At 30.1% G+C, this 230,686-nt stretch carries 209 protein-coding genes, 7 tRNA genes, 1 other RNA gene, 1 pseudogene and 2 riboswitches (1 of these 220 cut by a window edge); of the genes and pseudogenes, 22 read left to right on the top strand and 196 right to left on the bottom strand.

The annotated features are described in order from the left end of the window. The 14 genes from mnmG to leuS form a co-directional block, all read right to left on the bottom strand. On the bottom strand, positions 1 to 1,040 hold the 5' portion of the coding sequence (gene mnmG / locus SERIO_RS01050; protein WP_079450772.1) for a tRNA uridine-5-carboxymethylaminomethyl(34) synthesis enzyme MnmG. Its footprint begins 844 nt before the window's first position; the window shows 1,040 of its 1,884 coding nt (coding positions 1-1,040); the start codon lies at positions 1,038 to 1,040; the stop codon falls past the left edge of the window. A gap of 10 nt (positions 1,041 to 1,050) precedes the next feature. Then, positions 1,051 to 2,640, bottom strand: coding sequence for a methionine--tRNA ligase (metG, locus tag SERIO_RS01045; protein WP_047791074.1), 1,590 nt, complete (start codon positions 2,638 to 2,640; stop codon positions 1,051 to 1,053). 784 nt (positions 2,641 to 3,424) lie between these two features. Continuing rightward, positions 3,425 to 4,399, bottom strand: coding sequence for a hypothetical protein (locus SERIO_RS01040; protein WP_047791073.1), 975 nt, complete (start codon positions 4,397 to 4,399; stop codon positions 3,425 to 3,427). 171 nt (positions 4,400 to 4,570) lie between these two features. Continuing rightward, positions 4,571 to 9,055, bottom strand: coding sequence for an FtsX-like permease family protein (locus SERIO_RS01035; RefSeq protein WP_047791072.1), 4,485 nt, complete (start codon positions 9,053 to 9,055; stop codon positions 4,571 to 4,573). Between the two features lie 153 nt (positions 9,056 to 9,208). After that, complete coding sequence (locus SERIO_RS01030) at positions 9,209 to 9,529, bottom strand: hypothetical protein (RefSeq protein WP_047791071.1); 321 nt, start codon at positions 9,527 to 9,529, stop codon at positions 9,209 to 9,211. A gap of 51 nt (positions 9,530 to 9,580) precedes the next feature. After that, positions 9,581 to 10,501: a hypothetical protein gene (locus tag SERIO_RS01025; protein ID WP_047791070.1), complete on the bottom strand. Its 921-nt coding sequence runs from the start codon at positions 10,499 to 10,501 to the stop codon at positions 9,581 to 9,583. Then, on the bottom strand, positions 10,441 to 11,514 hold the full coding sequence (locus tag SERIO_RS01020; protein WP_047791069.1) for a lipoprotein: 1,074 nt from the start codon (positions 11,512 to 11,514) through the stop codon (positions 10,441 to 10,443). The genes SERIO_RS01025 and SERIO_RS01020 overlap by 61 nt, the downstream gene beginning before the upstream one ends. Positions 11,515 to 11,655: 141 nt before the next feature. Then, a complete protein-coding gene (locus tag SERIO_RS01015) occupies positions 11,656 to 12,534 on the bottom strand; it encodes a hypothetical protein (RefSeq protein WP_047791068.1) in 879 nt (292 codons plus the stop codon). A 180-nt stretch (positions 12,535 to 12,714) separates the two neighbouring features. Further along, positions 12,715 to 15,009, bottom strand: coding sequence for a hypothetical protein (locus tag SERIO_RS01010; protein ID WP_047791067.1), 2,295 nt, complete (start codon positions 15,007 to 15,009; stop codon positions 12,715 to 12,717). A 61-nt stretch (positions 15,010 to 15,070) separates the two neighbouring features. After that, a complete protein-coding gene (locus SERIO_RS01005; protein ID WP_047791066.1) occupies positions 15,071 to 15,958 on the bottom strand; it encodes a hypothetical protein in 888 nt (295 codons plus the stop codon). 68 nt (positions 15,959 to 16,026) lie between these two features. Further along, entirely contained in the window at positions 16,027 to 16,395 is a 369-nt protein-coding gene (locus tag SERIO_RS01000) for a PTS sugar transporter subunit IIB (RefSeq protein ID WP_047791065.1), read from the bottom strand. 15 nt (positions 16,396 to 16,410) lie between these two features. Beyond that, the gene (locus SERIO_RS00995) at positions 16,411 to 17,202 is read right to left on the bottom strand and encodes an NAD(+)/NADH kinase (RefSeq protein ID WP_047791064.1); all 792 of its coding nucleotides are present in this window, start codon (positions 17,200 to 17,202) and stop codon (positions 16,411 to 16,413) included. Positions 17,203 to 17,311: 109 nt separating this feature from the next. Then, a complete protein-coding gene (locus SERIO_RS00990; protein ID WP_047791063.1) occupies positions 17,312 to 18,382 on the bottom strand; it encodes a TMEM164 family acyltransferase in 1,071 nt (356 codons plus the stop codon). A gap of 104 nt (positions 18,383 to 18,486) precedes the next feature. Then, positions 18,487 to 20,907, bottom strand: a complete 2,421-nt coding sequence (gene leuS, locus SERIO_RS00985; protein WP_047791062.1) for a leucine--tRNA ligase — start codon at positions 20,905 to 20,907, stop codon at positions 18,487 to 18,489. 242 nt (positions 20,908 to 21,149) lie between these two features. Between leuS and SERIO_RS00980 the strand changes: the two genes are divergently transcribed. From SERIO_RS00980 to SERIO_RS00970, 3 genes are all read left to right on the top strand, one after another. After that, positions 21,150 to 21,788, top strand: a complete 639-nt coding sequence (locus tag SERIO_RS00980; protein WP_047791061.1) for a nitroreductase family protein — start codon at positions 21,150 to 21,152, stop codon at positions 21,786 to 21,788. A gap of 140 nt (positions 21,789 to 21,928) precedes the next feature. Then, complete coding sequence (locus SERIO_RS00975) at positions 21,929 to 22,141, top strand: hypothetical protein (RefSeq protein WP_047791060.1); 213 nt, start codon at positions 21,929 to 21,931, stop codon at positions 22,139 to 22,141. Between the two features lie 89 nt (positions 22,142 to 22,230). Continuing rightward, positions 22,231 to 22,644 carry a hypothetical protein gene (locus tag SERIO_RS00970; protein WP_079450771.1) on the top strand — a complete coding sequence of 138 codons (414 nt, stop codon included), beginning with the start codon at positions 22,231 to 22,233 and terminating at the stop codon, positions 22,642 to 22,644. A gap of 32 nt (positions 22,645 to 22,676) precedes the next feature. Here the strand turns inward: SERIO_RS00970 and arcC are convergent, their stop codons facing one another. From arcC to SERIO_RS00875, 19 genes are all read right to left on the bottom strand, one after another. Next, positions 22,677 to 23,612 (bottom strand): carbamate kinase, encoded by a 936-nt coding sequence (gene arcC / locus SERIO_RS00965; RefSeq protein WP_047791058.1) that lies wholly within the window; start codon positions 23,610 to 23,612, stop codon positions 22,677 to 22,679. 132 nt (positions 23,613 to 23,744) lie between these two features. Next, positions 23,745 to 25,235, bottom strand: coding sequence for a YfcC family protein (locus SERIO_RS00960; RefSeq protein WP_047791057.1), 1,491 nt, complete (start codon positions 25,233 to 25,235; stop codon positions 23,745 to 23,747). Positions 25,236 to 25,311: 76 nt separating this feature from the next. Next, complete coding sequence (gene argF / locus SERIO_RS00955; RefSeq protein ID WP_047791056.1) at positions 25,312 to 26,313, bottom strand: ornithine carbamoyltransferase; 1,002 nt, start codon at positions 26,311 to 26,313, stop codon at positions 25,312 to 25,314. Between the two features lie 35 nt (positions 26,314 to 26,348). Continuing rightward, positions 26,349 to 27,548 (bottom strand): arginine deiminase, encoded by a 1,200-nt coding sequence (locus tag SERIO_RS00950; protein ID WP_047791055.1) that lies wholly within the window; start codon positions 27,546 to 27,548, stop codon positions 26,349 to 26,351. Positions 27,549 to 28,074: 526 nt separating this feature from the next. Further along, entirely contained in the window at positions 28,075 to 28,383 is a 309-nt protein-coding gene (gene trxA / locus SERIO_RS00945) for a thioredoxin (protein ID WP_047791054.1), read from the bottom strand. A 40-nt stretch (positions 28,384 to 28,423) separates the two neighbouring features. Continuing rightward, positions 28,424 to 29,239 (bottom strand): Cof-type HAD-IIB family hydrolase, encoded by an 816-nt coding sequence (locus SERIO_RS00940; RefSeq protein WP_047791053.1) that lies wholly within the window; start codon positions 29,237 to 29,239, stop codon positions 28,424 to 28,426. Between the two features lie 164 nt (positions 29,240 to 29,403). After that, positions 29,404 to 29,488: transfer RNA gene (locus tag SERIO_RS00935), tRNA-Leu, on the bottom strand. 33 nt (positions 29,489 to 29,521) lie between these two features. Next, positions 29,522 to 29,597, bottom strand: a tRNA-Lys gene (locus SERIO_RS00930). A 7-nt stretch (positions 29,598 to 29,604) separates the two neighbouring features. Beyond that, a tRNA-Thr gene (locus SERIO_RS00925) sits at positions 29,605 to 29,681 on the bottom strand. Between the two features lie 13 nt (positions 29,682 to 29,694). Beyond that, positions 29,695 to 29,770 (bottom strand) — tRNA-Val (locus tag SERIO_RS00920). A gap of 4 nt (positions 29,771 to 29,774) precedes the next feature. Then, a tRNA-Glu gene (locus tag SERIO_RS00915) sits at positions 29,775 to 29,850 on the bottom strand. Positions 29,851 to 29,887: 37 nt separating this feature from the next. After that, positions 29,888 to 29,963: transfer RNA gene (locus SERIO_RS00910), tRNA-Asn, on the bottom strand. 107 nt (positions 29,964 to 30,070) lie between these two features. Then, positions 30,071 to 30,757: a hypothetical protein gene (locus SERIO_RS00905; protein ID WP_047791052.1), complete on the bottom strand. Its 687-nt coding sequence runs from the start codon at positions 30,755 to 30,757 to the stop codon at positions 30,071 to 30,073. A 112-nt stretch (positions 30,758 to 30,869) separates the two neighbouring features. Further along, the gene (locus tag SERIO_RS00900; protein WP_047791051.1) at positions 30,870 to 31,055 is read right to left on the bottom strand and encodes a hypothetical protein; all 186 of its coding nucleotides are present in this window, start codon (positions 31,053 to 31,055) and stop codon (positions 30,870 to 30,872) included. 53 nt (positions 31,056 to 31,108) lie between these two features. Continuing rightward, entirely contained in the window at positions 31,109 to 31,726 is a 618-nt protein-coding gene (locus SERIO_RS00895) for a hypothetical protein (RefSeq protein WP_047791050.1), read from the bottom strand. Positions 31,727 to 31,830: 104 nt separating this feature from the next. Further along, positions 31,831 to 35,382 (bottom strand): FtsX-like permease family protein, encoded by a 3,552-nt coding sequence (locus SERIO_RS00890; protein ID WP_236682160.1) that lies wholly within the window; start codon positions 35,380 to 35,382, stop codon positions 31,831 to 31,833. Positions 35,383 to 35,478: 96 nt separating this feature from the next. Beyond that, positions 35,479 to 36,213: a ribonuclease III gene (gene rnc / locus SERIO_RS00885; RefSeq protein ID WP_047791049.1), complete on the bottom strand. Its 735-nt coding sequence runs from the start codon at positions 36,211 to 36,213 to the stop codon at positions 35,479 to 35,481. Positions 36,214 to 36,231: 18 nt separating this feature from the next. Then, positions 36,232 to 37,236: a phosphate acyltransferase PlsX gene (gene plsX / locus SERIO_RS00880; protein ID WP_047791048.1), complete on the bottom strand. Its 1,005-nt coding sequence runs from the start codon at positions 37,234 to 37,236 to the stop codon at positions 36,232 to 36,234. An 84-nt stretch (positions 37,237 to 37,320) separates the two neighbouring features. Further along, entirely contained in the window at positions 37,321 to 39,426 is a 2,106-nt protein-coding gene (locus tag SERIO_RS00875) for a polyribonucleotide nucleotidyltransferase (protein ID WP_047791047.1), read from the bottom strand. Between the two features lie 162 nt (positions 39,427 to 39,588). Between SERIO_RS00875 and SERIO_RS00870 the strand changes: the two genes are divergently transcribed. Further along, entirely contained in the window at positions 39,589 to 39,915 is a 327-nt protein-coding gene (locus tag SERIO_RS00870) for a rhodanese-like domain-containing protein (protein ID WP_047791046.1), read from the top strand. Positions 39,916 to 40,024: 109 nt separating this feature from the next. Next, positions 40,025 to 40,288 carry a hypothetical protein gene (locus SERIO_RS00865; RefSeq protein WP_047791045.1) on the top strand — a complete coding sequence of 88 codons (264 nt, stop codon included), beginning with the start codon at positions 40,025 to 40,027 and terminating at the stop codon, positions 40,286 to 40,288. Between the two features lie 36 nt (positions 40,289 to 40,324). On the opposite strand, the gene dnaJ is transcribed toward SERIO_RS00865, so the two are convergent. The 5 genes from dnaJ to SERIO_RS00840 form a co-directional block, all read right to left on the bottom strand. Continuing rightward, complete coding sequence (dnaJ, locus tag SERIO_RS00860; protein ID WP_047791044.1) at positions 40,325 to 41,473, bottom strand: molecular chaperone DnaJ; 1,149 nt, start codon at positions 41,471 to 41,473, stop codon at positions 40,325 to 40,327. A gap of 78 nt (positions 41,474 to 41,551) precedes the next feature. After that, positions 41,552 to 43,354, bottom strand: a complete 1,803-nt coding sequence (gene dnaK, locus SERIO_RS00855; RefSeq protein WP_047791043.1) for a molecular chaperone DnaK — start codon at positions 43,352 to 43,354, stop codon at positions 41,552 to 41,554. 67 nt (positions 43,355 to 43,421) lie between these two features. Continuing rightward, positions 43,422 to 44,087, bottom strand: a complete 666-nt coding sequence (gene grpE / locus SERIO_RS00850; protein WP_047791042.1) for a nucleotide exchange factor GrpE — start codon at positions 44,085 to 44,087, stop codon at positions 43,422 to 43,424. A gap of 21 nt (positions 44,088 to 44,108) precedes the next feature. Then, positions 44,109 to 45,128: a heat-inducible transcriptional repressor HrcA gene (gene hrcA / locus SERIO_RS00845; protein WP_047791041.1), complete on the bottom strand. Its 1,020-nt coding sequence runs from the start codon at positions 45,126 to 45,128 to the stop codon at positions 44,109 to 44,111. A gap of 99 nt (positions 45,129 to 45,227) precedes the next feature. Further along, positions 45,228 to 47,369 (bottom strand): ATP-dependent Clp protease ATP-binding subunit, encoded by a 2,142-nt coding sequence (locus SERIO_RS00840; protein ID WP_053040799.1) that lies wholly within the window; start codon positions 47,367 to 47,369, stop codon positions 45,228 to 45,230. A 202-nt stretch (positions 47,370 to 47,571) separates the two neighbouring features. Between SERIO_RS00840 and SERIO_RS00835 the strand changes: the two genes are divergently transcribed. Next, a complete protein-coding gene (locus SERIO_RS00835) occupies positions 47,572 to 48,432 on the top strand; it encodes a Cof-type HAD-IIB family hydrolase (RefSeq protein ID WP_047791040.1) in 861 nt (286 codons plus the stop codon). A 32-nt stretch (positions 48,433 to 48,464) separates the two neighbouring features. Here SERIO_RS00835 and SERIO_RS00830 read toward each other — a convergent pair whose 3' ends face one another. From SERIO_RS00830 to SERIO_RS00815, 4 genes are all read right to left on the bottom strand, one after another. Further along, positions 48,465 to 49,595, bottom strand: coding sequence for a hypothetical protein (locus tag SERIO_RS00830; protein WP_047791039.1), 1,131 nt, complete (start codon positions 49,593 to 49,595; stop codon positions 48,465 to 48,467). A 35-nt stretch (positions 49,596 to 49,630) separates the two neighbouring features. Continuing rightward, entirely contained in the window at positions 49,631 to 50,764 is a 1,134-nt protein-coding gene (locus tag SERIO_RS00825; RefSeq protein ID WP_047791038.1) for a sodium:calcium antiporter, read from the bottom strand. A 136-nt stretch (positions 50,765 to 50,900) separates the two neighbouring features. Next, positions 50,901 to 51,173 carry a hypothetical protein gene (locus SERIO_RS00820; RefSeq protein WP_047791037.1) on the bottom strand — a complete coding sequence of 91 codons (273 nt, stop codon included), beginning with the start codon at positions 51,171 to 51,173 and terminating at the stop codon, positions 50,901 to 50,903. A 113-nt stretch (positions 51,174 to 51,286) separates the two neighbouring features. Beyond that, on the bottom strand, positions 51,287 to 52,279 hold the full coding sequence (locus SERIO_RS00815) for a fructose-bisphosphatase class II (RefSeq protein WP_047791036.1): 993 nt from the start codon (positions 52,277 to 52,279) through the stop codon (positions 51,287 to 51,289). A gap of 162 nt (positions 52,280 to 52,441) precedes the next feature. On the opposite strand from SERIO_RS00815, the gene SERIO_RS00810 reads away from it, so the two are divergent. Continuing rightward, positions 52,442 to 53,830 carry a YitT family protein gene (locus SERIO_RS00810; RefSeq protein WP_047791976.1) on the top strand — a complete coding sequence of 463 codons (1,389 nt, stop codon included), beginning with the start codon at positions 52,442 to 52,444 and terminating at the stop codon, positions 53,828 to 53,830. A gap of 61 nt (positions 53,831 to 53,891) precedes the next feature. Beyond that, the gene (locus SERIO_RS00805; RefSeq protein ID WP_047791035.1) at positions 53,892 to 54,431 is read left to right on the top strand and encodes a cob(I)yrinic acid a,c-diamide adenosyltransferase; all 540 of its coding nucleotides are present in this window, start codon (positions 53,892 to 53,894) and stop codon (positions 54,429 to 54,431) included. On the opposite strand, the gene pepF is transcribed toward SERIO_RS00805, so the two are convergent. Continuing rightward, positions 54,428 to 56,236, bottom strand: coding sequence for an oligoendopeptidase F (gene pepF / locus SERIO_RS00800; protein ID WP_047791034.1), 1,809 nt, complete (start codon positions 56,234 to 56,236; stop codon positions 54,428 to 54,430). The two genes, SERIO_RS00805 and pepF, sit on opposite strands and share 4 nt — an antisense overlap. 143 nt (positions 56,237 to 56,379) lie before the next feature. Here pepF and SERIO_RS00795 point away from each other — a divergent pair, with 143 nt between their 5' ends. Beyond that, positions 56,380 to 57,732 (top strand): M17 family metallopeptidase, encoded by a 1,353-nt coding sequence (locus SERIO_RS00795; protein WP_047791033.1) that lies wholly within the window; start codon positions 56,380 to 56,382, stop codon positions 57,730 to 57,732. A 211-nt stretch (positions 57,733 to 57,943) separates the two neighbouring features. Here the strand turns inward: SERIO_RS00795 and SERIO_RS00790 are convergent, their stop codons facing one another. The 6 genes from SERIO_RS00790 to SERIO_RS00765 form a co-directional block, all read right to left on the bottom strand. Next, on the bottom strand, positions 57,944 to 58,714 hold the full coding sequence (locus SERIO_RS00790; protein ID WP_047791032.1) for an SDR family NAD(P)-dependent oxidoreductase: 771 nt from the start codon (positions 58,712 to 58,714) through the stop codon (positions 57,944 to 57,946). Between the two features lie 26 nt (positions 58,715 to 58,740). Continuing rightward, positions 58,741 to 61,350, bottom strand: a complete 2,610-nt coding sequence (locus tag SERIO_RS00785) for a hypothetical protein (protein ID WP_047791031.1) — start codon at positions 61,348 to 61,350, stop codon at positions 58,741 to 58,743. A gap of 98 nt (positions 61,351 to 61,448) precedes the next feature. Beyond that, positions 61,449 to 61,934, bottom strand: a complete 486-nt coding sequence (nrdG, locus tag SERIO_RS00780) for an anaerobic ribonucleoside-triphosphate reductase activating protein (RefSeq protein ID WP_073797543.1) — start codon at positions 61,932 to 61,934, stop codon at positions 61,449 to 61,451. A 7-nt stretch (positions 61,935 to 61,941) separates the two neighbouring features. Next, the gene (locus SERIO_RS00775) at positions 61,942 to 64,164 is read right to left on the bottom strand and encodes an anaerobic ribonucleoside triphosphate reductase (protein ID WP_053040798.1); all 2,223 of its coding nucleotides are present in this window, start codon (positions 64,162 to 64,164) and stop codon (positions 61,942 to 61,944) included. A gap of 174 nt (positions 64,165 to 64,338) precedes the next feature. After that, positions 64,339 to 64,509, bottom strand: a riboswitch (cobalamin riboswitch). An 84-nt stretch (positions 64,510 to 64,593) separates the two neighbouring features. After that, the gene (ilvA, locus tag SERIO_RS00770; protein WP_053040797.1) at positions 64,594 to 65,565 is read right to left on the bottom strand and encodes a threonine ammonia-lyase; all 972 of its coding nucleotides are present in this window, start codon (positions 65,563 to 65,565) and stop codon (positions 64,594 to 64,596) included. A gap of 120 nt (positions 65,566 to 65,685) precedes the next feature. Next, entirely contained in the window at positions 65,686 to 66,228 is a 543-nt protein-coding gene (locus tag SERIO_RS00765) for a lipoprotein (protein ID WP_047791029.1), read from the bottom strand. A gap of 270 nt (positions 66,229 to 66,498) precedes the next feature. Between SERIO_RS00765 and rpsT the strand changes: the two genes are divergently transcribed. Beyond that, on the top strand, positions 66,499 to 66,750 hold the full coding sequence (rpsT, locus tag SERIO_RS00760; RefSeq protein ID WP_047791028.1) for a 30S ribosomal protein S20: 252 nt from the start codon (positions 66,499 to 66,501) through the stop codon (positions 66,748 to 66,750). A 93-nt stretch (positions 66,751 to 66,843) separates the two neighbouring features. Here rpsT and SERIO_RS00755 read toward each other — a convergent pair whose 3' ends face one another. The 9 genes from SERIO_RS00755 to SERIO_RS00720 all read right to left on the bottom strand — a co-directional run bounded on the left by SERIO_RS00755 (position 66,844) and on the right by SERIO_RS00720 (position 77,282). Continuing rightward, positions 66,844 to 68,331: a hypothetical protein gene (locus SERIO_RS00755; RefSeq protein ID WP_047791027.1), complete on the bottom strand. Its 1,488-nt coding sequence runs from the start codon at positions 68,329 to 68,331 to the stop codon at positions 66,844 to 66,846. Positions 68,332 to 68,369: 38 nt separating this feature from the next. Then, entirely contained in the window at positions 68,370 to 69,338 is a 969-nt protein-coding gene (gene holA, locus SERIO_RS00750) for a DNA polymerase III subunit delta (protein ID WP_047791026.1), read from the bottom strand. A gap of 23 nt (positions 69,339 to 69,361) precedes the next feature. Next, positions 69,362 to 70,885 carry a ComEC/Rec2 family competence protein gene (locus tag SERIO_RS00745; RefSeq protein WP_148553397.1) on the bottom strand — a complete coding sequence of 508 codons (1,524 nt, stop codon included), beginning with the start codon at positions 70,883 to 70,885 and terminating at the stop codon, positions 69,362 to 69,364. Between the two features lie 183 nt (positions 70,886 to 71,068). After that, on the bottom strand, positions 71,069 to 71,428 hold the full coding sequence (locus SERIO_RS06425; protein WP_053040795.1) for a hypothetical protein: 360 nt from the start codon (positions 71,426 to 71,428) through the stop codon (positions 71,069 to 71,071). Next, a complete protein-coding gene (locus SERIO_RS00740; RefSeq protein WP_047791025.1) occupies positions 71,428 to 72,006 on the bottom strand; it encodes a hypothetical protein in 579 nt (192 codons plus the stop codon). Before SERIO_RS00740 ends, SERIO_RS06425 begins: the two co-directional genes overlap by 1 nt. Positions 72,007 to 72,080: 74 nt before the next feature. Further along, entirely contained in the window at positions 72,081 to 74,690 is a 2,610-nt protein-coding gene (locus SERIO_RS00735; protein WP_047791024.1) for an extracellular solute-binding protein, read from the bottom strand. Continuing rightward, a complete protein-coding gene (potB, locus tag SERIO_RS00730; RefSeq protein WP_047791023.1) occupies positions 74,674 to 75,657 on the bottom strand; it encodes a spermidine/putrescine ABC transporter permease in 984 nt (327 codons plus the stop codon). The genes SERIO_RS00735 and potB overlap by 17 nt, the downstream gene beginning before the upstream one ends. 8 nt (positions 75,658 to 75,665) lie before the next feature. After that, positions 75,666 to 76,718: a spermidine/putrescine ABC transporter ATP-binding protein gene (potA, locus tag SERIO_RS00725; RefSeq protein WP_047791022.1), complete on the bottom strand. Its 1,053-nt coding sequence runs from the start codon at positions 76,716 to 76,718 to the stop codon at positions 75,666 to 75,668. A gap of 30 nt (positions 76,719 to 76,748) precedes the next feature. Next, positions 76,749 to 77,282: a helix-turn-helix domain-containing protein gene (locus tag SERIO_RS00720; protein ID WP_047791021.1), complete on the bottom strand. Its 534-nt coding sequence runs from the start codon at positions 77,280 to 77,282 to the stop codon at positions 76,749 to 76,751. 224 nt (positions 77,283 to 77,506) lie between these two features. Between SERIO_RS00720 and SERIO_RS00715 the strand changes: the two genes are divergently transcribed. Then, on the top strand, positions 77,507 to 78,568 hold the full coding sequence (locus SERIO_RS00715) for a sulfite exporter TauE/SafE family protein (RefSeq protein WP_053040794.1): 1,062 nt from the start codon (positions 77,507 to 77,509) through the stop codon (positions 78,566 to 78,568). Positions 78,569 to 78,593: 25 nt separating this feature from the next. Here SERIO_RS00715 and SERIO_RS00710 read toward each other — a convergent pair whose 3' ends face one another. Beyond that, positions 78,594 to 79,421, bottom strand: coding sequence for a Cof-type HAD-IIB family hydrolase (locus SERIO_RS00710; protein ID WP_047791020.1), 828 nt, complete (start codon positions 79,419 to 79,421; stop codon positions 78,594 to 78,596). A 48-nt stretch (positions 79,422 to 79,469) separates the two neighbouring features. Continuing rightward, the gene (gene metK / locus SERIO_RS00705) at positions 79,470 to 80,624 is read right to left on the bottom strand and encodes a methionine adenosyltransferase (RefSeq protein WP_047791019.1); all 1,155 of its coding nucleotides are present in this window, start codon (positions 80,622 to 80,624) and stop codon (positions 79,470 to 79,472) included. A gap of 396 nt (positions 80,625 to 81,020) precedes the next feature. Between metK and SERIO_RS00700 the strand changes: the two genes are divergently transcribed. Together SERIO_RS00700 and SERIO_RS00695 are read left to right on the top strand one after the other, a co-directional pair. Then, entirely contained in the window at positions 81,021 to 81,653 is a 633-nt protein-coding gene (locus SERIO_RS00700) for a nitroreductase family protein (protein WP_047791018.1), read from the top strand. 61 nt (positions 81,654 to 81,714) lie between these two features. Beyond that, positions 81,715 to 82,146, top strand: a complete 432-nt coding sequence (locus SERIO_RS00695) for a MarR family winged helix-turn-helix transcriptional regulator (protein ID WP_047791017.1) — start codon at positions 81,715 to 81,717, stop codon at positions 82,144 to 82,146. Positions 82,147 to 82,173: 27 nt separating this feature from the next. On the opposite strand, the gene SERIO_RS00690 is transcribed toward SERIO_RS00695, so the two are convergent. The 38 genes and pseudogenes from SERIO_RS00690 to SERIO_RS00510 all read right to left on the bottom strand — a co-directional run bounded on the left by SERIO_RS00690 (position 82,174) and on the right by SERIO_RS00510 (position 117,779). Next, positions 82,174 to 83,112, bottom strand: a complete 939-nt coding sequence (locus SERIO_RS00690; protein ID WP_047791016.1) for a serine aminopeptidase domain-containing protein — start codon at positions 83,110 to 83,112, stop codon at positions 82,174 to 82,176. Between the two features lie 11 nt (positions 83,113 to 83,123). Beyond that, positions 83,124 to 83,921 carry a TIGR00282 family metallophosphoesterase gene (locus tag SERIO_RS00685; protein ID WP_047791015.1) on the bottom strand — a complete coding sequence of 266 codons (798 nt, stop codon included), beginning with the start codon at positions 83,919 to 83,921 and terminating at the stop codon, positions 83,124 to 83,126. Positions 83,922 to 83,931: 10 nt separating this feature from the next. After that, positions 83,932 to 84,252, bottom strand: coding sequence for a YlxM family DNA-binding protein (ylxM, locus tag SERIO_RS00680; protein WP_047791014.1), 321 nt, complete (start codon positions 84,250 to 84,252; stop codon positions 83,932 to 83,934). Further along, a complete protein-coding gene (ftsY, locus tag SERIO_RS00675; protein WP_047791013.1) occupies positions 84,252 to 85,238 on the bottom strand; it encodes a signal recognition particle-docking protein FtsY in 987 nt (328 codons plus the stop codon). Before ftsY ends, ylxM begins: the two co-directional genes overlap by 1 nt. A 28-nt stretch (positions 85,239 to 85,266) precedes the next feature. Next, entirely contained in the window at positions 85,267 to 86,271 is a 1,005-nt protein-coding gene (locus SERIO_RS00670; protein WP_047791012.1) for an alcohol dehydrogenase catalytic domain-containing protein, read from the bottom strand. Positions 86,272 to 86,355: 84 nt separating this feature from the next. Further along, positions 86,356 to 87,126, bottom strand: a complete 771-nt coding sequence (locus SERIO_RS00665) for a hypothetical protein (RefSeq protein ID WP_236682159.1) — start codon at positions 87,124 to 87,126, stop codon at positions 86,356 to 86,358. 240 nt (positions 87,127 to 87,366) lie between these two features. After that, positions 87,367 to 88,542 (bottom strand): hypothetical protein, encoded by a 1,176-nt coding sequence (locus SERIO_RS00660; protein WP_047791010.1) that lies wholly within the window; start codon positions 88,540 to 88,542, stop codon positions 87,367 to 87,369. Between the two features lie 2 nt (positions 88,543 to 88,544). Continuing rightward, the gene (gene cas2 / locus SERIO_RS00655; protein ID WP_236682158.1) at positions 88,545 to 88,880 is read right to left on the bottom strand and encodes a CRISPR-associated endonuclease Cas2; all 336 of its coding nucleotides are present in this window, start codon (positions 88,878 to 88,880) and stop codon (positions 88,545 to 88,547) included. Beyond that, positions 88,864 to 89,355 carry a type II CRISPR-associated endonuclease Cas1 gene (gene cas1, locus SERIO_RS00650; protein WP_236682179.1) on the bottom strand — a complete coding sequence of 164 codons (492 nt, stop codon included), beginning with the start codon at positions 89,353 to 89,355 and terminating at the stop codon, positions 88,864 to 88,866. The genes cas2 and cas1 overlap by 17 nt, the downstream gene beginning before the upstream one ends. 29 nt (positions 89,356 to 89,384) lie before the next feature. After that, positions 89,385 to 89,807: a CRISPR-associated endonuclease Cas1 gene (locus SERIO_RS00645; RefSeq protein ID WP_047791008.1), complete on the bottom strand. Its 423-nt coding sequence runs from the start codon at positions 89,805 to 89,807 to the stop codon at positions 89,385 to 89,387. 179 nt (positions 89,808 to 89,986) lie between these two features. After that, entirely contained in the window at positions 89,987 to 93,280 is a 3,294-nt protein-coding gene (gene cas9 / locus SERIO_RS00640; protein ID WP_047791007.1) for a type II CRISPR RNA-guided endonuclease Cas9, read from the bottom strand. Between the two features lie 432 nt (positions 93,281 to 93,712). Beyond that, positions 93,713 to 94,429, bottom strand: a complete 717-nt coding sequence (locus SERIO_RS06545; protein WP_047791006.1) for a hypothetical protein — start codon at positions 94,427 to 94,429, stop codon at positions 93,713 to 93,715. A gap of 132 nt (positions 94,430 to 94,561) precedes the next feature. Next, positions 94,562 to 95,995: an NCS2 family permease gene (locus tag SERIO_RS00630; RefSeq protein WP_047791005.1), complete on the bottom strand. Its 1,434-nt coding sequence runs from the start codon at positions 95,993 to 95,995 to the stop codon at positions 94,562 to 94,564. A 70-nt stretch (positions 95,996 to 96,065) separates the two neighbouring features. After that, positions 96,066 to 96,165: riboswitch (purine riboswitch) on the bottom strand. Positions 96,166 to 96,243: 78 nt separating this feature from the next. After that, positions 96,244 to 96,672, bottom strand: a complete 429-nt coding sequence (smpB, locus tag SERIO_RS00625) for an SsrA-binding protein SmpB (RefSeq protein ID WP_047791004.1) — start codon at positions 96,670 to 96,672, stop codon at positions 96,244 to 96,246. Positions 96,673 to 96,685: 13 nt separating this feature from the next. Continuing rightward, positions 96,686 to 98,800 (bottom strand): ribonuclease R, encoded by a 2,115-nt coding sequence (gene rnr, locus SERIO_RS00620; protein WP_047791003.1) that lies wholly within the window; start codon positions 98,798 to 98,800, stop codon positions 96,686 to 96,688. A 64-nt stretch (positions 98,801 to 98,864) separates the two neighbouring features. Further along, the gene (gene secG / locus SERIO_RS00615) at positions 98,865 to 99,161 is read right to left on the bottom strand and encodes a preprotein translocase subunit SecG (protein WP_047791002.1); all 297 of its coding nucleotides are present in this window, start codon (positions 99,159 to 99,161) and stop codon (positions 98,865 to 98,867) included. A gap of 72 nt (positions 99,162 to 99,233) precedes the next feature. After that, complete coding sequence (locus SERIO_RS00610; protein WP_047791001.1) at positions 99,234 to 100,088, bottom strand: Cof-type HAD-IIB family hydrolase; 855 nt, start codon at positions 100,086 to 100,088, stop codon at positions 99,234 to 99,236. A 2-nt stretch (positions 100,089 to 100,090) separates the two neighbouring features. After that, entirely contained in the window at positions 100,091 to 100,933 is an 843-nt protein-coding gene (locus tag SERIO_RS00605) for a Cof-type HAD-IIB family hydrolase (RefSeq protein WP_047791000.1), read from the bottom strand. Positions 100,934 to 101,018: 85 nt separating this feature from the next. Next, on the bottom strand, positions 101,019 to 101,672 hold the full coding sequence (locus SERIO_RS00600; RefSeq protein WP_047790999.1) for a thiaminase II/PqqC family protein: 654 nt from the start codon (positions 101,670 to 101,672) through the stop codon (positions 101,019 to 101,021). 68 nt (positions 101,673 to 101,740) lie between these two features. Further along, positions 101,741 to 102,595, bottom strand: a complete 855-nt coding sequence (locus SERIO_RS00595) for a hypothetical protein (RefSeq protein ID WP_047790998.1) — start codon at positions 102,593 to 102,595, stop codon at positions 101,741 to 101,743. 42 nt (positions 102,596 to 102,637) lie between these two features. After that, a complete protein-coding gene (locus SERIO_RS00590) occupies positions 102,638 to 103,255 on the bottom strand; it encodes a lipoprotein (RefSeq protein WP_047790997.1) in 618 nt (205 codons plus the stop codon). 193 nt (positions 103,256 to 103,448) lie between these two features. Further along, a complete protein-coding gene (locus tag SERIO_RS06720) occupies positions 103,449 to 104,948 on the bottom strand; it encodes a lipoprotein (protein ID WP_047790996.1) in 1,500 nt (499 codons plus the stop codon). Between the two features lie 177 nt (positions 104,949 to 105,125). Further along, positions 105,126 to 105,401, bottom strand: coding sequence for a FoF1 ATP synthase subunit delta/epsilon (locus SERIO_RS00580; protein ID WP_047790995.1), 276 nt, complete (start codon positions 105,399 to 105,401; stop codon positions 105,126 to 105,128). A gap of 5 nt (positions 105,402 to 105,406) precedes the next feature. Continuing rightward, complete coding sequence (gene atpD / locus SERIO_RS00575; RefSeq protein ID WP_047790994.1) at positions 105,407 to 106,801, bottom strand: F0F1 ATP synthase subunit beta; 1,395 nt, start codon at positions 106,799 to 106,801, stop codon at positions 105,407 to 105,409. Positions 106,802 to 106,817: 16 nt separating this feature from the next. Then, a complete protein-coding gene (atpG, locus tag SERIO_RS00570) occupies positions 106,818 to 107,675 on the bottom strand; it encodes an ATP synthase F1 subunit gamma (protein ID WP_047790993.1) in 858 nt (285 codons plus the stop codon). 13 nt (positions 107,676 to 107,688) lie between these two features. Beyond that, the gene (gene atpA / locus SERIO_RS00565) at positions 107,689 to 109,260 is read right to left on the bottom strand and encodes a F0F1 ATP synthase subunit alpha (protein ID WP_047790992.1); all 1,572 of its coding nucleotides are present in this window, start codon (positions 109,258 to 109,260) and stop codon (positions 107,689 to 107,691) included. A 17-nt stretch (positions 109,261 to 109,277) separates the two neighbouring features. Continuing rightward, positions 109,278 to 109,823: a F0F1 ATP synthase subunit delta gene (locus tag SERIO_RS00560; protein WP_047790991.1), complete on the bottom strand. Its 546-nt coding sequence runs from the start codon at positions 109,821 to 109,823 to the stop codon at positions 109,278 to 109,280. A 1-nt stretch (position 109,824) separates the two neighbouring features. Continuing rightward, positions 109,825 to 110,349: a F0F1 ATP synthase subunit B gene (gene atpF / locus SERIO_RS00555; protein ID WP_236682157.1), complete on the bottom strand. Its 525-nt coding sequence runs from the start codon at positions 110,347 to 110,349 to the stop codon at positions 109,825 to 109,827. An 84-nt stretch (positions 110,350 to 110,433) separates the two neighbouring features. Continuing rightward, a complete protein-coding gene (gene atpE, locus SERIO_RS00550; RefSeq protein ID WP_038677531.1) occupies positions 110,434 to 110,721 on the bottom strand; it encodes an ATP synthase F0 subunit C in 288 nt (95 codons plus the stop codon). 66 nt (positions 110,722 to 110,787) lie between these two features. Beyond that, positions 110,788 to 111,603: a F0F1 ATP synthase subunit A gene (locus SERIO_RS00545; RefSeq protein ID WP_236682156.1), complete on the bottom strand. Its 816-nt coding sequence runs from the start codon at positions 111,601 to 111,603 to the stop codon at positions 110,788 to 110,790. Beyond that, entirely contained in the window at positions 111,604 to 112,032 is a 429-nt protein-coding gene (locus SERIO_RS00540; protein WP_047790990.1) for an MG406 family protein, read from the bottom strand. Then, positions 112,019 to 112,642 (bottom strand): uracil phosphoribosyltransferase, encoded by a 624-nt coding sequence (gene upp / locus SERIO_RS00535; protein ID WP_047790989.1) that lies wholly within the window; start codon positions 112,640 to 112,642, stop codon positions 112,019 to 112,021. Before upp ends, SERIO_RS00540 begins: the two co-directional genes overlap by 14 nt. A 134-nt stretch (positions 112,643 to 112,776) precedes the next feature. Next, positions 112,777 to 113,892 (bottom strand): annotated as a pseudogene (locus SERIO_RS06895) (MupG family TIM beta-alpha barrel fold protein). A 19-nt stretch (positions 113,893 to 113,911) separates the two neighbouring features. Further along, a complete protein-coding gene (locus SERIO_RS00525) occupies positions 113,912 to 114,244 on the bottom strand; it encodes a PTS sugar transporter subunit IIA (RefSeq protein ID WP_047790988.1) in 333 nt (110 codons plus the stop codon). 30 nt (positions 114,245 to 114,274) lie between these two features. Then, positions 114,275 to 115,000 carry an ROK family protein gene (locus SERIO_RS00520; protein ID WP_236682155.1) on the bottom strand — a complete coding sequence of 242 codons (726 nt, stop codon included), beginning with the start codon at positions 114,998 to 115,000 and terminating at the stop codon, positions 114,275 to 114,277. Continuing rightward, entirely contained in the window at positions 114,988 to 115,227 is a 240-nt protein-coding gene (locus tag SERIO_RS06705) for an ROK family protein (protein WP_236682154.1), read from the bottom strand. Before SERIO_RS06705 ends, SERIO_RS00520 begins: the two co-directional genes overlap by 13 nt. Before the next feature lie 10 nt (positions 115,228 to 115,237). Continuing rightward, positions 115,238 to 116,278, bottom strand: coding sequence for a Gfo/Idh/MocA family protein (locus SERIO_RS00515; protein ID WP_047790987.1), 1,041 nt, complete (start codon positions 116,276 to 116,278; stop codon positions 115,238 to 115,240). A gap of 10 nt (positions 116,279 to 116,288) precedes the next feature. After that, a complete protein-coding gene (locus SERIO_RS00510) occupies positions 116,289 to 117,779 on the bottom strand; it encodes a glycoside hydrolase family 1 protein (RefSeq protein ID WP_047790986.1) in 1,491 nt (496 codons plus the stop codon). 59 nt (positions 117,780 to 117,838) lie between these two features. Here SERIO_RS00510 and SERIO_RS06485 point away from each other — a divergent pair, with 59 nt between their 5' ends. Further along, positions 117,839 to 118,039, top strand: coding sequence for a hypothetical protein (locus SERIO_RS06485; protein WP_148553394.1), 201 nt, complete (start codon positions 117,839 to 117,841; stop codon positions 118,037 to 118,039). Positions 118,040 to 118,074: 35 nt separating this feature from the next. Here the strand turns inward: SERIO_RS06485 and SERIO_RS06700 are convergent, their stop codons facing one another. From SERIO_RS06700 to SERIO_RS00495, 3 genes are all read right to left on the bottom strand, one after another. Further along, the gene (locus tag SERIO_RS06700; protein ID WP_236682153.1) at positions 118,075 to 118,995 is read right to left on the bottom strand and encodes a PTS transporter subunit EIIC; all 921 of its coding nucleotides are present in this window, start codon (positions 118,993 to 118,995) and stop codon (positions 118,075 to 118,077) included. A 71-nt stretch (positions 118,996 to 119,066) separates the two neighbouring features. Continuing rightward, the gene (locus tag SERIO_RS06695; RefSeq protein ID WP_236682152.1) at positions 119,067 to 120,107 is read right to left on the bottom strand and encodes a hypothetical protein; all 1,041 of its coding nucleotides are present in this window, start codon (positions 120,105 to 120,107) and stop codon (positions 119,067 to 119,069) included. A 46-nt stretch (positions 120,108 to 120,153) separates the two neighbouring features. Further along, entirely contained in the window at positions 120,154 to 120,450 is a 297-nt protein-coding gene (locus SERIO_RS00495) for a PTS sugar transporter subunit IIB (protein WP_047791969.1), read from the bottom strand. 181 nt (positions 120,451 to 120,631) lie between these two features. On the opposite strand from SERIO_RS00495, the gene SERIO_RS00490 reads away from it, so the two are divergent. Then, a complete protein-coding gene (locus SERIO_RS00490) occupies positions 120,632 to 120,838 on the top strand; it encodes a hypothetical protein (RefSeq protein ID WP_047790984.1) in 207 nt (68 codons plus the stop codon). A gap of 27 nt (positions 120,839 to 120,865) precedes the next feature. Here SERIO_RS00490 and SERIO_RS00485 read toward each other — a convergent pair whose 3' ends face one another. From SERIO_RS00485 to SERIO_RS00455, 7 genes are all read right to left on the bottom strand, one after another. Continuing rightward, positions 120,866 to 121,480 carry a hypothetical protein gene (locus tag SERIO_RS00485; protein WP_047790983.1) on the bottom strand — a complete coding sequence of 205 codons (615 nt, stop codon included), beginning with the start codon at positions 121,478 to 121,480 and terminating at the stop codon, positions 120,866 to 120,868. A 14-nt stretch (positions 121,481 to 121,494) separates the two neighbouring features. Beyond that, entirely contained in the window at positions 121,495 to 122,901 is a 1,407-nt protein-coding gene (locus SERIO_RS00480; RefSeq protein ID WP_047790982.1) for a glycoside hydrolase family 1 protein, read from the bottom strand. A gap of 105 nt (positions 122,902 to 123,006) precedes the next feature. Continuing rightward, positions 123,007 to 123,543 (bottom strand): DUF402 domain-containing protein, encoded by a 537-nt coding sequence (locus SERIO_RS00475; protein ID WP_047790981.1) that lies wholly within the window; start codon positions 123,541 to 123,543, stop codon positions 123,007 to 123,009. A 237-nt stretch (positions 123,544 to 123,780) separates the two neighbouring features. After that, positions 123,781 to 124,944 (bottom strand): aminotransferase class I/II-fold pyridoxal phosphate-dependent enzyme, encoded by a 1,164-nt coding sequence (locus tag SERIO_RS00470; protein ID WP_047790980.1) that lies wholly within the window; start codon positions 124,942 to 124,944, stop codon positions 123,781 to 123,783. Positions 124,945 to 124,958: 14 nt separating this feature from the next. Then, positions 124,959 to 125,294: a SemiSWEET family sugar transporter gene (locus SERIO_RS06230; RefSeq protein ID WP_053040793.1), complete on the bottom strand. Its 336-nt coding sequence runs from the start codon at positions 125,292 to 125,294 to the stop codon at positions 124,959 to 124,961. Then, on the bottom strand, positions 125,285 to 125,713 hold the full coding sequence (locus SERIO_RS06225; RefSeq protein ID WP_053040792.1) for a SemiSWEET family sugar transporter: 429 nt from the start codon (positions 125,711 to 125,713) through the stop codon (positions 125,285 to 125,287). The genes SERIO_RS06230 and SERIO_RS06225 overlap by 10 nt, the downstream gene beginning before the upstream one ends. 299 nt (positions 125,714 to 126,012) lie before the next feature. Then, positions 126,013 to 126,088, bottom strand: a tRNA-His gene (locus SERIO_RS00455). Positions 126,089 to 126,254: 166 nt separating this feature from the next. Between SERIO_RS00455 and SERIO_RS00450 the strand changes: the two genes are divergently transcribed. After that, positions 126,255 to 126,854 carry a YigZ family protein gene (locus SERIO_RS00450; protein ID WP_047790979.1) on the top strand — a complete coding sequence of 200 codons (600 nt, stop codon included), beginning with the start codon at positions 126,255 to 126,257 and terminating at the stop codon, positions 126,852 to 126,854. A gap of 29 nt (positions 126,855 to 126,883) precedes the next feature. Here SERIO_RS00450 and SERIO_RS00445 read toward each other — a convergent pair whose 3' ends face one another. From SERIO_RS00445 to SERIO_RS00430, 4 genes are all read right to left on the bottom strand, one after another. Next, positions 126,884 to 129,883: a 2-oxo acid dehydrogenase subunit E2 gene (locus SERIO_RS00445; protein ID WP_047790978.1), complete on the bottom strand. Its 3,000-nt coding sequence runs from the start codon at positions 129,881 to 129,883 to the stop codon at positions 126,884 to 126,886. Between the two features lie 172 nt (positions 129,884 to 130,055). Further along, positions 130,056 to 130,379, bottom strand: coding sequence for a hypothetical protein (locus SERIO_RS00440; protein WP_053040791.1), 324 nt, complete (start codon positions 130,377 to 130,379; stop codon positions 130,056 to 130,058). A gap of 72 nt (positions 130,380 to 130,451) precedes the next feature. Next, positions 130,452 to 132,635: a PTS fructose transporter subunit IIABC gene (locus tag SERIO_RS00435; protein ID WP_047790977.1), complete on the bottom strand. Its 2,184-nt coding sequence runs from the start codon at positions 132,633 to 132,635 to the stop codon at positions 130,452 to 130,454. Between the two features lie 106 nt (positions 132,636 to 132,741). After that, positions 132,742 to 133,650 carry a type I phosphomannose isomerase catalytic subunit gene (locus SERIO_RS00430; protein WP_047790976.1) on the bottom strand — a complete coding sequence of 303 codons (909 nt, stop codon included), beginning with the start codon at positions 133,648 to 133,650 and terminating at the stop codon, positions 132,742 to 132,744. Positions 133,651 to 133,827: 177 nt separating this feature from the next. Between SERIO_RS00430 and SERIO_RS00425 the strand changes: the two genes are divergently transcribed. Next, positions 133,828 to 134,307, top strand: a complete 480-nt coding sequence (locus SERIO_RS00425) for a hypothetical protein (protein ID WP_047790975.1) — start codon at positions 133,828 to 133,830, stop codon at positions 134,305 to 134,307. A gap of 10 nt (positions 134,308 to 134,317) precedes the next feature. Here SERIO_RS00425 and SERIO_RS00420 read toward each other — a convergent pair whose 3' ends face one another. The 9 genes from SERIO_RS00420 to SERIO_RS06625 form a co-directional block, all read right to left on the bottom strand. Beyond that, on the bottom strand, positions 134,318 to 135,370 hold the full coding sequence (locus tag SERIO_RS00420) for a DUF3137 domain-containing protein (RefSeq protein ID WP_047790974.1): 1,053 nt from the start codon (positions 135,368 to 135,370) through the stop codon (positions 134,318 to 134,320). A 10-nt stretch (positions 135,371 to 135,380) separates the two neighbouring features. Then, positions 135,381 to 135,992, bottom strand: a complete 612-nt coding sequence (locus SERIO_RS00415; RefSeq protein ID WP_047790973.1) for a LemA family protein — start codon at positions 135,990 to 135,992, stop codon at positions 135,381 to 135,383. Positions 135,993 to 136,296: 304 nt separating this feature from the next. Continuing rightward, positions 136,297 to 137,481 carry an elongation factor Tu gene (gene tuf / locus SERIO_RS00410; protein WP_047790972.1) on the bottom strand — a complete coding sequence of 395 codons (1,185 nt, stop codon included), beginning with the start codon at positions 137,479 to 137,481 and terminating at the stop codon, positions 136,297 to 136,299. A 106-nt stretch (positions 137,482 to 137,587) separates the two neighbouring features. Then, positions 137,588 to 139,672: an elongation factor G gene (gene fusA / locus SERIO_RS00405; RefSeq protein ID WP_047790971.1), complete on the bottom strand. Its 2,085-nt coding sequence runs from the start codon at positions 139,670 to 139,672 to the stop codon at positions 137,588 to 137,590. A gap of 30 nt (positions 139,673 to 139,702) precedes the next feature. Next, positions 139,703 to 140,170, bottom strand: coding sequence for a 30S ribosomal protein S7 (gene rpsG / locus SERIO_RS00400; protein WP_047790970.1), 468 nt, complete (start codon positions 140,168 to 140,170; stop codon positions 139,703 to 139,705). A gap of 45 nt (positions 140,171 to 140,215) precedes the next feature. Beyond that, positions 140,216 to 140,635 (bottom strand): 30S ribosomal protein S12, encoded by a 420-nt coding sequence (gene rpsL / locus SERIO_RS00395; RefSeq protein WP_047790969.1) that lies wholly within the window; start codon positions 140,633 to 140,635, stop codon positions 140,216 to 140,218. Positions 140,636 to 140,835: 200 nt separating this feature from the next. Continuing rightward, entirely contained in the window at positions 140,836 to 144,573 is a 3,738-nt protein-coding gene (gene rpoC, locus SERIO_RS00390; protein ID WP_249024930.1) for a DNA-directed RNA polymerase subunit beta', read from the bottom strand. A gap of 33 nt (positions 144,574 to 144,606) precedes the next feature. Then, positions 144,607 to 148,497, bottom strand: coding sequence for a DNA-directed RNA polymerase subunit beta (gene rpoB / locus SERIO_RS00385; RefSeq protein WP_047790967.1), 3,891 nt, complete (start codon positions 148,495 to 148,497; stop codon positions 144,607 to 144,609). A gap of 156 nt (positions 148,498 to 148,653) precedes the next feature. Continuing rightward, positions 148,654 to 148,809: a hypothetical protein gene (locus tag SERIO_RS06625; RefSeq protein WP_169745593.1), complete on the bottom strand. Its 156-nt coding sequence runs from the start codon at positions 148,807 to 148,809 to the stop codon at positions 148,654 to 148,656. A 189-nt stretch (positions 148,810 to 148,998) separates the two neighbouring features. Between SERIO_RS06625 and SERIO_RS00380 the strand changes: the two genes are divergently transcribed. Then, positions 148,999 to 149,220: a hypothetical protein gene (locus SERIO_RS00380; protein WP_047790966.1), complete on the top strand. Its 222-nt coding sequence runs from the start codon at positions 148,999 to 149,001 to the stop codon at positions 149,218 to 149,220. A gap of 73 nt (positions 149,221 to 149,293) precedes the next feature. On the opposite strand, the gene SERIO_RS00375 is transcribed toward SERIO_RS00380, so the two are convergent. From SERIO_RS00375 to SERIO_RS00360, 4 genes are read right to left on the bottom strand one after another with little or no spacing between them, the layout of a single operon-like run. Next, positions 149,294 to 150,208, bottom strand: coding sequence for an ABC transporter permease (locus SERIO_RS00375; protein WP_047790965.1), 915 nt, complete (start codon positions 150,206 to 150,208; stop codon positions 149,294 to 149,296). Position 150,209: 1 nt separating this feature from the next. Further along, positions 150,210 to 152,378 carry an ABC transporter permease subunit gene (locus SERIO_RS00370; RefSeq protein ID WP_047790964.1) on the bottom strand — a complete coding sequence of 723 codons (2,169 nt, stop codon included), beginning with the start codon at positions 152,376 to 152,378 and terminating at the stop codon, positions 150,210 to 150,212. Next, positions 152,362 to 153,933 carry an ABC transporter ATP-binding protein gene (locus tag SERIO_RS00365; RefSeq protein ID WP_047790963.1) on the bottom strand — a complete coding sequence of 524 codons (1,572 nt, stop codon included), beginning with the start codon at positions 153,931 to 153,933 and terminating at the stop codon, positions 152,362 to 152,364. Before SERIO_RS00365 ends, SERIO_RS00370 begins: the two co-directional genes overlap by 17 nt. A 12-nt stretch (positions 153,934 to 153,945) precedes the next feature. Next, positions 153,946 to 155,352, bottom strand: coding sequence for a BMP family ABC transporter substrate-binding protein (locus SERIO_RS00360; protein ID WP_047790962.1), 1,407 nt, complete (start codon positions 155,350 to 155,352; stop codon positions 153,946 to 153,948). Positions 155,353 to 155,925: 573 nt separating this feature from the next. On the opposite strand from SERIO_RS00360, the gene SERIO_RS00355 reads away from it, so the two are divergent. Further along, positions 155,926 to 156,348 carry a hypothetical protein gene (locus SERIO_RS00355; protein ID WP_047790961.1) on the top strand — a complete coding sequence of 141 codons (423 nt, stop codon included), beginning with the start codon at positions 155,926 to 155,928 and terminating at the stop codon, positions 156,346 to 156,348. 29 nt (positions 156,349 to 156,377) lie between these two features. Here the strand turns inward: SERIO_RS00355 and SERIO_RS06220 are convergent, their stop codons facing one another. The 41 genes from SERIO_RS06220 to SERIO_RS00160 all read right to left on the bottom strand — a co-directional run bounded on the left by SERIO_RS06220 (position 156,378) and on the right by SERIO_RS00160 (position 195,254). Then, the gene (locus SERIO_RS06220; RefSeq protein WP_053040790.1) at positions 156,378 to 159,335 is read right to left on the bottom strand and encodes a ring-infected erythrocyte surface antigen domain-containing protein; all 2,958 of its coding nucleotides are present in this window, start codon (positions 159,333 to 159,335) and stop codon (positions 156,378 to 156,380) included. A 42-nt stretch (positions 159,336 to 159,377) separates the two neighbouring features. Continuing rightward, a complete protein-coding gene (locus SERIO_RS00345) occupies positions 159,378 to 160,391 on the bottom strand; it encodes a hypothetical protein (RefSeq protein WP_047790960.1) in 1,014 nt (337 codons plus the stop codon). A 127-nt stretch (positions 160,392 to 160,518) separates the two neighbouring features. Beyond that, positions 160,519 to 160,887: a hypothetical protein gene (locus SERIO_RS00340; protein WP_047790959.1), complete on the bottom strand. Its 369-nt coding sequence runs from the start codon at positions 160,885 to 160,887 to the stop codon at positions 160,519 to 160,521. 15 nt (positions 160,888 to 160,902) lie between these two features. After that, entirely contained in the window at positions 160,903 to 161,442 is a 540-nt protein-coding gene (locus tag SERIO_RS00335; protein WP_047790958.1) for an L-threonylcarbamoyladenylate synthase, read from the bottom strand. 99 nt (positions 161,443 to 161,541) lie between these two features. Then, positions 161,542 to 162,957 (bottom strand): hypothetical protein, encoded by a 1,416-nt coding sequence (locus SERIO_RS00330; protein WP_047790957.1) that lies wholly within the window; start codon positions 162,955 to 162,957, stop codon positions 161,542 to 161,544. A 42-nt stretch (positions 162,958 to 162,999) separates the two neighbouring features. Next, entirely contained in the window at positions 163,000 to 163,857 is an 858-nt protein-coding gene (prmC, locus tag SERIO_RS00325; RefSeq protein WP_047790956.1) for a peptide chain release factor N(5)-glutamine methyltransferase, read from the bottom strand. Then, the gene (gene prfA / locus SERIO_RS00320) at positions 163,857 to 164,933 is read right to left on the bottom strand and encodes a peptide chain release factor 1 (protein WP_047790955.1); all 1,077 of its coding nucleotides are present in this window, start codon (positions 164,931 to 164,933) and stop codon (positions 163,857 to 163,859) included. Before prfA ends, prmC begins: the two co-directional genes overlap by 1 nt. A 132-nt stretch (positions 164,934 to 165,065) precedes the next feature. After that, positions 165,066 to 165,377: a hypothetical protein gene (locus SERIO_RS00315; RefSeq protein WP_047790954.1), complete on the bottom strand. Its 312-nt coding sequence runs from the start codon at positions 165,375 to 165,377 to the stop codon at positions 165,066 to 165,068. Between the two features lie 185 nt (positions 165,378 to 165,562). Continuing rightward, the gene (locus SERIO_RS00310; protein ID WP_047790953.1) at positions 165,563 to 165,859 is read right to left on the bottom strand and encodes a hypothetical protein; all 297 of its coding nucleotides are present in this window, start codon (positions 165,857 to 165,859) and stop codon (positions 165,563 to 165,565) included. Positions 165,860 to 165,908: 49 nt separating this feature from the next. Then, complete coding sequence (locus tag SERIO_RS00305) at positions 165,909 to 166,493, bottom strand: thymidine kinase (RefSeq protein WP_047790952.1); 585 nt, start codon at positions 166,491 to 166,493, stop codon at positions 165,909 to 165,911. A gap of 1 nt (position 166,494) precedes the next feature. Beyond that, complete coding sequence (locus SERIO_RS00300; RefSeq protein ID WP_047790951.1) at positions 166,495 to 167,460, bottom strand: DHH family phosphoesterase; 966 nt, start codon at positions 167,458 to 167,460, stop codon at positions 166,495 to 166,497. 21 nt (positions 167,461 to 167,481) lie between these two features. Further along, the gene (locus tag SERIO_RS00295) at positions 167,482 to 169,404 is read right to left on the bottom strand and encodes a P-loop NTPase family protein (RefSeq protein ID WP_047790950.1); all 1,923 of its coding nucleotides are present in this window, start codon (positions 169,402 to 169,404) and stop codon (positions 167,482 to 167,484) included. A gap of 91 nt (positions 169,405 to 169,495) precedes the next feature. Next, a complete protein-coding gene (rpmE, locus tag SERIO_RS06880) occupies positions 169,496 to 169,813 on the bottom strand; it encodes a 50S ribosomal protein L31 (RefSeq protein ID WP_047790949.1) in 318 nt (105 codons plus the stop codon). A gap of 159 nt (positions 169,814 to 169,972) precedes the next feature. Beyond that, complete coding sequence (locus tag SERIO_RS00285; RefSeq protein ID WP_047790948.1) at positions 169,973 to 170,620, bottom strand: nitroreductase family protein; 648 nt, start codon at positions 170,618 to 170,620, stop codon at positions 169,973 to 169,975. A gap of 43 nt (positions 170,621 to 170,663) precedes the next feature. Then, complete coding sequence (locus SERIO_RS00280; protein ID WP_047790947.1) at positions 170,664 to 171,635, bottom strand: hypothetical protein; 972 nt, start codon at positions 171,633 to 171,635, stop codon at positions 170,664 to 170,666. Between the two features lie 141 nt (positions 171,636 to 171,776). Next, a complete protein-coding gene (locus tag SERIO_RS00275; protein WP_047790946.1) occupies positions 171,777 to 172,565 on the bottom strand; it encodes a hypothetical protein in 789 nt (262 codons plus the stop codon). A 15-nt stretch (positions 172,566 to 172,580) separates the two neighbouring features. Further along, on the bottom strand, positions 172,581 to 173,090 hold the full coding sequence (locus tag SERIO_RS00270) for an RpiB/LacA/LacB family sugar-phosphate isomerase (protein ID WP_047790945.1): 510 nt from the start codon (positions 173,088 to 173,090) through the stop codon (positions 172,581 to 172,583). A 1-nt stretch (position 173,091) separates the two neighbouring features. Beyond that, on the bottom strand, positions 173,092 to 173,529 hold the full coding sequence (locus tag SERIO_RS00265) for an RpiB/LacA/LacB family sugar-phosphate isomerase (protein ID WP_047790944.1): 438 nt from the start codon (positions 173,527 to 173,529) through the stop codon (positions 173,092 to 173,094). A gap of 1 nt (position 173,530) precedes the next feature. Next, positions 173,531 to 173,851, bottom strand: a complete 321-nt coding sequence (locus SERIO_RS00260) for a PTS lactose/cellobiose transporter subunit IIA (RefSeq protein WP_047790943.1) — start codon at positions 173,849 to 173,851, stop codon at positions 173,531 to 173,533. 17 nt (positions 173,852 to 173,868) lie between these two features. After that, positions 173,869 to 174,375: a hypothetical protein gene (locus tag SERIO_RS00255; protein ID WP_047790942.1), complete on the bottom strand. Its 507-nt coding sequence runs from the start codon at positions 174,373 to 174,375 to the stop codon at positions 173,869 to 173,871. A 24-nt stretch (positions 174,376 to 174,399) separates the two neighbouring features. After that, positions 174,400 to 175,467 carry a PTS transporter subunit EIIC gene (locus SERIO_RS06810; protein ID WP_250638041.1) on the bottom strand — a complete coding sequence of 356 codons (1,068 nt, stop codon included), beginning with the start codon at positions 175,465 to 175,467 and terminating at the stop codon, positions 174,400 to 174,402. Beyond that, a complete protein-coding gene (locus SERIO_RS06680) occupies positions 175,352 to 176,353 on the bottom strand; it encodes a PTS transporter subunit EIIC (protein ID WP_250638040.1) in 1,002 nt (333 codons plus the stop codon). The genes SERIO_RS06810 and SERIO_RS06680 overlap by 116 nt, the downstream gene beginning before the upstream one ends. Positions 176,354 to 176,573: 220 nt before the next feature. Further along, positions 176,574 to 177,356: a DeoR/GlpR family DNA-binding transcription regulator gene (locus tag SERIO_RS00240; RefSeq protein WP_158500486.1), complete on the bottom strand. Its 783-nt coding sequence runs from the start codon at positions 177,354 to 177,356 to the stop codon at positions 176,574 to 176,576. 23 nt (positions 177,357 to 177,379) lie between these two features. Next, complete coding sequence (locus SERIO_RS00235) at positions 177,380 to 178,030, bottom strand: hypothetical protein (protein ID WP_047790938.1); 651 nt, start codon at positions 178,028 to 178,030, stop codon at positions 177,380 to 177,382. Positions 178,031 to 178,036: 6 nt separating this feature from the next. Continuing rightward, positions 178,037 to 178,882 carry a class II fructose-bisphosphate aldolase gene (locus SERIO_RS00230; protein ID WP_047790937.1) on the bottom strand — a complete coding sequence of 282 codons (846 nt, stop codon included), beginning with the start codon at positions 178,880 to 178,882 and terminating at the stop codon, positions 178,037 to 178,039. Positions 178,883 to 179,008: 126 nt separating this feature from the next. Further along, a complete protein-coding gene (locus SERIO_RS06675; RefSeq protein ID WP_236682151.1) occupies positions 179,009 to 179,308 on the bottom strand; it encodes an oxidoreductase dimerization domain-containing protein in 300 nt (99 codons plus the stop codon). Beyond that, positions 179,221 to 180,360, bottom strand: coding sequence for an FAD-dependent oxidoreductase (locus tag SERIO_RS00225; RefSeq protein ID WP_236682150.1), 1,140 nt, complete (start codon positions 180,358 to 180,360; stop codon positions 179,221 to 179,223). The genes SERIO_RS06675 and SERIO_RS00225 overlap by 88 nt, the downstream gene beginning before the upstream one ends. 29 nt (positions 180,361 to 180,389) lie before the next feature. Further along, a complete protein-coding gene (locus SERIO_RS06805; protein WP_250638039.1) occupies positions 180,390 to 180,830 on the bottom strand; it encodes a cation:dicarboxylate symporter family transporter in 441 nt (146 codons plus the stop codon). After that, positions 180,815 to 181,942, bottom strand: a complete 1,128-nt coding sequence (locus SERIO_RS06800; RefSeq protein ID WP_250638038.1) for a cation:dicarboxylate symporter family transporter — start codon at positions 181,940 to 181,942, stop codon at positions 180,815 to 180,817. Before SERIO_RS06800 ends, SERIO_RS06805 begins: the two co-directional genes overlap by 16 nt. A gap of 127 nt (positions 181,943 to 182,069) precedes the next feature. Next, complete coding sequence (gene rpsR / locus SERIO_RS00215; RefSeq protein ID WP_047790936.1) at positions 182,070 to 182,294, bottom strand: 30S ribosomal protein S18; 225 nt, start codon at positions 182,292 to 182,294, stop codon at positions 182,070 to 182,072. Between the two features lie 15 nt (positions 182,295 to 182,309). Beyond that, positions 182,310 to 182,771 carry a single-stranded DNA-binding protein gene (locus tag SERIO_RS00210; RefSeq protein WP_047790935.1) on the bottom strand — a complete coding sequence of 154 codons (462 nt, stop codon included), beginning with the start codon at positions 182,769 to 182,771 and terminating at the stop codon, positions 182,310 to 182,312. Positions 182,772 to 182,794: 23 nt separating this feature from the next. Beyond that, a complete protein-coding gene (gene rpsF, locus SERIO_RS00205) occupies positions 182,795 to 183,244 on the bottom strand; it encodes a 30S ribosomal protein S6 (protein ID WP_047790934.1) in 450 nt (149 codons plus the stop codon). A 130-nt stretch (positions 183,245 to 183,374) separates the two neighbouring features. Continuing rightward, complete coding sequence (locus SERIO_RS00200) at positions 183,375 to 184,052, bottom strand: 2-C-methyl-D-erythritol 4-phosphate cytidylyltransferase (protein WP_047790933.1); 678 nt, start codon at positions 184,050 to 184,052, stop codon at positions 183,375 to 183,377. Between the two features lie 2 nt (positions 184,053 to 184,054). Beyond that, positions 184,055 to 185,059, bottom strand: a complete 1,005-nt coding sequence (locus SERIO_RS00195) for a class-II aminoacyl-tRNA synthetase family protein (protein ID WP_047790932.1) — start codon at positions 185,057 to 185,059, stop codon at positions 184,055 to 184,057. An 8-nt stretch (positions 185,060 to 185,067) separates the two neighbouring features. Continuing rightward, complete coding sequence (gene lysS / locus SERIO_RS00190; RefSeq protein ID WP_047790931.1) at positions 185,068 to 186,570, bottom strand: lysine--tRNA ligase; 1,503 nt, start codon at positions 186,568 to 186,570, stop codon at positions 185,068 to 185,070. Positions 186,571 to 186,593: 23 nt separating this feature from the next. Further along, positions 186,594 to 187,586 (bottom strand): tRNA dihydrouridine synthase DusB, encoded by a 993-nt coding sequence (gene dusB, locus SERIO_RS00185; protein WP_047790930.1) that lies wholly within the window; start codon positions 187,584 to 187,586, stop codon positions 186,594 to 186,596. 3 nt (positions 187,587 to 187,589) lie between these two features. Further along, positions 187,590 to 187,919 carry a DUF1904 family protein gene (locus SERIO_RS00180; RefSeq protein WP_047790929.1) on the bottom strand — a complete coding sequence of 110 codons (330 nt, stop codon included), beginning with the start codon at positions 187,917 to 187,919 and terminating at the stop codon, positions 187,590 to 187,592. A gap of 103 nt (positions 187,920 to 188,022) precedes the next feature. Next, positions 188,023 to 188,958: a lipoprotein gene (locus SERIO_RS00175; RefSeq protein ID WP_047790928.1), complete on the bottom strand. Its 936-nt coding sequence runs from the start codon at positions 188,956 to 188,958 to the stop codon at positions 188,023 to 188,025. A gap of 184 nt (positions 188,959 to 189,142) precedes the next feature. Next, positions 189,143 to 193,150, bottom strand: coding sequence for an ABC transporter permease (locus tag SERIO_RS00170; RefSeq protein ID WP_047790927.1), 4,008 nt, complete (start codon positions 193,148 to 193,150; stop codon positions 189,143 to 189,145). A 50-nt stretch (positions 193,151 to 193,200) separates the two neighbouring features. Next, complete coding sequence (locus SERIO_RS00165) at positions 193,201 to 194,040, bottom strand: hypothetical protein (protein ID WP_047790926.1); 840 nt, start codon at positions 194,038 to 194,040, stop codon at positions 193,201 to 193,203. A 182-nt stretch (positions 194,041 to 194,222) separates the two neighbouring features. Next, complete coding sequence (locus SERIO_RS00160) at positions 194,223 to 195,254, bottom strand: nicotinate phosphoribosyltransferase (protein WP_047790925.1); 1,032 nt, start codon at positions 195,252 to 195,254, stop codon at positions 194,223 to 194,225. Between the two features lie 154 nt (positions 195,255 to 195,408). Between SERIO_RS00160 and SERIO_RS00155 the strand changes: the two genes are divergently transcribed. Beyond that, positions 195,409 to 196,467 (top strand): SLAC1 family transporter, encoded by a 1,059-nt coding sequence (locus SERIO_RS00155; RefSeq protein ID WP_053040789.1) that lies wholly within the window; start codon positions 195,409 to 195,411, stop codon positions 196,465 to 196,467. A 79-nt stretch (positions 196,468 to 196,546) separates the two neighbouring features. Here SERIO_RS00155 and SERIO_RS00150 read toward each other — a convergent pair whose 3' ends face one another. The 6 genes from SERIO_RS00150 to SERIO_RS00130 form a co-directional block, all read right to left on the bottom strand. Beyond that, positions 196,547 to 199,330 carry an ABC transporter permease gene (locus tag SERIO_RS00150; protein ID WP_236682149.1) on the bottom strand — a complete coding sequence of 928 codons (2,784 nt, stop codon included), beginning with the start codon at positions 199,328 to 199,330 and terminating at the stop codon, positions 196,547 to 196,549. A gap of 348 nt (positions 199,331 to 199,678) precedes the next feature. After that, positions 199,679 to 199,885 (bottom strand): hypothetical protein, encoded by a 207-nt coding sequence (locus SERIO_RS06670; RefSeq protein WP_236682148.1) that lies wholly within the window; start codon positions 199,883 to 199,885, stop codon positions 199,679 to 199,681. 74 nt (positions 199,886 to 199,959) lie between these two features. Next, positions 199,960 to 200,490, bottom strand: a complete 531-nt coding sequence (locus tag SERIO_RS00145; protein ID WP_148553392.1) for a hypothetical protein — start codon at positions 200,488 to 200,490, stop codon at positions 199,960 to 199,962. 62 nt (positions 200,491 to 200,552) lie between these two features. Further along, positions 200,553 to 200,846: a hypothetical protein gene (locus tag SERIO_RS00140; protein ID WP_148553390.1), complete on the bottom strand. Its 294-nt coding sequence runs from the start codon at positions 200,844 to 200,846 to the stop codon at positions 200,553 to 200,555. Between the two features lie 107 nt (positions 200,847 to 200,953). After that, the gene (locus tag SERIO_RS00135; RefSeq protein ID WP_047790921.1) at positions 200,954 to 201,880 is read right to left on the bottom strand and encodes an ABC transporter ATP-binding protein; all 927 of its coding nucleotides are present in this window, start codon (positions 201,878 to 201,880) and stop codon (positions 200,954 to 200,956) included. Between the two features lie 167 nt (positions 201,881 to 202,047). Next, entirely contained in the window at positions 202,048 to 203,121 is a 1,074-nt protein-coding gene (locus SERIO_RS00130) for a hypothetical protein (RefSeq protein WP_047790920.1), read from the bottom strand. A gap of 135 nt (positions 203,122 to 203,256) precedes the next feature. Here SERIO_RS00130 and SERIO_RS06475 point away from each other — a divergent pair, with 135 nt between their 5' ends. Beyond that, positions 203,257 to 203,595 carry a hypothetical protein gene (locus SERIO_RS06475; protein ID WP_148553388.1) on the top strand — a complete coding sequence of 113 codons (339 nt, stop codon included), beginning with the start codon at positions 203,257 to 203,259 and terminating at the stop codon, positions 203,593 to 203,595. 239 nt (positions 203,596 to 203,834) lie between these two features. Here the strand turns inward: SERIO_RS06475 and SERIO_RS00115 are convergent, their stop codons facing one another. Next, positions 203,835 to 204,698 carry an Hsp33 family molecular chaperone HslO gene (locus tag SERIO_RS00115; RefSeq protein ID WP_047790917.1) on the bottom strand — a complete coding sequence of 288 codons (864 nt, stop codon included), beginning with the start codon at positions 204,696 to 204,698 and terminating at the stop codon, positions 203,835 to 203,837. Between the two features lie 101 nt (positions 204,699 to 204,799). Beyond that, complete coding sequence (gene pepV, locus SERIO_RS00110; RefSeq protein ID WP_047790916.1) at positions 204,800 to 206,218, bottom strand: dipeptidase PepV; 1,419 nt, start codon at positions 206,216 to 206,218, stop codon at positions 204,800 to 204,802. A gap of 81 nt (positions 206,219 to 206,299) precedes the next feature. On the opposite strand from pepV, the gene SERIO_RS00105 reads away from it, so the two are divergent. Further along, entirely contained in the window at positions 206,300 to 206,575 is a 276-nt protein-coding gene (locus SERIO_RS00105) for a hypothetical protein (protein ID WP_047790915.1), read from the top strand. On the opposite strand, the gene SERIO_RS00100 is transcribed toward SERIO_RS00105, so the two are convergent. The 22 genes from SERIO_RS00100 to dnaA form a co-directional block, all read right to left on the bottom strand. Further along, positions 206,562 to 206,876 carry a PTS sugar transporter subunit IIB gene (locus tag SERIO_RS00100; RefSeq protein WP_053040788.1) on the bottom strand — a complete coding sequence of 105 codons (315 nt, stop codon included), beginning with the start codon at positions 206,874 to 206,876 and terminating at the stop codon, positions 206,562 to 206,564. The genes SERIO_RS00105 and SERIO_RS00100 overlap by 14 nt on opposite strands. 21 nt (positions 206,877 to 206,897) lie before the next feature. Then, positions 206,898 to 209,087 (bottom strand): PTS transporter subunit EIIC, encoded by a 2,190-nt coding sequence (locus SERIO_RS00095; protein ID WP_158500485.1) that lies wholly within the window; start codon positions 209,085 to 209,087, stop codon positions 206,898 to 206,900. A gap of 102 nt (positions 209,088 to 209,189) precedes the next feature. Beyond that, on the bottom strand, positions 209,190 to 209,498 hold the full coding sequence (locus SERIO_RS00090) for a PTS lactose/cellobiose transporter subunit IIA (RefSeq protein ID WP_047790912.1): 309 nt from the start codon (positions 209,496 to 209,498) through the stop codon (positions 209,190 to 209,192). 28 nt (positions 209,499 to 209,526) lie between these two features. Beyond that, a complete protein-coding gene (locus tag SERIO_RS00085) occupies positions 209,527 to 210,492 on the bottom strand; it encodes a glycosylasparaginase (RefSeq protein WP_047790911.1) in 966 nt (321 codons plus the stop codon). A 265-nt stretch (positions 210,493 to 210,757) separates the two neighbouring features. Continuing rightward, on the bottom strand, positions 210,758 to 211,081 hold the full coding sequence (locus SERIO_RS00080) for a phosphoheptose isomerase family protein (RefSeq protein WP_148553386.1): 324 nt from the start codon (positions 211,079 to 211,081) through the stop codon (positions 210,758 to 210,760). Positions 211,082 to 211,129: 48 nt separating this feature from the next. Next, on the bottom strand, positions 211,130 to 211,636 hold the full coding sequence (locus SERIO_RS00075; protein ID WP_047790909.1) for a MurR/RpiR family transcriptional regulator: 507 nt from the start codon (positions 211,634 to 211,636) through the stop codon (positions 211,130 to 211,132). Positions 211,637 to 211,676: 40 nt separating this feature from the next. Then, the gene (locus tag SERIO_RS06795; RefSeq protein WP_257787434.1) at positions 211,677 to 211,799 is read right to left on the bottom strand and encodes a hypothetical protein; all 123 of its coding nucleotides are present in this window, start codon (positions 211,797 to 211,799) and stop codon (positions 211,677 to 211,679) included. Positions 211,800 to 212,047: 248 nt separating this feature from the next. Further along, a complete protein-coding gene (locus SERIO_RS06470; protein ID WP_158500484.1) occupies positions 212,048 to 212,425 on the bottom strand; it encodes a hypothetical protein in 378 nt (125 codons plus the stop codon). A 583-nt stretch (positions 212,426 to 213,008) separates the two neighbouring features. After that, positions 213,009 to 215,087, bottom strand: coding sequence for an ATP-dependent zinc metalloprotease FtsH (gene ftsH / locus SERIO_RS00065; protein ID WP_047790907.1), 2,079 nt, complete (start codon positions 215,085 to 215,087; stop codon positions 213,009 to 213,011). 81 nt (positions 215,088 to 215,168) lie between these two features. After that, positions 215,169 to 216,509 carry a tRNA lysidine(34) synthetase TilS gene (tilS, locus tag SERIO_RS00060; RefSeq protein WP_236682147.1) on the bottom strand — a complete coding sequence of 447 codons (1,341 nt, stop codon included), beginning with the start codon at positions 216,507 to 216,509 and terminating at the stop codon, positions 215,169 to 215,171. An 8-nt stretch (positions 216,510 to 216,517) separates the two neighbouring features. Continuing rightward, positions 216,518 to 217,240, bottom strand: a complete 723-nt coding sequence (locus tag SERIO_RS00055) for a tRNA1(Val) (adenine(37)-N6)-methyltransferase (RefSeq protein WP_047790905.1) — start codon at positions 217,238 to 217,240, stop codon at positions 216,518 to 216,520. Position 217,241: 1 nt separating this feature from the next. Further along, positions 217,242 to 218,084 (bottom strand): DNA polymerase III delta subunit-related protein, encoded by an 843-nt coding sequence (locus SERIO_RS00050; protein ID WP_047790904.1) that lies wholly within the window; start codon positions 218,082 to 218,084, stop codon positions 217,242 to 217,244. After that, the gene (tmk, locus tag SERIO_RS00045) at positions 218,077 to 218,724 is read right to left on the bottom strand and encodes a dTMP kinase (protein WP_047790903.1); all 648 of its coding nucleotides are present in this window, start codon (positions 218,722 to 218,724) and stop codon (positions 218,077 to 218,079) included. Before tmk ends, SERIO_RS00050 begins: the two co-directional genes overlap by 8 nt. A 12-nt stretch (positions 218,725 to 218,736) precedes the next feature. Further along, a complete protein-coding gene (gene recR / locus SERIO_RS00040) occupies positions 218,737 to 219,321 on the bottom strand; it encodes a recombination mediator RecR (protein ID WP_047790902.1) in 585 nt (194 codons plus the stop codon). A gap of 23 nt (positions 219,322 to 219,344) precedes the next feature. Beyond that, on the bottom strand, positions 219,345 to 221,492 hold the full coding sequence (dnaX, locus tag SERIO_RS00035) for a DNA polymerase III subunit gamma/tau (protein WP_047790901.1): 2,148 nt from the start codon (positions 221,490 to 221,492) through the stop codon (positions 219,345 to 219,347). A gap of 56 nt (positions 221,493 to 221,548) precedes the next feature. Continuing rightward, on the bottom strand, positions 221,549 to 221,992 hold the full coding sequence (locus SERIO_RS00030) for a deaminase (protein WP_047791964.1): 444 nt from the start codon (positions 221,990 to 221,992) through the stop codon (positions 221,549 to 221,551). 24 nt (positions 221,993 to 222,016) lie between these two features. Next, an RNA gene (gene ffs / locus SERIO_RS06355) (signal recognition particle sRNA small type) lies at positions 222,017 to 222,109 on the bottom strand. 68 nt (positions 222,110 to 222,177) lie between these two features. Beyond that, entirely contained in the window at positions 222,178 to 223,446 is a 1,269-nt protein-coding gene (serS, locus tag SERIO_RS00025) for a serine--tRNA ligase (protein ID WP_047790900.1), read from the bottom strand. Positions 223,447 to 223,448: 2 nt separating this feature from the next. Next, a complete protein-coding gene (gene gyrA, locus SERIO_RS00020) occupies positions 223,449 to 225,926 on the bottom strand; it encodes a DNA gyrase subunit A (RefSeq protein WP_047790899.1) in 2,478 nt (825 codons plus the stop codon). An 18-nt stretch (positions 225,927 to 225,944) separates the two neighbouring features. Next, on the bottom strand, positions 225,945 to 227,867 hold the full coding sequence (gene gyrB / locus SERIO_RS00015) for a DNA topoisomerase (ATP-hydrolyzing) subunit B (RefSeq protein ID WP_047790898.1): 1,923 nt from the start codon (positions 227,865 to 227,867) through the stop codon (positions 225,945 to 225,947). Between the two features lie 179 nt (positions 227,868 to 228,046). Beyond that, positions 228,047 to 229,168 (bottom strand): DNA polymerase III subunit beta, encoded by a 1,122-nt coding sequence (dnaN, locus tag SERIO_RS00010; protein ID WP_047790897.1) that lies wholly within the window; start codon positions 229,166 to 229,168, stop codon positions 228,047 to 228,049. A 165-nt stretch (positions 229,169 to 229,333) separates the two neighbouring features. Then, positions 229,334 to 230,686: a chromosomal replication initiator protein DnaA gene (gene dnaA / locus SERIO_RS00005; RefSeq protein ID WP_047790896.1), complete on the bottom strand. Its 1,353-nt coding sequence runs from the start codon at positions 230,684 to 230,686 to the stop codon at positions 229,334 to 229,336.

Here is a 230,686-nt window from a genome sequence, read left to right as displayed (position 1 = left end):
TCAATTGCATCATATTCAATTGCATAAGCTCATTTTACAACTTCACAGTTTTCTAACCCCGGAAGGGTTCTTAACATTTGGTCTTGAATATCAATTGGCATTGAAGTGGAAAAACCTTGTACATAAATTGTATCCAATTCTTTTGACTCGGGTTCTAAAAAAATCTGGTGACGAGATTTATCAGGAAAACGGGTAATCTTATCTTCAAAACTTGGACAATAACGTGGTCCTCTCCCCACAATATTACCCGAATACATTGCTGATTTTGTTAAATTTTCCGTAACTACCTGGTGGGTTTCATCGTTGGAATGAATTAACCAACATAATTCTTGTTTTGCAAAAGGTAAAAAATCTTTTGTTGAATATGAAAATGCCAAGAGCATATCGCTTCCCGGTTCCGGTTGGGTTTTGTTAAAATCAATTGAATCACGTTTAATCCGCGCTGGGGTTCCAGTTTTTAAGCGAATTAGGCGAAATCCTAAAGCAGCTAATTGTTGGGAAATCCCATTTGTCGTAATTTCACCATCTGGTCCTGATGATTTTTTTTCTTGTCCGCGTAAAACAACTGACGCCATATAAGTTCCCGTAGTTAAAATAACAGCTTTAGCAATAATTTGTTGGCCCCCAACAACAACCCCATAACATTGATGTTGGTTATTAACTAATAATTCATCAACAGGCAATGTTAAAAGTTCCAAGTTTTCTTGGTTACTAATAATATCTTGCATATATTTTCCATATTTAATTTTATCGGATTGGGCTCGTAAAGCTCAAACAGCAGGACCGCGCGATGAATTTAAAAGTTTCATCTGAAGGACTGTTTTATCAGCGGCTTTTGCCATTTCACCACCAATGGCATCAATTTCACGTACCACAATTCCCTTGGCTGGTCCGCCAATTGAAGGATTACATGGCATACTAGCAATTTTATCTTTACTTAGAGTTACCATTAAAGTTTTTTTACCCATTCGACTGGCAACAAGGGCTGCTTCCACCCCGGCATGACCACCACCAACGACAATCACATCATATTCTTTCATTTTCATTCCCCTATTCACTTTTTAATTCGGTTATAATTTGCTCTAATTCTTTTTTAATATCAAGACGGTTAAATAAAATATCTTTTTTACTGATTACTTTGTCATAAATAATGTTTTGGTTAGTTAAATCAGCAAATGATAAATCTTGTAAATTAATACTAAAATGATCAGCAATTTTTTGACTACTATCAATTAAAACTGGTTGTAATAAGACTGCTGCTACTACAATTGCATATGATAATCCCGCTAAAATTTCATGCAACTTATCCATTGCGTTATTTTTTGCTAATTCTCATGGTTTATTATCTTCAATATATTTATTGGCATACTGACATAATCCTAACACTTCGGTTAGTGCTTTCGAAATTTGATACTTATTCATTGCCAAATGATAATTATCAATTGTTTCTTTAACCTTAACTATTATATCATTGTGGAATTCACCCGTGACCTTTAGTTGACCATTAAAATATTTAGTTACCATATTAGTAACTCGCGAGACTAAGTTGCCAATATTATTAACTAAATTAGTATTATAAGATTCTAAATACATTTCATAAGAAAACTTTCCGTCGTGATCGGTTGGAATTTCATAACATAAATAAAAGCGTAAAGCATCACGGCCATATTTTTTAATTAAATATAACGGACTAACAACATTTCCGATTGATTTACTCATTTTTGTATCCTTAAATAAAATTCATCCGTGGGAAAGTAATTTATTGGGCTGACGCAATCCTAAACTTTCTAACATACTTGGTCAATAAATCATATGAAAACGAGCAATTTCTTTTCCTAATAATTGCACAATTTCAACTTCAGGATTATTTCAAAATTTTTGGAATAATGTTTCATCATCTGACAAATATCCTAACGCGGTAATATAGTTTGATAACGCATCAATTCAAACATAAATAATATGGCGGGGATTTTCTAATGTTTTAATTCCCCAGGTAAAACTAGTACGGGTTACTGATAAATCAGTTAACCCTGGTAAAATAAAATTATTTAACATTTCATTTTTACTACTTACTGGTTCAATAAAATCTGGATGGTTATTATAATAATCAATTAAAAATTTGCTATATTTTGAGACACGAAAGAAATAGGTTTCTTCTTTAACAATTTTTAAAACATTATCACAAATTAAACAGGTTAGGTTTTCCTTATCAATTTGTGATTCAGTCACAAATTCTTCACAGCTAACACAATATAATCCTTCATATTCACCAGCATAAATATCGCCATTATTATATAACTTACTAAAAATCTTCTGCACCGCAGCTTCGTGTTGCGGGTCAGTTGTGCGGATAAATTTATCATAGTCAATCCCTAATTCTTGTCATAACAATTTAAAATTATCAACGATTTTAGTAGTAAATTCTAGGGGGCTAATGTTTGCCTCCTTAGCTTTTTTTTCAATTTTTTCCCCATGTTCATCACTACCCGTTAAAAAAAATGTTTCGTAATTATCTAATTTTTTATAGCGTTTTAAAACATCTGCTAAAGTAGTTGTGTACGCATGCCCAATATGTAATTCCGCACTTGGGTAATAAATTGGGGTAGTAACATAAAATCGTTTATTGTGATCCGCACTCATTAAAACTCGCTCCTTTGTTTAATAAAACTTATTTACTTAAATTATATCGTAAACTAAATAAATCTGTTTTACTAATCTTATTCCTAGACATATTTTAAACTAAAATTATGAAAAATAAAAAAAGAATTTTAATCTAATCGATAAATTCTTTTTCCATATTGCCTTGTTTATTAAGTTTCTGTTAATAAGATAAGATCCTTTATTATATTAATAACCAAAAGTATTAATATCTAAACAAACTTAAACAAACCTTTTAAATATTCCATTTTTACGTAAATATGTTTCCTTTGATAGTTTTCTAATTTATTTTTTTCCACACAAACATTATTTCACTTTTCCAATAATTTTTTAAGAATAAATAAACCTTTTAAACTGCTTAAAAAATATTAATAAATTAATATTACTAAAATATTAAATTGTTATTAATTATTTTTTATCTGCTTTTTTTAATCAGTTTAATCATTCTCAGATATATTATACCCATAATTACCAAAATTAGGCAGAAAAGTGTTTCTCAATTTTAAACAAAAAAAATGGATAAGATTATTAATGTTAAATTATAATTTTCTAATTTATGAAAGTACTTTTTTTTCATAAAATATTAACATATTATATTACTAGGGAAAGTAAATCCGCCCAACATATTTTCTTTCCCATTGATTATCAACTTAATATAAATCTCCATTAATAATCTTTTACCAATGGAATTATATTAACTTCTCAACTCTCAAAATAAATAATAATAAAATAAGTTATGGTTTTATAACCATAACTTATTTTTTGTTTATTCTAGTCCATTTGGGAATTTTAAATATCCATAGGTTGTTAAACCAATAAATACTAATCCAAAGATTGGAGTTAATATAATTAGAAAAACAGCACCTATTCGTGTTTGATAAAATGCTTTAGTAAAATTAGGTTGATAATAGTCATTAACTGTTGCTGTTTCTTTACGAGTAACCTTATCAGTACTTTTATCATAAGTTCCTAAATTATTAGTAATTCATGTTTTAGAGTTTGCCGAAAAAGGCGATACTGCTGCATTATTTGCTTTAATAATGTTATCAATTTGGGTATTTAAAAACCATACTTTGTTGTTCACAATATAAGTTCCTAAAGATGCTGTGACAGGATTATTGGTTGGAATAAGTCCTGTAGCATCCGTTGTTCCTCCGATAATATTAGCATCATAGTTATTTTGGTCAAGAATTATTTGTTGGTGACTTGCATCTTGGTATGTGGCACTATCTTTATAATTAGTTTTCAATAAATCACCAAGAGCATGATGACTAAACCATTGAATTCCTGAGTGCGTATAACCATAATTATGAAATTTTTTAGCGACACTAATATCAAATTGTACTAGTTCATGTGAAAACTCATTTAAATCAATGTCTTTTTTATTCGTCCCAAAATATGCTCCTCATCGACTATCAAAAGAATCATCAGCATATTTTAAATATTCATCTTTAACACTACTATTAATTTCTTGGGTTGTTAAAGTTGAAATTGCATCACTTTCATAGGCACTTTTTAAGGTGTCTTTTGCTAACCCAAAAGCAAAACATTTTGAATCTAACACTACATTTCCTTTTGGTAAATAGTGATCAATTGATCGTTCAACACTATTAATAAACTTCTGTGATTCCATTCCCATTCCAAAAGCACTTAATCCGATTCCTAAACCTAACATTAGAATAAACATTAATAGGGTAATCCCCATTAAAAGGTGCTTAAATTTACTCTTTATAAATGTCATAAAGTACTCCTCTTAGTTCTATTTTTAGTTTTTTTTCATTAAATTAAAATGGTTTAATTAATTAGACAAGTAAAAGGAATTTCTGTCTTAATTAAAAGATAATTATATAACAATTATAATTATCTGCTTAATTTTACCAAAAAATTAATTAAATTAAATATCTTGTGGTAATTATTCATCATTAACTGTAGCTAATAATTGAACATTCATTGCTAAGATTTTTTTCGAAGAAATTATAAAAGTGATAGCAAACATAAACATTACGATTACAAACACAATTGGAATAATATAATAACTCATTGTGAAAGGAATTACTAAGCCCACGTTTAATAAAACAGCACTAACTGCTTCTTTAACAATAACTCACAATAGTCCAAATCCTAATGCCCAACCAATTAGTACGAATGGAATAAACATTCCTAAAATCATACTGTTAATTTCTCGCACCGCATAACCTTGAATCCGGAGGGTGGCAATAAATTTGGTATACTTAGCTAAAAAGGCATCGGTCATTAAGAAAATAATAATAATAGCGGTAATAATTGTTAAAACAATAAATAAGGTGGCAATTTCAATAGTAATTGAAGTTAATTTTATTAAAATTTGTTGTTTTATTCCGACATAATCAGCATTCGTGATTGCCGGAGCAAAATTATCTTTAAAATTTAGCATTGAATAATTACCATTAGTTGAATTTAAAATATAGCGTTCAGTTTGATCAACTGCTTTTTCATTTGATGAATATTTCCCATTAAACCAATACGGCTGATTATTCGCATTAACATCCGTTGGATAACCTAACACCTGATTAGCATATTGTTGGTCTAAAAAAATCCGGGGATGGTCATAAGTATTTTGAATCCCAATAACTTGATATTGATAATCTGATAAGTTATAGGTTGGGATTTTATCTAAACTAGTAGATTTTAACAATCCCAAAGTCATTGCACTGTTATACCATGTGGTTGGGAATCCCGAAGATACTAAATCCCCTAAATTATTTAAAGTGTGATCAAATCCTAAGTCATAAACCCTAATTAAATAAGAATCACCAACACTTGTTACAATCCCATTTTCAGCACAATCCCCGGTCTCATTACAAAAGAGATGTGTTTCTGTTTGACCAGTATTACTATTAATTTTAATTGAATTTTTATTTCAAAAACTAACATCAATTGAATCCTTTGGAATTTTTAACATAATATCTTTCATTTGTTGATAAGGAATAATATTTGGATGGTCTGTTGTTCCAATATTATAGCCCCATATTTGTTGACTATTATCATTTTGCGGTGAATAAGTAAATTTGCTTAAATCCATCTGATAAATTTGTTGGTTCCCCGTTACGTCATCGGTTTTAAAATATCACCACTCTGGTTTAATGTCATGCATTTTATTATCTTTCCCTAAATATTGCAGAGCATTACTTATCGTTCCAAAATTAATTTTATCCCCAACGCTAAGCCCATATGTTTTAACAGCAGCTTGATTAATTAAAATTGGAATTGTTTTATTATGAAGATCATATTTGAAAATATCATCATTATTAAGATTCATTTTATTATGATTACCTTTGGTATACCCATAACTATTAATTAAAATATTACGATCTTGGACATCTTTTCCATTAATATTCATTAGTTTTGCTTGATAACCAGTATATAACTCATCATGTTGGCGGTCAAATGGTAACGAACCAAAACCAAATGAAAAACGATTTTTAATGGTACTATTCCGTGACCACATTTCTTTAATTTCTGAAGGTAAAATTGTGTTAGTTGCTTTTTCAACACAATAGGTTCATTTTTGTAAGTAACTACCACTTGGTATATTATCAATTGCTTCTTGACCAAATACTTGAGGTAACATATTACATACAATTGTTTGTAATAAATTAGCAACATCATCTTGTTTAGCCACTGGTGCTTGTTTAACAATATAGTCAAGCATTGCTAACGAAATGTTAGTTCCCTTTAATTGGGCAATGTTATACAATAACATATTTGTCACATATTCACTATAATATTGTTGAAACTCAGGATCATTAACACCTTGTCAAGAATCCCCACTACTATTTTTGACATACTGGGCAAAAGCCATATCTTCACCAATTGGATCAGGGGTTGGGTTATTTTCATCAAAATCTGGTAAGGGTGAAGCCATATTATAAAGCGCATAACGAGATAGCGGATTATTATATTGAACATTATTTAGATTGTATTCTGTTTTATACTTAATATTTTTATAATATTCCCGGGAAATATTATTAATTGTCGTGGGAATTAATAGTGATAAGGTCAAAATAGCCGTTGCCACAATAAATGTTAACATAAATAGCATAATATTTTTTAAGGACACTGAAATTAAAATTAACCGGAATTTATTAGTAAACCGTTTAAATTTAATCCGACTAACTAATCTACTCAAATACAGGTTTGGTTTAATATTTTGGTTAGCATTTACCAATAAAAGCACACTTTTCCCTAACATTGTATAACAAGTCAAGAAAACAATTAAGCCAATTAATATAATAAATAATAAGAAAAAGTATAGAAGTGGAAATGCATTGGCACTAAATTTAATTGGAATAATAAAATAATTGTTAAAGATATCCATAATTGGTATTTGTAACGCTAAACCCAAGGCTCATCCAATTGGAACACTAATAATGATTGGAATTAGTAAATATAATAAATAGGCTGAAGAAATTTCAAAAGTAGTATACCCATTGGCTTTTAAAATTCCAATTTGTGTTTTTTGTTTTTCAATTATTTTTTTTAATAATACAAAACTAACAAAACTAATTACTAGTAAGAATAAGATAACACAGACAACAGCAATAACTAAGTATAACTTAATTGTTGAGTTTAATAAATTATAACGACGGTTAACATTCGTATTATCGGCATATGTTTTAAAAATTGAATTATTATTAATATTATTATCATTTTTATTATTAATTGCATTTGTAACATTTCTTAAATCATTAACATTATCGGCTAAATATTTTTTAAAATTAAGAAAATCAGTATCTTTATTTTTAAGATTTCCTGTATGTGTTAATAATCCTCGTGAGACATCTTGAAATTCACCATCCAGATAGCCAGTAGTATTATTTTCCCCAAATAATTCTTGAAACATTGGATGTGAAATATATAAAATTGCTTGGGAAGCGGTCGAAGGTATCACATCATCATCATAGATTGTTGGATAAATGTCTTGGGTATCTCCTCCATAAGCCCCAACATATAGTTCTTGACTTTGTCCAACACTAATTTTTGAATCAAACGACAGGCCATTAGCCGTGGCATATTGGGGTGACACAATTACTGTATCACGCATTCCTTTTAGACTATCCCAATAATTTGAATGTTGAATAATCTTCATCTGGTCAGGGTCATCATAAATTGGAATGAATTTTCCAGCACTATCAATAATTGATGACCATGCCGCAATAAAACGATACTTTTTCCCAGTTGCTGATCACACAACCGCTTGATTTCTTGTTGCAATTTCAAAATTTGTTAAAAATCCAATTAAGTTATAGTATAAGTTAAAGAAATCTTGGTTTTTATAACCACGAAATGGGGCAAAAGTATCAAAGAAATCATAAGTATCTAAATTGCGAACACGAAATGAACCTTTTTCTAAAATTGCTTGGTTTGATTTGATAATCTCTGGATTTTGACTATTGGCATAATAAAACTCAAAATTAGATGGCTTTTGCACTGTTTTATTAATGGTATGCACAACAACACCAATATTCCCTCGTAATCCTCATTTTTCTGAACTACTATTATAAGTTAAAACATCATTTCTTATCTCTTTATTTGTTGATTTATCATATTCTATTGTTGGAATATTTTGTGTATCACTTAAAATCCCTTTAACTTCTCAACTATCGGTTGGATTAACAAAGGTTGTTGGTTTTGTAGGGTCTCAAGTTGAACCATTAATAAATTTATTAGCAAACTCAACAGCTTGGTTAAGATTTCACCCAGCTGTTTTATAGTTTTGATTAATAAAATCAATAATTGTTAATTTTAAATTTGTTGTAATTTGAGAATTATTAATCATATCCATATAATTTGAAATTAAAGTAATTGCTTTGGTTTTTTGTGCACTAGTTGGTTTCCCCCAAATATCACGTTGGTAAATTTGACCAATTGTTGAATTTAAAAAACTTGGACTTTTAAAATTAAAACGATATAAACTACCAAAAATACCATTTTCAATATCTTTTTTATCCCACTGAAAATCTAAATCACTTACTAATGTAGTGGGAGTTTTCCCTGGTGTAAAATTAGTAGTTGCTAAGTTGATTGGTAATAAGGCAGAGTCAGCTTTTCCAATTGTTAAAGTTGGAAAATCAAGTTCCGCAACCCCATCACCTGTTGAAGCATAATCAGCATCAAATGTATATCATGGTGATATCGTTTGAACATTATTGGCATCATAACCTGAAGCAATATAATTAAAGGAGTAATCATAATGAAAATTACCATAACCCATATAATTATTACCATCAATTAGTCTACTAGAAGTTACATAAAATGTTGTTCCTAATAATGAAGATAATAAAATTAAAATTGTAAAAACAATCATTTGGGCCTTATTTTTAAAAGCAGATATAATACACTGTTTAATCAATAACATTTATAAAAACTCCTTTTTTTCATTTATTATAATTCATTGGCTAAAATACCAATAATAATTTAAAGTAATCTTATCATTACTTTAAATTATTACTGACATTTTAAATACTTAATATTTAAATTAGTCAGTAATTCTGAAAAATTCTAATATATATTAATACATATTATAGAATTGTTCTGGTTTACCACTCGCTAAATCAAAGTTATCAATAGCAACAATTACCCAGTAAGGATTATCAGGGCTGTTTGAAACATTTTTTCATGTTACATTATAACGGTGATGAACTTGTTGATAATCTTGAAAATTACCTAGGCCATCATAGTTCATATAATCTTCATCAGTACCAGCAACTAATGGTTTTGCATCTGTTCCTTGTTGATATGGATTAAAGTTTTGCTCAATTTTTTCTTGACCCTTTTTATATAATTTAGCAGTTGGATCTCCCATTCCGTTATATTCCATTGTATAACTCATTGTTGAGTCAATAGCCTTACTATCTCCTTTTATTTTTACATTAGAAATATCTTAATTATCATCTCCAATTGCATTAATTAAGAAATTATCATGCACTGGTTTCATATCATCAACAACCATAGTTTGAAATGGGGCATCAGGATTATAGAAAATTTTGGCCATTGTATCATATGCTTTAGATGAAGGATTAGTAAAAGAATCTGATAATACTTTAAAAACTGAACCCGGTCTAAATTTTCCATTCTCATTTCCCAATTGTTTTGCCATATATACCTTATCAACATTATTTAAATCACCATAATTTTTATTTTTATATTTTTCTCCTAATTCTAAAATTGTTGATTTGTTATTTTCAAAAGTTTCAGCTGTTGTTCCTAACGCTGATAATAAATCTAAAATATTTAATTTTGAAACAAAGTCTTTATTGAATAAATTATTAGTTAAACTTTTTGATAGACTATTAATTGAACCACCAAGTTTGTCAACTAAATATCCGTGAGTTTTTCCACCATCATTATAACCAACAAAATCCATTTTAAACATTTCTTTTTGTTTATCATTTCATTTTTTTGCAATATTTCCAAATTCAGAAATTAACTCACTCATTTTTCCAAAAATATCATATTCCCCTGACAAAAAGGCTGGTAAAGTAAGATTATCTTTAGGCATTACCATTTCTAATTCGAGACTTAAAAAACCAATAATTTTATCAACTGATTTTTTAAATAAATCTAAATAATCTTTTACTATTTTTTGAAAATTAACATCATCTAATCCTAAACCTTTATATTTTTCTTTATCTGTAGTCCCCATTTGTTGCAATGCATAACCAACTGCTTGGGCAAATAATAAAAATAAATTAAATCCTTTGTGATTATATAAATTATTTACAATTGGGAACATTTGACTCATTAATGCTGTTCCAACAGATGAACCCATTTGCGATTCTGTAAAATTTTTAACCAATGACACATACTGACTCACAGTAGAAGCAATGTTCAATTCTCCCCCCGTTCAGTTATAAATGATTGTAAAGAACCAAAATATTGTTTATTATTAGGTAGTTTATTTTCATCCCTTGTGGCATCTAATAGTTTCACTCCATAGTGTTCTTTATCCTGCACTAATTTTAAACCTGCAGGATTTAATTTACCATTAACATCATCTTTAATCTTACCATTTAAATTTGGTTGCGGATTAAATAAGTGGCTATCATAAAACAAATACCCATCATAATTTGTTGGAGCTTTTGCCGAAGAAGCAGGACCACGGCTAGCAGCAGTTCCACCTGGGTTTCCTCCTTGATATCCTTTTGTCAAGAAATAATTTGTTAACGCGCCAGTGTCTTGAATTCCTCATGCTAAATTACGACGAGTAATTTCATCACTTAATATTAAATTTTTTCCTGCATTATAACCTGCAGGATTAGAAGTATCATTGCTATCTTCTGCATCAGTAAAATCATTAAAACGTTTATTTTTAAAGAAATCTTGGTAAAACTTATCACCATACATACCCATGACATAACTAGCATAAGTTGCCCCATAGCCATTATAACCTGTTGAGACTGACCCGATTGGCGACATATTATTTAAAAATCCATTAACATATTTCCCTAAATCTACTGAATAATTTTGATCTTTTTTAGTCCCATGTTGACCGTTACCCTTAACACTATAAGAAAATGGAATCCATTCAGCAATTGAGACTGGTGAAAGATACATTGATAAAATTTCGTTGATATTATAGTTTAAATTTTCATGGCGACCTAATAAAATTAATTTTGTAATAAAATCAGTATTGGTAACCATTTTACGAATTTGATAAGGTAACTCATTTAGTTCTTTATCACCAAATGGTCCCTCTTCAAATACTTCAGGATCATAAAAATTATCTCCTGATGTTTTAGCTTTACAGCTAACAATTGATGTTATTGGAGCACTGACTAAAGTAGCAGCTCCTAGTACACTTAATAACTTTCTCATAATTAATATACATTCCCTTCAAAATTTTAATAATTTTTTATAAACATCATAAATTGTTTAAATTAGTAAATAAGTAAAAAAATAAGCACAATAAAATAAACCTCATATCTCAATCAGGATATACAAAAGATTATTTAATTGTTATTCATTGCATTCCTGTTTTCAACCATTAATTACAATAAACTTATCTTTAATAGTTTTGTTGTTTAAAATATTATGAACTAAGAAGAAATGACTAGGGAAAGTTGTTATTAAGTTATCATTATTTTCTAAGTTATTTTCTTCATCGCGCATACTAATAAAATTATTTAAAAAGAAAATAATTAAGTTATGCAAATTATTTAAAATCAGTTCAAAAACAACAACGATACTAATAATGTGTTTTAAAATAGCTCATGTTAAATAATTACTATCAATTTTTGGATGGTTAAAATAACTTAGTTGGTTAAATTTGTTTAATAGTGGTAAAATAAAAAATTTATTAAATAGTTTCTTTGAAGATTTTAAGCGATAATCAGAAACACCTACTACTACAACAAACCACAGACTTAAAATTAATAAGTTAGTTAAAACATATAAATTATCACCAATTTGACTATTAATTAATAAGATAAAGTTAAAAAATACATAGCCAATTCCTAAATACAAAATTATAAAATTGATATTATTAACAAGCTTTCAAATCTTTTTATTAACAAACAGCGAAATTACGTTTGAAATCAATTGGAGGAACAACACTCCTTCTAGAATTAAAGCAAACCGAATTGGTAAAACTCCAAAATTACTAAAATTAATTTTAATGGATAAAATTCCTCAGGCAATTAACTGAATCATTAAAATAAAAATTTGAATAATAATACTATTATAACGTTGTAAAAAAGTCATTTTAAAAACATAAGATACTAATTTAAAAGCAATAAACGATCCAATAATTCATAGGGCAAAAACTAAAATTAATTTTTCATGTTGAAAAAGACTATTTATTCTAAAAATGCCAGCATTTTGCGCTATTAAATCCATTTTTAACTTCCTCACTTTTAACAATATGTTTTTGTTCGCTTAAATACTTATTTCATTATTATTTTATATATTTTTTTTATTTATAGCAATTCTTTTTACAACAATTTTGTTCCTTAAAGATAATAAAAAAACTAATCTTTATTGTAATTAATAAAGATTAGTTAAAATTTAAGACATCTTTTAATATATATTATAGAATTGTTCTGGTTTACCACTCGCTAAATCAAAATTATTAATGCCAACAATTACTCAATAAGGATTATCTGGACTATCTGAAATATTTTTTCAAGTTACTTCATAGCGATGATGAACTTTTTGATAATCTTGGAAGTTCCCCAGTCCATCATATTTAATGTAATCTTCATTACCCCCGGCTACTAATGGTTTCGCAGTTGATCCTTGTTGATAAGGGTTAAAATCATCACCAATTTTAGGTTGTTCTTTTTTATATAATGATACTGTTGGATCACCTAAACCAGTGTAGTCCATTGTATAACTCATTGTTGAGCCAATCGCACTACTGTCACCCTTAACTTTGACGTTTGAAATATTTCAATTATCGTTAGCAATGGCATTTACTAAGAATTTATCATGGACATCTTTCATTTGATCCCCTACCATTGTTTGAAAGGGAGTATTAGAATTATAAAAGATTTTCGCCATTGCATCATAGGCATCTGCTTGGGGATTAGTAAATGAATCTGATAATACTTTAAAAAGTGATCCTGGTTTATATTTACCATTATCATTTCCAAGTTGACTAGCAATATACATACGGTCAGTATTACTTAATTGCCCATATTGTTGAACATCAAATTTTTTTCCTAAAGCTAAAATTTGGTCTTTACTATCACTAAGAGCTTTGGCTGTTGTCCCTAATCCAGAAAGTAATTTTAAAACATTCAAGGATGCTACAAAGTCTTTATTAAAGAATGAACTATCTAAGGTTGGTTGAACTAAAGAAATTAAATTATAAAATTTAGTAGCTAAAAAGCCTTTTGGTGTGCCATTTTCTTGATAGCCAATTAAATCTAAACTAAATTTATCTTGTTGTGTTTGGTTTCAACCTTGGGAAATTGTTTTTAATTGGTTAATAAGAAGATTTAATTTCCCAAAAACATCCGCATTATTATCCATAAACTTTGGAATTGTAATTCCAACTGATGGACTTAATAATTGGGTTACTCAACTTGTACTATCATTATAACTTCCCATCATTTTTGTCCCGGCTGTTTTCATTGCATCAAGATAATTTTGCACAGTTGTTTGAAAACTACTATCACTTAGGCCCAAATCTTTATATTGAGGATATTTATTAATATCGCCCATTTCTTTTAAGGCTTCACCAACAGCAGCGGCAAACATTCCAAATAGTAAGAACCCTTCATGAGATTGGGTATTTTCAACCATCGGAAACATTTGACTAATTAAAGTAGTACCATAAGTAGCTCCAGTTACAGACTCCGTAAAGTTTTTAACTAATGAAAGGTATTGGTTAATTTTTGAAGCACGATTTAATGAACCACCTTGCTGAGTAATAAATGATTGCATAGAACCAAAATATGGTTGGTTTTCTGGCAGAACATAATTCCCGCTGAGATCAGTTAAAGTGACACCATAGTTTTTACTATCTTGGGCAACTTTTAAATTATGCAGTTTTAAAATAGCATTAATTTTTTGACCATCTCCAATTGTTGCTGAATTTTTATCTGGATTAAAGAGATGACTATTGTAAAATAAATAACCATCATAATTGGTAGTTCCTTTTGGTGCAGAACTTGGTCCAGGTGATGCCCCAATTCCCTGGGGATTTCCTCCGTGAAAACCATTATTTAATAAATAGTTTGTTAAAGCACCAGTATCTTGAATTCCTCAAGCCAAGTTCCGACGATTAATGTCATCACTTAATTGTAAACCAGCTCCAGCATTATAACCAAGTGGTTTTGTAACATCACCATTCTTATCAGAAAAATCACTAAACATTTTATTTTTAATAAAATTACGGTAAAAATCATCACCATACATTCCCATGACATAACTAGCATAGGTTCCCTCATAGCCATTGTAACTAGCATCAATTGCTCGTAAGTTAGTCATGTTATCTAAAAATCCATTAATATATTTTCCTAAATCAATAGCATACTGTTTCCCTTTAACCGTACCATGGGTTCCATCACCAGTAACACTATAAGAAAATGGTAATCATTGGGCTGTTGAGACGGGGGTAATATACATTGATAAAATTTCGTTGATATTATAATTTAAATTTTCATGGCGGCCTAATAATATCAGTTTGGTAATAAAATCAGTATTGGTAACCATTCTTCTAATTTGGACTGGTAAGTTATTTAATTCATTATCCTCAAAAGGATCATTATTATTTGTTGAATTTGCTTTTGGCTTACAACTAATAATTGTTGTTACCGGAGTACTTGCTAAGCTTAATACTCCTAATGCACTTAATAATTTTCGCATTTTATCGACTCCTATCTTTTTGAATTATGTTGTCAAAATAGTTAATAATAACTACACCTAATTATTCTAAAAATTCCTGTTTTCAACCATTAATAATTACAAACTGTTCTTTAATTGTTTTATTATTTAAGATATTTTTTAATAATAAAAATTGGCGTAAAAATCATTGTTCAAAATTTATTGTAGCTTTGTTATGGTGTTCGCCATTTTTTTGATAGTGCGCATTAAAGTGAGCAATTAAAAAATTAATAAACTGGTAAAGATTATTTAAAATTATTTTAAAAACTACAAATAACTTAATAATTTGAATTAAAACAAGTCAAGAAATATACTGAAAATTAAATTTATGATGATGATACGAAGTAATCATTTTTGCATTTTTAACTAATGGTAAGATTAAAAATTTAATTAATAATCCTTTGGAATATTGAAAACGATAATCAATAATTTGGATAATTATAAATGCCCAGATTAAGAACACCATTAAGTTTAGTCCCGTTACTAATGGACGGTCTAATTGTCCGCCGACTAAAATAATAAATTTAAAGAACAGGTAAATAACGCCTAATAATAAAATTACGAAATTAATAATTCGAATTGTTTTTCATAGATTATTATTAGTAACCATCAAACTAAGCATTAAAATTAGTTCACAAAAAGTTATTCCTGTTAAAAGAATAAAGATATTAATTGGTAACGTATTTGCTGGTGAATAGTCAAAGCTAATTGCTAAAAACCCATAGATAAATAACTGTCCTAAAATGGCACTACTACGGGGTAATAATTTATACTGTTGTTTAATATTTTTTAAATTAAAACTATAAAAGATTAACTTTCCACTAATAATAAAAGTTAGTATTCAAATGGTCGATAATAAAAGAACTTGTTCAGAATAAAAAAGATGCTTTAAATCATTTGTAAAAAAAATATAGCCAAGATTATTACTCATTTAATGAGCCCCCTTAGTAAAACACCTTCATAGATTTTTTCATAAGTATATTGTTATTATATCAAAGATTAATTATTTAGTTTTTGCTGGTCAATAATATTTTTAATTTTTAAACTAATATTTCCAAAGGGCAAAACAATAGTATTCTTAATAATTTCCGGATTTTTTAGTTTAAACTTTGTTTTTATCAATGTTAAATCAACATCATCTAAATTTTTAACGGTTACTTTTAATCTGGTTAAGGTTGCTCTCACTTCTTCAATATTATTAATTGAACCTAAGATATTAATTAAATCATTTACAGAAAACGGAATTTTTGTACTGGGGGTAAATGCCTTATGATAATTAAAAATTTTTTTTCAAAAAATCATCATTAAAATAAATAAAATCATAATTATCATTGCAACAACAATTAAAATAATTTTTAACGGATCCATTAATTTCCTCTTTTCTTATATTACGCAATGCGCAAATAATGATTTCATTTTTTCTGTCATTGATAAATCATTATCTTCATCATAAACAATATTTAAAGTCTTTTCACTAATTTTAATTTCTAATTCATTGGCACTTAGTTCAAATTCAAAAGTGTCAATAATTAACCGTTTGTCAATTAATTCACCTTCTAACACAATAACTTGGCTATCATCTAAAATTAATGAGGCATTAATAGTAATAAAACGAACATTTGCCACCGGAGCAATTTCTTTCAATTGTCACAGTTTATATTTGTTAGTCGCAATAATTGAACCATTAATAGCACGCATATAACCAGTTGAACCAGTACTTGTGGCAAAAACTAACCCACTACCGCGAAAATATTCGAGTAACTCATCGTTAATAAATATTTTTGTGCGCAAAGTTTTAACATGGTCAACAACTTTAACTTCATTTAAGGCATAGTTAATCTGATTTTTATTATAAGTAACTTCTAGTAATGGTAATTGTTTTAGATGGCAGCGATCATTGACAATATCGGCAATTACTTTGGGGTAGGTTTCTTTGGTATAGTTTGCATAAAAACCTAATGAACCAGATTTAATAATAACAAAACAAACTTCATCAATAATATCTTGAAATTCATTAACTGCTTTTAGTAAAGTACCATCCCCACCAATCACAAAGACATAATTTGGGTTAATCACATTTTCAATTAAACCATGACTTGTTAATTGTTGGTTAATTTCGTACGCTAAGGCTTGTGATTCTTCATACTCATTAACAATAATTGAAAATTTAAACATTTTAACAACTCCCAGTCTTTATATGTGATTATTATATAACAAAAGTTAAAATAAAAAATATTAGTTATTCACTAATATTTTTAACATCTTTTGGTCGCGCTAATTGTTGCTAATTCTTTGTTTCTAAGACATTTGAGACATAATAACGCTCAAATTCATACTGGCGGATTGCTTCTTGAATTTTATTATTTGGTAAGAAAATAAATTTAAAAGTTAGGGTAATAAATTTAAACCCATGTTTTGATTTAAATAATTTTTTCTCGGCTTTTGAAACTTCCTGAAAAGTTTTTGTTTTGCGATCATAATGGTATGATTGGGCAAAATAGAACAACATAATATGTGTCAATGAAATAATTGACAACCCCAAGAAGAACATTGGGATTCATGAGAATGGTCATAAATATTTACCACCCAAATAATTAGTATTTCAAGGTCCGACATTAAAACCACCCTTATTTCATTCTTCACTACCATTTGGACCAACATATAACATGTTAGTTTGGAAAACACCATCTCAAATTACCGCCACAAATGAAAACATTGTTATCCATAATAATTGTCAACGTAACATTAACCCACTGTAGCGGTGTTCTACTAGACCATATTTATAAACAGAAATATATTGAGCAAAAATAATTAATGAATGTAAAATAAAATAATTATAAAAGAAGAAATTATCTGGTGTTCAATAACCATTAACCGGGGTAATAATTGCTAAGATTGGTAAGATTAATGCTGAAGGTGCACAAATTTCAAAAAAACGCGCCGAAGGGAAAATTAAAATTAAACCTGATAAAATTTGGTGAATGCTACATAAATGTAATGGCATCATTTCACTTAAACTACGGACTTGGGAAGGATCCATCGGACCAGTTAACCAATTGGTATGCAGCACTGTTGCCAAATAAATTGCCATCATAATATAATAAGCAAAATATGAAGCGATTTGATATATTCCAATTGAAATTCGAAACCATTTAAAATTGACAGTCTTTTGATAATATCTTTTAAAAATAAATAAGGAACAAATTAGCAATAGAAAAATTGCAATCCCAATTAACTGGTAAACATAGCTATGACCTTTTACAAATCACTGTTCACCTCAGGGAGCATTTGGCATATAATTACCCGCGGGGTCAAAAAAACCTCATGGTCCTTTACTTGACGGTATAAAGCGCATTTACATCTCTCCTTATTTATTACTTTTAGTTAATAAGTAATCTTATTTTACTAAAAAATAACATTTATGTAAATATCAAAAAAATCACTTTTTTAAGTGATTTTTTATTTAACAACCAAGTTAACAATTTTATTTTTAACGACAATTTCTTTAATAATCTGACGATTTTCTAAATATGGTTGAACATTAGGGTGTTGTTTTGCAAGGATTAGTAGTTCATCTTCACCAGTATCTTTTTTCACTTCTAATTTTGCTCGTAATTTTCCATTAACTTGAGCAGCAACTACTATTGTATCTAAAACTAAAAATTTTTCTTCATAATCTGGTCATTCACTTAAACTAACACTGTGTGGATGTCCTAACATAAACCATAATTCTTCTGCTAAGTGGGGAGCAAAACAACTTAATAATTTAAGGAACCCTTCTCAATATGGTTGGTAAATTTGTTCTTCATTTTTATAACAAGCATTAATAAAAACCATTAATTGTGAAATTGCTGTATTAAAGTTTAAATTTTCTAACATCTCAGTAACTTTTTTGACCATTGTATGGTAAGAATAGTCTGAAGTTCCATCATTGACCGAGGTAAAATTAGTATTTTTTGCTAAGCGATAAACACGATCTAATCATTTTCGAGCGGAATCTAACCCTTTGGTGCTTCATGGTAGTGATGCTTCTAATGGCCCCATAAACATTTCATATAGTCGGAGTGCATCAGCACCATGTGATTGAATAATATTATCCGGATTAATAATATTCCCTTTTGATTTACTCATTTTTGTACCATCTTCACCAAGAATCATCCCCTGGTTAACCAGTTTATAAAAAGGCTCAGAAGTGGGGACTACTTTAATATCATATAAAAACTTATGTCAAAAGCGTGCATACAATAAATGTAAAACGGCATGTTCTTGACCACCAATATATAAATCAACTGGTAATCATTTTTTAAATAACGCGTGAGCTTCCGGGCTTTGAATGTCTAACATTGTCCCATCCGCTTGTTTTAGAAGGTATCCTAAATAATATCAACAACTCCCTGCTCACTGTGGCATCGTATTAGTTTCCCGACGTCCTTTTTTCCCGGTGCTATCAACAACTGTTAACCATTCTGAAACATTTGCTAGGGGTGATTCACCAGTTTGTGATGGTTTAATATTGTCGACTTTTGGCAATGTTAATGGTAAATCTTTTTCATCCACTAAACTAATTGAGCCATCTTCCCAATGGGTCACAGGAAATGGTTCTCCCCAGTAGCGTTGGCGAGAAAATAGTCAATCACGTAATTTATAACTAACCTTTGGGCTAGCAACATTTTCTTTTTCTAATACTTCCAGCGCTTTCGTAATAGCAGCCTTCGTGTCAAGTCCATTAAGGAATTCCGAATTAATATGTTCACCATCCTTGACATAAACATTATTATGATGTTCTCCGACAATTACATAGCTAATTGGTAAATGATATTTTACTGCAAAAGCAAAATCACGTTCATCATGTCCAGGAACCGCCATAACAGCACCTGTCCCGTAAAATGGGAGCACATAATCTGCAATTCAAATTGGGAGCTTTTTATTATTAACAGGATTTATCGCATAAGTACCAAGAAAGACCCCACTTTTTTCTTTGCTAGTATCTTGGCGATCAAGCTCGGTTTTATTTTTAACATTTTTAATAAATTCACTAACCATTGGTTTATTATCAGCAGTTGTTAAAATAGCAACTAACGGGTGCTCAGGAGCTAATACAATATATTCAACCCCAAAGATTGTATCTATTCTTGTTGTGAAAACATTAATAATTTCTGGGCGATTTTCAACTGCAAATTTAATTTCAGCTCCCACTGATTTTCCAATTCAATTGCGTTGTAATTCTTTAACTGAATCTGGCCAATCTAGTTCATCTAAACCGGCTAATAATTTTTCAGCATAGTTAGTAATTTTCAACACTCATTGTTTCATTGGTTTTTTAACCACTGGAAAATGACCGCGTTCAGAAACCATCTTGCCATCAATTACAAGGACCTCTTCATTTGCTAGGACAGTCCCTAAGTCAGCTGATCAGTTAACATCAACTTCCCGCATCTCTGCTAAATCATGTTTATATAATTGTTCAAAAATTCATTGGGTTGTTTTAAAATAACTTGGATCAGAAGTATTAACTTCTTTCGCATAATCATAAGAAAATCCCAATGCTTTTAGTTGACTGCGAAAATGATCAATATTTTTTAGAGTAAAAATTGCGGGATCATTTCCCGTTTGAATAGCATATTGTTCAGCTGGTAATCCAAAAGCATCCCACCCAATTGGATGTAAAACATCATAACCTTGCATACGGCGCATACGACTAACAATATCAGTTGCCGTATAACCTTTGGGGTGACCAACATGTAGCCCCGCTCCCGACGGATAAGGAAACATATCTAAAATATATGCTTTTTTACTACTATTATTTGTTGTCTTGAATACTTCATTCTCTTCTCAATATTTTTGCCATTTTTGTTCAATTGCTTTGTGTGAAAATTCCATTAATTCTAGTCCTCTCTAATCATTGTTTCACTAATCTTATTTAAGATTATAACATTTAAACCTTGAATTTCGGTGGGAAAAATAATTTAATCCGATTTTTCCGATTAATTTTATCTTTCGCTTCTTTCACCAATAATCAAATTACAATATCTTAATAATTCTAAGATTCCTAAATTTTATTTAATTTGATAATGCTATAATAAAAACAGTACTGAAAAGTTATAAGGAGGAACATAGGTAAAATGAGTGTAAAAAGTACAATTGAATTTCGAAAATCAGTGCGGGTATATAATCCCAATAAAGAAATTAGTGCTACTGATTTTCAAATGATTATTGAGGCGGGGAGATTAGCCCCAACTTCAAATGGTTTAGAACCCGTAAAAGTTTTTTTCTTAAAAGATAAAACATTAAAAGCAAAAGCAGCTGAGCAATGTTTTATGGGACCAAATATTAACCGAGTGAATGAAGCCCCCATTGCGGCTCTAATTTTAGTTGCCAATGGCAATTATTTAGCATCCCCAGAGTTTTTAACCAGCCGTTTAGGGAGAATTTTTCAAGGGGATGCTTTAAAACAACGCGTGGAAGGGATGAGTAAATATGTGAAAGGGCAAAAAAATATGGATATGTATAGTGAAGAACAAGCCCATATTATTGCTAGTTTCATGAGTTTACAAGCCGCTGACTTACAAATTGGAACTTCAATTATGGGGGGAGTAATTGAAAGTAGTACCGCCCAGTTCTTAGCGGAAAATAATCTTGTTGATCCCCAAAAATATCACATTGCCTTAGGAATGGTATTTGGATATTTTGATGAAACAAAACCCGGGACTTGTTATCCTCGCGTTCGAATTCCCCAAGAAGAATTTGCAATTATTAAATAAAAATGATAAAAATTATGTAAATCTACATAATTTTTTTTCATAAAATTAAAAATTTTTATTAAGTTAATTTACTAATCTAAAAATTATTTTATGTTAAAATCAAAAAGTATAATTTTAAAAAAGAAAGAGGTGTTTGATAAGTGAAACAAGGAGCATATATTATGTTAATTTTATCATGTTGTACCATTGGATTATTATTAATTCCATTGGCCTGACTAATTCCAATGACCTTGGCAGCAAAAAGAAGAATTGGAAACTCAGAGTCAGCAGTTGGGTTGGGAGTTTGTTCAATTTTATTTGCTGGATTTTTTGGTCTTGTGGAAGGAATTTTACTATTAATTCCCGGTGAATAAATGTTTACACCAAAAAAAGAATTTACCGACCGTGTAAATTCTTTTTTTGATTATTAATATAATTAATAATAATATGTTAGAATTAATTTATGAAAAAAGAAATGCGTAAATACTTAACAATTTATTGAATTGCCAATGGTATTTTCTTATTATTACAAGTTATTTTAACAATTATCTTGTTAACACTGCAAGATAAGATTAAATTAGCCCACGATACTATTTCAAACATTTTTTTTGGAATCCTTGTCTTTGTTGTTTTATGTGTTGTTTTATACAATTACTTTGGAATCAACCGTCCGAATAAGAAGATTTCCAAAAAAGAAGTTTTGTCAGATTATGAAGAAGAAATCGGATTTGAGGTGATGAAACTACATCCGAAAATATTAGATGAAAAAAGTGGTTATATTAACTTTAATAACCGTCGGGGTTATCTTTTCCTCCTAATTAGTAGTCTTAATATTTTTTACAGTTTAATCCTAGCAATTATTTTACAAGTAATATAAAAAATGGTAATTAAGATAATTACCATTTTTTGTTATTTTAATTTAATTGTTGTTCCTGATTTACCATTTAAAGCATCTTTTGCTAATGAAAGTTCAGCAATTACCGCTGATTTTTTGGCATCAAGTTGGGCAAATTTCATTGCGGCTTGCACTTTTGGTAGCATACTTCCTGGGGCAAATTGGTTTTCACCAATGTATTTTTCAGCTTCTGAAATTGTTAAAGTATCTAATGTTGTTTGGTTTGGTTTTCCGTAGTTAATGGCTACTTTGGGCACCGCTGTTAAAATCATTAATTGATCAGCATTCACTAACTCGGCTAATTTTGCACTAGCAAAGTCTTTATCAATAACAGCAGCAACACCTTGATAACCGTCTTTGCCTTTCACAACAGGAATTCCTCCCCCACCCACTGTAATTACAACATGACCTTGTTTAATTAGATCTTTAATAATATCTTTTTCAACAATATCAACTGGTTGGGGTGAAGCAATAACTCGACGTCATCCCCGTCCGGCATCTTCTTTAACAGTAAAGCCGTTTTTACTTGCTAAATCTTTTGCTTCTTGTTCAGTATAGAATGAACCAATTGGTTTAGTTGGATTTTCAAATGCTTTATCGTTAGCAGCAACTTCAACTTGGGTTACAATTGTTACCACATTTTTTTTGATATTTCTGCTGTTTAACTCATTTAAAATTGCATTTTGTAGATGGTATCCAATGTAAGCTTGTGACATGGCCCCACATTCAGGGAATGGCATCATTGGAATTTTACTATTAACTTTTGATGCTTCCGCAAAAGCATTATTTATCATTCCCACTTGTGGACCATTTCCATGGGCAATCACAAGTTCTTTGCCATCCGCAATAATATCAACCATTGCTTTGGCTGTTACTTTCACTATTTCATGTTGCTCAGCAGGAGAATTTCCTAAGGCATTTCCTCCGAGAGCGACAACAATTCTTGACATATAATCGTTCCTTTCTGATATTAATTAACATCATTTGATTTGCTATTAATTTAATCTTTTAAAATTAGGAAAAGAAAAGATATGGTAATATCTTTTCTTTCAATTTTATTAAATATTAATCTGTTGTCCAAATTAGAATCACATTCCACCTTGTTCAATTGGTAATTGTGCTCCAATTACCAGCAAGATAATTGCTAAGGCAGTTAATCCGATTAAGTATGGCCACGCTACTTTTAGATATTTATCTAATGAGACTTTACTAATACTTAACGCTGCCATTAAAATAAAGCTGGTTGGACTGACGAGGTTAATAATTCCGTTTGCAAACGAGAACGCCGTAATTGAACCCGACCATAATCCTGGTTGAATTCCTTCCGCAACCGGCCCAATAATTGGGAATACTGCGGCGGCAAATCCCGAAGTTGATGGAATAATAATTGAAATAATTAAGAAGAAGAAGAATCCAACAATAATGAATCCTGTTGTTCCTAATTTTTTCATTGGCGTAGCAAGCGCATTAACTAAGTTTTTTTGCATTCCAGTTTTGTCTAGAATTCATCCAATTCCAGCAGCAGTTGCAATAACTAAACACACTGATAGGATATCACTTGCCCCCGCGATAAATGTTTTAACATATTCTTCTTCTCCTTTTCAGTCAATTGCCGCAATAACAATTGAAGAAATTAAGAAGATAACCGCCACTTGTAATAACGAGAAGTCCCCAAATGGACTAAAGAATCTCGCAATATAAGGAGCATGTTCTTTAATTCAATCATTAGCATTGGTTGTCGCATTATAACCAAATGAACTCCATGATACTAATGAGAAGATCATGACGATAAACGTCAACATAAAGACAACCATAATTGCTTTACGTTTTTTAGTGAATTCTGGAATACTATCTGGCATCCCAAATTCTTTTAAGTAAAATTCACGTTCTGCGTACACCGGTGATTTTTCAGGATTTTTTCTAACACGCATCGCATATCACATTACAAATGCAATTGTGCCAGCTGTTAGTACTAATCAAGCAATAATCCGTCATACAATCCCCGCTGAGTTAGTAATTCCATAATGTAAAGTATCGGCTGGTGTAAATGAAACCCCAATTACGAATGGGTTTAAAAATGAACCAACACACCCTACTCCAGCTCCTAGTAAGATTGTCATAACTGATGTTACAACATCAAATCTAGCTGCTAGCATTACGGGAATTAAAACAGGATATAACGCAATTGTTTCTTCTCCCATTCCGTAAGTTGTTCCCCCAATTGAGAATAAGAACATTAAAGCGGGAATAATTCAAATTTCTTTCCCTTTCATTCTTATAATTAAACGACCAATCCCCGCGTCTAACGCTTCGGATTTAATAATAACGTTTAAGAATCCCCCTAGGACAAGAACAAATAAGATGGTGTCTAATTTACCCCCAAAACCTTCTAAGGGTGCTAAGAATAGGTCAAAAATCCCGGCCTTCCCATATTCACCAGTTGCTGGATCATATGGTTTAGCTGTCCCTGGAATTCATGACACAATAATTACAATAGCAATAATGAAGAATAAGATGGTAATTGCGGCAGGCAATTTAAATTTTCTTCGTTTGCCACTTTTAAGAGCAGGCATTTAATCCCCCTCCTTTCATTAAATTAATTTTTCAAATCAAGATAATAACAATAAGCAAATATTTAAAAATTCACCATTAACCTCTTAAAGTTGCTAACATAATTGCTTTAATAGTGTGTAGTCTATTTTCCGCTTCTTCAAATACTTTTGAATATTTTGAGGTAAATACTTCGTTAGTTACTTCTAATTCACCATTTCCCCCAAATTCTTTAATAATATCTTGGGCAGTATCAGTATTTTCATCATGGAAACTTGGTAAACAGTGTAAGAAAATCACATCTTCTTTCGCTTGTTTAATTTTTTCCATATTAACTTGGTAAGGTGTTAAATCAGCAATTCTTTGTTTTCAAACTGATTTATCTTCTCCCATTGATACTCAAACATCAGTTGCAATAACATCAGCGTCTTTGGCAGCTGTTTTGTGATCTTCTGTTAAAGTAATTGATCCCCCATTTTCTTTCGCAATGTCTTGACATTGTTTTAATAGTTTTGCATCTGGTCATAAATCTTTTGGGGCACATGCAGTAAAATGCATTCCTAATTTTGCACTAATAATCATGTAACTGTTTGCCATGTTGAATCTTGAATCACCAAAGTAAACGAATTTAATTCCTTTAACATTTGGTCCTTTAACTTCTTGGATTGTTAAAACATCAGCTAACATTTGTGTTGGGTGATATAAGTCTGTTAACCCATTTCACACTGGTACTCCTGAATATTTTGCTAAATCTTCAACATCACTTTGTTTATAACCTCTAAATTCAATTCCGTCAAACATTCTTCCTAAAACTTTTGCAGTATCTTCAATTGATTCTTTTTTTCCCATTTGGCTTCCTGAAGGTCCTAGGTACACTGCGTTCATTCCTAAATCAGCAGCGGCTACTTCAAAAGCACAACGAGTTCTTGTTGAATCTTTTTGGAATAATAACACAACATTTTTTCCTTTTAAAGGTTGTTGTTCAGTTCCTGCATATTTAGCTTCTTTTAGCATTCTTGATAAATCTAATAAATAGTTGATTTCTCTTGGTGTGAAATCTAATAATGTTAAAAAACTTCTTCCTTTTAAATTTACGGCCATATTTTTATGACTTCCTTCCTTTTCTTCGTTATTAATTAAATATCTTCTCTTCAAATTGGCATTGTCATACAACGTGGTCCTCCACGACCTCTTGATAATTCAGCACTATGAATTACGTGTACTTTAACACCTAATTTTTTTAATTCCGCGATTGTAATGTGGTTACGGTTGTAAGCAATAACTTCCCCTGGTTTAATTGTAATCACATTAGTTCCATCGTTTCATTGTTCTCTGGCTTGGGCAATTGGATCTTCCCCCCCACATTTTACAATGTGAATTTTTTTACCAACAACATCTGATAAGTATTCATCTAGTTGTTTGTTAATTTCTGTCATCCCATCTTTTGAAATTTCATAAAGTTTAAATTCACTCATATTATCAAAGATTAATGGGTGTGCAATAAATTTATCGTAGTCAATATTTGTAAAGACTGTATCTAAATGCATAAATGCTCTATTTTTAGTTTTTAAGTCAAAAACAATAACTTTTTCATAAGAAATTTCAGGACTTTCGATAACTCTTTTAGCAACTTTTTTAATTGCATCAATACTTGTTCTTTGTGAAGCCCCAATAATTAATGTTTTGTGGTTTAATACTAAAACGTCTCCCCCTTCGATACTTCCTTCTTCATTACGGTCATATCAGAAGTTTACTTTGTCTTTAAATCTTGGGTGGTGGTGTAGTACTAAGTCCGCAAAAATCGTTTCACGTCTTCTTGTTACTGTGAACATTTGGTGCACAGTTGCTCCGTTTCCAACTGAGGCAAATGGGTCACGTTGGAATAATAGGTTTGGTAATGGGTCCATTGCTAATGGGTAACCATCAGTATTTTCAACACCTAATTCATATTTTGTTACTCCTGCGATCATTTTATTTACCATATCTTGGTCTGAAAGTTTATCTAAATATTTTCTTAATGGTTCAATGTGTTCTGGTTTTGCTCCTGATTCTTTTAGGAACCTATCTAACAAGTCAGTTCTTAAATTTTTATCTTGTGCAATTGTTTCAGCAACCATTTTTTCAATGTATAATACTTCCACACCATTATCTCTCAACACTTTTGCTAGTTCATCGTGTTCTTGTTGTGCGATAGGCAAATCTGGTGTATCATCAAATAACAATCTTTCTAATAAATCTAGTGTTAAATTTGATAATTCGTCTCCGGGACGGTGTAACATAACACTTTTTAATGTCCCAATTTCAGAATAGACATTAATTGCATACTTATCTTTCATTTTAATTACCTCCTAAATAGAAAATCTAAGTATTAGATTTTGAATAATCTAAATCTCCCTGAAGGTTAATAAAAACATACGCGAAAAATCATCTAGAAAAATAATAATTTCCTACAAAATGTTTTCTATAATTTGATGATTCCCTAAAAGTTTTTATCATTAAGTTTTTGTCACTACCTTGTAACATATGTTTTGATTTCCTTCTATTTGTATTTAACCACTTTTAGATTTATTTGCAATCATTTTACCGAAAAGTATCTTTATTTTATAATATTTTTATTGATAAAAAGAAAAATTTTGGTAAATTGCCAAGAAAATAAGGGCGAAAATTAACGAAATAAAAAAAGTTAGCCGCGTGCTAACTTGTTTTATTTACTAACTTGTGATTGTGAATTTTTCTTTGCTGCTTCCTTACGGGCTTTTGCCTTCGCTGCTTTTTTTGCTTCCATTAGTTTCACTCTTTTTTTCATTGACATTGCCATAATTTAATATTCACCTACCTACTTATTTAAATTTTAATTGTAATTTATTTTAATAATTCTTTAATTTGATCTTTGGTTGCAAATCCAACATGACGATTCATTTCTTTTCCACCTTGGAAAATTAATAATGTTGGGATTGATGCGATACCATATTCTTGAGCAATATCTTGTAAATTATCAACATCAACTTTTGCAAAATGAACATTAGAAACTTCACCAGCTAGTTCTTCATAAATTGGCGCAAGCATTTTACATGGGCCACATCAATCAGCATAAAAGTCAATAATAGTTTTTTCATTTTTATTTATTAAATCATTAAATTCTTGCATATTTTCTAAATGCTTAATTGCCATAAATTTCTCTCCTTTGCATTATATTTATAATATAGTATCATTATATCTCATTTTTTAAAATTTTATCCCTTAAATATAGTGCCGGTCCGTTTTCTTTATTTGATAATGAAATCTCTTGAGCCAAAGCTTTAATTTCATCAATTGCATTATTAACCGCCACTCCGGTACCTGCTTGTTTAATTAACTCAATATCATTGTACGAATCCCCAAATGAAAAGGTATTTTCAATCGGAATTCCTAAATGGTGCGATAAAAATCTTAAGGCGCTGCCTTTTGAAATTCCTTTTGCTGAAATTTCAAAAACACGATTATTATACTGGGTAACATCTAATAATGGTAATAATGCTTTTAACTCATCTACTAGTTGCGCTGCAGCACTATCACTTAATGGTTCATGGGCAATAACACTAGCATGGGTAATGTCTTCTGCGATCTGGTCAGGCGCATCAATAATTTTATACCTTGTTTTCATAACCTTTGATCAGTAAAATGAATTTTCGCCTTTTTCATAAACATAAGTTCCGTTGTTGCTAAAAAAATGAACTTTACATTTATTGTAAGTAAATTCAAATAATTTTTTAATTTCTTCATCCGTAAAAATCATCATTCATAAAAATGAGTTAGTAGCAAATGAATAAGCAGCAGAACCATTATTTGCTAAAACATACCCATTATATTTATGAACTTTTAGTTTTTTTGCTTGACGAATGGCATCACTCGCAAGACGGCCCGTTGTAACTACAAAGGGAATTCCTTTGTCCTGGATTTGTTTAATTGTTTTCTTAGTAATCTTGCTAAACTTATGATTGTCTTGTAATAAAGTCCCATCCAAGTCAGCAAAAATGGCATGTTTCATATGATTCCTCCTTAATTAATTATAAAGGCTCCTATCTTTATTCCTATATTTTAATTTTACTATAATTGTTATTAGAAATGATAAAGTTATGGTGGTTTTCTACACTAATTTTGCGATAAAAAAAATCACTCCACAGTGATTAAACATTGATTAATTTTAAATAATGGTCCGGGTTAAGGGACTTGAACCCCCACGAGTTGCCTCGCCAGATCCTAAGTCTGGTGCGTCTGCCAATTCCGCCAAACCCGGATTTTTTCTGTTATTAATATTTTATTAAAAAATTGGTCTCCTGTAAAGGACTTGAACCTTTGACCCACTGGTTAAAAGCCAGTTGCTCTACCAACTGAGCTAACAGGAGAGAACAATGGTGCTGGCTAGAAGAATCGAACTCCCAACCTACTGATTACAAGTCAGTTGCTCTACCAGATTGAGCTAAGCCAGCGTATTTAAAAAAATGGTCGAGTGTAACGGACTTGAACCGCTGACCACCTGCTTGTAAGGCAGGCGCTCTCCCAACTGAGCTAACACTCGACAATGGTGACCTGTACGGGAATTGAACCCGTGAATGCATGCGTGAAAGGCATGTGTGTTAACCGCTTCACCAACAGGCCAAATATGATTTTTTAAATATACTTCCTTAAAATAAAATGGCGCCTAGTGCAGGGCTCGAACCTGCGACCTGTCGGTTAACAGCCGAATGCTCTACCAACTGAGCTAACTAGGCATTGTTGAATAATCAACCTTATTTATTATATATAAATTAATAAAATCGTGCAACTATTTTTCTTGTTTTTTTAATCTTTTATAGTTTATTTAAAAAGAAAACTAATTTTATGTAAAGAAAATGACATTTTCTGAAAAAGGAAAAAAAGCTTTAAAAGCTGTTAATAATTTTATTTTTTTAACAGTTTGGTCATCTAAATATTCACCCGCTAAATCAATTAAATCTTTACGGTATTTTTCAACAATATTAGTTCATGAAAACCAACTAATAATTAATAAAATCAAGCCCACAATCGCAAGAACTTGAATCGCCATCGAGATGTTATCAATATCTAAGTTATTATTGTTAATAACATTACATAAAATTATTAAAATTGTTGTTGTAATAAAAATTACAAATACAAAACATAATAAATACGAAACAAATTTTAATCAAAAAAATGAACGGTTTTTTTTAGTTTTAATTTGAAATAAATAATAAAAATGAAATAACATATCATAAATTTTCAAAACACTTGGATCATTTAAATCACGCGTTCTAATTTTAATAGTGTTACTAATGTAATTGAAATTCTGGGCCTTTCCAATAAATTTAAAAATTCCAATATTTACATCTTTGAAATCATTATCATCTAACATCTTTCGCAAAATTTCTTTAGGATAATATTTTGTACTTTGGCGTTTGTAAGAAATATCAACTAAACCAATAATTATCATTCCTAATATTAAAAGACCTAAAATTATTAAAAAAACAAAATAACCTAAACCTGCCATATTATTTTCTAGTCCAAACATATTATTCTCCTTTTATTTATCATTCAATTATTCTCGTATTAATTATATACATTTATCAAAGGAAGTGGACAAGAAATCACGAAAATAAAAACATTATTTTATTAAATAATGTTTATTTTGAATTAGAAGTAATAACTTCTTCCGTAGTAATTAATTTGCCATCTTTATCAAATGATTTGGCACAAAATCCAATGCCATCAATCATATTTGGTGTACAAGCAAAATTCTCTTGAATTTCTTGCATTTTTTTTAAAATTTCTTCTTCAGTTAGGTTTGAACCTTTTAATGCTTCCCCCATGGTCGTCATCTCCTTATTCATAAATATTATATCACTATTCTTGAACAATGAAACTAGCACTTGTTAACTAATAATTTATTAAAAAAATCAATGAGGGCTTTGGCAGTAAAAAAATATAAAATAAAAAGTTTAAAAACTTCATTACTCGTTTGATAATCTAGCACCTGTGTTCGTAATGTTGTTCAAAATCTTTCTTGAATTGTCAAAAATTGATGAAGGGTTTCACAACTTAAAATTTCATTAAAAATATTAGTTAAGATTTTTACCGCGAAATCTTGGTATTTTGTTAATTCTAAAATAATTCCTACATTTAATTCTTTAACAGTGTCAATAAAGGCTTGAATAATTTCCTGTTGTTTAAGTAATACCTGGTCTAATTTTTCACAAAACAAGGTGATCCCATGACAATAAGACATCACCATTCCAATTTGAATCATCATTTCATCTGATAAAGCCTGATTATCTTCTTCCACAATTAACACTAATAAATTAATAAAGTGCTGACTATATTCTTCAATGGTAACACTATGTTCAAGCGTTTCATTTAATAATTTTGTTAATTTAGCATTCCGATAACTTTGTTGTTGATAAAATTCATTAAACTGATGGTGTTTTTCTTTTAACAAAGTTAACCCATTAAAATTAACCTTACTAATTGTTCTTACCCACATTATGTTCCCTCCTTTATCAACTAAAATATAGCATAATGTTATTTTGATCATTAAAAAATATCCCTAGCATGCATAAAAAAACATAAACAAAATTTGTTTATGTTCTAATTTCAGTTCATTGTTTTTAACATTGGATATCGCCGGTCCATAAAAACTTTATTTAAGACAAACGCGGTGATAAACATTGCGACTAAGCCAAAGAAACTAATTAAGTAGTCCCCCACATTAACAGTCGCGGAAACATATGCAAGCATATTTCAGATAATTTGCTGGCGAATCATATCAATGACATATGTCCCAATTGGAATCGAAATAACTCAACTAATAATAATGATTGGTAAATAAACCAAGAACATCCGGTTAAAAATTCAAAAGTTTGAATATCCTAATGCTTTAAAACTGTTTAGCAATTTTAAGTTATCTTTTACAATAATATTAGTAATAATAAAGATTTGGAAAATACATGCAACAATTGATGCGACTAAGATTAACAAATAAATTAAGAATAAAAGAATTTGTAAATTAACTGTTTTTTCAAACATGTTCGTTAAATTTTGCGTTCCATTATAAATAGGAGCCGCATCATATGTTTTTGGGTTAGACGGATCGATTGCATAATTATTATTCCGCTCATAAAAACCAATATAGCGGTAAGTCTCATTTTGCTCAAGGGATGAATAAAGTTGGTTTAAATCTTTTTGGGCCAATCCCTTTGTAGCATAGTTATTAATTAAAATCATATTTTTCATTCCGTTGTTAAATTCATCCATCACAATATAGAACGTAACTGATTTCTCGTTAAAATTGCTTGTTAAAACATCACCAATATTAACTCCCTTTAAAAATTGAAAACCTTTATTGACAATAATCGGATAAACATTGACTTTAAAATCGGATGGTTTTCACCCGGGGGTATGGGCATAAAACCAATCCCCATTCTGAATTAATGATTTAATTTCATTAGTTAATAAAATTGCTTCTTTAACATGACTATTGATTGTATACTGGTTTGGATGAAGCGCATAATATAATAAACTTTTTTGGGAATCACGATCATCAAAACTAGTAATCTCATTAAAGAATCATTCCATATTAGTTTTATTTTCTAAGCGGGGAACAAACAATAAATTATTATTTTCATATTGATAAAATTGAGTCGCATTACCCCCAATCCAACTGAAGTTTCATGGTTGAATATAATTTTGATAAAAACTACGAATTGAAATATCAATTGGTGATTTTAAATTGGCTTCACGATAATTGCTTAAGGAGTTTTCGGTATCACCATAATTTAAAGCAAAATTAGTTGATAAATAACTATTTAGGGCAAATAATTCTTGTTGTTGTTTACCATAGATAATTGGTTGATAACCCAAAGTAAGAATTCCATTATTACGGCTTAATTCTTCAATAAAATAATAATAGGCACTCGAATTAATAAAAGAAGTAATTTGATCATAATGGCTCGTTCCCTTACAATTATTAACATATCATCCATAACTATTAGCATTTAACCATAAATATTTTAAACTTTTTAAATCCGTACTACCATCAACAAATGGCCCACAAACAGCCTTCCCATTTAGTTGATATTTTTTCAAAACTAATTCAGAAGTAGTTATTTTTTGTGCGGGGTCTAGGATATTATACCCAGCAACATTGCTACTAATAACATCTTGGGGACTATCATAGACTAAATAATCATAGGGGGCTTTGTTGTTTAAATCATAATGATAACTATTATCATACTGATAAGCATATTTTCAATTCATATTGTAACGCAAATTAAGATTAACTTGCGAAAAGTTAATAATTGTTGTTAAACCAGTAAAAAGCATTGCCCCAGTTAAGGTCGTTACGATAATTGTTAATAATAATTTTCATTTTGCATCATAGGCAAATTTTAAACTGATTTTTTGTTTAAAGTTCAGCTTAATGAATCCTAAAAACTTCGTTGAATAACCTTTTTTAGGAATTGGCGCTTTCACCACTTTTGGTTTCATTAAAATCAGTGGTTTTTTCTGAACTTCTAAGAAAATAAAGATAAAAGCGTACCCACAAACAATGGCTGTTGGAATGGCAAAATCATATAGCACAATTCTTCAGTTTGGAACCGAAAAGTAAGTTGTTAGTTCTAAAAAGCCACTATATGTAATATTAAGAATAAAGGAAAAGACCCAACTTGTGCCCATCGCAATTGTGGAAATAATGAGCATTAAAACAAAGAAACATAATAATAAAAGTGTTGTAATAACCGTTGTTGAATAACCCTGAGCTTTTAAGTTTCCAATAATTTCACGATTAACTAGTAATAATTTATTAACAATCATACTAATCATAATAAAAGAGGAGACAATTAACAGAATTGAAATCGCCATTAAAATTGATCAAATAATTTCTTCTTTATTAATAATTAATAGTAACATTGAATTTATTTCATTATCAGGTTCACTACTTAAATTAATATTTCCATTCTGATAAATATTAGCAAAGTTATTCCAACTTCCTTGCTTATTGTCCTTAAAACCAGGGTTTAACTGGTCATCAGCAAAAGCACCTTTAATTGTTCACTGGTCTTCCACTAACCGTGTAATATTTGGTAAATACGATTTTAATTTAAGAAAATCTTGGTTCCGCATCCATAAGTAGGGATTATAAACAAAATTACCATTGTTTACATCTTGGTTTACAAATAAACTAGTTCCAAACCCTAAAATCCGATAATAATTATTATAAATATTAATAACATCACCAATTTTTAAATTATTTTTACGCGCATAACTCGGATTAATAATAATAGGAGCAATCCCATCTGGCGCATTATAATTTAAAAATTCTTGATAATTTCCCTTAACCATAATTGGGGTTGACCAATAACCCGTTTTAATATTTTGAATATAGTAATACTGTGCTTTAAAAATATCATAAACATCTAAGGTTTCATAAATAAAATCCTTATTAATGACAGAACCTAAAATAACAGTATTCATTAATTTTATTTCTAACTCATGAATGTAATCCTGGTTAGCTTTAAAATCTTTATACTGGTTGGTAAAAATTGTATAACCTGATAAATCTTTTGTTTTAGCGTCAACACTAACAAAAGGCATTCAATCCCCATTTGTTTTACTATAACTAATTAATTTGTTATATTCGTCATCGGTTAAGATAAAATCACTATTTGGTAAAATATCATTACGAAAATTAATAGCTAACGTATCATTGTTTTTTAATTGCTGTTGAAAATATTCATTATTACTATTTGATGCTAACCATTGTCCCACATGGGTTGTTTTAGAATCTAAAATAATTTGGTAATAATCATTGATTTTTTTTAGACTAAAATTAGCTTTTTCCATTTGATTAAGATTAGGATTATGCTTATCATCTAAATAATTAATATTAACTAAACTGTATGATAAGTTATTGGCGCGGGATTTAATTTTTAATTCATCACTAATTCTAAAAGTTACATTAGTATCATATGACCCTTGCCCAATTTTATCTAGTTGGCTATAAGCTAAATTATGCGATAAAATTAAACCACAAAAAATTGTGATAATAACAATCAACATCATAAATAGTCCTAATACTTGCAAAGTATTTTTGGTAAAACTTTTTCAAAAATTTTTAAATAAGTGTCTAATCAAAATCATAGTTTACTCCATTTATTTTTATTAAATTAATATTTTTTTATTTGCAAAGGTGTAAAACTTCACCATAGTTTATTTTTAATAAACTATCACAAAGTTTTACTCAATTGTATTTTTTGCTAATTTATTTAGTGCATTGCGTGCAGCAATTTGTTCAGCTTCTTTATGAGTATAACCTTGCCCTTCACCATAGCGCACCCCATCAATTTCAGCTACAATCCGGTAAAGAATTTTGTTTCCTTCCGGCGGCATAATTTCATCAATTAATTTATATTCTAATTCCCGTGAATCACTGGCTTGTAAGAATTCTTGTAATTCGGTTTTGTAATCACGAATTTTATCCAAAAAGGCTGGTGAACCCGCAAAGTCAATTAAAGTATCGGAAATAAAATGACGAGTTGTTTCTTCACCGGTATCTAAATACAAGGCAGCAATCATTGATTCGTAAATATCAGCTAAAATCCGGTCTTTTTCATACCCTTTTGTTTTAATTTCTCCCTTTCCTAACAAAATAAATTGTGCTAAATTCATTTTTCGTACTAATTCAGCTAATGTTGATTCTCGCACAACTTTACTTCTTAAATTAGTAATTTCGCCTTCATTTTTATTAGGATATTTCCGAAATAAATATAACGAGATTTCTTTAGCAAGAATAGCATCCCCTAAAAATTCTAACCGTTGATATGTGTATGATAAATTGTTTTCGTTTGCATAAGAATTATGAGTTAAGGCTTCTAAATAGTATTTTCCATTTTTAATTTCAATGTTATATTTCTGAAAAAAATCTTTTAATTCACGCACCAAATTTTCTGGTGTTTTATTTTCAAATGACATCTAATCACTCCTTTTAAACTAGTTTGTTTCCTTAATTGCTTCTCTAATTTTATTGGCAACATCATTATTAATAGCAGTTCTAGTCATTTCTAAGGTACTAATCCATGATTTTTGATCACTACTACCATGGGTTTTAATTGCAATTTGGTTAAGACCTAGCATTAAAGCTGAAGCATTATTTCGATAATCAAAGGTTTCTTTAACGCCTTTAAATGCTTTTTTTAACATGAGTGCTTTAATTTTCCGAATAATATTTTTTGTTAATTCTTTTTTTAAAACTGTCATTAAATTTTTGGCCATTCCTTCAATTGCTTTTAAAGCAATATTGCCGGTAAAACCATCAGTTACTATAATATCAACAAGATCACTCGTAATGTGACGAGATTCAATATTTCCATAAAAATTTAATTTATTATTAGATTTTAACATTTGGTAAGCTTCCTTATGGTATTCTTTACCCTTGCTTGCTTCTTCCCCAATATTTAATAAACCAATTTTAGGATTCGACAAATTTAAAATTACCCGGGCATAAACATCGGCCATAATTGCAAAGTTTACTAAATCTTGGGCATCATTTTCTAAATTAGCGCCCACATCGAGCATCATAACATACTTGCCCTTCGTAACGGTTGGAATAAAAGGCATAAAAGCAGGGCGAGAAATTCCTTCAATTTCTCCAATAATAAAATGACACGCTGCTAAATAAGCAGCAGTTGAACCACCCGAAACAAAAGCGTTAACTTTTTGTTCCTTTAGTAATTCTGCACTCCGCACCATTGAACTATCTTTTTTCCGCCTAATTTCTAGGGGTCCTTCAGTCATCGCAATCACTTCTGAAGCATGGAAAATTTCATAACGTGCTGGATCTAATTTGTAATTTTTTAATTCATGTTTAATTTCTTCTTCGTTTCCTACAAAGATAAAATTAATATCATGATATTTTTTAAGAAAAATTTTAACCGCCCCAAGGATTGGTCTGATCCCCAAATCAGTCCCCATCATATCAATTGCAATTTTATTCATGATATTATCTACTCCTTATTTCTTTTTAATTATAACAAAAGAAGTATCACATTGGTAATTTATCAAAGAAAAATGATTATTCTCTTATTTGCTAATAATTTTCACTAAACCCAATTTAATTTTTCCTTTAGCATCAATTTCTAGCACTTTTACCCGTACTAAATCATTTAAATTAACAATATCTTCTGTTTTGCCCACATGTTTATCAGAAAGTTTTGAAATATGGATTAAACCATCAACGCCTTCCTTCAAGTTAACAAAAGCACCAAATTTTTCAATTTTAACAACTTTTCCTTCGTATTCTTCACCAACCGCTGCGGGTCACACAATATCTTTAATAAATTGATATGCTTTTTCAATTGATTCATAATTTTTATGATAAATTGTAACTTGCCCATCATCTTCAATATCAATTTTAACATCATCAGATTTTTCAATTAAGGCACTAATAACTTTTCCCCCGGTTCCAATAACTTCTCTAATTTTATCAATCGGAATCATAAAGGTTTTCATTTTCGGAGCCGTTGGCGCTAACTGGTTACGAGGTGTGGCAATTGTTGCTAACATATTAGCTAACACTACTTTCCGTGCTTTTTTCGCCGCTAATAACGCTTCTTGCAAAATTTCTGCACTAATCCCCGTAATTTTAATATCCATTTGTAAAGCACAAATTCCCTTTTCACTCCCAGCAACTTTAAAATCCATGTCACCTAAGTGATCTTCCATCCCTTGAATATCAGTTAAAATAGTATACTGATTATTTTCCATTACTAAGCCCATAGCAATTCCAGCAATTGGGGCACTGATTGGCACTCCAGCTGCCATCAACGCTAAAGTTGATGCACATATTGATGCTTGCGAAGTACTTCCATTTGACTCTAGAACTTCGGAAACTAACCTAATTGTATAAGGAAAGACTTTTTCACTAGGAATAATTTGTGCCAAGGCTTTTTCTCCTAAGGCACCATGCCCAATTTCTCGACGCGAAGGTGGCCCCATTCTTCTTGTTTCACCGACTGAAAATGGTGGAAAGTTATAATGGTGCATAAAGCGTTTTCCCTCTTCATCGGTAATTCCATCAATAATTTGGTTTTCTCCTAATGCTCCCAAGGTTACAATTGTCATGACCTGTGTTTCACCACGTGTAAATAAAGCGCTCCCATGAACAACAGGTAATAAATCAATTTCACTTGCTAAGCGACGAATTTCATCAGCTTTTCGACCATCCAAGCGTTTTTTATCTATTGTAATTTGACGGCGGACTTCATCACGAACAACATTATGTAAGCAAGTGCTTAATTCTAACATTACCCGTTTTTTTTCTTTTTCATTTTTATATTGTTTTTCTTCATATACCATTAATGCGGCATTATTAATATTTTCAATTTGATGATAACGTTCTTGTTTACTTGCAATATTTGCAGCGGTAATTAAAGCCTGTTGATAATTAGCTGTCACAAAATTTTGAATTTCCTGACGAATATTAAATAATTCAACTTGCATTTTTTCTTTACCAACTGCTTTAACAATTTGGTCTTGAAATGATATTAATTCTTTTACAACATTGTGACCTTTTAAAATAGCTGCTAATACTAAATCTTCGCTAATTTCTTGGCAACCTGCTTCAACCATATTAATGGCATCCCTCGTTCCCGCAACAATTAATTCCATTTTGCCGTTGTTTAATTCATCTAAAGTAGGATTAATTATTATTTGGTCATTATTATCAATTGTTACTAATGTTCCTGCAATTGGACCATTAAATGGAATTGGAGAAATTGAAATTGCTAAGGAAGCAGCAAATAGCGCTGCAATCCGCACATCATTATCATTATCAACGGCTAAAACATTAATAACAACTTGGACTTCGTTCCGAAAATCTTCAGAAAATAATGGGCGTAACGCACGATCTATTACCCGTGCTGATAAAGTTGCATATTCACTTGGTTTTCCTTCCCGTTTTAAAAAACCGCCAGGAATTTTTCCTACCGAATATAGTTTCTCTTGAAAAACAACTGTTAACGGAAAAAAATCGCTTTCACTAGCCTGGTCGCTCACAGTAACCGCTACTAAGACAACTGTATTACCATATCTTACTAAAACACTACCTGCTGCTTGTTTTGCTAATTGTCCATATTCAACGATTAATTTCCGACCGTTTAAAATTGTTTCATAAACTTTTTTATCCATACAAAAATATTATTCCCTCTCTGTTACTGCACACAATTCAATCTTAAATATTTAAAAATATTAAAACCATATTTATTTTAACATACAATTATTTTATTATTTGGTTATTTCATCAAATATTATATTAAAATATAAGAGAGATAGATTGAGGCGGTGAACAAAATGAACAATCAAAATAGTATTTATATGGATAACCCAACTTTCGAAGAACTAAAAGATAAGGCACTGTTAGTAGATGTACGAACAGAAGTTGAGTTTAAATCATTGCAAGGAATTCCAGGAGCACAAAATATTTATATTTATGACTTATTGCAAGATCCAAGTTTATATTTAAAAGATAAAGAGCAATTAATTATAACCCTTTGTAACGGTGGAAATCGCAGTAGCGATGCCGCAGCACAATTGCGAGAACTTGGTTATAAAAATGCGTTTGTTTTAACCCATGGTATTTATGGATATTATCGATGAAAAAATAAACAAGAAAAATAATAAAATCCAAATAAAAATGCAAAAATTCTTGCATTTTTTTTTTTTTTTTAGAATAAGAGTAGTGATTTTTGAAAAATTTCAGAAATACATCAAGCAAAGGAGAAACACAATGGATTTACAAGATAATCAGTACAAAGCATACCAACTTTTAGTGGCCATTTGTTGAATTACTGGAATTCTAACATTTTTAACAAGTTTATTTATTTGAGTCCCAATTACAGTCTCAGTGAAAAGAAAACTTCAGCAAAATGAAAAAACTAATAGCGAAGGAATTATGGTCTTAGTATTTACTTTATCATTTTTCTGACTATTGTTTATTTTTACACCAATGGGAATTTTTGCCGCTATTTGATTAATGGATAACCATAAATAAAAGATAAATAAAAAATGGTTGTAAAACCATTTTTTATTATAAGTCTTTCATAAAATCAATATCCATTTTATAAGTACTAATTTCTTTTAATTCATTTAGTTTTTGACGTTCTTCAGTTGATAATTTAGTTGGCACCGAAACAATAACATTAACAATTAGGTCTCCTCTTTTATTTGAACTTGGTGATTTAAAGAAACCATAGTTAGGAATGTTAAAGACACTATTTGTTTTGGTATTACTTGATAGTTTTAACCGCACTTCCCCATCAAAAGTAGGAACAATGATTTCACCACCTAATAAGGCATCTAAATAATTAACTGGTAAATCTAAAAATAAGTCATATTCATTAACTCGTTTAAAGTATTTGTTTGGTTTAACTGAGACATCTAAGTAAATATCCCCACGCGGTCCACCATTATAACCATAGTTTCCTTTTTCCCGAACTCGTAATTGTTGGCCTGGCATAATTGATTTTGGGATTTCCAAGTCAATTTTTTCTTTGGCTTGGTTTCTTCCTTTCCCCCGACATTTTGGACATTTATTAGTAATTACTTTCCCGGTTCCTTTACAATCTGGACAAGTTTGTTGAGTTTGAATAATTCCAAATAAACTACGTTGTTCAACATTAACATAACCATAACCATCACAAGTTGTACATGTGTGAATATCTGTTTTAGGATTTTTAGCCCCTGTTCCGTTACATACTTCACAAGTTTTGTCTAATGTCAGATCTAAATTAACAGTTGTTCCAAACATCATTTCTTTTAAAGAAATGGTTACATGCGCACCAATATCTTGGCCTTTCATGGAACGCGTATCTTGTTTTTGTTGTTTACGATGAGAACTACCACCACCAAAGAAATTTTCAAAAATATCGCCAAAACCACCAAAACTACTAAATCCACCCGAAAAAATATCTTCAAATCCACTCGCATCAAATCCTTGTCCAAAACCTTGTTGTTGGGCCCCCGCATGGCCAAACTGATCATACATTTTACGCTTATTAGGGTCTGATAAAACTTCGTAAGCTTCATTAACTTCTTTAAATTTCGCTTCCGCATCTTTTTCTTTTGAAACATCAGGGTGATATTTTTTCGCTAATGTTCGAAAAGCTTTTTTAATCTCATCATCACTAGCATTCTTGCTAACTCCTAACACCTCATAATAGTCTCTTTTATTATTCATTGTTATTGTAACCTCCTATAATTATTAACTGCAAAATGAATTAAAAGATAACTAATAGCTAGTTATCTTAATTAGTAATTAGTCTTTGTTATCTTCATCTTTGTTATCATCGTTATCTGGTTTATCTTCAATTTCATCATTACCACTTTGACCTTGTTGCTCTTGCATAAATTGAGCCGCTTGGGCCATTGCTTGTTCTAATTCATTCATTTTATTTTGTAATGTGGCATAATCTTCTTTTTCAACTAATTCTTTGATTTCATTTACCATTGTTTCCATTTGTGTTTTTTGTTCATCACTCATTTTATCTTTGCTTTCATTTAAAGCATTTTGAATTGTGGTAATATATGCTTCAGCTTTATTACGTAATTCAATATTTTTTAATCTTTCTTCATCACGAGCTTTGTTTTCTTCAGCTTCGTTAATCATTTTTTGGATTTCTTCTTCACTTAATCCTTCATTATTAGTAATGGTAATTGTTTGTTCTTTATTAGTTTTTAAGTCTTTCGCTGAAACAGACACAATTCCGTTGGCGTCAATTGAGAATTTAACTTCAATTTGGGGAATTCCTTTTGGCGCTGGTTCAATTCCTGATAATTGGAAACGACCTAAAGTTTTATTATCAGCCGCCATTGAACGTTCACCTTGTAAAACATGGATGTCCACAGCAGGTTGATTGTCGGCTGCTGTTGAGAAAATTTGTGATTTACTTGTTGGAATTGTTGTATTTCTTGGAATTAATACCGTGCTTACTCCACCTAAAGTTTCAATTCCTAATGATAATGGAGTAACGTCTAATAATAGAACATCTTTAACATCTCCAGCTAAGACTCCCCCTTGAATTGCGGCCCCAATAGCGACTACCTCATCTGGGTTAATAGTACGGTTGGGTTCTTTTCCTAATTCTTTTTTGATGGCTTCTTGCACCGCAGGAATACGAGTACTTCCTCCAACTAATAATACTTGGTCAAGATCACTTGGTTTCATTTTAGCATCAGCTAATGCTTTTTTAACTGGTTCAATTGTTCTGGCAACTAAGTGTTTTGTCATATCATCAAATTTAGCTCTTGTTAATGATAAGTTTAAGTGTAATGGGTTACCATCACGAGCGGTAATAAATGGCGCGGCAATTTCAACTTGTAATTGTGAAGATAGATTTTTTTTGGCTTTTTCTGCTTCTTCTTTTAATCTTTGCATTGCCATTTTATCTGTTTTTAAATCAATTCCATTTTCTTTTTTAAATTCTTCAACCATTCATTCAATAATAACTTGGTCAAAGTCATCTCCGCCTAAATGGTTATCTCCGTTAGTTGATAGAACTTCAAATGTTCCATCCGCTAAGTCTAAGATTGAAACGTCAAATGTTCCTCCTCCTAGGTCATAAACTAATACTTTTTGTTCTTTATCAGTTTTATCAATTCCATAAGCTAACGCAGCAGCGGTCGGTTCATTAATAATTCTTTCAACTTCTAAACCTGCAATTTTCCCAGCATTTTTAGTTGCTTGACGTTGAGCGTCATTAAAGTATGCAGGTACTGTAATAACTGCTTTCGTAATTTTTTCACCTAGTTTTTTTTCAGCATAAGTTTTTAAATATCTTAAAATTTCTGCTGAAATTGTTTCGGGTGTTCATTCTTTCCCGTTAATTTCAATTTTTTCGCTAGTTCCCATTTTTCTTTTAATTGAACTAACTGTATTAGGATTAGTTACTGCTTGTCTTTTTGCCGAATCCCCAACAATAATTTCATCATTTTTAAATGAAACTACGGAAGGTGTTGTTCTTTCCCCTTCTGGGTTTTCTAAAACTTTAACATCTTTTCCGTCCATCACAGCGACACAAGAGTTTGTAGTTCCTAAATCAATTCCGATAATTTTTGCCATAATATCAATCTCCTTTGTTATGTTTCTATCTTATGTATACCTATTTTTTTTAATTCTTTTTTCTATATTATTTTTCCACGTTAACAGCGGCATGTCGTAAAACCCGATCATGAATTAAATATCCTTTTTGTAGGGCTTTTGCAATTTGGCCTGACTTAACTTCGCCAGTTTCAACAATTTCAATTGCATGGTGAATTTTTGAATCAAATTCATCGCCAACGTTAACTTCAATTTCTGTAATACCTTCTTCACCAAAACTTAGTTTTATTAATTTGTAAATCATTTCAAATCCCATTAAGAAATTTTTAACTTCGGGAGTTACATTTTCAACTTGTAGCGCTCGTTCAAAATTGTCTAGGGCTGGTAATAATTTTTCAACAATTCCGGCTGCTCGATACTTACGAATATTTGCCTGTTCTTCTTGAACTCTACGTTTTAAGTTTTCACTATCCGCTAATACTACTAATTTTTCTTCACGAAGTCGGGCGTTATCTTTCAATAATAAATCAATTTCTCGTTCTAATTCTTCAATCACAATCATCGGGCTAACTTTTTCTTCTTTAACTGATGGTTGTTGCTCTGTTGATGGTTCTTGTTCAGAACTAACATCTTGTGATTGTTGTTTTAGTTGCTCTTGAAAAGTTTCATTAACTTTTGTTAATTCCTCTTTCAAATGGGCAATCTTTTCTTTTAATTGACTTGGTGATGAGTTTTCTCTCTTCTCATTTGACATTTCACTTCTCACCTTTCTTTTCTATTTGTTATAAACCTCTTTTATTTTATCCGATAATCATTCTAAAATTTCATAAACCTTGTCATATTCTAATCTTTTGGGTCCGACCAAAGCAATCCCCCCTTCTTGGATATTATCAACACTATAAGTAGTTGATAATAAAGCGACATCATCATTGTTAAATCCTGTTTCTTTCCCAATTTGTACACTTACTTTGTTTTCTTTTTCCTTTGATTGTTGTTTTTGGAAATAATCAAAGGGGGAAATATTCTCAATAAATTTAACAATTTGTTTAATCCGCTCGGGATTATTGTATTCAGGATTTTGCAACATATATTGCATGCCGTGGGTTGTATAGGTTGGTTTAACAATACTTGTTAAGGCATTTGCAAATTGTTTTAAAATCATTTCATAATGCTTAACTTGTTGTTCTAAGATTGGACGAATAAGATCAAATTTCTTTTCAATTTCATTAATCTTGGTATTTTCCAAGCGATCATTAAATAATTCAATCGATATTTTAAGATCACTAATTGAAAAATCTTCGTTGGTAACAAACATTTTGTTTTCAACATGACCGTTGGATAACACAAAGACCACAACAGCGCGATCATTACTAATTGGTAATAATTCAATTTTTTTAAGTGATTCTTGTTCAATGTTAGGACCAACCACAACTGTTGTTAAGTTTGTCATTTCACTTAGAATTTTACCAGTTTGATCTAATACATCATTAATTGACATATTACGGTTAGCAAATAATCCTTCAATCCGATTTTTAATATCATCAATATTTTTGCTATCCATTAAGTTATCAACATAATAGCGATAACCCATTGTTGAAGGAATCCTTCCTGAGGAAGTGTGTTCTTTTTCTAAATAGCCCTCTTTTTCTAAGATAACACATTCATTTCTAATTGTTGCTGATGAGGCATCAATTAATGGTGATTCCATAATAAATTTACTTCCTACAGGCTGTGCTGTTTTAGTGTATTCTTCAACAATACATTTTAAAATATTTTCTTGTCTTGTTGTTAACATGCTAACACCTCCTATAGTTCAATAAAATTAATTTTGGCAATTAGCACAGTTTAGTGCTAACAATTAATATTATAAATTATCATTCTAATATTACAAGTGCTAATTTAATTTTGAACTATTTTTAATGACAATTTCTTTGTTTTCAACAGCCATTGTGTACGATTTTCCTTCTTGGATTTCTTCACTAATAATTGCTTTCGCAATTACTGTCTCAATATTTTTTTGAATATAGCGTTTAATTGGACGGGCTCCAAATTCCCGATCATAACCTTCATCAATAATTTTTTGATAAATATCATCAGAAAAACTAATTCGAATATTTTTTGTATTTTCAATTCGGGTTGTTAATTCAGTTAATTCTTTATCAACAATTTCTTTGATAACCTCTTTTGATAAGGCATTAAAGATAATAACATTATCAATCCGGTTCAATAATTCTGGTTTAAATTTACGAGCTAATTCTTTCTGAATTAATTGACCAACTCCCTCATTGTTTTCTGACAATAAGTATTCAGAACCAATATTTGAGGTCATAATAATAATTGTGTTTCGGAAGTCCACAGTTTTACCAAGACTATCCGTAATTCGTCCTTCATCTAAAATTTGCAACAAAATATTAAAGATATCAGGATGAGCTTTTTCAATTTCATCAAATAGGACAATTGAATATGGACTACGACGAACAGCTTCTGTTAATTGACCACCTTGTTCATAACCCACATAACCTGGTGGGGCCCCAATTAATTTACTTACTGAATGTTTTTCCATATATTCTGACATATCTAAGCGAACCATTTGTTTTTCTGAGTTAAATAAAACATATGCTAAACTTCTAGCAACTTCGGTTTTCCCAACTCCAGTTGGTCCTAAAAATAAGAAACTACCAATTGGTTTATTAGGATCTTTAATTCCACTACGACTTCTTAAAATCGCATCGCTAACCGCATCAATCGCTTCATTTTGCCCTTTAACTCTTCTTCGTAAAATTTTATTTAAACTTAATAATTTTGTTTTTTCAGATTCAACTAGGCGGTCAACCGGAATTCCAGTTCATTTTGCAACAATTGAAGCAATTTCACGTTCAGTGACATCTTCTTTTAAAAGATGGGATTCAGATGCTTTTTTCTCTTGCTCTTCTAGTTGTTTTTCTAAAGCTGGTAATAATGAATAGCGAATTTCCCCCGCACGGTTAAAATCACCGCGTAATTGGGCTTGTTCTAATTCTGTTTTTAACTGCTCAACCGTTGATTTCACTTGTTTTAATTGCGTAATGCTTTCTTTTTCTTTTGTTCATTGTTTATGTAAAACTTCTTGTTTTGATTGCAAAATTTTTAATTCATTATTAACATCTACTAATCTTTCATTCGAAGCCTTATCTGTTTCTTTTTTTAAAGCTGCATTTTCAATTTGTAATTGTAAAATTTTCCGGTTTAAATTATCTAGTTCTGTAGGAACTGAAGCGATTTCCGTTTTAATAGTTGCTGATGCTTCATCAATTAAGTCAATTGCTTTATCTGGTAAAAAACGATCAGTAATATAACGTGATGATAAGTTTACGGCAGCAACTAAGGCATTATCATGGATTTTAACCCCGTGGTATGACTCAAAACGTTCTTTTAATCCCCGCAAAATTGAAATACTTTCTTCAATTGTTGGCTCATTAACCATTACTTTTTGAAAACGACGTTCTAAGGCAGCATCTTTTTCAATGTACTGGCGGTGTTCATCTAAAGTTGTGGCCCCAATACAGTGGAGTTCTCCGCGGGCTAGTAACGGTTTTAGTAAATTACCAGCATCCATACTTCCTTGCGTTTTTCCAGCCCCAACTATTAAATGCAATTCATCAATAAATAAAATAATGTCACCATTTGATTCTTTTACTTTATTCATTACTGCTTTTAATCTTTCTTCAAACTCTCCTTGATATTTAGCTCCCGCGATTAGGGCTCCCATGTCCAGTTCATAAATAATTTTGTTTTTTAAGTTACTTGGAATATCACCTTTGACAATTCTCTGGGCTAGTCCTTCAACAATGGCAGTTTTCCCAACACCTGGTTCACCAATTAACACAGGGTTATTTTTTGTTTTTCTTGATAAAATTCTAATTACCCGGTTAATTTCATCATCACGACCAATAATAGGGTCCATTTTTCCTTCGTGGGCTAATTTATTTAAATTTTTAGCATACTTATCAAGGACCTTAGGATCTTTCCCCGGCTCATATTGTTGTGTAAATTCCATAATAAATACCTCCTTTATCAATAATAAACATGACAATTGTCAATTAGCAATTAACTATGATAAGTGCTAATAACACTTATATCATACCAATCCTCATTAGCATTGTCAATTATTAAGTGCTAAATTTTTATCTTTTTTTAGCAAAAATATTCCCTTATTATATAATAAGTATTGTAGCAAGCGAATAACAGAGGAGGTAACAATGAAATTACAACACTTAAATAAAAAACGCTTAATTTTAATTGATTTAGACTGAACTACCTTAATGGATGATGGGACATCAATTCACCCCAAAACAATTGAAGTATTAAAAAAGGCAACTAATGATGGGCACCATATTTGTATTATTACTGGACGACCACACCGCGCTAGTATCCGATTTTATCGAGAATTAGGTCTAACAACCTTATTGACTAATTTTGATGGGGGGCATATTCACGATCCACTAAAACGGGAATTTAAACGAATTGTTTTTTCAATTTCATATGATGTAATTATGGACATTATTAATAATCCCCAAATTAAAAACTCATTAGATAACATTTTGATTGAACATTATGATAAAGCAATTTGTTGAAAAAAAGATGAAGCAGTTGAAAACTACTTCCATTTAGATGATGTGGCTGATGATGAATACTTCATCACGGACCCCTTTGATAATTGAAAAGGACCAGCTAGTAATATGGCCTTATATCTAAAAAATGATAATGATAAAGACCAAGTTTTAAGAATGTTTGATACTTATAAAAACTCAGTTCGAATTAATATTGGGAAAAAACTAAACAGTAATACTATTATGTTAAATATTAATAATAAATTAGTTTCCAAGGGGTTTACGGCTAATATCTTAGCTCAATATTATAATGTTGACATCCGCGATGTCATTGCTTTTGGAGACGAAATGAATGACCGTGAAATGATACAAACAGTCGGCTATGGAATTGCAATGAAAAATGGTAATGATAACTTAAAAGCACTTGCCCGTGGAATTACGCATTTAACAAATAATGAGGGTGGCGTTGGTGATTATCTTGAAAAACTATTAAATGGTGAAGAAGTATAAAAAAGTTTGAATCTTAGATTCAAACTTTTTTATTACAAAGCATATTCTTGTTTTAACCCATTGGTATAAAAATCATTTAATACTTGCCAATTTAATCCTTTTTGGTTATCTGGTGTTAAAAGTCATTGGGCAAAAGCTTCGGCAAATAATTCACCATTCCCACCAGTATCACTACCTTCACGACCATAACCAGATTGTACAAACGACCAAGCCGCCAATTTTTGTTGCAAAGGATAACCATTCCCAATCCCCGCACGTTGTCCTAAATAACGAACTAAATAATCATTGGGGCTTTCGTTATAAATTCTTACTCTTGTTGGATTACCATCATTAAGACTTTGACAAGTAGGAATGCCCCCAAGGTTTTTATTAAAATACTGACGATCAGATGCATAAGTTAATGAATAATTTGATACTGCATGACCCATTTCATGCACTAAGGTATTAATATCCATTTTTGTTGACCAATAGCCAATATCATATTGTTGCCTTGCTAAATTAACATCAGCTGCGCGGGGTCCTAACACCATGCACTGATAAACCCCATATGAACTTCAGCCCCCAAACTTTGTTACCGCAACAACTTGGGGATCAACCATGGAACCTGTTTCAAGATTATATAAAATTGATTTTAACATCTTGTTTCCATATAAGTTATTAAGTTTATTAAAAAAATCAAGGGTATTGTTGGCAAAAGCAATTTTATCACCAGTTGTTGAATTAACTAAACTAGTAAAATCTAAATCATAATTATTTTTCAATTCGCTTTCTAAATCAGCGACACTATTGAAAACAATTGGAGTTGATAAACCTTGGAAACTATTAATTGCGGTTTGATTAGCTTTATAGACCATATTACTTTCACAAGCCCTAATTAAATTAAAATCATCTGTTGTAAAATCATTATAATTTAACTTTTGTTTTTGTAAGATTTTAAAATTAGGATCTTGTAACTGGCGAATTAATTCCGCTTTTCCACCACGATCAGAACTAACTTTATCAGGAGAATGCTCTTCGTATAAAAGGCAAGCACTATACTTATTTCCGGTATCTTCCGCTTTAACTTTTAAAACATATCAAACCACAACTCCTAATACTACTACAAGGACAATTCCGATTATTAAGGTAATTATCATTGATCAATTAACTGCTTTTTTGGCCATAACATTCCTCCTCTTAATTAGCTTTTTCTTTTAATTTACTTAATTATAACATTTGTCGAAGTTAAGGCAATATTGGCAATTCAGCCAATTGCATAAACTAACATAATAACCACACTAATTGTTATTAACATTATTTTATTATTACTAATTTTTTTCCGCGTATTTAAAATTAGTAATCCTGTTAACAACGCTTCAATACATATTATTAAGAAATATTCATAGCGAAGATTAGTTGTGGCAATAGTTTTATACTCTCCTTCGTTAAAATAAGCAATATCTGAAAAGAAATTAAAGAAATAATGAAATAAATTTGCGCCCACTGTCGCACTAATGGCCATTGTTCCTTGTCCTAATTTTGCTAAAAAGAATAAGGGTGTTAACTCTGGTAAGCCTGTAACATATCCTAATAATACATCCCCCGCCGAAGTCGAGGGAATATTATAAACACTGGGTGCTTGCATTATTTTAACTGTAAAAGTTAATAAAAAGGCAGAGATAATAATTAATCCTGTTCCCAAACCAAAAATAGTATAAATCCGTTTTAACTTTAGATGACTCATGGCTACTTTTTCAGTATCTAAATCAATTTCGGCAGTTTGTTCTTTACTAGCATGTTTAGTAAATAAAACAAAAAAGATGATATAACCAATAAAAATTACTAAGTTAACTCACGACAAGCGGATACCTGAAATTGTAACTCGCATAAAAGCAAATTCCTTAATTGGAATTAAGGTAATTACTAATAATAAATCAAATCCTAGTAATAACCACATCATAATGTTATTTCATTTGGTTGTATTAGCAAATAATTTTTTTCTTAAAAAAATAATATTTGCTAATGCTAAGCAAAAAGTAATTACTGAATTTGAGCCAATTACATCAGATACCGATAACTCTGGATGTCCAATAATTCCGGAAACTAAGGCAGCTGTTAATTCCGGACTTGCACTAATAAAAGACAAAATAATCCCTCCGGCTACGGCAGTTCCTAACCGTGTTCGTTGGGTAAGGGCCGATAAATATGTTGAGGACAATTTTGCTCCAAAAAAGGTTCCTGTTGCTACTAATAAAAAAATAAATCAAATAAAATACTTAATTGGATGCCAATTTTCTATTTGATTTAAAATGCTTAAACTATCATTTGCTAAAAATACTATATGATTAACCATAATAATACCTCTAATAAATTTCTCTCTTAATTTTAATTAAAACTAATTCTCATCTCCTGAGTTTTAGTTTCACTAATTATAGACCTTTATCTTAAAATAGCAATTTAATTTTAATTAAAAATGAATAAGATCATTCTTACTCATTTTTGTCATCTTCTGATAAATTTTTGATATCTTTTTTATCAATTTTTTGTCAATTTCCCGTTTTTTCTCTACTTAGTTGTAATCAAATTTGATAATTTGGATCAGCAGGATTATTTGCTGCCTTTCGTAATTTTAATTTTTGTTCTAAGGTTAAATTTGCCAAATCAAAAGTTTCACCATCAACAATTTCAATTTTTTCACTATCCACTGCTGTTTTAGCTTTTTTGGCGGCGGCTAAAATTTCTGCCATTGTTTTTTCGGCCATCTGACTCTCACCTCATTATTCAATTACATATTATAATTATATCTAAGAATTAAAATTAAAACAATTTTAAAATAGCAGTCAGAAAATAATATTATAGAAGATTACTTAAATAATTATTTGCAAAAACTATATTCAGTTAATAAATATTTAATATCCCTAACAATTGGATATTTTGACACAATCTGATGATAAATATTATTATACCCAATAAATGAATTAACAATAAATTCATTGTTTTCAACTGTTAATGGTTTTAATAATGCGCCGCCGGTTAAGCTAGCTGCAAAGAACATTGTATTATCATCTTTTACTAAATCATTTTCTCGTAAAATTAAGTCATAATTTAATTTTTTTAGTTGCATTCCCTTGGCTTCAATTTTCATTCTTTCAGTAGTTTCCTTCTCTGATGGCCAAATTTGTTGATATGGTACTAACCGATTAAACATAATATGATTAGTAGCAATTGCCAAAGAAGCCATTAAGACTCCTTCGGGAGCACCACCAATCCCATATAATAAATCTGCCCGCCCTAAAACAACATCAATAGCTCCTAAGACATCTCCTTCTTTAATACGAATAACTTTTATTTTATTTGCTTCCATATATTGAATAATTTCTTGATGACGAGGTTTATCTAAAATGATAACTTTTAAAGATTTCTTAATTTTTAATAAATTATCTAAATTTCACTTAATATCTTTTGTAAAATCAATATGCCCCTCATCTTTTTTAGCAATAAATAATTTTTCCATATACATTTCCGGAATTTGTAACATTGAATCGTTTTTAGCGATAGCAATACAAGAAATTGAACCCTCTTCATTTTTACTAGCCGGAGCAGTTCCTTCAATGGGATCAACTGCAATATCAATTGTAATGGGATGATTATTAGTAAAAGTTTGCCCTTGATAAAGCATGGGTGCTTCGTCTAATTCCCCCTCCCCAATTGCAATTTTAGCTTTGGCATTATGGTTAGTTAATAATAAATTAATAATATCAACAGCTTTTTTATCCAGGTTATTTTTATCTTGTTTTCCAACTAATTCATAAGAAGCAATCACTGCTAATTCAACGGCTCTTAAAAAAAGTAAACTATTGGTTTCCATGTTTTTTCAATCCTTACTATCTTTTTTTATCTATACTCTTTTTAATTAAAACATTTTTTTAGATAAATATTAATAAATTATGAAAATTTTTAAGAACAAAAATAATAAAAAGGGATATAATAACTTTGTTATTGTATTAATAAAAGAGTGAGTGTGATTAAATTGAAAGAAACGAAAAAGCAAAAACTAGCAGATGAAGAACTCTACGAAAATATTAAGAAAAATATTCGGCAAACAGAACGAATGATGAAAGAATATATTAATGAAACAACCGAATATAAAAATCAACTAGAGCAAAAATTATTAAAATTAAGTAAGAACCCTGATCAGTCAAAAGAATTTAAATTAAAGTTACAATTAGAACAATTTGACTACAAAGAAAAGCAAATTATTAATAAATTTGTTAATAAAATAGTTGCTTATGAAAAACAACTTGTTGAACTTGAAAATAAATTAGGTGTCAAAGAAAAAATCAGCGCTCTTCGGAGCGAATATAATGAAGAACAAATCAAAAAAGATGAATTATCACTCGAAGCAAAAAACTATCTTAAAAAAACACAAAATAAAGGTTATATCTATCTTGTTTTAGCTGGTTTAATTTGTACTATTGCTTTTGATTATTTCTTAACTCCTTCAAAAGTTCTTCCACCGGGGTTGGGAGCAGTCGGGAAAATCTTTGCCCAATATATTTTCCCTCCATTAAATGATTCAAATATTAATAATGCTAACTTAATGTATTACGTTTTTTACATTGTTAATAATATCCCTTTAATTATTTTCAGTTGAATAATGGTTGGTCGGAGATTTACCATAAATACATTAATTTTTATGGTCTGTCAAACGGCTTTCCATATTATTATTAACGGGATTGGAGATTACCATGGTATTCCTGTTATTAATTCAACAGACTTCCATTTTTTACAAAATCTAAATGATATTGATAAGTCTAGTGTTCGAGATTTATGAATTTTCTTCTTTGGATTAATTGGAGCGATTCTAAACGGAATTGGATATTGTTTCTTATACATTGGTGATGCCTGTCCAGGGGGAACAGACTTTGTAAATAACTATATTTCAAGAACAAAGAAAAAACCAGTTGGGAATGTTTCAATCCTAGTTAATACCTTAGTAATGTTAATAACATGGGCAATGAGTTATGCAGTTAAAACACCAACGCCTAACCCTGATTTTATTACCTTCTATTTCTCAGCACCGTTCTTTGCGGCCTTTATGGTTATTATTGTCTGTGGGATTGTCTCAAATAAAATTTTCCCCAAATACCGCAACACAACTTTGATGGTGATTACAAGCAATCCCCAAGTGATCATTGACCGTTTACGAGAAAATGGTTATCGTAATAATACCATCTGAAAAGTTTCTAAAAATCTTAATAACGAATTTTCAGATAATAATTACATTGTAATGATTACTATTTCGTTAATTAGTTTTAAACGAGTGCGAGAAACTATTTTATTAGCTGATCCTGATGCTATTATCCGTGCTCAAACAACTTATAAAACTTATCAAATGCCCCACAAAATAAAAGATTAAATAATCCTTCCTGGATTATTTTTTTATTCTATAATATAACTAAGAAAGGTGGTTTAGTAAAATGCAAAAAAAAGGTTATACTCATATATATTATGGCGATGGTAAAGGAAAAACTTCTATTTTAAACGGAATGACAATTCGTGCACTTGGTTATAATTGAAATGTTAAATATTTACGATTTTTAAAAAATCGTCAATCAGGAGAAATGTTATTTTTTGAACAAATTAATCATCCCCACTTGGAAATTTACGATTTTTATTCTTCTAGTCAAAAATTCTTTTGGGAAATGAATGACCAAGAAAAAGCAATCTTAAAAGAAGAGATGCGCACTGGGTTTGCTACTTTGCAAAAATTAGTTCAGAGTGATAATGTTGATTTAATTATTGTGGATGAATTATTAGGATGCATTGTTAATGGTTTGATAACTGAAGAAGAATTAATTACGGTTATCAAAACAAAAAAGCCAAATATTGAATTGGCTTTTTCCGGGCATCATATTACCCAAAACTTAATTGATAATGTTGATCTAGTAAGTAATGTTAAATTAATCAAACACTACTTTTATGAAAAAATCCCTGCCCGAAAAGGCATTGAATTTTAATTTCCTTTTTTATTTAATAGTGTTTCTAAGTCATCAATTAAGGAAGTTAATTTATTAATTAAACCATCGTAAACTTTTTCATCAGTATAATCAATTCCAATATCTTTTAAAATTAATAATGGTTCCTTGCGACCCCCTTGTTTTAAGAAGTTAATTAATGTCGCAGAATTATTATTTAAAACATCATTATATAGTTTGAATGAGGCAACAATACATGTTGCATATTTATAAACATAATATGGTGAATTAAAGAAATGCAAGATTCTTGTTCACCCATACGGTTTTGAATTTTCTTCATACTTATCAAAGACTGAACTTCCAAAATCATTACTAATTTTTTCAAATAAATCTGCTAACTTATCAGCATCTAGCGGCTCATTATTTTCGACCATTTTATGGGCAGTTCATTCAAAATCAGCAAATTGAATTTGTCGGAAGAAAGTCCCCGTAATTTCTTCAATGCGATTTTGCAATAAATAAATTTTTTCATCATCACTTTGCGCATTTTTATATAAATAATCAAATAATAAGTGTTCATTAACAGTTGAAGCTACTTCCGCTAAAATAATTGGATAGTTTGATAATGGGCGCGGATTATTTGCATCTGCTAGTAAGGTATGTACCGAGTGACCAGCTTCGTGTGCTAATGTATTAACCGATGAGATTGTATTATCTCAGTTCATCAAAATAATTGGCTCAACACCATTACCTCCTGATGAATATGCACCGGCTCTTTTATTAGTATCCTCAAAATAATCAATCCGATAATCACTTCACGCAATCTCTAATTGGCTCAAATATTCTGGCCCTAACATTTTTAATGACTCACGAATAATGTTTTTTGCTTCTTCAACTGAATATTTTTTATTAACACTAGGTACATTTTTTACTAATTTTATGCGGCTGTCTGATGCATAATATTTATTAAATTTAAAATATTTTTTCAAAATTTCATTATAGCGAACATTTAAATGACTTGTTTGTCGACCAAACTTAATTAAACTTTCATAAATATCTTCGGTAACATCATCACTTGATAATGCTGCTTGTAAAGTATTTTTATAGCCTCTTAACTTTACTGATTCGACACTTCCTTGTAAAATTGCTTCATAAACTCTCGCAAAGGAATGTTTTTTATCCGTTAAATGTTGCACAAATAATTTTGCTGTTTCTGCTCTTAATTTTTGTTCGTTCAGTGGGTCAGTCTCTTCAGTAATTTCACTATATAAAGCTTGAGTTAATTCTTGTTCTTTCCCTTGATAATTTACATAAGCTGGTTTTTTGTCAGCATATGCTAATAAATCATAAATATCATAAGCTGCCCCACGACTACGTGATACTAATGATAAAATTTCTTCGTCCCGTTCAGATAATATATGCTGCGCTTCACGGAAGAATTTACGATATCCATATTCATATTTTTGTAAATCAGAATCTGCCTTAATTCATCCCATAATAGTTTGTTCACCAATTGCTTTTAATTCGGGAGAAATAAAAGCTAATTGACTTGAAAGTTCATTAATAGTATTAGCAAAGATTCCTGATAATTCCTGATAAACTAAATTAGTTGTATCAATATCACCCATATGTAAATATTGCCCTAATTTGCTAGCAATTAAATCAATTTCATCATCTAACTGTAGATATTTTTTAAAAATGTTTTTATTATTTAATTTTCCTTTAAATGCTATAATTTCTTTTAACTTTTCAACAATAATTTTTAAATCTTTTTTTCAATCATCAATTGTGGGGTATAAATTTGTAAAATCTCATTTATACTGGGCTGGTGCTTCACTTCTTTTCATTTTCTATTTTCTCCTTTATTTGCATAAAATATTATTCTAAGTCTTATTATATCTCAAATAATTTGATTATATAGTAAATAGTGCTTTGTTTTAATGCTATAATTTTATATATTAGATTATTTAGAAAGAAGGATGAGTAAATAATGATTGTATTAAACGATAAGAAACAAGATCTAACATTAAAAGCTATTTTTGAAAATGATCAAGTAAACGATTTAGTAATTAAAGAAAATGAAAGAGCAACTTTAATTTCTGAAGATAAAACTATTTATGTTTATTTTGAAAAACCATTAACATTCAAAACAGCATATAAGTTTATTACTAATTTTACTAAAACTAATAAATACAATATTAATATTGATGTTGATAGTTTTAAAAAAAATGCTGAACCCAATGGTCACTTATTTAAAGCATTAGCAGAAGGTTTATATTATAGTTTAAATAAAAACTATAGTTTAAAAACAACAAATAAAAAAGAAGACCAAGATGTAATTTATAATTTAGTTCATAATTGCCCTAACGCAAATGATAAATTTATGGAAATTACAACAAAAATGGAATATGTTAATTTTGCAAGAATCTTACAAGATACTCCCCCAAATTTAATGTATCCTGAAATCTTTGCAAAAAAAGTTGAAGAAGAGGCTAAAAAAATCCCAAATTTAAAAATTACAATTTTAGATAAAAAAGAAATTGAAAAAGAAAAAATGGGATTATTATTGGCTGTTAACGCTGGGAGTTATTTAGAACCTCGAGTTGTAGTTCTTGAATACCATGGTAATCCAGATAGTAAAGAAAAAGTAGGTCTAGTAGGAAAAGGAATTACTTTTGACAGTGGAGGATATAACCTAAAACCATCAAATGCGCTAGTTGGGATGAAGTTTGATATGTCAGGAGCTGCTATTATGTGTGCGACAGTTTTAGCTTTAGCAAAAGCAAAAGCAAAAGTGAATATTTCAGCTGTTGCTTGTTTAACAGAAAACCGCATTGGGGGCAAAGCTACTTTAACAGAATCAGTAATAACTTCAATGAACGGTAAAACAGTTCAAATTGATAACACCGATGCTGAAGGAAGGCTGGTTTTAGCCGATGGAATTACTTATTCAATTCGTAAATTAAATGTTAATAAATTAATTGAAGCATCAACTTTAACTGGAGCAATGTTAGTTGCTTTGGGAAGATTTATGACCGGAGTTTTTGCTAATAATGATGAATGATATGAAGAATTTAAAAAAGCTAGTGAAAATTCACACGAAGAAATTTGAAGAATGCCAATTCATGAAGACAATATTGCAGTAATGCGTCAAACTCCTATTGCTGACTTAACAAATGCTGAACCATCAAGAATGGGAGGAAGTTCAACAGCAGCTGCCTTTCTATGTGAATTTGTAGAAGATAAACCATATATTCATTTAGATATTGCCGGAACAGCTGATACCGGAAACGGCCATGGTACCGGGGTAATGATTAAAACAATCTTTGAAATGTTTAAATAAATAAAAAAAACTAAGTTTTAAACTTAGTTTTTTTTATTTATTTTAATCTTTATTTAGTGGTTTACGAGCATGATAAGTTCGTTCTTCCTCAAAAGTACCATTTTTGCGCATAATTCATAGCCCCACATCCACATGTTTAGCCATTTTTCTAGCTTTTCCATAAATTTCACCTCTATTTATTATATTAAATAAATACCTAATTTACTAGTTATTAACGAAATATTTTATACATAATATTTGTACTTCATTTTTGTGGGGCAATTTTAATTAAAAATCATAATATTTTATTTACAAAACCAATAATAATGTAGTTTTTTCTTTTTGTTTTTAAACTTTGTTTTAAAGATTTGTGGGCAAATTTATCAACACTCATTTCACCAATCATTTTTTTGGTTAATTTTTTAAAATTAGCACGTTTCCAAAAATTAGTTGTTAAGACTCCTGGGCAAATGCAAATTATCCTATTTAGTGATTTTTGTTTTTTTAATTCGGTATTTACAGCAACTGAATAATTTAAAACATAGGCTTTTGAAGCAGCATAAGAAGACAAAAACGGACTCGGAGTAAAACTTACTAATGAGCCCACATTTAAAACTCGACCAATAATATTTTCTTTTGTAAATTTTTCTAAAAATAACTTTGTTAAAAGAAGTACCGTCTTTATATTTAAATCAATTAAATTAAGATCAACATCAATATTAACTTTGTTAGAACTTCCATAGTTAGCAAACCCTGCATTATTAATTAATAAACTAATTCGGTATTTATTAACAAAACGAAATAAGTCATAAACATTATCTTGAATTGATAAATCATAACTAAAAATTATGACTTGGGAAGGATATTTTTCCTTCAGTTTTTCCAAGGGAGCAACATTTCTTGCCACACCAATAATAGTCCACCCTAATAAAAGAAGCTCTTGACAATATTGATAGCCAATCCCAGAAGATGCACCAGTTATTAACGCATATTTTTCTCTCATAATTTTACCTCACTAATATTATTATATTATTTTTTTCCATTTTTAATGTGTTTTTTTAGTTTATGAATTAAAACATAAGAACTAAAAATTAACATTAAAACTCCCAAGGCAATTAGTGGCATTAATCATTTCATATTTTTTTGGAAATATGTTAAATCTTCTTTTGCTAAATTTTGTTTAACTAAATTAGCATTATTAATAATCCTAATTAATTTTGTCCCCCTAATTCAATTTGAATTATTTATTGCAGTTAACCTAATTTCAAGAGGTTTATCTTTACCATATTTTAATCAATCATTAATTTTAATATTATTTCAATTAATGTTATAGTCAATTCCTGCTTCTATGCTCAAATTATTTACTTTATAAAAATAGTTGTTAATATAATTAATTACATATTTTTTAAAATCTTCTACACTATAATTTTTAAAATTATCTTCAAAAGAATTTAAACTACTATTAGTAATATTAATCAAATTATTAAGGTTACGATGATTTATAAAATTGACAACTGTTTGTCCTTGCAAATTAAGTGATGTTGGCATAGCTTGAATTCTAATTAATAAATTAGCACTATCTTGAGCATTAAAGTCTAATAATGGGAGAATTTCATGCTGGCAATCTTCAATATTTTTATTACCAATAAAAATTTGATAATCACTCAAATATTTTAAATTATATTTATTTAATTTAATAATTAATAAATTTATAATTTGTTTCTTTAATTCTAATAAGTCATCGCCTCTAATAAGAAATTCTTTTTTTAGTTCTTCGATATTAGATAAATCTAAAATATTATTTTTCGGATTTAAATGATAAATATTATTTTTAATATCATAAACATAATTTCGTCAATAAATAGCAACTTTATCAAAGGCTAATTTTTTGATATCCTCAGATTTCAAATGATGGATATCTGATAAATATTGCTTTAAATGACTACCATGAATGGTTGACCAAAAATTTTTAACTTTTGGATTTCTTATTTCTTCACTAAAATTTTGAAAGTAATTATTTTTTGTTAAAAAAACATAACGATTAGTAAATAAACCAAATTTGTTTTTCTCTATATAATAGTAAATTCCGGGGTCTACTATCTTATTTTTATTATTAACATTAATAATATCAGTGTTATTATCCAAAGTTAAACTTTTATTTAATTTATAACGAATAATAGTATCTTTATATAAAGAATTTACATCTTCAACAAAAAAATCTTTTGCGACTATTCCTTGTGCTAGCATACCATTATTAGTTGAATTATTTTTTACTAAATTATTATTTGCATCTAATGGGTCATAAAAATCGTTGTTTCTGTAATTATCATCAACCCACAAAATTTCAGAATTTCTATTTAATGAATTTAATTCCAGTGCTTTATCTATTTGATCAATTAAAATATTAATACAATAAGTAGCAATTTGTTTATGATACTCATCATATTTAATTATTTTAATTTCGTAATTTTTTTTAATTAAATCTGGATTAACTTTATAGGTAATTTCTTTACTTTTGTCTTCAATCAATTTTCCATTAATATAAAAAAATTCATTTTGGTTAAGTTTATTGAATTTAATAATTATGGGTTCATTATAAATTAGTCCTTTATTTGTTTCTAAATACTGAGATTCTTTTTTTTCTGCATTTTTAGAAATATCACCATAATTTGTTGGGATAATAATAAGACGTTTTTTCATTGAATTAACTCAATATTCTTCAGATGCTACTCAATTTATTTTAAAACTAATTTTTCATAATTCTTTTGTTTTATTTTCAATATTATGCTGTGAAAAAACTACGGATACTTTTTCATTTAATTCATCATAGATAATATTTTCAATAAAATCTTCTAAAACTTCATAATCATTGCCAATAATATTTTGCAACAATATTATTAATTTATTTTTTATTTTACTTTTAAATTCATCATTTGTAATTGTTTCATCTCTTTTATCAAAATCAACTATACGAGGAAATTTTGGCATTATTATTTTATTCAATTTCTTAAAATAAAATTTAGATGGTACTAATTGGATATATCTAAATTTTAAATTAAATGTTACATTACTTTCTTCCACATTTTCAACTGATTTAATTTTATCAAAACTAAATAATAATTTAATTTTATTATTTTCTCAATATAAAGAAAACCAAGCAAAATAATATGCTTTCTTATATAAATTGTTTGTAACCGAATAGCCTGATATAAGTGGTGAGCGTTTTGCACTCATATTATAAATTCCAATATTTAAATTTCTATATAAAACATTTTCTCTACCTTTAAACTTATGATCATCAATAACAATTTCATTTTTGACAAGGGAAAAATTGACTGTTGGTGCTAAATCAAGAAACTGTTTTTTTGTTAATCCATAGCTATCCAAGTCTAAAATAGTTATCGCTGAACTAGCATCAAAATAGGTTTTTTGTTTACTATTCAATTCCGTTTGATTTAAAGTTTTAGTGTAGGCTACACCTGATAAATCTATTTTTAAATTATTTTTATTTTGTAGATTATTAGTTTCATTATTCAGGATGTTTGAAACTTGACCAATAACTGTCTGTTCAAGAGTGAAAGAAAGTGGGGTTGAAATTAAAAAAATGCTAGCTGCAATAATTGTTAGTAGTTTATTCATTAAGAATCCTCCTTTTTTATTAATTTCTCATAAATAATTTAACTAATAAAAAAAAGAATTCCTTTAAAAATAAAAAAACTTGATTTAATAATTTCTAACTAATTATCAATAAAATCAAGTTTACCATTTTTTAAATAAATTGTTCGTTGATTACTGCTACCTTTAAAAGGAAGTGAGACATCTCTTAATTCCAAAACGAAACGCCCATCAATTAAGACATCAATATATTTTAAACACGCATTTAACTCTGGTTTGTTTATAATTTGTTCATATGTATAACCTGTATAACATCAAATATTTTTGTTAGTATATTTTTTCAAATATTCTAACAGTTGTTTTAAAAATAATGGATCATAGAATGGATCACCACCTGATAACGTCACACCATCCAATAACGGATTCGCATTAATTTGGTCAATAATTTCAGCAAGATATTTATCATCTAGAAGTTTGCCATTATTAGGATTTCAACTTCTAACATTATGACAACCAAAACAGGCATGCCGACAACCCGCTAAATAAATACTATAACGTAACCCAAGACCGTCACTAGTTGTTTCCGGGTAAATTTTTAAAACTTTAATGTTAAAGTTATTTATCTTCGTTAATTCCATGTTTTACCCGGTCATGTTCTTCTGATCTTTTTGCTGAATTTCAACTATTTAAATCGCCAGTTAAATAACCAGTAATCCGACGAATCCGACGAATATTATTGCTTTGACATTTATCACATGCGTGAGGAATAATCCCTGAAAATTGACATTCTAAGCAAACATCAACTGGGTGATTAATTGATCCATAACCAATATTATTATCAAACATACATTTAACTATTTTTAAAATAACAGGAATGTTATATTTCATCGCGCCATCCAATTCAACATAACTAATATGTCCACCTAATGTGATTGCATGGAATGGTGCTTCTTTTTTTATTTTTTCAAAAATACTAATATCTTGTTTAACATCAACATGGAATGAATTAACATAATAATTACTGTCATTAACACCCGGGATAACTCCATATTTTTTAACATCCATTCTAGTAAAACGCCCCGATAATCCTTCGGCTGGAGTGGCAATAACTGAATAGTTCAAATTATATTTTTGTTTATATTGATTAGCAATCTCATTCATTGTTAATACTGCTTGGTATAATAAATCATATGCTGCATCTGATTCACCGTGGCCTTTTCCAAAGATCATTTTCATGGCATTATGCCCTCCAATAAAGCCAATTGTTAAACTACCCTGGTTAATCATATTTCCGACATATTCATCTTTTGAAATGTCCTTATGATGTTTTCATACATTATTTTTTACCATAAAAGGAAATTGTTTTAATAATGCTGTTTTTTGATAATCAAAACGTTCTTTTAACTGTTTAGCAATTAAAATACTCATTGTTCTTACTTTTTCTAAAAATAAGGCACTTACTTTTTTTAAAAAATCATCATATGATAAATTTTCTTCTTTAACTTCTTTTACCGCTTCAATGGCTAAACGCGGTAAGTTCATAGTTGTAAAAGAAATATTACCACGGCCAACTGGTGTTTTATATCCATTAACATTTTCAAAAGTTCTTGTCCGACAACCCATCGTCGCAACTTCATTTAAATAATTATTTGGATCAGCAGGATTTCAATTTTCATGCTTATTAAATGGTGTATCTAAAAAAACAAAATTAGGAAATAACCGAGTTGAATTTGTTTGGCAAGCAAGAATCAATAAATCAAAGTTTTTAGTTTTATAATTTAGTAACCCCTTTTCAGCTTGTTTTCAATTATTAATTGCTAAATTAAAATCTTCTTCCGAGTAAGAAATTCCTGCTTTAACTTTAAAGATCTGAATAGGAAAAATTGGGGTTTCGTTTTTTCCAAGTCCTTTTTGAGTTGCTAATAATATTTGGCGCATCACCATTCTTCCTTCGGGAGAAGTATCAGTTCCATAATTTATTGATGAAAAAACAACTTGGTTTCCTCCTCGCGAATGCATTGTATTTAAATTATGAATAAACCCTTCCATCGCTTGGAAAGTTTCTTTTTCTGTTGTAAGATATGCCTCCTCAAAAGCAATTTTAACTTGGTTTATATTTAAATTTAATAATTTACTAATTTCAAGTTGTGCTTCTTTATTAAGTTGCAAATCAATAGTGTTAATTTTTGTTTGAATTAGTGCTTGTCAATTTGTTTGGCTTTTTAAATTATTTAATTTTAAAATAAATTCTAATTGTTTGACTAAATTTTTGCGAAATGATTTCAAAACACCCGGCGCTAAAAAATAATCAAAAGCTGGAATTGCTTGACCACCATGTTGTTCATTTTGGTGTGATTGAAAAACGATTGCTGCTAGTGTGGCATAAGACTGAATAGTTTGTGGTTCGCGAACCATTCCATTCTTTGTTCAAAAACCATTAGCAAAAATATCTTTTAAATCATACTGCACACATGTCGTTGTTTTTGATGGATAATAGTCTAAATCATGAATATGAATATCCCCATTTTGATGAGCATCACGATATTCCTTACTTAATAAAAAGCGTAAAGCATATTCTTTGGCAGTTGTTGCAGCCATATTCATCATTTGACCAGCTGGTGTATCTGCTGACATATTAGCATTTTCATAAGTTGAATCATTTTTTTCAACATTAACAATTTTCATTATTTCTTCTTTTAAGGCATCAATATCATATGATTTTAAAGGATTTTCTTTAGTAAAAATAGCAAACGAATTACTAATAATACTACTTATTGTTGAATTAGTTCCCCCGTCAGTTTCTTTGTTGTATAAAAACTTTTTGTCATTTAATTTCATTCCCGCTTTTCCCCGTTTCTGTTTTAATTATTATTTAAGTACTTTAAATAAACAAAAATAATATTTAGTTATCTTTGTTGTCTTTGTTAATAAAATTCAATAATTTATTATTTTTCATTTTTGTAAAAATACAAAAATTAAATAAATTACAGGATTACTTTATTCCAGAAGTAATCAAAGTTCAAAAACATGGTAGGTCTACTGGCTTTACTTCAGCCTACTTACTGCCCTTCCCAAGAAATTTTCTCAGTGGTTATTACAGTGTTCGTCAGTTTTACAGTTGCTGGTACAGCTTGTGCTTCTAACACAATTCCCTAATTAAAAACCATATTTATTTTATTTAATTTTTGAAAGATCGACATCTTTCATACTTAAACTATATCATAAATAAACCAAAATTTTTCATTTTTAAATTAAAAAAATAAACTCCTAACCGTCGTTTATATTTTCATTTAAAATTTCATTTAATTTAGATAAATCAATATTTCCTCCAGAAATAATGATTGTTACATTAGTATTTTGAATTAATTTAATTTTTTCAGATAATACTCCTGCATAAGCTGCAGCGCCAGCACCTTCTGCTAAAATTTTGTCTTTTGCTAATAAGAACAAAATTGCCTCCTTAACCTCTTTCTCTGAAACAGTAACAATTTCATCAACATACTGTTTACATATCTCAAAAGTAATTAAACCAATTTTTTGAACATTAATACCATCAGCAATTGTTTTACTAGGTTCAACTTCAATTGATTTACCAAATTCAAAGGCTTTTGTTAAAGATGGCACATTTTCAACTTCAACACCAATAATTTTAACTTCTGGATTTAATGTTTTTGCGGCAATAGCAATACCTGAAATTAAACCGCCACCACCAACGGGAACAATTATTGTATCTAAACCTTTAACTTGTTCAATTAATTCTAATCCAATAGTACCTTGCCCACTAATTACCTCTTCATCATCAAAAGCATGTACAAATGTTAATTGCTGTAATTTTTGAACTTCTAATGCAGTTTTTAACGCCCCATCAAAATTAGAACCAGATAAAATAATATCTGCACCATATAATTTAGTTGCCTCAATTTTTGATTTTGGTGCATTTTCTGGCATTACTATAGTACATCTAGTATTTGTTAATAAACATGCCAATGCAACACCTTGAGCATGATTGCCAGCAGATGCAGCAATAATTCCTTTAGCACGTTCGGCTTCATTCAAAGAAAGAATCTTATTTAAACTTCCTCTAATTTTGAAACTTCCTGTTCGTTGTAAATTTTCTAATTTTAAATATATTTCCGCATTAAGCATTTTTGATAGTGTCAAATCATGAATTATATTATCAGAATTAATATAATCACTAATTCTATCTCGTGCTTCCTTAATTTTATCAATAGTAATCATCAGGGAAAACCTCTCTTGTATATGTGTCTTTGTTTTCATATATATTCTATTCCTTTAAATTTAAAAAACAATGAAATCCTAAAAATAATATATAATTTAAAAAACTAAGAAATTATATTCTTAGTTTTTTTCAAATTCTAAACTACCTGAATTAGTAAAGTTTATTGTTTTATCGCCACTAGTTAGGTCAACATTAACATTTCAATTGGCTGTAAACTTTGTATCATCACCAGTTTTAACAAATGTGCTTGTTCCTTTCTCTCCAATAGTAATTTGGGATAAATCATAATTACCCATTGGGTCCAAACTTTCGGAATTAAACCCTAAACTAGTAATAAAATTACCCAAGTATACTATACCTGTAGCAGATAAGATGCTCATTGGTATGTCAACACCATTAATTTTGGCCGAATTCATATCCATTATATTGTCAGGTATTAATGATAATGTCCCTTGACCTTTCTGAGCTAATGAATAACTACCATCACTATTTTTAGTAAATAAATGACTAACAAAAGTAAAAGTAATATAACTATTAATAGCTTTTTGTGCTTCTTCTGTAATCCCCGTTGTTGTCGTTTCTTCTTTATGGCAAGCAACAATGTTAATTGCTCCGGTTGCTGTTAAACCAACAGCGCCAAAAATTGCTAATAACTTTTTCATTTCTTTATTTTCCTTTCTTTTAAAAATTTTAGGGAAATAAAATAATATAGTTATTACAATTGCTATAAATGAAGTTAATAAGTTTTTAACTTTCCCTGCTAATATCTTAATTAACTAAACACTAAAAAACAATAAGTTTCATAATTTAGAAAAATAATTATCAATCTAAAAACTATAAATTCTCTAAAAAACTAAGTTTTTATATTTACACACATATATCTATTTGCTATAATTCCTTTGTGTCTAAGTAAATGAAAGGAATGAATATTAATGGCAAATATCAAATCACAAGTTAAAAGAATCAAAACAAATGAAAAAGCTAATTTAGCTAATAAATCATTTAAATCTTCAATTAAAACAGCAATTAAAAAAGCTAATTTAGCAATTGCAGAAAAACAAGAAAATGCTAACGATTTAGTAAACAATGCTGTTTCATTAATTGACAAAGCTGTAACTAAAGGGATTTATCATGCTAATAAAGCAGCAAGAATGAAAAGTAAATTAATGATCCGTGTAAATTAATTTTAGGAAATAATTAGACTGGTATTAATAAAAAATAGTAACTATCAAAGTAGTTACTATTTTTTATTTTAATTTAAAAAGATAATTAGAATTCTAATTATCTTCATCATCTTGGTCATTATTCTTATTTTCATCCTTATTTCCAAAAGGATTAAACGGGTTATCTTCTCTAAATTCTTCATCAAATAAAGAAGGGTCCATTGTATATTTTTCACCACGCATTGCGGCATTAACTGCTTTCTGGTATTCTTCATTAGCTCGAACTAATTTATTACGATCAAGTTTAGGAACAACAACCATTAAAGCAATGGCAGCAAGGGAAGCAACTAATCCGGCAATCATAAAGATTACACTAAATGCATAAATTAATTTATACGAAGAACTATTGTTAATTTCATTGATAATATTATTTAAAGTTTGCTGTAAATCAGAATCGGGTGTTAGAATTCCACCAAATAAACTTGAATCACCAACATTAATACCACTTTTAGGAACACCTAGACCGTTAACAATGTTGCTAACATAATTAGGTAACAAAATGCTAATTAATGAAAGAGAAGAATATAATAAAATAATAACACTAATCCCGACTGTTAGCATTTTAACAGTATAATTATCTCTTTTAAAACGTTTTGTTCCTAATAATTCATAACCCATAAAAATTGCGGGAATGATCGGTAATAACCCACTAAATAAACTCATTGAACCAGCGCCAGCTAACGCTAGTTTTAACTTGGAAGAAAATGGAAATGGTCCCACAAAATTATCATTCCCAGCATGAATGCCCGCATCAGCGCCACCACCAACAATAATGACAGACCCGTTTCATTTATAAACAATTACATTCGTATCAATAGTAATTCCGAGAAATGACCCTAATAATCATAAAATAATTAAACCAACCGCCGCCAGAATCACTAATCCGGCCACAATCTTTTTAAATAATGGCATAAATTTAGGTTTAGTACGGTAAGGATAAAAACGCGGGTCTAAACGGGGATGGATTGGCATATTAGCCATCTGTTGCATCATTTGACCCATGTCTAGTTTGCTTGGATCAAAAGCATTCATTCCCATTCCAGCTCCCATAATCGGTCCGGTATTTTGGGTAGAATCTTGGTGCTGTTCTTTTTCCAATTCCTTAGCCGCTTTTTTATTCATCTGATCACGAGCATTATCAATTGCTTTTTCGTCAACAAAATCAGCAATTTGGTCAATGCCATCAATGGTAACAACATTTTCCTGCGTAATGTAGTCTTTTTCAACTTTAAAATTATCACAAATATATTTAATATATTCAACATAGTCTTCATCTAATTGATTGAAAGTTGCCCCATCAATTTTTTCAATGGTGGCTGATTCATTTGTCACATTGGCTAACGCTTGCGCAAAGGCCATGGTATATTTTTCATCGTTAAATGATGCATCAAATTCTTTTTCTAAAGTTAATAAAGAACAAATTTGTTTGATTACTAACGCTTTAAATTCAGAATTAACAATAATTTGTGCTTTAATGTTATCGTCTTTAAATGTATTATATAAAGCATAAACAATGTGGGCATATAATTTATTTTCTTTCATTTTTTTGAACCATCTCCATAACATCTATTCATTATAGTCTATTCATTTAAATCAAATAAATTAATTAAAAATAAATCACTACTAATGTCTTTATTTATTATACCTTTTTTTATTTTATAATCAATTTCAAACAATTTTATAATAATTTTATTTGCTTTTTCAATATTAAATTTATTTAAACGCTCAGAAATTTTTTTAATTCGATACGGATGAATTTTTAAAGTACTAGCAATATCAGAGTGTGTTTTTTTAGTGGCCGATAAAATAATAATATCACGCGTTAAAATAACACTATTAGCCATTAAAGCCAATAATGCAATATTGTTTAACCCCCGCTCTTGTAAATAATGGTAATTAATTAAAAAATTATTTAAATCATTATCTAATAAATAATCAACTAATTTAAAAATATCTGTATCTAGATATTTAGTAATATTATTTTCAATAATCTCTTCTGTAATATGGGAGTTGACCAGGATTAATTTTTGCAATTCATTTTGAATAATGTATAAATTATTTGGTAAATATTCAATAATTTTTTCAACTCCGTGTTGAGAAATCGTCGCCTGGTGTTTGGCAATAAAATCATTAATAAATTTTAACAATTCCGGATATGATAAATTAATTGCCTTTAAAACACTAGTTAAAGCCAACATTTTTTTCGTGATTTTTAAGCGATTACTAATATTATTAACTGGGCAGATAAATATTAGATAAGTATTGGGATTGGGGTTTTCTAAATATTCTAATAAATTAGGCAAATATTCCTTATTATCTACTTTTGCCTTAATTTTTTCTTCCGTTAAGAAAAAACAATCATTAACAACGATAATTCTTTTATCGGAAAACATGGCAACAGTATTAGCATCATTAATAATATCTAATAATGGTGTTTCCAAATAACTATATTCTTCAACTTCATATTCATCATTAAGATTAATTTTAGCTAAAATCTTATTTTTTTGAGTTTTTATTAAAAAACTATCTTCACCATAGATTAAAAACATGTCGCTTTCCTTTCATTAATATCTTAAAAAGTTGTGAGATAACTTTTTGCACGTTCATTTATATTATAAACTAAATTATGGGAAATATTAGTTTGATAAATTTGACAATGATATTGCTTTAATGTGTTCAATGTTTGGAGCGCTGGAAATTTATGATGGTTGTCAGTGGTAGCTGAAATAAAACACGTTTTCGGTTTAATTTTACTAATAAATTCTTCACTTGAAGCACTCTTTGAACCATGGTGACTAACTTGTAACAGATCAATTGGTGGCCACAAAAAATTTAATATTTTATTTTCCACCGTTTTACTAGCATCACCCATTAATAAAAAATGGTGCTTATTAATTGTTCCTAAAATAACTAAACTATTATTATTTTCATCGCCGGCATTTTCAAAATGGTGTAAGACTTGCAAGGTAAAATCACCAATGTGATATTTTTCTGTTACCGAATCATTATTTAACAGTTTAAAAATCCAGATTTTCTTTTGGACATCGCTAAGATTATTATTGTGGTCCTCGTGGTGATGGGAAATAAAAACCATATTAATTCAATTAATTCCTTTTCACCGTAAATAATCGCTGACCAAAGTTGATGATGCTCCATAGCCCACTCCTAAGTCAAAGGCAATAACTTTGCTTTGTCATTTATCTTCCATAATAATTGTCTGACCATTGCCAACATTTAGCATCGTTATTGAATAAGCTGGTTTAACTAAAAAATTAAAAGAAAACATCACACCAATTAAAATAACAAATAAGCTAATAAAGACTTTTTTTAAATGTTTAATGTAGTAACATGCTAAAAGAAGCAAAAGATAATAGCAACAGATCACGGCAAAATTAAGGGCACCAACATTTCAGGCAAAATTAATTTTTAAAAGTCCTCATGAATAATTATACAAAATAAAATAAAACCAAGTGTAGCAAAGATGTAGCGGTTTAATAAACACAATAATAAAATTAATTATATAAATAATCGCAATTAGCGGGGTTAAGATAATGTTAAATAAGATACTAGTAAAATTAACACTAAAATTAAAATAAATATTTCAACCACTGGCAACTAAAAAAATAAAGCCATTTAAAATAAGAAGTTGCTGCCAATATGCTAAGGGGCGGATCTTGCTTCATAGGTTAGCAAATAATAATGTCATTGAAAAACCATAAATAAAGCCCACCGTTAAAAAACCATAGGGGTAAGCCATTAATGTTAATAAAAAACTCGCACATCAGCGTTGATTATGGTTAAATTTCTTTTTGCAAAAATTGGTATTAAACAAACTTACAAATAAAATAATAACTGCTTTTAATGTTGTTAAATCAAAATTTAATAAGTATAAATAAAAAAGCAAAATTCCACAAGTCAAAATTCAACTGCCTTGTCCCGGAATTATTCGTTTTAATAATTTATTTAAGAGTAAAAATAATACATTAATATGATATCCTGAAACAACCAACAAATGAAGAACTCCTAAACAAACAAAATTATTATATAAAGTATTAACCGCTGCTGTTCGCTGGCCATATAAAAGTAAACTTATCATGCCATTAATAATGACATCATGATCTTTTAAATAATTGCTAACAGTCTCTCGTAAATCATTACTAGCTTGAATATTAATAATTTTTTGAATTTTAATTGCTTGTTCAATGCCATTGCTATGTAACCAATACTTAAAATTAAACTGATAAATATTTCCAGAGGTGGGAAGATTAGTAAGATAACCTTAAAAATTGATCTTATCCCCCAGATGGAGGGTAATGTTCGCCGAATAATAATATTCTTTTAAATCAATTTTTATAAAATAATAATGATTACCAACATAACTGATCTTTCCGGTTAGGATTCCTGATTGGTGAAAAGGTGGTTGCCAACTAAATTTGGTGATTACTAAATGTAAGATTACTCCCAGCCCGACCAAAAAAATATATCAAAATTGTCTTTGCCAATAGAGCAAAAAAATTAATAAACTCAGGGGTAAAAATAACATATAATATAATTTATTAATAATAAATAACTCGCTAATAACAAAACTAATGACAATTAAAAACCATTGCTGATAAAACTTTTGTAATTGGAAGCGCATTACATTACCACAAACAAAATTAAAATTTGATAGTATTTTTTATAACTACCTGTCAAATAATGTTGCAAATTATTTTTTACTTGCATCGTGGTTAAAAAATTACTATGTAAAATTTTTAACACGGGGGTAATGATCGAATGGGGAAAGTTTAATTCTTCTAATAGTTTTTCCGTTATTAATTTTCGCGAGTATCACTTAATAAATTGTGGTTTTGGCAATAAGGCAATTGTCAAACTTTGATAAACTTTACGGTTGAGAAGTCGCTGGTCTAACGAATGAAAGTTATTGAAAATAAAATGATTCCGCACTAAAATTTGTTCAACGCTAGTTCCTAACAAAACAAAGGGAATTTTATATGCCTTAGGGAGAACTTGATTATTAACTAAGGGCAGTTGATATTTAGTTATAAAATTAAGTGCTACTTCGGAAGCATCTGAATTATTGCTAATCTCGGGAGAATTATTGTCGGAAGTTATTTTAACGCCATTTAGAAAAAATACTAAAAAAGCAATAATCACCGCGATTGTTGTTGCTAATAAAAAATATCATTTCTTTTTAATATGAATCACCTCGCTCATTTAATATTTATCAAAATTACCGGTGATTTCCTTTTTTTAAATTAAAAATAAAAAAGATAAGAAGTTCTTATCTTTTAATTTTTGCTCGCAATTAAAATATTATATTTATTAACTAGATAGTCATCCAGACTACCATTATAGAATGGTCCATCGGCGGCAATTGGATCAGAGACATAGTTATTCAGCGTACTATCTCATTTGGAAACCGGGACATATTCACGGTTATAGTCTAGCATTGGGCCGGGCTCTGTCCCCGGTGTAACGACGGGGTTAATTTCATAGTCCATCACTTGTTGATATGGCGAAGTATATCCCGAATTTTCAGTTAATTCTGCTTGGTGTTGAATTACATAATTAATAAATTTATAAGCTAAATCCTGATGACTTGAATTTTTGGCAATCACAAAGTTATCACTCCAAATATTAGTTCCTTCAATATTGGTAAATTTCTCTTGGGTTGGGTCGTATTTAGCAAAACGCGGATGTGTTATTAATAATTTATGGTCACTACCCCCTTGCCCACTATTTGCAAAGCCACCTTCACCATTATCACCGGCATCCGCGGCAATAGCATCCCCATTATACATAAAGGCAAAGTCAAAACGGCCATCCCCAACATCATTAATAATTTCATCATTTTTTAAAGCAACATTATTATATTTTAATAAAGTTTTTAAATCATTAAAATCTTGGTCAACTTCTTGCTGGGTTGTTGGTAAGACCTGCTGGCGATTTTTTTCACTAGCCATCATAAAGAGATTTTTATAATCGTTATTTAACAATACTCTTTTGCCCGCTTGGGCTGCTTTTCATAAAATATCCCATGAAATTCCGTTTGAATATGTAACATTTTTAGGATCATACACATCATTAATAATATATTGTTGGCGGTCTGCTGTTCATGCTTGCTCACTAACTCCAAATTTAGCAACTGTTCCGGGCAGGTGTTTATTTTCTTCATTTAAAATATTTCGAACAAAAGCAATATTATCAGCGGATGGGCGGATAACTAACGACATATCGCCCCAAAATAACGGAATATTATAATCAGTAATTGAAGCATTAATTGCCGGACTAGCAATTTTATTTTTGTTTTGAATGCCTAATAACCCATTATTAATCATCGCAGTTTTATTTTTATCAAAACAGCTAGCTGGTGGTTTTTTATCATTGGTGTTAAGACAAGTATTATAGAACTGGATATTATTATTTTGATAATAATTAACATCAACATTTTTATCATTGAACCATTGGTTAAACTTCACATCATAGCCCGCAATGTTACCATCAAAAGTTGGGTTAGGTTTTACCAGGTGAAAATTAGGATCAACTGCATTTAATTTAGTATAATCAATTTTTGCTAAATCCCCCTGCCCCCCTAATTTGGCAACCATATAATCACTCGGAACCATCACATCATATTTAGTCGTGTATAACTTGTTGTATAGAGTTTCATTACTATCATACACAACATATTTAACTTTAACATGGTATTTTTGTTGAAATCCATTTAAGACACTATCGGTAATATAACCACTTCAATTAGCAACAACAAGGTCATAAATATTATTTGTAATATAAACTCCTGTTAGTAAACCAATCGAACCAGTACAAATTACTACTAAAGTAATCGGTTTTCAAGTTTTGGTAAACCAACGGAACTTATTGCGCGAAATTTCACTAATTGTCTCACGACGCTCTTCTTTGAGAATAAAATTATTTTTTTTATTTTTAGCCCAGGCTAATCCTTTGGCATATTTATCTTCTCAATAAATAATTTTTGTGCGCAAACGTTCTTTAACTTTTTCATCTGTCAAAGCTTGGTTGTTTAAACTATGATATAACATCGCTAATCGCATTTCATAACGCAACATTGTTTTATCTTTATAAGTACCTTTTAACATTTCTTTCCGAAATTTTTCATGGCTGGCCTTATAAATATTTCATCCGTTTCAGCCAATAATCACAAAACCAATGATTGCAATACAAATTGTTCCAAAAGCATTCACAAAGGGTTTAATTCTTTTCATTGTATAAATGAAAGTTGCCACATTGACATCATCACCCCCCGTAAAATAAGAAATAATGAAGTCGTCAAAACTCATCGCAAAAGCGATTGCCGCAGCTGAAATAATTGCTGGTTTTAAAATTGGTAAAATAATTTTTCATAGTGTTTGTGACGGCTTCGCCCCTAAGTCTAAAGATGCTTCAATTAACCGCGGATCAATTTTTCGTAACCGTGGTAACACCGTGATAATGACATACGGAACATCAAATGAAATATGGGCAAGTACTAAAGTTAAAAACCCAAATTTTGCTCCGAGGGCAATAAATAACATCATCAATGAAACAGCAGTGATAATATCAGCATTAATTAAGGGAATATTAGTAATTGACAATGTCATTTTTTGAGTAACTTTGCGCGCACGACTTAAACCAATTGCAGCTAAGGTTCCCAAAATAGTTGACACTAATGTCGCAATTACCGCGGTAAAGACCGAAATAATGATACTTTGTAAAAATGATTGTTGCTGAGATAATTCATGGTATCAACGATCAGAAAAACCAGTGAAAATCCCCATACTATCACTATTATTAAAAGAAAATAAAATTAAAATCACAATGGGAACATAAATAAATAGTAAGATAATTCCCATGTAAGAAGATTTAAGAAAGTTTCTCATTTCGTTTCCCCCTTTTAGTTTCAAATACTTTTGACATTCAGTTTGAAACAATAATAATGATAAAGACAATCACCGCTAATACTACCGAAATAGCAGCCCCTAATCCAAAGTTACCTCCTTTAAAGAAGTAAGTCTCGATAACTTCAACAATCATACTAATTTGGCCATTTCCCATAAATTTTACAATCAGGAGGGAAGTTGCTGCTTGCACTAATAGTAATGTTCCCCCGGCAATAACTCCTGGGATTGACTGACGAAAAATTACTTTTCAAAAGGTTGTGAACCCATTTGCTCCCAAATCACGAGATGCTTCAATCAAAGAATGATCAATTTTATCCAAACTATTATAAATTGGTAAGATCACAAACGGAATAAAAGCATAAACCATCCCAATGACAATAGAAACCGGAGTTCCTAATAGTCCGGGGGCAATCATGTGGAATAATGTTTGTAACCCAATAATTTTTAGTAACATGTTAATTCAAATTGGTAAGGTTACTAAAATTCAAATATTTTTTGATAATAATTTTGATTTACAAAAAGCCATAACATAAGCAACCGGATAAGCAATAATAATTGCAATAATTGCGGCAATTAAAGCATAACCTAATGATAAAAATAAAGATACCACAAAAGCTTGTTGGGAAAAGAAGGCCGCAAAGTTAGCAAAATTAAATTCAAAAACTAAACTGTTTCCGGTTGGTTGAATAAACGAATACAATAAAATAATTAACAACGAAACAACAATTAATAAAATCATTAAAATAATATATGGTCAAATTAACGGATTAATTCCTCGTTGGAATCACTTACTTTTTTGGGTATTATAAATAATGTTATGATAGCGAGTTTTGCATCATGCGGATAATGTTTGAAAGAACGAGCGAAGTTTTGATTTAGTTTTTTTAAATCATTTTTTAGTTTTAATTCAAAATTTGAATTCTTTTTTATCTGGGTTTTTTTTCATTACGAAACCTAATCGTCAATTTCTTTCCACATAACGTGAATATCTTCGGGATTTCACTTTACCGCAACTTCGCTCTCTTCTTCAACATGGTCGGTAGTATGAATCAAATATTTTCGATGTTTAGTTGCCACCACAATTTCTCAATGGACACCCTTAAAATTTAATGACTCCACCGTTCCATTAAAATAACCTTCACCCTTTGCGACAATATCAATATCTTCCGGGCGAATAATAATATCAATCCGATCTTCATTTTCCCCAAATCCCCGGTCTAAACACGGGAATTTTTTGCCATCAATTTTAACTAAATAATCCTTGACAAAAATGGCATCGGAAATAATATTGGAATCACCAATAAATTGTGCTGTTCACAAGTTTTCTGGTTCATTATAAATTTCACTAGGAGTTCCTACTTGTTGGATTGCTCCTTTATTCATCACAATAACCCGGTCAGATAATGTTAAGGCTTCTTCTTGGTCATGGGTTACTAAAATAAAAGTAATCCCAATTTCTTCTTGCAAAGCTTTTAATTCACTTTGCATTTTTTTGCGAAGTTTAACATCTAATGCTGACATTGGTTCATCTAATAATAAAATGCGGGGACGATTAATTAAAGCCCGTGCGAGCGCTACTCGTTGTTTTTGACCCCCGGACAATGATTCAATCCGAGCATCTGCAAAACCATCTAAACCAACTAAACGTAAAAAACGTCGAACTTCTCGTTTAATAAAATCAAATTTTTTCTTTTTAATTTTTAAACCATACGCAATATTATCAAAAACATTCATATGGGGAAATAACGCATAATTTTGAAAAACAGTATTAACTTCTCGCTTATTGGCAGCAACTTTTAATCAGTTTTTCCCTTCAAAGAGCATTTCACCACTATCTGGTTTTTCAAAACCACCAATTAAACGTAAAGTTGTTGTTTTACCACACCCAGAAGGTCCTAATAAAGTTACAAACTCACCTTCTTTAATATTGACACTAATTCCTTTTAAAATAACCTTTCCATCATATTGTTTAGAAATATTACGTAATTCTAAAATATTTTTTTCCAATGTTGTTTTTTCCTTTCTCTCATTTGCTAATTAAAATACAGGCGGAGTTGAAATTCAGAGTACTTCCGCAATTTTATTACTATTATTTTTTAAATAATGTTGATTATTACCATATAAATAAAAACTATCTTTTTCATAAGCTTTTTGAAATTTTGTTCCACTATAGACACTGACTTCCCCGTACAGGACATAACCAAAGATCTCCCCTTCAAAAGGTAACAACTTTTGAGATTCACTATACGGTTTAATTTGAATTAAAATTGGCTCTAATTCATTTGCTTGCGCATTTGGAATTAACCATTCAATGCGATAATTATCTTGCTCAACTTCATAATGATCTTCAACACCATACACAAACTTTCGGTTTTTTTCCTGCTTAAAAAAATCGCCTAAATTGGTGCCTAAAACCTCTAAAATACTTTCTAAAGTTTCAATACTTGGGGAGGAAATATCGCGTTCAATTTGGCTAATAAATCCTTTTGTTAACTCACAGCGATTAGCTAACTCTTCAATGGTTAAATTACTTTTTTGACGTAATAATTTAATTTTTTCACCAATTTTCATTAATTTCCCTCCTTATCTTGTTTAGTTATACTAAACTTTTTGTTTTTTAATTTTCATTTAAGTTAATTATAGGGAAAAATGTAAAAATATCAATAATTAAGCCATCTTTTTTATAAAAAATATTTTAAAATTTCATATTATTTTAATGTCAAATTTATATATGGTATAATTATTCCATTAATAATATAATAATTATGATTATATTTAGCAGAAAGAAACATAATATGCAGAAAAAAATCCTTTATTGAAGTTTATTAAGCATTCCAATTATTTTAATTATTTTTTTAATCACGCTATATTTTACAAATATTTGGCAGCCAACATTAACATCTACTATAATAAGTTTAGTATTATTATGCTTTGTCGGAATTTTTGTATATTATTTAATTACGAAAAGTTATCCGTCCTATGATCAGACAGAAAAAAGCGTTGGCGAATTTGATAATAACATTAGACAACGAATATGAAAATTAGGAATTATTGGATTCATTGCTGATTTTTTTGATACTATTGGGATTGGTTCATTTGCAATTAGTATTGTTTTATTAAAATTAACTAAACAAATAAAAAATAATAAAAAAATCTTAGGGACTTTAAATATTGGGCATGCAGTGCCAACCTGTTTAGAAGCAATTATTTTTATTTCGTTGGTAAAAGTTGAGTGACTAACCCTTGTTGTTTTAATTGCGGCGGCTTCAATTGGATCATACTTAGGAGCAATGTTTGCTAATAAAATAAAATTAGGTTGGGCTCAAATTTTTATTAGTATTGTATTAATTATTATCTCAATTATTATTTTATTAGGTCAAAAGCAAGTTGGTGTCATGCCCAGTCCTGGGAATGCTGATTCCTTACAAATATGATGGAAATATCTGGTGGGAGCAATTGTGTTCTTTATCTTAGGAGCCCTAATGTCCTTAGGAGTAGGAATTTATGCTCCCGCGATGGCTGTTACTTACTTATTAGGGTTAAGTGCGATTTGTGCCTTTCCTATTATGATGGGTTCCGCTGCCTTTTTAATGCCCATTGGTGCCTTACGATTTATTAAAGACCAAAATTATGAAATTAAACCATCATTAGCTTTTACAATTGGCGGTTCATTTGGGGTTATTTGCGCCTATTTAATTGTTTTTATTGGAATTCAAAAAGGATTAGGCCTTAATAAAGATGAATTTGTTAACATTTTAACTTGGTTAATCATTGTGGTAATTTGATACACCGCCGGAATGATGATTTATGAATATGTTAAAAATAAAAAACGAACGCGCAAACAAACACAACCATAAAAAAATCACTTGCATAGTGATTTTTTTATTTATTATTAAGATGTTTTTTAATTGCTCGTGCTACTCCTGATTTTTTATGATGATGAGTGACTTCATTGGCAATATTTTTAATATCTTGTTTAGCATTACCCATCGCGATTCCTAAACCTGCTCATTTTAACATTTCGCGATCATTTGAACCATCTCCCATCGCAATGACTTCTTCTTGCTTAATATCATACATCTTTGCAATATATTCAACGGCATCTTTTTTATCAGTATTTAAAGGAGAAACTTCAAGATTTAATTTTGATTTAGAAACATAGGACCAGTCAAAAATATTAAATTGATACTTCGCTAAAATTTCTTCTTTAAAAGCAAGAACATTTGGTTTGTTACCACTTACAACAAATTTAAAGACTTCATCATTGAAATTAACTACTTTGTTATATAACACGCGTTTACGTTTTGTATGTCAACTCATTCATTTAACCATTAATCCCCGGTTAGTATTGACATATGCTAAATCATCATCTTTAACTGAATATGCTCATAGTTGCACTTTATTTTTATTAGCAATAGTAAAAACATCTTGAGCTTCGACCGTTGAAAAAGAGTTTTGTTTTATTATTCGATTGTTTAAAAAATCATAAATAACGCCACCATTAAAACCAATTACGGGCAAGTCATAATTGATCACCCCTAATTTATCAGCTACTGTTTTAATTGCTTTAATACTTCGACCAGTTGCAATAATAATTTTAATATCATTTTGTAATGCTCATTTAATTGTTTTAACATTTTGCTTTGAAATTTTATTTTTTCGTTTGACAGTTGTGCCATCCAAATCTAATGCAATTAATTTATATGCCATAATATTTCTCCCATTAATTGTTAATTCTATGCTAATTATATCAATAAACTAGGGCAAAATAATATATTTTGTTAACAAATGAATTTTATCTAATCTTTCCCATGGTAGCTCGTGACTAGGGCGACCAAAATGACCATAAGTGGCTGTTTGCTGAAAAATTGGCTTTTGTAATTCAAGATTTTTAATCATTGCGGTTGGGGAAAAGTCAAATACTTCTTCAACGGCTTTTAAAATAACATTATTTGGAATGTAATTAGTACCAAATGTATCAATATAAATTGAGATTGGTTCTGCAATACCAATTGCATAAGATAACTGAATTTCACAACGGTCTGCTAACCCAGCTCCAACCACATTCTTAGCAACATAACGGGCCATATAAGCCCCACTACGATCAACTTTAGTACCATCTTTCCCAGAAAAAGCACCCCCCCCATGGCGGGCATAACCCCCATAAGTATCAACAATAATTTTACGTCCGGTTAATCCTGTATCACCCTTGGGACCGCCAATTACAAAACGACCAGTTGGATTAATTAAAACTTTAAAATCCTCATTTAAGCGATATTTTTTAATAACCGGAATCATAATTTCATTTTTAATATATTCTTTAAACGCATTTTCATCAATATCAGGATGATGTTGAATTGACATTAGAATTGTATCAACCAAAATATTTTTTTGATTAGTAAGATCTAAGGTCACTTGTGACTTCATATCCGGGCGGGCTTGGAAAAATAAACCTTGTTTACGTAATGCGCTGGCTCTTTTGACCAAGTCATGCGCAATTGAAATTGCTAAAGGCATGTAATTATCTGATTCATTTGTAGCATAGCCAAACATAATTCCTTGGTCACCAGCTCCTTTTTTGTTAACACCCATAGCAATGTCTGGTGATTGTATATTAATTAAGATTTCAATTTGACAAGTTTCTCAATTAATTCCCCATTCTTCATCATCATAACCAATTGCTTTTAAAACATTCCGCGCAATTTGTTCATAATCAACACGTGCTTCAGTTGTAATTTCTCCTCCAATAATTAAACGATTTGTTGTAATAAAACACTCACAAGCTACCCGTGAATTTGGGTCTTGTGTTAAACATGCATCCAAAATTGCATCCGAAATTTGATCACAAATTTTATCCGGATGACCTTCGGAAACCGACTCTGATGTAAATAATATCTTTTCTTGTAATACCATAATAAATCCTCTCCCAAATAAGTTAACTAAAAAAATAATTAGTTAATGGCTAATTAGTTTACTTTATCAGAAATATGATTATCAAAAAAATTAATAAGTTTAAGATTTTTAAATAACTAATAAACCTTATTGATAGCTATCATATGCCCTGCTAAAAGCACCTTCTATAATTTCTATATAGGGTTGCTAGTGGATTACTGCTTAGCGTGCTAACCACTTCTGAATAAGTTTTAGTTGCTATTAACAACAAAAAAATTATACCGTAAAATCTGATATTTTTTAAATAAAAATAAATTTATTTTTTAAAATTCTTTTAAAAATTAGTTGACATGTTAACTAATAATGCTAAAATGATAATGGTTAACACATCAACCAATTAAGGAAAGGAAAATTACAATGTCAGTAAAAGATGCAATAAATTGAAGAAAAGCAGTTAAATCATATATTAACAAACCAATTTCAGAGGAAGATTTAAATGCTATTATTGAGGCAGGAAGATTAGCACCAAGTGCCTATGGTGTTGAACCTGTTAAAGTCGTAGCTATTAAAAGTGATGATGCTAAAAAGGCAATTTTACCAGCAGTATTAGAAGGAAATCATAAAAAAATTAATACTGCCCCTGTTACTTTAGTATTATTAGCAGCAAATGGGGAGTATGCTAGTGATACTGAGTTCTTAACAGAACGTTTTAGCCGTTGATTACCATCAGAAATGGTAAATGGTTATGTTCAAGCCGTGCAAGGTGTTATTAATGGTGCAGTTGATGCGAACTCATTTTCTGACCACCAAACATACATTGCAGCAGGATTTATTACTTTACAAGCAGCTGATTTACAAATTGGGTCAAATGTAATGACCGGGTTTGATCCACAAGCCTTAGAAAAAATCCTAGCTAAATATGATGTTCTCGATAAAAATCGCTATCATCCAACTCTTTTAATTAGTTTAGGATATTATGATACAAACGAACCAATGGTAGCATTCCCAAGAACTAGAATTTCACATGATGACTTTGCCCAAGAAATCTAAGTTCAAAGTTGTTATTCCCTTTTTCCAATAATTTTTGGTAGAATTTAAGTAGGTGATAATAATGTTATTTAATGAATTAATGTTTGTTCTGCGAAAAATTAATAAGGATATTGATTCGCTAGTTAGTGAGTTTTTAACCCAGGCAAACTATTTTGATATTGAACCAACAGATGGACCAATCTTGTTATATATGCAAAATAATCTAACCACTAAAATGACAGAATTATCAAAAATTTCTAACCAAACAAAAGCTGGAATGAGTCGAAAAATTAATCGTTTAAAAAAATTAGGTTATATTAGCCATCAACGTTGTCAAAAAGATAAAAGAATTAGTTGGTTAGAATTAACACCAAAGGGGAGAATGGTTGCTGAAAAATTTATCGAAATTTCATCAGTACTTAATAAGCAATTATTAGCGTTAATTCCCGATCACCAACAAAATGATTTATTAGAAACCTTAACCTTTTTATCAAACGAATTAAGTAAAAAATAAAAGTTTGGAAGTTAACTTCCAAACTTTTTAATTTTGTACAAAGTCATTTATTGTATTAATTACTTTTTCATCAAGATTATCAATAAAAATAAAATGATTATCATTATCAAAACTACTTATTGTAACATCGGAATTAGTTATTTTTGCCAACCGTTTGGGGGCATAAAACTTATCACCATTACTTTGCAATAATAAGGTTTTAACCGATAAGTTATTTAATTTCTTGATAATTTTTTTATTAATTTGCTTAACTTGTAAAATTTGGTTTAAAAAATATTGTTGGGGATTGGCTTTCATCTTTGCAATATACTCTTGGTTATTAGTAAAATAATGATAATCAATATTAATATTTAAAGTTTTATTTAAATAAAATAAAAAGCTAAAGAAAATACTAATTTTACTAAAAAAAGAAAAGCGCATTGTTTTTTTATTGGTGATTGGATTAACTAAAATTATTTTGGTAATATGTCTTGTTTTTCGTAACAAGTAATTAACTAAACCACAACTATAGCCTTCTAATAATAAAGTAATTGTTTGGTTTTCATATTTATTTTTAATAACTTCAATTGCCATTAAAACATCATTTATTAAAATTCCAATATTCTTTGTTTGGTAGTAATCATTATCTCCAATATTTCGTTGATTAAAACTAAGAAATGAAATTTCAGCATTTAAATTCTGATTATTAACTAAACTAGCAAAATCATTTTTGTTCCCATAAATATCATGGATTCCTAAGATAATTTCCTGCCCCTTCTTATTAATTTCTCCTAACACAGAGAATTGGTATTGATCAGCACTAATAAAATACTTATTATCAATTAGTTCTGGCAACTGTACTTCGGTTACCTTTACTCGTTTGGAAAATAATTTATAAAAGCGACTAATAAAATAACATAATAAAGCAAAACCTAAAATTCCAAACACAATTCCAATTGTCATTTTAATCGTAATTAATTGACTCATTAACTTTACTCCTATCTATATTCATCTTGATTATCAGGGGTAATTAAAATTCGGTCAATTTTAACCACAGAATTATCAATATCATTAGTTTCCAAAATAATTCCTGAAAAAATTAGATTATCTAAATCTTCTGCGGGTTGAAAGCGACTTGGTAAACCAGTTTTTTCTTTTAAAATAACTTCTTCGGGATTAGCCCCAATAATTGAGTTATAACTACCACACATTCCTAAATCAGTAATATATGCAGTTCCGCTTGGTAAAATACGATTATCTGTTGTTTGCACATGCGTATGGGTTCCTACCAAACAAGTAATTTTGCCATCAAAATTTCAAGCTAAAGCTAATTTTTCAGCGCTTGCTTCCGCGTGGAAATCAACTAAATGCAAATCACTATTATCCTCAGCCACAATTTTCTCTAATGCATAATACGGGTTATCCGCAGGATCCATAAAACTACGACCAATCAAATTAGTGACACGAACGGTTTTATTGCCAACTTTTTTCACCACAGTTCCTGGGCCAGGAGTATACGGATTCATATTTAGTGGTTTTAATAAATCATCAACCTCTTCAATATATTTTGGAACTTCGGGATTTTTAAAAATATGGTTTCCGGAAGTAATAACATCAACCTGCAGGGCTTTCAATTCTTCATAGTGCTTTCGTAAAATTGATTTACCATGACTAGTATTTTCACCATTTGCAACCACAAATTGAATTTGATATTTTTTCATAATGAAAGGCAAATACTCTTCAAGTGCTTTTCTTCCTGCCTTTGCATAAATATCACCAATCATTAAAATTTTCATCCTTATTCTCCTAATCTTCTTCAATTTTTTTTAATTTGTCAATTAGTTCCCGGCATTCTTTCGTATCATAATATTTTTGGTATAAATTTTCGCGTTGTGTCTGTTTATAACATATTTTTAAACTATTTTCAAATTTTGTTAATGCCTTGCTAATCTTTAGCAGCGAATCATAAACAGCATTCCGTGAGACAACTTGCATTTCGGCAATTTCACTTAATGAATAATCTTCAAAGAAATATAATTTAAAGTAGGTAATTTGCTTTGGAGTTAATAATGAACTATATATATCATATAAATCAATTAGATAATTTGTTCGTTCAAGGTCTTTCATTATTCTTCGGGAGTGGTTTCACTTTCAAATAAATCTTTTGTTAAATTATAAATGTATTGTTCAATATCAAACTCTTGTAAATCATCTGGTTGCTCACCAAGGCCAATTAATTTTACAGGAATATTTAGTTGGTCCTTAATTGCTAAGACTACTCCTCCTTTAGCGGTACCATCCATTTTTGTTAATACAATCCCGCTAACATCTGTTACCTCAGAAAAGTTTTTGGCTTGGGAAATTCCATTTTGGCCAGTTACACCATCAATAACTAATAAGGTTTCGTGGGGGGCACTTGGGATTTCTCTTTTAATAATTCGGTTAATTTTATTTAATTCATTCATTAAGTTAACTTTATTTTGGAGTCTTCCGGCGGTATCAATTATTAAAAAGTCATACTTCCCTGCTTTGGCTTTGGCAATTCCATCATAAATAACACTAGCTGGATCTTGCCATTCTTTGGCTGGTTTCACAATTTCAGTATGTAAGCGAACTGCTCATTGGTTTAACTGTTCAACAGCCCCTGCCCGGAAGGTATCACCCGCAACTAATAAAACTTTTTTGCCTTGGTCCAAAAAATTTTTAGTTAATTTGGCGATTGTAGTTGTTTTACCACTGCCATTAACACCAACCATTAAAATTACATTTAATCTTCCCTCTTCAATATTTAGTTTGTTTTGGCGCGACTTTGGGTCGTTGTATAAATCCATAATTACTTCTACTAAATAATCATTGGTTTCTTCAATTGATCATCCTTTTTTAACTTTTTTACGAATTTCATCTGTAATTAGTAAAACCATGTTCATTCCCATGTCACTAGCAATTAAAATATTCTCTAATTCTTCTAAATAATCATCATCATATTCTTTATATTTACTAGCTAGTTTTTTAATGTCTGTTGAAAATGAAAGGCGCGTTTTTTTTAAAGCTTTTTCTAACTTAATTTGTTTTTTTTCTTCCCGCTTTGCTTTTATTTTTTGAAAAAAACCCATCTTAATTATTACTCCTTCTATTCTACAATTATAATTTGACAACTATTTTAAAATAGTCTTTGTTTTCAAATTGGTTGAAAGCTTCCATTACTTCATTTTTATTATACACCTGGGAAACTAAAACATTTGGATCTAGTTTTTTTGCTAAAATTTCATTAATTACTTCCAACGTCGCGCCATTATTTAAAATTCCAGTTTTGATGGTAATATTTTTATATCATAGTTCATTAAGATTAAAAATAACTGGTTTTTTAAAGACCCCAATTGAAATAATAGTACCATTAAAGCCAACTAATTGCTGAGCTAAACTAAATGTATCACGATCATTTCCAACACATTCAACTACTAAATCATATTGTTCGTCTCCAAACTCATTATCTTTACTATTAATGATTTGTTCAGCACCATTATCTTTAAAAACTTCTAACTTAGCACGGTGATGACCAAAAACCGTTACTTTTTTACGATAAGAATTTAAAAATAATAAGATTGCTAAGGCAATTGGACCATCCCCAATTAATGCGACATTATTAATTTTATTAAAATCAACTTTTAAAATAACATTTTCATAAGCTGTTAATAAAACATCTGATAGCATCAATCCTTGTTCAGTACTAATTTCAGATGGTAATTTATAAACACTAGATTCGCCATAGGGAACTCTAACATATTCAGCATGGGTTCCGTTAATCTTAGTTCCCAAAATAAAACCAGCGTTTAGACAATTAGCATATAAACCTTGTTGGCAAAACTTGCATTGGTTACAATGGGTAATACAACTAATAACAACCCGGTCACCAACTTTTAAAGTTGTTACTTTTTTCCCAATTGCACTAACAATGCCAACTCCTTCATGGCCCATAATTGTATTTTTAGCAACCGTGTCATCCATTCCTAAATAAGGACGGTAATCAGCGTGTGAAAAAGTAAACTCCTCAATTTTTACAATAATATCTTCATCATTAATAATTTTTGGCGTGGGTACCTCACTTCAGTCAATTAAACCCTTATCTTTAAAAACTAAACCTTTCATCAAGTTCCCTCTTTCTATATATATTAAATTATACTCTAATAAAACCTTAAAATAAAAAAATTACTAATCTTAGAACTTAGTAATCTATTCATCATCAATTTTTAAATTTCCTTGATCAATTTGTTTTTTAATATCATTATCAATTAAATTAGTAAATAACCTTTGATGAACCATTCGCGAATTAAAATATTGACGCATATTTTTGCGGATTAATTCTTGACTTTCTTCACTCAGATTATAATATACTCAAGCATCAGTACAAACTGGTAAATTATTAAACATTACTGTTTCGGCGGCATAATACTCCGCAGTTGCCACACAATCTCTAGTTACTTCTTCAATGGGGACAGTAAAATACTCATCCTCATCAACTTCTTCAATTCGGCTTTTCTTCGGATCATTTGCAATCCCGACTCCAATTTTAACTTCTTTTACTGAGGTAAAATCTTCATATAAATTAAAATTCATAATCCGCACTGTGGTATTGATATAATTAACAATATCAATCAAATAATCCAAAGAACCATCATCTTCATAAACTGCTAAATATAAATCATCATGTTTATGAATTCCAAAAATTTTATCTGATTTTTGCAGGGCAGCCATAATAGTATCATTTAAAGTAGCCAATAACCAGTCCGCAGTTTTTTTATCATATGATTTAATAATTTGCTTTCTATTAACAATGCGAACAGCAATTGCTGAAACTGATTGTTCTTCATCATCTTTAACATAAAAAGGAGGCAATTCAATATTTGACAATGCCACACGATTACGATATTCATCTAATTTATTTTTACTATATACATACTCTTTTAAGATACTAATAGTTTGTTCTGGTTCTCACTTCATCATTAACCCTCTTAAATTAAATAAACTAACCCTACTTTATTATTTATATAATTATACTATAAAATAATGCCTTTTTAAATAGTTGTTAATGCAATTGGCAGAATTAATTATCAAAGTATTATTTTAATAAAAAATCTAGTGTTTTTTATAAAAAAGTTAGTATAAATTTAATTATATATATTCTACAAAAAAATGACAGCGGACTAAAACCTCAAATTTATTATACCAAATTTGTATTAAATATTAATTAAATAACCAATAACATTTATCAAAAAAAGATTTTGTTCTATCATCAACAATAATATTAATTCTTAAGCTTTTTAAAAATAAATAAGAAAAAATAAAGTCATCAATGGTTTGTTCTAAATAAATATTATTATTATTATTATTATCTATTCAAATAGTGTTATTTCTTGAAATTTTCATATTTAATTTTTCTCATTCCACAACATGTAATAATAAAAGAATTGTGCTTTTTAAATATTTATTTTTTTCATAAATAATATCTTCTTCTAAAATTACATAACTCAATTCTTTAATGAAAACTTCATAATCATTACTGTCGGAATCTAAAAAGGCATAAATTGCAATTGTTTGCATAATTATTTTGTCAATATTATCAACTGAAATTAGTTTATTGTTTCTTAAAAAATAAACTTGTGAAATATCATCAACAATAAAATTATAAACTATCGGTGCATTTGTAGCCAATATAATAATACTTTTATCATTCAATAATAATTTTAAATTATTAAGAAAATCCCATAATGATTTTGTTGAACTATACATTTCCGGTTGATCAATTATAAAAACTAATGGCCGTAATTTATCATTCATATCAGTATATTTTATTAAAATATTTAAAAGAAGAATTCTTAACTGATATGAACTATACTTGGTAGGGTCAATAACTGTATTTTCAAAATCATAAATGTCAAATTTCAATAATTTATCAATAATTCCTTCTAAAGAAAGATTCGAAAAATTTGATTTTAAAAATAACTGTGATTTTATAGATACTTGATTAGATAAAATATCTGTTTCCAACAGCATTTCATTAAAAACATTGTTTAGATTAGTTAATAAAGTTGTTAATTCTTCATATTTATTATTACTAAGAATTAATTCATTCATTGATTTAATTAGTTTATTACGAAATATTGAAGTCTTTGTTAACTTAATTTCTTCCACTAAATCTGTTTTTTCTTTTAAATAAATAATTTGATAATCTCCATAACCAATTGAATTATCATTAAAACGAAATGAACTATCTTTTCCCAAAAAACCATTACTTAAAGTATTTAACAATTTCGTTTTTCCACTATTATTATTACCAAAAATTACTAGTTTGTTTTGATATAACTTGATTGTTTCTAACTCTTTATTACTATTTTTAAAAGTTATTGTATTATATTCCATACTTATAATTCAACTACTGTCCTTGTTGTCATATATTTTTCCTGATTACTTTTATTTCCAACTAGAATTTTAATTGATTCATATTGTTTTTCCGTAACTATTAAAATTCTTACATTACCTTTTGGTGGTTTATGTAAATCAATCCTATTATTATTTTTATTAACTTCATCATAATTTATGCATAACTTACAATAAATAGAATACTGAATCATATAATAAACATTTTTAATTAAAAATTTATGAAATTTAGTATAATTTTTAGTATCCATTTTTGTCGTATTAGGCAAATCATAAAATACAAACATTCGCATTTGTCGATATCTACTCTCCCTCTTCATCAACTTCATATTCCTCTTCATCTTCTTCATAATCATTTAATAATAATGTTGGCAATTTAAGTAACTCTGGATTTGATTCTTTTAAACAAGTAATAAAACTTTTGATCATATAATTAATTGCATTATTAACACTCATTATTTTATTATCAATTTCAACTCTTTCATCCAATAATTTAACTAATGAAATTCTTTGATTATAGGTTAATTTACCATCTAATTTATATAAATTTCTTGTAACCCAAAAATCTACTAATGGTCGGAAGGGTTCAATAAAATCATAAGATAAATTATAAGGATTAGTTTTTCCAATATGGTGGACACCAATATGCAATATTAATCCATATCTAACCAAAGTTCTTGAGATACATGAAACAATAATTTTATAACCATAATTAAGCGCAGAATTTATTAAATCATCTGATAGTCTAATAAAAGCACTACCATATAAAGTGCGGAAAAACATCTTAGCTGCTAAACCCTCACGATTAGTACTGTCCCCATCTACTACTTCTTCTGACCATTTTTTAAATTCTCACTAATTTCAAAAAAATCAGTTGAGTTTTCAATTACTATTGAAGAATTTCAAATCTTCTTTTTTATAATTAATTTTCATATTTTATCTTTAAAACTTTGATCCATACTAGATTCCATATTAAATACAACATATGGTTGAAAATGATTAGATAGTGAAAGTAATAAACCTCGTGGTTCATAAATTTCATCACAAAATATTGCAAATATATTATACTGACATATTTTAGCTAAAAGATTACAGGAAACCAAAGTATAATTATTTTCAAAAATAATTGAATTAATTTCTGAAAAAGCAAACATTACTTCTTTTCCTTCTTCATCTGTTACACAAATATTATTGTTTTTAACATTAATCTTTTTTGATTTATTAATTATTAATGTTCTTCAAGACATTATTTTTTAATCCATATATAAATAAAATCACCTAGAAAGGTGATTTAAATGGTCTTTGTAAGGATGACCCTCCTACACGACTAAGCGTTTATCTTAGCCGCTGTCATTTTTTTGTAGAATATGAATTATTTTCATAACTCAATAAAATAATACCACAATTTTAAATTTTTAAAAGTATTTTAAGAAACTTTAACAATTTTTGTGTTACCTAAAATGTCAACTTGAACTAGTTCTAAATTATTGAATCATTTTGAAATTGAACCATAATAATTTTGAACGCCAAAAATGTTTTTACTTTCTTTATCATCTTTAGTACTTTTATAAACAGTATTTAGCATATTTCGATAAATTTTATCATCTGTCTTTTTCGCTTGGTAATATTCATAGCAAAATTTGCCGTTAAGCAGAAACCTAACTAGACTTCACTTTCTTAATTTAATTTTATTTTCATATTTATTTGTAGAATTTAAATATTCATAGTATTTAATAAATTGATAGTTATATCCCTTACGACATTTTTCATCTTTTCATATACATAAAAATACATACGAAGAATTATTTCAAATATTTCCTTTAGAGTCTAATAAGTACTTTTTATCATTAAATTTATTATCTATATATACATCATTTATTTTTTTGGTATTTTTATTTTTAATGGGGTTTTCATCAGTAATTTTTCCATTCATTTTCTTTTCAATTTTGTATGATACAAAAGGATATCGAATATTACCTTCCAAATGTTTATTTTCAATAATATATTCATCTGGGTCCTTCACTTTTACAAATTTTGGAATTGGAAAATTATCAAAAATATATTCTTTATTATTTTTATCTTTAATTTCTTTTTTGATTTTTTCTGTTTTTAAAACTAAGGGCATTCTTTGATCTATAATATCTTGCAAATTATCTATTAATGAATAATGAATTTGTTTAGGGTTATTATTTTTAATTTCTAATAGTCTCTTTTCAACATTTGGAATAAATATTTTTGAATTATTTTGTCATTTTCTTAATAATTCTTGTAATAGTTCATCTCATTCTTTGTCATTTAACTTTTTGCGATAATTCATTAGTGTAACTATATCATTTGCAAATTGAACTTCTGAAAAATTATTAAAATTAGAAATAATAATTGCATCAACGGCGTGATGTCACGGTGTAATTTCTCTCACTTTTTGATCTAATCCTCATGGAGAATTACGCAACCAAATTCTTCGAAATCTTGATGTTACTGCACCATTCATAGCTAAAACATTTGGAATTGCTAATCCTAATCTTTTTTGAATTTCAAACTCTGACTTTAATCAGTTCATTACATATCTTGTAATATATCGAGTATCATTTAAATTTCTTGATAAAAAGTCATTTAAATATTCTTCGTTTTCTGTTTCACATAATAAATAATCTGCTTTTTTAGAACTAATCTTGTTTTGAGATGAGAGGTAATTTATTCTATTACGATAATTTTTATAAATCTCAGAACCCAAAGTTTTTACATAATCATTAGCTATTCGATTTCCTTTATCTTGGTTTTCTTTAGCAAATACTAAAACTTTGTTATTTAATGAATCATCTGGTAATTTTGAATACGGAATAATATGATCAATTTGTAAGATTTTATCATTACCTAAATCTGATAAATTGATATTCTCTCCTGAATACATTGACTTATGAAGTTGTTGTTCTCAAAGACGATATTTTAAAATATTTGTATCATTTACTAAAACTCCATTAGCTAATAACGCTTTTCTCGCATCTTCTCTTTCTTTATAATTTCTAAATTGTTCATCCAATAATTTTTTTCGGTCTTTAAAAGCCATTCCCATTTCTCTGGTTAATTCTATATTAATTTGATTAATATAACCATATTTTTCAAATAAGGCTTTAATCACTTTTCGAGTTTGATTAATAGCGCGAAAAACAATTGGATTTCTTCATAGGTCTGGATCAATAATAGCTGCAAACATTTCAAACTCTTTTTCTCCAGTAAGATATTTTTTATAGCGCTTTTCGAATGCATCTGTCAATTTAAATTCATTATTTTTATTAAAATCAGCTTGAAATTTTCCATAAGGAACCCCTGATAAAAATTTATCTACTGCTTCTTGCATTCATTTAAAAGAAGTTTTTGCTGTTGTTGATAAACTCGAATTAGGTTTTAATAAAATATGAAGTTTTTCTTCCGATAAAACAAGATTATTTTTAGATAACCATTCTACAATTTTTTCTTCTTTTCTTTTTGGTGTTATATTAGTGTGAATAATTTCTCCTAATTCATAATAGATGTTCTTATTTAAATTATTAATATCAACATCCTTTAACACATAATAACCAAAAACTTCTTTTAAAAGATTTAAATAATTAGTTTTAAATTCTATATTTTTATAAGCAGGACTATCAAAAATATTTTCATCAATATGTTGTTTTAGAATTTCTTTTAAAAGCGTTTTACCTTTTTTATTTTGGTCATTATATAAAAAATTATCAATAATTTTTTTAGCTAAGACATGATCCCCTTCAATATATTTACTAATCTTTGAAATTTCAGATACCACATGAAAAATATCAAATAAAATTGATGATTTAAAACCAACTTTTTCATTACGATAAAATGAACATCGCCCTTCTAATTGCGTAAAATTTTTAGAAAACTGTTTATTTTTTTCTTTATACAACTTTCTTAATTTTTCATTTTTAGGTCCTGGACCATCTTCAAAATCTCGTTGGCGAAAAATTATATCAATAATATTTTTAATATTGGCTTCTGTTAAAATAGGATAATATTTAGATTGATTTTCTAATAACTTTTGAACTTCATTTATATAATCAGTTCGTGAAAAAAGATATTGAAAATTTTCTTTTCCTTCCTTGCCACCCTTATTTCTAACAAGAATTGCTTTTGAATTATTAGGATCACGATATTTTTCATTTTTAATAATTTCTTCTGATAATGTACGATATTTTTCATTAAGAGTAGCACTTTTAATTGCTTCCTCTAATCCTTTGGGTAATTTATCACCAAAAGAAAATTTATTACTATACCCTCTTCTATTTGCAATATGAATCAAAGATCAAACTAATTCTTCTTTTGTTAGTTGATTATTCAAACCAATGTATCGCAAATAGTAAGGATTATATAACTCATTACGATTAAAATCATCAACTAAGTTAGTTGCACTATGGCTATTAATATAGTTTTTTAAATCTTCTTTATTAAGAAAATTAATGCGTTCAAATAATTTTATTAAATCTTCCTTACGATTTTTTCTTCGTCTAATTAATCTTCTAGCACTACGTTTCAATCTTCTCGCTTCAGCATTTGTAGTACCATCTTTTGAATTTTCAGGAACCTGAAATAGCCTTACTCCAAAGTCCTCTAAAATTCATTTGCCTTCTTGTGTTTGAGCTGTAATTGCTCAACCACATGATGAAATTCCTAAATCTAAACCTAAAATTAATTTTTTATGTTCCATTTTTGTTTTTCCTCTCATTTATTACAAATAAAATAAATCATTGCGTTCAAAACTTTTAATAATTAAAAATAAAATACAATATTTTATTAAACGGCCTTTAATGTTATAAAGTATTAGATAAACACAGCAATAATCAAATTCATTATATATCATTTTCAGATAAATAATAAAAATTTTTCATAAAAAATAGAATAATATTACTTAATATTTAGCAAAATAAAAATCTGTTTAATTAAACAGATTTTTAGATGGGCCATTATACTATCATAGATAAATCATATCGGTAACAACATAGTTAATTAAGAATAAATTAAGGATATTAAGTAATTAAGGAAAAAATAGATATTGTTTATTAAAATATTATTATAAAATTATTAATTTGGGTATTATAAATTGTTTTCTTAATTGAAAGGTTAAGTTTTTTCATAGGCTCTAATTCTGAAGGACTAAGGGCGGGAAATGTTCTTTTTTAAATTGGTTCAATAGTTTTGTTTTTCGAATTTGATAAATTAATGCTAATTGGCGAAATTTTGAAATGCGCGCCACTAGGATTGCTAAAATATGTAAAATAATAAGTTTAATGCGGATAATCAAAGCAATTATTTTGCATATTTTTTTGTGCAAATGGTGGATAGCTACTTTGTTACTTGCTTTAACAAAACGATGTAAATTTTTTAAATAAGAATAGAAAATTCATATTAAAGTTATATAAAAAATTAGGGCTGCACAGAAAATAATATAAGAAAAATATAATTTTCCAAAAAATATTCAGTGAAAATCTAACAAATAAAACTGATTTATTAAAGCCATACTGTGAGCATTTGCATTTAAAACTAGCACACATGGATAAATCACAAGATTACAACATCATAAAAATAAAATTCCTCAATACTGGTTTTTATTAAAACTAGGATTTTTTACAAATCATTTATAACGTACTTTAATATTACTGATCAATGATTGGAAAATATAAATAAAAACAAAAACAATTAAAAGAAGATAAAAAATATTCACCAATAAGCTAATTAAAATAAAATCAATTCCTAAAATAGTATTGTTCAGATTTAAAAAATTAAAATGATAAATCATAAATAAGATGAAAAATACTATTAAAATTTTGCAATAAATCTTTACACATCTTCCGCTCATAATTATTTATCCCACTAGTTTCTAATCTTTGCTAATATTTTAACATAAAAAAAGAAATATTCTAAAATTTTTTTCTAAAAAATGAAATACTTTTAAAAAAAGAAACCTCATAAAGTGGTTTCTTGTAAAATGTTACTGGACAAATGCATAAGCAATAAAATAGCCAATAAAGAGAATGTCAAGAATATAGGTAACAATATGAATATCCCGGTATTTTTTGTTAATTAAACCAACAATTGTATAACTAATAAACCCAACGGCAATTCCGTTAGTAATTGAGAACGTTACAATCATCATAATAATTGTAAAGAATGCCCCAATTCCTAACTCTGGTTGTAATCATTCAATATCTTTAATTTGAACAATCATCAGAGTTCCCACAAAAATTGTGGCTGCTCCCGCAATGGCCGGTGTAATTAGCCGGAAAATTGGAAACAATACAATTGAAATTAAAAATAATGTTCCAATTACTAATGATGAAAATCCTGTCCGCGCTCCTTGGGAAACTCCGGTTGTGGATTCCACATAAGTTGTAACAGGAGAAGTTCCTAAGACTCCTCCCACAATCGCCCCTACAGAATCAGCAATTAATGAGCGGGGTCGTAATTCATACTTGATACCACTTTGATCAGAAATTTGCTTTGTGACAGAATATAATGTTCCGGTTGAATCAAAAAACTCAACAAATAGAAAGACAAAAATTGAAACATATAATACAGGGGAAGTTCAAATTTTACTATTACCAAAAGCAGTAAAAGTCGATTTAATATTATTACTAAAGCCATCAAAATCATGGTAACTTCACCATGTTCAGTGCGAAAAGTTTGCTTTAATAAAATCATTATTAACAACATTTCCCACTATTAGGGAAACACCTAACCCAACAATAATGGCAATCGCAATCGCTCCCGGAATTTTTTTAAAATGTAAAATAAAGATTAAAATTAAAACACCTAATCCCATTAAAATAACGGGTCAATTTGTTTTTAGATTTCCTAATTCAGCAACTGGGATGCCCCCGTTATAAATAACACCACCCTTACTAACAGCATTATCACCAACTAAACCAATATTATGCAAACCTAGGTAAGCAATAAAAAAGCCAATTCCAGAACCAATCGCCAACTTAATTGAATGTGGAATTGCCCCAATAATTAAAGTTCGTAGTTTAGTTGAAGAGATAACACAAAAAATCAATGATGAAATCATAACAGCAATCAAAGCTCCTTGATAACCAATACCATTTTTAGCGACATTAAAAGTAAAAATAGCATTTAATCCCATTCCGGGCGCTAATCCCACTGGGGTATTTGCTGATAATCCCATAATAAAGGTTGCCACAAAAGCAGCAATTGCGGTTGAAATAAAAATTCCCCCGAATGACATGTTATAACTAGCATCATTAAGATGATTAACATCCGGGGCAGAAGACAACATTTGCGGTTGGACAGATAAAATATATAACATTGCTAAAAATGTTGAAACTCCACCAATAATTTCTTTGCGAAATGTTGTTTGAAAAGTATCAAATTGAAAAAAATGACTAATCTTTCGTGTGATAAACATTAACTTCGGTTTCTCCTTCTAATAAAAATAAAAAAACATTAACCTGTGAAATTTAAAAAGTTAATGCTTAAAAGGAAAAACATTAACCTATAGTACCTAATTACAATGGGTAGGTGTAGAGACGTTAGACCATATTACTAACATATACAGGTTGCTAATTTATTTTTATGCTTTAAATATATCAAATTAATAATAAATTGCTAGATTATTTTAATAATTTTTTAAAAATATCTTAAAAATTTTGCAAATTAACGATTTCTTAAACGCTCACTATCTCTTTTCTTAATTGCTTCTCTTTTATCATGGAGTTTTTTCCCTTTTCCTAAGCCAATTTCTAATTTGGCATAGTTTCCTTTTAAATAAACGCGTAAAGCAACCACTGTTAATTTTTCTAACTTAATTCGTTGCAAGATTTTTTTAATTTCTCGTTTATGCAGTAATAATTTACGCGTGCGGTCCGGATCAGGTTTATAAGATGCGGTAAATTTATAGTTGGCAATGTGCATATTAATAACAAAAGCTTCGTTTTTACGAATTACAACAAAGGCCTCATTAATTGAAACATCATTATTGCGAATTGATTTAATTTCACTACCAGTTAAACTAAGACCAGCTTCATAGGTATCTAAAATTTCATAATTAAACTGGGCTTTTTTATTTACACTAATAACTTTCATCCGAACTCCTCCTTTAATTTATTAAAGTAAAATCAATTTGGCGAAGTTGTTTACTTGCTTTCTTTACTTTAATTTTAACTCTTTTTCCTAATGTTAAACGTTGTTTTTTGCGTTCACCAATTAACGTTAATGTTTTTTCATCAAAAATATAAAAATCGTCGCGTAAATCACTAATATGAACCAAACCTTCAATGGTGTTTTCTAATTGGACAAAAATTCCAAAGGCAGTAACCCCCGAAATAATCCCGGGAAAAGTCATTCCCACTTTGTCCTCCATATACTCCGCTTCTTTCATTTGGTCCACTTCACGTTCACACTCCATTGCTTTAACTTCGCAATTAGAAGATTGCTCGCTCGCTAATAATGTAAATTCTCGATTTTCTTCAATAACTTTTGCATTAATTTTATTATTAATTAAATATTCTTTTAATAGACGGTGCACAATTAAATCAGGGTAGCGGCGGATTGGTGATGTAAAATGAGTATAGCATTTTGAGGCTAATCCAAAATGGCCATCATTCACGGCACTATACTTTGCTTTTTCCATACTTCTTAAAAATAAGGCTGAAATAACCTTAAAGTTTTCTTGGTCTCGTAATTTATCTAAAACTTGTTGAATATCTTTGGAGTGAATATTTTCTAGTTTTCCTTTAATATTTAACCCCATTAGAGATAATTGAGTGTATAGTTCCCGCAATTTCTTTTCTTTTGGTTGGTCATGTACCCGGTAAATAAAAGGCAAGTCCATTCAAAAAACAGTTTCCGCCACTGTTTCATTGGCTCTAATCATGAATTGTTCAATTAACTTCTCTGCTTCATCACGAGGGCGGTTAACAATATCAATAATTTTGCCCTCTTTATTAGTAATAAATTTTGGTTCATCTAAATCAAAATCAACTACCCCATCATGGTTTTTTTTGGCTAACAAAACTTTATATAATCTTCTGGCTTGGTATAACATGTTACTAATTTCGGGGGCAATTGTAGTTGGTTCACCCTTAAATAACTTATTTACATTTTCATATGTTAACCGCGCTTTTGATTCCATTACTCCTTCAAAAATACTCGAACCGATAACTTCCCCTTTTTTATCGATAATCATTTCACAACACATTACTAGCCGAATTTCATGGGGATTTAATGAACAGATCCCATTACTTAATCGTTCTGGTAACATTGGAACTACCCGGTCAATTAAATAGACCGAACACTCACGGGCAAAAGCCTCTTTATCTAAAAAAGAGTTTGCGGTGACATAATGCGCCACATCCGCAATTGCCACTAATAAACGGTAAGTTCCATCCTGATTTTCCGTAACACAAATAGCATCATCAAAATCTTTTGAATCATTACCATCAATCGTTACTAATAATTCATCTCGTAAATCCTTACGTGTCGTAAAAAGCAGGGGATCATGCAAAGAAACACTAGGAGCAATTTGGTTAGCTTCTTGTAAAGTTTCATTATCAAATTTTACTTTAATATTAAATTCATGCAGAACTGTTAAAATATCAACTCCTGGTTGGTTAACGTTTCCAATTACTTCCAAGATTTTAACTTGCATTGTATTACTATTACTATTAGCTTTAATAATGGCAGCTTTAACAACTGTATTTTCTAGGGCAGCTTTTAAATTTAAAATTTCGGCTTTGTATTGTTGAAGTTTGTTATTTAAAACTTCTAAATATTTTTTGTTATTTTTATTTTTTTTAACAACACCCATAATATATTCTAAATTTCGTTTAATAATTTTTACAATCCGGGCTTCTACTTTTTTACCATTATTGGGAGACTTACTTTTCAGGACAAAAATAACCTGGTCACCATCTAAGGCATTATTTAAATCCTTCTGGTGAACATAATACTCTTCTTGACTATTATTGATTTTAACAAATCCAAATCCTTTTTTATTAATACTAATCACGCCTTGCAAATAAATTTTAGGATTTAAATAGTAAAACTTATGATTGCTATTAACGGCAATAATATTTTGATTTTCTAACTCCACTAATATTTTTAACATTTGTTTATTATCTTCTAAATTATCAATTTTTAACAAAGTTGTTAATTCGATTGTATCTAATGGCTTATTTTTTGCTCTTAAAATTTCAATGATTTTATTTTGCATACGATTCCTCAAATTCTAAATAAAAAAGAGATATTAATAAACCTCCCCATAATTATGCTATCTTTTATAGTAAAACATTAGTTAATAAACAAATGATTAAAGTAATAATTAGAAGTCCACTTCCAAAACTCAACATAGCAATTGACAAGGTGCGATCTAAACCACGCTCTTTACTATTAGCAAAAAGTTCATCGTTTCCCCCATTTAAAGCACTTAAACCAGTCTGGGCTTTTTTGTTTTGCAATAGGCCAATAATAATCATAATAATTGATAAAATTAAAGCAACTATTTCAAAGGCATATATAATTGTATTGCTTGTCTCGCGATCAAGGGCTAACAGCACCATGGTAGGTACACTCATTTAAATCGACTCCTTTATTACTTTTGTATCATATTAATAATACTATATTTTTTAAAAATCTTATACTATAAATTAATAATTTTGTTGTGTCAACTTATTTAAATACCAGCTAACTCCGGCTTGATTGTTACTAATTGTGGTGTCATAAGCAACTGCTAGGACACTACTTGGAGCATGACTCATTGCAATGCCATATTTAACATATTTTAACGCAGCAATATCATTATTATTATCACCAAAATATAACACATTTTGTGGTTTGATTGCTAAATGATGGTGAACATTTAATAATTTAATTAAGTGGGCAATTCCAGTTCCCTTATTACAATCAGCATTCACAATATCACAAGTTGTCGGTGATAATCGTTCAATATTAATTGCTGTTATTGTTTGTAATTCTTGATAAGCTTGTTCAAATTCTGCAACACTATTTGCTCTCACTACAATTTTATTAGTTTCTTGTAAATTGTTAAAATCAAATTCTGCTACCATTTCCATTCCATCTAAAAAGGCACCAGGAGTTAATTTTTCAGCTAATAAGTGTTTACCAGCAACATGCAGAACCTTATCTTGAGCATATGACAACGCAAAGGCACAATTATTATTTAATAAAATTGAGGTAACCTGTTGCACCACTGGAACTTTCATTTGGTTAGAATATTCATTTTTTCTTGTTGTCAAATTCATGACCACAGCCCCATTGGCACCAATTACATAGTTGCCATAATCTTTAATTTTTAACTCCTCAGCATATTCAATAAAACCAAGGGGCATCCGTCCTGAAGCAATTGAAACAAACACTCCTGTTGCTTGCAGATCAAGTAATGTTGCTTTAACTTCAGGTAATAACTCTTTATTATCTGTAATTAAAGTTCCATCAATATCACAAACTATTAATTTAATTTCATCTTTATTAATTTTCAGCATTTTTAACCCTCTTTTCTAGTTAATAAATGATCATATAAATAATCGGCAACCCCAGCATGATTATTATCTTTTTTCGTAACATCCTTCGCAACTGCTTTTAACTCACTTGTCGCATTTGCTAATGCAATACCATATTTAGCATTTTTAATCATTTCATAATCATTCATTTGGTCCCCAAAACACATAATTTCATCTTTATTAATTTTAATACCTTCATTAGTTTTTAAAGCAACAATTAGTTTTAAAATTCCATTTCATTTATTAACATTCTTGGGCATAATCTCAATATAACCATATCCAGTTACTTCTACACGAAGGTTATGGTTTTTAGCAACCTTGCGGCGCAATCATTGTTGGCCTGCTTGATCACTACATGAAATTACAACTTTGCGCATTTGGGGAATCGCGTTTCAATCTAAAATTACTGGAATGTTTTTAGTATGGCGAAATAAAAAAATATCTTCTGCAATAACACGCTCACTTGAAACATATGCCATTTTTTCATCTAATGGCGCCAAATAAAAATCGTTCCCCATTTCTTTCACAATTGCCATTGCTCATAATGTATCTTCATAAGAGACCATTTCATCATAAACATACTCTCCAGTTTGTAAATTCATTACTGCGCCCCCATTACCGCCAATAACATACTTACAGTTTTTTGTGATTTCTAATTCCTGGGCAAATTCCGCTAACCCACTCGGAACTCTTCCTGAAGCAATTGTTACCAAAATTCCTTGGTCTTGGGCTGCTAATAAGGCGGTTTTATTTTCCGGAGGAATTGTTTTTGTTTTATCAGTTACTAAGGTCCCATCAATATCACAAACTATCAATTTAACTGCCATTTTATACCCCTCACTTTATTCTCAATATGTTTATTATCTCTCAATAAATCTAAAAAATAAAGAAAAAGTAAGAGAAATCTTACCTTTATTTATAAGAATTAAATTTTAAACAATCATTTAAAAAATTATTTTCAAATTGTTGGACCTTGTAAAATATTACTTTAAATTTTTCCATTTCTTCGGCAGTGGTGTCTGTTAATTCTTGATTTAAATATTCTACTCATTTTTGTTGTAATTCTACATCCTGATTATTATTAATGTATAATAGTAATCATCAATAATAAGGGTGCAGTTCATTTAAATCAGGATAAGTGTCTAAAATCAATTGTCGAAAATTATAATGACCAAAACTACAAATGCCAAAGGCCACAATTAAATCTTGGTAGGTTCCTTCCAAGGATAGTTCTCACAAATAATTAATAAAATCAATTGTAATTTGGCTTGGTTTAATATTTTTTAATTCCTGACATTGATAATTTTGGTTAATTTGCGTTATATATTTAATCATAATATTTAGCCCTCTAATTAAAAAAACCATTTGCTTTTCATTATTAGCTTTAACTAGTAAACTACCCCAAATTCTAATTACTTCCACTAGAATATAATAATTTTGGTTAATAAAATAATCAAACCCTCGGCGAGTAACTTCATTCTTAACAATGCCAATGATAAAAGGATGATTTAAAAAATTATGATATTCTTTTTTAATCGAACTTAATAATTCATCAAATTTTGTCATTACGCCTCCTATTAACTTCTTAAATTAGAAAGAAAAATTCTTAATTTATAAAATTAAGAATTTCTTCTTTATAATAAGGGATCTGTTGTAAGATCAAGATTAATTTCGGTTGCTAAATCTTTTTTTGTAAGAAATGAAATTGTGGGATCCACTTGCGAAGTAACTTTAAATTGTAAATTATCAAGTTTTACCCGCAGTTCTTGAACATTAACTTTTAAAATATCATCCAAGTCATTGGCTGCTAATCAAGTTTCTCCATCTGTTGATGATTCAAATTTGATGGTCCCTGATAAAATACTAATGTTATTATTATTAACTTCATTTTCATCATAGCCTTGTTGTAATAAAAATGTTGGCAATGCTTTTTCAATTAGTGGTTTTAGTTGTAGATGAATATCTTCTTTTAAAACTGAAACGCTAAAATCAACTGTGATATCTTTATTAACATCATGATTAAATAATTGGTTTAAAGTATTTTTAAAGACATTAGTAATTCCCACTTTTGCTAATTCAATATCAGTCAATTCTCATTTGTCTCAGTATACTGGCATTGTAACATATTTAACGACATCAATCGCAATTGGGCGATTAACACTGAATTTTTCTCCCTGCGCAGTTTTTCATGGTTGTAATAAGTCACATACTAAATGATCAAGATTTGAAGTAATTTTGGTAGTTCCACTGTCAACTTTTGCAAAGCCATCATTATTAGTATCTTGGGGAGTTGCAAATAAATATTGAATTAATAACAATAATAAATTGCTATGTTTATCAGCTTTTTGTTGAATTAAAAAATTATGGAAATGAATTAAATCAGGAGCGATCGCATTAATGATATTACCAACATTTCCACTAATGTTAATTTTGACCCCTGAACTATCAAATGTTTGGTTAAAGTTAATTTTTAAAATATTACCAACCATTGGTAAATTAGCAAATTGTTGGACAAATGCTGTTCATTGTTTTTAAACAGGGTCATTCTGATTAAAGGTTGTTGGAATTTTTGTTGGTAAATTATTAAATTTAACTAAACTAGGCAATAAATTCATAATTAATTTTAATGGTAAACTTGTTCCCCCAAAATTAATTTGAAAATCAGAAATATTCTCAACTGAACCAGGAGTTTTTTGGTTTAAATCATTTACTAATTTTTCGGTATCACTAATTTCCTGGGTTGCAAATTTAATATTAAATTCTGATAGTTGTTTTTGTTTATCAACTAGAATTTTATTATTATGTAAAATTGAAATAGTAACTGTTCCATCTGTTAATTGGTTATTATCAACTTTAACATCATGAAAACTACCATCTTTAATTTTTATTTGGTAAGTTTGATCAATTGGTAATTGATTACTAATTGTTTTTTCAACATCCTGGGCTGTTAAATTACGAAAGTTTTTTGAATTTACTAATAATGGGCTAGCTTGTGACCAAGATTCTATTTTATTAATAATTTTGTCATCCTTTGTTGCCGGAGCGGGATCTGGTTGCGGTGCAACCTTGTGCGGATGGCATCCTACAACTGAAGAAACACCGGTTGTTGTTAAACCAAGGGCTCCTAAAATTGATAAAAGTTTTTTCATGCACATGGCCTTCTTTCTTTTATGTTTTTTCATTTTTATAGTTTTAATAATTATAGTTGCTAACAGAAAGTCATAGGTTTACTATGTTGTTTAAAATTAATTCCATATTTTTTCTAAGTCTTACTTCCTTATTATATCTTAAATTTAATAAATATAAAAAAATTCTTAATGGTAAATTAAGAATTTTATGGTTTTATACCAAATTTGCTGATGATAAGTCAATATCAAATTCAGTATCTAGATTAGAATCGGTAGTAAAATTAGCATTGGCATCATCTTTGGCAATTACTTTAAATTGCATTCCCGTCACTTTCATTCTAATATTTTTAACATCACTACTTAAAATATCATCAATTGATGATGTAGTAGTTCATGTGTCACTACCATCTTTTTGAATTTCAAAATTAAGAGTTCCAGCTAACATTTGCAAATTATTACTATCAACTATTGAACTATCATAACCACTATTTTTTAACATTGGAGACATAATACTATCACCAATTATACTATTAAGGTTCAAATCAAAAGTAATCTCTCCTTTAATTGGAACATTGATAGTAACTTTAATAGGTTGTGTAACATCATGATTCATTAAATCAGTAATTAACGTTCTTAAAATATTATCAACATTTAAATCTTTTAATTTAACTACTCCCGTATCTCATTTAATGCTTAGGAAACCTAGAATTTTTAATTGTAAGGGACTTGCGACACTATATTTTTCATTATTAGCATTTTGTCAAGGTTGTAAAAGATCACATAGTAAATTATCTAAATTAGATTTAATATCTATTTTATCTTTATTTATGCCCGAAAAACCATCACCATTAATGTCTCCTGGGGTTTCAAATAAGTATTGAACTAATAATAATGCCAAATTATCATGTTTTTTTGCATCTTGTTCAACTAAAAAGTTGTGGAAATGAATTAAATCAGGAGCAATAGCATTTACAATTTCGCCAAGTTTACCAGCAACCGTAAGGTTAATTCCATCTGTTAATTCAAAACTCTCATTAAAAGGTTTTTCTCAAATTTCTCCAGCTAATGCTTTAATTTTATCAACAAAATCATTTCATTTCTTTTGGTCAGGATCGGTAGCATCAAACGAAGTTGGAATTTTAGTTGGCAAATCCGATAACTTAACAAAACTCGGAATTAAGTTAAGAATCATTCCTAATGGTAATTGGGTTCCGTTAAAATTAATTTTAACTTCGGATAATTTTGTCAATGAATTGGGTGCTTTTTGGTTAATTTCAGTTGCTAATTCTCTTGCATTTTTAACTTGGTTAGTTTGGAAATAAACTTTAAATTCACTTTTTCCAGAAGTAGAATCTACAATTGGTTTATCATTTCGTAAAACTGATACTGTGACAGTACCATTGGTTACTTTTCCATCGGTAATGTTAATATTAGTAAAAGTACCATCTTTCACAACTACTTTGTTAGTTTCATCTAATGGCAATTGGTTAGCAATGGTGTTCACTAAATTATCAGCGGTTAAACTTTGATAATCTTTTGAATCAAATAATAATGGTCTTAAATTTGTTCATGAACTTAGTTTTGTAATAATACGTTTGTCTTTTGAAGGTTCGGGATTAGGGGTATTACTTTTATGCGTATTACAAGCAATCACGCTTGATGCTCCTGATACTGTTAATCCTACTGCTCCTAAAATTGATAAAAATTTTTTCATAATAATATGACCTCCTTAATTAATAGTCAGTACTTTTTCTCTATTCTTTTGTTGTTTTTTTATAGTTTAGTTTCTTAATTATAACTCAATTAAAATAAAAGACAACTTTTAATTACTTTAAAAAGGCTTGAAAAATATCGGTTAAATAAAAAAATCTTATTTTTCATAAGATCTTTTTTATGAACCTTGTTTATCAAGAAAGTTAACTTCATCAGCTAAGATTTTAACAAATTCCTGATCAACTTGTAAAATTCCACCGTTAATACTTAGTTTATATTGTTTATTATAAACACGATAATACATTTCCGAAGGAACAATTGTTGATACTAAGGGAATATGACCATGGAGAACTCCCATATAACCAGTAATTGTTTTCACGGTTACTATGTCAACGGGTTGTTCAACCATGACTCCCTTGGGAGTAATAATTTTTAAGTTTGTTTTATTAATCATAACAACTAGCTTTTCATTTGATCGGCTGCTTTCACAGCTTCGTCAATTGTTCCAACATATAAGAATGCTTGTTCTGGTAAGTTATCGTGTTTTCCACTTAAAATTTCTTTAAAAGCACGAATTGTTTCACTAACCGGTACATACTTTCCTTCTTTTCCTGAGAATTTTTCAGCCACAAAGAATGGTTGTGATAAAAAGTTACGAATTTTACGTGCTCGCGAAACAGCTAATTTATCTTCATCAGATAATTCATCCATCCCTAAAATTGCAATAATTGATTGTAATTCTTTAAATTTTTGAAGGGTTTCCTGAACTCCCCGCGCGGTGTCATAATGTTCATCACCAACAACTTGGGGATCTAATAGCCGTGAAGAACTTCCTAACGGATCCACCGCGGGGTAAATTCCTAACGCCGCAATTTCCCGGTCTAGGACAACTTTCGCATCCAAGTGGGTAAAAGTTGTGGCGGGAGCAGGGTCCGTTAAGTCATCGGCTGGCACATAAACAGCTTGCACGGAAGTAATACTTCCTTTTTTAGTAGAAGTAATTCGTTCTTGTAAAGCTCCCATTTCTGTTGCTAAAGTTGGTTGGTATCCAACAGCTGATGGCATCCTTCCTAATAGCGCTGATACCTCAGATCCTGCTTGGGTAAAACGAAAGATATTATCAATAAATAATAAAACATCTTGGTTTTTATCATCGCGGAAATATTCAGCAATTGTTAATCCCGTCAACGCCACACGCATACGAGCACCGGGAGTTTCATTCATCTGTCCGAACACTAAAGCGGTTTTATCAATAACACCAGCTTCAATCATTTCGTAGTAAAGGTCATTTCCTTCCCGAGTTCGTTCCCCAACTCCGGCAAAAACTGAAATCCCCCCATGGGCTTTGGCCACGTTATTAATTAACTCTTGAACTAGCACGGTTTTCCCAACCCCGGCTCCTCCAAATAAACCAATTTTTCCTCCCTTGGCAAAGGGTACTAATAAATCAACAACTTTAATTCCAGTTTCTAAAATTTCGGCTGTTGTTTGTTGTTCTTCATAACTTGGGGCTTGGCGATGGATTGGTCGTTTAACTTTTGTTTTAGGCGCTGGTTTTTCATCAATTGGATCGCCCAGCACATTAAACATTCTTCCTAATACTTCTTCTCCAACAGGGACTGAGATTGGCGCTCCACTATCGTCAGCTTCCATCCCACGGACCATTCCTTCGGTTGGTCCCAAGGCAATTGTTCGAACAATATCATCACCAATATGTTGAACAACTTCTAACACTAATTTTGTACCATTATTATCAACATTAATGGCATTATATAATTTTGGTAAATATTCTTCGGGAAAGCGAATATCTACAACAGGTCCTAAAACCTGTACTACTTTTCCATTTTTATCCATGTATCTATTCAACTCCTTAACTTTCTTGGGCACTTGCTCCGGCAACAATTTCTGAAATTTCTTGGGTAATTGCTGCTTGGCGTTTACGGTTATATTCTAATGATAGTTTTTCTAACATATCACTAGCATTATCAGTTGCATTTTCCATTGCTGTTCGGCGCGAAGCTTGTTCCGACACTTGTGATTCGACAATTGCCGAAAAAATAATTGCGTTTAAATACATTGGGACGGCACTTGCTAAAATTGTGGCCGGATCCGGTTCAAATTCAGTAATAACATTATCATTTTTTTCAACTTCCTGTTGACTATTTTTAGCAATCGGTAACAACTGCAAAATAGTTGGTTCAAAAGTAACATTATTAATAAATTTTGTATAAGCAATTTTAATTTCATCATACTGGCCATTATTAAACCCCGATAATAATTCGGACGCTAATTCACGAGCATCATCATAAGAAAAATTAATGTCAACTTCTTTATGAACAGAAGCTAGACTAAAATTTTTATTTTTATAAAATGATTCTGCTTTCGAACCAATCGCAATAATGTGATCAGTATGTTTGATTTCTTTCATTACTAGTTTATTAACATTGATATTATATCCCCCCGCTAATCCTAAGTTAGAATTAACAATTAACCAACAAGTTTTTTTGTTTGGTTTGGGATTAGCTGGTGCTTGATAAATTGAATTATCTGCTTTCCCAATAATATCGTTAAAAACAGTATAAACTTCAGCAAAGTAAGGTTTGGAATCACTAATGCGTTTCCCAACTTTTTTTAATTTTGCCGTAGCCACTAATTCCATCGCCTTGGTAATTTTTGAGATTGAGTTAATTGAAGTTATTTGTTTTTTTAAATCACTACCAACAGCCATTTTTAAGCCCTCATTACTTTCCTAGCTTTTCTCATTCCGAAGCTAATCCATAAGTTTCTGGTTTGTAATCAGCAATTTTGTCAACAACTTTTTTGACAACTTTAATAATTTCGTGGTCAATTTTTTGCATTAACTCATCATCAAATGCTTTTTTAGTTTCTAATTCATCACGCAAGGCTTTTGCTGATGTATGGAAATGTTCAATAATTTCATCTTTAAATTCTTTAATTTGTTCAATTGGAATTCATTTTGTTCGTTTTTTATTAACTGATAACAACACGATTGCTTGGTCAATTTGTGATAATGGTGAATATTGTTTTTGTTTTAAAATTTCCACAACACGTTTCCCATGTTCTAAGACTGATTTTGTTGCATCATCTAAGTCTGATCCAAATTGAGCAAAAGCTTGTAATTCACGGTATTGTGCTAGCTCTAGTTTTAATGAACCTGAAACTTGTTTCATCGCTTTAATTTGCGCAGATGATCCTACCCGTGACACAGATAATCCAGCATCAACCGCGGGACGAACCCCAGCGTTAAATTGGTCAGAATTTAAGAAAATTTGTCCATCAGTAATTGAAATAACATTAGTTGGAATATAAGCAGAAATATCACCCGCTTGTGTTTCAATAATAGGTAAGGCAGTAATACTTCCTCCTCCATACTCTTTATTTAACCGACAAGCACGTTCTAATAATCTACTGTGTAAGTAGAAAACATCCCCGGGGTAAGCTTCCCGACCAGGTGGGCGGTGTAATAACAACGCCATTGTTCGATAGGCAACCGCATGTTTTGATAAATCATCATAGATAATTAAAACATCTTCTCCGGATTCCATTCATTCTTCACCGATGGTAACCCCAGTATATGGTGCTAAATACTGCAATGGTGCTAGTTCACTTGCTGTCGCAGAGACAATTGTTGTATAATCCATTGCTCCAGCCGCACGTAATTTTTCCACAATTTGGGCCACTGTTGATGCTTTTTGCCCAATTGCTACATAAATACATTTAACATTTTTACCCTTTTGGTTAAGAATGGTATCAATGGCAATCGCTGTTTTCCCCGTTTGACGATCACCAATAATTAATTCCCGTTGTCCTTTTCCAATCGGAATCATTGAGTCGATTGTCATAATTCCGGTTTCCATTGGTTGGTCAACTGATTTTCTGGTCATAACTCCGGGGGCAATTCTTTCAACTGGTCTTGTTTTCGTTGTTTTTAACGGTCCTTTCCCATCAATTGGTTGTCCTAACGCGTTAACAACTCTTCCTAAAAGGGGATCACCCACTGGTGTTTCAACAATCCGGTTCGAACGACGAACTTGGTCTCCTTCTTTAATTAAAGAATCATCTCCCATTAAAACCGCTCCGACAGCGCCTTCTTCTAAGTTTAAAACCATTCCGTAAATGTCATGGGGAAAAATTAATAACTCACCCATCATTGCATTATCTAAACCATCAATTAATGAAATTCCATCTCCAACTGTGACAACAGTTCCTTCTTCGTGGATTTCAATTTTTTTACCATAGTCTTTTATTTGCTTTTTAATAACTTCTGAAATCTCATTTATATTTAAAGCCACTTTATTCACCTCACATCTTATTTATTTCCTAATGCTTTTTCTTTCATTGTTTTTAATTGACCAGCTAATGTTCCATCAATAATTTCATGTTTAATTTTAACTTTTACACCACCAATTAAATTGGGAACAATCTTATTAACCAATTCAATGTTATAACCAAATTTTTTAATTAATTTATCTTGAATTCTTTTAATTTGCTCTTGCGTTAATGGTTCTACTGAATAAACATTTCCATATTGAACATCGTTCCGCTCATTAATAAGTTTTCGTAAATGCTTAAAAATTAATCTAACAGCATAAAAAGATTCTCTGTCGATTAATAAATATAAGGCATGCAAAATATCTGCTTCAATTTTACCTTTAAAAACCTTGCTCAATAATACTTTCCGTTCTTCTTTTGATTCATAAGTATTAGAAAGCATTTTAATATAATCGGGATATTCTTTGAACAAATCAATAATGACATTTGCTGTTTTTAAATATTCATCAATTTTTTTATTTTCAACAGCAAGTTCTAATAAAGCAACAGCATAGTTTTCAATAAATTTTTGACTAACTATCATATTATTCTAAATTATCAATAAAGTTTTCCACAATTTTTTTGTGCTCATCTTTACTGATCTCTTTATTTAATAGTTGACCTGCTGCATCAAACGCAACTTCAATAATTGATTTTCGAATATCATCTTTGTATTGTTCTTTTTCTTTTTCAATTTCTTTTTTCATTTGTTCGTTTAAATGAACCGCTTCTTTTTTTGCCGCATCGATAATTTGATGCTTTTTATTTTCCGCTTCACTACGCGCAGTTGCCACAATTGTATTTGCTTCAACTTTCGCTGTTGTTAACAAGCTGGTTGCTTCCTTTTGATCATAGTTAGCTTTTGCTTGTTTATCAGCAGCATCTTGTAGAATTTCTCTTATTTTGTTTCGACGAGCACGCATTGCTTTTCGAAATGGGTTATAAACTCATTTTGTTAACAATGTTAATAACACAATTGTCGCAATTACGTGCGCGATGAAGACTCATAAGTTAGGGAATAACTGATTAATAATTTCCGCTGGTTCAATTGGTCTTGACATTAACCACATAATTATTGTGTCCCCCACCTTTCTGATATATAAATTCTTGTGATGTTCTCAAATTTTCCGTAATTTAGTCTGTTATTCAAATTATTAGCTGGCAGTAACAAATGCCAAAATAATCGCAATAACTAATGCGTAAATTGATCCTGATTCAGTAATCGCTGCGGCAATAATATATTGCGTACGAACTTTTCCTTCAACTTCGGGGTTACGTCCAATCGCTTCAACTGCTTTCCCTCCAGTATAACCTTGTCCAACTCCTGAACCACAACATCCAATCGCTGCTAAACCAGCACCAACTAGACTCATCCCTTTTGAGAATGACCCATCAATTGACATTAATCAAACTCCTACAAAATTCGATAATAGATCTAACATAATTTCAATCTCCTACTTTCTTTTTTTAACAATATAAATCTATATAATTAATATTTTAACTCTTTTTTAAACATTTAAATGAACTTTTTGTTCATTTTTAACTTTTTTTACCTTGATACTTTTTTCCTTGTGTTTTTCGCCACCGCCATGCTGCATTTCCATCGCTCAGTAGGCAATGGTTAATATCGCAAAAATATATGCTTGAATTAATCCATCAAATAGGTCAAAGTAGATACTTAACCATGGTAAGATAATTCCTGCTAATAAGTCCACTGGTCCAATATAAGGAATATGTCCTCATATGAAGGCCAATAAGGTTGTCAATAATGTAACAATAACAGTTCCTCCTAAGATATTCCCGAATAAACGGAATGAAATCGAAATTAAAGGAACAAACTGTGTTAATAATTCTAAGGGGTTAATTAAGAATTTTTTGAAATAAGCTAGTTTTTGATATTTAATCCCAAAATAGTAAATTCCAAAGAACGTTACTAATCCCATTGATAAAGGCACTGTATAAGCGGTTACTGTTGACTCAAAACCAACAACACTTAATAAGTTCCCAATCCCAATATATAATAATAAATAAATTACATATACTGTTAAGAATTTATATTTTGGACCCATTAAATCAATTACTTGCCGTTCAACTCACTTAATTGCCATTTCGGCAAAAAGTACTAACCCGCTAGGATCATCCATTGGCCCTAGTTTTTTAAGTCGTTTATAATAACCAATACATAACATCATAATAATAAAAGTAGTAATTACTAACGTTAGTAACTGCGGAAGCAAAATGGTAGCACTTCAGGCATCCATCCCACTTTTATCAGGATCTGGAATAATATTGATTGTTAGAAGACTCAAGTTGTTCTTTAACACTTATCCATCACTTCCTCTCTTTTTTCTTTTTGGGAGTTTGATATTTAAAAACAATGCAGAAAATGAGAAAATGCTAAGACCAATAATAATGGTAAATATATTAAAATATTCATCTCAATAAGCATAAATAATTATTGGAATAGCATAAATCATCAAGCGAACAAGATACATTAAGACAAAAAAATACTTATTTAAACTTATACTTAACAATCACCCGGAAAATAAAATGATTAAGAAACCTATAAGAGAAAACAAATACCCTAGCATTAATCCTGAGTATAAAGTTCAACTTCACTTTAGTGTCAAATATAAAATTGTTACGATAATCAATATCCCAAAAAGTGCGATGACACTTATCATTGACATTTTATATTCTACACCTTTAAACTTATTTTTTCAAATTAATTTATTTTTTTTATTTGGTTCCAAAAATCCGATCTCCTGCATCACCAAGTCCCGGAACAATATATCCTTTTTCGTTTAATTTTTCATCTAATGCCGCAACATAAATTGCCACATCGGGATGTTCTTTGACCACAAAATCACGCCCTTCAGGTGCGGCTACTAAACAAACTAATTTGATTCCCTGTGCTCCCCATTCTTTTACCTTTTCAATTGCTAAACAAGCACTGCCCCCGGTTGCTAGCATCGGGTCTAAAATTAGGACATTCGCATTTTCAATACTACTTGGTTTTTTGGCAAAATATTCATGCGGTTGCATTGTTTTTTCATCACGATACATCCCAATATGACCAATTTTAGCATTGGGCACTAATTTAATAATGCCATCAACCATTCCTAATCCAGCTCGTAAAATTGGAAATAGCACAATATCACGGGCAATTTTATATCCTTGAGTTTTAGCAACTGGCGTTTCAATTTCAAATTCATTTAACTCTAAATCACGAAAAATTTCATACGCCATTAACTGGGCAATCTCATCAAGATTTTCTTTAAAAACTTTGGAATTACTGTCTTTTTTTCGCATTCTTGTTAACTTATCTAAAATTAATGGATGTTTAATTACGGTAAAACTCATGTTATTAATTTCTCCCTTCTTGTAATTGGTTAGTGTAATATTATTAAAATAATATTATTAATATTATTATAAAGGAGTTTTAAATATTATTATGGAATAATTAAATTTATTTCAAACTAAAAAAGATAGTCCTTCTATCTTTTCTGATTAAACACAAACTCGGTGTTTGGTTGCAAATATTTAACAATTTCTTGTTCATTTACATCTAAATGACCAACCAAATTACGGATTCCATCATTGGGCATTGGTTTTAAAATAATATGTAATTCTCCGGCATAATTTTTTGCCTTATTATTAAGAATAACAACATCCCCCGGTTGGAATTCTTTTACTGCCCCCCGCACCGGAATATCTTGTTCGTGGTATTTTATTCGTGACCAAGTACTACGAATAAGATATTCCGCAAGATCTTGGCGGACAAAATGAACCTCTTGGTCAAATAAAATTGCTTGCTCAACTGGTGATAATTCCGGATCAATAGCAATTGCTAAACTAATCTTATTTAAATTAATATCCTTAATAATGGCAAATTCTGCTTCATTAATAAACTGGGTTGATATCGCAATATCTTCAACCCCCATTGCCATTAAATGGCGGATCTGAAAATCTAATGGTAAATCACGGTGAAATTCTAAACTAGGTAACTTATCATTATAGGCTCAAGGCCCAACAGTATCTGTTCGTTGGAGAGCAACAAAAGCTTGCATTTTAATCCCACACTGATGGACATAAGCCAACCGTTCCGCAAAAAAAGCAATTGAACTAGCTGTATAGCGTTGTGGATAAAAATTTCAACAACTAATTAAATTTTCCTTGTTGGCATTTGCAGAAATAATATATTCGAGTTCTCGACTCGGATCAGTACCATTTAAAATTACTTTAATATTTTGGTTATTATTAGATAATTTTGCAATCCCCGGACCAGTTACTCCATCATCAAACCGTACGCCACTTAGACCCAATTCTTGAACAAAAAAGGTCATCATTTAATCGCGGTTATTTTTGTTAATATTAAACTCATCAAATAGATGCTGGTCTAAATCACCATAGACCGCAATTTTTAATTCCCGCGCTTTTTTGGTAAATGCTTTCATTTTAGTTAATAACTTTTGGTTATTTTTTTGAAAACCAATTAAAGTTGTAAAAATAAAACTAATCTGATGCGCTGCACAAGTTGTTAGGTATTTTTCAAGATCAAAATCATCTGCTACCAAATGAATAAAAATACTGGTTCCAATTCGGACATTCATTGTTGTAATCCCCTTTTATTTAATCAATAACTTTTTTTGCTAATAATTTTTCGTATAAGTCAATAAATTCTTTGGCCAATTCAACAACCATTTGACTAGTCATCATTTGGTCTTCGGCATGCATAAATAAGACTGGGATTTGGTGTTTAACCCCTTGTGCTTCTTGTTGGATAACATCCATATGAGTTTTTTCAGCTTCCACAAGATTTTGTTCAGCTTCGGTAATTAAATTACGGGCTTCCCTAATTTTTCCTTCTTTTGCTGACTTGATGGCCATAATTCCATTTGATTTGGCCATTCCCGCAAAAGTAATAATTCCAAATGAGATTTCTTCAAAATTTATTTGTTTCATTTTATTGTTCTCCTTTATCTATATTTATATTTATAGTAATCCACTATTTTTAAAAGCATAATAAGCAGTTCCGTACATCCCTGCCTTGGCTTGTAATTTGGAAATTTCAATTTTAAAGGTTGGGAGGACAAAATCCCCAACTCGTTCTTTTACTAACTCATTAATAATTTCTGCTAAATTACCCCCTAAGTTAGTAACCCCACCCGCTAAAATAATCGCCTGGGGATTAAGAATATATAACATAATAGCAATATGATTAGCTAACGGGATTAATCCTTCGGTAATGGTAGTTATGGTCAACGGATCTTTTTGGTCAAATAATTCTTTGATGTTTAATAATTTTAAATGGTGACCTAACTTTGCTTTTAATTTGCCTAAACTACTCTCTGGGTTTTGATTAGCTTGCTCATTTAATAATTTAGTTAATCCCGTTGCGGAAGACACTGGTTCAATACAATGTCGGAGTCCACAAGTACACGGATATTTATCTTGAAAATGACCCCCGTGACCAAATTCCCCCGCATATCCAGTTGTTCCTGTTCAAAGATTACCATTCAGGATTAACCCCCCACCAATTCCGGTTCCTAATGTATATAAAGCAAGGGTTGCTTTATCACCATGATCCCCACATCAATATTCTCCTAATGCTGCCGCATTGGCATCATTAATAATATAAATTTCTTTATTAAAAATTGCTGCAGCTTCGGAACGAATATTAAAATTTTTTCATCCTAAGTTTCCTGCTAAAGTAATCACCCAGCTTTATCATCTAAAAACCCTGGGATTGCAAAACCAATGGCCTTAATTGAAGTTCAGTCAATTTGATGCTTTATAAATTGTTTATCAATTCCATGCTTAATATTATGTAAAATATTATTTAAATTAGTTGGAATTAAAAATTCTAAGATAATGTCTTTTTGTTGGGAAAAAACTGCACATTTAGCACTTGTTCCCCCTAAATCAATCGCTAAGATATTTTCCATACTGTCCCCTTTATATTAATTTAATAACTTTGGTATCATTAACATTATTTGTTAATTCTAAAATTTTAATAATTGCCAATGAAGTTGCTGGTGTCATAATTGGCGAAGTTATTTCGTTAGCTTGTAATAATTCATAAACATGTTCTATTTCTAAACATAAACCTTCTCCAGCGGTTAGAATTGGCAAGTCCACTGTTTTAATTAAATGGTTTTGGTTATTATAAACTTCGTAAGTATACGCCATATGGCAAGAATCCTTATGATAATCCTCATTATATTTGGCTAAATTTCCCCCTAATTTAATATAACCTTTCGTACCTAGTAACATTGCTGATAAATCATTCGTTAAGGTATCACTACCAAGTACTGTTGAAATCCCATTATTTTCATGGCGCAAATTTAAAACTGATGTCGCAATCGCGGGGTGAACATTATTATAGTAGTTGTTTAAATAATTTACTACTTTGGCGGGCCCTAAAACATCAAGACTAATAAATAAAGCATACATTCCTCCTGCTAAGTGAAAACCAACAAAATTCTTATCATCAGCTTGAGGGTTAGCAATTTTACCAGATGTTGAAACTTTGGCATGACTAGCCTGGACATATTGAACTTCCCCAATTATTCCATTGGCAAGGTCTTTTTTCATTGCTTGGTAAGCTTTTGAAAAGCCAGTCTTAATCCCATCAAATAATAAAACATTATTTTGGTGTGCAAGTTCATATAATTCTTTGGCCTGATGATAAGTTAATGCTAATGGTTTTTCACAATAAACATTAATTTTATGGGCTAGTAATGGTTTCGCAATTTCATAGTGAGTACCATCACTAGTCCCAATGTAATCTAAATCATAATTTGCATAATCATCAATTAACTCTTCCAAACTATGATAGACCTTTGCCATTTGATATTTTGCCTGATACTCTTTTGCTTGCTCAATTGTTAAATTATAAATTCCATAGGGAACAATATTATCATGATATTTAGTATTTTTAATATCATCTAAAAATCATCTGGTAATTCTCCCCGCTCCAATAAATACAACTTTCATCTTTATCCTCCTATTGATACCAAATATCTCATGTTGATAATTCTGTGGTTAATAATTTTTTAAGATTGTCCAAATCATTGTAAACTAGATTTTCCCCGCCACTAGTAATCACGCGTTGATATCACACATAAGATAATTTGGGTTTACGAGTTTTGGTTTTACTATTAAAATCAACCGCTACTAAACCATAATCTTTGCGATAACCACCACTTGGTGAATAAATGTCACAATAAGTTCATAATGAGTAACCAATAAAATTAATCCCCTGAGCAACTGCTTTTTTAACTTCATTAATATGCAAGGCTAAATATTCAATCCGTTCTTCATCAATAATTAATTCGTGAGTTTTATCATCAAAAGCTCCCATTCCATTTTCAATAATCATTAATGGTTTGTGGTATTCCTCAGCTAAAACTTTCGCCCCGGTTACTAACATTGAGGGATCAATGATTCAGTTTCATTTTGTATAACGAACATTTTTTTTGGGAAAAACTTGTTTAAAGTCTTTAACAAAAAAAGTTGCACTTTCATTTTGCATTTCACCAGGTTGTTCTTGGTAATCACCTTTGGTAATGTAACAAGGTCGATAGTAATTTCACCCAATTAAATCTAACGGATGTTTTTTTAAAAATTCTAAATCAGCTGATAAAATTTGATAATCAATGTTATTTTCATTTATTCATGTCAAGAATTCTGGGGGATATGTTCCTTTTAAGTTAGGATCTAAGAAAAGATTCTTAAATCATTTATCATATTTCTTAACTACCGATTCATCATCTTTCTGATAAGGAATTGCTGGTGATCAGTCATGGTCAATTCCTAGCATTGCATCGGGAGAAACATAGCCCGCTTTTTTTGCTAATTCAAACTCTTCTTTAGCAATTGCTCCGGTTAAATGCAAATGATGGAGAGCTTTTACAAAACTAGTCTTATTTTTTTTCGCGGGTGGTAAATAATCATCAAGATAGCCTAATAAGGTAAAAGTTGAATTTTCATCATTAACAAATCAAATTTTGCTATATTTACCTAAGTATTTAAAAACTGTTTGCACATATTTACAAAACCATTCTAAGACTTCACGATTTTCAAATCCCCCTTGGATTTCTGCTCATAATGGTGTGTCTCAATGATATAAGATTGGAATTGGTTGCACATTATTTTCGGTTAAAGTTTTAAAAACATCATCATAAAACTTAACTCCCTCTGGGTTAACTTCAGTGCTATTTTTAGGAAAAATTCTTGTTCAATCCATATTATAAACAAACCCTTGCAAACCTAAGCGTTTCATAATTCGCGCATCGGTCTTATATTTCGTATAAAAATCAGCAGCTTCTTTAATTGAATTAATTTCCCGCCCAGGTCTGCCAGCCGGGGGAATATAATAATTCCGCTCAGTAAACTCATCTCAAATTGAGGAAGTTCGCCCACCTAAATTACGCCCCCCTTCAATTTGAAAGGCACAGGTGGAAGCGGCAAAAATAAAATTTTTTGGTAATTTCATCTTTTTTTCTCCTTACTATTCTTTAAATAAGTTATAATAAATAAAAAGGTGGGATTAGGATGTCAGGAGTTCAACAAGCATTAATAATTGTCGCAATTGTCTTTTTTTTCATTCCGTTTATTGTTTGAACAATAACCAGATTTCGCACCCGTGTGTTACAAAGATATGCTCCATGACATCGCTTAAGTGTAATAATTGCTTTTGGTACTTGCATCCCAATTTTCCTAATCTTACTATTAGTAGCAATCTTGGCACTTTAAATAAAAGTAATAAAACAAAGAGGTATCTCTTTGTTTTATTTTTTATTTTTTTCGGCTTTTTCTTTTTCTCGTAAAGCTTTTAACTCTGCTTTAGCAGCATCTTTTTCAGCTTTGGCTTCTGCTTTTACTTTATTACGATATTCTTTATCGTGTAAGTATTTCATTTCTTCTTCATAAGCAGTTGGATCAGTTTTTTTCAATTTACGGTAGTATAATTTATTATCTAGTAAAATGAATGGTAACCAAATAGCCGTTGTAACCACAAAGGAGATTATCGCTACCAAAATTGCAATTGGCGAAGTTGTTGCTAAAATCGCGGCAATAAACCATGGTGTGGTTCAAGGGACAGCAACATAAACGACATTAATAATATGCATTGGTCCAGTTGCTACCCATCCAATTAATAACCCCACAATTGGCGCAATAATAAATGGTGTAATAAAGGTTGGGTTTAATACTAATGGATAACCAAAGATTGCTGGCTCATTAACATTAAAACATCCGGTTGGTAAAGCATATTTAGCAACTTCTTTTAATTCTCGGCGGCGAGATAAGAAAACCGTCATAATTAATAGTCCTAAAGTTGCCCCACTTCCTCCAATATTCATAAAAACATCGAAGAATGGTTTCGCAAAAATTCCTAAACCCGAATTTTCATTTACAGTTTTTGGCATCCCTGCTGATACTAACGCGGTATTAATTCCTAAAATCATCCACCAAATTGGTTCAAAGATAGCGGCCATAATATTTGACCCGTGAACTCCAAAGAACCAAAAGAATGAAATCATAAAGGCATATAAGATTGCCAATCCTAATCCACCATCACCAGTTGCAAAACCAATGAATCATGAAGTAAAGAATTTATAAATTGCTGCTCCAAACCCAAAGGCATCTTTTGCAATTTGTACTTGGTTTCAACGTTCCGCTAAAATTACAACTATGCCATTTGTTCCCATCGAAGCTTTAATATCAATGACACTATCTTGTCAACTAGTAATTCCTTTAATTTCACCGCCAAACCGCGAAACTAAATTTGACCAAACAAGTTATAACCATCTTTTGTCATTCCGTTTCGGATTGTGTCAAAATAATTATTAATTCCTGCAACATCGCTGGCAGTTCCATAACCATTAATAATATTCGCAGTAGCACCGTTGATAAATAATGAATTGGGATCAATATGGGCATCTTTATATGGCCCAGTTTTAGTAACCCATTCTAAAAAGTCATTGCCACTAATTGTAAAGTTGCCAAAACTTGGTTGTCAAATTGAACCACCTTGGTAACTACTAATAACAAGATTTTGCCAAGTGTCAACACTTCAACCAGTTGTAGCAATTGCTGGTGCTAAAAAACAAATGTTAACCAATGCCACACTTGCTAAAGTAAAGGTCATTGGTAAAAAGACCGCAAAGGACTTCCCAACAGCGGGAGGTACTCCCGAGGGAAGTTTAACCTCTAACTTTTTCATATTTCCAAACCATATAAATAATTCAGATGTAAATAATCCCACAATTAATGCCGTAATCAATCCTTGGGCACTCATAAAGAAAGCAACTTGCCCCATACATGCCACAATAAAAGCGGCAAATGAAGCCAAACCAGCCATTACCGGTTGCTTAAAGTTTCTAGATAAGGCAATAAAGTACCCTAGTAAAAATGAAAAGTATAATGACATTGCACCAATTGTGGCAATATTAATGTATCCAAATGCTAACCCGCCAATTTGAGAAGCATCTGCTCAAGCTTTGGTTGGTCATTCAAATGCACTAGCATTTCAATCCCAATTAGGATTACCCGCTTTGGCGAATAAGGCTAATAAAGAAATCTTATTTGATCCCGCCCCCCCAAAAATAATGGCATTAATTAAAATCCCAATTGATCCAGCAATAATCAAAGGGATCATTGTTCCAAATGAATCCCGAATTGCTGAAAAATGACGTTGATTCCCAATTTTTGAAATAGTTGGTAGGGCTTTACTATTTCATCAATTCTTAAAATTTTGAACCTGAAAGTTTATTTTCTTATCGGGTCTAAATTTTTGTGTATCACTATTATTTTCACCCATAAATAGAAATCCTCCTCTTCTATTTTAAATAGGGAGTTATCCTAAGTTATCCTAACATTTTTAATGCTAAGTCTAATGCTTCAGGTCCTTTTCCTAAGGCATATATATTAGAAGGAATCACTGATACTGGTTTTGTAGTCATTGATTTAATGTTTCCTTCCATAAACTTTACTTGTGGGCCAAGTAAAATGACATCTCAGTCATTTAATACTGATTGTGCTTCCGCCATTGCTTTTGCTTCAACATGAACATCAATTCCTTTTAAAGCAGCTGCATCTTCCATTTTTTTAACTAAAATTGAAGTACTCATTCCGGCTGAACACACCAATAAAATATTTTTCATAATATTCATCCTTTCTCCCCGTAGAAGTTTTAACTTACTTCTGTATAAATTTTATAATATAAGCGTCGAAAATGGAATAGGTTTTTGAAAAAAATTCTATTATATCATAAAATGGATAAAATTTCTTTTATTATAATATAATTTTCCTGTGTTATAATACTTATTGATTAAGGAGAATGATATGACACCATCGATTTATATTTATTTTGCTTTTGTCCCAGCAGTAATCTTTTTTCTAATTTGAATGACAATTAAGGTCATGGAGGCTAGTTTTCATCGTTATTTATACCATAAGTTTTTAATTCTAATTATTGCCGGAGCGATCTGTTTTACTGCTGTTATCATCATTGTAATTGTGTCATTCTTCATAGGACCACCGCTTTCCTAATAAAAAAGGATTTCTAAATAAATCCTTTTATTTTGTGAAAATTCGTATTTTTGATAACCGTTCTTTATACTTACTCATTTTTAAATCATAAAATTTAGTTTCTTTATGTGTTAATAATCCCAGGTTCTTTTTTAATTCATACATTTGCATATCAAAGCGAATAATTTCTGCTTTAATATAATTATTACGTAACACTTGCTCATAAGGACTTGTTTTTGCCTTGTTACCCTTCACTAATTCTAAATAAGTAATTTTTGTTTTATTACTGTTTGGTTTTTGGTAAAACTTAAAATTTTTACTAATTCACGCTTCATAAGTAAACCATTCTAAAGTAACTTCTTCATTCTCCTTAAAATATGCTAAATGCATTGAATGCTTTTTATTTTTCGTACCAGCGCGGTAAAAAGCATCATGTTCGAGATCTTCATAAGTTAAATTAGCATTCATATCTTTGGCAAGCATTGATAATAGAGTTTTAAAAACCTCATTAACAGGTTTGGCAAGTTTAATAACTCTAATCATTTTAATAATTCGTGAAGATTCACTATAGCGGGAATTATATAACGGTTTATTAATTGCCACGTGTCTTTCAGCATATTCTTGTTTTAACTCAGCTAATTGTTTTTCATCAGTAATTTTCATAATGATAAAATTACTTAAATTAGTTCGTGGTCAAATTCAACTTCATTAGTTGAAGCTACTTGTTTAATAAAATCAGCTGATTTTTTTAAGATTCGTTTACTATTATTATTTAGATCCAATTGCACAAACCCATAACGATTTTTGTACGTATTCATTCATGACCAGTTATCTATATAGGCTCACGAATGATAGCCAAAACAATTAGAACCTTCCTGGATTGCTTTGTTTAATCACGCTAAGTGTTCTTTTACAAACTCAACCCGATAGTCATCTTGAATAACACCATTTTTAATAAAACGTTCTTCATTTTCAACACCCATCCCATTTTCCGAAATATAAACTGGAATATTGCCATAATTATTCTTTAAATTCATTAATGCTAAGTAAATTGCCTTTGGAAAAATTTCTCATCCCCGATATTGGTTCATTCGACGTCCTGGCATTGCGTAATCTTCGTAAAAATAATGGGGGGTAATGGCCCCATTTTTAAAATTAGGAACAAAATCAACACATTTAACCCGGGCTGGTTGATAATAGTTCATTCCTAAAAAATCAATTTTTAAATTTGGATCTTTAATTAGTGCTTCATCTTCGGGAAGAATTTCTCACATAAAATTGTATTGTTGCGCTAAATCTTTTAATTCGTAGGGGTAACTTTGGTTAACCATCGGATCTAAAAAACATTTGGTTGCAAACAAATCATGTCATTTAGCGGCAGCTAAATCTGCGGGGTGTTGACTACGAGGAATTGATGGCAAAATGTTTAAAATACAGCCAATTTGACCTGATAATTTTAGTTTGCGATATTCGCGGACTGCTTTTAAATGAGCAATAACTGTATTTCATTGGGCTTGCATTCCTTTTTGCATATTAATCTCATTCGGATAATGTCAGTCATGCCAATAGCCACCTTCAATAACAACAATTGGTTCGTTAAAAGTAGTAAACATTTCTACGCGATCACCAAATAATTCAAAACATGTTTTAGCATAAAACACAAAAGCATCTACAACTTCGCGCGAAACCCAGCCACCTTTTAATTGGGCTCAAAAGGGCATGTCAAAATGAAATAAATTAATAATTGGTTTAATCTTATTTTTTAGCATTTCATTAATAACATTATTATAAAATTCAACACCTTTCGGGTTGATATTTTTGCCATCGGGAATTAATCTTGTTCATTGAATTGATGTTCGTAGGGAATTAAAGTTTAAATCCCGAGCAATTTTAATATCCTCTGGATAACGATGATAAAAATCATTTAAGCACGGAGTTTGGTTAAAAAACCGGTATTTTTCAATTTGAAATCAATGATCTCAATTTGATGGTGCTTTACCATCTTCTAAACTAGCTCCTTCGGTTTGTGGTTCTGAGAAAGCACTTCCTCATAAAAATTGGTCTGGAAACTTATATTTTGCCATAATACTACCTCTTTCATTAAAAAATCATATATTTTTATTATATATCGGAAATAATTTTTAATAACTTTTTTTATCAAAAACAATAAAAAAACGCTAAGATTAGCGTTATTTAGCTTTGAAATCAACATATTTATGTCATAATCTACGCGCTTCTTCATGAGCAAAAACAAATTCACGGTTTTTAATTTGCTTTTTTAAGTTATCAATTTCTGCTCAAACAATGTTAACAATTTCCCGAGGATATTTTCAAGCAATACGATTACGATTAAATTCTTTTAAATCTAAAATTTTATAACTACCATCGGTAAAAACTTTAATATCTAAATCATAGTCAACATACTTAATTGTTTTATCATCCAAAATAAATGGTGAGGCAATATTACAATAATAATTTAAACCACTATCTTTAAACATACAAATAATATTGCTCCAATTTTTTTTATTAAATATTCAAATTGCTGGTTCATTTGTTCGTCATTTCCGCCCATTAACTTCCGTTACTGTTACATCTTCATTAACTAATACAATATAATCCGCTTCAATCGCTAACACAATTGCTTCTTCTCATGAGCGATAAATTGATCCGTTATGTTTATAGGCATGAACAACAAGACTATCCCCAACTTTTAAGGTATCGATCATTATTGCACCTCCACTTCATCAATAGTTAATACTTAATTATTTAATTTTATTAAATACACTAAAATATCTTAATTTTAATAACTGTGTTGTTTTAAAATTAAATTATTCGGTAAAAATTAAAAAATAAATATCACATATATTACATTAAATTAATAATAAGAAATCTTATTATTAATACGCCAACATATACATTATAACAAGCAAATGGAGGTTAGTAAACATATAAGAACACTTTTATTATTTAAATAAGTCAATTAATCGGCGTGCTACTTCAGTAATTGTTTTTTTATCTAAGGCAAAATCAACCCGGATAAATAGGTCAGAAATTGGTGAAAAAACACTACCATTAATGGCATGGATATGAGCACTATCTAATTTTTGCTCTAACTCGGTGCGTGTTTTAACAACCTTACTCATATTTAACCACCCTAAATAAGTTCCTTCAATTCTAGTGACTTTAATATTAGTTGCCTTTTCAAGTTCACTTACCAAATAATGGTAGTTTTCTTCTAACGTTGTTTTATATGCTGCTAGCCAATCATAATTATCACGGTTCAAATAACCACTAATAATCATTTTAGCTGATAAATAATTAGTTGAAGCATAATGAATTGATCTGGTTAATTCATGGTGCATTTTTACAATAAAATCACGATTATAAGATAACCCATAACCAATTTGGGCTCCACCCAGGTTATAAGTTTTTGCTTGGGAAGATAATACTAATACTTGGTTAATTGCGGGTGAATTAAAACTAAAAAGTGGATGATGGTGAGCATTACTAAAAACAATATCTTGTCAAATTTCATCACTAATAATGAAAACATTATATTTTGCAGCTAAGGATAATAACTGCGCTATTTCTGCTTCTTTTCAAATTCTTCCCACCGGATTATGAGGACTACATAAAATCATCACTTTATGCTGTTGCATTAATTCTTCTAATTCTAAAAAGTTCATTGTATAGTATTGTTGCTCTTCATCATATAATAAATGGTTCATAATTATTTTGCGGTCTTTATTTTCAATAATTTCATAAAAAGGGTCATAAACTGGTGGTTGAACAATAACACCGTCGCCCGGTTTTGTTAAAACTTCCAAGGCAATTTGCATTAAATGAATAACCCCGCTCCCAATAATTAACTCTTCACGAGCAAACGATAAATTATATTGTTTAGTATACCAAGTATTAATTGCTTCTAATAATTGATTATCTAAAAATGAATAACTAACATCTCCTTCTTTGATAACTTTAATTAAATCTTCTTGCATTGCCAACGGAATTTTAAAATCACTGTCCGCACAAGTTAACATTAAATCATAAGAATGTTTCATTCCTTCATAACGACGACTAGTATGATGCTCACATAAAAACTCATGATTTGAAACTAATTTTTTCATGCTAAACTTCCTTTCTAATGTAATGGCGAACTTTTTTTGGTATTAATAACCTTCATCCTAATAATTATACTTGTTATTATAATACAAACAAGGTTTGGAATAATCACAGTTAAATCAGACAGCATATTATTTGGTTCGCTATCTCAATCAATGATTGCTCAAATTATTCAAGCAAAATTAGCCAGGTTATATATTAAATACATCCCTAATGAGAGTCCGGCGGTTTGTTTTGTTTTAATTGTTTTAATAGCTTGGAGAATAAAAGCTAACATTGATATTAACGCAGCTAATCATCCAATAATATGGACCGTTAAAAAGAGCGGATCATCGCTAAAACTATTTAAGAACATGATTGTTCCTTGCTTTCATTAATTTTTTCAACCATCAGTTTTTTATGGGCGGCCACTAATAATTCCCCATGTTTTTTAATATTGTAAATTTTAATGCCTAAAATGATACTAATTCCGGTAAAAGTTACAAAATATGGTACGATTAAAGTTAAACTCCACATAATTTTTGTAACTTCTGATTGGGTAGGATTTAGTTGGGGGCAACTAATTGATAGTACGCCAAAAATAAGTCATAATAAATTAGCCAAATTAAATAGGCAATATGTTGCTAAGGAAATATTAGTTGTATTTCTTGTTTTTAATGTTTTGATGAGTTGTGGTAAGCACGTAATAATTCCTAATAATGCAGCAAAATAACCAATTGCTTGCCCCACAATTAAAGATAGTGGAACATTGTTAACACTAAAAAAGCAGAACATCTTGTTTCCCTCGCTTCCCTGGTTTTTAAATATTATTATCTTTTTAAACCTTTAATTAATAAGGCGGTATTAGTATAAATTGTGATTAACCAAAAAAAACCTAACAATTTTATTTTGCTAGGTACTTTAAGTACTCAAGTAATCCAATTTACACTTTTAATATAGCACAATTAATTTTAAGATTGCGGGGTTTTTAATTAACAATTTTAAATTATTTCTTTAACTAAAAATATTAACTATAAAAATAAAAAAATCACACCAACTGGAATGATCAATACTTTCTGGTTATTTAAAATTAATGGGGCGGCTGATGGGACTTGAACCCACGAGTACCGGAGCCACAATCCGGGGCGTTAACCTCTTCGCCACAACCGCCATAATATATTGGCATAACCTTAATTATTATATCTAATCTAAAATATTTGTAAATACAAAATAATTAAATTTCTGAAATCATTAGCAATTACTACCTTCCTTTTATATAATATTTTATGTGAAACTATTTTGGGGAGCGTAGGGAGATATTAAGGATTTATTAAAAATGTATATTATCAACAAAAATGAAGTATTTACTAGTGAACTAGTTTTTAAGAACTCTAAATTTATTTGTTTTATGAGTTATGTTGAAACTCAACAAGATATTATTAATTTCTTAGCAAAGTATAAAGATAAATCAGCAACTTGCAATTGCTATGCTTATGTTATTGGTAAACGTCGAGAAAATATTTATAAAACTGATAATGGTGAAATTAGAAACAGCGCTGGGCGAGCAATTTTAAATAATATTCTTAACAAAGAGTTGACTAATATTATTGTCTTAGTTATTAAGTATGCTGGTCCCGTTCTTCTGGGCTTTGATTCTTTACAAACTATTTATGGAGCAATTACACGCAAAGTTATTGATTTAGCACCATTAACTAAAATTAGTGAATATATCAAAGTAGGGATTTTATTTCGACCGTTAAATGAGATTTTTGTAAAAGAACTATTATCTAAATACAATATTAAAATTACGCGGCGCGATTTTTATCGCAAGAATTTACTATATACCATTATCGTTAATAAAACTAGTAATTGAACTCATGAACTAGATGCATTAATTGTGAAGGGTACAATATATAGTTATAAAATTTTACGTTAAAAAACATTATCGGCAAGATAATGTTTTTTTTATGATAACGTAATTAATTCTGGTTGTTCAAGAATTTCTTTTAATCTAGTCATAAAAATTCCTGCTTCCGCGGCATCAATAATTCTTTGATCAATGGTTAGTGAAATACTCATCATTGAACGAATTACCAACTTGTCGCCTTTAATTACAATTGGTTTACGAACAATTCTGCCGATTCCAATCACAGCAGAGTTCGGATAGAAAATTGTTGGGGTTGCTTGGGTTGCACCAACTGTTCCATAGTTAGCAATCGTAATTGTACTTCCTTGCAATTCATAATCATATAATTCACCTTGACGTAAACGATCAAGAGTTTCTTGAATATTAATAGCAATTTGTTTTAAACTTAGCCGTTCTGCAAACTTAATCACTGGAATAACTAGTCCCTCACTTGTTTCCGTTGCTAATCCAATATGGTGAGAATTTTTAATTACAATTTGGTTAGTTGATTGGTCATAGTATGAATTTAGTTTTGGATATTCACTTAATGCTAACGAAACAGCTTTTAAGATAAAACTCATTGTTGAAAATTTTACTCCCGTTTCAGCATTGGCATTTTTTAATTTTCGTTGTTGCTCAATGACCGCTGACATATCGATTTCTGTACTAATTGTTAACGGTGGTACTTGACTTTGGGATAAAATAACTGACCGAATCACTGGATATTTAGTTCGTTTAATTTCTTCTCTCGTTTCTAATCCCTGTGGTTCAACAGGATTAGTATTTGTATGTAAAATATTAAGATTATTATTTAATGGTTGAATGAAATTTCCTGCGTTGCTATTAGATTGTTCATCAAATTTTTTAACCATAATTCCTTCGTTATTATGGACAACTGGTTGGTTCTGTGGTTCTGGAGACAATTGATTAAAATTAGTTGCCTGCTGATTAGACATTGATTCTCGTAATAACTGGGTTAAAAAAGGATCAGGTGGTTGGTTCATACTTTTAATCATTTGTTGCATTAACATGTATTGCATCATTTTATCAAAATTATTGTGATCATTATTGTTAACATTGTTACGAAGATTATTTTCTTTTAATGTTTTAATTTCTTGTAATAATTCATGGTGTTTATTTTGTTGCTCTTGTTGTGCTAATTTTTCTTTTAAAATTGCTAGTTCAACCAATACTTCCTGGTTACTATTATTAATAACTGGTGGTTGGTTTACAATTACTGGCTGGGTTTGGGGCGCAGGGTTAGTCACAAATGGTTGGCTATTAGCAACTGGTTGGGGAGCTAAAGATGATGGTGGTTGGCTAGGACTCTTGCGACTATCAGGAATGATTCCCCGGTAAGGGTCAATAACTTCCTCATTATTATTTATTGCTTGGGTTGATGATGATAATTTTTGCTTATTATAATTATCATTTAAAAGATCATATTGAGCTTCAATTTCTTCATAAGAAGGTCGCTTGTAATTATTAATTGCCCCTAAAACGTTATCGGTAACTTCAATATCACCGCGCGCTAATTGTTCCATTCTTTTTTTAATTAATTCTCGTTGGTTTCGTGTTTTAAGAATTTTTTCACGTTGATCATTATTATTTAATTTTTCATATAAACGATCACGATAGGTTTTTAATGGCGAATAATAACCTAAATCTTTGGGAGGCGTATTTTGATCCTCACCAACTTTAATTTCATAACCATCCGCTGTAATATAGTCCACTGGCTCTTCTTCAACCGAAATTTTAGGTTGTTTTGCTACACTATGATCACTACTACTTGCCCCTGTTGAGTTAACTCCATCAATTGACTCTAATTGACCATTATTTTTCATTAAATTATTCATTCGTCCTTGAATAATGTTCCGCATAATTTTAGGACGCCCATATTCATCTAAGAAATCCATTGCGTTTTTATTATTTTCAGGTTCATTAATAATTTCATGAAAATTATTTTGTTGGTGTAATTGATTACGACGCGCTTTTACTAAATCACGAAAAGAAGAATTTCCTTCTTCATTAGCAGCAAAAAGATTAGTTGTTGAGTTATTTTGGGGTGCTTGATCTTGCACTTTTGTTTCTTCAACAAGATATTTCGCATAAGTTTTTGCATTAGTTTCGTCTTTTAACATATTATCACTTTCCTTAACTGCATTAGCAATATCACTATGCATTTGCATAAATGAATTATTTAGTGAATGATTGTTTTTAACATTATCGTTGCGATCTTTTACACCATAATTTTCCACATTAACATCTTTAATTGTATCAATTGAAGGAATCTGCGCACGTTCTTGGGGTCCAACATTGTAATGTAAATTTTTAAATGATAGTCGGCGTGACTTTTGGGGACCAAATGTTAAATGTTTTTCACTTATTTTTTCTGAATTTGAATTAGCCACTGGTTCTTCTTTTTTAATTAAATTATCCGTCTGTTCTTTAATAGGGTGATGAAGATTAATAATCGGCTGATTATTTTCAACCGGAATAACTGATGGCTCAGTTAAATCATCTGATTCAAGGAGAACAGCTTTTGGTTCCTCAGTGATTGGTGCTTCTGGTGATTCAACAATAGTTTTTAAATTAGCAATTCGGTTTGCATACTGGTTATTTTCGCTAGGAGTTTCAGTAATATTAAGTGGTTGCGGGGGAGTTTTAGTATCAACATCACTAACAAAAGCAGCCCCTGAATAATCTTCTTCCTCAATATCTTTTCATTTTGTTCCAAATTGTCCATTTTTACCAGGATTAAATCGTACGCCATCTTTATCTAAATAACTAAATTCATCTTGATAACCATGTTTATTATTATATTTAGCAATTTCTTTCTCATCGGTTAATAAGTATGCAATGGTTGAACCTTTCTTAACAGTTGTACCTGTTTTTAGTGGCTTAATGATTTTACCATTATAAGGGGCTTTAATAATTATTTCATCATTATTTATTTTAACTACCGCAATATTATCACCAGCATTAACAACATCACTGCTATATAAAAAACGCTCAAGTATACCTTTTGTCTTTAAATTCGATATTTTGATTTTTTCCATTAATATGTGCCCCCACAAATTCTAAATATTAAAATTTTGATAACCATACTATTACTAACCATGTTCACCCATTTGTTATATGTTAATTATATCATAAAAGTTTAAATTTTAAAAAAATAAAACGAGATAATATTATACACAAAAAAATAAAAAATATCAAAAAAAATAATAATTAATTATCATTTTCATTATTATTTTTATTTTTTAATTCTTCTAATTCCGCTTCTAATTTTTTAATTTTTTCTTGATCAGTAATTGTTTTTTCGGGGATGGAAGTTGTTTTCTTCTTATTTTTTTGTTTTCGTCGTAATTCGCGCATTCTTGTTCATAAACTTTTTAATTCAACTTCTTCAGCTTTATTTTTAATATTATCGGTTTTCTTTTTAAAATATCAGACTAAAATAGCAACTATTATAATAATTGCAATACAAATTAATAAAGCTGCTCATCAAGGTAAAACCTCAAATAAATTAAAAGTAACATTTAAATTAAGCATAATTTTATTAACTCCTTACAAATATCATAAACAAAAAAATGGGTAATTACTACCCATTTTATAAGTTATCTACTATCCTTTGATATTATTTTTTGCTACTTTATTAGGTTTCACTTGTTTATTTGCTTTTTTAGCAGCTACTTTGTCGGCTCTTGTTTTTAAAACAAATTCTTTCATTGAAATTGTTTCACCTGTTCGTTTTTTATCAATAATCATTCATGTTCCATACATAAAGGCATTAATTGTTGCCCCACCAAACATAATAACTAATGATAATAATGTTCAACCTCACGCAGTTCCTCACCCTAATAATTGGCCATCGTTTCCACGACCAATTGCTCCCACTAAGGCAACAATTGGACCACCATGTGCAGCGGCATCAGCAATTCCTAATAGTCCAGCTACAGCACCAGCAATTGCTGAAGAAACAACATTACATACAATCGCTCTTTTTGGGTCATTAATAGCAAACGGAATTGCCCCTTCCGAAATTCCGATACATCCCATAAAGAAGGCTGATGATCCCATTGCTTTTTGTTCATCATTATATAATGGACGGAAAATTCATGTCGCCATTCCCATTCCTAATGGTGCAACTGGGATGGCACAAGCCATTGCCCCCATTGGGGTATAGACTTTTGATCCAATTAATCCTGTACAAGCTAAGAACGCTACTTTATTAATTGGTCCACCCATATCAAATCCAGCCATCGCTCCAATTAGTAACCCGAATCCAAATCCGATTCCTAGTCCAGCAGCATTGTTTGGATTTCCTCATGTTGATGAAATTCATCATTTGAATTGGTGCATTACATAACCAACTACTAATCCAACTACAAACATCATAATCATTCCGTACACAAATCCAACTAGAACCGGAATTACAAAAATTGGCATTACCGAACGTAAGGATTTTGGTACTTTTCAAGTATTAATCCACTTAACTGTATAACCAACAGCCAACCCCGCTAAGATAGCTCCCACAAATCCGGTTGGTGTATCAACAGCACCAATTCCAGCAATTGGGAAGAAAGCACTCGCATCATTTCCAATAAATGACACTACTAACGCTGGGGCAATTGCCGCTCTTCCGGCAATTGAATTAGCAATGAAGGCCCCTAAAATTGGAATCATTAGGGTGAAGGCTGCACTCCCTAGTTTTAATAAATAATAGAAAAAATTTTGGGGATCAGCAGTGGGATCAGTATAATAAACCGCTTGTCAGGTTGGAATTGTTTGGCCTGGATTTAAAACTCATTCCATATCCTTAAATGATCCATGGTAGTGTTGATAACTAGCGCCATAAATAGCTTTTGATAATCCCAAGGCAAGAGCAATAAAAATACCCCCCAAAATAACAATTGGAACCATATAAGAAACCCCGGACATTAAGTGTTTCATAATTCCTGTTCTTTGGCCACTATTTTTATCACCGCTAGTATTAAACTCACCTACTGCTTGAACTTTGGCTTCTTTTAAAGCAGTATTAATAACCCCTTCAGGATCTTTAATTGCTTTTGATGTACTTGTAGTGTAAACTCTTTTACCACCAAATCTTGACATATCAACCGCAATATCAACAGCTGCAACAATTACTTCAGCTCGTTGAATCTCATCATCAGTAAAGTTATTTCGAATTCCTTCTGATCCATGGGTCTCAACTTTAACTGTATACCCTAATTTTGGTCCAGCCTGGGTTAACTTATCAGCTGCTAAGAATGTATGTGCAATTCCAGTTGGACACGCTGAAATTCCTAAAATTAATTTTGAACCACTAGTTGTTGTAACTGATTCTTCTTTCTTACTTTTACCCATTAATGCTTCTTGAATTTTGGCTTTATCAGTTTCAGTTTTCATTGCTTGTTTAAAATCAGCATCCATTAATTTTCTGGCAATATCACTTAACAGTCCCAAGTGAATGTCAGCTGATTTGTCTTCTGGAATGACTAACGCAATCGCAATATTAGTTGGTTTCCCATCCATGGCATTTCAATCCAATGGATTTTGATATCTAACAAATAATACTGCTGGTTTTTTAACTGCTTTGATTCTCGCATGGGGAATGGCAAAACCATCTTCAAAACCAGTTGATGATTCTGCTTCACGAGCTTTAAAGCCAGCCACTAAGTCACTTGCTTCATCAACACAACCTAGTTTTTTGGCTAATTCTGCTAATTCAACAAACGCTTCTTGTTGTGTTTTCGCTTGTGAATCGAGAATTATATGTTCTTGATCGAACAAATCATTAGATTTCATTTGAATATATACCTCCTGTCCTTATTATAGTTTTTTTTTTTTTTTTGTAAATAGTTTTTTCCAAACAAAAAAAATATTCAGAAAAAAATAAAAAATAAGTTTACACTTATTTTTTATAACTTAATAACAACTCACCCGAAGTTTTAATTGTTAAATTGTTACTGAAACCTACTAGAATTGCTGATTCACCAGGAAGCAATTCTTCACCATTAATCACTGCTGTACCTTTTAATAAAGTAACTTGAGCTCAATTAATATTTGGCAATTCTAAATGTTGATTAGACTTAATTAAATATAATGTGAAATATTCATTATCAATTAAGAGCCCCTGCTCTTTATGAATAACTGGTAATTGAGGGTCAGGAACAGTGGTAACATCTAAACATTCTTGAATATGCAACGGACGTAAATTTCCGTCCTTATCTTTCCGATCAAAATCATAAAATCGATAGGTGACATCTGATGATCTTTGCAGTTCAAAAACAGTTACTCCGGGGGTAATGGCATGAATCTTTCCCGGCGGAACATATAAGAAATCCCCTTTTTTAATTTTTACTTTGACAAACAATTCATTTCACTGCTTATTCTTAACAAAATCACTTAATTCTGCTTTTGTTTTTGCATGGTGTCCATAAATTAATTCCGCCTCTTCTGGACAGTCAATGACATACCAACATTCTGGTTTTCCTAGAATCCCGTTGTGTGCTAAACTGTATTTATCATCAGGATGAACTTGAACTGATAAATAATCATTAGCAGTAATAATTTTAGATAATAAAGGAAATTGCGAATTATTATCGTTAAAAAGATCATGATGTTTTTCATATAATTCTTTTAGTGATAATCCCTGGTATTCTCCGCTTTGGACATATCCCATGCCATTCTCAATCGCACTAACTACTCATGCTTCCCCAATAAGTTGATTAGCTGGTAACTTAAACCCATATTCTTCTAATTTTCTTCCCCCTCATAAACGCTCTGAGAAAAAGGGCGTTATTTTTATCATTTTATACATATTTATTTCATCCTTTCCTTTTTACATACATATCTTAAATCATATTTTTTAATTAAGCAATGAAAATTCTATTTTTTTTATAAACTCGGAAAAAAGTATTGATTTATTATTTTAATAATATTTTATAATGAGCATAAATTTGTTATGATTTACTTAATAAAAAAAGTTAGGTGTAATATGAAAGTTGCGGACATTAAATTAATTATTAAAAAAATAAAATTTAATCTATTATGATTATTTATTTTTTTAGCTCTTAGTTTAATTATTGTGTTATTATCTTTTATTTTTAGTAAAATTAGTCCCACTGATAAACTAACGTATTCAATAATATTCATTATTTTAAATCTTATTTTATTGTTCATTAATTTCTTATTAATTAAAAATCCTTTTATTTTTGTTAAAACATATGCTTATGATGAAAAAAAAGAACATTTTAAAATTAAAGCTTTTATTTATATTTTTACTTGCTTTATTGCCTTAGTAATTTTCTTTATTTCATTAGTATCTGTTAGTATGGCGACTAAACAACCATATTCGCAAGTTCTTCATAACCAATGGTATGTTGGTGTTAGTTATATGCTTTGAACAATTGCAATTATTTTTGGCTTTAGTTATTTTAACTTAAGAATTTTAAATAAAAAAATAAAATACGATTAGTATTTTATTCTTATAAATCTTCCCCAATTAAATCGTAAGCAACTACTCATTCAAATACCCGACGGAAATACTGAAGATCAGCAATAATTTTGTTACAAATATCACTAGGGATATCTTCTCAATTACCTTTTAAATCAATCCCGGCTAAAACTCCAGTTGGGTCTTGTCAGCCCCCCACACTAAATTTTTCAAAACCATAGGTTAAGTAATTTTCGGCAAAATTCATCTGCGGAATATTATTTACAGTCTTACCCAAATCGATTAAATTAGCAATAACTTTGGGGACTAATAGCTTTCGGATCATAATTTGATCATCAGCATCAACCGCATACATTTTTTCAAATTCACTTGATTCTAAATCAGTATTATCCTTAGTTTTAAAAATTTTTAAAAATGACTTTGCTGGTTTAATAATAGCATTGACTTCAATATTTTTATTTAAAATAATACTATTTAAAAAAGGGAATCGGTTTCAATAATATGTCGTACGACGACCCTGGCTATCAACATAACTACGACGGATTTCCTGGGTTAGAGTTCCAAATGAACAGCGAAAACTACGATGTTGTAAATTAAGAACGCGGTCCACTCTAATTTTGCCTTCATGGGGAACAAAAGCATTAGGAGCAATTTTAAAATTCGTCGAAATATCATCTAACTGGATTTTCCCCGCGAATTCATCTAAAAAGGCAAGTTGATAATATTTTTGGAAATCTAAAACTTTTAAAATCTTTTGTTCATAATTATGGGATGTATATCATTTGACATAAAAAATAATCCCAATTAAAAATAGCAACGCCCCAATCACTAAGAAAACAATGTCAACAATCAAAAAAACACCGCGCAAGGATTTACTAGCCGCAAGAAAATAAATTGTAAAGACAAGGAAGAGTAATCCCGCACTCAACATAATTGCGGCAAATGCCCGCCAATTTTTTGAAGAATACTTAAAACTTATTTTATGGTTACTAAATTGTTGTAATTTATCATTAACATCATTTGTAACCGTGGCAATTCAGCGTTGTGACTGCGGAGTTATCGTTGAATTTAAATTATTTGTCATTAGCTGTTAATTATTGTCCTAAATCAATTTTAACATCTTGACGATCAGCAGGAGCTGCTTCAAAATATAAATATGTTTGCGCGTGAATAGTTCCGGCTGATACATTTGTTGGTCAGGTCTTAATTCTTCCGTTAAAATCACGAACTTCTGAATTATAAAATCTACGAGCAGCAGCAATGTTGTCTTCACAATCTTTAATTCCTGTTTGTAATTCAATTACACTATTATTAGCTTTCAAATCAGGGTAATTTTCCATTAACATGTTAATGCGCCCCATTTGATCACTAATAGCTTTGTTAATCCGATCAACATCTTTCATTTTAAAAGGACTTGTTTGACTTCTCAATTCAATAATTGTTGATAATGTTGATTTTTCATATTGCATATATTGCTTTGTAGCATCAACTAATTTTGTTAGCATATCCATTCTTCGTTTTAATTGCACATCAATATCCGATGCTGTTTCTTCAATTCGTTGTTTTTGACGAATTAAACTATTTCTTGTTCCAATAAAAATAAAAATTGGAATAATTAAAATAAATGAAATATATACAAAAAACTTCCCAAAAGCACTTGCTTTTGCTGGTTCTTCAACATTATTGACTGTTGGGTTATATGCCATCTTATTAACCTCCTTTAAATGACTTAATTAGAATTATAACTAAAAATCCACTAAAAACAAGCGTTTTTAAGTAAATCTTCTTGTTATGAAGATAAATTAGAATAAATAATCATAAAAAATACCTAACAAATAATCGTTGATTGTTAGGTCCTTTGCGCACTCTGTTAACATTAATATCTAATTTACATTTATAATATAACATATTTTAGAGGTGACAATTAATACTAATTTTAGACAATTTAAATATTTAAAATAAAAAAATAATAACTTACGAATAAGTTATTATTTGATTGTGTCTTTACAATTATTTAATAATTTCCACAACTGATCCAGCGCCGATTGTTCTTCCACCTTCACGAATTGAGAATTTAGTTCCTTGTTCAACAGCAATTGGACTAATTAATTTAACTGTTAACTCAACATTGTCTCCTGGCATTACCATTTCTGTTCCTGCTGGTAATTCAATGCTTCCCGTAACATCAGTTGTTCGGAAGTAGAATTGTGGACGGTAGTGACCAAAGAATGGTGTATGACGTCCTCCTTCTTCTTTTGTTAACGCATAAACTTGAGCTTTAAATTCTTGGTGTGGTTTAACAGTTCCTGGTTTTGCTAAAACTTGTCCCCGTTGAATATCATCACGGTCAACACCACGTAATAATGCTCCAATGTTGTCTCCCGCTTCCGCGTAGTCTAATAATTTTCTGAACATTTCGATTCCTGTAACAACTGTTTTATGAGTTGGTTTAATTCCAACAATTTCAACTTCATCGTTTAATTTTAATTCTCCACGTTCAACACGTCCAGTTGCAACTGTTCCACGACCTGTAATTGTGAAAACGTCTTCAACTGGCATTAAGAATGGTTTATCTTTATCTCTTTCTGGAGTTGGGATATAATTATCAACTGCATCCATTAATTCCATTACTTTTTCTTCTCATTGTGGTTCACCGTTTAATGCTCCTAATGCTGATCCTTTAATAACAGGGGCATTATCACCATCAAAGTCGTATTGGCTTAATAAGTCTCTAACTTCCATATCAACTAAGTCTAATAAGTCTGCGTCATCAACCATATCACATTTGTTCAAGAAAACAACGATTTTTGGAACTCCAACTTGTTTTGATAATAAGATATGTTCTCTTGTTTGAGGCATTGGTCCATCAGTTGCAGCAACAACTAAGATTGCACCGTCCATTTGGGCAGCTCCAGTAATCATGTTTTTAACGTAGTCCGCGTGACCTGGACAGTCAACGTGAGCGTAGTGTCTTTTCTCTGTACGGTATTCAACGTGTGATGTGTTAATTGTAATTCCACGTTCTTTTTCTTCTGGGGCGTTGTCAATTCCATCATAACCTTTAGCTTCGGCGAATCCTTTTTTAGCTAATACTGTAGTAATCGCAGCTGTTAAAGTTGTTTTACCATGGTCAACGTGTCCAATTGTACCTACATTTACGTGTGGTAAACTTCTGTCAAATTTTTGTTTTGCCATTTTATTTTTTCCTCCCTAATTAATTGACAAATGTCATAACTATTTTAATAGAATTTATTTATATTTTCAATCCTTTTTTTAAAATGGTAGACTAACCATGTATTTTTTAAGCAGCCGGTGCGGCTTTTCCTGATTTTTTAACAATTTCTTCAGTAACTGATTTTGGTGCTTCTTGGTAGTGTGAGAAGATCATTGTGTAGGTCCCTCTCCCTTGGGTAAAACTACGAAGGTCAGTTGCATAACCAAACATTTCTGATAATGGTACTTTTGCTTTAACAACTTGGGCATTTCCCCGTTGTTCATTTCCTTCAATTTGTCCCCGACGTGAAGATAAGTTACCCATTACATCCCCGTAATATTCTTCGGGAACAATAACTTCCACCGCCATAATTGGTTCTAAGATAACTGGTTTTGCTTTTTTAGAAGCTTCCCGTAACGCTAAACTAGCGGCAAATTCGTAAGCCATTTGTGATGAATCGACATCATGGTATGATCCATCAAATAAAGTTGCTTTAATATCAATCATTGGATAACCCGCTAGTTTCCCAGTCTGCATTGAATCTTCAAGTCCTTTTTTAACAGACCCAATAAATTCACGGGGAATTTTTCCTCCAACAATTGCATCCACAAATTCAAATCCTTTGTCATGGTTTGGTTCAAATTTAATTCAAACATGCCCATATTGTCCCCGACCTCCAGATTGTTTGATGTATTTTCCTTCAACTTCGGCGGTTTCTTTGAAAGTTTCACGATATGAAACCTGGGGTGCTCCAATATTTGCTTCAACTTTAAACTCACGTTTTAAACGGTCAACAATAATGTCAAGGTGTAACTCACCCATTCCCGCAATAATAGTTTGTCCAGTTTCTTCATCGGTTCATGTTCTAAAAGTTGGGTCTTCTTCCGCTAATTTTGCTAAAGCTAAACTCATTTTTTCTTGGTCAGCTTTTGTTTTTGGTTCTAATGCCAAGTTAATAACTGGTTCTGGAAAGACCATTGATTCTAAGATTACTTCATTTTTTTCATCACATAAAGTATCTCCAGTTGTTGTTAATTTTAATCCAACCGCTGCCGCAATATCTCCCGCATAAACTTCTTCAATTTCATTACGGTTATTAGCATGCATCTGTAAAATCCGCCCAATTCGTTCTGACTTATCTTTTGTTGAGTTTAAAACACTACTTCCTTTTTTTAAGACTCCGGAATAAACCCGGAAGAAAGTTAGTTTTCCAACAAACGGGTCAGTCATAATTTTGAAAGCTAATGCTGAGAATGGTTCATCATCTGAAGCATGTCTTTCCACTTCACTTCCATCTGGTAATACTCCCTTAATTGCGGGAATATCCACTGGGGAAGGTAAGTAGTCAATTACGCCATCTAACATTGCTTTAACCCCTTTATTTTTAAAGGCACTTCCACAAAAGACTGGGAAAAATTCACTAGTTAAAGTTGCTTTACGCACCGCTGCTTTAATATCTGCCACACTCACATCTTGACCATCTAAATATTTCATCATTAGGTCTTCATCAAAGTTAGCAGCTGCCTCAATTAATTTGGTGCGGTATTCTTCAACTAAATCTTTCATATCATCTGGAATTGCAATTTCTTGCGCTTCTTCATTTGGTTGACCATCATAATGGTATGCTTTTCTTTCAATAATATCAATAATACCACTAAACTGGTCTTCAGCACCAATTGGCAATTGTACTGGGTGAGCATTACCTTGTAAACGTTCATGAATTGTTTTTACTGAATATAGGAAATCAGCACCAATTTTATCCATTTTGTTAACAAACACAATACGTGGTACTTTATATGTCGTCGCTTGACGTCAAACAGTTTCTGTTTGGGGTTCAACTCCTGACTGTGCATCTAATACCGCAACAGCCCCATCTAATACCCGTAGTGACCTTTCAACTTCAACTGTAAAGTCAACGTGGCCAGGGGTATCAATGATGTTAATCCGCATATGCTTTCAAAAAGCAGTTGTGGCGGCTGAAGTAATTGTAATACCTCTTTCTTGTTCTTGGGCCATTCAGTCCATTTGGCTGGCCCCATCATGGGTTTCACCAATTTTATGAATTTTTCCCGTATGGAATAAAATCCGCTCTGTTGTTGTTGTTTTACCAGCATCAATATGCGCCATAATTCCAATATTTCTCGTATTTTCTAGAGAATATTCTCTTGCCATTTCTCATTTTCCTTTCTACCTATATCTTTTTTATCAACGATAATGAGCAAATGCTTTATTAGCTTCTGCCATTTTATGGGTATCATCTTTTTTCTTAACTGCTCCCCCAACTCCGTTTGCAGCATCTAAAATTTCATTTGCTAATTTATCAGTCATACTTTTTTCATTTCTTAATCTTGCATAACTAATTAATCATCTTAACCCTAAGGTAATTTTACGATCTTCATTAACTTCAATTGGGACTTGGTAGTTAGCCCCCCCAATTCTACGCACTTTTAATTCTAAATGTGGAGTAATATTTTCCAGGGCTTTGTTAAATGTTTCTAACGGATCCGCATTTGTTCTTTCTTTAATTTTTTCAAAAGCTCCATATAAGATTGTTTGAGCAACTCCTCTTTTACCATCAATCATAATTTTATTAATGGCACGTGTTACTAATTTTGAATTATAAATTGGATCTGGTAAAACATCTCTCTTTTCAGCTCTACGTTTACGCATTTTTTCTTCCTCCTTCCACTAATAATCATTCCTTGCTATTAAATTCTAAGATTTTGCTTTAGGTTTTTTTGCTCCATAAAGTGATCTTCCTTGCTGACGGTTATTAACACCAGCAGTATCCAATGTTCCCCGAATGATATGGTATCTTACCCCAGGTAAGTCTTTGACCCTACCACCACGAATTAACACAACGCTGTGTTCTTGTAAGTTATGTCCTTCACCAGGAATGTAAGCAGTAACTTCCATTCCATTTGTTAAACGAACACGAGCATATTTTCTTAACGCTGAGTTAGGTTTTTTCGGTGTCATTGTTGCAACACGAGTACAAACCCCTCTTTTTTGAGGAGATGTCGTATTAGTTACCTTTTTTTGTAAAGAGTTCAACCCACGGTTTAAAGCCGGCGCTTTTGTTTTTCAAACTTTATCTTTACGTGGTTTTCTAACTAATTGGTTAATTGTTGGCATCCTCTTGTTCTCCTTTCACATATCCGAGTGTATCAAACAATACAATCCACATATAATAATAGCGATTTTTCAATTAATAGTCAATATTATCATCATTATTTATTAAAATTTTATTTTTTAAATCATGGAATAACTATTTCTGTTACTACTACTTAACTTAATAAAATAAAAAGTTTACAATAATTTGTAAACTTTTATTCTTAATATTCTTCTGTTCTTGCCGCAATTCCTGCTTCAATAATTTCTTTTGATTCTTTTAAGCCAGTTCCCGCTGGGATTAAATGTCCTAACATAATATTTTCTTTTAATCCTTCTAATTTATCAACTTTTCCTTTGATAATTGCTTTTACTAAAACACGTGTTGTATCTTGGAAAGAAGCAGATGATAAGAATGACTCTGATTCTAATGGTGCTTTTTTAATACCAAAGATGACATGTTTTGCGGTTGGTGGTTTTTTCATTGCCCGCACCGCATTAATTGTTTCAGTACGGTATTTTTTAATTGAAACAATTTCTCCTGGTAACAAGTCAGTATCCCCTGAATCAATAATTTTTACTTTGTTTAACATCTGTTTAACAATAATTTCAATGTATTTATCAGAAATTTCAATCCCTTGTAAACGGTAAACTTTTTGAACTTCTTTTAGAATGTAGTTATGAACATCTTCAATCTTCGCTACTTCTAATAATTCTTTAATATTAATTGAACCTTCAGTTAATTTTTGACCACGAACTACTTTATCACCAATTTTAATCCTTAGGATAGCACCGAATTGGGTTTTATATTTACGTTCATCATTTTCTGATTTAACATGAATAATATATAACCCACCTTCATCTTTAATATCACTAATTTCACCATCAATTTCTGAAATGATCGCAATTGATCCTTTTGGTGTTGTAACATCTAATAATTCTTTAATCCGTGGTAACCCTTGAGTAATATCAGCCCCTCCGGCTACCCCTCCGGTATGGAAAGTACGCATTGTTAACTGGGTTCCGGGTTCTCCAATTGATTGGGCCGCAATTGTTCCAACTGCTTCTCCAATTTCGACTTCGTTTCCAGTTGCTAAATTTTTCCCATAACAAATCTGACAAACTCCTTTATCAGCTTCACATGTTAAAACTGAACGAATCATTACTTCTTTGATTCCGGCTTTGATAATTCGTGCCGCGTCTTCTTCTGTTAATAAAGTAGCAGCTGGAATAATATCATTTTCAGATAATTTAATATCACGTAAATTACAACGACCCACTAACCGGTCTTTTAATGGCACAATAATATTTGAGTGTTTTTGTTCTACAATATCTGAAACCATAAACCCTTTCCGAGTATGACAATCTGGAATTGTTACAATAATTTCTTGGGAAACATCAACCAAACGGCGGGTCAAGTATCCAGAGTCGGCTGTTTTTAAAGCAACATCGGCCATCCCTTTTCGTGCCCCATGGGTTGAAATAAAGAACTCTGATACTGATAATCCTTCTCGAAACGAAGATTTAATTGGTAATTCAATAATGTCTCCTTTCGGGTTATTCATTAATCCCCGCATCCCAACTAGTTGAGTAAAGTTCGAAACGTTTCCCCGTGCTCCCGAATCAGCCATCATAAAGATTGGATTTTTAGGGTCTTCTTTTAAAACATGTTCTAATTCATTTTGGATATTATCTTTTACCCGTGATCACACATTAACAATTCGTGTATGTTTTTCTCGGGCCGTTAACATTCCTAATTTATAGTAATCATTAATTTCTTGTACTTTTTGGTCAGCTTCTTTAAACTCAACATGCTTATGTTCATAAACTTTAACGTCGGCGGCTGAAACAGTAACCCCTGATTTTCCGGAAAATTTAAATCCTAAGTTCTTCATGTTGTCTAACATTTCCGCTGTTTTGTTAGCCCCATATAATTTAAAGTATCGATCAATAATATTTGATAAATCTTTTTTCTTAAATGGCGCATTAATTTTTCAGTTTGCCAAGTATTCATGCAGATCAACATTATCTTTAATCATATTTCGTGGTGCTAAAGCAATTAAATTTTCAACATTTGGTTCATTAATATATGGGAACTCTTCTTTAAAAATTTGGTTAAAGATAATTTTCCCGGGTGTTGTAATTAAGTAATCTCCCATATTAGCTTGTTTAAATTGTTTATTGCTAAAAGCTTTAACAGGGATCGCAACTAAGGCATGTAAAGCAACACAATTAGTTTCATAAGCCATAATTGCTTCGTTAATATCTTTGAAAATTGAACCTTCTCCTAATTGATCACGTTCTTCGTATGTTAAATAATAGTTTCCTAACACCATATCTTGGGTTGGAGTAACAATTGGTTTCCCATCTTTTGGTCCTAAAATATTGCGGCTTCCTAACATTAAACTTCTAGCTTCTGCTACTGCTTCATCGGTAATTGGGACATGGACCGCCATTTGGTCTCCGTCAAAGTCCGCATTAAAAGCAGTTGTTACTAATGGGTGTAATCTAATTGCTTTCCCCTTTACTAATTTTGGTTCAAAAGCTTGAATTCCTAACCGGTGTAAGGTTGGTGCCCGGTTTAAAAGGACTGGGCGATCTTTAATCACTTCTTCCAATACTTCTCAAACTTTATCATCTTGGTTTAAGATTAATTTTTCTGCTACTTTAATATTAGCTGCAATTCCATTTTTAACTAAGTATTGAATGACAAAAGGTTTAAATAAGGTAATTGCCATATCACGTGGTAATCCACATTGATACATTTTTAAATCTGGACCAATCGCAATAACGCTTCGCCCTGAATAGTCAACACGTTTCCCTAATAAGTTTTGACGGAATCGTCCTTGTTTTCCTTTTAAAATACTTGTTAATGATTTTAATGGTCGTTTATCTTTTCCAGTAACTGGGCGGGCTTTTCGTTCATTATCTAATAAAGCATCAACAGCTTCTTGTAACATCCTTTTTTCGTTATTAACAATTACACTAGGTGCTCCCATAGCTTTAACTTTTTTTAGCCGTTCATTACGGATAATAATCCGACGGTATAAATCATTAATTTCCGAAGTTGTAAATCTACCCCCATCTAATTGAATAATTGGACGAATATCAGGAGGAATAACAGGAATTGCCCGTAAAATCATCCATTCGGGTTTACTATTTGATTTTTTTAATGAATCTAAGACTTCTAATCTTTTCATTAATTTGTTTTGATCTAATTGTGTTCTTTTATCTTTTAAATCTTGTTTAATCTTGTTGATTTCAGCATCAATATCTAATTTTTTTAATAATTCTTCAATTGCTTCAGCGCCAATTCCAAATTTAGCATTGGTATGGCGATTAATAAATTGGGCACACTCATCCATTGAAAACGGTAACGAAGTATTTTTTAAATCTTCAATCATTTGTTCGCCAGCTTCATAAGCAATTGTATTTGGTTCAAGGGTATCTAAGATTTCCCGCAAAGTTTTTGTTAAACGTTGACGAGTTTGGGCTGAGGTTTTAGCATTTCCTAAATCTAATACCATTTTTGGGCGTAATGATTTGGCATCTCCAGCATCCAAAACAATATAAGAAACAAAGTAAACGACTTCTTCTAACTCTTTAGTTTTCATATCTAAAATCAGAGAAATCCGACTTGGTGCCGCTTTTAGCATTCAAATATGAGTAACTGGTTCTTCTAATTCAATATGACCCATTCTTTCTCTTCGCACGATAGCTTCAGTAATTTCAACCCCACATCGTTCACAGATTTTACCTTTGTTTTTTGATTTTTTATACTTTCCACAAGCACACTCAAAATTTTTGGTTGGACCAAAGATTTTTTCATCAAATAAACCATCACGTTCTGGTTTTAAAGTTTTATAGTTAATTGTTTCGGGTTTTTTAACTTCCCCATAAGATCAACCACGAATATCATCGGGATTAGCCAAGCCGATTTTAATCATGCGTCCGTTTTTCATTTTATTATTTTCTACCATTTTTACTTTGCCTCCCTACTCTTCATCACTTTGATAATCTGGTTTAATGGGGTTATGGTCACCATCATCATAACTATCCTCATCTGCATTTGGATCTTCTTCAATATCCAATTCAAATTCATCATTTTCAATATTATCGTTATTTAGAATAAAGTTTGAAATATCAAACTCATCTTCAAATTCATCAATTGTTGTATCAGTTAATTCTTCAATTACATAACTATCTTCATCATCATAACTATTGATATTTTTGATGTTTCCATCTTCATCAATCATCTGAATATTAAACCCTAACCCTTGAATTTCACGCGTTAAAACATTAAATGATTCAGGAATTCCTGGTTCAGGAATTTTCTTATCTTTAACAATTGCTTCGTAAGCACGGGTTCTTCCTTTAATATCATCAGATTTGATAGTTAAAATTTCGCGTAAGGTATGCGCTGCTCCATAAGCTTCCAACGCCCAAACTTCCATCTCTCCAAAACGTTGTCCCCCATTTTGGGCTTTTCCTCCTAATGGTTGTTGGGTAATTAATGAGTATGGGCCAACATTCCGTGCATGTAATTTGTCATCAACCATATGTGATAGTTTTAACATATACATTACTCCCACTGAAACTGGGTTATCAAATTTTTCACCAGTACGACCATCAACTAAAATTTCTTTCCCAAAGTTTTTCATCCCTGCTTTATCCATTAACTCAATTAGTTCATCATTTGTCATTCCATCAAAAACTGGCGTTGAAACTTTTTGTCCTAATTTTTTAGCTGCCATCCCTAAATGAATTTCTAGCACCTGCCCAATATTCATCCGTGATGGCACCCCTAATGGGTTTAACATAATATCAACTGGGGTTCCATCTTCTAAATGTGGCATATCTTCAATTGGTAAGATTTTTGAAATAACCCCTTTGTTACCATGACGACCAGCCATTTTATCTCCTTCTTGGATTTTACGTTTTTGAACAATATAAACTTTAACAACTTCTAGCACATCCGCTGCTAGTTCATATTTTTCACGTGGGAATCGTTTAATTGCTTGCACAATTCCTTCCCCACCATTTGGTACTCGTAAAGAATTATCTTTAACATTTTTTGATTTTTCACCAAAAATTGCTTGTAATAACTTATCTTCTGGTGACAGTTGAGTTTGCCCTTTTGGAGTAACTTTTCCCACCAAAATATCACCTGGTTTAACTTCAGTTCCAATAATAACTAACCCATCATCATCTAAGAATTTCCGCGCATTTTCAGAAATATTAGGAATTTCTCTCGTAATTTCTTCGGCCCCTTGTTTTGTTTGGCGTCTTTCAATTGTATATTCTTCAATATGAATTGAAGTAAAAACATCATCCGCAACTAACCGTTCAGAAACAATAATCGCATCCTCATAGTTATAACCATTTCAAGTTGTAAAAGCAACTACAACATTTTGTCCTAAGGCTAATTCACCTTTATCAATTGATGGACCATCTGCTAAAATTTGCCCTTTCACAACTTTTTGGCCCTGTTTAACTAACGGAACATGCGTTAATGAAGTTCCCTGGTTACTACGCACAAAAGTATCTAGGTTATATGTTTTTAACCCCTCTTTGGTTTTTAAAATAATTTTTGTTGCATCAACAAAATCAATTACGCCATCATATTGGGAAACAATTGCTAACCCTGAGTCTTTCGCAGCCGCATACTCAACTCCGGTTCCCACATATGGTGATTGGGGATTAATTAGTGGAATTGCTTGTCGTTGCATGTTAGCTCCCATTAATGCCCGGTTAGCATCATCATTTTCCAAGAACGGAATACAACTTGTCGCAATTGAAACAATTTGTTTTGGTGACACGTCAACATAATCAACTTCAGTTCGTAATGCAATAATGTTTTCGCCTTGAAACCGAGCAATTACTTGGTCGTCTAAAATTTCACCTTTATCACTTAAACGAATGTTAGCTTGCGCCACCACATAATTTTTTTCTTCATCAGCGGTTAAATAATCATTTTGACTAGTAACTTTATTATCAATTACTTTACGATATGGTGTTTCAATAAAACCAAATGAATTAATTTTTGCGTAAGTTGCTAAGTTATTAATTAATCCAATGTTAGGTCCTTCTGGAGTTTCAATTGGACAAATTCTTCCATAGTGTGAGTAGTGAACATCCCGTACTTCTAAACCAGCACGTTCACGTGATAACCCACCTGGTCCTAAGGCTGTTAACCGGCGCTTGTTTGTTAACTCTGCTAAGGGGTTAGTTTGGTCCATAAACTGTGACAACTGTGACAAGTTAAAAAACTCACCAATAATTGCTGATAAAGGCTTATTATTAATAATATTTGATGGCTTCATTTTGAAAATATTTGAAGTTGACATTTTTTCTTTAACATTTTTTTCAATTCTTAAAAGCCCAATTCGAAATTGGTTTTGTAGTAACTCTCCAATTGTCCGAACCCGACGATTTCCTAAGTGATCAATATCATCAACTTCTCCAATATCATGTTTTAAGTTTAATAAATATGAGAAAGTTGCTAAAATATCTGGTACCGTCACAAATTCATCTGTTGCATTCGGATCAATTCCAATAATATTTTCAACTTGATTTCTTAATTCGTTATCCACATATACTTTAATTTTTTGGATTCTATTATTCCCTGGAATTTCAGTATTAAAGTAAACTTCTTCTAAACATGCCCCCGCTTTTAAAACCTCTTTTAATTTATTAACATTTTCTTTATCAAATAAAGTTCCTTCACTAAAAATTACTTTACCATTAACATCTTTAATATCTTCTGCTAAAACCTTATTATAAATTCGGTTTTCAACTGATAATTTTTGAATTAATTTGAATCTTCCGGCTTTTGTTAAATCATATTTACGTTTATCAAATAATAATCCATATAAATATTTAGTAGCTCCATCAGGAGTGGCAGTTTCTCCCGCACGGATTTTTTTATAAATTTCTTGGACTGCTACTTGCTGATCATAGTTAATATCACCACTATATTGTTCTAAATCATAAGTGTTTCCAACATATTTATTATCACCAAAAATATCAAAAACAGTTTCTCTAGTTACTCCTAAGGCTGTAAATAAACTAGCAACCGAAACTTTTCTTGATTTATCAATTTTGACATAATAAACAGTATCAAAACGTTCTTCTTTCCCGGCCTTAATTTTTTTCATATCTGATTCAAATTCCAACCATGTTCCCCGAGACGGAATTAAATCAACATAGTAAATGTTTTCTCCGGTTTTACGGTTAAAATCTTTCTTATAATAAGCCCCTGGGGAACGGACTAATTGTGAAACAACAACTTTTTCTGAACCATTAACAATAAAAGTTCCTTTTCCAGTCATTAACGGAAAATCACCAAAAAAAACTTCACCAATTTTTTCAATTGTGATTTCAATGACTAATTTTAAATCTGTGCGTTCTTTAATTGTTGCAATGCAAGTTGCTTCTTCATCACCTGAATGGATGTCGAAATACACAACATCAGCTGTTTTTTTCAAAATAGTAATATTATGCCCGATTTTCTCTTCAATTCATGACTTAATTAATTCAGCGTCACCTTTAATAATTCCTTTTTCAATTTCTAAATCTTTTGAATTAATTGTTAGTTTTAAATTTGAATAAATTGGTGCTTCATAAATCTTAGATTCTTCTTTAGCTTGGGGAATTGTTCGTCGTGGTTCTCTAAATTCTCAATCTAACATTTCTAAAACAACATTTCCTTCATGCCCAACAATTGGAAATACTTCTTCGAACACTTGGCTAATTCCTTGTTTTTTAAATCAATCATACGTCTCAGTTTGAATTTCAATTAAGTTAGGCAGGTCCAAATTCCCACTTACTTTTGTATAATCAATTCTTTTAGCGTAATGCCCAAATTCTTTTTCTTTTAATGCCATTAATTTCTAAACCTCACTTTTCAAAATTTTCACAATACATGCTTATAAATTTTATATTGGTTTTGTAAAAAAGTCAACAAATATTTGGTTTTATTTTAAAATTAAAAATAGTCTTAATTTAAAAATCAAGACTATTTACTCTATTAAAATCTCAGGTTATTTATGACGAGCACATACATAAATCTCGTCATTTACTGAACCAACCATTCCTTGTTTCATTTTATTAAATAAAACATTCGCAGCAGCTCCTCCCTTTCCCGCTTTTTCTTGCTCATTAACACATTTAAAACATCTTGGATCAAAATCTGCCATCTTATCCCTCCTTATTTGTGGATAATTATATTTTAAATTTTTCTGAACTAAAAAGCAAATTTCAAAGCAGATATATCCTTCGGGTTATTAACCAACATCACTAAAAATTTTAGTTGTAATAATTTTTTAGCGGAAATTTGTTTTTTTTATAATCAGAAAAGTTTATAATAATAGAAGGAGGAAATAACTATGAAAACAGTCCAAACTAAAAATGTGGATCAAGAGGCCATAGAAATTGTTAACCGCTATTTAACATTAGGGGAAGATATTTATGAATATCTTAATGTCTTGAAACACCAAATCATTCAAAAAAAAGAAAGCAATGATCCAAATCAAAACCTTGAAGCAGAATACGATGAAAAACTATTAGCCGCCGTAAAAAAATATTGAAAAGAAGGACAACAACTTTAATTGTCCATTTATAAATAAAAATACCTATTATAATAGGTATTTTTATTTTAGATAATTAAATATTAAAGTTTTCTTACCGTAAGGATTTATTAAATGGAATTCCATCGGCTTTCGGCATTTTCGAATATTTTGAAAAGGCGACCATTGTTAATAAAGCTAAGGCAAATGGAATAATTTTTAATAATTGGTTTGAAGGATCAGCAATATTTCAACCAGTAAATCTTCATAAACTATTAGCTAACGCAATTAAGAAACTGAAGAGCATACTTCCTAGAGTAATATATTGAATTCTTCATTGACCAAAAATCATAATTGCTAAGGCAATATAACCTTGTCCTTGGACATCACCACGGAATTGTCCTGACACAAAGTGGGTAAACATTGCCCCAGCTAAACCTGCTAAACATCCTGAGATAATTACTGCTACATATCTAGTTTTAATAACACTGATTCCCGCTGCATCAATGGCATTAGGGTTTTCCCCGGCTGCCACATAGCGTGTTCCTCTTTTAGTAAATCTAAAGAAGAAGAATGTGAATAAAGCAATCACCCCGGCAATAATAACAAAGATATTAACAATTTGATATTTATCAATTCCAATGGTTGTAAATCCAGTTTGGATCATGTTTCCAGGTGCTAACGAAGGAATTGTTACAAAGAACAATCCTAATCCGGTTGCTAACAAGTTAATAGCGGTCCCGGATACGACTTGTTGGGCACGCAAGGTGACCGAAGCAAACGCATGAAGGACGGCAAATAATCCGGCAATCATTGAAGATATTACTAATGCTACTAATTGCATTGCATTTCCCTGTTGGGCAAAGGCTTTTCCTAATAAAGCATACACTAAAGCCCCAATAATCATCATCCCGTCAATGGCGATGTTAACAACTCCGGCGCGTTCTGAATAAAGTCCAGCCATTGATGCAATTAATAAAACAGCAAATAATATGGAACCATTGGCAAATAATTGACCTGCAGCTGGCATCTTATTGCCCCCCTTTCTGAGCTAATTTTGCTTTTTTATAAGTTTCTTTTTTCCGAAGTAATTCTTGACGTAATAATTTATTGTCATCTTTAACCGCTTGAATAATTAAGGATACTTCGTGATTATATTTATTACGTAATTCTGGCAATTCATTTCGTTGCTCAATTCGTAATTTTCCTAAATTAGCAAGGTGTTCTTTTTTAAGTTCTTGCAATTTAAGGTTTAAATTTTCTTTAATTGTTGCCACTTGTTGTTTTAATACTGGATCATTATCACGAGCTAGTTTTAATTCTTTTAGCTGTGCTTTAATTTGTTGTTTGACAACTTTTTGTTGTTGTTTTAAATCATATAATTGTTGTTTATGTTTAACTTTTAACGCTTTAACTTCACTATTCAATTTTGCCATTGTTTCTTTTTCATGTTGTTTTAATAACACATGGTCATTTTCATATTGATGATGAATTTGATCAAAAATTGGATAGTAACTTTCTTTTAATACTTTAATTTCCTCATTTTGACGTGAAATTAATTCACTATACGCTGAATGTAAATTAGTTAACTGCAAATAAGCATCTTTTTTATAATTATTTAATAATTCATAACATTCATGTTTTGCTTTTCCGGTTAACTCTTTAACAGTTTGTTCATAATGTCTTTTGGCAAAAGCAACTTGTTGTTTTTTCAAGGTATATTCGGTATTCGCTTGCACATAGCGATCCATGGCGGCGGCAATTGAACCAAAAATAGCATTGTTGTAACTAGTACGAATTGCTTTTCGCCCTTCCATAAATGAATCTTTGTAACGTTTTTGAATAAAGAAATTAATTTCAGTTTTTAAATTATTGATGCGACCAACTAAGTTAGTTAATTGACTATTAACTTCTTCTTTATAATTTAAAACTTCTTCTTTATTACCTTTTGCTTTTAAAGCTTTTAGTTGAACATAATATTCTTTATTAATATTTTTAATTTCTTTTTTATATTCTTTAATTTTTAATCGATATTTTTGATATTCACTCCGTGCGTCTTTATTATGGTAAATATTAAAACAACGACGGATTCATAAAATCGGTTTTAAATAGATAAATAACGCTGAAATAGCTGTCATATAAATAATAATCCCGAAAATTAATTGTCCCATTTGTTTTGACATTTGGAACGCTGGAAGTTGGGTGGTCGACATCGCTGAAGTCTTAATAATCACCCATAACAAAGCAATTGGCAAGATGGACAATCCGTTGGTAAAGGCTACTAATGCTACCGCAATCGCATCAAATCCAACCGTTGGCAAGGCATCGGTGGTAAACTGTAATACCGTTGACTGGGTCATGTAATAAAGCATTCCCAAGACGCCGGCGAGTCCCCCGGAAATTGCCATTGAAACAATCATATAGAATTTAACATTTGTCCCGGCATATAATGAAGCATCACGTGATTTTCCCACTGCTTTAATTCTAAATCCTAACACTGTGTAGTTAATAACAAAGATTGCTAAGGCTAATAGAATAATCGCAATAATAAAGGGAATAATTCAGTTTTGACCATTTAGTGCCAAGTTAAAATTATCAGTAACTTGGGTAATATCTTTGGTTGAGTTTCTACTTGCTTCTCATAACCCAAATGATTGGTTCATAAACATCCATTTCATTACATATCAAACAATTCAGTTTAACATAATTGTTGTTACAACTTCATGAATATTAAAGTAAGCTTTTAACGCTCCGGCAATTGCAGCTAAACAAGAACCAACTAGAATGGAAATGATTAATGCACTAACAACTCCCCCCCCCTGTGAAATGTGGGGATTTTTTAATCCCAACACTAAACTCATACTTCCGGCTAATAACATTTGGCCTGGCGCTCCAATGTTAAATAATCCGGCTTTGAATCCAATTGCAACAGATAACCCCGCTACAATATAAATTGCTCAGTACGTTAATGTTTGATCTAACATTAGCGGTTGAAATGCTAATGAAAAAACATATTTAAAAAATAATAGTGGATTAGCATCATTAGCACCAATAATAATGAAACTTAAAATTGCTCCGGCAATAATGGCACAAATTGAAGCTTTTACATAGTTCATTTTTGTTTTAAACTCATTAGAACGAAAGAAGATTCTTGTCTTTTGCGTTAGCAACCAAGAATTGTTTTTAATTGCTTGATTCATATTTACCTTCTCCTTTGCTACTTTGGTGATATGTACCTGCCATCATTAATCCAATTTCCTCACGTTTTACTTGATTACCAGCTACTTCTCCACTAATTTTACCAGCATGTAAAACAATGATCCGGTCTGCTAATCCCATAATTTCTTCTAATTCATAAGAAACTAGTAAGATTGCATTCCCATTTGCTTTTTCTTCTAAAATTTTAGTATGAATATATTCAATCGCCCCAACATCTAATCCCCGTGTTGGTTGGACCACAACCAAAATTTTATGTTTACGACTTAATTCTCGTCCAATAATTAATTTTTGTTGATTACCCCCTGATAATCCTCGGGCAACTGCGAATCCTGAGTTTGCACCCCGCACATCATATTTAGTAATAATATCTTGAGCATATAACTGAATCGCAGATTTGTTTAATAATCCATAGTTTGAAAATGGTTTTTCATCAATATTTTGCAAAACAACATTGTCAATAACATTAAAGTCTAATACTAACCCATGTTTATGACGATCCTCAGGAATATGAGACATTCCATTTTCATATTTTTGATGAATTGATACTTTTGTAACATCAATATCATTAAAAAGAATTTTTCCTTGGTGGAAATGTTCTAATCCAGTAATTGCATTTACCAATTCCGACTGTCCATTTCCTTCAACTCCGGCAATCGCCACAATTTCACCAGCGTGCACTTCAACATTAAAGTTATCCAGCGCCATTACTTTAGTGATTCCTTTTTTCTTAATTGATAAGTTTTCAACTTTTAAAAGAACCTGATCTTGTGGTTTGACCCCTGTATTCTTGATTTCAATTAACTGACGACCAACCATTGCTTCGGCAATTTCTTTTTGGGTTTTATCTTTTACACTAAAGGTATCAACTACTTTTCCTTTACGAATAACCGTAGCACTATCAGCCAATTTTTTAACTTCATCTAATTTATGCGAAATAAAAATAATTGTTTTACCATCTTTTTTTAAATCTAACATAATATTTAATAACCCTTCAATTTCTTGGGGTGTTAAAACCGCTGTTGGTTCATCGAATACTAGAATATCTGCTCCCCGATAAAGAATTTTTAATATTTCTACCCGTTGTTGCATTCCAACTGAAATATTAGAAACTTTTGCCCGGAAATCAACTTCTAAGTTATATTTTGTAGCAATTTTTGAAATTTCCCGAATTTCAGAAGTTCGATCCAAAAACACTTTTCCAGTAATCTTTTCATGTCCTAACGCAATATTATCTAACACAGTAAAGATATCTACTAGTTTAAAGTGTTGGTGCACCATTCCAATTCCCAATTTATTTGCTTTAATGGGATTACTAATATATTCGGACTTCCCATTTACAAAGATTTCACCTTTTGTTGGTTCGTATAATCCAAATAAAATACTCATTAAGGTTGATTTTCCTGCCCCGTTTTCACCAATTAGCGCATGAATTTCACCTTTTTTAACTTTTAAAGTAATATCATCATTTGCCACTAATTCGCCAAAAATTTTGGTAATATTATTCATTTCAATTGCATATTCATTTTGACTACTCATACAATTTGCCTCCTACAATTTATCCTCAATAGCTTGTCAAATATAATCTTTTAATTCATTTTGGCTTTGGTAAGTATTGGCTAAAGTACCAGGGAAGAATTTTGCCGCCACTGGCTTGTTTCCACCAACTCCAACTGAATAAACTGCTTCTAGCACAGCAACAATTTTATCAAACGCCGTATCTTTCGTACTATCCCCACTAGTGTTATGAATTAACTCAGTAACTGTTTTAGGAATTGATTTTGTTGGTTCAATTCCAGTTCAACTTGGGTGGTGAAGCGAAGATTGGTCGGTATTAATTCAACAAGTATCTGTTTGTGGTTTATTCCAACTATTTGAACTTGGGTCAAATCCACAAGCTAAAGAATAAATATTTTTTAATGCATCTTGAGTTGATGTTGCAATTTCTTTTAGCGCACTAGTAATAATATAATATTCACCATAAATTTTTGATTGTTCAGTATCAACTCCGACAATTTTGGCATTTGATTTATTATATTTAATCCGATCAATTGTGTCTTGGGTTTGTGGCCCCGCCACTGGAAAAATAACATTTGCCCCTTTACTAATTAATGAGTCAGAAATATCTTTTCCATGCCCAGCTTCAAATGATTGAGAAAATCATGATTCATCCGGATTTAGAACATTTTCTACTTTACTAATTGACTGTAATGTTTTGGCATCAGGGTTCAAAGTATTAACAAGATTTAATACTGTTGATTTTAAAGCCCCTAGTTTAGGATATTTTGGATCTTCTTTAATAATTTTGTTAAAAATATCAAAAGCAACTAAGAATCCTCACATATAGTTTGAAACAGCCCCAGGATTATCCATCCCCCCGTATGTGGCTATTTTAAGATCAGTACCGAATTCTTTAACATTTGCATTTAGATATACTGCTGCTGCTAAACCAGCAAAAAAACCTGATGATTCAGCTTCATATTGTAAACCAATAATATTTTTGGCAACTGGTTTATTTTTATCCATATCTAAATGAACTCCCTGACCAGAACCATCAATATAAATTAGGTTATCAGCAAGATTTGCTGCCCAACCGATGGTATTTCCATGGTTAAACCCTGGTAAAATCATTGTTTTAGCTCCCGCAATTTTAGATGTTACATATGCCATCCTAAAATCAGATGTTGTTTGTGAAGCTGCTTCAAAATAACTTGCTCGTCATTTACTACTTTTTCATTTATCACCAGGTCCATAATGAGTCGGATCTTGCTTAGATACCACATAAGCACTAGCTCCTTCTCATGCGGATTGATTAAATGAATTATCACTGATTGTTCCCCCATCAGTTATAACTCAAACATCACTATCAAAAGTGTATTTTTTGGTACATGAAACAACTGATGTTACTGATGTTGCCACTAGTGACAATGCCATTAATGATCCAAGAAGTTTTTTCATTCCATTAACCTCCTATATAATTTTTAAATTTGTTCTCAATTAAGTACTTTTTTCATATAAAAATGATCGCAATATTATTTAATGTATTATTTCCTTGCCCTTATCAGAACTAACAACTACCAACTTTTCTTCACTTTATTGCTTAATTAAATTTTAAATTAATAAGATTGTAAGTCAAGAAACGAATTATCTTTTCTAAAAATAACTTCTTAATTAAAAAAGAATACTTAAAAGCAAAGAAAATTGTCATTAATTAAATAATAAAATGCTAGCCTTTATTTTTAATCTGAATTTCCGTCCTTTTTTTCAAGAAATCTCCGTAGAAAAGAATGTACCGCTTCATTTCTACCACCATTATATATCAAAATAATATTTTTACAATTAAAATTTATTTTTATGAAATCTCGATTAAAACTAATCTTTGCCATTGTTGTTTAAAAGAATAGAAATCTTAGTTAGAACTTAATTTTCATAATTTAAAAAATTTTTTTAATAGCGAATAATTGTATTGTTCCCTGTTTATTAATAAAATTTACTTAGTATCAAAAATAGAAAGAAATGAGGTAAAGAAATATGAAGAAAAAAGTTCTTTTAGCAATGGCTGGTTTCTGAATACTAACTATTATCTTTCTAGTAATTGGCCTGGGATGTTTAGGAGTAAAAATTGATGATGGGATGGGGGGATCAGTGAACGGTTATAAATACTTAGCTCCCGTTACTAAAAACATTTCAATTGGTAATGAGGCAAAAGAAATCGAATCCGGAGTTGACAATGTTCTTTCAAAAGATTATCAAGATTTAATTGATAGTCTAAAAGATCAAAAAACAGCGGCAGAAACGAGCGGTGCCCCACAAGATATGATAGATGCGATGGGCAAACAAATTACTTTTTACCAAACAGTTAAAGTCGGAGTTATCTTTTCAGTTATCCTAGTCCCAATTGCAGCTGGTTTAGCAATTATTACCGGTGTGGCATGTATCTTTATTAAAAATTAAGTATAAAATAAAAATCCCTAATGGGATTTTTATTTTTTTGCTTTTTGACATAATGGGCAATCTGTTTCATACGGAATGTCTTGTTTAGTATATTTTGAAATATTATGTAAATTAATGTGGTTATAGTCTACTCGGTTCATACCTGTTCCTAAAATATCTTGAACTTTTCGTTTTGGATCTTTATTTTGGTATAAGTCACCGCTTTGGTGAGACACCCCACTGGTTGCTAACGCACCATAGGTATTTGAACATCCAGTACGATTATATAAATTATAACGCGCTGAAGCAAAACTCATTCCATCAACCTTTGGATAGAACTGGTCAATTGGCGTTACTCCGCGACGAAGTTCAATTTGTCGTAATTCATCTTCATCAAATTTTTTGGCCAAGTCATTTGCTTGTTCCTCTAATAATTCTAACTTCATTGTTAAGTCTTTAATATTTGATTGGATTTTTTCCAATGACTGTCCTTGTTCAAGTTGCGTATTTGTTGAATTAATAATTAACTGTTCTAACTTATCAATTTTATTATTAAATTGACTAGCAAAAGTTGTCTGATTAATCGTTAAATGACTAAGTTCTTCACTAATTTGATTTGTTGGTAGCCCTGGTGAAGAAACGGGTTCTTCTTTAAACACTGGGTTTTGAATCTCACTAGCAACCGGAGTAGCATGCCCTTGTGAACTTTCCTCCCAAACGTTGTCACTTTGTTTTTTAAGATTTGCTAAAACATCTTCATCTTCTAAATCACTAAAATCATCATTCATAATTTTATTATCTAATTCATCCAAACTATAAGATACTTCATCTTCAAAATTAGGTTCAACATTAACTTGTTTAGAAATAACTGGCTCTTGAATTACTGGTTCCGAAGATGTGCTAATTGGTGTTTCTGATGGGATTGGGCTTGCAACAGTTTCAATTGTTGGTTCATCCGCAAATTCTTCTGAACTCACTTCTTCATTTAATAATTCACCAACTGGGGTTGGTTCTTCTTCAATAACAGCAGATGATACAACTTGATCATTATTTTCTCCTTCGCTAGTAACTTTAACTGGTTCAGTAACGGAAACATCTAATTGGGATTTATCAAAATTATCGGTTAAAATATCATCTAATTCGGCTGATAAATTATCTAAATCATTAAATTCAGTAATCCCATGGTCAAGTTGTTCTAAATGTTTTAGAAATGCACTTTCTGCATTTTCATCTTCATTATTATATTCTTCTAAATTATCTTCAGAGCTTTGCTTATCTTCTAATAATTCAAATTCTAACTCTGAACCATTAATATCATCTGTTTCAACTTTTTTGGCAGTTGGTACATCGGGAATTGACACTGCAATTTCATCATTGATTACTTTGACATCTTCTGCAATATTTTCTTTAATTGTTCCCATTAAATCTTCGGAACCAGTTGATGGTGTTTCATCAGGGGTATTTGTCATAAATGAATTTTCACTTTCTGTTGGTACTTCTTCTTGAAAATCATAACCTTGTTCAATCGGTTCTTGTTCGGGCAGATCATCACTTAATACATCGTCTAAATTAAAATCTAATACATTATCGTTAATAAATTCTTCGGTGCTCATTGAAGCATTGCCAAAAATTTCAGTAACTTGCATTAATTTTAATTGTTTATCTGAACTAAGATTTAATTTATTTGCTAAGGTATTGGCCTCTTTAGCTAAATTATTATAAATTTTAGCTTTCTTTTTAATTGCTTTTGTTGGTTGAGAAACTGTTTGGGCTTCTTCGTCAACTTCATTTTGTAAATTTTTTGCTTGTTGATATAATTGCTCTCATTTTGCAAATAACTTTTGTTCTTTTTTAGAATAATTAACTTGATCATTACTTTCAATAATATCATTAAGTGCTTCATCAAAATTTGAATTCACATTTCCATTCGCTAAAACATCATCTTCTGCAACGCTTGATGGTGACACCGCTGGTTCGTTAGGGACGGCAGTTGCTGGTTCTTCTGGATTATCATTTACAACTGGTTCAACATAGTCGGCTAATATTTCAACATTTGCATTCACTGCCACTGGCTGATCATTTTTATAATCATATGTATTTGGCGAAAAACCAACTGTTTCTTGCAAGATGATTTCTTGCGGTTTAGTTTCATCCTGGTTGCTTTTTGTTGCAACTGGGCTCGCAAGTGGTTCAGTTGTTAAGTTTTTTAAATCACTAGGTTTTGAAGACACTAGGTTTTGCACTGCTTCTGCCGGGCGATTCATATCATTAATTAAATTAGCAATTTCCGCTTCGTTTGCTTTATCGTTAGCAACATTAAATATGTCATCCAATTCAGCTTTTCTAAATAGTGTTTTCTTAGTTATTGGTGATGCTCCATTGTTATTATCATCCCCGTTTGTTAAGTCATTGTTTTTGAAATTTGTTGCGCTGTCTGCGGTCTCGACGGTAGTCGCTCCAACTCCCGAAGTGACGCTTCCAAGATACTTTCCCTCTTTGTTTACCTCTCTTTCAAAACGTTTGTCCTCACGGTAAACAATAATCATATTTCGTTCATCAGCATAGTTGCGGATCGCCTCAACATCAAATAGGGTTGATTCAACAAATAATAATCCAACAAAGATAAAGGCTGGCATGATTAATGCTGATACTTTGCCAAATACTAATGATGCAATAATTAATGCAACAAAAAACATTTTAATATATGGCTTCGCAATGCGTTGTCCTTTTCTTATTCTTGCTAATTCGAATGATGCTAATGTAATTGTTACCAATGCTGTAAATAACAATAAGGCAATAATTGCATAAGTTCATCCATTTCCAACTAAGGTATCAATAATTTTATCTTGTTTAAAAATTGTTTTTTGGAAAACATCATTAATATCAAAAATAGTACCGGGAAGCGTCACTTTAGCGACTACTAAAGCTTGAATAATAGCGGCAAAAATCTGGACAATTGCCCCAACAATGAATAATATTCAACCAAATGTAACTAAAAATATAAACATTTTCTTTTTCCTTCCTAAAAATCTCTCTATGTTCCTACAACCTTATCGCCCACCACGTAGTGCTCAATAATCAAAACCAATTGTGTCTTCTTCTTGATCTAGCCGTTCTTCGCTATTGTCAATTGGTGTTGTCATTGTTTCTGGTTGTTGCCCATAATCTTGTTCCGAATTATCATTTGTAAGTAAATTGTACTTACGGTCAAAGATTTGTAATTCATGGTTAATTAACTCGTTAACTAAGCTTTCATCATAATTCTTTTTAATAAAACTTTCCACTAAAATTGGATTAAATCCCGTAATCACTTTAAATGTTGTCAGTCCTTTGAAAATAGTATGAATTAAAATAAATAATTCACGGAATTTTTCATAACCAACAAGATCAACATTATTAAACAAGATGATAATATTTTCTTTAATTTCATAAGCCCGAATTATTTCACTAAATTCCTTGCGAATATATTCAATCGGATCATCAAATTCTAGTTCATTAATAATAACCGCGGTATTTGAATCAGAGGTATTGTTACTTTTTTCGTTGCTTTTTAATGTTCTGGCGAATAATTTAACACGATCCCATAAGACTTTTTTATCTTCTAATCCGACTTGTGGCAGCCCCTTTACAATTTTTTTTAACAAAAATAAAAATGGTGAACCATATAAATCAATTTTTGCCATATCTAAATTAACTAATGGGACTGAAAAAAATGAATTTGATAACTCAGTAATAACATCATTATCACCTTTAGTATTTAGAGTTAAAAAAAATTGCACTAAACTATCTTTTTCTTTAAAGATTTTAACAATATCACGAATTATTTCATAACTATTTAAAGAAATTGCACCTTTGATTTTTTGAGTTGCTGTCGTTTGATCGTTATTATGAAAACTTTGTTGTAAATTATGGTTTTCTAAATCCAATCCTTCGTTAAATGTTTCTGGTTTATTTTTTCTTCCTCGCACAAGATTTCGATAATCAAATTCTTTTGTTGCCTTATTTTCATCCTCGTCAGTATTAAGTTTTAAGTTTTTCATTCTCTCATACGGATTGATGTACATGTCTAGCCCTCCTGCATCATTTATCCACGTATTAATTATAACATAATTTATAAAAAAAATTTGAAAAAAAATTGCATTTCCATTTACAATTTGGTATGATATTATGCTTTTTTCAAAATAAAAATCCTTATTTTTCAGGATCTTTTAATTTTTTAAGTTCTTCTTCTAAACGCTTAATTTTCTCTTCTTTAGTTTCTTTTTCGACTGATGGTTGATCATCACTTGGATCTTCATCATCATTTTTAGGCTTTTTCTTATAATCAGCTACTAGTTTTTTTGCTCCTTCTGCAATATCATCTTTTTTATAAAATAAAAATGTTCCAGTAAAGAGGATCACAATTCACAATCCAAAAATAAAAACAAAAATGAAAAATGCCACATCATATTTACCTGGATATAAAATATAGAGCACCAAAAAAATAATTGTTAACACAAATAAAATACTAATTGCACTAAAATTGATAATTTTAAACCATGGTCTTTTTTTCTTTTTCATTTTTTAATTTAGCTCCTATCTAACAAATTCTCTTGTTAAAGCATTATAAATTTTTGATGGTTGGTTATCTAAATAACCATTATCAACAATAACATCTACCGCAAAATTTTTAAAATCATTAAGTTCTTTTCCATAACGTTGGCCAGTAATATTAACACTGGTAGCAAAAATTGGTCCTGTTTTTTTTAAGATTTGTTTTAATCATTTCCATTTTGTAATCCGCACCGCAATCGTATTATCAAAAGTAATATGGTATTGGTCATTAACTCCCGCATAAATTTCACCAATTATAGTAATTGAATTTTTAGATTTAAAATATTTCAAATCATTTTTATTAATTTTAATTAGTTTTTTTGCTGTTCGTAATGAATCAACTACTAATGATAAGTACATTTTTTCCGAACGTTGTTTTAACTCATAAATTCTTTTTTTACCTGTTAAATTATCAATGGTGCACGCAAAACCATAAATTGTATCAGTTGGAATAATTAATACTTGCTGTTCTTTAAATGCTGCAATAATTTTTTTCTTGTCGGCAAGATGATAAATTTTCATAACAATCCCTCATTATCTTTTAATTTAATTATATCTTAAAGTTTAAGAAGTATTTATAGAAGAAAAAAACATTATTTTAAAGTTTAATTAAATAATGGCTTAAACTTGACGAACAATCTTGGTTGTTTGATCTTGTTTTTTAATTTTTAAAATATGAGAAATGGCAATAATTGATAAGACCCCTAAAAAAAAGAACGAAAGAATCCCACTCGCAATTAATTCATTCCCATGAACTCAAAAGTAACTAATATTAGGTGTTCCAAAAATTTTTGTGGTAATCTGTTGTTTAAAAGTTCCACTTTGGTTATTTCAAAACTCAACTAACCGTCCTAGTGAAAATTGTGAATATAAATAGACAATTAATCCAAAACAAACTATCGCTAAAAAACCACTATATAAACTAATAAATCCGACTTTTGATAAATTAGGTCTTTTTAGCATTACAAAAATGAAAGCAAATAACATCGCGGCAATTAAGGCAGTTGCAATAATTGGTAAGTTTACAATAAGAAAAAAATTACCCGGAGCATGATTAGCCATTGTGTCATAATATTCTTTATTTGGTAAGTCATTTAAATCGGTTGTTCCCGGAATAATAATATTTCTTGTTAATTTAGGATATATAAATGAATATAATAAAAAACGATAAGCTTGTGTTGAAGTAATTGCAATACTAAAAGTATAGCCTAAGTAAGGAGCAAAAATAACAACCGAAAAAATAATTGTTCATAATGAAATGTTAAATTCAGTTGGAATTAGAAATAACCCTAAAATTTTTTTCGCAAACCCCTGGTTAAAAGTATTTTTCAAAACAGTAATTTCTTCATTTTTTTGAATTGTTATTGTTGTACTTAATAATTGTTCAATTTTAAAACTTGTTCGTAAGGTAATAAAAATAATAAAGAAAATTTGTAAGCCAGTAATTCATCAAATGGTGTTAATCCCAATTCATACAAAAGGATAGGGATTATGAGTGCCAGTTCCTGTTGCTAAATTAATTAAATGATCAATTACTTGATCACGGTTTGGTAATGTTGTAGGAACTAATGAATCAATATGCGCTAAAATTTCATTAAATTTATCCGAACCACCCTTGATTGATTTACACCAATCATTAAAAATTCCATATTGATATTCTGCGAAAGAAAATAATAAACAACTAGCAAACAACAACCCTAAAATTAAGATAATGGAAATTAAAAACAACTCCTTACGAAAATAAATAACACGGTGGTGAAAACCAGCATAAAAACAGGCAAATAAAATTGTTACTCCTAATAACCCAAAAGCAATATAGGGAAAAACTAAAATATAAAGTTTTGATGGTAACGGTGGATCTGTAAATGTTTGTAAACTTGTAGTTGGGACTTCTTTTAAAAATTGAAAATATTCTTTTAGTACATTATCACTATGTGAAACAAAAATAAAAATGAAATAAGGAACCATAATGGCCAAAATTACTGCAAAAGCAGTGACTATCATCTTCCATTTTTTTGCGTTCTTAGTTTCATTCATTGATTTGACCTCACTACTAACTTTTTGATTGTATATATTTTACTACAAAACAAATATAAATAACATTCTTCATTTTTTATTGATATCTTTCATAAATTTATATTGGGAATGTTTAAAAAATTGTTTAACTAGTTTTTCGAGATCTTTTTTTTGGTCATAACCATATTCAAAGCATAAAATTGCTTTTGTTTTTACAACTGCTTGTCAATTTTCAAAAATTTTTCGATAGAAAAATAACCCATCTTCTTGGCCAAATAAAGCAACATGCGGCTCATAATTTTTAACACGCTTACTAATTGCTTGGTGTTGGGGAATATAGGGGGGGTTACACACTAAAATATCAGCTTTAATATTATTTTTAACAAACGGTTCTAACATGTCACCTTCTAATAACTTAACATTGTGAGCATTTAAGATGTTAATATTTTTTGCCGCAACTGCCAAGGCAGCAGGGGAAATATCACTCGCATACACTTTCAACTGGGGATTTTCTAACCCCAAACTAATAGCAATCGCTCCACTACCAGTTCCAATATCAATTAAAGTTAAATTGTGGGGATCATCCCAATGATATTGATCAATTAAATTATTAACTTCATCTACTAATTCTTCTGTTTCATAACGCGGAATTAAAACATTATTATCCACATAAAAATTATAACCATAAAAAAATTGCACATTTGTAATGTGTTGAATTGGTTTACCATTTTTGTAAGCAATTAAATCTTGTCAATACTGATCAAAAGCAAAAGGAATTGATTCATTCTGACAAGCATATAATTTTGAAATTGTTGTTTTACTATAATATGCAATTAATGTTTTAATATCAGCACTATAATTAATAAAGTCACTATCCGCTAAAAAATCTTCTGATTTTTTAATTAATTCATTAACAGTCATTAATTACCTTCCATTTTTAAACGTTGTTCTTCATTCATTAATGCTGTAATAATTTCATCCAAATTGCCTTCCATAATCTGATCTAATTTTTGCAAAGTTAAGTTAATGCGATGATCAGTTACCCGGTTTTGTGGATAATTATAAGTGCGGATTTTTTCACTGCGATCACCGGTACCAACGGCATCTTTTCGTAAATTACCACGTTCTTCATTAATTTTCCGTTGTTGTTCTTCATATAGTTTGCTTCTTAAATGTTGCATTGCTAATGCTTTATTATCATGTTGACTACGACCATCTTGGGAAGTTACCACCGTTCCGGTTGGAATGTGGGTAATTCGAACAGCAGAATCAGTAGTGTTAACGTGCTGTCCACCAGCGCCAGAAGCTCGGTAAGTATCAATTTTTAAATCAGCTGGTTTAATTTCAAAATCAACTTCTTCAATCTCAGGAAGAACTGCCACAGTAGCAGTTGAAGTATGAACTCGTCCTTTACTTTCAGTTTTCGGAACTCTTTGCACCCGGTGGGCTCCCGATTCAAATTTCATTTTTGAATAAACCCGGTCACCTTTTAAGATGAAAGAAATTGCGGAAAATCCCCCTGCTTCTGAATCATTTTCTTCAATCACATCAATTTTTCAACCTTGTTGCTCCGCATATTTCAAATACATTCGATACAAATCACCAGCAAAAATATTACCCTCATCTCCGCCAGCAGCTCCGCGAATTTCTACAATAACATTTTTTTCATCATTGGGATCTTTTGGTAATAACATTATTTTTAATTCTGCTTCCAACTCTTCTTTCGCTACTTCCGAAGTTTTAATTTCCTCTTTTGCTAATTCAATTAATTCTTCTTCTTTTTCCGTTTCTAAAATCAGTTTTGCTTCTTTAATATTTTGCAAAATATTTTTATATCGTAAATAAACATCAACAATGTCAGCAATTTGTGCTTGCTCTTTTGATAGTGCTGTCAGTTTTTTAACATCATTAACAATTTCTGGATTTACTAGTTCTCCCTCAATTTGTTGTTTTCGTTTTAACATTGTTTCTAAACGGTCAATTGTTTTCTGATTCATTTTCTTCCCACCTCAAATTACTATTTAATACTTAACAATTATATAATATATCTTTTTAAAGAATAATAGTTATTTAAATAATTTATTAATTATCAATTGAAATTAAAATAAGAAATTCAGGCAAAGAATTTCTTATTTATGTTCATTTACAATTGTTTGGATTTTTGGCAAATTAGCTAAAGCATCAACTCAGGAAAGGCGGTATTCCCCACTTTCAAAAGTTTTTTTAACCGGGTGTTTTTTAATAATTCTTAAACTTACTTTAAAAACATTAACTCCCACCACAACATAGTCGCCTTCTTGTAAATTTGATTCCTTAAATAAAGTAAGGCGGGAATTCATTGGTAAGTTTTCAACAAAATGGACTTTTTCTTTATAGACAACTTTTGGTTTGGCTCCCGTAAAGAAAATTGCTTCGGCATTTAACCCTGATTTATTTGGCATAAGTATATCCTCCTTAGTTCTTAACATTATTTAATATTATTTTAGATAATTGGTAATTTGGATAAAAAGGCGGGAATACGCTTTTTATATCCATAGAATTTTGCTTGAATTTCTAACAACTTACTACTAGGTTTAATATGTCCTTTTTTTGATAATTCATACTTGTCTTTTCCTCATTTAATAAATTAATATGTATCACAAATAACTAATGAATGATATTTAAACCCATTGCGCTCATCAACTTGCACAAAATTATCATTGCGAACTAATTGCTCTTGATAATAACTAAGTTTAAGATTATCATGCTCATCGTATTTAACTGATGTTATTTGTAATGCTTTAAATCCTTTTTGATTGACTTCAATCACAATAAACGGATGTCGAATTGGTGTTAATCCTTTATTTTTATGTCAAAAAACAACTATGTCTCCTTCCACAATACTAATACCCTTATATATGTCTTTTTTTCGATTCAAAGCCATATTAAAATTATATCACTCTTTCATTTCCCATTACAAAAAAAAGAAGTTGTTAGTAAACAACCTCATGACAATGGCGACAACACGCTTCATATTTATCTTTTTCACCAATTAAAACAATTGGATCGTGGTAATTAGCGGGTTTCCCGTTAATTAATCGTTGCGTACGGTTAGCTAAATTACCACATTTAACACAAATAGCATGTAACTTTTTAACTTCTTCTGCCTTACTCATTAGTTGTTCAACATTTAGAAATGGCTCAGCCCGAAAATCTTTATCCAAACCATTCACAATCACAATAATTCCCTTATTAGCCAAATCATCTGCTACTTTCACAATTTCATTATCAAAGAATTGAACTTCATCAATGCCTACCACATCCGTATCGGGTGCTAGATTTGCTAATAATTCTTTAGTATTATTAACTGAAATTGCTTTAATTGATTTTTGACTATGACTAACAACATTATCATTACTATAGCGATTATCAATTGCTGGTTTAAAAACCTGAATTTTAAATTTGGCATAACTTAAGCGCACAATCCGGCGAATAAATTCTTCGGTTTTTCCTGCAAACATACAACCCGTAATAACTTCAACTCACCCAATTTTGGCATTTCTATTTAAAAAATACATTTTAATTTGCCCCCTCCACAACATCATTATTAATAATTAAATTATCTAAGTCGTTAATAATAGCGACCCACCAATTCCAGTTTGGCATTTTAATTCCACTTGCTAGCAAATGTCCTCCGCCATGGTATTTTTTTGCAACCTTATTAACATTATAGTGGCGACTGCGCATACTAACACTAACAAAATTTTCAGCTTTATTTTCAATAAAAAATAATCAAATTTTAATTTCTTTAATATTAGCTAAGATATTAACTCAGCCTTTAACAAGATCATATGCCATTTGATGTTGTTGTAACATCTCATCGGTAATTTTAATGTATCCAACACCATGCGCACTAATTTCAACTAAACTTTGTAAGTAATTTTTAAACTTCACATTAACTCATGATTCCAAATATAAATGTTGATAAATTTCTTGCACATCAAAACCAGTTGCTAAAAGCTTACTTGCCAGAATTAAAGTTGTACTCGTGGTGTTACGAAATAAAAAACGATTTGAATCAGTAATAATTCCCGTGTATAGCAACCGCGCAGTTTGGGATGAAACTTTTAATTTACTATGAAAAACTAACTCACTCACCATTTCTGAAGCAGCGATTCGTTTCGCATCCACTCAGGAAAGATCTCCATAAGGGGTATCATCAGGATGATGGTCAATTTTAATAACTTCTTGGGCTGTTTGCCAATACAAACTATCAATGCGTTCAGTATTAGCAGTATCAGTGACAATTACTAACGCATTTTGGTAATCTGCAGCTGTTAACTTTTCGGGAACCCCTAAAAATGATAAATTATCATTTGTTTCCCCATCTGTTAAGACTTTTTTAGTTGGATAGTTTTCCTTAATAAAATTAGCTAACCCAAATGATGAGCCATAAGCATCCCCATCTGGAGAAATATGACGTAAACAAATTATTTTGTCGTATTCTTTAATTTTTGCTAAGATCAAGTCCATTTTTTCGCGCATTTTTAACATCTCTTTTCTATCTTAGATAATTCCTAATAATTTTTGCGTTTCTTTATCATATACCAAAACTGCTCCTTTTTCAAAATAAATCATTGTTAATTTTCGCAAATTTAATTGTTGATTATCAACAATTAATTTAAAAATCTTATTATGATGGGTTTCAAAATAGCAAACAATGGCTCCGCCTGATTTTTTAACAGTTTTAACACTCCCTTTAAAATGCAAAGCGGTTTCTTTATTATATAATTTTGTCTTTTCAAAGCTAAGATACTTTGGATTAATCGCAATTATATACTCTTGATTATTTGTTAAAGGTAAATTAGCCGCTTTAATGATAATATCATCTAATTGTATTGTTTTGTTGGATAAATGATAAATTCCCTGAAAAATATTTTCGGAAGTTGCAAACATTGTTTTGTATAATTCCAATGTCATCGGGGTAGTCGTGGCTTCCACTTGGGAAATCACTTTATAATGATTTTGTTTATCAAATAGTAGAAATCCATTAACATAATTTTTGATATTTTCAACATTTTTAACAATCACAAGAACAGTAATTTGAGGATTATAACTTTTAATATTATTAATAATATTATATAACTCATTTGCTTCACTCTGGGTTAAGTTATCAAAAGTATGATGCAAAACAATTAGTTCTTTTTTAGCTAATAATGCATTAATTAACCGAATTTTGGTGTGGTCAAAACTACTTAAATTTTTGGTTAATCTTAGTCAATTCATCTTAATATTTAAATCAAACATTAGTTCTTTAACATAATTATATGCTTGATTAGAAACGCTTACAATTTTATTTTTAGTTTTCTCAATTAATTCACTATAATCTTCTTTTTTTGTAATAAACGTGTCATTTAACATTGCTAAATGATATTTGTGAAAATATTCAATAACTTTTCCCTTTATAATTGAAGCCTCATCGGGTAATAAAGTGACAATTAACTGTTCTTGCTTCTCATTATATTCATACCACTGATCATCTGAAAGTTGGATTCAAGTTTTTAAAATACTATTATTTCTTTTTTTTAAAATTGCTTTTAAAATTTCCTTTTTTTGATTATCTTTCATTAAAATATTAACAACATTAAAACGATATTTTTTTAAAGATTTCCGCGCTTTAAAAATATGGTAACGCTGGTAAACAATTTCTGTTCGTAAAATTTTAAGATATTTTTCACAAATTAATTTTGCTTCATTAAAAGTAAATAATTTAACTTTTAATTTTCGCCGTTTAGCAACATATTTACAATCACACGAATAATCTAATTCTGAAATATAATAAATTTTATCTCATAACGCTTGTAAAAATGCTAAGTAACCTTCTTGAATTCTTAATTCTTCTTTTTTTAAAACATAAGTTTTAACAGTCTGAAATAAAATTCCCGTCACATCTTCTTTTAAAACTTTTTTAATCTCTTTTTCATGGAAAAGTTTAATTGCATTCCGGTAGTTTTCCATTCATTGTTCTTTAATTTTAATTGAATTATAAATATATTCTTCCAGAATTTTATCAACTTTATTAATTAAGTCTTTGCGATACTTATCATTATCCATTGCTAATAATTCGCGATAAGCATACTTATTTTTTAAATATTTGATTGTTGCTTCGTGTAAAAACTTTGGTGTTTTTAAAATATTATAAGTTAATCGTAGTTTTGTTGGTAAAAATCCTAAACGGAAAGCAGCTGGGGGAACATAAGCAATTTTACGTTCTTTCGTTAATAATGTTGTAATATTTTTTTTATTTAAATAAATTGTCCCTTTATTAACCTTTTTCTTTCCTAATAAAAATTTTAAAAAATAACGTTGGCTAATTTTATTTTCAAAAAAAACGCCTAAAGATTCTTTATTATTAATTCTAAAAGATAAATCATTAAAAATAATTTTTTTATATCTTTTATAAACAATATTATTAAACTCTAAACCCATTTTTCCACCAACATTCTATTTATTCTAAATATACAATATTATACCGAAATAAGCAAAAAAAACACCATTAATTAATGGTGTCTTATTTATTTTATTCTGATTTATCGGCAGTTGCGGGTGCTTCTTTTTTATCTTTTGCATTTTTTTTGTTTAAATCTTTTTGTGCTTTTGATAAACTGGCAGTTTGTTTAGCAATTTCTTCTTTTTTATTAAATTTAGATTTGAAACGTTCAACTCGTCCTGCTGCATTCGCAAATTGTTGGTTACCAGTGTAGAATGGATGACATGAAGAACAAGTATCAACTTTAATTTCTTCACCTCTAGTTGATCCACTCATGAATTCCGTTCCACAAGTAGTACATGTAATTTTAGTATCAAAATATTTTGGATGGATGCCTTTTTTTGCCACAATACTCACCTCTCTTATTAAGATTAATATACTTTCTTGGTATATTAATTTACGACATTTATTATAATAACATATATTTTATTAAAAACAATAGATTTATTTGTTGTTTTTATTTGGTTTTTATTTTATTCTTTTAATTTTTACACTTGCAAACATTTATTACTTAACAATCTTTGCAAATTCTTCGGTGCTAATTCTTTTTCGAGCAAAAGTTGCCCCAGTTGTTTTTTCATCATATTTTCCAAGGGCTAATAATAATACGGTATGTTTAATATCTTTATCAATATAACCAAGTTCATGCAATAAATCATTACTATGGTGATCATTAAATCCCCCAATTATTGTTGTTCCAATTTTTAAATCAGCAGCTTGCAGGGTCATAAAAGCAGTTGTGATATAAACTTGACTATCAACATAACTAGTTAAATTATCATGGTTTTCTAAATACTGGCGATATTTTTCAATAGTTTCACTTAGTTTCTTTTCATCTAATGCTTCGCTCCGGTGTAAACGGCTTCTTAAAAATTCATCGGAAACTAAATAGTTTGCATTATAACCAACTAAACATACCAAAGTATCACATTTTAAACCTTTTTCAACATTTGACCCGTTTAAAACATCATATGCAAATTTTGCTTTAATTTCTTTATTTTTAATCACAACAATATTACAAACTTCTAATCCCATTGAACTAGGAGCCATTCGTCCTGCTTCAATAATTGTTGCTAATTCTTCTGCACTGATTACTTTGCTATCATCATATATTTTGACTGTTTTTCGTCATTCAATTGCATCTTTTACTGACATTTTATGTTTCTCCTAACTTTATTGCTTTTAAATTATATCGGATTTAATAATTAAATGCACCTAAAAACATTGCATAACAAATTTCAATTTCTCCTAGTTTATATTTTTCAAGAAATTCCTTAAAAACACTATCTTTTCTTAAAATTGGTAAGGGCTTTTGATAACTCATTAAATTCATTTCCGTTGCGTTCGTAACATAATATGAAAACTGGTAAAGATATTTTGCTCCCCATTCTTCTGATAATAATTTGGCACGCTCAATCACTTCCATTGCATTACGGACATCATAAAAACGAATAATTTTTAATAAATGACTTGTAGCAATTTTATTCGCCTTTAAAATTGTTCATCGAAAAATTGGGTTAATCACAATATTATTGAAATCTAATTGTAAGGTAATGTCCCCTGGGGTCTGGTCAAGGTGTAGCCCTCATAATAAAAGTGGGCAACGAAAAACTTTTCTCTTTTGAAAAACACCCTGGACATATGGGAACCCCAGTTTTAAATCACCATTATTTCGCTTAATCATTAAATTTAATTTACTATAAATGTTCGTAAATTTTTTTAAAATAAAAGCCAAATAATCATCAATTCATAAATAAATATCCGCTTTTAAATATTTTTCCTTTTTAAATTTTTGAATTGCTGTTAATAACTTATTTTTTAAACTCGAAATATTTAAAAAGGGGTATTTTGCTAATAATTTATTAAACACCTGGTCATTACTTTGATAGTCTTTTGTTTTTTTAATTACTCATAAAGTTTGTTGCAAGTCTTTTTTAAAGGCAGGATAATATTCAATTTTAAATGGTTGTAAACTAATAGATTTTCCTTGTAATAATGTTTCAAAGCTATAATCACCATCGACAGTTAACGCATATAAAAGTTCAAACAAATTAATAATTTTAGTTGATAAATAACTATTTTTGGTAAAGAAAATATCATCAGTTTCTTTTGATTTAATTAAGTTGTTAAGATTAATCTGGTTATCAATTTCCTCATAACGATAAAACATCCTTAATTATCTCCTTTGCACTTCCTCGTAATACTATTTTCTTATTTTTTTAGGATAATTCAAGGATTTTTTTTGAAAATATTGGTTTTTACTTTCAAAAAAATGAAAAATATTTGGTATTTTAAACCAAATATTTTTTTATTATGCCAAACTAAAATAAAATTGAACTTTATAACGATAGTCATAGGAATTTGTCATATACCATTTATTATTTTTAAGGATTTTTCCTTTATTAAAGTGGCTATCACTACTATCAACTAATAAATTCGTACTAGTTTGATCACTCGCAAATGCTCCAGTAATATCAGTTCATTTACTTTCATCCTTATTATTAGTTCCAATAATATTACGACGAGTTCCAACAAATTTGTCGGCCCTGCCCTTTGTACTAACATCAATTTGAATACTAAAAGTCACCACATATACTTTAGTGTCTGCTTTATATTCTGCTTTAATTTGGCCATGATCAGGGACATTAACCCACGAACCATCTTTAAACTCTGCGGTTGCTTTATTATCCTGGTCATAAATAATAGTATTAAAATCATTTTCCAAAACTTTAATATCACTATATTTTTTAATTTCCGAACCAGTATTTGAACTGGCTTCGTAAGCTGCCAATAATTTAAAGACAATAGCTTGTCCACTTCCATCATTTTTAACAAACTCATTATAATCAACTTGTTTACCGCCATCTTTAATTGCATTAGTTAAATTATTAATAAACCCATTTTTATAGGCATCGGAATTAATCGCATCAGAAGATCAGTAAGTAATATCATGATAACTAAAACTATGATCTTTTGCCAAAATATCATTGCTACTATCATCTAATGACATTACTGAACGCTGTGCATTGCAACTAACGAGAGTAATTGGTAAACTTCCACTAATACTAATTGCAGTTAATAGGCTAAGAATTCGTTTCATCCAGGTTCACCTCTCTTAATCATGATAATAACCGGCTTGTCATTTTTGAATTTCACTATCAAAAATATTATCGGCATAATTATCATGGGTAATTAACGCATTAATTTTTTCAATCCGCGCATCTTTAGCAGGCGTTGGCTGGTATTTAGTTTCCAAAAAGGTTTGGTAAATTTCTTCAATCAAACCAATCCCTGTAATTCTTCCCCCAACTGCAATTACATTGGCATTAAATTCCTCTACCGCTTGGCGGGCAGAGATTAAGTCACGGACAAGGGCTGCACGAATATTTTTTGTTTTATTGGCAGCATTTGAAATTCCAACTCCTGTTCCACACATGATAACTGCTTTGTCAACCTGGTTAGTCGCAACTAAACTAGCTGCTTTATGGCCAAAAATTGGATAATGCGTGCGCACAAAATCATAAGTTCCACAATCAACTACTTCATAGCCCGCTTGGCGTAAAAAAGTTACCATTTTATCTTTAATATCAGTGACAATATGATCACAAGCAATTGCTACTTTCATCTTACTGTTCCTCCTTTAATAATTCACCTAACATATCAGTCCGTACTAAATGACGCCCCCCCGCAAATTCCGTTGCAAAATAACGAGTAACAATTGCTTTGAGAGCTTCATCACCAGTTAGTTCAGCACCCAGGGTAATAATATTAGCATTATTATGTTCTCTGGTCATGTGGGCTGAATGTTCATCACTTAATTGGGCAACAATATTATTTTTAAATTTAGCGGCCACCATAAAGCCACCATTCCCAAATTCATCAATAATGATGCCCCGGTCGGCTTGGTGGTCATTAACTAATTTTGCAACTTCAAAACTCGCATCAAAAATATCTTTTGGAACTTTATTATTAACATCAATAATTTCATATTGTAAATCTGTTAATAAGTCTTTAATCATTTCTAAATGACCAAGAAATTTATTGGTGCCAATGGCAATTTTCATATTATCCCTCCTTTTTTTCACGATAAATATCTAACAGATTATTAATTAAATCTCGCAATAATGCGGTTGTCATCAAATGGTCTTGACCATGGACCATAATCATTGTCACATCACTATAATTTCCTTGCGCTTCTGCTTGGAGTAAATCTGTTTGCCGTTGATGGGCAGCATTAATTGCTGCTTCCCCTTCGGCAATTTTTTGTTCAGCTTTTTCAAAATTTCCCTGCTTTGCTAATTTCAAGGCTCGTAAGTAGCAACTACGCGCATCTCCTGAATAAGCAACAATTTCTAAACCTAATTCACTAATTTTTTCTTTTGTCATTACTAATTCCTCATTTTCTATCTTTTAGTTTCAAAATCATTATTAATATTAATTTGGAGTTTTTTAATAATATTGATAAAAACAAAGTTATTGATAAGAATCAAAATGATACTAATAAAATAAATTACGAGACGGTTGGTGATATTAATTGTCTCATCATTAAAACTAGAAGTTAACGACAAAACTAAGTAAACTGTTGGGATAGTGATTCCTAATAAGAACGGAAAAACAAATAATCATATTCAACCATAAGGAGATAGTTTTGCTAAAAAACTATCATATAATTCATCTGGTTGACAAGTTACAAATGGGTAGCGACTACGGTTAAAACAAAAGGGCACACTATAACAACAAATAAAACTACCAACTGATAAGCCAAATTCAATTAAGAAGTCTAATCATAGCATTTGGCTGGTTTTTTCTTGTCCAGCAACAACATAAAAAATTGCACAAATGATAATGGTTGTTATTAATAAAATTGCTGTTCATAACAAGGAAATTTTCCGTCTCGTTTTCGTATTCATTAAGATCCTCCTCTTTTCTTACAGTTAATTTGTTTCTAAATTATAATCTGGTAAATTTGCTAAAATTAAGTCAATTGCTTGGTCAGGATTATTGGTGCAATCAATATATTGTTTGCCTTTGGTTTCGACAATTTTAACTTTTCAAGCACTAGCATCACGTTCAATTTCATCGATATAGACATTAACTTGTGGTGATAATACCACTAAGTCCATTTCTTTCATTAAATTACGGTGACTACCATATGCGGCTGAATCAATTACAATATTTTTAATTCCGCGGCTAGCAGCCCCTTTATTTGCACTAGCAGCAAACATTGCCGAAGTGCCAGCCCCATAACAAACAATTAAAACATGGTATTGATCACGAGTTAGAGGTTGACTAACAGGTTGGGATTGTTCAACAACCAGATTTTTATTAAATTTAACACCAGCTTTTTTAGCCGCTAATTTTTCGGCTTTAAATTGTTGATTTTGGGCAATTAAAGCTTTTTTTGCTTCAATTTTAGCAGCTTTATTATTTGCCCGTTCAGTTTTAATTTCAGTTGTAAATTCTGCTAATTGGTTAGTAAATAATAAACGTTTTTCTTTATTTAAGTCTAGTTTGGCCCCCAAGCGCAAGCGCGCGAGTGTAAAGTAATTAAAGTGCATTGGTTTCGGAATCCCTTTTTCTTGGGCTGATTTAATTTCTTCGGTACATGTTAAGCGATCCATCAATAAGACAAATGGTAACCAACAAATAAAATCAACTAAACATAAGATTCCCCACAACACCACAGCTTGCCACTGGAAGGACGTTCCCAGTAATAAACCGACAATTGCTGCGGGCATCGACCAGGGCACATCAACAATTGCTCCGTTCATTCCCAGCGTTTCAATAAAGAATTTATAAATTACCACATTAATAATTGGTAAAATCATAAACGGAATCATCACAATTGGATTTAAGATTAGTGGGCAACCAAACAATGCTGGTTCATTAACTTGGAATCAAATTGGAATATAAGAAGCAAAACCAACGGCTTTTAATTGTTTTGATTTCGCAAATAAAATTAGTAAAATTGGAATCACAAAGGTGGCCCCAGTTCCCCCCATTGTTGGAAGTAAAGTCATAAGAAAATTCATAAGTTAAAGCTCAGTGGGGATGACCACCTTGAGCAAAAATTGCTTGGTTATCAGCCAGGTTACTATACATAAAAGGGGTAATGAATGGTCTGGTAACCGATGGCCCATGAACACCAATAAACCAAATGAAGGCTGTTAAGAATGCCATCGCCGCTAAAAAGCCATAGGAGTCAAGGCCACTAAACACTGGTTTTATCGCTTGAAATAGCGCATCAGTAAATGACATGTTTAAAATACCAATGAAGATATAGCCAAATCCTCAATATACCAACACTGCTAAACCATAAGGAATAATATCAGAAAAAGATTGGGAAATTCCCTGGGGAACAGCTTTAGGTAATTTAATTGTTCAGTTATATTTAACTGGTAAGTAAAAAATTCATGGGATTGTTAAACCAATAATAATCCCCGTTAGCATCCCTTGGGCGGCTAAGTTTGAAATAAAGATGCTAGCAAAGTTTTCAGTTTGACTACCATCATTTGTTAAAGTAAATGTTACCGTTACTGATAGCATAAAAACTGCTGAAATTGCGGCAAACATTACCATAATAAGGTTCATTTTACGATTAGTTGGTAAACCCTGATTAATTTTTTCAGCTAAGGCCCTTGCAATCCCAGCGGTAAAGAAGATTGAGACCAGGCCCATTGTAAAAACATAAATCCGGTTTAAACATTGACGTGCAACCAGGGGATACCACGCCATATTGCCTTTAAATGCGGGAGGAACTCACATAATAATACCAATGATTGAAGAAAAAATAATAATTGGTAAAGTTACATAAAATCCTTCCATTAAAGAACGCAAATACTTATTCCCAGCAACTACTCTTAAGACAGGAACAAGGTGTTTATTCATTCAGGATTCCATTTTTTTATTAAACGGTTCTCTGCTAGGAGATTTTTTTGTACTTTGCATGTTCCTTTCCTTTCTATTTACTGTAATGGAAAATATCCATCTACTTATGTTGTACTCCGAAAATGATAAACTTTCAACAAAAATGATAATTTTTTTTCAAATTTTTATCAAAAAAATCAAATGAAAGAAATTTATTTATCATTCTTACCCATTTGATTAACTACACATCGGTATTGGCAATTATTTTATGAATTGTTATTTTCTTACTAATTTCCGGGGGAATTTTGTTATCTGTTATAATACAATCAATATCAGATAATAAAGCTAATTTGGCAATCCCCACTGAGCCAAATTTTGAACTATCAATTAACGCAATTTTTTCTTTACAATTATTTAATGCCACAATAATTGTTTCAGCTTCATAATCATTATTATTATAAATCATTAATTCATCATTAATATTAGTGGCACTAAAAATTCCCTTGGTAAATGTCATGTCTTTTAACTGCTGTTGAGTTTGGGTCCCAAAAAAACTCCGACTACGGCGACGAAAATTTCCCCCAATCATCATTAAATTCCGGATGTTCTTATTTTGGGTGGCAGTCCGAAAAACTTCTAACGCGTTGGTTGCTAATAACTTAATTGGCTTATTAATTTCCTTAACAAAATATTCTAGGGTTGTTCCTGGCGACACAAAAATAACATCTTCTTCAGTTAGTTCTTTGACAGCTTCTTTGGCAATAGCAATTTTTTCAGCAATATTTTTTAACAATTTTTCTTCCCGTGTTGTCTCATACTTTTTACCATCGGAGTTATCAATAAATTTAACAGCCCCAAATGATAGTTTAATATATCCTTCCAGTTCCAGTTCCTTGAGATCTCTACGAGCAGTAATATTGGTAATGCCTATTTCATCAGTATAATTAAATAATTCTTTCGTTGTAATAAAATTTGATTCTTTAATTTTTGACAAAATCTTTTGCCGTCTTTCAAATTTATGCATAATAGTTCCTTTCATATCCTTTCTTATAATCCAAAACTATAAATCATCACAATTGTTCCTTGTTTTGATTTTTGATAACCATCCGGATTATTATCCCGAGCGCTAATCTTAATATTAAAATTAATTCGTAATGAAAATGACCCTGGTGTATTTTGTTCATTATCAGCAATATGAACTCATTGGGGATTAGCCGGATCATCACCTGCTTTTAAAGAATTCTTATCAACCTGATACTGAAAACTTAAATCATTATCCATTTTTTGAAATGATTTTGTTTGGTCAGGGCGGTTATTATCATTGACATAAACTAACGAATCTTGTAAATCACTAGCAGTTTTTAATTCATATTGATAAAGAACATCTTTGGTAAAAGTTACTAATGGTAAATAACAATAATCACTGGTGGGGTCAGCACTAGCTGAACCATAACATTCTTCCAATACTTGCTGGGGGTTAAATAAAAAGAATGTTTGGGCAAGAATCGCGTCAGAATATTTATTCACAGTTGCTTGGGTCAGACTATTATTAAAAATTCCCTTGTCATAACTTAAATCCCACTCGGTTAAATCTTTCGCTAAGCGGTGGTAACTTAGTTTGTTTCCACAAGCAATGACTGATAAACTAGGTAAAGTAACTAGTGTTAATGATAATAACGAACATAATATTTTTTTCATTTTATTTTATCCTTTTCCTGACGAATTTAAAACCTGCATTTTTTCTTTTGCAACTAATTTTGTTTGGTCAATTGCATAGCGCCCAAATTTTCGGGCATCATAACCCTGAGGATTTTGAGCAAATCATTCTCGTAATCCGTTAGCATTTGCCACTTTTAAATCGGTTCCAATGTTTACTTTGCAAATTCCCGCCTGAACTGCTAATTGTAATTGGTCATAAGGTACTCCTGAAGAGCCATGCAATACTAACGGTTGGTCAACCTCCGCAGCAATTTCCCTAATCCGTTGAATTTGTAAATTAACTGGCCCATGGTAAATGCCATGGGAAGTTCCAACCGCAATTGCTAAACAATCAATTTTAGTTTTGTTAGCAAAATCCACTGCTTCAGTAACGGTTGTATAATGAGCACTTTTGGAATTACGATCATCTTCCTTTCCTCCCACATGACCAATTTCCGATTCAACTTCGACCCCTCTCGCATGAGCATACTCAACAACGGCAATTGTTTCGGCAATATTTTCAGCAATTGGTTTCAAAGAGGCATCTAACATTACCGAAGTATATTGGGCGTCAATTGCCTTTTTAATTAGTTCAATATCAAAACCATGGTCTCAATGTAAAATAACAGGAACAGTTGCTGATTCAACCGCGGCATGCCCAATCGCACTAACATATTCAAACCCCATATACTTTACGGCCGATTCAGTGGCCATAATAATAACTGGTGAGTGTTCTTCTTCCGCTGCTTCAATAATTGCTTTTAACATTTCTAAATTATCAAAATTAAAAGCGGGAACCGCATAATGACCTTCTTTTGCTTTCCGTAATTCTGCTTTCATTGTTGTTTTCATTATCCTAAGTCTCCTTCTCAATATTGTTGCTATAAAAATATTATAATCTTTATTCTTATAAAATTTGATATTTTATGATAAAAATTTATCTTTTTTAATCAAAAAAACACAAGTTTAAAACTTGTGCTATTCTAATTCCGCATTTAGTTTATTTAAAATAATAGTTACCGCATCCATTGGTCGACTAAAAGGTGGTGAATATGGTAAGTCTAAATGTTTAACATCACTAATTTTTGTTTTTGATCAAATTAGGGGAATAAAGACATTAATTCGCATTGCAGCACGATGGTATCCTAAGATTTGTGCTCCTAAAATGATTTGTTCTTTGGTGTCATATACTACTTTAATAGTAACTGGTTTTGCTCCTTTAACATAAGCTGTATGATCTTTTGTGCTAACTGTAATTGTGTCATACAAATAACTCATTTTTTTGCATATTCTTCGGTGAAACCTGTTCGGGCAATTTCTAAATCAAAAATTTGTAAAATCATTGTTCCCATTGCCCCTTGGAAGTAATCATCTTTACCAGCTAAGACATTAGCTAGGACTTTCCCTTGTTTAATTGAGATGGTTGAGGATGGAATTTGCATTAATGAACCATCAATAATATTTTTGGCAAGAACACAATCTCCGACTGCATAAACATCGAGGATATTTGTTTCTAACCGATCATTAACAACAATTGAACCTTGAGGATTCATACTAATTTCACTATCAGCTAAGAATTGCGTATTTGGAGTAAACCCTAAGGCACAAATTACTAAATCAACATCTAACATTTCCCCAGTTGCTAGTTCAATTTGGTTAATCATTTTATTTTTAACATGGAGTTTTTTAACTTTAGTGTTTAGTTTTAGCTCCACACTTTTGCGCTCTAATTCCATTTGGACTGCTTCAGCAATTTCAGGATCAACTAAATCTTTTAACACTTGGTCTTGTTCTTCAATTAAAATTACGCGTTTATCATTTCGGGCAAAATTTTCACAAAACTCTAAACCAATTGGTCCCCCACCTACAACAACCACTGTTTTAATTTTATCCGTTAATTCTTCTCGAATTTTAACCGCTGCTTCTAAAGTTGCGGGTGCATAAATATTATGGGCATCATTTCCTGGTAAGTTTAACTTATCTAAACTTCCACCAACAGCAATCACTAATTTATCATAATGATCTTCAATGGGTTCTTTTGTTATTAAGTTGATTCCCTTTACTGTTTTATTGGGAAAATCAACATTGGTAATTTCATAATTGGTATGAACAGTAATACCTTCTTCAGTGAATTTTTCAACTGTTCTAGCAATCATAATATTGGCTTCATCAAAATTTTTACCAATATAATATGGAATTCCACATCTTCCCAGAGAAGGATAACTCAAATTTTGATAAGCAACAATTTCAACCTTGTCTTTTAAATTTCTTTTTAGTTTACTTGCGGTAGTCATTCCCGCAGTAGCACCACCAATAATAATAACTTTCACTATGTTTTCCTCTTTTCTAATTTTTAAAATTATTCATTTTGCTTAGTTTTTCTTTTTTCTTCTTTCTTTTTGTGGACCTTCGCTCTTATTTTACCAAATAAAGTCTTCCCATTAAACAATAAAAGTTCATCACTTTCTAAAGCATGAGTTAAACGTGCGGCAATCGTTGTTGCTTGAACTCCCCCAGTAACGTTAACTCCTGTTCGTCCCATATCAAAGAGACCATCCAAAGCCCCAATAATACTATAAACTGGCATGTATAATGCTCCTAATCCTAATCCGCCTAATACTCCGGCGGTAACAACACTCGCCGTGCCAGGAACACCAGCAATTCCTAATGATGCAATTACTGTGACCAATAAAGCAATAAAGAAATGAGCAATAGTAAAATCATATAACCCAGCACTCATAATAAAAGATACAATGATCCCCGACTGAACTCCTGCACAAGCTGTTAATCCCATTGTCATTGATAGCGGTGCAAAATTCCAACTAAGCTTTCCTTAACTTTAATATTATTTTTTAAAGTATCCATTGTTATTGGTAATGCTGCATTCGAGGATTGGGTTGAAAATCCCTGAATTAATGGGCGAATGGCATGTTTTCATCACTTAACAGGATTGATTCCAAATATTACTAAGGTAATAGTATGTCAAATTAAAGCAACAACTAAACATAAATAAGCAACCCCAATTACAATTCCAATTTTACCAAGATAACCAATTGGCCGTGAAATTATTGAATAAGTAATCATTGACATTACCGCATAAGGCATTAGTTTAATCACAAACATTAAACATGACATCACAATTGTTCATCATCTTTCAAAGCCATCACGAATTTTTTGCATATCTTCGGGATGTTTTTTAGCTGATTTCTTAACAGCTAACCCAATTAAAGCCCCGATAACCATTACTGGAATGATGGCAATACCAATAAAGGCACCGATAAAATTCGAAGGAACATATTCCCAAATAATTTGGGGTAGTGGTTTGAAAGCATCACCATCATAATTACCACTACCACTAATTGTAAAACCGTCTCCAATTTTAAAAGCCCAACCAATAAAGAAAGTAATCGTAAAAGCAACGGCGACATTTACTAATAAGATTATCACCGTAATAATAATTCCCTGGCGAGTTTTCTTATCATGGCCTGGTCTAGCAACGGCTCTGGCAATTGCTAAAAAAACAACCGGAACTGTTAGCATTAAAATGGCATTAATAAAAATCATTTTAAATAAATTAACCCAAATTGATAACTCTTGCACCCATAATTGGTAAATTGGATTAACCACCGGGTTAGGAACATTAGGATCAACTCACGGGTCAATCATTGAACTACTAGGATGATCACTATTATAAGGAAAACCATTTATTGCTTGGACAACAGTACCAAACCCTAAGCCAATAACTAGTCCAATAATTACCCGGTACATAAAACGAATTTTAGTTTTTTTAATAAAGATTCATAGTAACACCATCAACCCAAAAAAGATTACAATACTAACTAAAGATTGTCATTGGGAAATTGCCACAAAATCATGTAGTGGGTTACTATTGTCACTTGCTAAAAATTCCATTTAATCCCTCCATAGTTTTTGAATAGTTAAATTATAAACTATTTTTAAGTTTTATTTTAGTCTTTCCCTAAGAAAAAAAACTATTAGAGGATTTTATTCTCTAATAGTTCTCTTTTCATCATTATTCCTAGTCAATTACAAATGGTAATAATGCCATTTGGCGGCCTCTTTTAATAGCTGTTGCTAACATGCGTTGGTGTTTAGCACAAGTTCCGGTAACTCTTTTCGGCAAAATTTGACCATTATTTGACATGAATTTTTTTAGTAATTCAGCATCTTTATAATCAATATAAGTCATTTTGTTTTTAGTAAAATAACATTGTTTTTTAAATCTTTTAAATTTTGGGTTCATTGTCGACTTCCTTTCTTAATCTCATAATATGGCATCATCCCCATCAAAACTAATTGGTTCATCATTATCATTTTGGGGATTTGGTGATGATTGTTGATTTTCACCAAACGTAATATTATCAAAATCAACATTATTTGGAGTTGGAATGCTATCAACATTAGTAGTTGAATTAGTATTACGAGAGTCTAAGAATGACACACTATCCGCCACCACTTGCACAATAGTCATCTGTTGACTGTTATTATTATCAGTTCTAGTTTGAATTCTACCGTCTAAAGCAATTAGCGAACCTTTTTTTAAATAACGGGCCATGTTTTCAGCAACTTTATTTCAAGCAAAGCATGGTACAAAAGCAACTTGGTCATTAAATGAACTATTAACCGCCATTGTAAAAGCAACAAATGGTTTTCCATTGACTGAATTTCGTAATTCTAAATCTCTTGTTAATCTTCCTACTAAGGTAACTCTATTTAACATTTTGGTTGTACTCCTTTTATAATTTACTGATCTTTTTTAACTGGATTTTCTGATTCAGCAGGTTGTTGATTGTTATCGGGGCGGTCTCATTTTTTTTCAAATTTCTTACCACCAGGTTTACGATCATTTCTTTCGGCTTTATCGTTTTTTACTTCTGTTTTTGCATATTTTGTTGATTGAAGATATCCTTTTTCTTTTTCGGTGTTAATTACTAAAATTCTTAACACATCTGGTTCAATATGACTAATACGAACAAATTCATCAACATTTTGAGCTGTTGTATTAACAATTAAAACTGTATAGTGTCCTTTTTTTCTTTTTTTAATTGGATAAGCTAAGTTCATCACTTCCCAGTCACCAATTTCTTCAATTTTTGCACCATTATTTTCTAAAATAGCATGCAATTTGTTCTGTAATGCTTTAATATCATTACTTTCTGGGTTTAAAATATACATAATTTCGTATTTACGCACTTTAAAATTTCCTCCTTATGGTCTATTGGTCCTTCGCGGACAAGGAGCTAATAATTCCAAACTTTATATTATTAACTCACAACAAATTATACATTATATTATTATAAAATATAATATTTTCCTAAAGTTTTTAATCAATTATATCTTCCAAATAAGTTACTTTAATATTATCCTTACTTCCTGGAAAATAATGAATTGCAATTTCAGGAGCGTATAATTCTACTAATTGACTATCATCATAAATTGGACTTAATTTATGGGGATTTTTTTGATAATTTTGATATACTCCCAATAAAACACTAGTTTTAAACATTTGGGGAGTTTGAACTAGCCCATACTCCGATCGGTGAACTGTTTCAACAATTTCTTTATCATTAATTTTTTTAATGGCATCATTAATTCTTAACAGGGGAATTAAGGTTTGATAATCATTCGCAACAAAGTCATCTAACATCTTGTCAATAAAATCATTTGTTAAATAACAACGAGCTCCATCATGAATTAGAATAATATCATTAATAATCTTATTGTTTAATAAACAATTTTTAATGGTATCAACACGTTCATTGCCACCAATTGTAAAAGTAACCCTGTAATTATCGTGATATTTTGGTTGCAAATAAGTAAAAATTTCATCATTAACCCCCACAATGATTTGAGTACATTTTTGATCATTTAAAAATGTTTGTAAAGTTGTTTCAATTATTGTTAAATTATTGGTTAATTTAAATAATAACTTATTTTTTTTACTTTGAAAACGTTGTGAATTACCAGCTCCCACAATAATCGCACTATAAGTAGCATCCATTATTAAAGAACCTGAATTTCATTTTTTTCTGCATATTCCATAAAGTCATCTTCTCAAACTGAGGAGATCACTTCACTAATATGTTGTTTTTCTAGTAAGTATAAATCTAATTGTGATTTATAAATTCCAAAACTTAAAGTCACTGGTAATTCATTGGTTGCAATCATCGCATCAAATTTGGTTTTAATCTTATTAGTTTCTTTGGTAATTGTTGTTTGTTTTTGTAAAACTTCTTTATCAACAGTAATTCCACAATAACCAATACAAATTGCTTTTTCTTGATAAAAATTATAAACAAAAATCTTGGCATATAATTTCCAATCAAAAGTATCTTGTGATTCATTCGGAACTAAAATCCCATCCTGAATGATTTCTTCTAGCCCATAAAGGACAGTTGCCCCATTTTCACGAGTATATTTATTTAACCGTTCTTGGTAAGTTAATAGCCGCATTGATTTTTCCAATTCATTGTGGGCAATTCAATTAAATTGCTTATCAAATTTTTCGGTTAATTTATCATATTTCTTAATTAAAATTTTTTCAATTGCCCCCAAACATTCTCAGACCTTTTCAACAGTGGTGTGAATGAGGTCAAAACTAAAAACATTTTTTCCTAATAGTTTGTCAAAACCAATTTCCGTAAAATTAACAGCATTCACATCGGATTGTTTAATATCACGACGCAAAACATTAGAGAATGTTAACAACCCTTCGTTTTCTTGAATGCCATATTTTTTAACAGCATATCTTCTTCATTTATTGGGTGATTGTAAAACTTCGCCCACAATTCCACTTGGTTGAATATCAAAATCAATTGGTCGTTCAGTAATTCTAAAATCATCATTAAAACCAGTCTCTTCACTACAAATTAACGGAAAATCAACTTCTAATAAGTTAAATTCCTTAGTAAAACGTTTTAAAAGTTCAACTTTAATTAAGGCAATTGCCGCAATTGTTTCTTGTAAAGTTAAAATTGAAGAATATCCAATGTGGATTCCGTGTGCCATAAAATCACCTATTTCCCTCGTGGACGCATATGGGGGAATAATAAAACATCTTTAATTGAATCTTGTCCCGTTAATAACATTACTAACCGGTCAATACCAATTCCTAATCCTCCCGTTGGTGGCAGTCCGTATTCTAATGCTTCAATAAAATCAATATCCATTTCGTGAGCTTCATCATTTCCATTGTCCCGTTCTGCCAACTGACTCTCAAAACGATTATATTGTTCAATTGGATTGTTTAACTCTGAATACGCATTTGCATATTCGCGACCATTAATAAATAATTCAAACCGGTCAGTAAATCGCGGATAACTAGCGTTTGCTTTTGCTAACGGTGATACTTCAACAGGATGACCATAAATAAATGTTGGTTGGACTAAAATTGGTTCAACAAATTCTTCAAAAAATAAGTTAATAATATGTCCAACACTAGTATGGAATTTTTCAACATGAATGTTTTTTTCCTGAGCTAGTTTTTTAGCTTCGGCAAATGACATTTTTTGTCAAAAATCAACTCCACTTGTTTCTTTAATTGCATCAACAATATGTCAACGTTTTCAAGGTTGTTTAAATGAAATTAATTGACCACCATATTCCGTTTCATCAGCATTCAAAATATTTTTGGCAATATAACAAATTGTATTTTCAGTTAAATCCATTAAGAAATTCATGTCTTGATAAGCAATATAAATTTCAACCGTTGTAAATTCGGGATTATGTCTTTTGTCCATTCCTTCATTCCGGAATAATCGCCCAATTTCATAAACTCCTTCAAACCCTCCAACAATTAATCTTTTCAATGGTAACTCTGTAGCTACTCGTAAATAAAATTCCATATCTAAAGTATTATGGTGGGTAATAAATGGCTTAGCAGCAGCCCCGCCGTGAATTACTTGTAGAACAGGAGTTTCAACTTCTAAATAACCTTTGTTATTAAAATATTCACGCATCAAGGAAATAATCCGACTTCTTTTAATAAACACATCTTTTGTTTCTGGTGACATAATTAAATCTACATAACGACGACGATATTTTTCTTCAATATCACTCATTCCATAATATTTATCTGGCAACGGTTTTAACGATTTGCTTAATAAATGATATGTTTTTACCCGCACAGTTAACTCACCAGTTTTAGTTTTCATCATTGTTCCCGTTACTCCAATAATGTCACCTAAATCTAAGTCAATAAATTCTTGATATTTTTCTTCCCCAATCGCATCACTTCGAACATAAATCTGAAAAGTGCCATTTTGATCTTGCAAGGTCGCAAAAGTTGCTTTTCCGGCTTCACGAAACATTCTAATTCTTCCGGCAATGCTAATTAAAGCCGGAACATCCATTGTTTCTAGTTGCTCTTTAGTATAATTATTGAACTCAGCATACAATTCTTTGGTAGTATGTGTTCTTTCAAATTTGGCAATGACAAAAGGATTTTCACCTTTGGCAATTAATTTATCTAATTTAGCGCGTCTAATTTTCTCTTGCTCACTAAAATTTCTATTATCCATCTTTTTTCTCCATTTCTTAATAATTATTTACTCATATTATAAGAATTATTATAATACTCAATATAGTCATTTACAACATTATCTAAATCAATTCTTGATTCAATCCGCGTTGCTCGTGCTTTATAATCTGTCGCATTTGGTTTTCCTTTAAAATAAAAAGCTAAGTTTTTACGCATTTCACTAATTGCAATTCTTTCACCTTTTAAAGCAATTAATAAATCAGCATGACGAAAAATTACTCGTTTTCATTCTGCAATACTTGGTGAGGTTAATTTTTCACCGGTTGCTAAATAGTGGTTAATTTCTTGAAAAAATCATGGGTTTCCTTGCACCCCCCGGGCAATCATCACCGCATCACATCCAGTTTCATCTAACATCCGTTTGGCATCTTCGACTGTAAAAATATCACCATTTCCAATCACTGGAATTTTGACGGCTGTCTTGACTTTCTTGATTCAACTTCAATCAGCTTTCCCACTATAAAATTGATTACGTGTGCGAGCATGTACTGCAATTGCTTGGGCTCCCGCTTTTTCAATTAACTTGGCAACTTCTACACAGTTAATATTTTCTTCATCTCATCCTAACCGAATCTTTACCGTCACTGGTTTTGAAACAGCTTCTACAACACCTTTCACCACTTCATAAATTCGTTCCGGATGTTTTAAAAGCGCGGCTCCCGCTTGTGATTTAATTGCGATTTTTGGAGCTGGGCAACCCATATTAATATCAATAATATCACAGTCACTATGTTCATCAACATATTTAGCCGCCATAACAAAGGTTTCTAAATCAGTGCCAAAAATTTGCATTGAAATAGGATGTTCAAGAGGATTAACTTTAATCATTTCAATTGTTTTTTGGTTTTTTTGGACAATTGCTTTATCACTAACCATTTCCGCATAAACTAATCCAGCTCCTAATTCATGTGAAATAATTCGAAAAGCTTCATTAGTTACTCCAGCCATTGGTGCTAAAATTGTTTTTGTCTGCAGTTTAATTTTTCCAATTTGCATTTTTTATCGGCGTTCTCCATTAACATAATAAAAATTATCAATTTCACGAAAAATAACATCAATTTGTTGATGAGTTCTGATTTTAAAATATTGATAAATTAGTTCAGCAACTTCATTTTGAATTCCTTTTCGTGATTTTCACTCGACTGTGACAATAATTTTTGGCGGTGTTTGGTCCTCATTTTCATTCGCAGTAACCCAGAGACTAGTATCGTGTCAAACTGAAACCCGACTAGCATCACAGTTAGCTAATTCAGCAATTTTATTAACCATATCTCTTTTAAATTCAATTGTTCATTCTGGCTTAGCCCCTTTAATTGTAATAATTGGCATTAAATCATCTCATTTCTTCTTAATTGTTATTTTTTCAACCTTAATTATCTTAATCAAAAAAAATAGTTTATTCAATCACTTGTTTAAACTATTTTTAAATATTTTATTTATCCAAAACTAGATATGCAGTTTGGGAACCCGTTGACCAAATATTATTTTTAGGTTCCACTTGAACACTAACTTGATAGTTTAAAGTTATTAAATATTTATTTATCTTATTAATAAAATCAACTTGTAAAGATTGGAGTTTTATTTCATTAATATTTCAAGTTGAATTATCAATTGTAATATTATTAATTTTAAAATTATTTGTTAATTGTTTATTAAAAATATCAAAAACCTTTTGGTTTGTAACACCATTTTGATATTTTAAAATTTGTTCAATATCATCTTTGCTTAAATTACCATGATTTAATTGATAAATATAAGGCGTTAATCCCGCAATCTGATCTGCTAACTGTTGGGGATTTGCTTCCATCCCAGTTAGTTTTACTTTAAATGTAACTTTTTTTAATTCTAAATCAACATGTTGGTGATAAGTTTCTTGATCATAAATGCCAAAGAAACCATCTAAGTTATAAACTTCATTAAAATTAATTCCTAATCCACTTTCAGCTTTATCAGTAATTGTGTTTAAATCTAAATAAAATTTATTCCAATCAGCTGTTTGGGGGTGGTCCGTAATTAAAGAAATTCTCTCTTGGTCAATTGTTGATTTGGTATAAAAAAATATTTTTGAACTAATAGTTGATAAGTCAAAATGATCAGAAATTACTGCTTTAAATTTTTGACCTAAAGCTGCTAACATTCAACTTCAATTTAATTCTAATTTATTTTTTTGGTTCTTGCCATTGAAAATACTGTTGCCATTTAATTCTCATTGATAATTAGCAATAAAACCATCCCAATTTTCTTTTGTTAATGCTAATTTTGAATTGGGAGTTTCTTTCTCAGATTGATTATTATCACAAGCAACTAAATTAAACGTTGCTGTAGTTGATAATCCAATTATTCCTAATATTGATAACAACTTTTTCATTTATTTCCGCTTCCTTCCAAACTCTAGTGATAATATTTTGCTTGGTTCTATTAATAAATGATAATTTTAATTAATATTAGTTGCTAAGTAGAATTATCTTAACATAAGAACCCAAGGAAAAATATCATTTGGAAAAATTACTTTTTTCAAAATTATGAAATAATAATTAATTATGAACTTCTTGTTAATCACTAACTTTTAATGCATAAATTGGGTTAATTTTTTGCATTGAATATCAGCCAATAATAAAGGTAATAATATAAATTCCAAAAACAATTAGCATTACTAATGGTACTAACCATCATGCAAAGAATAGTGGTAAAACTCATGTTGAATGATAAGCCAGATAATTAATAACTGCTTGAATAATATATCACCCTAATGGAAACCCAATAATAAACATAATGGCAATGATTGGTAAATACATCCCAATAACAATATTGGTAATTTGCATGTCACTATAACCTAAAACCTTCATTGTGGCAATTGTTTTACGATTTTCATAAATAACTAAATTACTTGTTAATAAGATAATAACAAAGGAAATAACTAATGATAAAACGGCAAAGGCAATTAAAATCATATTAATAATTGCTGAGATTTGACTTAGTAATTGCTGATGAACATATAATGGTAAAACATTTGCCGTGCTTCCTTCTCCGTTAACTGAATAGCGTAAGCCATTATATTCGCCACCATTTAATCCAACAGTAGTATAATCTCCATACACAGAAGTAACGGTGTAGGAATTAGTAATATCAGCAACATTATCTTCTTGAGATAATTTCAAATTAAAAATCGGAAATTCATGATTAAAAATTTTAAAAATTTTTGCTGCATTTAAATCAATTTTACTTAAACTAACTAGTTCATTTAATGTTTTTGGTAGCTTTGTAAAATCAATAAAATCCTTAATTGTTTGATTAGTTTTATTAAATCATTCATTGTAAAAAATTTCATATAACTTTGTTTGGGTTTTATCATAACCCAATAATTTATCAGCAGCAGTTTTGCTAATATAAGCACGAGGATCTCCATAACCATCATAAATTCCAGCTACCTTAAAATTATAAGTTTGTTCATCATTAATTTGGGTGACATTCCCATTTTGCACTTGGTTAGTAAAGGCCGAAGGGCCACCAATATTAAAGAAAGCTGGTTGTCCCTTTAAATTTGGAATTGAATCAAATTGAGTATTTCCTAATGCTAAAGAAACATTTGTTTCATTGGCATTCGCATTCGCAATATTTGAAAAATTAATATCATCTAAGACTAACTTTTGAAATTTCCCCTGGTCATTTTTATATTCAATAATTCGCCCATTTGTTGACATTTTAATCATATCTCCCACGCGTAAGTTTAGTTGTTTAGCTACTGTTTGATTAATCACAGTATTAATTGGCGTTGTGGTTAAATCCGTTGGAGTTGTTAAAAGATAATTTAGGGGATAACCATTTACATCATCTAACTGCATATAGGAAGGACGGTGCAGTTCTTGCTCACTTTGTAAACCATACACTGTAATTTTATAAGAAGAATTATTAAAACGTTGATCAGTTGTTCCACGAAAATATGTTCCTACCTCTTCTCGACTAGGATCAAAGGGAACTGTATTAAAAGAAAGGTTAAATTCTGCATCTTTTTTTTGAAAAGCATTGGCAATTTGTTGTTTAATAAAATATGGTGCTTGACTATAAGTCCCCTGGGCAACGGCTTGGCCAATACTTCCATAAAAAATTGTCATAAACCATGCTAAAACTTTGTTTGACCATAAAACTTGTTCATTTGGAGATAAATTACTCCATGAATGGTTAATAATAACCTCTTCATTTTCTAGATGAAAATAATGTTTATTATCCCGGGGATTTTTTTCAAATAATTCCGGTGAAGTTAATTCTTGAATAAAACCAGTATTATCTAATAAGGCTTTGCTTACGCTCTCTCTATTAGTGTTTAATTCTTCTTTGATATATTCAGCAATTTGGTTATAATCAATATCTTTTGGACTAGTACCTGCTGTATTTGGTAATCGAAATTTATACCGAACATGCATTGTGATTGTTGAGCGGTATGTACGATAGAAGGTTCTTAACACTTCATAGTTTTCTTTGGTGTAAAAACTCGCAGGGTCGGCTTGCATAATAAAATTATATAATTTCAATCCATCTGGCCAGGCTGATCCAATAATAAAGGCTCCTAATGAAGGTTCATAAAAAGTTGTCCGGTCTAATCCATCTAAAGAACTCTTTGTAAACGATTTCCAACCTAAATAAGATAATTGATTCATTCCTAATGTTGTAATTGCATCACTAGCATTGGGGTCCAAAGCTGTTGGGGCATAATATTCTTGGTTAATCTTATTTTCCAAGATCCCAGCTAAAATTTCTTTCGTTTTATCATCACCATAACGGTCAGGATGATAATAATCAAAACCGCCCCCTGATGAAGTAGTATAATTTCATTTTGGTAAATGGGGATTATATGTTCGAAACATACTCATTGGCATATTAGCTGCCGGCATTGCATATTCAACAGCTGATTTATAATTCATTCCTGTGTAACTAACTTTTTGATTATCCGCCATAATTTTTGGTCCAATCACCGAAGTTGTCATTAATGTTGTTCCTAATAACATAGTGAAACCAACGGAAGTCATTTTCCCCATTGAGGAAGTGAACAATGACATTCGAAAACGATGGTAAAACCCAGCTTTATTAACTGATTTTTTCATTGCCCGTTTAACCGGTCCCATTTTAACAATTTGTTCAGATTTAATTAATTCAATTGGATTAAAACGAATAACAATTCCTGTAATAACCATCGAGATTAATCCTAAAAATCCAAATGTTAAAATTAAACAATAGATAAAAGATAAATAATCAATATAAAAACTACCAAAATTTAGGTTAAAATACTGGGCAAAAATATTAACAGTTGTGATTTGTAAAAAAGATGCTGGAATATAAACCAGTAAACAACCAATTAAAGAACCAACTAACGGAATTGTTAATGCTGTACTCATAATTTTTCAATTGGTATATCCCAACGCTTTGAGAATTCCAATCTGGACTTTAGCATTATCAATATTTTTTCTGGTAATTAAAGCAATTGTTATGCCTGAAATAAATAGTACAATTAATAATAGTAAAGTTAATAATGTTTGATAAGCATTAACTGTTGTCTTTAATAAACTAGTTCTTGCGGCAAATCGATAGCGATGGTCAAATACACTATAGACCAAGGGGTCACTTTTATTAGTAGTACTCAAATATGATTTTTTAATATCTGCTGACACTACCTCAAGATTCCGCGCATTATTATTAAAACTATTCCATTTTCCCACATAATAAATTTCCCGATCAGCGTTTGAACTAATCGTTAATTTTTCACTTGATTTATTATAAAGCCAATATCCTCCATTTGATAAATAACTATCATTAACATTTCATGATAAACCAAATTGACTAGGGTGAACATAAATAATTCCTTCCCGCTTTTTATTTGGTAACGGTGTTGTTTGGTCAATAATTGGTGTGGCAAAATCAGCAGAAATTCCAAAACCAGTAACATAAAACCAATTATAAGTATTGTTATTTTTAATTAAATCAGTTCCGCTTCCCACTAATAAAGTTTCGCCTTTATCATCTGGTTGAATTCTAATTACTGAACCAATTTTAATATTATTATTATCAGCAAACTCTTTATTAACAACCACTTGTTGACTAATATCTACTCCCGAGTGAATTAAGGTTAGGTCTTCACCAATATTACTTCCCATAATTATTACTAATTTATCAATTTTACTATAATAATTAACTGCTATTGTTTTTAAAATTCGGTTATGTTTATTATTTGATAATTCAAATGTTCGTGATTCAACCCGACTTCAAGAAAAACTATTATTAATATTCTTTGCAATATCATTAATAGTTGTTTGTTCTAGGTTTTCTGGTGTTTTTCCAGTTAAACTACCAATATAATTAGTATTATCTAAATCAAATATAAAATCATGTAAATTTGATTTTTCATTTAAAGTTTCATATTCATTGATAATTCGATTAGTAGTAACCCGCATTAATGTAAAAATTAATGAAGATAATAAGACTAATAAAATTAATCCAATAATTTGTGTTTTGTTTCTTCAAATTTGTTTAAATGAATTTTTGAATAATAAAAATGATTGTCTTCGCATTAAAAATCCTCCCTCTTTTATTATTTTTAAAATTCTTTAAACTTATTCAGTTAATACCCCACGTCAACCATTAGTTTCAGGATTATTTTTTTAAAACTTACTTTTCTAATTATTACTAAACTTTTTACAATTAAAAAAAGTTGTAAATTATTAATCAATAATTGTTCTTCATTAACTTGCTCCCCAAGTTCTTCAAAACTAATAACTAGTTTTTGATAATTAAGATAACAATCAAAATTTATAAAAGTGTTGATAATCGCCATTATTTCTGTTAAATAATTAAGAATAAAAATCTTAACTAAATAATTGTTAAAAAGTTTTTTATGGTTAACATTATTAATTAAATAAATCATCCAACTGACGATAATTTTTTTTAAAATTAATTGTTTATGATTTAAAAACTTAGCAATCGAAATAATAAAAATTACATAAGTAGCAAAGATAATTGTAGTTGAAAAAATATTTTTATTTCCCAGTTCAAATATTAGAATCATCTTTAAAAAAATTAAAATAATGATAAAGCCAACCAGACCCAAGGTTAAATGCCGAATTTTTTTAAAAATATTTAATTCCTTAAAAATCACACTACAACAAATAATAAATTGCATTAAACATAATAATGCAAATAAAAATTCACTACTTTGATCAAAATCACAAATTGTTAATAATTTAATACTACTTAGTTGGGTACATAAATATAATCCTAATTGATAACAAACAAGTTTTAACTTTAGTCCTTTGTTATTAATGAGCAAATAATTATTAAAAAAACGCCGATTTAAAAGAAACGATAATTTTAAAATAGTTAAAAAAATCGCTAATCTTAAAAACAATATAAAAATATTTTTGTAATCCATTAAAAAATTAAATGTTGAATCTACAACAAACATCCACGTTCCGTCCTCTACCTAAGTTATTATTTTAATTTATCTTTGGTAAATGCATTATATCAAAAATATTATTTCCAAGCAATTTTTAAAACTGGGTGTAACCTATTAGTTTAAAAAAATAAAATAAAAAGTATTTAAAAGTTACTAATATTATTAATACTTTCACTTTCAAACACTTCTTTTTACAATAAGTATTTTTGTAACCGGTCCGACTCAATGTTAGTTCGTCCAACTTTTGCTTGGGGATAATCATTTAGCATTACAGCATCACCTGTAAAATTTAAATTGATTTTACTTAGAATTTGACCAACCCCATAAAAATCTACAGGGACCTTTTCTGCTTCAAACTCGCAGATTTTTTCAACAGTAAAGTCAGAAGAAACTGTAATTTTAACTTTTTCAAAATGATGACGATCTAGTTCTTGTCGTAATGCTTTAATTAAATGTTTATTAACACCGTAAATGTTTTCCCCTTTAAATTGATCTTCTTTCCCAATAAAATATTTATCAATTAATTTTTTTGAAGTATCAACACGAACTGCATATAAGTTTGGAAAAGCACGTGCAGCTTGTAAACTATCGTTAATAACATCATTATTATAATCAACTAACGCTGTAATTTTTTCGTTAGGGAAACATCCCTTGTAAGCCGCTAATGTATCGATTAAATTACCATTGAAGGCTTGAATTAAAGAATGAGGCATTGTCCCTACTACTTTGACATTTGGGTCGTTAATTTTAGCAATCATTGCTGGAGTTACAAATTTTCTGATTCCTCCCACATAAGCGGCATACCCATCATTTTCTTGGTTAATTCAATTATCACTTCGGTCGTTCATATAAATAACTTCTTTTGTTTTGGCTGCTTGAATAACATTTGCACAGTTAGTAGCAATACTACTCTGACGAGCAAGAATCCCATCAATAATTCCTTCTAAATAGCCAAATTGGTAATAATGTCCTTTAATTTTTAAAACTGGTTCAAAACTATTAACAATATCACCATCTTTTAAAGCATAAATTTCTAAACTTTGAGGGTCCTGGGCGTTATTACGCAAAAGTTGTAAACATTCATCAATGCCCGCTAAAGTTACACCATTATCTCATTGAAAAAACTGCATCGTAATAAAATCTCTCTTCCGGTATTGTTCTAAAATCTTGCAAGTTTTTTCAACATAAATCGCATCATAGTTTCTATTAAAAGATTTGCACATATAAAAACCTCCTAAAATACTAAATATCTTTAGTATCCTTTCTTTATAACGAACAATAATAATATTGTCAATATTTTCAAGGTTTTTTTTGAAAACACTTGACTTCCTCGTCCAAGTGCTAAAATTATGGTGTATTTATTAGGAGGTGAAAACTATGAAAAAATTTTTTGCGGTACTACCCTTTGAATTAGCACCAATGGCTCTGGGAATTTTAGTAATTGGTAATGGTTGAAATATGTTTACAAGTAATCATGGTTTTCATTTTAGTGCTGAATGATTATCATATGTGACTTTTAGTATTGCAATTGTCTTTATTTTATTGATAATTATTAAACTATTGGTAAACTTTGAAAAAACTCATTATGAATTTATTAAAAAACCGGATAAATTATGACAATTAACTTTTTTACCAATGGGGATTAATGCTATTGGGCGTTTTATTTTAACAAAACAAAGTCTAACTTCTTTAACAGTAGGTTGAATTTATCAAATAGGGATAATAATTTATTTTTTAGGATTTTTATTAGCAGTTGCTTTTTGAATTTTTTGAGTCTATCAACATTTGTCGTTTTTTAAATTAAAATTCACCAATCCATGTTGATTACTTCCTACCATCGGTTTAATTACTTGTAATATTATTGACATTAAATATCTTGGTAAAAGTTATCTACACTTTGTTCAAATTTTGTGATACATTGTTTTAATTTTATTTATTTTTTTAGTTCTATTCATTTGATTAGGATATTTATTTTTTAACCGTCACAAAGAATTTTTAGCTTCATTTTTAATTCTCTTGATCACATTAAATGTAATTTTATTACTAACTTATAATTATAATTTTGCTGCAATTGAAAAAAATCAAGACTCCAATATTATAATTTTAATAATTGGAAACATTCCCTTAGTTGCTAGTTTCTTATTTTATGTTTTAATTTTAAAAACATTATTAGAAAAAAAGTTTAATATTATTTTGGTATCTTATATATTTCCGTTAGCAATTTCGGCAGTAGGAAAAAATATGTATGGTGAATATCTGGCAAATATCATTAACAATCCTGCGCAACAAGAAATTTTAATTATTTCGTTTCGTTGTTGAGCAATCATTGAACTTTTTATTGCTTCAATAATATTTATTTATACATTTGGTAATTTATGTGGTAAGTTATTTAAAACAAAAATACTAAATCCGCATCCAAGCAAATCATTAACTTAATTTTAGCCTTTCATAAAAAACATCGCCAATAAATTTAACTTTTTTATAATTTGTAAATTTATTTTAGATGTTTTTAAAATTATTCAGTAATCTGAGTTACTTTTCGTCTTTTGATAGTATTCATTGCTACTAACCAAGAAGTTCCTAAAATTACTATAATAACTGCTAAAGCAATTAATGGTCCTTGGTAGTCAATTGGAATATCAATTACTATTTTAAATAATGAATACAATAATAATCCCATTCCTTGTCATGCTAACATTGATGCTAACCATGACACAATAAAAGTAATAACTATTGCAATAACATAACTACCCATAATTGCAAAATTGATTTGACTATTCTTATATCCAATTGCTTTCATTGTTAAAATAATTGGCATTACTTCATCAATAATAACCATTACTACGACAGCTAATAAAATTAGAACAATTAAAGCGGTTAAAACTTCAAACAAGATCATTGAATTATTCTGTTTATCAAGCATATCATCAATTGAAGATTTTAAAATATTTAATGGTAACATTGAGAAATCAGAAGTTGCACTAACTAAGGTTGCACTAACAGCTTGCGTTTGTAAATTAGTTAATGCTTCTAGGAGAGTTTGGCCAGGACTGGCCGCAATTGATAAATTATTACCAATAAATTTTAATTTAGAAATTGAATTTGCCATATCATTTAAATCAATTTTTCCTTCATATAAATGTTGTTGGGAATAAAGACCACTATAAATATTTTTACTTGGATCATTCGGGTCAATTGTATTAGTGGCAAACAGATTATTAATTAAATTATGATAACCAGTATAAATGTTTGCACCAATTGTATCATTTTTAATAATTCCTTCAACTTTAACATTTACCCCAATCTTATTTGGAGTTGCTGATTTAACTTTAATGGTGTCACCAATTTTGTATTTACCATCTTTTGCTAATTTAATTGAAATTATTCCGGGAATAGTATTATCACTACTACTATAGTCAGCAAATATTTTTGTTATTTGTTCATTGTTAATTCCTTTTCAACTAAAAGCAGAAGTATATAATCCTCCTATTTTTTGATCATTTGATAGTCCAATAATTTGCATATTATTTTCATCTAAATTACCATCCGGAACAACGGGCAATCCATAAACTGTAGTTTCATTTGTAGGATTATATCATAATTCATTAAATGTAACAATTGTATTGGCATTTGCTCCCATCATTAGTGAGTTTAGCATTAATGATGAAAACGCACTATATTGACTTGGATTAATAGCACCACTCTTACCAAAACTATTATTTTGGGTTGCTAAAAAGATTGTTTGTAAATCACGTAAATATAAATGTTGATTCACACTACCGTTAACAACTTGGTACTTATTAAATAAATCAAAATATTGATCTTTTGCATCTGGAGCAGTTGGATCAATCTTAATAACATCCTGGTGAAATAAATCAGCACTATTATTATTAAAATTAATATCTTCAACATTTTGATAAGTTTGATATTTAAAATCTAACTTTTGATAAAAATCATCCACAACTGTTAACTTTCCTTTATTATTACTATTAGTTTTCGGAAAATTCCGAAAAGTTTCTTGGTGGTCAAGGTTGGGATTTAAATTATTAAACATTCCACTAACAATTGATTTTCCAACGCCGACTGCTCCTAACATTAGAATTAAAATAAATGAAGAATAGAAGAATAAAATAATTACTAAAGCAAATTTTCCTTTGTTCCGAGCCGTAAATGCCATCTGTAATCTTCAGGTAAATGCTTTACCACGCTTAGCAAGTGAACGGTACACTAAACCAGTGCGAACTTTTTTGGTTGCTTTTGCTCCGTTATTAACTAATGATAAAACTGGTTCTTTAATATACAAGAAAGTTGAAATATAAGAGGCAACTGTAAAGATTAACGGAATTACAATGAAGAGGATAACCATAAACCCGGCTGCATAGTAATCCTGGTTATAAGCAAAAGTTACGGTTTTTTCAAATTGACCATACATATAAATTTGTAATGGAATTGAAATTAAATAACCACAAATAACTCCTAATAAAATAGTGATCAAAGTCTTGACCGTAAATATTCATGATAATTCACTTGTTCGATAACCGAGAGCTTTAAAAATACCTAACTGCTTTCTTGTTTTATTCATTTCTTTTTTCATTACGAAACTAATAAAAACAAAAGCTAAGATAATCATTACCACCCCCAAAATTGTGTAGATGGTAACCATCATATTCATCGAGTTAATTGAACTAACTGGCTTTAGATTTCCAAAACTAGTGAAAACTGCTGTTCCCATATCATAAATTGTTTTATCTTGATCATTAGTAGCACTAAACACATTTTTTAAGGTTTGATAATCACTACCATTCATAAAATTTACTCGTTGGTCAATATGAAACTTGAAACTATTTGATTTATTGGGTTGTTGTCATGCTTTGCTATATAGTTCTTGCAGAATATTTTTGTTAACAAAAACTGCCGCATATTTCTTGGCATCGCCAGTCATTGAAAAATCACTAGATTGGGATAAAGTATCAATTTTAGTTCCGTACCCGCTAATAGTTGGTTGGTTTAATTCCGGAATAATTGTTCCTAAAATTCCAAAATCTAACGCAGAACCAATTTGATAATTGTTATCTTTGGCAAATTTATCAGTAATAACAATTTTATTATTTTTTAAATCATTTACTCCTTGCGTAATAATTAAATTATCAATTCAAGTTTTCGTGATGGGATTAATATTTTCCGTTCCGTTGGTAATATATAGGTAATAATCTGGAACGACATTGGTACTATTTTTAAAAACTTCGTAATAAAATGTTAAATCATATGAAAAAGCAAATTTATCTTGATGCTTTAACATTACTTTGCTATTAACATAATAACTAGCATCATTATAATAGTTTTTAAGTTCATCTTTAAAAGTTGGGTTAAAAAATTGACTAGCTAAGATTGGCTGACCACCAGCATTGGTAAAACTTGTTGGGCTTTCAGTGTAATTAAAATAAGTACTTAATAATAATTTTAAATCTTGTCCCCATGCTAACTGGGCATCAGGATTTGTCCGCGGATCACCATCTTTACTTAATAAAGTATCATAACCGGTTTGGCTTAAAATTCCATAATTATTTGGATCAGATCCCTTATCAATAATGGGACTAATCCCATATTCAGTTGAATCATCAACAAAATATTCATAAGTAAAATTATTTTAAAATTGCATTGGCTTACTTATTAAACTATAATTTCATTCATTTGATTGTGCTTTTATTTGATTATTTTTTCCCATTAATTGTAAGGGCGAGGCTAACATTCCGATAATAGCCATTGAAATAATTGTAACAAATAAAATTAAACCAATTGTTTCAATTCATTGTTTTAAATAAGTTCGCAAATAACTTTTCAAAACTTTGCGCATATTAAAACTCCTTTTATTTAATTAAAATATTTTTTGTTTCGTTCTTAATAATTTTTTAAAGTTTAGAAAGTTACTTAGTTATTTAAACTCTGTTTTCAACCATTAATAAAAATTTTTAATGCTTTAATTGAAAAAGTCATTTTTGCTTTATCATCATAATTATCATAGTCAACAGCTAGGGTTGGATCTTCTGCCATCGTTTTATAATTTTTAATTAATCTTAAATTTTTAAAATATGAAAATAACAATTCAAAAGTATAAATTGTTTTTAACAAGGCTAATGTTTCTTGTTGTCATTTAATAATAAAGATTTCTAACCAATCTTTGCAATTGTTTTTTAATTTAATTAAATTTAATAAACGGCGAAGAAGAGTTAAAACTAATCCTTTTAATACTAAATAATTTAAGACTAATAAAAAGATATATAAATAACTTTTTAAGATATTTGAAAGGACACTTAATAAAATTAAAGTAGTTAGTTGGTTTAAAATTAAGCTAAAATGAATTAAAAATATTACGGGTGTTAAAACACTTATTAAAAATAAAATCATCGTAGTTTTTGCCATTTTGATTAACAAATCATTTTTACAAAATACTCCTAACATTAAGCAAATTCAACCTGGCAAAAATAAATATAAAATATACAAATATGAAATGTAATAAATGCTTATTTTAACATCATTAAAATTCTTATAATGAAAAAACTCATTAAAATATAAATTAAAATAAAAAAGAAGAAATTTAAATAAACAAAAAAGTGTTGATGATAATTAAATGATTTTTGGTAAACTAACCATTTTGTTTTTAAACTTAAAGTAACAATCGCTAATAAACAAAAAAGAGCAATGAACAAAGAATAGTTAAAAATTGCCAGCGGACTTGTAAATAATCCAAAATTATGATGATTATTTTCAGCAATTGCTTTTAAAAAAATTGGATTAGTTTCGCTCACCATTTTCATATCCCTTTCTTTATCCCTTATTAAACTCTATTATATCTTAAATAAACTAATTAAGTCAATTTAAATAAAAAAGATAAATTATTCCTAAATAATCTATCTTTTTTGAACTAAGATCAATCAATTTCACTTGGTTTTTTGGGATTAGCATTGTGTTTAATTTGGTCAATTAAACCATTTCGCACATGAATAACAGTATTTCCAATATCGGCAATATTTGGGTTATGGGTAACAATAATTACGGTTGTTTTATATTTTTTATTAACTTCCACTAAAATTTCTAACACTTTTCGTCCCATTTCTTCATCTAACGCCCCCGTTGGTTCGTCTCCGAAAAGAATGTCGGGATTTTTGGCTAAGGCTCTCGCAATTGAAACCCGTTGTTGTTGTCCCCCAGACATTTGGTGGGGATATTTGTTCATTTGTTCTTCCATTCCAATTGTTTTAAAGATATCATTAATTGTCATATCTTTATTTTTTGCCTTACTTAAGTTTTCCCCTACTTCAGCATTTTCTTTTGCTGTTAAGTTAGTTAATAAGTTATATTGTTGGAAAATGAATCCGACATTGTCACGACGGAATTTAGTTAAGTCAACATCTTTTAATAATGACAAGTTATAACCAATCACAAACACATCACCACTAGTTACTTTATCTAATCCAGAAATAATATTTAACAATGTTGTTTTCCCTGAACCAGAAGGTCCTAAGATAACAATAAAATCCCCTTTTTCTAGTTTTAGGTCAACTCCCTTTAAGACTGGTGTTTCTAATTCACCTGTTAGGTATGATTTTTTAACATCCACTAATTCAATAACGTATTTATCAGTATTTGGTTGTTCACCAGTAGTTGAAATAATTTCTCCTTTTAAAATTCGTTTTGAATATTGTTTAGTTTTTTTGCGTTGTTCTTTTAATTTTGCTTTAAATTCTTTTAACGCACTGTTATCATGTTTTTCTTTTTTTGCTTTAGCTGGTTTAGCAGCTTTGGGCGCTTCTGATTTTGGCTCAGTAACCTTATCTTTTTGCTCAGCCATTTTAATCCTCCTTTAAATTTAATATTGCTTAAATAAACACTTCTCCAGAGTGCCCTTTTTAAATATTAAATTTCGATATCTCTATGAATTTTGTAGTAGTTTATAAAAACTCCCACTCACACATAAATATCATACCAAAATTATTAGAAATAGCAACTTATCAATTTTTAGTTATTTTCATAATATCAAATTCCAGTTGCATTAGTAAAATAAATAGTATCATCTTTGTTAATAATATCATTAATATAATAACCCATATTTTTTAGATGCGGATAAAATGTTTCTTGCATAGTTTGTTCATTAGTAATCATATAAAAAATACTTTCGGAAGCAAAAAATAAATTATTTGCCCGGTCACTAACTAACGCATTAATTTCTCACCACTCATCACTGTGATAAATTTGCTTTTCCTGGTCTAATTTATATAAGGTTGTAAAATTATCTTTTAAAATTTCATAATAAACACTATTATTTGAAGTGACTAAGATCCTTCCCAGGTCACCATCAATTTCAATTAGTTTTTGGGTACTAATCCCATGGTTTTTTGATATATATAATTCATTTACTAAGCCAAAATAAACATTGTTATCAGGAGCAATTGCAATACTATTAACATTTGTTTTAATATCAGCAATTGCTTGGATAACTGTTGTTCCTGATTTTAAAACAAAGGCTTTGGGGCCATTATTATTAATAGAGGTTACTGGTGCTAAATAAACATTATTCATCTGATCAATTTTAATAATACTAATTGGGATCGATAATCCATTAATTTCTTTTACCTGCCAACTATCATGTTGTAAAAAATACGTTGTCCCGTAATTGCCAATAACAGATGCAGTTCCAAAATAAACATTATCATTCTGATCAAAACAAAATGATAAAATATCTAGTTCATTAACATTTTCAATATACTGAAAGATTGTGGTAGTTGCTGGTAATTTCCATAACCCCGCATTGTTACTTAAAACATACACATCATCTTGGTGATCAATTTTAATATCATTAATAATAATATTAGCTGGCAATCCCGACAGTTTAATTGGAGTAGTGGTTTTGTTAGCTAAAAAATAAAGGGTACTATAAGTCTCCGTTGTTTTTTTGATAGTAAAATACAAATTATGATGATTATCAACGACTAACTGATCATAGTCTCTTAATATTTGGGGGTTTAAAATTTGATTAATATTATCCTCAAATTTATTACTCTTATGAGAATTATTAGTTGAACAGGCCAACATTATACTGGTACTAATTACTGTTAATGTCCCCGATAATAAAAAATTTAAAAATTTTTCATTGGTGCCCCCTCTTTGTTATCTTATTAAATAAGTATACACCAAATTATTTTTATAAAATAAAAAAATATCATATAAATGATATTTTATTCCGCTCTTGTTGGTTGGGGTTGTTGTTCTCATTGATTAGGTTGTGGTTGAACGGGACCATATTTCCCAACTAAAATTAAAATTCCGCCAATTAATCCTGAAAAGATTAATGATACTACACCAGCGGCAATATTACTTTTTGCATGCCCTCTTAATACAAGTGAACATAAAATTATGGGTGCGATTTGAACACAGCAGAAAATAATTAAGAAAATTCCCATTCCAATTCCGGTTGATCTAACGATGTCAGGATCAATATCTGGTTGTGGTCCTGTATTAACAACTTTATCAGCAAATGTTGCCCCAGTAAAAAGACAATTGCACTAATAAATAAACCCAACATTGCTAGCCCTGAACAAACAAGCGAAACAATACACCCAGCCATACATAAACCATCTGGTTTTTTAATTTCCATCTTACCACCTTGTGGTGGATATCCTTGTGATGAATAATTTGAATTCATTTTGGCCTCCTTGGTATTTTTATAGATAAATATTATATATAATAATTTTACTATGCTAAGTTTTTTCATTATTATGATATTTCCAACATAAAAAATGTTTGTATTATGTTAAAAACATTTTTGCAACTTCTTCTGGTTTAATAATATATTTTGTGCGGCAAAAATCACACACAATTTCAACATCATTATTTTTTTCCACAATATCATGCAATTGTTCTTCACCTAATAACTTAATTGACATTAATGCTTTTTCACGAGAACAAGAACATTTAAAAATAAAGGTTTCTTCTGATAAAACTTTTGCTTCATCATCAATTAATTTATAAATATTATTAAGATCATTTTCTTTAATTAATTTTTCCGTAATGCTACCAAGATTTTCAACTTTTGCTTCTAAGTAATCAATGTCTTCTTCTTCATGATCAGGTAATAGTTGGGCAAATAATCCTGCTGCTTTATTAATAGTTCCATCATCATTTAATTTTACTGAACAAGCAATTACTGATTTTATTTGCTCACTTTTAACTAAATAATAAGTAAAGTCAAGGTTAATTTCTCCTGATACTAAATCAATTTGTCCTGTAAAAGGTTCTTTCATTCCTAAATCTTTAATTACTTGTAAATATCCATCAGTTCCCACTACTTGTGAAATAACATTTTTTTCTTTTTTAATTTTTGTTTCATCAAACTGGGGATTAGCACAAAATGCCCGGATATGATGATCAGTATATTCAGCCATAATAGTTCCAATTGGACCATTCCCATTAATAATCGTTGTAATTTTATTGTCTGGTCCTTTCATATCACTGCCAATTAAAATTGTCCCAATGGCAACTCGTGATAATGCAATCGTTGCTAATGGGTTAGTTTCCTGTAGTCTAATAATTTCATTTAAACTTTCTGTGGCATCAACAACTGTAATTTTGGTATGATGATTTTTACTAACAACTTTTATAATTTTATCCATTTAATTGTTCTCCTCTTTATATATAATTCTTTCTTAGTTATTGTAGTATATATTGGCAAGAAAGTAAAATAAATGTAAAAACAATTTTTAATCGGATATTCTTATTTACTTAACGCAATCATAGCATTGGCATAAATTTCCATTGCTTTAAATAATTTTTGTAAATCAATAAATTCATTTGGTTGATGCTCTGTTGTTTCCTCACCAGGGAAAGTTGCTCCAAATGCTACAATATTAGGCATTAACTTAGCATAAGTTGATCCTTTCGAAGGTACCAGTTCATCTTGATAACCAGTTACCTTTTGATATGTATTATGTAAAATTTGAATCATCGGGGTGGTTTTTGAAAAATATAGAGCAGGAGTATCATTTTCTTCACTAAGATAAATATCGAAGGGATCAATAATTTTTGTTAAGCGAGTAATTAAATCAGGCATATTAGTATTTTGGGGATAACGTACATTAAATTTACATTTAATTACCTTGTCATCTTGTTCAATCAATCCTAAACTCATAGTTAAATCTCCCATTTCAGTATTTTTAACTTGACAATTCATTTTTGCTCCATCATAAGTAAAATTATTGGCAATAAACTTAATAAAATTATAGTTATCATCATGAACTAATGGTAACCATGTAATTAATTTAAGCAAGTTATGAATGGCATTATTTCCTTCTTCCGGAGTACTAGCATGAGCAGTTATTCCATGGGATTGTATTTTTCAAGAACCATTATCATTTTTTATTTCAAATTGATATTGATAATTTGTATTATATTGTTGTAAAAAATCATTAAGTTGGGCAACTAAATCAAAATTTAAATTTTTTAAGGTTACTTCACAATAATCAGGAACAACATTTGAACGCTCTCCACCTTTTAAATTAAAAATTTGGTTAGCAAAATTATTATTTTTCTTATTTAACCAATAAGTAAAAATTCCTTTTTCCGCAAACACAACAGGAAATACACTATCTGGGGTATATCCCATTATTGGTGGTTTTTCTTTACTATTATAGTAATTAATTCCTAACCCTCGTGATTCTTCATCAGTTCCAAAAATAATACGAATTTTAGTTTTCGGATAATAACCTAAATCTTTTAAAATTTTAATTGCATATAGGTTAGCAAATAGTGGCCCTTTATCATCCAGAGCTCCCCGCGCATAAATTTTATTTTCCATAATAACTGGTTCAAAAGGATCGGTAACTCAATTATTACCGGCGAGAACCACATCTAAGTGACCCAGTACTGCAATATATTCTTCGCTTTCACCATATTCTAAATAACCAATCATCTCGTTAAGATTAATAACTGTAAAACCTTGTTGTTTTGATCAATTTAATAAAAACGCTAACCCCCTAGCAACTCCCTTTCCAAATGGCATGTTCTCTAGAGCACCATCTTTGACAGTATTGATTTTTAAAAATGTTATAAGGTCTTCTAAAAATTTATCATTGTTTTTAATAATTTCTTTTTTAATTAAGTTATCCATTTTAAACGTTCCTTTCAAAATTTTCATAAACTTCTTTCTTTTTTATTCAAATAAATTTAGAATAATAAAGAAAGAAATTTTTATTTTAAATAAAAGAAGGGAAACAAAATGTTATTGTCACAAAATTTTCCAGCCATTCCAATTTGAAGTTATTCCCTATTAATAATTTTAATTATTTTTTTAATTATTCTGTTAGGTTATTTTTCTCTTTGAATTTTTAAAAAACTAAATCATCCTCAAAATACAATTAATAAAAATAATGACTTTACTTTGAATACAGGCTGGTTTAAACATGCTTTGCGCCAAATAATTTTTTTAATTCCCTTGCTAATTATTCTACTTTTAATTTTTATTGCCGTAATGTTTACAATTAGTAGCTTTTAATTAGATCTAATGCCATGTCTAAAACTTTTTCACCATCAAAAGTTCCGTACAAATCTGAGCTAATAACATCAATTGGGCAATCTTGTTCTTCGGCAATCGGAATCATTTTGTCCAAATCATATCTAGCTTGTGGTCCAATCAAAATACAATCTACTTTTTCTTCTTCTAAATCATCAATTGCTGTGGTAGCACCTGTTGCTCAAATTTTGGCACTAATTCCTCTATTATCGGCTGCCTCTTGCATTTTTCTTACTAACATTGAAGTGCTCATCCCAGCAAAACATATTAACACAATATTCATCTTAATCATCTCCTTTACAATTTATTTTTTATTTTCAAGTTCAGTTTTGTAGTAATCACTTTTTAATTGACTTGGTTTAACTTTTTGGTTAAAGATTTTGGCGTTAGCAATTACAACAGCATCTTCAAACTTATTATTAATTTCTGTTTGTTGTTTTAAAAAATTACGTTTCAACTTGCTAACTTTAATATCATCACCCGCAATTTTTGCTTCATGAATTAAATGGTCGCGTTCTTCTTGTGCAGTTTTTAATTCTTTATTTTTTGTTTTTCTTGCGTAACTAATTTCTAATTTAGCTGTATGTTTTAATTGCTTATAAACTTGCAACCATTCTTGTTTTAATTCTTTTAATTTTTGATGTTCAATTTTAATTAATGGTCTAAAGTCAACAGTAACTGTTTTTAAATTATTTTTTAAACTAAGTTTAGTTGTTCCGATTTGTTTACGAAGATCCTTTTTCAACGTTTTAATTTTATTTTTTCCTGCTTGTTTTGTTAACTGGTATTTATTTCATAATGTTTGCAGTTCACCTTGATGACTATCCTTAATTTGTCTAATTTTAGTTTTATAATTATTTTTAATTTGGTTAACTAGTAATTTATCTTTTTGCTGTTCTTTGGATAATTCTTTTATTTTAATTCTTAACTCTCCTTTTGCTGTTTTAATTTCGGCATTACATTCCTCTTTTAAAGCTAACCATGATAATTTATTTGCCTCAATTGTTTGAGCTTCTGTTTTAAAATTATCATCTAGCATCAGAACATTATCGGTAAATTTTTGTTTATGCATTTTTTCTTGGTTTAGTTTTTCTTTTAAAACATTTGCTAATTCTTTTTTATATGGTTTTTTCTGGGTGTATTTTTCCCAATAAAGGTCATTTTTTAAAGAGCCAAAAATTGGTGGCAAAATTCCGAGGCGCCGCGCTGTTTTAAAGGTGTTTAAAACTCCGGTGTCAAGATTATTTTCTTTTTTAAATTCATCCATATCCGCAAATTTAATGAAAGGGAACCAAATTACCCCAGCTACACAGGCCGTTACAATTTGTAAAATTGGTCCTGTTCAATGCATATTAGTAAAATATCCCAGGACGCCAATTGGTAAGGTCCATGGGTTCAGCGCGCCAATCGGCATGTGGGCTAGGTGAAAGTGCATTGCTCCATATGCAATTAAAGCAGACGCCAATGGTGCTAATATTAAGGGAATCCACATCATTGGATTTAACACAATTGGAATTCCAAATAAAAATGGTTCATTAATATTAAAGATTCCGGGAATAATCGCAATCCGACAAATTGTTTTGACTTTTTCACTCCGAGCAAAAACTGCCATTATACAAATAATAATTAAGGTGCTTCCTGCTCCCCCGGTTGTTACATAATTATAAAAGTCCTCAACTCCGATGTTAAAGTTATTTCACAAATATTCACCTGCTTGCCGATAATGGGCAAATGCTGCTTGATTATCTGGTAATAATTGTGATCAAAATGGCCGGACAATACCATTAATTGCCGAAGAGTTTATCCCAAAGCATCATCCTAAACTGCCTAACACGGTTACTAGCACAACGCCCCCTAATTTTCCAATGAAACCTTGGGAAATCGGAGCCGCCAAAAAGTGTTCTAGCATAACTGGTAAGTATTTTCACTCTGTTAATCCAAATAACCCCCGTAAGACTAAAGCAAAAATAATAATTAAGAATAGTGGTGTTAAAGCAGCAAAAGAAGCGGTTACCGCTGGGGGAACTGCGGCGGGCATTGGAATTCGAACATTTTTATCCCGACAAAATTTAAAGAATTCAGTTACTACAATACTACATACAATTGCGAGCAAGATCCCACTGGTTCCAGCATATCCCCCAAACGGAATATAAGAAGCTTTCCACCAGTCACTAGCTTCCCCACTACCAACTAATGGCGTTAATGCAATAAAAAATCCGACTGAAGAAATAATAGGAAAGATTGGATTTAATTTATAATATTTACATAAATTATAAGCAACTAAGGCAGTAATTCAAAATGACATCATATCAAAAGTAATCCGTTTCGGAAAAATTAAAACACTTCCTAACCACGGATATTTATTATCTAAAATATCGCTTCATGAATTTACTGGAAAATTAGCAATAATAATAAAGATTGAACCAACAATTAAAAAGGGCATATAAGAAATAAAGGCATCCCGAAGCGAAGCAATATGACGCTGACCTGCCACTTTTGCTCCTCACATCGCGACCTTATTATTAATGAAATAATCGATTTTTTCCTTAAAAGTTTGATGTCTGATACTATTTTTATTCATATTTCATAAATTCTATTATTTCTTATTTCGATATATTTCAATTAATTCTTGGAACATCACTTGACTTAGAATGGCGTTGGCTAAATGATCCTGAGCATGCACCATTAAAATTGAATAACTGGTTTTTTCACCCTGGGCTTCCTTTTGAATTAAATCCGTTTGCACAAGATGGGCCGCTTTTAGTTTTTCATCTGCTGTTTTAACATGTTGATCGCTTTCCTCTCAATTACCTTTTTTGGCGTTTTGTAATGCTTCATACATATGAGAAAATACATCTCCAGCATTTGAAATAATTTTAAAAGCAATCATTTCAATATCTTCCATAACATAACCTCTCTTTCAATAAACTTAGTTATTTAAGTGGGCTCTTAATTCTTTTCTCATAGTTATCTAGTCATTCTTTGGTTGCGAAATCATAATTAGTTTTCGTAAAATCGGCATTTGGATTAGCAACATAGATTTGTGGTTGCTTATTTGTAGTAGCTACCACAAATGAAAATTCAACATTGCTAGCTACTCCTCATTCCCCGTTGTTTCGCATTGCAATTAAGGAAATTCCGCCAACTTCACCAAACCTTGCTTTTAATTTTTGATGAAAATTAAAAAGAACTACATCAATAATTTCTTGAACAGATTTGTTAGGTAGCATTCCCATCTGGCGAACTACTTCATAGGATAGACATCCTTTCATAATATCTTCTCCTAAACCAGTTGCACTAGCACCACCAACTGTACTATCAACATAAAACCCGGATCCCGATAACGGCGAATCGCCGACTCTTCCAGGCTTTTTCATAAATAATCCACTAGTAGAGGTCCCCGCCGCCATTGATCCTTGGTTGTCTAAAACAATCGCCCCTACCGTGTCGTGGCCATCGTAAGCTTTTAACTTTGCCGCGCTTAGTTCAGCAACTTTGTTGTTATACATTAATTTAGCACGGTCTGTTAACATATTTTTTCTTTGAAACCCATTTTTATGGGCATATGCTTCAGCGCCACTACTAACTAACAGTATATTATGGCGTTCATGTTCCGCCAGATATTTGGCAATACTAATTGGGTTTTTAAAATCTTTAATCCCCGCAACTGCACCGATTGCCAAATTATCACCATTCATAAAAGCAGCATCTAATTCAACTTCTCCATTTTCATTTGGTAATCCTCCATAACCAACCGATTTATAGTAAGGATAATCTTCAACTGCTTTAATAATTGTTTCTAAAATATCCCCCGCGGTGGCATTTTTATTAAACAAATCAACTGCTGTGTTAATCCCTTCATAAGCCATACGCCAGGTGGCAATAACGCCTCATTTCATTTAATCCCCCCTTGCTCTCTTGCTTATCAACTATTAAATAGTTTTTTAGTATAATTAAATATTAATTATTATTTTATTTTTTAAATTTTATTAAAAATAGTAAAATAATTCCAAAAATAAAATCAAAAGACCTTACTTTTAATCCCGTTCAAAAAATGTCTGTGATAAATTAGTATTTAATCATATTATAATTTAACCATAATTATTAAATTAAATAAATAAAAAATATTGGTTTAATCCAATATTTTTTTAAATTAACAATATGTTATATCTTAATTTTTAAATTACTTAAGTCATCTGTTTCCTGATATGAATCAAAGGCCTTTTCGTAATTTTCGGCTTCCATCATTTTATGAACGGTTGCCAAATAAACAACATTTCAAAATTCAAACAGCATTTGTCCTCGTAAACTATACAAGTTCCAAATATTTCATTCTTTACTTTCTAACACAATTAATTGGTCAGCATTTTGAAAAACTGAATCCGAAACACTAGTAATTGCAATCCATTGTGCTCCGTTTGACTTCGCACATTGGCCCGCACTTTCTAAAAAAGTGTCGGTTCCCGCCAATGAGATTGTAATAAACACATCATTTTTAGTTGCAATATTCGCAAATGAAGTGATAGCTACTTCATCTTATTCTAATAAAACATTAAACCCACTCGCGATTAAATGATTTTTAAAATCAATTGTTTGACTATAATTAATATTGTTTCCGGCAATAAAAATTCTTTGGCAATTTTTAAGTAAACTTGCGATGCGATCAATCATTCCATTTTTAATTAGCATTTTAATTGCTAATCGTCCACGATTATAAATATTAACATATTCATCATAAAATTTCTCTGTTGATTCAACTAAACTCCGATTAATAATCACCTCATGGTTATTAATAACATAGTTAGTATTAATGGCATCTAAATGTTTTTTAAAAGGAATAAACCCTGAATAACCCAATTCTTTGCAATATCTAGTTATGGTAGCATCACTTACATTGCAGTTTTTAGCAATTTTTTTAAGTGATAATGCTTCAATATTGCGTTGTTTAATATTTTCCACAATATAATCTGAAATAGCTTTTGTAATTCCCGTTGAATTAATACCTTGTAATTTGATTTTTTTGTATAAACTTCTTAATTCCATCTAATATGTTTCCAGTAAAATTATAATTTATTCTAAACATCTAATAATTTTGATTTAAAATTACAAGTTGTTGGGATTGGTGGCCATCAGATAATAAATTAATGATATTTTTAATAGATAATTTTTTTAACAAATTGTTGTTATTGTTAACTATTTTCATCATTGTTTCATCTCCTCCACTTAATATATATTTAGTTGTTAACCTTGGTTAGTAATAAGTTAATTTTTATCGCTAAAAGCAATATAAAAATCAATTTATATGTAATAAGTTTTTTGTTAGTAGTTAGTATTATCATACGTTTTTATATTTTGGGTAATCTATATATTGCCTCAATATTTTTTATGTAGTTAATAAATAATAATTATTTTTTTGTTAAATAATTGACTTTAAATGATTGTTGCACTAAAAAATTAATTTTTTAAAACAACCATATAACCATTTTCAATAATTTTAAAATTCTTGGTTAACAAATCCCCCTGCTTACTAAGAATTTTTAAATTCGATGTAATTATTTCATCATCGTTTGTTTCTCAAGCAATTTCTGGTTCAGATTGAACTGCATAAAAGATTGCTAATAATTCTAACGCTGACGGAATAATTATTAACATCAAGTGACAATATTCTAGCACTGTTTTAACACTACTATGTGAAACAACTTGCAAATATGACATCGAAATTTCATAGAGATAATTAAATAACGATAGAATAATTATCCAGATTAAAATTTTGCCAATCTTATGGACAAAAAAGCGTTCTTTCGAAGCTTTAATGTAAAAAATAGTGCTCATCAATATCACAAATGTGATGAAAACATTAATTAATTTTAAGTGTTCAAATCAAAAAACCTTTTCATTAGTATAAATAATAATTAAAATTCAAAATAAAGTCTTGACTCCTTTTAAAACAACATTAATATTTTTGTGAGGGTTAATTAATAAAGTTACTAATAGGATCAATAAAATTAGGTTATCAAATAAAAATACATTACCCTGTAAAGATTTATTAATTAGATTTTGAAAAATAAATAAAAATGTGATAAATAATATAACTGCTCTTAATTGTTTTTTAAAATCCAAGTAATTTTTGTTATAACTAACAATAGTTTTCGTTTTTTTATATCAGTTATACCCTAAAATTAATAACTTAAATAAAATTAATGCAAAAAAGGTCAGTACAGTGGTACATAAAAAAATGTTCTTTATTTCGTTAACAAAATATGAAATTGTTAATACAAAATCTTTACCACGACCCATATAAATATACCCCTCTTAGATTAACTATACCTTAAATAATAATAAAAAACAAGATAATTTCATTGTCCGTGTAATTTCTTAATTTAAAAAAAAGAAAAACTGTCAATTGACAGTCTTTTTAGTTTTTATTATTTGATTTATCATCTTTTTTATCATGATCATCATCATTTTTTGGTGGCTCTTTTTTCCGTTCACGTGGTTTGACTTCTAAGATCTCACCTTTTGCTTCTTTTTCTTTATGTTTAGCTGAACGTTCTTTTTCCCGAAGAACTTCATCTGGTAAACGGTTATTTTTATTAATAAATTCAATTTGTTCAGCAGTCAAGGTTTCTAAGACACGTAAACTTTCAGCTAATAAATGAAGCGTTTCCATATTTTCTGAAATAATTGCTTTAGCAGTTACATAGCAATCATCCAAGATTTTACGAACTTCGGTATCGATTTTAGCAGCAACATCTTCTGAATAACGTTTTACCCCACCACTGTATTCATCTTTTGGTGATTCAAATTGAACTAATCCTAACGGACTCATTCCATATTCAGTAACCATATGACGAGCAATATTAGTTGCTTTTTCAAGGTCATCATGCGCCCCCGTAGTAATTTTAGTTTTTCCAAACATAATTTCTTCGGCCGCTCTTCCTCCCAAGTATCCGGTAATTGTAGCGTATAAGTTTTCTTTACTATGGAACATTGTTTCTTCTTTTGGGGTCATAATTGTATAACCACCAGCTTGTCCCCGGGGGATAATTGTTACTTTTTGAACTTTACTTGCTGCTTCTAATTTTAATCCAATTAAAGCATGCCCACCTTCATGGTAAGAAACAATTTGTTTGTCTAAAACAGAGTACTTACGTGATTCTTTCGCTGGCCCCCCAATTACCCGGTCAATCGCTTCATCAATAATATCAACAGTAATTACTTTAATATTTTTACGGACACATAAAATTGCTGCTTCATTTAAGACGTTTTCTAACTGTGCTCCGGAGAACCCTGGTGTTCTTTCCGCAATTCGGCGGAAATCAACTTCGGTTGAAATTGCTTTATTCCGAGCATGCAAACGTAAAATAGATTCCCGTTCATTAATATCAGGTAATGAAATTTGAATTTGGCGGTCAAAACGACCTGGACGTAATAACGCAGGATCTAAAACATCAACTCGGTTGGTAGCAGCCATCACAATAACTCCGGTGTTAGTACCAAACCCGTCCATTTCAACTAGTAACTGGTTTAAGGTTTGTTCATTAGCCCCACTGCCAATTGAAATTGTCCGTTTCCGACCAACAGCATCAATTTCATCAATAAAAATGATACATGGAGCCGCTTTTTTAGCAGCACCAAACATTTCTCGAATTCTTGAGGCACCTACCCCAACAAACATTTCTTCAAATTCAGAACCAGAAATTGAGAAGAATGGTACACCAGCTTCTCCCGCAACAGCTTTTGCTAATAAAGTTTTTCCGGTTCCCGGTGGTCCTTCCATTAACACTCCCTTTGGAGCACGCGCTCCCATTGTTGAATATTTTTGTGGATTTTTTAAGTAATCAACTAATTCAACTAATTCAGTTTTTTCTTCGTTAATTCCCGCCACATCAGAAAAGCGAACATTTGATTGAATTTGACGAGCTTTATTTTTCCCCATTGAGAATGGATTAGCACCACCCATTCCTCCAGAAGCTTTTGTTAATCTAACCATTAACCAAATTGAAACCCCAATTAATAATACTCATGGGACAATTTGCACTAATGCTTGTTCTCAATATGGAACAAATTCACGATCATAGGTATTAAAACCACCATTTAAAGTAACATTTTTTGCTGCGAAACTTTCTGTTCAACGATTATGATAGGTTACTATGGGGTGGGCAGGATCCGATGTATTAGTTGTCGTGTAATAACTGAAAGTATCAAAACTTCCACGGTCTCATTCTGATGAATATTTAACAACAACAGTTTTACCACCATCTTTATATTTAATTTCACCTTGAACAACAACAGTATTACGACCAACAGCAGCATTCACTGAAATTTCATCCATTTTTTTGCCATCATAATTACCCGTCTCAACTATTTCTTGCATTTTTCCTTGATTAATTTTTGTGACATCTGATCGCATCCAAATAACAATCATTAAGATAATTAAAGCAATAAAAATTAAGCTTAATATAATCCCTAGTCATAATCTCTTTTTGTTCATATTTTTTTCCTTCCTAATGGTTAGAACCTATGATTTTATTAATAACCAAACATAAAATAAGTTAATAACACTAATTCTAAACTATTTTATCATAAAATAGATAATAAATTTTTCTTTTTCATTAAAATTATATTTCTCATTTAACAGACATTTTTCATTTAAATATGAAGGTTTGTACAATTTTGCTCTTAATAAATCATTAATTGCAACAATTTCATTGTTTTTATCTATAATAACATAATTTAAACGAATTAACAGATTAATTTTTTCTTTGATAAAGATCTTTGTTAGTTGTTTACCATTTAACAAGACATTTTTTAAAATTGCAGGATCATTGGTTATCTTTAATGGCAACTGTTCAGTTGTTACAAAAAAATTAAAATTATCTTTTACCGATTTGATAATTATGTGATTTTTTCAATGGTATGTTTGTTGAGCATCCTTAATAATAATAGTTGTCAAGGCTAATTGGGCTTTAGTTTTAATTTCAACATTTTCATAACTTTTGACTAAAAAATATTCTTCATTGATTTTGATCATAATGTTTGGCTTTGGTGATGATATTTCTTTCACAACTTCATCTAAAAATTTCCGTTTTTTATTAATAATTAAACTAGTTAACTTTGCTATTTTAAAATAATTAAAAATAATCATCTTTTGTAATTTTAAATCAGTTATGTTCCTAAAACTAGAAACATTAATTTGACCAAAATTATCAATTAAATAGTCCTTGCCAACTTGTTTTAATTTTTCATTGGCATAATTTTGGTCTTTCATTTCCGCTAGCAAATCTGCAAAATTAAAATCCTGGAGTTCGCTTCGAATAACATTCCGGTTATAAATTCCTAAAATATTAGTGTAATCCAATGCATAATTAATTTTATTATTATTTAAATACTCAATAATAAACTCCCGGCGAGTATCTAACATAATTCTTTTAATAGCTATTGTGGTTGAACTAAATTTTGAATAATAAATACTATCGGGACTCAACCCATAATGTTCAACAATATTATTACGCTGCTTTTGTAAGATATAGGTTTCAATATTATCCGTTAAATTATGGGCTACTAAAACGGCATGGCAAGCATATTCTTGGGCAAGTTCAATAAAGAAATCATAACGAATATCCCGGGCTATTGTTTGAAAATTATGAGAAACTTGTTGATATTTTAGATAATCATCCTTGCTAACTTCTTTAACATAATAAGCAATTTTATGACGGATACAATAATCAACAACAATCTGTTGGTCAATATCACTATCTGATCTTTTTTTATAATTAACAACCCCTACAATAAAATTATTAATATCAAATTCTTTGTTTTGATAAATATTGTCCAGTAAAAACATACTATCGGGTCCGCCGGACACCCCAATAATATATTTTTGATTCTTATCTAACATATCAAAATTCATCATCTTCCCCCTTATTTTCTAAACATTGCTTTAATTTCTTCGGTATAACTACCATCTTCATTATGGACAATAAATGGTGGTTCAATAATAACCCCTGGTGTTCCCTTAAAACGCGCTTCAATTAAAACATTATTTGCTTCACTATCGCGAAAGGAGTGAATAAATTTAATTCTTTTAACAGCAAAATCATTGGTTGTTAATAAGTTTAAAACTTCATCTAATCTGGTTGCTCGATGAACTAGTACTAAATAACCACGGTTTTCAGTTATTTTTCGCGCTGCACTAATCATTTCTGGCAAAGTTAAGTGGACTTCATGGCGCGCCGGAATTAACAGTTCACTTTTTTCATTTAGTTTTGATTCTCCCACTTTAAAAAATGGCGGGTTACAAATTACTAACTCAAATTTGTCACGGGCATTGACTTGCGCATAATGTTTAATATCATCATTAATAATCATTATTTGCGAAGATTTTTTGTTTAAATGCACATTATCCTGTGCTAATTGGGCTGCTTCCTCTTGAATTTCAACTCCCGTGATTTGGGCATTTGTATAGCAACTCAAAATTAAAGGAATCACCGCATTATTGGTTCCAATATCAATAATTTTTTTAATGCGGCTATTTAACCGTGCAAATCTCGCTAGCAACACTGAATCAAGAGAAAAATTAAACATATCAGTTCTTTGATATAATTGTAAGCCTTCAAAATTTAATAAATCATTTAATACCTTCATTTTATACCACCTGGCTAATTTTAATTATTACTCGTTCTAAAATTAATTCCTTGTTAAAACTTCCCCCTAAAAGATTACATGCTGAATAGCACTCTTCAATAATATGATGTTTAATTGGCTTCAATAATAAGAGCATTTCTTTTTCATCTAGGTTATATTGTTCTCACTTATTATTCTTGATGACATTAGCAATTTCAGATAAATATTCATAACAATCAGTTGAGGTATAATCAAATAATTGGCGAATTAAAATATAATTGTTATTTTTTTGGTGAACAAGATTTTTAAAAAAAACTTGGACAAACTTTTGTTTGGCATCGTCATTCTCATCCTTAAGCGCATTAAAATCATTTGTTAAAATAATATTTAAACATCGTGATTTAATTGTTTCAATAATTCTATTGCGTTGATTAGATAAAATAATGGCGTATGTATTATCAGTTGGCTCTTCTAAAAATTTTAATAAAGCATTAGCCGCTTCTAGAGTTAGCAAATCTCCTCCTTTAATAATATAGATTTTGACTCCTTTATTTTCTAAAGCAGAATAATTAAAAACTTCGATAATATTTTGAATTTCTTCTTTTTTAATACTAGTATTAAAATCACCATATGCTTTTAAATCATAATAAGTATTGTTTTTGATTCTGACACAATTTACACAGTCGCAATCAAAAGTCCGTTCTTTTTCACAAACTAAAAACATACTAAGAAGTTTAGCAAATTCATTTAATTTTGTTATATTATTTGATGAAATTATTAATTGATTAGGTAAAAGATTATTATTAATTTTTTCTTTTAAGATATTAAGTTTTTTTAAATCTACTGGTGCAAAATTGTTACTCATTATTTTTATTTCCTTGTAATTTTGCTAAAACTTCATCAATATAATATGACACTTGTTCTAAAACTTCATTAATTGGTTTACGTGCATCAACTACTTTAATGCGGTCAGAATGCTCACTAATTAAAACTTGGTAACCTTCATAAACTTTTTCATGAAAAGATTGTTTTTCTAAATCTAACCGATCCATTTCATCTTCAAATCGTGCTTTCATTCTTTCGCGAGCAGCTGTTGGTTCAATATCAAAAAACAATGTTAAATCTGGTTTTGTTGTTCCTAAAACAATTGATTGAACTTCATCTAATGTTCTAATTCCAAGCCCTCGGGCATAACCTTGATAAGCAGAAGTTGAATCCATAAAGCGATCGCAAAGAACAATGGCTCCTCTTTTTAAAGCTGGCAAAATATCTTCACTCACGTGTTGTTTCCGTGCAGCAATATATAATAATGCTTCAGTTCATGGATCCATTTGTGAATTTTTTTTACTTAAAATAATATCGCGAATTTGCTCAGCAATCTCATTACCCCCCGGTTCTCTTGTTAACACAACTTCGTAACCTTGACTTTTTAACTTTTCTTTTAATAATTTAGCAATGGTTGTTTTTCCAGAGCCATCAATCCCTTCGAATGATATAAATAACATTATCTTCACCCCTTATATATCTTTTCGGCCTTCTAATGCCTGCTTTAAAGTTGCTTCATCAATATAATCAAGCGTTCCGCCAATCGGGATTCCTCTTGCAAGCCTTGAGACTTTGATATGGTATTTTTCTATAATATTTTTTAAATACTGGGCAGTTACCTCACCTTCAAAAGTTGAACTTACTGCAATAATAACTTCATTTATTATTTTATCATTTAATCTGCTTTCTAATTCTTTAACTGTAATTTTGTCTGGTGTAATACCATTTTTGACATTTATTTCTTGGTTTAAAACATGATATAAGCCATTAAAGATTCTAGCTTTTTCAAAAGTAAAAACATCAAAAACATTCGTAACAATACACAATTTTGTATTATCTCTTAAATCATTATAACAAAATAAACATTGATTATCTTTCATTAATGAAAAACAAATTGGACACTGGCTAAATTGCTCCTTTATTTGGGATAATAATTCACTGAGATTAGTATTAACATTTGGATTGGTTACTAATTTATTAAAAATTCTTTCGGCTACTTTTTTGCCAACCCCTAAAATAGTTTTTAACTCTTCAATTATTTCATCATAATTATTCATTGTTATCCCCCTATTAAAATAATTTATTCAATAATTTTAATGTTGTCAAAAATTTCTTTACCATTTTCAATTGCTTCTTTATGCTCTTCATAATTATCAATTTGTTTTACTAATAAATCTTGGTAAAATTCTTCAACATCTATAATTGAACTCATTGGTAATTTTTTAGCTTGGCGCAATTTTGCATAATCATTTTTAACATCACTTCATTCTGTTTCACTTAGTACAATAATAACAAAATCAAAATCTAGCTTCTGGAAAATTTTATTTCTGAATTCTCAATCACACATTTCATGACTTATTCAATTAGCTTCTGGTTTTGTATTTGTTACAATAATTACTCCTTGATCAGAAGCAGCAACAAACTTAACATTATAAAAACTAATGATTTTTTCCAGTGGAATATCTTTACTTTTTTTTTTAATTAAAGTTTCAAATAAAATTTCGTAACGTTCACGTTGTTCTTTTTCAGCACTTACTAAAATATTTAAAATTTGTTGCATTGAATAATTAATATTTGAAAATTTATAAATATCAATATTTATTTTAACATTCTCTTTAAATTTATTTAAATTATCAATATTTTCTGGTTGTTTAGATTCCTCAGTATTCTCTTCTTCGTGTTCTTTTTTTAATGCTTCGATTTGAGTTACTTGTTGTTCTTCTTTAACTATAATATGTTCATTAATAGGTTCATTAGACTCATTATTTTTTTGTTCTGATAGTTCGGAAGTTTCAAAAGCTCCTTCTATTTTAATTTCAATATTATTATTTTCCACATTATTATTTCCTATTTCAAAATCTTTTTCATCATCAAAAGAAAAGATATTTGGTTGTACAAAATCATGGTGTATCTTAGGTTCTTCTTTAATTTTTATATCTTCTTTGTCGCTAATATTATTAGAATGTTGGTCTTTTTCTATTGAATTTTCTATGTTTCCTAAAGGTTTTGCATTAATTTTATTATCAAAATTTATTCCATTTATATTTATATTTTCAGATTTATTTTTAATATAACTATGTTGATTATCCGCAAGTTTGTTATCACTAATTAATGTTAAATCTAAATCAGCAAAATCTTTTTTATTATTTTCAAAGATAGCTAATGCTTTTAAAAGAATTAATTCAAAATACATGTCTTGTGCTTTATTCATTTTCATTTTTACTAACATCTCTGTGAAAAGATCAATCAATTCTAATAATTCTTTTGTAACTAGTTTATTTTCAAAAATTTGTGCTTCTTCTTCTGATAATATACTTAAAAAAACTGCATTTTTAGTTTGTTGATATTCAAAAATTTCTTTTAAAATATCTAACATATTAATTGTTAATAGTTCAAAATCAGCTCCAGATAGATAAATTTCTTTGGCTTGAAGCAAAACATTATTAGTTTGATATTCGAATATTTCTTTTAGTAAACTTAATTTTTTCTGTTTTGAAATTGTTGCAAAGATTGTATTTACATTTTCAAGAGTTATTGCCCCATCAGAAAACATAATAACTTGTTCAAGAATACTTAATGAATCACGAGCACTACCATCTGACAATAAAACAATTTGTTGAATTGCCGGAATTTCAAATTTTACATTTTCATTTTCCAAGATTTTTTTAATATTACTTTCAAGTTCAACTTTTGATATTTTTTTAAAATTATATTTTTGACAACGTGAAATAATTGTCGCAGGAACTTTGTGACTTTCAGTAGTGGCTAAAATAAAAATAACATGATGTGGCGGTTCTTCTAATGTTTTTAACAAGGCATTAAAAGCTGAATTCGTTAACATATGAACTTCATCAATGATATAAACTTTATACTTCATTTTAGTAGGTAAAAGTTGAACATTATTTTTAATTTCACGAATTTCATCGACCCCATTATTTGAGGCAGCATCAATTTCAAAAATATCAACAGATGAACCGCGATTAATTTCTACACAATGTTCACATGTATTACAAGGGTTACCTTCCACTAAATTTAAACAATTAATTGCTTTAGCAAAAATTTTAGCAATTGAAGTTTTTCCGGTTCCCCGGGGACCTGAAAATAAATAAGCATGCGAAAATGTATTATTTTTTATAGCATTTTTTAATGCTGTTTTAATTTCTTTTTGGCCTATTATTTTATCAAAGTTATTTGGTCGGTATTTCCGATACAATGAGATGTAATTCATTTTATTCCTCCTAAAAGTTACTCTAAGATAATTTTACTATTTAATTATAAAATTATCTATCTTAGTTTTTTAAAAAAATCTTTCATAATTTTTTTTACTTGATTATTCTTTTCAGGATCTTTAACTTTGTGAATGGACATTTTAGATAAGTCAAAGGTATGGTTAGATTTAATGAAACCTGATTTTTCGTTTTCCAAAAAATAGCAAATATGTCTAATTCCAGCATTAAAAAATGCTCCTAAACACATCATACATGGTTCAACAGTTATTCAAATTGAGCAATTATTTAACTTATTAGTTTTTAACTTTTTACAAGCTGCGTTCAACGCTAAAATTTCAGCATGCGAAGTAATAATTTTTTTATTTGTTTTATTACTACCTAGCCCAATAATTTGGCGGTTTTCATCAACTACTGCCGCAGCGATTGGAACCTGATTTTTTCTTGCTGCTTTCTGCGAAAATTTTAATAACTTCTCAAATATCTCATTTTCATGTTTCATTAATATCACCATAACCTTTATACCATAAAAAATGCCATTACACATAGTCCTTAGTCTTATGGCTGCTTCCTTCCGGACCTGACCAGTTTCGAATGTAACTATTGTAATGACATTACTATTATATATTATATTGTTTTACTTGCAAGGTTAATTTTTAAAAAATAAAATGTTTCACGTGAAACATTTTAACTAATTTTATCTATCCCTAAATAAGGTTGCAAAGCTTTAGGCACTGTTACACTACCATCAGCATTTTGGTAATTTTCTAAAATTGCGGCAATAACACGATCAATTGCTAATCCTGAACCATTTAATGTATGAACTAATTTAACAACCCCAGCATTATCTTTGTATCTTAATTTCATTCTTCTTGCTTGGAAATCTTTACAATTTGAACATGATGATACTTCCCGATATTTATCTTGCCCAGGCATTCATAATTCTAAATCATAGGTTTTTGATGAAGAAAATCCCATATCCCCGGTTGATAAGATGATTACTCGATAAGGGATTTCTAATAATTGTAAAATATGTTCAGCATCATTGACCATTTTTTCTAATTCATTGAAAGATTCTTCCTGGGTTGTAATTTTTACCATCTCAACTTTATTAAATTGATGGAGACGAATAATTCCTTTTGTATCTTTGCCAGCTGATCCGGCTTCTTGTCTAAAACATGGTGTATACGCACAATGACGAATTGGTAATTGCGATTCTTGTAAGATTTCTTCACGGTACATATTAGTAACTGGCACTTCGGCAGTTGGGATTAAAAATAAATTATCTTTTTCAACATAATAAGCATCTGCTGCAAATTTTGGTAAATTACCTGTCCCATGCATTATTTGAGGTTGGACCAAAATGGGAGGAATTACTTCAACATAACCGCGTTTCAAATGCTCATCTAGCATTAAATTTATAATTGCTCTTTCTAACCGTGCTCCTAAACCTTTATAAATAATAAATCTTGACCCTGACAATTTAGTTCCTCTTTCAAAATCAATAATATCTAAATTAGTGGCAATTTCTCAATGTTCTTTAATATTATTTATTTTTCTAATACTTCCTCATTTTCTAATCTCCACATTATCATTTTCATCTTTTCCAACAAGTACTGATTCATCAGGAATATTAGGCGTAACATCTAGAATTGCTTTAATTTTTTCTTCAACAATGGCTAATTTTTCATCTAGGGATTCAATAGTTTTTTTTGCTTCTAAAATTAATTTTTTAAGTTCATCAGCTTCTGATATTTTTTTTACTGCCATTAATTCGCCAACTTTTTTTGAATTACTATTTCTAGTTTCTTTTAATTTTTCAGATTCCGTAATTAATTTTTTGCGCTGATCAGATAAATCAACTAATTGCTTTAAGTATGAAAAATCATCTTGACGATCATTTAATCTTTTAATAACTTGTTCAATATTTTCAATCACATATTTTTGGTCCAACATTTTTAATTATCTCCTTGCTTATTTCCTTCATCATTTTCTTGATCATTTTTTCTAATTAACTCACTAGCTTCTAAAACATCATCATTTTCTAATTTAATAATTTTAATTCCAGTTGTAGTTCGCCCAGAAACTGGAATTTGGTCTAGTGCAATTCTAATTACGTTACCATGTTTTGTTGCTAATAAAATATCTTCATCTCCAACAACTGATTTAACAAATTTTAAATCTCCTTTTTTTTCAGTTAAAGCCATTGATTTAACCCCTTTAGTACCGCGTCCGGTGATCCGATATTCTTCCAATAATGTTTTTTTCGCAAAACCATTAGTAGTAATTGATAAAATATACTTTGCATCACGACCAGAGCAAATTCCTATAACTTCACTATTAGGACCATTTGATATTCCTTTTACCCCAACTGATTGGCGATTCATAGCGCGAATTTCGTTTTCATTAAAGCGAATTACTTTTCCTTCACTATTTGCAATAATAATATCATCATTTCCTTTTGTTAAGATAACATCAACTACTTCATCATTTGCTTTTAATTCAATTGCAACCTTTCCAGTATTTCGAATTTGGTTAAATTCTAATAGTTTAGTTTTTTTAATAATTCCTCTTTTAGTTACAAAGAATAAATTATCAGTACTTTCATCTAATTCATTAACAGCTAAAATAGACTTAATATTTTCTTTCTTATCAATTGAAATTAAATTGATAATTGGAATTCCTCGTGCTTGTCGAGAATAAGATTCAATTTGGTATGCTCGTAATTTATAAACTCTTCCCGCATCCGTAAAAATTAATAAAGAATCAATACTATTAGCACTTATAATTTTGCTTAAGACATCTTCTGAATTAGATAATCCGGTTACTCCTTTACCGCCGCGATTCTGTGGTTTGAAAGTATCATTTGAGACTCTTTTTACATAACCATCTTTTGTTAACATGATTAAAATTTCTTCTCGTTTAATTAATTCTTCAGGATCAATTTCAGTTAACTCTTCCTTAATAATCATACTACGGCGTTCATCACCATATTTTGTTTTAATAACTTCTAATTCTGTAATCATTAACTCTAATTGTTTTTCGCGACTATTAATAAAATTATTAAGTTCAATAATTCTTTTTTCTATTTCAATTATTTCATCATTAATTTTTTGAACTTCTAATCCTAATAATCTTTGCAAACGCATTTCCAAAATAGCTTTCGCTTGTTCAACAACTAATTCAAAACGTTGCATTAACGCTGCAATTGCTATTTGTGAACTATCGGATTTTTTAATTATTTCCACAACTTCATCAATATTATCTAACGCGATTTTTAAACCTTTTAAAATTAATAATCGACTAGTAATTTTATTTAATTCATAAATACTTCGTTTAATTATAATCTCAACTTGGTGTTCAATAAAATAATTTAGGATCTGTTTTAAACCCATAATTTTTGGTTGGTTCTTATGTAAAGCTAAAATATTTAATGAGAAATTAGTTTGCAACGGAGTCATCTTATATAACTTATTTAAAATTAAAGTTTCTTGTGCATCACGTTTTAGTTCAATAACAATGCGCACTCCGTCCCGGTTTGATTCATCTCTTAAATCAGCAATTCCATTAATTATTTTTTCCCGAATTAATTCAGCAATTTTTTCTACTAATCGTGCTTTGTTAACTTGGTAAGGAATTTCTGATATTATTATACTTTTTCAATTATTTTTTTCTTCAATATTTATTTTAGCACGAATAGTAATTGAACCATTCCCAGTCTCATAAGCTTTTAATAAACTATTCCCTGCTGTTATTAATGCTCCTGTTGGAAAATCAGGTCCCTTTATAATTTGCATTAATTGAGCGGTGGTAATATCTTTATTTCTTGTAATAGCAATCACACCATTAATAATTTCATTTAAGTTATGAGGTGGAATATTAGTAGCCATCCCAACCGCAATTCCACTTGCACCATTTATTAAAAGGTTAGGAAAATATCCTGTTAAATAGGAAGGTTCCCTTTCACTACCATCATAGTTATCATTGAAATCAACAGTTTCTTTTTCAATATCTTTAATTAATTCTCCGGCAATTTTACTCATCCGTGCTTCTGTATAACGCATCGCCGCTGGTTCATCACCATCTAATGATCCAAAATTACCATGTCCATCAATTAAAGGATAACGGTAAGAAAAATCCTGGGCCATTCTAACCATTGCTTCATAAACAGAAGTATCACCATGAGGGTGGTATTTACCAATAACTTCCCCCACAATCCGCGCTGATTTTTTATGTTGTTTATCATGGGTCATATTTAAATCCCACATGGCATAAAGAATGCGACGATGAACTGGTTTTAACCCATCACGAACATCAGGAATTGCACGTGAAACAATGACAGACATTGCATAATCTAAAAAACTAGTTTTCATTTCATCAGCAATATCAATTACTTTAATCTCACCATCATAATTTTTATTATCTTCTGCACTCATTTATTAATCTCCTCTTAATTAAATATCTAAATTCTTCACATATTTAGCATTTTCCTTAATAAACTTTTTACGTGGTTCCACATTGTCACCCATTAGTTCATTACATATTACATTTGCTTCAATTGCATTATTAACAGAAACTTTTAATAATAAGCGATTGTCTGGGTTCATTGTGGTATCCCATAATTGATCAGAATTCATTTCTCCTAATCCTTTATACCGTTGGATGGTAAAATTATTAATATTATCTTCTTTCCATTCTGCTTTGATTTCTTCTAATTCACTGTCTGAATAAGCATATTTAACTTTATTACCATGTTGAATTTTATATAATGGGGGTTGAGCAATATAAACACAGTCTTCTTCGATTAAACCTTTCATATAACGGTAAAAGAAAGTTAATAATAAAATTCTAATATGGGATCCATCAACATCAGCATCGGTCATAATAACAATTTTACGATAACGTAATTTTTTTGAATTAAAATTATCTTTAATCCCCGCTCCTAAAGCAGTGATAATTGAAATAATTTCATTATTTTCAAACACTTTAATTTGTTTAGCTTTTTCAACATTTAAAACTTTTCCCCGTAATGGTAAGATTGCTTGAAATTTGCGATCTCGTCCTGCTTTGGCACTTCCACCCGCAGAGTTCCCTTCGACAATATATAATTCGGCAATATTAGCATCTTTTGTTTCACAATCTGATAATTTCCCTGGTAACGAAAAACTATCCATAGCCGTTTTTCGCCGAGTATTTTCTTTTGCGCGTTGTGCTGCAATGCGTGCTTTTAATGATAAATTAATTTTTTCAATAATTTTTTTGGCATCATCTGGGTTTTCTAATAAATAACTACTTAATCCCTTTCCTACAATATTTGAAACAATTTTACGAACTTCCGTATTTGATAACTTTGTCTTTGTCTGTCCTTCAAATTGGGGATCCGGAATTCTAACAGAAATAATACATGCCAAACCTTCTCTTAAATCATCCCAATTAAACTTGTCATCATTATTTTTATTATTATTTTTATTTAAATTCTTAACATAATTATTAATTTCTCTTTGGATTGCTAACTTGATCCCTTCTTCATGGGTTCCCCCTTCATAGGTATTAATATTATTACAAAATGAAAAAATATTATCAGAGTAACTATCATTATATTGCAAACCAAATTCAACTTGAATATTATTTTCACTACCTTCAACATAAAAAATGTCATTAACCGGTAATCCAATTGTTTTATTTAATTCTCCCACATAATCTTTAATACCATTAGCAAATTGATAGGCTACCTTATTAACTTCATCTTCTCGTAGATCAGTTAATGAAATTTTTAAACCTTTATTTAAAAAAGCTAATTGTTTAATTCTTGCTTCGATAATTGAAAAACTAAAAATTGTTGTTTCTTTAAAAATAGTTTCATCTGGTTGGAATGTAATTGTTGTCCCTCTTAATTCAGTTGTTCCAATTTCTTGTAGAGGTGTTAAAATCTTTCCCCCATGATGAAATTCAATTAAATAACTTTTATTATCTTTATAAACTTCTGCTTTTAAATATTTACTTAAAGCATTAACAACACTGGCTCCAACTCCATGTAGACCACCGGAAATCTTATAAGTATTTGAATCAAATTTTCCCCCAGCATGTAAAACAGTAAAAACAGTTTCTAGGGCTGAAACTTTGGTTTTTTCATGAATATCAATAGGAATCCCTCTCCCATTATCTTTAATTGTAATTGAATTATCTTTATTTATTACAATATCAATTTGATCACAATAGCCAGCCAAAACTTCATCAATTGAATTATCAACAATTTCTCATACTAAATGGTGCAACCCTCTAATATTAGTTGAACCAATATACATTCCTGGTCGTTTTCTAACTGCTTCTAATCCTTCTAAAACTTGGATTGAACCTGAATCATAGTTATTATTCATAATACAAAGTAACCTCATTTCCAATACAATGATATTTTACCATTTTTAAGGGAAATTAGGGGTGAATTATCTAATTAATTTCTGCAATATTATTTTTTTTATTATCAAAAATTAGTATCTAAATTATACGAAAAAATCGTAAAAAATAAAAAAATAACTTATAAACAATTTATAAGTTATTAATATGAGCGAATTGGTAATACTAATTGTTGTAGACTTGGTTCTTCATCGGCAACAATAATCAAAGGCTTTGTTTCATCAATCATTTTAATTGTTACTTCTTTTGTCTTAAATGATTTTAAAGCATCTAAGATGTATTTTGAATTAAAAGTAATGGTCTGATCAGTACCACTTAACCGGAAATCTTTAATTTCTTCTTCGGAATTACCAATTTCTTGGGTAAAGGAAGTGATAAATACCTTGTTGTCTTTGATTTTTAAGGTAACAATTGTTGTCATTGCCTCGTTTGATAATACACTAGCTCTTTCAATTATTTTAATTAAATCACGATTATTTAATGTTAATAAACTAACAAAATTCTCAGGAATTACTTTGGTTGTGTCAGGATATTTTCCCTCAATGATTTTTGATTGTATTATTGTATTATTTAAGATAATACATACAGATTTATCACTAATCTTCATCTTAATATCATCATCATTTTCAGTTAAAAGTTTACCAATTTCATTAATAAATTTTCCTGGAATAATAACGTCAAAATCATTTTCACTAGTATAATTAATTTTTTTGCATGCTAAACGAAACGAATCAGTCGCCGTGATTACTAATAAATTATTTGCTTTATCCGTGCGAATATTTAAACCATTGAACACAATTCGTTTTTCTCTTTCCCCAATGGCAAAAGAGGTTTGTGAAATAATTTCTTTTAAAAGGTTATTATTGAAGGTAATTTCTTTTCCTTCTGTATCAAATGATATATGAGGGTAATCTGAAGCATTTAGAGTATTTAAGATTGAATCAAAATTATTAGCTTTAATTTTAACTAAACTACCTTCAATTGCTTCTAAGGTAATAAATTCATCTTCAATTTTGCGGATAACTTCAATGATAAATTTATTTTTAATTAAAATGCCACCTATTGATTTAATTACTAAATCCTTGCCCACTGGGATTTCTGATTTAATGGAAGTGTCACCATCTGATGTTGTAAAAGTAATTTTATCTTTTTTTACTTCAATTAAGATTCCTAATAATGATGGAATTAAAGTCCTTTGTGATATGATTCTACTTACTTTTAGTAATTCTTCTAATATTTTTTCTCTTTTGATATTTACGATCATATATTGCACCTCATAATTTCATATTTATATCATAAGAATATTATACACTTTTGTTATAAATTATTCTTTAATTTATTATTATTATAGTGTTGATATTGTGGAAAAATGAGAATGTCTTTGAATTTTTGTCTTGTTAAATATTAAATTATTGGGTGGAAAACAATGTTATTTACCTTCAATCTTTTTACGAATAGAATTTACAAGTTGTTTAAATTCTTTATTTGTTGCAATTTGCTTTTCAACTTTTTTAACACTGTTCATAACTGTTGTATGATCTTTGCCACCAAATTCAACCCCAATTCTGGTATAAGGTTCATCAAGAATTGTTCGACAAAAATACATTGCTAATTGGCGCGCTTGCATAACATTACTAATTCGTGATTTACTCATCATTGCCTTAACTGTGATATTATAATGATCAGCAACAATTTGTTTGATTTTTTTTGGTGTTATTTTTTCATTATTTTGGAGTGGGGCATTTTTAAATGCTTTTTCAACATCTTTTAAAGTAATAATTTCCTCTGGTTTTTTGTTCATGACAGCTAAAAACAATAACCGTTTAATTGCTCCTTCTAATTTTCGCACATCACTATTAAAGTTTAAAGCAATAAATTCTAGTGACTCTTCGGAAAATAAAGCTAAGTTATTTTGCTGTTTTAATTTTTGTTCAAGGATTTTAATTGCTGTCTCAAAGTCGGGAGAATCCAACCCAATACTTAATCCATAAGAAAAACGAGAGATAATCCGTGCTTCAAAGCCACCAAGATCATCGGGATATTTATCAGAAGTAATAACAATTTGTTTATTTTTTTCAATAAAAGAGTTAAAAATATAGAAGAATAATTCGTTAGTTTTATTTCGTTTGGCTAGTAATTGAATGTCATCAATTAATAAACAATCAAATTTATCATAAGAAGTTTTAAAAGCTTCAATAACTTCATGACCTTGATTTAAAATATCCATTGCCATTTTTCCAAATTCATCGGCTTTTAAATATTTTACTTTTTGTGTTCCGGGGTAAATTTCATCAACTTTATTTTTAATTGCATGTAATAAATGGGTTTTTCCTAAACCAGAATCACCATAGATAAATAAAGGATTCCATTTTTTTCCAAGATCAAGTGCAACAGCCAACGCCGCTTGCAACGCTTCACGGTTAGAATCACCTTTCACAAAGTTTTCAAAAGTATAATAATCATAATAAGAATTATCATCAGAACCAATTAAAGTATCAATATTGTTATTAGTCGCTGGGATTTTATTAATATTTTTTTCTAGTTCAAAAGAAATGTTATATTCAATTCCGGTTAATTTTTTTAGAATTTGTTTGATTTTTTCATTCAGGCCAGCTTCAAAAACACCAATTGCAATTTCTGATTTTGTTGTAATTAAACAATTATTATCCGAAACAGTATAAATTTGGGTATCGCTAATATAGTAGTTATATATTTCAGGGGGAATTGATTCATCACGGGATAAAATCTCTTTGACATTGTTTCATAACTCTTTTGTATTCAT

The organism is Spiroplasma eriocheiris, assembly GCF_001029265.1.
Lineage (GTDB): Bacteria > Bacillota_I > Bacilli_A > Mycoplasmatales > Mycoplasmataceae > Spiroplasma > Spiroplasma eriocheiris.
The sequence above is the reverse complement of the archived record's forward strand: the minus strand, read 5'-3'. Positions and strand labels throughout refer to the sequence as shown.